The organism is Ferroplasma acidarmanus Fer1 (genome assembly GCF_000152265.2).
GTDB classification, from domain to species: Archaea; Thermoplasmatota; Thermoplasmata; order Thermoplasmatales; family Thermoplasmataceae; genus Ferroplasma; species Ferroplasma acidiphilum.
In genome coordinates this window covers 1,268,776-1,499,461 of the sequence record NC_021592.1, presented here as the reverse complement: position 1 = coordinate 1,499,461, position 230,686 = coordinate 1,268,776, and the positions used below count along the sequence as shown (strand labels likewise).

The 230,686-nt window shown below is 37.4% G+C and carries 236 protein-coding genes and 7 tRNA genes (1 of these 243 cut by a window edge); 96 read left to right on the top strand and 147 right to left on the bottom strand.

Features of this window, described 5'->3' with window-relative positions; translation table 11 throughout:
• The 3 genes from kdpA to FACI_RS07660 all read left to right on the top strand — a co-directional run.
• Positions 1-925, top strand: partial view of a potassium-transporting ATPase subunit KdpA gene (gene kdpA, locus FACI_RS07670; protein ID WP_009887576.1) — the 3' portion only. Its footprint begins 737 nt before the window's first position; 925 of the gene's 1,662 nt are visible here — the last part of the coding sequence; its start codon lies off the left edge, out of view; it ends in the stop codon at positions 923-925.
• Between the two features lie 91 nt (positions 926-1,016).
• Positions 1,017-3,077: an HAD-IC family P-type ATPase gene (locus tag FACI_RS07665; protein ID WP_423782660.1), complete on the top strand. Its 2,061-nt coding sequence runs from the start codon at positions 1,017-1,019 to the stop codon at positions 3,075-3,077.
• On the top strand, positions 3,074-3,550 hold the full coding sequence (locus tag FACI_RS07660; RefSeq protein ID WP_009887574.1) for a potassium-transporting ATPase subunit C: 477 nt from the start codon (positions 3,074-3,076) through the stop codon (positions 3,548-3,550). Before FACI_RS07665 ends, FACI_RS07660 begins: the two co-directional genes overlap by 4 nt.
• Positions 3,551-4,028: 478 nt before the next feature.
• Here FACI_RS07660 and FACI_RS07655 read toward each other — a convergent pair whose 3' ends face one another.
• From FACI_RS07655 to FACI_RS07640, 4 genes are read right to left on the bottom strand one after another with little or no spacing between them, the layout of a single operon-like run.
• Positions 4,029-5,015 carry an acyl-CoA dehydrogenase family protein gene (locus FACI_RS07655; protein WP_009887573.1) on the bottom strand — a complete coding sequence of 329 codons (987 nt, stop codon included), beginning with the start codon at positions 5,013-5,015 and terminating at the stop codon, positions 4,029-4,031.
• 2 nt (positions 5,016-5,017) lie between these two features.
• Positions 5,018-6,097 (bottom strand): acyl-CoA dehydrogenase family protein, encoded by a 1,080-nt coding sequence (locus tag FACI_RS07650; protein WP_009887572.1) that lies wholly within the window; start codon positions 6,095-6,097, stop codon positions 5,018-5,020.
• A complete protein-coding gene (locus tag FACI_RS07645) occupies positions 6,098-7,273 on the bottom strand; it encodes an acetyl-CoA C-acetyltransferase (RefSeq protein ID WP_009887571.1) in 1,176 nt (391 codons plus the stop codon).
• Positions 7,274-7,279: 6 nt separating this feature from the next.
• Positions 7,280-8,857, bottom strand: a complete 1,578-nt coding sequence (locus FACI_RS07640; protein WP_009887570.1) for a long-chain-fatty-acid--CoA ligase — start codon at positions 8,855-8,857, stop codon at positions 7,280-7,282.
• A 210-nt stretch (positions 8,858-9,067) separates the two neighbouring features.
• On the opposite strand from FACI_RS07640, the gene FACI_RS07635 reads away from it, so the two are divergent.
• Positions 9,068-10,996, top strand: coding sequence for a 3-hydroxyacyl-CoA dehydrogenase/enoyl-CoA hydratase family protein (locus tag FACI_RS07635; RefSeq protein ID WP_009887569.1), 1,929 nt, complete (start codon positions 9,068-9,070; stop codon positions 10,994-10,996).
• A 39-nt stretch (positions 10,997-11,035) separates the two neighbouring features.
• Complete coding sequence (locus FACI_RS07630) at positions 11,036-11,812, top strand: hypothetical protein (RefSeq protein ID WP_009887568.1); 777 nt, start codon at positions 11,036-11,038, stop codon at positions 11,810-11,812.
• Here FACI_RS07630 and FACI_RS07625 read toward each other — a convergent pair.
• The 8 genes from FACI_RS07625 to FACI_RS07595 form a co-directional block, all read right to left on the bottom strand.
• Entirely contained in the window at positions 11,780-12,847 is a 1,068-nt protein-coding gene (locus tag FACI_RS07625; protein ID WP_009887567.1) for a M20/M25/M40 family metallo-hydrolase, read from the bottom strand. The genes FACI_RS07630 and FACI_RS07625 overlap by 33 nt on opposite strands.
• Positions 12,844-13,692, bottom strand: coding sequence for a RimK family alpha-L-glutamate ligase (locus tag FACI_RS07620; protein ID WP_009887566.1), 849 nt, complete (start codon positions 13,690-13,692; stop codon positions 12,844-12,846). The genes FACI_RS07625 and FACI_RS07620 overlap by 4 nt, the downstream gene beginning before the upstream one ends.
• A complete protein-coding gene (locus FACI_RS07615; protein ID WP_009887565.1) occupies positions 13,689-14,870 on the bottom strand; it encodes an aspartate aminotransferase family protein in 1,182 nt (393 codons plus the stop codon). Before FACI_RS07615 ends, FACI_RS07620 begins: the two co-directional genes overlap by 4 nt.
• Positions 14,860-15,624 (bottom strand): [LysW]-aminoadipate/[LysW]-glutamate kinase, encoded by a 765-nt coding sequence (locus FACI_RS07610; protein ID WP_009887564.1) that lies wholly within the window; start codon positions 15,622-15,624, stop codon positions 14,860-14,862. Before FACI_RS07610 ends, FACI_RS07615 begins: the two co-directional genes overlap by 11 nt.
• 3 nt (positions 15,625-15,627) lie before the next feature.
• The gene (gene argC, locus FACI_RS07605) at positions 15,628-16,671 is read right to left on the bottom strand and encodes an N-acetyl-gamma-glutamyl-phosphate reductase (RefSeq protein ID WP_009887563.1); all 1,044 of its coding nucleotides are present in this window, start codon (positions 16,669-16,671) and stop codon (positions 15,628-15,630) included.
• Positions 16,672-16,675: 4 nt separating this feature from the next.
• The gene (lysW/argW, locus tag FACI_RS10310) at positions 16,676-16,849 is read right to left on the bottom strand and encodes an alpha-aminoadipate/glutamate carrier protein LysW (RefSeq protein ID WP_009887562.1); all 174 of its coding nucleotides are present in this window, start codon (positions 16,847-16,849) and stop codon (positions 16,676-16,678) included.
• A gap of 530 nt (positions 16,850-17,379) precedes the next feature.
• Entirely contained in the window at positions 17,380-17,736 is a 357-nt protein-coding gene (locus tag FACI_RS07600; protein WP_009887561.1) for a cupin domain-containing protein, read from the bottom strand.
• 42 nt (positions 17,737-17,778) lie between these two features.
• Positions 17,779-18,564: an SDR family oxidoreductase gene (locus tag FACI_RS07595; RefSeq protein WP_009887560.1), complete on the bottom strand. Its 786-nt coding sequence runs from the start codon at positions 18,562-18,564 to the stop codon at positions 17,779-17,781.
• A gap of 249 nt (positions 18,565-18,813) precedes the next feature.
• Here FACI_RS07595 and FACI_RS09850 point away from each other — a divergent pair, with 249 nt between their 5' ends.
• The 4 genes from FACI_RS09850 (at position 18,814) to FACI_RS07575 (ending at position 22,191) form a co-directional block, all read left to right on the top strand.
• Positions 18,814-19,977, top strand: coding sequence for an IS110 family RNA-guided transposase (locus FACI_RS09850; protein ID WP_052317733.1), 1,164 nt, complete (start codon positions 18,814-18,816; stop codon positions 19,975-19,977).
• A 248-nt stretch (positions 19,978-20,225) separates the two neighbouring features.
• A complete protein-coding gene (locus FACI_RS07585) occupies positions 20,226-21,083 on the top strand; it encodes a ParA family protein (RefSeq protein WP_009887557.1) in 858 nt (285 codons plus the stop codon).
• Entirely contained in the window at positions 21,073-21,435 is a 363-nt protein-coding gene (locus tag FACI_RS07580) for a hypothetical protein (RefSeq protein ID WP_009887556.1), read from the top strand. The genes FACI_RS07585 and FACI_RS07580 overlap by 11 nt, the downstream gene beginning before the upstream one ends.
• Before the next feature lie 180 nt (positions 21,436-21,615).
• Positions 21,616-22,191, top strand: a complete 576-nt coding sequence (locus FACI_RS07575) for an isochorismatase family protein (protein ID WP_009887555.1) — start codon at positions 21,616-21,618, stop codon at positions 22,189-22,191.
• 40 nt (positions 22,192-22,231) lie between these two features.
• Here FACI_RS07575 and FACI_RS07570 read toward each other — a convergent pair whose 3' ends face one another.
• Positions 22,232-24,583, bottom strand: coding sequence for a plasma-membrane proton-efflux P-type ATPase (locus FACI_RS07570; protein WP_009887554.1), 2,352 nt, complete (start codon positions 24,581-24,583; stop codon positions 22,232-22,234).
• A 73-nt stretch (positions 24,584-24,656) separates the two neighbouring features.
• On the bottom strand, positions 24,657-25,865 hold the full coding sequence (locus FACI_RS07565; RefSeq protein ID WP_009887553.1) for an MFS transporter: 1,209 nt from the start codon (positions 25,863-25,865) through the stop codon (positions 24,657-24,659).
• Positions 25,866-25,984: 119 nt separating this feature from the next.
• Between FACI_RS07565 and FACI_RS07560 the strand changes: the two genes are divergently transcribed.
• Positions 25,985-26,785, top strand: a complete 801-nt coding sequence (locus FACI_RS07560) for a sugar nucleotide-binding protein (protein ID WP_009887552.1) — start codon at positions 25,985-25,987, stop codon at positions 26,783-26,785.
• A gap of 29 nt (positions 26,786-26,814) precedes the next feature.
• Here the strand turns inward: FACI_RS07560 and otsB are convergent, their stop codons facing one another.
• The 3 genes from otsB to FACI_RS07545 are packed head-to-tail and all read right to left on the bottom strand — an operon-like array spanning position 26,815 to position 30,734.
• Entirely contained in the window at positions 26,815-27,546 is a 732-nt protein-coding gene (gene otsB, locus FACI_RS07555; protein WP_009887551.1) for a trehalose-phosphatase, read from the bottom strand.
• Positions 27,530-28,882: an alpha,alpha-trehalose-phosphate synthase (UDP-forming) gene (locus FACI_RS07550; protein WP_019841698.1), complete on the bottom strand. Its 1,353-nt coding sequence runs from the start codon at positions 28,880-28,882 to the stop codon at positions 27,530-27,532. Before FACI_RS07550 ends, otsB begins: the two co-directional genes overlap by 17 nt.
• Positions 28,883-28,910: 28 nt before the next feature.
• Positions 28,911-30,734, bottom strand: coding sequence for a glycoside hydrolase family 15 protein (locus FACI_RS07545; protein WP_009887549.1), 1,824 nt, complete (start codon positions 30,732-30,734; stop codon positions 28,911-28,913).
• A gap of 111 nt (positions 30,735-30,845) precedes the next feature.
• Here FACI_RS07545 and menC point away from each other — a divergent pair, with 111 nt between their 5' ends.
• Both menC and FACI_RS07535 read left to right on the top strand, forming a co-directional pair.
• Entirely contained in the window at positions 30,846-31,931 is a 1,086-nt protein-coding gene (gene menC / locus FACI_RS07540) for an o-succinylbenzoate synthase (protein ID WP_009887548.1), read from the top strand.
• Positions 31,928-33,058 carry a M20 family metallopeptidase gene (locus FACI_RS07535; protein ID WP_009887547.1) on the top strand — a complete coding sequence of 377 codons (1,131 nt, stop codon included), beginning with the start codon at positions 31,928-31,930 and terminating at the stop codon, positions 33,056-33,058. Before menC ends, FACI_RS07535 begins: the two co-directional genes overlap by 4 nt.
• Before the next feature lie 12 nt (positions 33,059-33,070).
• Here FACI_RS07535 and FACI_RS07530 read toward each other — a convergent pair whose 3' ends face one another.
• Together FACI_RS07530 and FACI_RS07525 are read right to left on the bottom strand one after the other, a co-directional pair.
• Positions 33,071-33,568, bottom strand: a complete 498-nt coding sequence (locus FACI_RS07530) for a GNAT family N-acetyltransferase (protein ID WP_009887546.1) — start codon at positions 33,566-33,568, stop codon at positions 33,071-33,073.
• A gap of 127 nt (positions 33,569-33,695) precedes the next feature.
• Positions 33,696-34,589, bottom strand: a complete 894-nt coding sequence (locus FACI_RS07525; protein WP_009887545.1) for a glycosyltransferase family protein — start codon at positions 34,587-34,589, stop codon at positions 33,696-33,698.
• 190 nt (positions 34,590-34,779) lie between these two features.
• Between FACI_RS07525 and FACI_RS07520 the strand changes: the two genes are divergently transcribed.
• Together FACI_RS07520 and FACI_RS07515 are read left to right on the top strand one after the other, a co-directional pair.
• Positions 34,780-35,187 carry a hypothetical protein gene (locus FACI_RS07520; protein WP_009887544.1) on the top strand — a complete coding sequence of 136 codons (408 nt, stop codon included), beginning with the start codon at positions 34,780-34,782 and terminating at the stop codon, positions 35,185-35,187.
• The gene (locus FACI_RS07515; RefSeq protein WP_009887543.1) at positions 35,180-36,277 is read left to right on the top strand and encodes an ATP-binding protein; all 1,098 of its coding nucleotides are present in this window, start codon (positions 35,180-35,182) and stop codon (positions 36,275-36,277) included. The genes FACI_RS07520 and FACI_RS07515 overlap by 8 nt, the downstream gene beginning before the upstream one ends.
• Positions 36,278-36,321: 44 nt before the next feature.
• Here the strand turns inward: FACI_RS07515 and FACI_RS07510 are convergent, their stop codons facing one another.
• Both FACI_RS07510 and FACI_RS07505 read right to left on the bottom strand, forming a co-directional pair.
• Positions 36,322-36,684 (bottom strand): SHOCT domain-containing protein, encoded by a 363-nt coding sequence (locus FACI_RS07510; RefSeq protein WP_009887542.1) that lies wholly within the window; start codon positions 36,682-36,684, stop codon positions 36,322-36,324.
• Positions 36,685-36,745: 61 nt separating this feature from the next.
• Positions 36,746-37,222, bottom strand: coding sequence for a helix-turn-helix transcriptional regulator (locus FACI_RS07505; RefSeq protein WP_009887541.1), 477 nt, complete (start codon positions 37,220-37,222; stop codon positions 36,746-36,748).
• Positions 37,223-37,457: 235 nt separating this feature from the next.
• Between FACI_RS07505 and FACI_RS07500 the strand changes: the two genes are divergently transcribed.
• Positions 37,458-38,069: a hypothetical protein gene (locus tag FACI_RS07500; RefSeq protein WP_148285745.1), complete on the top strand. Its 612-nt coding sequence runs from the start codon at positions 37,458-37,460 to the stop codon at positions 38,067-38,069.
• A gap of 184 nt (positions 38,070-38,253) precedes the next feature.
• On the opposite strand, the gene FACI_RS09845 is transcribed toward FACI_RS07500, so the two are convergent.
• The 9 genes from FACI_RS09845 to FACI_RS07445 all read right to left on the bottom strand — a co-directional run bounded on the left by FACI_RS09845 (position 38,254) and on the right by FACI_RS07445 (position 46,259).
• On the bottom strand, positions 38,254-38,703 hold the full coding sequence (locus tag FACI_RS09845; RefSeq protein ID WP_009887538.1) for a GNAT family N-acetyltransferase: 450 nt from the start codon (positions 38,701-38,703) through the stop codon (positions 38,254-38,256).
• Between the two features lie 30 nt (positions 38,704-38,733).
• Complete coding sequence (locus FACI_RS07490; RefSeq protein ID WP_048074066.1) at positions 38,734-39,339, bottom strand: hypothetical protein; 606 nt, start codon at positions 39,337-39,339, stop codon at positions 38,734-38,736.
• A 32-nt stretch (positions 39,340-39,371) separates the two neighbouring features.
• Positions 39,372-39,452 (bottom strand) — tRNA-Ser (locus FACI_RS07485).
• Between the two features lie 8 nt (positions 39,453-39,460).
• Positions 39,461-40,048, bottom strand: a complete 588-nt coding sequence (locus FACI_RS07480; RefSeq protein WP_009887536.1) for a 50S ribosomal protein L15e — start codon at positions 40,046-40,048, stop codon at positions 39,461-39,463.
• A gap of 613 nt (positions 40,049-40,661) precedes the next feature.
• The gene (locus FACI_RS07465) at positions 40,662-41,921 is read right to left on the bottom strand and encodes a replication factor C large subunit (protein ID WP_009887533.1); all 1,260 of its coding nucleotides are present in this window, start codon (positions 41,919-41,921) and stop codon (positions 40,662-40,664) included.
• The gene (gene metG / locus FACI_RS07460; protein WP_009887532.1) at positions 41,921-42,247 is read right to left on the bottom strand and encodes a methionine--tRNA ligase subunit beta; all 327 of its coding nucleotides are present in this window, start codon (positions 42,245-42,247) and stop codon (positions 41,921-41,923) included. The genes FACI_RS07465 and metG overlap by 1 nt, the downstream gene beginning before the upstream one ends.
• Before the next feature lie 29 nt (positions 42,248-42,276).
• On the bottom strand, positions 42,277-43,800 hold the full coding sequence (locus FACI_RS07455) for an oligosaccharide flippase family protein (protein WP_148285744.1): 1,524 nt from the start codon (positions 43,798-43,800) through the stop codon (positions 42,277-42,279).
• A gap of 40 nt (positions 43,801-43,840) precedes the next feature.
• Positions 43,841-44,215: a DUF302 domain-containing protein gene (locus tag FACI_RS07450; RefSeq protein ID WP_009887530.1), complete on the bottom strand. Its 375-nt coding sequence runs from the start codon at positions 44,213-44,215 to the stop codon at positions 43,841-43,843.
• A 220-nt stretch (positions 44,216-44,435) separates the two neighbouring features.
• On the bottom strand, positions 44,436-46,259 hold the full coding sequence (locus FACI_RS07445; RefSeq protein WP_009887529.1) for a PINc/VapC family ATPase: 1,824 nt from the start codon (positions 46,257-46,259) through the stop codon (positions 44,436-44,438).
• Positions 46,260-46,404: 145 nt separating this feature from the next.
• Here FACI_RS07445 and pheS point away from each other — a divergent pair, with 145 nt between their 5' ends.
• Complete coding sequence (gene pheS, locus FACI_RS07440) at positions 46,405-47,862, top strand: phenylalanine--tRNA ligase subunit alpha (RefSeq protein WP_009887528.1); 1,458 nt, start codon at positions 46,405-46,407, stop codon at positions 47,860-47,862.
• Positions 47,863-47,920: 58 nt separating this feature from the next.
• Here pheS and FACI_RS07435 read toward each other — a convergent pair whose 3' ends face one another.
• The 5 genes from FACI_RS07435 to FACI_RS07415 all read right to left on the bottom strand — a co-directional run bounded on the left by FACI_RS07435 (position 47,921) and on the right by FACI_RS07415 (position 54,026).
• Positions 47,921-49,156, bottom strand: a complete 1,236-nt coding sequence (locus tag FACI_RS07435; RefSeq protein WP_009887527.1) for an MFS transporter — start codon at positions 49,154-49,156, stop codon at positions 47,921-47,923.
• Positions 49,157-49,211: 55 nt separating this feature from the next.
• Positions 49,212-51,545 carry a DNA-directed DNA polymerase gene (locus tag FACI_RS07430; RefSeq protein ID WP_009887526.1) on the bottom strand — a complete coding sequence of 778 codons (2,334 nt, stop codon included), beginning with the start codon at positions 51,543-51,545 and terminating at the stop codon, positions 49,212-49,214.
• An 89-nt stretch (positions 51,546-51,634) separates the two neighbouring features.
• A complete protein-coding gene (locus FACI_RS07425; RefSeq protein WP_009887525.1) occupies positions 51,635-52,153 on the bottom strand; it encodes a nicotinamide-nucleotide adenylyltransferase in 519 nt (172 codons plus the stop codon).
• Between the two features lie 90 nt (positions 52,154-52,243).
• Positions 52,244-52,687, bottom strand: a complete 444-nt coding sequence (locus tag FACI_RS07420) for a dCTP deaminase domain-containing protein (RefSeq protein WP_009887524.1) — start codon at positions 52,685-52,687, stop codon at positions 52,244-52,246.
• Positions 52,677-54,026: a purine-cytosine permease family protein gene (locus FACI_RS07415; RefSeq protein ID WP_009887523.1), complete on the bottom strand. Its 1,350-nt coding sequence runs from the start codon at positions 54,024-54,026 to the stop codon at positions 52,677-52,679. The genes FACI_RS07420 and FACI_RS07415 overlap by 11 nt, the downstream gene beginning before the upstream one ends.
• Before the next feature lie 177 nt (positions 54,027-54,203).
• Between FACI_RS07415 and FACI_RS07410 the strand changes: the two genes are divergently transcribed.
• Both FACI_RS07410 and purD read left to right on the top strand, forming a co-directional pair.
• Positions 54,204-54,683 (top strand): SMC-Scp complex subunit ScpB, encoded by a 480-nt coding sequence (locus FACI_RS07410; protein WP_009887522.1) that lies wholly within the window; start codon positions 54,204-54,206, stop codon positions 54,681-54,683.
• Positions 54,680-55,957, top strand: coding sequence for a phosphoribosylamine--glycine ligase (purD, locus tag FACI_RS07405; RefSeq protein ID WP_009887521.1), 1,278 nt, complete (start codon positions 54,680-54,682; stop codon positions 55,955-55,957). The genes FACI_RS07410 and purD overlap by 4 nt, the downstream gene beginning before the upstream one ends.
• On the opposite strand, the gene FACI_RS07400 is transcribed toward purD, so the two are convergent.
• Positions 55,947-56,846 carry an EF-Tu/IF-2/RF-3 family GTPase gene (locus FACI_RS07400; protein ID WP_009887520.1) on the bottom strand — a complete coding sequence of 300 codons (900 nt, stop codon included), beginning with the start codon at positions 56,844-56,846 and terminating at the stop codon, positions 55,947-55,949. The two genes, purD and FACI_RS07400, sit on opposite strands and share 11 nt — an antisense overlap.
• Positions 56,847-56,918: 72 nt before the next feature.
• Complete coding sequence (locus FACI_RS07395; RefSeq protein ID WP_009887519.1) at positions 56,919-57,803, bottom strand: ferrochelatase; 885 nt, start codon at positions 57,801-57,803, stop codon at positions 56,919-56,921.
• Positions 57,804-58,076: 273 nt separating this feature from the next.
• Here FACI_RS07395 and FACI_RS07390 point away from each other — a divergent pair, with 273 nt between their 5' ends.
• Together FACI_RS07390 and FACI_RS07385 are read left to right on the top strand one after the other, a co-directional pair.
• The gene (locus tag FACI_RS07390; protein ID WP_009887518.1) at positions 58,077-58,649 is read left to right on the top strand and encodes an ISH3 family transposase ISFac1; all 573 of its coding nucleotides are present in this window, start codon (positions 58,077-58,079) and stop codon (positions 58,647-58,649) included.
• A gap of 11 nt (positions 58,650-58,660) precedes the next feature.
• Positions 58,661-59,209 carry a transposase gene (locus FACI_RS07385; protein ID WP_009887517.1) on the top strand — a complete coding sequence of 183 codons (549 nt, stop codon included), beginning with the start codon at positions 58,661-58,663 and terminating at the stop codon, positions 59,207-59,209.
• Positions 59,210-59,478: 269 nt separating this feature from the next.
• Here the strand turns inward: FACI_RS07385 and hemE are convergent, their stop codons facing one another.
• Positions 59,479-60,486 (bottom strand): uroporphyrinogen decarboxylase, encoded by a 1,008-nt coding sequence (hemE, locus tag FACI_RS07380; RefSeq protein ID WP_009887516.1) that lies wholly within the window; start codon positions 60,484-60,486, stop codon positions 59,479-59,481.
• The gene (asnS, locus tag FACI_RS07375; RefSeq protein WP_009887515.1) at positions 60,483-61,772 is read right to left on the bottom strand and encodes an asparagine--tRNA ligase; all 1,290 of its coding nucleotides are present in this window, start codon (positions 61,770-61,772) and stop codon (positions 60,483-60,485) included. Before asnS ends, hemE begins: the two co-directional genes overlap by 4 nt.
• A gap of 301 nt (positions 61,773-62,073) precedes the next feature.
• On the opposite strand from asnS, the gene FACI_RS07370 reads away from it, so the two are divergent.
• The 5 genes from FACI_RS07370 to FACI_RS07350 are packed head-to-tail and all read left to right on the top strand — an operon-like array spanning position 62,074 to position 63,795.
• Complete coding sequence (locus FACI_RS07370; protein WP_009887514.1) at positions 62,074-62,649, top strand: DNA-directed RNA polymerase; 576 nt, start codon at positions 62,074-62,076, stop codon at positions 62,647-62,649.
• Between the two features lie 8 nt (positions 62,650-62,657).
• The gene (gene spt4, locus FACI_RS07365) at positions 62,658-62,849 is read left to right on the top strand and encodes a transcription elongation factor subunit Spt4 (protein ID WP_009887513.1); all 192 of its coding nucleotides are present in this window, start codon (positions 62,658-62,660) and stop codon (positions 62,847-62,849) included.
• A complete protein-coding gene (locus FACI_RS07360) occupies positions 62,827-63,333 on the top strand; it encodes a GTP-dependent dephospho-CoA kinase family protein (protein WP_009887512.1) in 507 nt (168 codons plus the stop codon). The genes spt4 and FACI_RS07360 overlap by 23 nt, the downstream gene beginning before the upstream one ends.
• Positions 63,323-63,640 carry a 30S ribosomal protein S24e gene (locus tag FACI_RS07355; protein ID WP_009887511.1) on the top strand — a complete coding sequence of 106 codons (318 nt, stop codon included), beginning with the start codon at positions 63,323-63,325 and terminating at the stop codon, positions 63,638-63,640. The genes FACI_RS07360 and FACI_RS07355 overlap by 11 nt, the downstream gene beginning before the upstream one ends.
• Positions 63,640-63,795 (top strand): 30S ribosomal protein S27ae, encoded by a 156-nt coding sequence (locus FACI_RS07350; protein WP_009887510.1) that lies wholly within the window; start codon positions 63,640-63,642, stop codon positions 63,793-63,795. The genes FACI_RS07355 and FACI_RS07350 overlap by 1 nt, the downstream gene beginning before the upstream one ends.
• A gap of 11 nt (positions 63,796-63,806) precedes the next feature.
• Here FACI_RS07350 and FACI_RS07345 read toward each other — a convergent pair whose 3' ends face one another.
• From FACI_RS07345 to gcvPA, 7 genes are all read right to left on the bottom strand, one after another.
• Positions 63,807-64,106 carry a DUF2175 family protein gene (locus tag FACI_RS07345; protein ID WP_009887509.1) on the bottom strand — a complete coding sequence of 100 codons (300 nt, stop codon included), beginning with the start codon at positions 64,104-64,106 and terminating at the stop codon, positions 63,807-63,809.
• Between the two features lie 247 nt (positions 64,107-64,353).
• Positions 64,354-64,707 (bottom strand): NfeD family protein, encoded by a 354-nt coding sequence (locus tag FACI_RS07340; protein WP_009887507.1) that lies wholly within the window; start codon positions 64,705-64,707, stop codon positions 64,354-64,356.
• Between the two features lie 132 nt (positions 64,708-64,839).
• Positions 64,840-65,448 carry a cytochrome c-type biogenesis protein gene (locus FACI_RS07335; protein WP_009887506.1) on the bottom strand — a complete coding sequence of 203 codons (609 nt, stop codon included), beginning with the start codon at positions 65,446-65,448 and terminating at the stop codon, positions 64,840-64,842.
• A gap of 42 nt (positions 65,449-65,490) precedes the next feature.
• The gene (locus tag FACI_RS07330) at positions 65,491-66,387 is read right to left on the bottom strand and encodes a hypothetical protein (protein ID WP_019841684.1); all 897 of its coding nucleotides are present in this window, start codon (positions 66,385-66,387) and stop codon (positions 65,491-65,493) included.
• Entirely contained in the window at positions 66,387-67,445 is a 1,059-nt protein-coding gene (locus tag FACI_RS07325; protein ID WP_148285743.1) for a replication protein A, read from the bottom strand. The genes FACI_RS07330 and FACI_RS07325 overlap by 1 nt, the downstream gene beginning before the upstream one ends.
• Positions 67,446-67,468: 23 nt before the next feature.
• Entirely contained in the window at positions 67,469-68,902 is a 1,434-nt protein-coding gene (gene gcvPB, locus FACI_RS07320) for an aminomethyl-transferring glycine dehydrogenase subunit GcvPB (protein ID WP_019841683.1), read from the bottom strand.
• 1 nt (position 68,903) lies between these two features.
• A complete protein-coding gene (gene gcvPA / locus FACI_RS07315; protein ID WP_009887502.1) occupies positions 68,904-70,193 on the bottom strand; it encodes an aminomethyl-transferring glycine dehydrogenase subunit GcvPA in 1,290 nt (429 codons plus the stop codon).
• Between the two features lie 382 nt (positions 70,194-70,575).
• Here gcvPA and FACI_RS07310 point away from each other — a divergent pair, with 382 nt between their 5' ends.
• The gene (locus FACI_RS07310; RefSeq protein ID WP_009887501.1) at positions 70,576-72,003 is read left to right on the top strand and encodes an APC family permease; all 1,428 of its coding nucleotides are present in this window, start codon (positions 70,576-70,578) and stop codon (positions 72,001-72,003) included.
• A 26-nt stretch (positions 72,004-72,029) separates the two neighbouring features.
• On the top strand, positions 72,030-72,455 hold the full coding sequence (locus FACI_RS07305; protein ID WP_009887500.1) for an NUDIX hydrolase: 426 nt from the start codon (positions 72,030-72,032) through the stop codon (positions 72,453-72,455).
• Positions 72,456-72,465: 10 nt separating this feature from the next.
• Here FACI_RS07305 and FACI_RS07300 read toward each other — a convergent pair whose 3' ends face one another.
• Positions 72,466-72,852, bottom strand: a complete 387-nt coding sequence (locus tag FACI_RS07300; protein ID WP_009887499.1) for a hypothetical protein — start codon at positions 72,850-72,852, stop codon at positions 72,466-72,468.
• A gap of 455 nt (positions 72,853-73,307) precedes the next feature.
• Between FACI_RS07300 and FACI_RS07290 the strand changes: the two genes are divergently transcribed.
• Positions 73,308-73,853 carry a hypothetical protein gene (locus FACI_RS07290; protein WP_009887497.1) on the top strand — a complete coding sequence of 182 codons (546 nt, stop codon included), beginning with the start codon at positions 73,308-73,310 and terminating at the stop codon, positions 73,851-73,853.
• Between the two features lie 17 nt (positions 73,854-73,870).
• On the opposite strand, the gene FACI_RS07285 is transcribed toward FACI_RS07290, so the two are convergent.
• Together FACI_RS07285 and FACI_RS07280 are read right to left on the bottom strand one after the other, a co-directional pair.
• The gene (locus FACI_RS07285) at positions 73,871-74,341 is read right to left on the bottom strand and encodes a hypothetical protein (protein ID WP_009887496.1); all 471 of its coding nucleotides are present in this window, start codon (positions 74,339-74,341) and stop codon (positions 73,871-73,873) included.
• 49 nt (positions 74,342-74,390) lie between these two features.
• Positions 74,391-74,678 (bottom strand): YunC family protein, encoded by a 288-nt coding sequence (locus FACI_RS07280; protein WP_009887495.1) that lies wholly within the window; start codon positions 74,676-74,678, stop codon positions 74,391-74,393.
• Positions 74,679-74,745: 67 nt separating this feature from the next.
• On the opposite strand from FACI_RS07280, the gene rnz reads away from it, so the two are divergent.
• Positions 74,746-75,678 (top strand): ribonuclease Z, encoded by a 933-nt coding sequence (gene rnz, locus FACI_RS07275; protein WP_048074212.1) that lies wholly within the window; start codon positions 74,746-74,748, stop codon positions 75,676-75,678.
• Positions 75,679-75,683: 5 nt separating this feature from the next.
• Here rnz and FACI_RS07270 read toward each other — a convergent pair whose 3' ends face one another.
• The 4 genes from FACI_RS07270 to FACI_RS07255 are packed head-to-tail and all read right to left on the bottom strand — an operon-like array spanning position 75,684 to position 79,602.
• Entirely contained in the window at positions 75,684-76,892 is a 1,209-nt protein-coding gene (locus FACI_RS07270; RefSeq protein ID WP_009887493.1) for a 2,3-bisphosphoglycerate-independent phosphoglycerate mutase, read from the bottom strand.
• Positions 76,893-76,914: 22 nt separating this feature from the next.
• Positions 76,915-77,454: a 2'-5' RNA ligase family protein gene (locus tag FACI_RS07265; RefSeq protein ID WP_019841682.1), complete on the bottom strand. Its 540-nt coding sequence runs from the start codon at positions 77,452-77,454 to the stop codon at positions 76,915-76,917.
• Position 77,455: 1 nt separating this feature from the next.
• Positions 77,456-78,280: a fumarylacetoacetate hydrolase family protein gene (locus tag FACI_RS07260; RefSeq protein WP_009887491.1), complete on the bottom strand. Its 825-nt coding sequence runs from the start codon at positions 78,278-78,280 to the stop codon at positions 77,456-77,458.
• 29 nt (positions 78,281-78,309) lie between these two features.
• Entirely contained in the window at positions 78,310-79,602 is a 1,293-nt protein-coding gene (locus tag FACI_RS07255) for an adenosylhomocysteinase (protein ID WP_019841681.1), read from the bottom strand.
• Positions 79,603-79,890: 288 nt separating this feature from the next.
• Here FACI_RS07255 and FACI_RS07250 point away from each other — a divergent pair.
• Positions 79,891-79,965 (top strand) — tRNA-Arg (locus tag FACI_RS07250).
• A gap of 2 nt (positions 79,966-79,967) precedes the next feature.
• On the opposite strand, the gene FACI_RS07245 is transcribed toward FACI_RS07250, so the two are convergent.
• Both FACI_RS07245 and FACI_RS07240 read right to left on the bottom strand, forming a co-directional pair.
• The gene (locus FACI_RS07245; protein WP_019841680.1) at positions 79,968-80,708 is read right to left on the bottom strand and encodes a DNA polymerase sliding clamp; all 741 of its coding nucleotides are present in this window, start codon (positions 80,706-80,708) and stop codon (positions 79,968-79,970) included.
• 61 nt (positions 80,709-80,769) lie between these two features.
• Entirely contained in the window at positions 80,770-82,020 is a 1,251-nt protein-coding gene (locus FACI_RS07240; protein ID WP_009887488.1) for a Glu/Leu/Phe/Val family dehydrogenase, read from the bottom strand.
• 127 nt (positions 82,021-82,147) lie between these two features.
• Between FACI_RS07240 and FACI_RS07235 the strand changes: the two genes are divergently transcribed.
• The 3 genes from FACI_RS07235 to FACI_RS09840 all read left to right on the top strand — a co-directional run bounded on the left by FACI_RS07235 (position 82,148) and on the right by FACI_RS09840 (position 85,080).
• Positions 82,148-82,639, top strand: coding sequence for a DUF2250 domain-containing protein (locus FACI_RS07235; RefSeq protein ID WP_009887487.1), 492 nt, complete (start codon positions 82,148-82,150; stop codon positions 82,637-82,639).
• 31 nt (positions 82,640-82,670) lie between these two features.
• A tRNA-Gly gene (locus FACI_RS07230) sits at positions 82,671-82,743 on the top strand.
• Between the two features lie 441 nt (positions 82,744-83,184).
• Entirely contained in the window at positions 83,185-85,080 is a 1,896-nt protein-coding gene (locus tag FACI_RS09840; RefSeq protein WP_009887486.1) for an ice-binding family protein, read from the top strand.
• A gap of 367 nt (positions 85,081-85,447) precedes the next feature.
• On the opposite strand, the gene FACI_RS07220 is transcribed toward FACI_RS09840, so the two are convergent.
• From FACI_RS07220 to FACI_RS07200, 5 genes are all read right to left on the bottom strand, one after another.
• Positions 85,448-85,536: transfer RNA gene (locus tag FACI_RS07220), tRNA-Met, on the bottom strand.
• A gap of 11 nt (positions 85,537-85,547) precedes the next feature.
• On the bottom strand, positions 85,548-86,177 hold the full coding sequence (locus FACI_RS07215; protein ID WP_009887485.1) for a 30S ribosomal protein S3ae: 630 nt from the start codon (positions 86,175-86,177) through the stop codon (positions 85,548-85,550).
• Between the two features lie 146 nt (positions 86,178-86,323).
• Positions 86,324-87,607, bottom strand: a complete 1,284-nt coding sequence (locus tag FACI_RS07210; RefSeq protein ID WP_238553348.1) for an arginine deiminase family protein — start codon at positions 87,605-87,607, stop codon at positions 86,324-86,326.
• Positions 87,604-88,596, bottom strand: coding sequence for a 60S ribosomal export protein NMD3 (locus tag FACI_RS07205; RefSeq protein WP_009887483.1), 993 nt, complete (start codon positions 88,594-88,596; stop codon positions 87,604-87,606). Before FACI_RS07205 ends, FACI_RS07210 begins: the two co-directional genes overlap by 4 nt.
• A gap of 25 nt (positions 88,597-88,621) precedes the next feature.
• Positions 88,622-90,538, bottom strand: a complete 1,917-nt coding sequence (locus tag FACI_RS07200; RefSeq protein WP_009887482.1) for a thioredoxin domain-containing protein — start codon at positions 90,536-90,538, stop codon at positions 88,622-88,624.
• 362 nt (positions 90,539-90,900) lie between these two features.
• On the opposite strand from FACI_RS07200, the gene FACI_RS07195 reads away from it, so the two are divergent.
• Positions 90,901-91,470, top strand: coding sequence for a 2,3-diphosphoglycerate-dependent phosphoglycerate mutase (locus tag FACI_RS07195; RefSeq protein WP_009887481.1), 570 nt, complete (start codon positions 90,901-90,903; stop codon positions 91,468-91,470).
• Here the strand turns inward: FACI_RS07195 and FACI_RS07190 are convergent, their stop codons facing one another.
• Positions 91,471-91,869 carry a metal-dependent transcriptional regulator gene (locus FACI_RS07190; protein WP_009887480.1) on the bottom strand — a complete coding sequence of 133 codons (399 nt, stop codon included), beginning with the start codon at positions 91,867-91,869 and terminating at the stop codon, positions 91,471-91,473.
• A 45-nt stretch (positions 91,870-91,914) separates the two neighbouring features.
• Positions 91,915-92,529, bottom strand: a complete 615-nt coding sequence (locus FACI_RS07185; RefSeq protein WP_009887479.1) for a hypothetical protein — start codon at positions 92,527-92,529, stop codon at positions 91,915-91,917.
• A gap of 108 nt (positions 92,530-92,637) precedes the next feature.
• Here FACI_RS07185 and FACI_RS07180 point away from each other — a divergent pair, with 108 nt between their 5' ends.
• Positions 92,638-93,204: a GMP synthase subunit A gene (locus tag FACI_RS07180; RefSeq protein WP_009887478.1), complete on the top strand. Its 567-nt coding sequence runs from the start codon at positions 92,638-92,640 to the stop codon at positions 93,202-93,204.
• A gap of 10 nt (positions 93,205-93,214) precedes the next feature.
• Entirely contained in the window at positions 93,215-93,955 is a 741-nt protein-coding gene (locus FACI_RS07175) for a tRNA (adenine-N1)-methyltransferase (protein ID WP_009887477.1), read from the top strand.
• A 32-nt stretch (positions 93,956-93,987) separates the two neighbouring features.
• On the opposite strand, the gene FACI_RS07170 is transcribed toward FACI_RS07175, so the two are convergent.
• On the bottom strand, positions 93,988-94,905 hold the full coding sequence (locus FACI_RS07170; RefSeq protein ID WP_009887476.1) for a transcription initiation factor IIB: 918 nt from the start codon (positions 94,903-94,905) through the stop codon (positions 93,988-93,990).
• Positions 94,906-95,123: 218 nt separating this feature from the next.
• Here FACI_RS07170 and FACI_RS07165 point away from each other — a divergent pair, with 218 nt between their 5' ends.
• Together FACI_RS07165 and FACI_RS07160 are read left to right on the top strand one after the other, a co-directional pair.
• Positions 95,124-95,336 (top strand): H/ACA ribonucleoprotein complex subunit GAR1, encoded by a 213-nt coding sequence (locus tag FACI_RS07165; protein ID WP_009887475.1) that lies wholly within the window; start codon positions 95,124-95,126, stop codon positions 95,334-95,336.
• A gap of 9 nt (positions 95,337-95,345) precedes the next feature.
• Complete coding sequence (locus FACI_RS07160; RefSeq protein ID WP_009887474.1) at positions 95,346-96,281, top strand: transcription initiation factor IIB; 936 nt, start codon at positions 95,346-95,348, stop codon at positions 96,279-96,281.
• Positions 96,282-96,284: 3 nt separating this feature from the next.
• Here the strand turns inward: FACI_RS07160 and FACI_RS07155 are convergent, their stop codons facing one another.
• Positions 96,285-96,491, bottom strand: a complete 207-nt coding sequence (locus FACI_RS07155) for a KEOPS complex subunit Pcc1 (protein WP_009887473.1) — start codon at positions 96,489-96,491, stop codon at positions 96,285-96,287.
• Between the two features lie 59 nt (positions 96,492-96,550).
• On the opposite strand from FACI_RS07155, the gene FACI_RS07150 reads away from it, so the two are divergent.
• Positions 96,551-96,635 (top strand) — tRNA-Leu (locus FACI_RS07150).
• A 324-nt stretch (positions 96,636-96,959) separates the two neighbouring features.
• Here the strand turns inward: FACI_RS07150 and FACI_RS07145 are convergent.
• Both FACI_RS07145 and FACI_RS07140 read right to left on the bottom strand, forming a co-directional pair.
• Complete coding sequence (locus FACI_RS07145; RefSeq protein ID WP_009887472.1) at positions 96,960-97,376, bottom strand: PD-(D/E)XK nuclease superfamily protein; 417 nt, start codon at positions 97,374-97,376, stop codon at positions 96,960-96,962.
• Entirely contained in the window at positions 97,376-98,281 is a 906-nt protein-coding gene (locus FACI_RS07140) for a DNA adenine methylase (protein WP_019841676.1), read from the bottom strand. Before FACI_RS07140 ends, FACI_RS07145 begins: the two co-directional genes overlap by 1 nt.
• A gap of 275 nt (positions 98,282-98,556) precedes the next feature.
• Here FACI_RS07140 and FACI_RS07135 point away from each other — a divergent pair, with 275 nt between their 5' ends.
• Positions 98,557-99,537 carry a hypothetical protein gene (locus FACI_RS07135; protein ID WP_009887470.1) on the top strand — a complete coding sequence of 327 codons (981 nt, stop codon included), beginning with the start codon at positions 98,557-98,559 and terminating at the stop codon, positions 99,535-99,537.
• 19 nt (positions 99,538-99,556) lie between these two features.
• Here FACI_RS07135 and FACI_RS07130 read toward each other — a convergent pair whose 3' ends face one another.
• The 16 genes from FACI_RS07130 to FACI_RS10295 form a co-directional block, all read right to left on the bottom strand.
• Positions 99,557-100,123 carry a site-specific integrase gene (locus tag FACI_RS07130; protein ID WP_019841675.1) on the bottom strand — a complete coding sequence of 189 codons (567 nt, stop codon included), beginning with the start codon at positions 100,121-100,123 and terminating at the stop codon, positions 99,557-99,559.
• Between the two features lie 1,079 nt (positions 100,124-101,202).
• Positions 101,203-102,345 carry a helix-turn-helix domain-containing protein gene (locus FACI_RS07125; protein ID WP_019841674.1) on the bottom strand — a complete coding sequence of 381 codons (1,143 nt, stop codon included), beginning with the start codon at positions 102,343-102,345 and terminating at the stop codon, positions 101,203-101,205.
• Positions 102,346-102,351: 6 nt separating this feature from the next.
• Positions 102,352-103,014: a hypothetical protein gene (locus tag FACI_RS07120; protein ID WP_009887467.1), complete on the bottom strand. Its 663-nt coding sequence runs from the start codon at positions 103,012-103,014 to the stop codon at positions 102,352-102,354.
• Positions 103,007-103,306, bottom strand: a complete 300-nt coding sequence (locus FACI_RS07115; RefSeq protein WP_148285742.1) for a hypothetical protein — start codon at positions 103,304-103,306, stop codon at positions 103,007-103,009. The genes FACI_RS07120 and FACI_RS07115 overlap by 8 nt, the downstream gene beginning before the upstream one ends.
• A gap of 1 nt (position 103,307) precedes the next feature.
• Positions 103,308-103,835, bottom strand: a complete 528-nt coding sequence (locus FACI_RS07110) for a hypothetical protein (RefSeq protein WP_009887465.1) — start codon at positions 103,833-103,835, stop codon at positions 103,308-103,310.
• A complete protein-coding gene (locus FACI_RS07105) occupies positions 103,836-104,090 on the bottom strand; it encodes a hypothetical protein (protein WP_009887464.1) in 255 nt (84 codons plus the stop codon).
• The gene (locus FACI_RS07100; RefSeq protein WP_009887463.1) at positions 104,087-104,287 is read right to left on the bottom strand and encodes a hypothetical protein; all 201 of its coding nucleotides are present in this window, start codon (positions 104,285-104,287) and stop codon (positions 104,087-104,089) included. The genes FACI_RS07105 and FACI_RS07100 overlap by 4 nt, the downstream gene beginning before the upstream one ends.
• On the bottom strand, positions 104,284-104,547 hold the full coding sequence (locus FACI_RS07095; RefSeq protein ID WP_009887462.1) for a hypothetical protein: 264 nt from the start codon (positions 104,545-104,547) through the stop codon (positions 104,284-104,286). The genes FACI_RS07100 and FACI_RS07095 overlap by 4 nt, the downstream gene beginning before the upstream one ends.
• The gene (locus FACI_RS07090; protein ID WP_009887461.1) at positions 104,548-104,751 is read right to left on the bottom strand and encodes a hypothetical protein; all 204 of its coding nucleotides are present in this window, start codon (positions 104,749-104,751) and stop codon (positions 104,548-104,550) included. It abuts the gene before it with no gap.
• Positions 104,748-104,954, bottom strand: coding sequence for a hypothetical protein (locus FACI_RS07085; RefSeq protein WP_009887460.1), 207 nt, complete (start codon positions 104,952-104,954; stop codon positions 104,748-104,750). The genes FACI_RS07090 and FACI_RS07085 overlap by 4 nt, the downstream gene beginning before the upstream one ends.
• Positions 104,938-105,351: an RNA chaperone Hfq gene (locus tag FACI_RS07080; RefSeq protein WP_009887459.1), complete on the bottom strand. Its 414-nt coding sequence runs from the start codon at positions 105,349-105,351 to the stop codon at positions 104,938-104,940. Before FACI_RS07080 ends, FACI_RS07085 begins: the two co-directional genes overlap by 17 nt.
• A 1-nt stretch (position 105,352) precedes the next feature.
• Positions 105,353-105,505, bottom strand: coding sequence for a hypothetical protein (locus FACI_RS10305; protein WP_009887458.1), 153 nt, complete (start codon positions 105,503-105,505; stop codon positions 105,353-105,355).
• Positions 105,506-105,718, bottom strand: a complete 213-nt coding sequence (locus FACI_RS10145; RefSeq protein ID WP_148285741.1) for a hypothetical protein — start codon at positions 105,716-105,718, stop codon at positions 105,506-105,508.
• Positions 105,711-108,653 (bottom strand): bifunctional DNA primase/polymerase, encoded by a 2,943-nt coding sequence (locus FACI_RS07075; RefSeq protein WP_009887457.1) that lies wholly within the window; start codon positions 108,651-108,653, stop codon positions 105,711-105,713. The genes FACI_RS10145 and FACI_RS07075 overlap by 8 nt, the downstream gene beginning before the upstream one ends.
• Entirely contained in the window at positions 108,650-108,823 is a 174-nt protein-coding gene (locus FACI_RS10300) for a hypothetical protein (protein WP_009887456.1), read from the bottom strand. Before FACI_RS10300 ends, FACI_RS07075 begins: the two co-directional genes overlap by 4 nt.
• Positions 108,824-108,929: 106 nt before the next feature.
• Positions 108,930-109,094, bottom strand: coding sequence for a hypothetical protein (locus tag FACI_RS10295; protein WP_187288944.1), 165 nt, complete (start codon positions 109,092-109,094; stop codon positions 108,930-108,932).
• Positions 109,095-109,223: 129 nt separating this feature from the next.
• On the opposite strand from FACI_RS10295, the gene FACI_RS07070 reads away from it, so the two are divergent.
• On the top strand, positions 109,224-110,399 hold the full coding sequence (locus FACI_RS07070; RefSeq protein WP_019841672.1) for a hypothetical protein: 1,176 nt from the start codon (positions 109,224-109,226) through the stop codon (positions 110,397-110,399).
• 455 nt (positions 110,400-110,854) lie between these two features.
• Here the strand turns inward: FACI_RS07070 and FACI_RS07065 are convergent, their stop codons facing one another.
• From FACI_RS07065 to FACI_RS07045, 5 genes are all read right to left on the bottom strand, one after another.
• Positions 110,855-112,108, bottom strand: coding sequence for a tyrosine-type recombinase/integrase (locus FACI_RS07065; protein ID WP_009887452.1), 1,254 nt, complete (start codon positions 112,106-112,108; stop codon positions 110,855-110,857).
• A gap of 110 nt (positions 112,109-112,218) precedes the next feature.
• Entirely contained in the window at positions 112,219-112,656 is a 438-nt protein-coding gene (locus FACI_RS07060) for a Wss1p-related putative metallopeptidase (RefSeq protein WP_009887451.1), read from the bottom strand.
• Entirely contained in the window at positions 112,646-115,630 is a 2,985-nt protein-coding gene (locus FACI_RS07055) for a type I restriction endonuclease subunit R (protein ID WP_009887450.1), read from the bottom strand. Before FACI_RS07055 ends, FACI_RS07060 begins: the two co-directional genes overlap by 11 nt.
• A complete protein-coding gene (locus FACI_RS07050; RefSeq protein WP_019841670.1) occupies positions 115,627-116,910 on the bottom strand; it encodes a restriction endonuclease subunit S in 1,284 nt (427 codons plus the stop codon). Before FACI_RS07050 ends, FACI_RS07055 begins: the two co-directional genes overlap by 4 nt.
• A complete protein-coding gene (locus FACI_RS07045) occupies positions 116,903-118,426 on the bottom strand; it encodes a type I restriction-modification system subunit M (RefSeq protein ID WP_009887448.1) in 1,524 nt (507 codons plus the stop codon). The genes FACI_RS07050 and FACI_RS07045 overlap by 8 nt, the downstream gene beginning before the upstream one ends.
• Before the next feature lie 161 nt (positions 118,427-118,587).
• On the opposite strand from FACI_RS07045, the gene FACI_RS07040 reads away from it, so the two are divergent.
• The gene (locus FACI_RS07040; RefSeq protein ID WP_009887447.1) at positions 118,588-118,965 is read left to right on the top strand and encodes a MazG-like family protein; all 378 of its coding nucleotides are present in this window, start codon (positions 118,588-118,590) and stop codon (positions 118,963-118,965) included.
• Here the strand turns inward: FACI_RS07040 and FACI_RS07035 are convergent.
• Positions 118,962-120,677: an ABC transporter ATP-binding protein gene (locus FACI_RS07035; protein WP_373693789.1), complete on the bottom strand. Its 1,716-nt coding sequence runs from the start codon at positions 120,675-120,677 to the stop codon at positions 118,962-118,964. The two genes, FACI_RS07040 and FACI_RS07035, sit on opposite strands and share 4 nt — an antisense overlap.
• Entirely contained in the window at positions 120,664-122,376 is a 1,713-nt protein-coding gene (locus FACI_RS07030; protein ID WP_009887445.1) for an ABC transporter ATP-binding protein, read from the bottom strand. Before FACI_RS07030 ends, FACI_RS07035 begins: the two co-directional genes overlap by 14 nt.
• A gap of 151 nt (positions 122,377-122,527) precedes the next feature.
• Here FACI_RS07030 and FACI_RS07025 point away from each other — a divergent pair, with 151 nt between their 5' ends.
• Complete coding sequence (locus FACI_RS07025) at positions 122,528-122,908, top strand: 30S ribosomal protein S8e (protein ID WP_009887444.1); 381 nt, start codon at positions 122,528-122,530, stop codon at positions 122,906-122,908.
• Positions 122,905-123,153, top strand: coding sequence for a signal recognition particle subunit SRP19/SEC65 family protein (locus FACI_RS07020; RefSeq protein ID WP_009887443.1), 249 nt, complete (start codon positions 122,905-122,907; stop codon positions 123,151-123,153). Before FACI_RS07025 ends, FACI_RS07020 begins: the two co-directional genes overlap by 4 nt.
• A gap of 1 nt (position 123,154) precedes the next feature.
• On the opposite strand, the gene FACI_RS09835 is transcribed toward FACI_RS07020, so the two are convergent.
• Both FACI_RS09835 and FACI_RS07010 read right to left on the bottom strand, forming a co-directional pair.
• Positions 123,155-124,168, bottom strand: a complete 1,014-nt coding sequence (locus FACI_RS09835) for a DNA primase large subunit (RefSeq protein ID WP_009887442.1) — start codon at positions 124,166-124,168, stop codon at positions 123,155-123,157.
• Between the two features lies 1 nt (position 124,169).
• Positions 124,170-125,243, bottom strand: a complete 1,074-nt coding sequence (locus FACI_RS07010; RefSeq protein ID WP_009887441.1) for an aminopeptidase P family protein — start codon at positions 125,241-125,243, stop codon at positions 124,170-124,172.
• 78 nt (positions 125,244-125,321) lie between these two features.
• On the opposite strand from FACI_RS07010, the gene FACI_RS07005 reads away from it, so the two are divergent.
• Positions 125,322-126,560: a dihydroorotase gene (locus FACI_RS07005; RefSeq protein WP_009887440.1), complete on the top strand. Its 1,239-nt coding sequence runs from the start codon at positions 125,322-125,324 to the stop codon at positions 126,558-126,560.
• 75 nt (positions 126,561-126,635) lie between these two features.
• On the opposite strand, the gene FACI_RS07000 is transcribed toward FACI_RS07005, so the two are convergent.
• Positions 126,636-127,307 (bottom strand): phosphoglycolate phosphatase, encoded by a 672-nt coding sequence (locus FACI_RS07000; RefSeq protein ID WP_009887439.1) that lies wholly within the window; start codon positions 127,305-127,307, stop codon positions 126,636-126,638.
• 39 nt (positions 127,308-127,346) lie between these two features.
• Between FACI_RS07000 and FACI_RS06995 the strand changes: the two genes are divergently transcribed.
• Positions 127,347-127,628 (top strand): ribonuclease P protein component 4, encoded by a 282-nt coding sequence (locus FACI_RS06995; protein ID WP_009887438.1) that lies wholly within the window; start codon positions 127,347-127,349, stop codon positions 127,626-127,628.
• 15 nt (positions 127,629-127,643) lie between these two features.
• Here FACI_RS06995 and FACI_RS06990 read toward each other — a convergent pair whose 3' ends face one another.
• Positions 127,644-127,868, bottom strand: coding sequence for a hypothetical protein (locus tag FACI_RS06990; protein ID WP_009887437.1), 225 nt, complete (start codon positions 127,866-127,868; stop codon positions 127,644-127,646).
• Between the two features lie 25 nt (positions 127,869-127,893).
• Positions 127,894-130,632: an MMPL family transporter gene (locus tag FACI_RS06985; protein ID WP_009887436.1), complete on the bottom strand. Its 2,739-nt coding sequence runs from the start codon at positions 130,630-130,632 to the stop codon at positions 127,894-127,896.
• 105 nt (positions 130,633-130,737) lie between these two features.
• On the opposite strand from FACI_RS06985, the gene FACI_RS10025 reads away from it, so the two are divergent.
• Positions 130,738-131,649 (top strand): endonuclease V, encoded by a 912-nt coding sequence (locus FACI_RS10025; RefSeq protein WP_009887435.1) that lies wholly within the window; start codon positions 130,738-130,740, stop codon positions 131,647-131,649.
• A tRNA-Leu gene (locus tag FACI_RS06975) sits at positions 131,631-131,715 on the top strand. The genes FACI_RS10025 and FACI_RS06975 overlap by 19 nt, the downstream gene beginning before the upstream one ends.
• A 260-nt stretch (positions 131,716-131,975) precedes the next feature.
• Here FACI_RS06975 and FACI_RS10290 read toward each other — a convergent pair.
• Complete coding sequence (locus tag FACI_RS10290; RefSeq protein ID WP_009887434.1) at positions 131,976-132,143, bottom strand: hypothetical protein; 168 nt, start codon at positions 132,141-132,143, stop codon at positions 131,976-131,978.
• A gap of 107 nt (positions 132,144-132,250) precedes the next feature.
• Here FACI_RS10290 and FACI_RS10285 point away from each other — a divergent pair, with 107 nt between their 5' ends.
• The 5 genes from FACI_RS10285 (at position 132,251) to FACI_RS06955 (ending at position 136,342) form a co-directional block, all read left to right on the top strand.
• A complete protein-coding gene (locus FACI_RS10285; protein WP_009887433.1) occupies positions 132,251-132,403 on the top strand; it encodes a hypothetical protein in 153 nt (50 codons plus the stop codon).
• Positions 132,404-132,574: 171 nt separating this feature from the next.
• Positions 132,575-133,585 (top strand): bifunctional DNA primase/polymerase, encoded by a 1,011-nt coding sequence (locus FACI_RS06970; protein WP_148285740.1) that lies wholly within the window; start codon positions 132,575-132,577, stop codon positions 133,583-133,585.
• A 1-nt stretch (position 133,586) separates the two neighbouring features.
• A complete protein-coding gene (locus FACI_RS06965) occupies positions 133,587-135,395 on the top strand; it encodes a hypothetical protein (protein ID WP_009887430.1) in 1,809 nt (602 codons plus the stop codon).
• Positions 135,396-135,468: 73 nt separating this feature from the next.
• On the top strand, positions 135,469-135,828 hold the full coding sequence (locus tag FACI_RS06960; protein WP_048074064.1) for a hypothetical protein: 360 nt from the start codon (positions 135,469-135,471) through the stop codon (positions 135,826-135,828).
• 130 nt (positions 135,829-135,958) lie between these two features.
• A complete protein-coding gene (locus FACI_RS06955) occupies positions 135,959-136,342 on the top strand; it encodes a hypothetical protein (protein ID WP_009887427.1) in 384 nt (127 codons plus the stop codon).
• A gap of 391 nt (positions 136,343-136,733) precedes the next feature.
• Here the strand turns inward: FACI_RS06955 and FACI_RS06950 are convergent, their stop codons facing one another.
• The 6 genes from FACI_RS06950 to FACI_RS06920 all read right to left on the bottom strand — a co-directional run bounded on the left by FACI_RS06950 (position 136,734) and on the right by FACI_RS06920 (position 145,032).
• Positions 136,734-137,699: a hypothetical protein gene (locus FACI_RS06950; protein ID WP_009887426.1), complete on the bottom strand. Its 966-nt coding sequence runs from the start codon at positions 137,697-137,699 to the stop codon at positions 136,734-136,736.
• A gap of 482 nt (positions 137,700-138,181) precedes the next feature.
• Positions 138,182-140,710: a DEAD/DEAH box helicase family protein gene (locus tag FACI_RS06945; protein WP_009887424.1), complete on the bottom strand. Its 2,529-nt coding sequence runs from the start codon at positions 140,708-140,710 to the stop codon at positions 138,182-138,184.
• Positions 140,707-142,566, bottom strand: coding sequence for a site-specific DNA-methyltransferase (locus tag FACI_RS10020; RefSeq protein WP_009887423.1), 1,860 nt, complete (start codon positions 142,564-142,566; stop codon positions 140,707-140,709). The genes FACI_RS06945 and FACI_RS10020 overlap by 4 nt, the downstream gene beginning before the upstream one ends.
• A gap of 399 nt (positions 142,567-142,965) precedes the next feature.
• Entirely contained in the window at positions 142,966-144,273 is a 1,308-nt protein-coding gene (locus FACI_RS06930) for a site-specific integrase (RefSeq protein ID WP_009887422.1), read from the bottom strand.
• Between the two features lie 49 nt (positions 144,274-144,322).
• Positions 144,323-144,395, bottom strand: a tRNA-Pro gene (locus FACI_RS06925).
• Positions 144,396-144,426: 31 nt separating this feature from the next.
• Positions 144,427-145,032 carry an FMN-binding negative transcriptional regulator gene (locus FACI_RS06920; protein WP_019841662.1) on the bottom strand — a complete coding sequence of 202 codons (606 nt, stop codon included), beginning with the start codon at positions 145,030-145,032 and terminating at the stop codon, positions 144,427-144,429.
• 133 nt (positions 145,033-145,165) lie between these two features.
• Here FACI_RS06920 and FACI_RS06915 point away from each other — a divergent pair, with 133 nt between their 5' ends.
• Genes FACI_RS06915 through ftsY form a run of 3 tightly spaced genes read left to right on the top strand, consistent with a single transcriptional unit; the run spans position 145,166 to position 147,741 of the window.
• The gene (locus FACI_RS06915) at positions 145,166-146,404 is read left to right on the top strand and encodes a phosphoglycerate kinase (RefSeq protein ID WP_019841661.1); all 1,239 of its coding nucleotides are present in this window, start codon (positions 145,166-145,168) and stop codon (positions 146,402-146,404) included.
• A complete protein-coding gene (gene pfdA, locus FACI_RS06910; protein WP_009887419.1) occupies positions 146,405-146,806 on the top strand; it encodes a prefoldin subunit alpha in 402 nt (133 codons plus the stop codon).
• Positions 146,806-147,741, top strand: a complete 936-nt coding sequence (gene ftsY / locus FACI_RS06905) for a signal recognition particle-docking protein FtsY (protein ID WP_009887418.1) — start codon at positions 146,806-146,808, stop codon at positions 147,739-147,741. Before pfdA ends, ftsY begins: the two co-directional genes overlap by 1 nt.
• On the opposite strand, the gene FACI_RS06900 is transcribed toward ftsY, so the two are convergent.
• Positions 147,733-148,407 carry a helix-turn-helix domain-containing protein gene (locus FACI_RS06900; protein WP_009887417.1) on the bottom strand — a complete coding sequence of 225 codons (675 nt, stop codon included), beginning with the start codon at positions 148,405-148,407 and terminating at the stop codon, positions 147,733-147,735. The two genes, ftsY and FACI_RS06900, sit on opposite strands and share 9 nt — an antisense overlap.
• Before the next feature lie 67 nt (positions 148,408-148,474).
• The gene (locus FACI_RS06895; RefSeq protein WP_148285739.1) at positions 148,475-148,951 is read right to left on the bottom strand and encodes a hypothetical protein; all 477 of its coding nucleotides are present in this window, start codon (positions 148,949-148,951) and stop codon (positions 148,475-148,477) included.
• 109 nt (positions 148,952-149,060) lie between these two features.
• Here FACI_RS06895 and FACI_RS06890 point away from each other — a divergent pair, with 109 nt between their 5' ends.
• Positions 149,061-149,996 carry a pyridoxal phosphate-dependent aminotransferase gene (locus tag FACI_RS06890; protein WP_009887415.1) on the top strand — a complete coding sequence of 312 codons (936 nt, stop codon included), beginning with the start codon at positions 149,061-149,063 and terminating at the stop codon, positions 149,994-149,996.
• A 6-nt stretch (positions 149,997-150,002) separates the two neighbouring features.
• Here the strand turns inward: FACI_RS06890 and FACI_RS06885 are convergent, their stop codons facing one another.
• From FACI_RS06885 to FACI_RS06875, 4 genes are read right to left on the bottom strand one after another with little or no spacing between them, the layout of a single operon-like run.
• On the bottom strand, positions 150,003-150,455 hold the full coding sequence (locus FACI_RS06885; protein ID WP_019841659.1) for a YbhB/YbcL family Raf kinase inhibitor-like protein: 453 nt from the start codon (positions 150,453-150,455) through the stop codon (positions 150,003-150,005).
• Between the two features lie 38 nt (positions 150,456-150,493).
• Positions 150,494-152,524, bottom strand: coding sequence for a heavy metal translocating P-type ATPase (locus tag FACI_RS06880; protein WP_009887413.1), 2,031 nt, complete (start codon positions 152,522-152,524; stop codon positions 150,494-150,496).
• A 4-nt stretch (positions 152,525-152,528) separates the two neighbouring features.
• Positions 152,529-152,663, bottom strand: coding sequence for a YHS domain-containing protein (locus tag FACI_RS10015; RefSeq protein ID WP_009887412.1), 135 nt, complete (start codon positions 152,661-152,663; stop codon positions 152,529-152,531).
• A 60-nt stretch (positions 152,664-152,723) separates the two neighbouring features.
• The gene (locus tag FACI_RS06875) at positions 152,724-153,218 is read right to left on the bottom strand and encodes a TRASH domain-containing protein (protein ID WP_009887411.1); all 495 of its coding nucleotides are present in this window, start codon (positions 153,216-153,218) and stop codon (positions 152,724-152,726) included.
• A gap of 118 nt (positions 153,219-153,336) precedes the next feature.
• Between FACI_RS06875 and FACI_RS06870 the strand changes: the two genes are divergently transcribed.
• Complete coding sequence (locus FACI_RS06870; protein WP_009887410.1) at positions 153,337-153,660, top strand: hypothetical protein; 324 nt, start codon at positions 153,337-153,339, stop codon at positions 153,658-153,660.
• Here the strand turns inward: FACI_RS06870 and tatC are convergent.
• A complete protein-coding gene (gene tatC / locus FACI_RS06865; RefSeq protein ID WP_009887409.1) occupies positions 153,640-154,464 on the bottom strand; it encodes a twin-arginine translocase subunit TatC in 825 nt (274 codons plus the stop codon). The two genes, FACI_RS06870 and tatC, sit on opposite strands and share 21 nt — an antisense overlap.
• A gap of 1 nt (position 154,465) precedes the next feature.
• Complete coding sequence (locus FACI_RS06860; RefSeq protein ID WP_009887408.1) at positions 154,466-154,804, bottom strand: Sec-independent protein translocase subunit TatA/TatB; 339 nt, start codon at positions 154,802-154,804, stop codon at positions 154,466-154,468.
• Between the two features lie 108 nt (positions 154,805-154,912).
• On the opposite strand from FACI_RS06860, the gene FACI_RS06855 reads away from it, so the two are divergent.
• From FACI_RS06855 to FACI_RS06840, 5 genes are read left to right on the top strand one after another with little or no spacing between them, the layout of a single operon-like run.
• Positions 154,913-155,311 carry a Rieske (2Fe-2S) protein gene (locus FACI_RS06855; RefSeq protein ID WP_009887407.1) on the top strand — a complete coding sequence of 133 codons (399 nt, stop codon included), beginning with the start codon at positions 154,913-154,915 and terminating at the stop codon, positions 155,309-155,311.
• Positions 155,312-155,323: 12 nt separating this feature from the next.
• Entirely contained in the window at positions 155,324-156,250 is a 927-nt protein-coding gene (locus tag FACI_RS06850) for a cytochrome b N-terminal domain-containing protein (protein WP_148285738.1), read from the top strand.
• A complete protein-coding gene (locus tag FACI_RS10140; RefSeq protein ID WP_009887405.1) occupies positions 156,237-156,431 on the top strand; it encodes a hypothetical protein in 195 nt (64 codons plus the stop codon). Before FACI_RS06850 ends, FACI_RS10140 begins: the two co-directional genes overlap by 14 nt.
• A gap of 1 nt (position 156,432) precedes the next feature.
• On the top strand, positions 156,433-156,771 hold the full coding sequence (locus FACI_RS06845; protein ID WP_009887404.1) for a hypothetical protein: 339 nt from the start codon (positions 156,433-156,435) through the stop codon (positions 156,769-156,771).
• On the top strand, positions 156,768-156,992 hold the full coding sequence (locus tag FACI_RS06840) for a hypothetical protein (RefSeq protein ID WP_009887403.1): 225 nt from the start codon (positions 156,768-156,770) through the stop codon (positions 156,990-156,992). Before FACI_RS06845 ends, FACI_RS06840 begins: the two co-directional genes overlap by 4 nt.
• Here FACI_RS06840 and FACI_RS06835 read toward each other — a convergent pair whose 3' ends face one another.
• Together FACI_RS06835 and proC are read right to left on the bottom strand one after the other, a co-directional pair.
• Positions 156,993-157,934, bottom strand: coding sequence for a CoA transferase (locus FACI_RS06835; RefSeq protein WP_009887402.1), 942 nt, complete (start codon positions 157,932-157,934; stop codon positions 156,993-156,995).
• 44 nt (positions 157,935-157,978) lie between these two features.
• Positions 157,979-158,764: a pyrroline-5-carboxylate reductase gene (gene proC, locus FACI_RS06830; RefSeq protein ID WP_009887401.1), complete on the bottom strand. Its 786-nt coding sequence runs from the start codon at positions 158,762-158,764 to the stop codon at positions 157,979-157,981.
• Positions 158,765-158,843: 79 nt separating this feature from the next.
• Between proC and FACI_RS06825 the strand changes: the two genes are divergently transcribed.
• Positions 158,844-159,215 (top strand): hypothetical protein, encoded by a 372-nt coding sequence (locus FACI_RS06825; RefSeq protein ID WP_009887400.1) that lies wholly within the window; start codon positions 158,844-158,846, stop codon positions 159,213-159,215.
• Between the two features lie 109 nt (positions 159,216-159,324).
• Here the strand turns inward: FACI_RS06825 and FACI_RS06820 are convergent, their stop codons facing one another.
• Positions 159,325-160,308, bottom strand: a complete 984-nt coding sequence (locus FACI_RS06820) for a homoserine dehydrogenase (protein WP_009887399.1) — start codon at positions 160,306-160,308, stop codon at positions 159,325-159,327.
• Positions 160,309-160,636: 328 nt separating this feature from the next.
• Between FACI_RS06820 and FACI_RS06815 the strand changes: the two genes are divergently transcribed.
• The 4 genes from FACI_RS06815 (at position 160,637) to FACI_RS06800 (ending at position 165,130) form a co-directional block, all read left to right on the top strand.
• The gene (locus FACI_RS06815) at positions 160,637-161,842 is read left to right on the top strand and encodes an IS110 family RNA-guided transposase (protein WP_009887398.1); all 1,206 of its coding nucleotides are present in this window, start codon (positions 160,637-160,639) and stop codon (positions 161,840-161,842) included.
• Between the two features lie 253 nt (positions 161,843-162,095).
• Positions 162,096-163,691 (top strand): APC family permease, encoded by a 1,596-nt coding sequence (locus tag FACI_RS06810; protein ID WP_009887397.1) that lies wholly within the window; start codon positions 162,096-162,098, stop codon positions 163,689-163,691.
• Between the two features lie 144 nt (positions 163,692-163,835).
• Entirely contained in the window at positions 163,836-164,342 is a 507-nt protein-coding gene (locus tag FACI_RS06805) for an OsmC family protein (RefSeq protein WP_009887396.1), read from the top strand.
• Between the two features lie 140 nt (positions 164,343-164,482).
• Complete coding sequence (locus FACI_RS06800) at positions 164,483-165,130, top strand: cyclase family protein (RefSeq protein WP_009887395.1); 648 nt, start codon at positions 164,483-164,485, stop codon at positions 165,128-165,130.
• 89 nt (positions 165,131-165,219) lie between these two features.
• On the opposite strand, the gene gyrA is transcribed toward FACI_RS06800, so the two are convergent.
• Together gyrA and gyrB are read right to left on the bottom strand one after the other, a co-directional pair.
• Entirely contained in the window at positions 165,220-167,595 is a 2,376-nt protein-coding gene (gene gyrA / locus FACI_RS06795) for a DNA gyrase subunit A (protein ID WP_009887394.1), read from the bottom strand.
• Between the two features lie 9 nt (positions 167,596-167,604).
• The gene (gene gyrB, locus FACI_RS06790; protein WP_052317742.1) at positions 167,605-169,536 is read right to left on the bottom strand and encodes a DNA topoisomerase (ATP-hydrolyzing) subunit B; all 1,932 of its coding nucleotides are present in this window, start codon (positions 169,534-169,536) and stop codon (positions 167,605-167,607) included.
• Positions 169,537-169,717: 181 nt separating this feature from the next.
• Between gyrB and FACI_RS06785 the strand changes: the two genes are divergently transcribed.
• A complete protein-coding gene (locus tag FACI_RS06785) occupies positions 169,718-170,410 on the top strand; it encodes a hypothetical protein (protein WP_009887392.1) in 693 nt (230 codons plus the stop codon).
• 1 nt (position 170,411) lies between these two features.
• On the opposite strand, the gene FACI_RS06780 is transcribed toward FACI_RS06785, so the two are convergent.
• From FACI_RS06780 to FACI_RS06770, 3 genes are all read right to left on the bottom strand, one after another.
• Positions 170,412-170,651: a hypothetical protein gene (locus FACI_RS06780; RefSeq protein ID WP_009887391.1), complete on the bottom strand. Its 240-nt coding sequence runs from the start codon at positions 170,649-170,651 to the stop codon at positions 170,412-170,414.
• A gap of 304 nt (positions 170,652-170,955) precedes the next feature.
• Positions 170,956-172,599: a glutamate--tRNA ligase gene (locus FACI_RS06775; RefSeq protein WP_009887390.1), complete on the bottom strand. Its 1,644-nt coding sequence runs from the start codon at positions 172,597-172,599 to the stop codon at positions 170,956-170,958.
• Entirely contained in the window at positions 172,568-173,551 is a 984-nt protein-coding gene (locus FACI_RS06770; RefSeq protein ID WP_009887389.1) for an NOG1 family protein, read from the bottom strand. Before FACI_RS06770 ends, FACI_RS06775 begins: the two co-directional genes overlap by 32 nt.
• Before the next feature lie 81 nt (positions 173,552-173,632).
• Here FACI_RS06770 and FACI_RS06765 point away from each other — a divergent pair, with 81 nt between their 5' ends.
• The 4 genes from FACI_RS06765 to FACI_RS06750 all read left to right on the top strand — a co-directional run bounded on the left by FACI_RS06765 (position 173,633) and on the right by FACI_RS06750 (position 176,211).
• Positions 173,633-174,262, top strand: coding sequence for an ACT domain-containing protein (locus tag FACI_RS06765; protein WP_009887388.1), 630 nt, complete (start codon positions 173,633-173,635; stop codon positions 174,260-174,262).
• 177 nt (positions 174,263-174,439) lie between these two features.
• Complete coding sequence (locus FACI_RS06760; protein ID WP_009887387.1) at positions 174,440-175,363, top strand: IS5-like element ISFac2 family transposase; 924 nt, start codon at positions 174,440-174,442, stop codon at positions 175,361-175,363.
• A 59-nt stretch (positions 175,364-175,422) separates the two neighbouring features.
• Complete coding sequence (locus FACI_RS06755; RefSeq protein WP_009887386.1) at positions 175,423-175,956, top strand: class I SAM-dependent methyltransferase; 534 nt, start codon at positions 175,423-175,425, stop codon at positions 175,954-175,956.
• A 15-nt stretch (positions 175,957-175,971) separates the two neighbouring features.
• Positions 175,972-176,211 carry a hypothetical protein gene (locus FACI_RS06750; RefSeq protein WP_009887385.1) on the top strand — a complete coding sequence of 80 codons (240 nt, stop codon included), beginning with the start codon at positions 175,972-175,974 and terminating at the stop codon, positions 176,209-176,211.
• On the opposite strand, the gene FACI_RS06745 is transcribed toward FACI_RS06750, so the two are convergent.
• The 4 genes from FACI_RS06745 to FACI_RS06730 form a co-directional block, all read right to left on the bottom strand.
• Positions 176,208-176,441, bottom strand: a complete 234-nt coding sequence (locus FACI_RS06745) for a hypothetical protein (protein WP_009887384.1) — start codon at positions 176,439-176,441, stop codon at positions 176,208-176,210. The two genes, FACI_RS06750 and FACI_RS06745, sit on opposite strands and share 4 nt — an antisense overlap.
• 67 nt (positions 176,442-176,508) lie before the next feature.
• Complete coding sequence (locus tag FACI_RS06740; protein ID WP_009887383.1) at positions 176,509-177,642, bottom strand: glycoside hydrolase family 57 protein; 1,134 nt, start codon at positions 177,640-177,642, stop codon at positions 176,509-176,511.
• On the bottom strand, positions 177,630-178,748 hold the full coding sequence (locus tag FACI_RS06735; RefSeq protein WP_009887382.1) for a glycosyltransferase family 4 protein: 1,119 nt from the start codon (positions 178,746-178,748) through the stop codon (positions 177,630-177,632). Before FACI_RS06735 ends, FACI_RS06740 begins: the two co-directional genes overlap by 13 nt.
• Positions 178,745-180,577, bottom strand: a complete 1,833-nt coding sequence (locus FACI_RS06730; RefSeq protein WP_009887381.1) for an amylo-alpha-1,6-glucosidase — start codon at positions 180,575-180,577, stop codon at positions 178,745-178,747. Before FACI_RS06730 ends, FACI_RS06735 begins: the two co-directional genes overlap by 4 nt.
• Before the next feature lie 188 nt (positions 180,578-180,765).
• Between FACI_RS06730 and FACI_RS06725 the strand changes: the two genes are divergently transcribed.
• Together FACI_RS06725 and FACI_RS06720 are read left to right on the top strand one after the other, a co-directional pair.
• Positions 180,766-182,679, top strand: coding sequence for a glycoside hydrolase family 15 protein (locus FACI_RS06725; RefSeq protein WP_009887380.1), 1,914 nt, complete (start codon positions 180,766-180,768; stop codon positions 182,677-182,679).
• 133 nt (positions 182,680-182,812) lie between these two features.
• Positions 182,813-183,127 (top strand): rhodanese-like domain-containing protein, encoded by a 315-nt coding sequence (locus tag FACI_RS06720; RefSeq protein ID WP_009887379.1) that lies wholly within the window; start codon positions 182,813-182,815, stop codon positions 183,125-183,127.
• Positions 183,128-183,306: 179 nt separating this feature from the next.
• On the opposite strand, the gene FACI_RS06715 is transcribed toward FACI_RS06720, so the two are convergent.
• Genes FACI_RS06715 through FACI_RS06690 form a run of 6 tightly spaced genes read right to left on the bottom strand, consistent with a single transcriptional unit; the run spans position 183,307 to position 189,003 of the window.
• Positions 183,307-184,179 (bottom strand): hypothetical protein, encoded by an 873-nt coding sequence (locus tag FACI_RS06715; protein WP_009887378.1) that lies wholly within the window; start codon positions 184,177-184,179, stop codon positions 183,307-183,309.
• Positions 184,166-185,461 carry a DUF58 domain-containing protein gene (locus FACI_RS06710; RefSeq protein ID WP_009887377.1) on the bottom strand — a complete coding sequence of 432 codons (1,296 nt, stop codon included), beginning with the start codon at positions 185,459-185,461 and terminating at the stop codon, positions 184,166-184,168. Before FACI_RS06710 ends, FACI_RS06715 begins: the two co-directional genes overlap by 14 nt.
• Positions 185,458-186,411, bottom strand: coding sequence for an AAA family ATPase (locus FACI_RS06705; RefSeq protein WP_009887376.1), 954 nt, complete (start codon positions 186,409-186,411; stop codon positions 185,458-185,460). The genes FACI_RS06710 and FACI_RS06705 overlap by 4 nt, the downstream gene beginning before the upstream one ends.
• On the bottom strand, positions 186,390-186,863 hold the full coding sequence (locus FACI_RS06700) for a hypothetical protein (RefSeq protein WP_009887375.1): 474 nt from the start codon (positions 186,861-186,863) through the stop codon (positions 186,390-186,392). The genes FACI_RS06705 and FACI_RS06700 overlap by 22 nt, the downstream gene beginning before the upstream one ends.
• Positions 186,853-187,419: a hypothetical protein gene (locus tag FACI_RS06695; RefSeq protein WP_009887374.1), complete on the bottom strand. Its 567-nt coding sequence runs from the start codon at positions 187,417-187,419 to the stop codon at positions 186,853-186,855. Before FACI_RS06695 ends, FACI_RS06700 begins: the two co-directional genes overlap by 11 nt.
• 6 nt (positions 187,420-187,425) lie before the next feature.
• Positions 187,426-189,003 carry a carboxypeptidase regulatory-like domain-containing protein gene (locus tag FACI_RS06690; protein WP_009887373.1) on the bottom strand — a complete coding sequence of 526 codons (1,578 nt, stop codon included), beginning with the start codon at positions 189,001-189,003 and terminating at the stop codon, positions 187,426-187,428.
• Between the two features lie 200 nt (positions 189,004-189,203).
• On the opposite strand from FACI_RS06690, the gene FACI_RS06685 reads away from it, so the two are divergent.
• Positions 189,204-190,094 (top strand): nucleoside kinase, encoded by an 891-nt coding sequence (locus tag FACI_RS06685; RefSeq protein ID WP_009887372.1) that lies wholly within the window; start codon positions 189,204-189,206, stop codon positions 190,092-190,094.
• Here the strand turns inward: FACI_RS06685 and cgi121 are convergent.
• The 3 genes from cgi121 to FACI_RS06670 form a co-directional block, all read right to left on the bottom strand.
• Positions 190,084-190,506: a KEOPS complex subunit Cgi121 gene (gene cgi121 / locus FACI_RS06680; RefSeq protein ID WP_009887371.1), complete on the bottom strand. Its 423-nt coding sequence runs from the start codon at positions 190,504-190,506 to the stop codon at positions 190,084-190,086. The genes FACI_RS06685 and cgi121 overlap by 11 nt on opposite strands.
• Positions 190,496-192,469, bottom strand: coding sequence for an ATP-dependent protease LonB (gene lonB / locus FACI_RS06675; RefSeq protein ID WP_009887370.1), 1,974 nt, complete (start codon positions 192,467-192,469; stop codon positions 190,496-190,498). The genes cgi121 and lonB overlap by 11 nt, the downstream gene beginning before the upstream one ends.
• Positions 192,470-192,565: 96 nt before the next feature.
• Entirely contained in the window at positions 192,566-193,225 is a 660-nt protein-coding gene (locus tag FACI_RS06670) for a TIGR00266 family protein (RefSeq protein ID WP_009887369.1), read from the bottom strand.
• A 178-nt stretch (positions 193,226-193,403) separates the two neighbouring features.
• Here FACI_RS06670 and eno point away from each other — a divergent pair, with 178 nt between their 5' ends.
• Genes eno through FACI_RS06640 form a run of 6 tightly spaced genes read left to right on the top strand, consistent with a single transcriptional unit; the run spans position 193,404 to position 200,432 of the window.
• A complete protein-coding gene (gene eno, locus FACI_RS06665) occupies positions 193,404-194,612 on the top strand; it encodes a phosphopyruvate hydratase (RefSeq protein WP_009887368.1) in 1,209 nt (402 codons plus the stop codon).
• A 2-nt stretch (positions 194,613-194,614) separates the two neighbouring features.
• Positions 194,615-195,379, top strand: coding sequence for a diphthine synthase (dph5, locus tag FACI_RS06660; RefSeq protein ID WP_009887367.1), 765 nt, complete (start codon positions 194,615-194,617; stop codon positions 195,377-195,379).
• Between the two features lie 53 nt (positions 195,380-195,432).
• Positions 195,433-196,764: a serine--tRNA ligase gene (gene serS, locus FACI_RS06655; RefSeq protein WP_009887366.1), complete on the top strand. Its 1,332-nt coding sequence runs from the start codon at positions 195,433-195,435 to the stop codon at positions 196,762-196,764.
• Positions 196,764-197,945 carry a mechanosensitive ion channel family protein gene (locus FACI_RS06650; RefSeq protein WP_009887365.1) on the top strand — a complete coding sequence of 394 codons (1,182 nt, stop codon included), beginning with the start codon at positions 196,764-196,766 and terminating at the stop codon, positions 197,943-197,945. The genes serS and FACI_RS06650 overlap by 1 nt, the downstream gene beginning before the upstream one ends.
• A gap of 52 nt (positions 197,946-197,997) precedes the next feature.
• Positions 197,998-199,164, top strand: a complete 1,167-nt coding sequence (locus FACI_RS06645) for an AAA family ATPase (protein ID WP_009887364.1) — start codon at positions 197,998-198,000, stop codon at positions 199,162-199,164.
• A 5-nt stretch (positions 199,165-199,169) separates the two neighbouring features.
• The gene (locus FACI_RS06640) at positions 199,170-200,432 is read left to right on the top strand and encodes a vWA domain-containing protein (protein WP_009887363.1); all 1,263 of its coding nucleotides are present in this window, start codon (positions 199,170-199,172) and stop codon (positions 200,430-200,432) included.
• Here FACI_RS06640 and FACI_RS06635 read toward each other — a convergent pair.
• The gene (locus FACI_RS06635) at positions 200,424-200,900 is read right to left on the bottom strand and encodes a DUF1641 domain-containing protein (protein WP_009887362.1); all 477 of its coding nucleotides are present in this window, start codon (positions 200,898-200,900) and stop codon (positions 200,424-200,426) included. The genes FACI_RS06640 and FACI_RS06635 overlap by 9 nt on opposite strands.
• Positions 200,901-202,034, bottom strand: a complete 1,134-nt coding sequence (locus tag FACI_RS06630) for an NAD(P)/FAD-dependent oxidoreductase (RefSeq protein WP_009887361.1) — start codon at positions 202,032-202,034, stop codon at positions 200,901-200,903. It abuts the gene before it with no gap.
• A 194-nt stretch (positions 202,035-202,228) separates the two neighbouring features.
• Between FACI_RS06630 and iorA the strand changes: the two genes are divergently transcribed.
• The 6 genes from iorA (at position 202,229) to cobM (ending at position 208,708) form a co-directional block, all read left to right on the top strand.
• Entirely contained in the window at positions 202,229-204,115 is a 1,887-nt protein-coding gene (gene iorA, locus FACI_RS06625; protein WP_009887360.1) for an indolepyruvate ferredoxin oxidoreductase subunit alpha, read from the top strand.
• Positions 204,112-204,714, top strand: coding sequence for an indolepyruvate oxidoreductase subunit beta (locus tag FACI_RS06620; RefSeq protein ID WP_009887359.1), 603 nt, complete (start codon positions 204,112-204,114; stop codon positions 204,712-204,714). Before iorA ends, FACI_RS06620 begins: the two co-directional genes overlap by 4 nt.
• 122 nt (positions 204,715-204,836) lie before the next feature.
• A complete protein-coding gene (cobA, locus tag FACI_RS10010; RefSeq protein WP_009887358.1) occupies positions 204,837-206,126 on the top strand; it encodes a uroporphyrinogen-III C-methyltransferase in 1,290 nt (429 codons plus the stop codon).
• Positions 206,113-207,303 (top strand): bifunctional cobalt-precorrin-7 (C(5))-methyltransferase/cobalt-precorrin-6B (C(15))-methyltransferase, encoded by a 1,191-nt coding sequence (locus FACI_RS06610; RefSeq protein ID WP_009887357.1) that lies wholly within the window; start codon positions 206,113-206,115, stop codon positions 207,301-207,303. Before cobA ends, FACI_RS06610 begins: the two co-directional genes overlap by 14 nt.
• Entirely contained in the window at positions 207,300-207,959 is a 660-nt protein-coding gene (locus FACI_RS06605; RefSeq protein ID WP_009887356.1) for a precorrin-2 C(20)-methyltransferase, read from the top strand. The genes FACI_RS06610 and FACI_RS06605 overlap by 4 nt, the downstream gene beginning before the upstream one ends.
• The gene (gene cobM, locus FACI_RS06600) at positions 207,950-208,708 is read left to right on the top strand and encodes a precorrin-4 C(11)-methyltransferase (RefSeq protein WP_048074062.1); all 759 of its coding nucleotides are present in this window, start codon (positions 207,950-207,952) and stop codon (positions 208,706-208,708) included. Before FACI_RS06605 ends, cobM begins: the two co-directional genes overlap by 10 nt.
• On the opposite strand, the gene FACI_RS06595 is transcribed toward cobM, so the two are convergent.
• Positions 208,691-209,767 (bottom strand): hypothetical protein, encoded by a 1,077-nt coding sequence (locus FACI_RS06595; protein ID WP_009887354.1) that lies wholly within the window; start codon positions 209,765-209,767, stop codon positions 208,691-208,693. The two genes, cobM and FACI_RS06595, sit on opposite strands and share 18 nt — an antisense overlap.
• Before the next feature lie 279 nt (positions 209,768-210,046).
• Between FACI_RS06595 and FACI_RS06585 the strand changes: the two genes are divergently transcribed.
• Together FACI_RS06585 and fbp are read left to right on the top strand one after the other, a co-directional pair.
• The gene (locus FACI_RS06585; RefSeq protein WP_009887352.1) at positions 210,047-211,039 is read left to right on the top strand and encodes an NAD(P)/FAD-dependent oxidoreductase; all 993 of its coding nucleotides are present in this window, start codon (positions 210,047-210,049) and stop codon (positions 211,037-211,039) included.
• Between the two features lie 167 nt (positions 211,040-211,206).
• Positions 211,207-212,352 (top strand): fructose-1,6-bisphosphate aldolase/phosphatase, encoded by a 1,146-nt coding sequence (gene fbp / locus FACI_RS06580; RefSeq protein ID WP_009887351.1) that lies wholly within the window; start codon positions 211,207-211,209, stop codon positions 212,350-212,352.
• Positions 212,353-212,381: 29 nt separating this feature from the next.
• On the opposite strand, the gene FACI_RS06575 is transcribed toward fbp, so the two are convergent.
• Positions 212,382-212,570: a DUF2080 family transposase-associated protein gene (locus FACI_RS06575; RefSeq protein WP_009887350.1), complete on the bottom strand. Its 189-nt coding sequence runs from the start codon at positions 212,568-212,570 to the stop codon at positions 212,382-212,384.
• A gap of 35 nt (positions 212,571-212,605) precedes the next feature.
• On the opposite strand from FACI_RS06575, the gene FACI_RS09830 reads away from it, so the two are divergent.
• The 3 genes from FACI_RS09830 (at position 212,606) to purQ (ending at position 214,637) form a co-directional block, all read left to right on the top strand.
• Positions 212,606-213,646, top strand: coding sequence for an ISNCY-like element ISFac3 family transposase (locus tag FACI_RS09830; protein ID WP_009886142.1), 1,041 nt, complete (start codon positions 212,606-212,608; stop codon positions 213,644-213,646).
• A gap of 69 nt (positions 213,647-213,715) precedes the next feature.
• On the top strand, positions 213,716-213,865 hold the full coding sequence (locus FACI_RS06565; protein ID WP_009887349.1) for a 50S ribosomal protein L40e: 150 nt from the start codon (positions 213,716-213,718) through the stop codon (positions 213,863-213,865).
• Positions 213,855-214,637, top strand: coding sequence for a phosphoribosylformylglycinamidine synthase subunit PurQ (purQ, locus tag FACI_RS06560; protein WP_019841648.1), 783 nt, complete (start codon positions 213,855-213,857; stop codon positions 214,635-214,637). Before FACI_RS06565 ends, purQ begins: the two co-directional genes overlap by 11 nt.
• Here purQ and FACI_RS06555 read toward each other — a convergent pair.
• From FACI_RS06555 to FACI_RS06515, 9 genes are all read right to left on the bottom strand, one after another.
• Positions 214,626-215,195 carry an AAA family ATPase gene (locus tag FACI_RS06555; RefSeq protein ID WP_009887347.1) on the bottom strand — a complete coding sequence of 190 codons (570 nt, stop codon included), beginning with the start codon at positions 215,193-215,195 and terminating at the stop codon, positions 214,626-214,628. The two genes, purQ and FACI_RS06555, sit on opposite strands and share 12 nt — an antisense overlap.
• Complete coding sequence (locus tag FACI_RS06550) at positions 215,192-215,482, bottom strand: hypothetical protein (protein ID WP_009887346.1); 291 nt, start codon at positions 215,480-215,482, stop codon at positions 215,192-215,194. Before FACI_RS06550 ends, FACI_RS06555 begins: the two co-directional genes overlap by 4 nt.
• Positions 215,483-215,567: 85 nt before the next feature.
• Positions 215,568-216,836: an ORC1-type DNA replication protein gene (locus tag FACI_RS06545; protein WP_009887345.1), complete on the bottom strand. Its 1,269-nt coding sequence runs from the start codon at positions 216,834-216,836 to the stop codon at positions 215,568-215,570.
• 83 nt (positions 216,837-216,919) lie between these two features.
• The gene (locus tag FACI_RS06540; protein WP_009887344.1) at positions 216,920-218,206 is read right to left on the bottom strand and encodes a bifunctional folylpolyglutamate synthase/dihydrofolate synthase; all 1,287 of its coding nucleotides are present in this window, start codon (positions 218,204-218,206) and stop codon (positions 216,920-216,922) included.
• 24 nt (positions 218,207-218,230) lie between these two features.
• Complete coding sequence (locus FACI_RS06535; RefSeq protein ID WP_019841646.1) at positions 218,231-218,845, bottom strand: TenA family protein; 615 nt, start codon at positions 218,843-218,845, stop codon at positions 218,231-218,233.
• A gap of 64 nt (positions 218,846-218,909) precedes the next feature.
• Entirely contained in the window at positions 218,910-220,361 is a 1,452-nt protein-coding gene (locus tag FACI_RS06530; RefSeq protein WP_009887342.1) for a family 1 glycosylhydrolase, read from the bottom strand.
• A gap of 17 nt (positions 220,362-220,378) precedes the next feature.
• Positions 220,379-221,293 carry an ABC transporter ATP-binding protein gene (locus tag FACI_RS06525; protein ID WP_009887341.1) on the bottom strand — a complete coding sequence of 305 codons (915 nt, stop codon included), beginning with the start codon at positions 221,291-221,293 and terminating at the stop codon, positions 220,379-220,381.
• Between the two features lie 2 nt (positions 221,294-221,295).
• Positions 221,296-222,132 (bottom strand): ABC transporter permease, encoded by an 837-nt coding sequence (locus FACI_RS06520; RefSeq protein ID WP_009887340.1) that lies wholly within the window; start codon positions 222,130-222,132, stop codon positions 221,296-221,298.
• 72 nt (positions 222,133-222,204) lie between these two features.
• Entirely contained in the window at positions 222,205-223,116 is a 912-nt protein-coding gene (locus FACI_RS06515) for a pirin family protein (RefSeq protein WP_009887339.1), read from the bottom strand.
• A 151-nt stretch (positions 223,117-223,267) separates the two neighbouring features.
• Between FACI_RS06515 and lipB the strand changes: the two genes are divergently transcribed.
• Together lipB and FACI_RS06505 are read left to right on the top strand one after the other, a co-directional pair.
• Positions 223,268-223,927, top strand: a complete 660-nt coding sequence (gene lipB, locus FACI_RS06510; protein WP_238553347.1) for a lipoyl(octanoyl) transferase LipB — start codon at positions 223,268-223,270, stop codon at positions 223,925-223,927.
• Positions 223,928-224,002: 75 nt separating this feature from the next.
• Positions 224,003-224,467: a hypothetical protein gene (locus FACI_RS06505; protein ID WP_009887337.1), complete on the top strand. Its 465-nt coding sequence runs from the start codon at positions 224,003-224,005 to the stop codon at positions 224,465-224,467.
• Here the strand turns inward: FACI_RS06505 and FACI_RS06500 are convergent.
• On the bottom strand, positions 224,464-224,889 hold the full coding sequence (locus tag FACI_RS06500; protein WP_009887336.1) for a hypothetical protein: 426 nt from the start codon (positions 224,887-224,889) through the stop codon (positions 224,464-224,466). The genes FACI_RS06505 and FACI_RS06500 overlap by 4 nt on opposite strands.
• Before the next feature lie 74 nt (positions 224,890-224,963).
• Between FACI_RS06500 and FACI_RS06495 the strand changes: the two genes are divergently transcribed.
• Positions 224,964-227,327 carry a M1 family metallopeptidase gene (locus FACI_RS06495; protein WP_009887335.1) on the top strand — a complete coding sequence of 788 codons (2,364 nt, stop codon included), beginning with the start codon at positions 224,964-224,966 and terminating at the stop codon, positions 227,325-227,327.
• A gap of 1 nt (position 227,328) precedes the next feature.
• Here FACI_RS06495 and FACI_RS06490 read toward each other — a convergent pair whose 3' ends face one another.
• From FACI_RS06490 to FACI_RS06480, 3 genes are read right to left on the bottom strand one after another with little or no spacing between them, the layout of a single operon-like run.
• Positions 227,329-228,579: an alkaline phosphatase family protein gene (locus FACI_RS06490; RefSeq protein WP_009887334.1), complete on the bottom strand. Its 1,251-nt coding sequence runs from the start codon at positions 228,577-228,579 to the stop codon at positions 227,329-227,331.
• 47 nt (positions 228,580-228,626) lie between these two features.
• A complete protein-coding gene (locus tag FACI_RS06485) occupies positions 228,627-229,763 on the bottom strand; it encodes an LUD domain-containing protein (RefSeq protein WP_009887333.1) in 1,137 nt (378 codons plus the stop codon).
• Positions 229,760-230,650 (bottom strand): (Fe-S)-binding protein, encoded by an 891-nt coding sequence (locus tag FACI_RS06480; RefSeq protein ID WP_019841639.1) that lies wholly within the window; start codon positions 230,648-230,650, stop codon positions 229,760-229,762. Before FACI_RS06480 ends, FACI_RS06485 begins: the two co-directional genes overlap by 4 nt.
• Between the last annotated feature and the right edge of the window lie 36 nt (positions 230,651-230,686).

Sequence of the window (230,686 nt, the reverse complement as noted above, 5' to 3'; positions counted from 1 at the left end):
TTCTGCATATCCTTTGCAGAATCCAGGCCCGCTTTCCAATTATGTGGAATTGGGAATGATGATGTTAATTCCGACTTCAATGCCTTTCCTTTTTGGAGGGATGTTGCGGAATAGAAATGAGGGGAGAACCATTCTCCTGGCATCATACACACTTTATGCTATTGATTTGGCAATAGCCCTGATACCTGTTACAACGCTGGGAGCAGGTATGGAAACCAGATTTGGCGGATTTTCTCCAGTTCTATGGACAGTAACAACAACGGCATTCACCACGGGCTCCGTAAACACTTCACTGGCTGCAATGCATCCTCTTGTAATTCTTGCAGCATTCATGGGAATGATTATTCAGGCAACGCCAGGTGGAATTGGGGTCGGAGCTATGTACATGCTTATGTATATTATCATAACTGTGTTCATTGTAGGATTAATGGCAGGCAGAACCCCAGAGTATCTGGGTGGCAAGATAACTGCTGGCGATGTTAAACTTGCCGTCATAGCTTTCCTGGCCCACCCTATAATAATACTCGTTCCAACTGCCCTGGCATATGCTACAGGAGCGGTACATGGAATTGGGTTGGGAAGTGGACCTGTGGGTTTCACACAGATCCTCTATGAGTTTACTTCATCTGCAGCCAACAATGGATCAGATTATCTGGGTACACAGGCGAACACAACATTTTTCAACGTTTCCACAGGAATAGTGATGTGGGCTGGAAGATTTATTCCTATACTTATAATGCTTGCCATTGCCGGTAGAATGCATGAAAAAAAGAGAAGCTCTGAGGCTGCGCTTAGAACCGATGGCCTGGTTTTCCCTGCGATACTGATCGTAAGCATTTTTATACTGGCAGTGCTTACGTTCTTTCCATTTCTTGCCATTGGCCCAATTCTTATGCATCTGGAGGGGATAGGAAATGCTCTTTAATAAAAATAAAAACTTTGAAGGTAAAAAGGAATCAGGAAACCCTGAAGGACATATCAGCTGGGCATTTATTATAAAGGATTCGATCCTGAGGATGAACCCTGCCCGGCTTATAGGAAATCCTGTTATGTTCGTGGTTGAATTGTCATTCTTTGTCGTTCTCCTTATGGCAATAGTTCCCGGGGCATTTCCCCATCTGGCACATCAGAGCAGCAGAATGTTCTATGCAGATGTTGCGGCGATTCTTCTTATTACAGTATGGTTCAGTACAGTATCTGATTCCTTTGCCGAAGCCAGATCCAGGGTAACTACTGCCAGCCTGAAAAAGCTCGAGAAGGAAGGAATAGCAAAGAGAATAAAGGAAGATGAAGGCAGTGGAAGAACTATTGAATCTGTAAAATCATCAGAACTCAGGAAAGGAGATGTAATACTCATTGAAAAGGGGGACCAGGTTCCGATAGATGCTGAAGTTACAGAGGGGATCGCTATGGTTGATGAATCACTCCTCACAGGGGAATCTGCTGGAGTGAAAAAATCTAAGGGCGATACAGTTATAGGCGGCTCTACGGTAATAAGTGATTCCATTGTTGCCATTGTTAACGTTAACCCGGATGAAACATATATCAGCAAGCTTGTGAAGATGGTGGAATCTTCAGAAAGGCCTAAAACACCCAACGAACTTGCGCTTTCCATATTGCTTATCGGGTTAACCGGCGTATTTACTATCATTCTTATATCTCTAATTGCATTCTCCCTTTTGCTTAACCTTGGAGCCGATCTTTCTGTGCTTATCGCCCTGTATGTTTGCCTTCTGCCTACAACCATAGGGGCACTGCTTCCTGCAATAGGAATTTCAGGAATAACCCGGATGTCAAAGAACAATATTATAGCAAAATCAGGCAAAGCTATAGAAACTGCAGGAGACACAGACACGATACTTCTTGATAAAACGGGTACCATAACTGTTGGAAACAGGCTAGCCTATGAATTTATTCCACTAGGCACCCACACAGAAAGGGAATTAGCTGAAGCCGCATTCCTATCGTCCTGGAACGATGATACCCCGGAAGGAAAGAGCATCCTGGAACTCGCATATAAGAAGAAATTCGTTCCGAGGGAATATGATGCCCTGAGAGAAGGAGTACAGGAAGAATTCAGCGCAGTTACAAGAAAGAGCGGGATAACACTTACCGATGCGGATGATTTTACCCTGCTTAAAGGAGGGAGGGATATACTGCAAAGGCACAGATTCCGGAGAAAATTCGAGCTACAGACACCCATGACACAGGAAACAACAATACAGAAAGGTGCTCCAGAATCGATCAAGGAATCCGCAAAAATATGCCCTGATGGATATGATGATGTGGTAACCAGGATAACATCAGAAGGAGGTACCCCCATTTCAGTATCAATGGATGGAGATATCCTAGGGATTATATATTTCAAGGATGTGATTAAACGGGGAATCAAAGAAAAAATACTAGGGCTCAAAACTATGGGCATCAGGCCGGTAATGATCACTGGAGACCATCCACTTACCGCAAAAAATATTGCCGGCGAGGTGGGAATTGAGGATTATGTTGCCCAGGCAAAGCCCGAGACAAAGTATCAGAAAGTAAAGGATGAACAGGCTGAGAACAGGATTGTGGCAATGATAGGAGATGGTACAAATGATGCTCCTGCCCTTGCAGCTGCGGATGTGGGCCTTGCAATGGCATCAGGTACGCTTGCTGCAAAGGATGCTGCAAATATGGTTGACCTTGAATCAAACCCTTCGAAGATAATCGATGTGGTGATGCTTGGAAAACAGCTCCTGATGACTAGGGGTACCATTACAACATTCAGCATAACAAATGATGTGGCCAAATACTTCGCAATAGTGCCTATAATGTTTGCCAGCATCCCGGCTCTTGGAGCTTTGAATATCCTTGGCCTTTCACCACATATTGCAGTGCTTTCTGCTTTGATTTTCAATGCTGCAGTTATCCCGGCACTGATACCACTGGCACTCAGGGGAACCACATTCAAACCACAGAGTACACTGAAGCTATTCCTTAAAAATCTGGTCATATATGGTGGGGGAGGAGTTTTGTTGCCCTTTGCAGGTATAAAACTTATTGCGATAGTTCTGGTATTTCTAGGAGGTGTAATATGAAAACAAAAAAAATGATTTCAAGCAGCCTGCGCATGGCAGTTATCCTTGTCCTGATTTGCGGTTTACTATATCCCGCTGTTGTCACCGGGATAGGTCAGGGTGTTTTCCCATACCAGGCAAACGGTGAATTAGCTAAATTAGACAATACAACTGTGGGCTCATATCTAATAGGGCAATCCACTAATAACTCACAGTACCTGTTCAATGTGAGGAATAATTCAGCCTCTGGAGTTGACCCTGATATTACTGTGGCAAGCGCACTTATCCAGGCACAGGTAATCCACAATGCAACAAATATATCTCTGTCCTATCTGGATGGATTAATCCACAACAATACAAGGCACACGCTATTCTTCTTCGGGACAGCCTATGTAAATGCATTGAAGCTGGATATCCAGATAATAGATGAGTTCCACAGCAAAATAGCCGTATACAATAAAATCTATAATAATGTTTGTAAAACAACAGGTTAAGTAAATATAACATTGGAAGCTTCGTTGAATAGAGTATTCATAGTCGAACTGTACAAACATACTCTAATTTTAGCTTCTAATGTGTTCCAATAATTTTAAACACTTTTTAATTTAATTATCTACCAAAGGTTGTTATTCTAATAATTATTCCCATAATGATTTATGGAAATTATCATATAGATGGAATTCATCTCAGCAGGAATAAACGGAATGGACAGTTCAAAACTTCCTTATGTGATTATCAGCAATCGCTCCTATCATACTATAGACTTTTTATACCGGGGACCCCGGGGAAACCTTTAAAAGTGGCATGATTATTTTACCCCTGCTCCTACAGGCATATAATTTTCTGATTAATTTAAATACAATGCAGGCAATAAAGAAAAATTATTTCAATAATAGATCAGGAACTTAATTTCAGGCAATTGCTTATTATTCGCTATAAAAATAATAACTTGTATGAAAAAATATAATATATTTAAACAAAATTTATTTTTTCAGAATACACGTGTTCGGCAAGTTTTTTCAATTCCTGATTTCCATAAAATATAGATTTCATTACTATTGAATCCCTGTAAAACTTCTCAACGCCAAAATCCTGGAAATATCCATACCCACCATGTGTGTTGACAGAATATCTTGCAATTTCAACCATGGATTCCATGGCCAGATTAAATGCATAATATGGGTCTACACCACCATAAAGGGCACTTCTTAAAACAGATTCTATGGATCTGAATCTCGACAGCCTGAATGAAATAGGTTCAAAATCCTTAAGATAGTTGCCGAAGGCTTTTCTCACAGATGTGTAATCAATGGCTTTTTGAAGTGCCCCGGATATCATTCCAAGTGCAATTGCAGACAATGGGCCATATGATTCCTCTATAATTTTATCCTTCCTGCTTTTCTGATCAAGAATGGTTATGCTATTATCCAGTGTTACATCCCCGAATTTCATTCCTCGGAATCCCATGAAATCCCGAGCGGCTGATTTAAACTTGCCTGAAACCATTGATGTTTTTCCATTGAATAATATAATATTCTCAGCATCTGTACCGAGAATACTTTTTAATGTTCCAGAAAGTTTCCCTGAATTTTCCTTCAGATCACTTCCATTACCTATAACATCAACAGCAACATCCAGCTTTCCGGATGCTGCATCTGTTAGTGTGGATTCAGCAGATGTACCTTTTACAGAGGGATAATACAGTGAATTTAAAATGAAAATTTTCATTGCTACTGAAGGTGAATATTTAGATATTTCTTCAAGTATAATTTCATATGACGTATTATCCAGTTCAGAACCGGAATACTTTGCTGGAATTGTAGCTCCAAGAAAACCCTGGGAAGCCAGAAGTTCTGTTGTTGCTTTGCTAATTCCTTCGTTTTCGATCTTCTTTTCATCGAGATTTTTTTCACAGAATTCTGCTACGGTTTCCTTTAGAATATTATTTTCCTCTTTCATCTTTATTCACCTTTTAATATATACCTTGCAATTACCAGTTTTTCTATTTCACTTGTCCCTTCCCAGATCTCCATTATTTTGGCATTTCTGAATATTCTCTGGACATCTTCATATGCAGAGTGGTCGCCAAGTATTTCCATGGCAGATTCTGCAGCATATACTGCCGTTTCACTTCCATAAGCCTTTGCCATGCTGGTCAATTCCGGTTTTGGCTTGAATTCAAACAGGTATGTAGCGGCATTGTATGTCATTTGCCTTGTGGCTTCTATCCTTGTGCCCACATCGGAAAGCCTGAACATTGATTCCTCGTCCTTTATGTTATTCTCCTTTATGTAAGACTTAATTTTATCAAATGCACCTCTTGCTATTCCCAGTGACTGTGCTGCCACGTAAATTCTGCTTATATTGAAAAACATCATAATATAATAGAAACCCTTTCCTTCCTCGCCTATAAGGTCGTCCTCACTCAGTTCAATATTGTTAAATTGCAACTCAGCGGTATTTGTAGCCCTGACTCCCAGTTTGTCAACAAGTTTGTTTGCCTTGAAACCTTTCAATTTTGTATTCACAAGAAATGTACTCAAACCATGGTGGGGGTTTGAATCTTCAGAAGTTCTTGCCAATACTACCAGGTAATCAGCTATTGAACCATTTGTAATGAACATCTTTGAACCATTCAATATATACTTATTGCCCTGTTTCTTTGCTGTGGTTTTCAATCCAGCCACATCACTTCCGCCCGATGGTTCTGTGACACCAAGACCAAGTATATACTTTCCTTTGTAAACATCTTCAAGTATGGCTTTCTGCGCATCGTTCCCGAATAGCATTATAACTTCGCTGCCGAAATATGGTGTGGTAAGAGCTATCCCAAGCCCGGCATCAACCCTGCAGAGCTCCTCAATTCCTATCATTACCTTTGCGGGGTTCTGCATATCAACTATTCCAAGTGAAAGTGATTTCTTTCTGAGCTCATCAGGGTATGCTTCCTTTCTATCATAATCTGCTGCCACGTCCTCTGTAAATTCTTTCAGGGCAAATTCCCTGATTTTGTTTCTGTATTCATCATATTCTTCAAACATTTAAACACGCTCCAATAGCATTGAATAGCCCTGCCCACCGCCAACACATAATGTAGCGATTCCGAGGTCTCCTTTTTTGTCCTCAAGTGTCCTCGCCAGTGTACCGGCTATCCTGGCACCTGTTGCTCCCAATGGATGGCCTATAGATAAACCACCACCATGAATATTCACACGGTTAAGGTCAAGGTTGAATGCATGTACTGCGTTTAAAACAACAACAGCAAATGCCTCGTTAATTTCCCAGTAATCTATATCTTCCGGTTTCAGGTTATTCCTTTCCAGTACCTTCTTTGTAGCAGGTACCGGGCCTTCGCCCATTATTGTGGGATCAACACCCGCTGCTGCAAAGTCTACTATCCTCGCCATGGGTTTTAGCCCGTATTCCTTTAACTTTTTCCCTGACATTAACATGACCATGGATGCGCCGTCATTCAGGGAAGAAGAATTCGCTGCCGTTATTATTCCATCTTCTGAATATGCTGGCTTCAGTGATTTAATCTGTTCCAGTGTAGTATCCTTTCTAATTCCCAGATCTGAAGTTATTGTATTTCCATTTACGGTAACAGGCATTATTTCGCCTTTCATGAAACCATCTTCATAAGCCTTTGCTGCCCTTTTGTGTGAATTGTATGAGTATTCATCCATTTCATCCCTGGAAATATTCCTTAGCTTGGCAAGTTTTTCTGCGGTCAATCCCATATTATATGATACGTTCATATTGAATTTTGAATATTTAGGGTTGGCCATCAGCTCCATATTTGGCTTTATAAACTGGTTATCTACGCCCAGTGGCACATGTGTCATATGCTCCATTCCACCTGAAATTATTATGCCTGCTTTGCCTGCCATAATTTCCAGAGCCCCTATGCCTGTAGCGTTAAGTGAAGATGAGCATGCCCTGTCAAGGGACATTGCAGGAACTGAGACCGGCAGATCTGCAAGAAGTACAGGGTGCCTGCCACCATATGTCCAGTTTTCTCCTGCCTGGAAAGCACATCCGGTAATAACATCCTCGATCTCAGCCGGGTTTATCTTAGTTTCACTGACAGAATGCCTGATCAATTCAGACAGCATCTTATCCATTCTCAAATCATTATAAACATCTTTTTCAGGGTCCCTGGGACGTGCCCTGGAAAAGGGTATTCTTCTATAATCAACTATGTATACATCTTCCATTATCTCTCACTCCAATTTTTTTCTAAGTACAACCTTATTTATTTTTCCTGTTCCTGTCTTTTCAAAGTCATCCACAAATATATAGTCATCCGGAAGCCAGAACTTGGCTATTCTCCCCGTGTCCACGAATTGCTGCATGTGTTCTTTTATGGCTTCTACGGTTGCTGTTCCTTTTATAAAAGCCACTGGCCTTTCGCCCCACTTTTCATCGGATTTTTTGGTTACGGCAACCTCTCCTACTCCGGGAACGGTGCTTATGAGGTCCTCAAGAACCATTGACGGGATAAATTCACCACCGGATTTTACAGCATCGCTTTCCCTATCAACAATTTTTATATATCCGTATTTATCCATTGTTGCCAGGTCGCCTGTATGCAGCCATCCGTCGATCCATAGCTTTGCAGTTTTCTCCGGGTCTTTCAGGTAACCTGCTGTCAACCATGGTGCCTGTACTATTATTTCTCCTATTTCCGTATCGTCTTTTGCTACATCTTTTCCCTGGTAAACAACACGCAGGTTGACCATAGGAACAGGTACACCGGTTTTTCTGCGGTATTTTTCCTTTATTTCCTCGCTTAATGGCAGTATATCATTGGTATAACTGGCCAGTGTGAGGATAGGGCAGGTTTCAGACATCCCATATCCTGTTACAAGGGACATGCCTATAGACTCGGCAGATCTGGCTAAGCCTTCATTCAGTGCTGCGCCACCGATAACTGATTTTAGCTTTAGTTTGCCGAGCACTTCCGGCCCCCTCTTTGCCTGCAGGAGCAGATACAGTATCGATGGAACCATTGCGGAATTGGTAACATGCTCCTTTTCCATTGTTTCCACTATCCTGTCCCATTCGTATTTTCCGGGAAGCACATATTTCAATCCTTTCATTATGGCGAAGTATGGCATGCCCCATGCATGTACATGGAACATTGGAACAAGGGGAAGAAGAATAGATGTTTTATTAAGCAATATTGGATCATCTGATAGGCCTTCTGCAGTAGCCATGCTGTGAAGCACAAGCTGCCTGTGGTTGTAATACACTCCCTTCGGCAGCCCGGTGGTTCCTGATGTATAAAATAGTGTAGCCATGTCATTCTCATCCGGAGGTGTGATATTATAATCTGTGTCTTTTAAAAGGTCATCGGCATAATATACATTGTCGAGCTGATAATTTTCATGCCCGTGCTCGGAGTAAACAATAAAACCCTTTATGAATTCAAACATATTTTTAAATTGCATTAACAGTGGCATAAAATCTGAATTAACTACAATATAGGTATCCTCTGAATTTTTTATGGTATAATACAGTATTTCTGGAGGATATCTGATGTTTACCATATGTATCACTGCGCCAATCATTGGAATAGAGTAATAGCAATACATGTAATTTATAGTGTCGTAATCAATTACTGCTATCCTATCACCGGGTTTAACGCCTATCTTTACAAGATTGGCTGCAAAATTTTTGACGTTTTTGTAAAATGAATTATATGTTAACTGCAAATTCTTATAGATAATTTTCTGGTCTCCATTTGCCCGAACTGCACTATCAAGAAGATTATTTATCGTTAACTTAAAATCAGCCATAGGTTATGATAATTTATTGTTTTATAAGCTTTATCATTACAACGTTAACATTGTCCTGCGTAGAAAAACCGGATATTTATAAATATTGAATTTTATTTAATAACCGGTTCCCGCTATGTTATTAAGTATTTTTTTAAGCTCATACATGGTGTTTTACAAAACATAATTTCTGAATGAAAAAGGATTTAAAGTTAAAAAATATATATCAGCATGATTAAACAGGTAGCGGTAATCGGCGCAGGTGTAATGGGTCATAGCATAGCTGAAGTCTTTGCATTAAATGGATATAAGGTGAATCTGGAAGATTTTTACCCGGAAGTTATAGAGAAGGCAAAAGTGGGGATTAATGGCAGTCTGGACAAACTCATTGCATCGGGGAAGATTAATGATGCAGCTAAAAAAGCAGCTCTGGACAATATCAAATTTTTTAATAATATTGGAGAAGCAGTAAAAAATGTAGATCTGTCAATAGAAGTTGTACCTGAAATTTATAATATTAAAGTCAAGGTGCTGAAGGAGATAGCAGAGAATACAGATAAAATAATTGCCTCCAACACATCAAATATTAGAATTACTGAAATGGGAGAAGAAATAAAAAATCCTGAAAGGCTTGTTGGAATGCATTTCTTTAATCCGCCGATACTCATGAAGCTTGTTGAGGTAATAAAGGGAGATAAAACTTCCATGGAATACGTTGAAGAGATATATGAACTGGCTGGAAAAATAGGGAAAAAGCCCATAAAAGTCCTTAAGGATGAAGCAGGATTTGTTGTCAACAGAATATCTGCCCCCGAGATGCTATTACTCTGCAATGCATATGGCAATAAAATAGACCGCCCTGAGGCAATTGACAAATACTTTAAATCCCAGGGGCTGCCCATGGGTCCCTACCAGCTGTTCGACTATGTAGGCCTGGATACAGTTGTTGATTCTCTCCAGTATTATGGAAAAGAGCTGTCTCCGGATTATGGAAAATGCCATGCCTTTGATAGTTTCATAGAGGCAAAGCATCTCGGGCTTAAAACAGGCAGTGGCATATACAAATGGGAAAATGGAAAAGCTATTATCCCGGATGCCAACGAAAGCGAAAAAATTAGCCTTATGGATATGTTTGCCCTGGAAATCAACGAAGCTACAAAGCTTATAGAAGACGGGGTTGCAGTACCTGACGATATAGAAATTGGAGTAAAATACGGGCTAAACAGGCCATTCGGGCCAATCACCGTGGCAAATGGATTGAGCAACGATGAGGTGCTTGAGACACTTAATAACCTTTACAAACAGTATAAAATAGAGGTTTTTAAGCCATCAAAAACTATAGAGTCCCATAAAATGAAGGAGTCTTTCAATAAAAAACCTGTTGAAGTGAAAAAGGAAGAAAAATCAGGGATTCTTGATTATAGCAAAGATGGCAAGGTTGGTGTGATCACAATTAAAAATGGGAAAAATAATTTAATGAGCTTTGAGCTCCTGAAGGCACTGGACAAACAACTTGATGCCATAGAAGAAGCCAATGATGTAAATGTGGTAGTAATAAAAGGAAATGAAAGGGCGTTCTCTGCAGGAGCAGACCTGTCACAGTTTATAAGCAATCCATATATGTTTATGAAAATATCAAATACAGGGGAAAGCATATTCGACAGAATTACCAGGATGAATAAGATTTTCATTGCACAGCTGCGTGGATATGTCCTTGGAGGTGGCTTTGAACTGTCACTTGCATGCGACATAAGAACGTCTTTGCCGGATTCGGTAATAGGATTCCCCGAGACATCCCTTGGACTTATACCTGGATACGGAGGAAGCCAGAGGCTGCCAAACCTTATAGGAATTTCCAGGGCAATGGACATGATATTGACCTGCGAGAGGATTAGCGGTGAAAAGGCATATGAATACGGAATAATTACAAGACTATTTAAAGAAGAGCTGGAAGAAAATACAATGAAACTTGCTAAAGACCTTTCAGAGAAGATATCGCCTGCATCCGTTTATGTAGCCAAGCGCCTTATATATAATACAGCAACAATTAATCTTGATGAAGAAGCACTTTCAATGGGCATGCTATATGCAGGAAACGACATGAAAGAGGGCGTTAAGGCATTCCTTGAGAAAAGAAAACCGGATTACAAAGGGAATTAATAACCATAATAATAAATATTTATTTTTTGATATAGATTGATGCTTTTTGCTCCAGATAAAAACAACAGTAAAAATTCACCGATTTTCAAAAAATCTATTATAGGAACAATGAAACATAATTCATCAAATTTTCTTGTTTTTATTGCGGGCATCAGAGGCCATATAATGCCTTTACATTTCTACAGGGGCATGGCAAGGTCAATTAAAAATATTTCTGGAGATAGCCCAATATCCTATACGGATTCATGCATTAACTGGCTTCAAGCCCTTGCGGTATATAAATATTCTTCATTAATTTACTGGAAAAAACATAAAAATGCCAGGGAAGCTAGAATTTTCACAGGCATATTCTCGAAGGAGAGGAAGAGGTACAGGATTCTTTCTGATTTTTTATTTATTTCCATTGTAAACGCATTTCCACTGGCTGCAAGTTTGGCTTTTGAATATTACAATGAATTCTCGCCGGATAAAAAATTCGAAATTGAAATACAACAGTATATAGGAAAATCTGGAATTGATAATGATTCATGCAAACGGTTTTTCCTGGAAATTATTAATTCTGCAGAACCTTCATCGAAGTGGCATCGCCATGTGCTTTCACTATCTTCAGAGTTATATGGTGAAAACAATGCCTATAAGGATGTATTCACTGCTTATATTGTTTATATCCTGTATAAATTAAATAACTTCAATATATCCAGCACATTAAAATGCACATATAAAAAATCTCCGGTGGAAGTGGCAATGGAATTATATAAAAACAGGGAAGCAATAGATAGTTATCTAAGCCTGATCCAGCTGCATGGAGACCAGTGAATCTGATATAACATCTATGGATTTGTACAGATCCCTGATATCTATTACTTCATTCTGTGTATGTGATAGCTGTGTATCTCCAGGGCCATAGGTAATTGCGGGGATTTTCCACACATGCCCCAGATTATTCATATCACCTGAACCACTTTTAAAAATGAGGCGGGGGGCCATTCCATTCCTGGATATTCCTGATTTAAATGACTTTACGAGGGAGCTTTTCATGTCAGATATATAGGGATACGTCCTGCTCTCTATAGTATATGAATAATTTTTAACTAGCAACTCTTCCATATAGGACTTCAGTTCACCTGTAAGCTCATCTTCTGAAACTGATTTGGGATATCTTATGTCTATATACATGGATGCATGTTCAGGTGTCATATTATCATATTCACCGCCGTTGAATCTGGTTATGCCTGCACTAACAGAGTTAAAATCTTTATTGTTGCCATACTGTTCCCTGATTTTTACCCACAATCCCATTAACAGGTCTATTGCATTTGACTCCATCCAGGATGAACTGGCATGGTGGGTTGCAGTTTTTACGTCTACCTTCATTAATAATCTTCCCTTGTAACCCGCAGTGATATTCATTGATCCACCGGGCTCACCGAAAATTGCATAATCGTACCCGTGGTAGTTTTCCATAATATTATTTATTCCCTTGCTGTCACTTTCCTCGCCCGAAGCAGCTGATACAAGCAGTTTCCCTTTAAAGCCGTTGTCCATGGCTTTTCTGGCCCCAAGGATTAATGCCAGCAGGGATGATTTTGCATCCACTGCGCCCCTGCCATACACCATGTTTCCATCTGATTTTACTTCAAGAATTCCCGGCACAGTATCTTCATGGCCACAGAGGAATACTGCAGGGCTGCCTTTCCCATTTACCGATATGACATTTAGCTGGTCATCTATTACCGGCTCCTCAAAATCCAGATTTACCATATATTCCCTAAGAAGCTTTGCTATCTCTCCTTCCTTTCCACTGGGGGAATATATGTTGAGCATTTCTATGAGCATATCCTTTGCATTCATTTCCTTGCCTCTGAAATAAGGTAATCAGCGATATAATCCGGTATATTGATGCCGGTAACCGGTACAGTATTTTTAAATTCAGTATTTCCATTTACCTCATTCACGAAATAGCCATCCTTTGATTCCAGTATATCCATGCCATAGATTCCAGGGCCAAGTGCAGCCGAAACTTTCTGTGCTATTTCTTCCACTTCGCCGGTAATTTTAAGTGGTTCAGCACGGCCCCCAAGTGCAGTATTGGTTCTCCAGTCTTCTCCGGATTTATACCTGTATATGCCTGCAATTACCTGGTCATTTACAATGAATACCCTGAGATCACGCCCGAAATCATTTACATATTCCTGGGTGTAGTTTATCTGGTATAAGGGATACATGTAATCCTTATATTCCGATACATCCATCGCTGCGTAATAATCATTAAGCAGTGAAATCATCCTGCCCCAGCTTCCGGTAACCGGCTTGGTTACAGCTCTGCCATTAAAATCTTCTTTAAACGATTTCAGAAATCTTTCATTTGAAAAGGATACAAATGTTTTTGGAATCCTGATGCGCTTCTGTGAAAGCAGAAGTGAGGTAAACATCTTATTTCCTGTGACAATCGTTGAATTGAAATCGTTGATAATACGGTTCCCGGTAAATTCAACATATGCTGTTGAATGGAGGTTTCTGTAATATCCAGTGCTTCTCTGCAGTGAAATATCGCCGAAGTCGTAGTTTGGATCCTGTAGGTCAAGGTTCATTTCTTTTACGTTATACAGCTGTACTTCCACATTTTTATCCTGGAGAGCTTTCAATATTGCCCTTTCCTCCCAGCGCATTATATCGAATAGCATAGAAATTTTCATGGCGCTACCTCTTTATTATAGGATTTTATCCCTTCAGACATGATTTTTGCAGCTTCGGTTATCTCCGCATCAGATATCACATATGGCGGCAGCATTCTCAATATATTGATTCCTGAATATAGTGGAAGAACTCCCCTGTTTATGATATCCATAAATACTGGCAAAAATTTTACCCTTAACTCTATAGCATCCATGAGCCCTAAACCCCTTATTTCTTTTACAATCCTCGAGTCTGCCAGGTATTCTTTCAGGGTATTCCTGAATAGTTCCCCTTTCACTGCAACTTCATTTATTAAATCATCTGTAAGCTGTTCTATGACTGCACTTCCGGAAGCCATGGCTATGGGATTTCCTCCGGTTGTTGAAGACTGTTCTCCCTTTGCAAGGTTATCCATAAATTCCGGTTTTCCCGCTGTAACTGATAATGGAATTCCACCCCCGATGCCCTTGCCTATTGTTATAATGTCCGGTTTAATGCCAAAATGTTCATGTGCCCACATTTTCCCGGTCCTGCCAAGCCCGGACTGTATTTCATCTGCAACAAGTATTATGCCCTTTTCCTCTGTAATTTGCCTCAGTTCCCTTACATAATCCCTGTCAGGTATGTTTATTCCACCTTCGCCCTGGACAGGTTCAAAAAATACTGCTGATATATCATTATCTTTTCTGATTTTGTCCAGGTCTTCCATATTGTTGTACCTTATAAACTCAACATTCTTTATCAGCAAATCTCCGAAGGATTGCCTGTATTTTTCAGAATAGGTGATCGACAATGCGCCGGCAGTTTTTCCATGGTAAGAATTTGTCATGGCTATAATTTTATGATTTTTAGAGGATTTAATTACCACTTTTATTGCAGCTTCTATGGCCTCCGCACCTGTGTTTCCAAGGTAAAATTTATCCAGCCCGGCAGGAACTATCCCGGTAAGGTTTTTGATGAATTCCTCCCTTGCTGCAGTGTATTCAGATGCATGTGCAATGGGTATTGTATCGAATTGCCTGCATACCGCTTCCTTTATTTTTTTATTTCCGTATCCGAGTATGGCTACTCCGTATCCACCCATCATGTCAATATATCTTTTTCCATTTATGTCATGCAGTATAGCCCCGTTTCCATTAAGGACGTTTACCGGGAGCCTCTGATACGTATTTGCTATGTGTTCGTTCTCATAATTCATTATAAATCACCGTTCCGGTCGATATTCCATTGAAGGGGTTTGAAATAGTGACCTGTCTAACCCCCATTTCAAGGGCTTCAATTGAAGCCATTAGCTTTTTATCCATGCCTGTTCCAATCTCATTCAAAATACTTTTAATATATGCAACGTCTGCTTTTTCTATAACACGGTCCTTATAGTAAAGCCCGCTAACATTTGTAAGAAACACCAGGGAATCTGATCCCATGGATCCTGCAACATATGCTGCGGCCCTATCAGCATCAACATTCAAATAGTTTCCATTCCCGTATGCCACAGGAGAAATTACAGGGATATACCCTTCATCTATTACAGCCCGTATGGGAATAGAGTCGGCACTTTCTACCCTGCCTGTATAACCGCCATCGATTATCATTTTTCTGTTCTTTTCATTCATTATTATCAGTTTTTCCTTTCTCCTTGCGTTTATTATTCCATTTAGCGTTACAGCTTTTATCCCGTGTTCCTTTAAATTCAATACCAGTTTCTGGTTAATTAGATTCATCACCATTGTGAAAATTTCCAGTGTGTTTTTATCAGTATACCTGCTTCTTATTCCCTCCGGGGATGTAACAAATTTTTTAGTGTAGTTAAAGCTATCAGCATGGGTATCCAGATAATTGCCACCGCCATGAACTATTGCAAGGGGGCAATCAAACTGCTGTATTATGGAGTACAGATTGTCATTTTCCAGAAAATTATCCAGTACGCTTCCACCTATTTTCAAAACTTTCATATTTTACACCGGAAAAAGGGATGGCATCATAAGGCCCTCATACTCATTAAATCCATTCATTATATTCATAGACTGGACTGCATTGCCTGCAGCTCCTTTAATCAGGTTGTCAATAGCACCAAATGATACTACCCTCTTCACATATTTATCAATGGCAAATCCAATATCCGCGAAATTTGAGCCTATAACGGTTTTCGGGTCCGGGTACTTGTAATTGCTTTTCCTGTCCATTATTAGCCTTATAAATTTCTCATTGCCATAGAACTTCCTGAGCAGTGACCACAAAGTTATTTCATCGCCTTCACTGTAGATGCTGGATGTGGTAAGTATGCCCCTCACCATATTTACAGAGTGTGCGGAAAGTGCTATTTTTACCTTTTTCCCGGAAGCGTATTCCAGCTCCTGCTCAATCTCAGGTGTATGCCTGTGATTAACCGGTTTATATGCCCTGATGGAATCAAACCTCTCTGAGAATACCTTTGATTCGTCCAGCCCGGATCCTGATCCGGAGGAACCAACCTTTGCATCCACATTTATTATATCACTGGAAAGCTCCAGGGAAAGAAATGGGGCTATGCTGTATATTGATGAGGAAGCTATGCATCCTGGCGTTGCTATATAAGTAGCATTTTTTATCTGTTCCCTGTGAAGTTCAGGCATGCCATATACAAATTTCTTTATGAGGTCAGGATATCCGTGTTCGTACCCATACCATGGCTTGTACAGTTCAGGATTTTTAAGCCTGAAATCTGCACTCATGTCTATAATTTTCACACCGGTTTCAACCAGGCCAGGCACATATTTAATTGAAGTCCCGTGTGGGAGTGCTAGGAATATTAAATCAACTTTCCCTGCCATATCCAGCGGTGTGATATCTTCAAATTTTAAATCCGTAAGTCCGTAAAGGTCCGGATGTATTCTCGAAACTTTTTCTCCACTATGCCTGGTGGATGATACCGATGTAATCTCGATTTCAGGATGCCTGACAAGCAGGCGCATGAGTTCACCACCCACATATCCTGAGGCCCCGACAATGCCTACTTTCATCACTTTATTCTCCCCAGTCTTCACCTACATTTTCAGCGGGTTTTATTTCCACTCCATCTGCTTTGATAGAGGCTATTTCGTAACTCATGCCACATGAGCCACACTCTATAAGTTCTCCTGCCATTGAGTCGTCCGGTACGTTAATTTTCTCTCCGCATATTTTACACTTTGTTTCCATTTTTTACACCTTTTTAATGTTTTACTAGTAAATATCAATAAACAATTATTAATAAATATTTGTATATGATATTACTATTTTTAACATTTAAAGTTCATTTCTAAACTTAAATGTCCTTATAACATAATTATATCATCCTATTTAAAATATACGAATACTGTATTTTTAGTATGAAATTCGTAATAATATTTTACACGCGAGATGAAAAGGTTATTTTGTCAAATATCGGTTATATAATTCTGGACGTGTAATTTATAACTATATTACTGGCACGATGTAATTGATATGAAAGCAAAACAGTCTTGATACCTTTTGATTCTTTAGCCTCCTTTTTACTATTCTGCAACCTGGAAACGTTAATTTTTAATGACGCACTTCCCAAAACCTGGACAGTATAACTGTGCAATTAATAATAATGAAAAAAACTAATCTGACAGCTCCAAATATATTAGGATGTTAAAAATAGTTTAAATAAATTAATAAATAGGGTTATAGAGGTACTAATTTTAGGATATCAGTGATTAACAGATTCATTTTCTCAGGTAGGAATCTGTTCCACTTATCCAGTCTTCCCTTCTGGGACTGAATATATCAATATCCAGGGTATCCTCAAGTGCAATTGCCTCGTGTTTTGTATTCGATGGTATAATCAGCACTTCACCTGCCCCAACATCCATTTCTTTTCCACCTATTTTAAAATGTAATTTTCCTTTCATTATCCAGGTAATCTGCTCATTTTCATGGCTATGCTCCGGCACTATGCTTCCTTTCCTTATATCAAGCTGTGCAACCATTACTTTATCGCCGTATACCATTTGCCGGTAGAAGGTTTCTGACAATTTTTCCTTTTTTACATTATCCCATCTGTATTTAACAATTTCTGCCATGATATGATAAAACATGGTCAGATATAAATATTATGAGATTGCCTAAATTGATTTTATTACTCCACCGTCAATGGGTATGTTTATACCGGTAATATAGGAAGACATGCCAGAACATAAAAATGCGACAAGATTCCCAACTTCTTCCGGTTTGCCAAACCTTCCAAGCGGTATTTCTTTCATCAGCTGGGATTCAACTTCTTCAACTGGCTTTCCACTGGAAACAGAATTCTTTTTTATTATGTTTTCCAGCCTCCGTGTGTAGAAATACCCCTGTGAGATTGAATTTACATTTATGTTGTATTTTCCCAGTTCTATAGAGAGTGTTTTTCCAAGAGCTACTACACCAGACCTCAGGGAATTTGAAATTGCAAAATTTTCAAGGGGGTTTTTCGTGGTCATGGATGTAATAAATATTATACGCCCGGAATTCGATTTTATCATATCAGTTGCACACATATCAACCATCCTTATTGTAGATTTAAAGATCATATCAATGTTATAATCCCAATCAGATTCATTAAGCTGCATGAATGGGTCAACCCGTGGGTCTCCATAGTTCATGACAAGGAAATCAATTTTACCGTACTGCTCATGTGCGGAATCCACAACCCGCATTAGATCGTCTTTTTTGGAAAGGTCTGCACACATTGCATTTACTGTGACACCTGTTTCCTTCCTGATTTCCTCTTTAAGGCTTTCTACGTTTTCTTTTGTTCGCGAAAATGTGGTTATATTGGCACCGTATTTTGCCAGCACGGAAATAACTCCTTTTCCTATCCCGGTACTGCCGGCACAAACTATTGCATTTTTGTTTTTAAGGTCATGCATAGAGAATAAAATAGTTTTATGCTTATAAATTTAACCATACATAACCTGTTTGCATGCTTTTTGCGTGATGGTAAGTATATCTTGTATAATGATTTTACCCATAACTCCATTATGGCAATGATCAGGGAATACTGAGTAGATCTTGTGGTTTAATCCACCTGGAATAGTATGTATTTCCCTTTTCATATTCAAGTATAAAAATAATGTATATTGTGCAAATGCACCGATAATAAGCAAGACTGTTGGAATATGGGAAGGAATAGTATGAACTGGTCTGGAGGTTATATGATATATGTTGGAATAGATATGGCCAAGAAGAAGTTTGATTACTGTATTATAGATAGTGAACTGAGTGTAATAAAAAGGGGAATACTGATAAACAACATTTATGGCTTCAGTGAATTTCTAAGAATAATAAAGAAATATAAAAATATAAAACTGGGAATAGAATCCACAGGTATATACCATGTTAACCTGTATACATATTTAATAAACAACAATTGCAATATAATTTTATTGAATCCTATGGAAACAAAGCTGTTGAAGAGTTCAAGGATAAGGAAGAATAAGACAGATAAAATAGATGCGGAAGCAATAGCAAAATATATTATAATACGTAAAAACAATATAATTACTATGGAGAAAGATACTGAAAATACTTACACAAATCTCAGGGAATACGTATACACATATGTAAGAATAAACAGGAAAATAGCAATGGCAAAGAACCAGTTAATCAGGGATTTAGATTTACTATACCCTGGATTAACTGAAATAGTAAATACGGATTCTAAATACTTTATTGAGATAATAAATAATATAGAAAAAATCATTGAAAATAATTATAAAATAAAATATATCAGTGAGAGTAAATACAGCGAGATAAGAAATATTTTAATAAACAGCAATACTAATAATAATGCAGTAAAATACGACATAGATATAAACATAGAAACATTAGAACTATTGAATAAGCAGTTAATGAAAACAAAAAGTATCATAGAAGATGAGTATAATAGTATAGATTCCAAAATAAAGACAATTCCTGGAATAGGGACTATAACAGGCTCTATAATATTATCATCAATAGGAGACATAAATAAATTTGATTCTGTTCTAAAGCTAAGGGCCTATTCAGGTATGGATCCAGTGGTTAAACAATCTGGAGATTATAATATTACATCAAAAATATCGAAAAGGGGAAACCCGTTAATAAGGTATGCACTGTATCTATCAACTATACCTGCAATAAAGTTTAATCCAGTAATTAAAAGATATTACACAAGGAAAAAGAATGATGGAATGAAAGGTAATAAGCTATTAATTGCCTGTTCCAATAAATTGTTGAATATCATATACTCCGTATTGAAGAATAATAAGGATTTTGAAGAGCCTTTGGATAATATAAATTAAAAAATCATTAAAAAGAATACGTAATTTTGAATATCATTAGCGTAAGCTATGGAAATTATGAATATTTATGTGTAAAAGTTAAATTAATATAGTATACTATTCCAAATATTGTGGAATGGAAATTCTGATCCAGTGTGTCCTGTTTAATAGGCAAAATAGTCTCATACCTGCCTGCTAGCGTATTGCCCCATAGTATGTACTGAATAATTTTCCGGTAATTTAAAATATAAAGGGATATTTGCTATGTAATGACCCATATAATCAGCATTATCAATTTGAAAGGGGGAGTTGGAAAAACCCAAACATCCATTGCTGTGTCTGAGTTTCTGGCCACCAATTATGCTAAAAAGGTATTAATTATTGATCTTGACCCGCAGACAAATGCAACAGTTTCATTAATGGATGAAAACCTATGGCTTGAACATGATAAAAAGGGAAATACCATATTCCAGCTTTTCAGCGATAAAGTATACAATACAGAATTATTTAACGTTGAGAGTTCCATAGTTAAAAACGTCTCTAACATAGGTTCTGGCATAAAAAACCTTGATCTCCTGCCTTCGAGCCTGAGATTGATAGATATTCAGGATAAATTGCCCCTTGTCTCGAATTCAGGATATTTTGTTAGGACGCCAATAACTATCCTGAAAGAAGCTGTATCAAGCATCATCAAAAACTATGACTATGTAATTATTGATTGCCCTCCAAATCTCGGGTTAATTACACTATCAGGCATTTTTATATCTGATTACTACCTGATACCTACAATTCCAGATATTTTATCCACATATGGGATACCACAGATACTTACAAGAATTAATGCCTTTAAGGAGGATGCTGGCATAAATATAAAGCCTCTCGGTATTTTGATCTCAATGTTCAGAGCCAATAACCGCCTCCATAAGTCTATAATAGATTCTTTAAAATACAGGGAACGGAGAGGAGATTACCCGAGAATTTTTGACACGTATATACCTCTAAGCATAAAAATTTCCGAGGCTGCTGAGTTCCAGTCCTCTGTTAAAACACTGGGGCAAAAGTATGGATATGACCTGTATAACAGTTATAACAGGCTTGTTGAGGAGGTAATAAAATATGTCGAATAAATCTAAGGCTGTTGCTTTGTCCGATATATTAAGGTATATGGCAGATAAAATCGAGGAAACCCCTGACATTGCTGAAAACCTGAAAATAGATGTTAAGTTAAAGCAGGACAAACCAGTGGCAATGAAAATAGACCTTTCCGGTTATGATACAGAAGAGAAACTCTATAACGCTCTTAAAAAGAAGAATATTAAAGAGTTAAAATCAATAATAAAGGAAAATAAGCTGGGCAAGGATTCTTCCACTTCTAAATTAACAACCAGAAGTGATTTAATAAAATTTATAATTAAACGGGTGAATGACAGGTATCATAAAGGTGATTCTTTCAGCAGATCTATGCCAGAAAAAGAATGAGTACCCCCGGGAGCTTAATTATCCCCGGCTAATTTTAGAAGAGGATTGAAGCGGCATATGGTTTATGCTAATGCCAGATTACAAAAAATTTTGTAATCCAGCCTGTTTCACCCTTTAAAAATTATTCTCCGGTAACTGGAATGTTCTAAAAATTAAAATATAAAGTAAAAATTTATGCCTATGGGATTAGAAATAGATAAGAAAAGCACAGCGCTTGTAGTAATTGACCTGCAAAAGGGAATAGCATCCATGGGGAGAAATTTAGTTCCATACGATGCAAACACGGTAATTAAAAATGCATCGGAACTTGCAGAATCATTTAGAAAGAATGACATGCCGGTATTCCTTGTACATGTGGTTCCTGATAAGAGAGCTATGCTAAACGTGCTGGCAGATGATTCAGCGTGGTCCGGGCCAGCCGAAATGCCACCTGATTTTTCTGATATAGTTCCAGAATTAGGGCCCCGGGATAATGATGTTGTAATATCCAAGAAACAGTGGGGTGCTTTTTATGGCACTGACCTTGAGTTGAGATTAAGAAGGGGCGGAATAAAAACAATTGTCCTTTGCGGAATTTCCACCACGCATGGAGTTGAGAGCACTGCCCGTTTTGCATATGAGATGGGATTTCAGCAGATATTCGCAGAAGATGCAATGACAGCAATGACAAAGGAGATGCATGAATCTACCATAAATAATGTGTTTAAAAAGATGGGGCGCGTAAGGAAAACTTCAGAAATTGTGGAATCGCTGTAAACTCTGGAAAGCAACATCAGAGTTATCATAAAAATAATTTTTATAATTTATAATGCCTGAATACTACATTTTTTATTGTATCCATAAACACCATCCATATGAACGTTAATCCTATGCTGATCAGGATAAATTTTAATGGAATTGCAGTTACCAGGATGCCATAATATGATATGAAAGATATAATTATTATATCGACAATGCTGGAAAGCAACAGAATTTTAGAAGGCATAGAATTGGAAAATCTTTTCCTTTCCCGTACCATGTAAACTGTGAACTGGCCGGAGAATACCAGCATATCAAATATAAAAGTATGAATCTGGCTGATTCTTAACCCTGCATAGAGCCCGATATAGAGGAATATAAAGCTTTCAACAACAAGGAATGCCGCAAGGATAACTGATGATGAGATTAATGAATTCACGTTCCACCTTTCAGGTTTTATAGAGTATCCAACATTATCTGTTGCAATTGCCATTGTTACAAAATCATTGGCAAAAATAAGGAGAATTACATCAAATGCTGTTGTAACAAAAAACCCTACCACAAAAAATGAAAGTGTAAGGAAGAAAACAATCTGGATTACCTTTATTATTTTGTTTAATGTGTAGGTAAGCATTCTCTGGTAAATTCTCCTGCCGGATTTTATCCCGTCCACTATATCTGTAAGTCCGGAATGGGTCAGAACAACACTGGCAGATGCCTTTGCCACATCTGTAGCTGATGCGACAGCCACACCGAATTCTGCCTGTTTCAATGCAGGGGAATCATTTACACCATCACCGGTCATGCCAACAATATGCCCGGATTTCTGTAAAGCCTTCACGATATAATATTTATCTTCAGGAAAAACCTCGGCAAAAACTGAACAATCTGATGCACCAGCATAGTTACCCTTTATATTTTCTGCATTGCATAATTTCTTTTCCAGCCCTATCTCGCCTGCAACTTCTTCTGCGATGAGGCTGTTGTCGCCTGTAATCATGACAGGGGATACACTGAGCTGCTTCAATTCAGTAATTAAATCCCTTGAATCCTTCCTTGGCGGATCGTATAGGGGTATAACCCCCAGAATTTCGAGTTTATCTGTTCCTGCAGCCACTGAAATAATTCTGAATCCCTGGGATGAGAAGTATTTTATATCATTTTCATATGTTTCCGGTACATTGCCTGTAAGCTCTGATATAACCTGTGGTGCACCCTTGACTATTTTAACAGATTTCCCCGCTTCGTTTATTATTGCTTCCGTACGCTTAATTGAAGGGTCGAATGGCGTAAACTTGCTTCTATTTGCATAGTCAATTTTTACAGATTTTAAATCGGCATAGTCCAGTATGGCATCATCTATTGGGTCCTCACTTTTTCTCTGCGATGCATATGATGCATATTTAATCAGGGACAATTCATCTCCTGTATAGACCTTTGGAGTTTTTATAGTCAATTTATTTTCTGTAATAGTACCTGTTTTATCCATGCATAATGTGTCCATGGAAGCCGCATCCTCTATAGCGGATAGCCTCGTGACTATTTCACCACGTTTTGACATATGAAGGGCGCCAAGGGACATTGCAATTGTGAATGTTGCCGGGAGAGCTACGGGTATTGATGCAATTAATATTACCAGTGCAAAGGGGATAACTTCGGTAATGTCCACGCCACGGTAGATAGAAAATAATATAAGTGCTATAACAAGAATAGTATCTATGGCTATCAGGTCTTTTATTATTTTCATAATAAGTTCTTCTATGTGTGACTTTGTCTTTGCTATTTCAACCAGTTCTGTTGTTTTTCCGAAATAGGTCTTGCTGCCTGTTTCTGTTACCAGACCATTGCATTCACCTCTTTTTACCACAGAGCTGGAATATATTGTATCTCCCTTTTTTCTTGTTACTGACAGTGATTCTCCAGTAAGGGCGGACTGGTCGATTTCCAGCTCATCGTCTATTATTTTAATATCTGCAGGAACCACATCACCCAATCTTAGATGGACAATATCCCCGGGCACGAGAAACTTTGTTTCTATAACATTCCACTTACCATCTCTCAGGACTCTGGCCTGGGCTGAAAGTTTTTTCTTTAATAGTTCTACTGCATTATCAGCCTTTGATTCCTGGGTAAAGGATATTACACCATTAAATATTAGCAGGAAAAGTATTATCAGAGAATCGTCATATTTTCCAAGTATAAATGTTATGATTATTGTAAGCTCCAGCATCCAGGAAATTGGTGTCCAGAATTTCTTTAAAAACTTTAGTATGGAACTCTCTTTCTTCTCCGAAACCTCATTATAACCATAGGTGTGAAGTCTTGAACTTGCTTCGTTGCCTGAAAGCCCTGCTTTTGAAGTATTTAGTTTCTTAAATAAATCTTCGAGTGAGTCGCTGGATTTTATCATTAAAATCCAGTAATAATATTGTTAATAGATTTAACTGTATTGAAAAATATAAAAATGTTCAAAATAATTTAATTCACAGGTCATTTTTCTTCCCGGAAATTGCATTGGGCGGCACCTTCTTAAGATTTGAAATAAATATGGTGGTATTAGAACCATATATCTTGAAGAGGGCAACGGCAGACAATATTACAGGTGCTATAAGTATAAGGAACGAATATTCGTATCCTATGAACTTAACAATATAACCGAATGCCAGCGGGATGACCATGAACAGGATATTATTATACGCCATGAAATAGGAGTTTGCAGCACTTCTCTGTTCTACACTGGTTCCTCTTGCAATCATAATAGTCGACATGGGAAATATTGAGCCATGTGGTATGCCCAGCAACATCATCAACAGCAGGAACGATGTAAATGTAGTAAGGAATGGAAACATTATCAGTGCAAAACCCGTAATCATTATAGAAAATAAAAGTGGAAGTTTTATGTGTTTTAACGGGTGTATTGTTAGCAGTATCCTTGTCAGGAATGAAATGGAGAAGAAATATATATAGGGGGAATAAGCAACTGCACCTGAAACGTGAAAGCGTGCTATAGCGTACAGTGTAAGGAAAATGCTAAGGGCTGCAAATGGTATGTTATAGGTCGTTATAGTTAGTAAGCTGGCCCTCAAACCATCATTTTTCATCACATTTGCCCTGGTTTCATTTTTTGTGTGCGGGAATTTTATCATGGTTGAGACTATAACTCCTGCAATAACTATTGGTATGAATAAAAGAAATACATCCCTGTAGCTCACAAATGTCAATATGTAATCTTCTATAGTCGGCCCGAGTATAAGGCTAAGGCTCAATCCCACTGAATATAAGGAGATAAGCCTCTCGCGCTCTTTCTGATCCTTTAACAGGGTTGAGGAGGTAATGAGATTCGGCATCATAATTCCGTACGCGAGCCCGGCAAGTGCTGATATTCCCCATATAGCTATGCCATTTGTGAAATAATATGCTATGAGCGAAAACAGTATTGCAAAGTTTGCCCCTATGAACAACTGCCTTCTGAGTCTAGCGTTGATACGCGGGTTAACGTAAAATGTCACTGTAAATGTAAACAGGTAGATAACTGCTGATATTATACCAACAAAGAAGCTGGAGAATCCAAGATCAATCTTCGCAAGTAATGGCACTGTTGTAATGATCATATTATTTGTTGCCCTCATGGAGAAGGTCATGATCATAAGCGTAATAGCCAGATAAATAAAACTAACGTTCTTTTTTTCCATATTAGTTTCAAGATATTACAGAATAATATATAAATATTTACCTGATAATTATATATTACAAAAATATTTATTTATAAAGTATATTCACACTTATATGCTTTGATGACATTTATAGTAATATGTCAAAAATTCTTATTCTGGATGGGGACGAAAGTTTTGGCTTTAGATTTGCCAAAGACTACGGAGACGCCAACAAAATTCAGTCATTATTCCCATTGAAAGGCATTGAAAAATTTGCTGAATCCTTAATGGAACTGCATGATGATTATGATTTTATTATCAATAATTTTGATATACCATTTTATTCAAAAAATAAAAATTATATTGAAATGAACTACGGGATCCAGGGGCTCATAAATGAAAAATTTCAAAATGGCAAGAAAATACTCCTGTCAAATCAGCTTGTGTATTCCTCATCAAGTGCCATAAAAAATGAAGAGAGTGCAACCATTCCAGAAACAGAATATGGCAAGGCAAAATTGAAGGCGGAAGAATTGGCAAAGGGCAACGAACATTATCTTATAATAAGGAGAGGCATGACATATGGAAAATGTACCTACAACATTTATACCGATATACTGGCTGCAATAAGGAGTAAAATGCCCATAAAACTTAATAATGACATAATTATAAATCCTGTGCTCAATTCTGATCTTTCTATTGGCGTTTATAAAGCCATGAGAGATATGGACAGGGGTATTATTAATATAGCAGGAGAAGAAACAATGACACTTTATGAATTTGGGAGGAAATTATACTATTCAATACGCGACGAACCTTGCCCATTCATAAAATCTTACCTGGGGCAAAACCTTGATTACAGTATTGACTCGTCCAGGGCTGAAAAACTGTATGGGCTCAATTTTACAGGGTTGGAAGTGGTAGACTTCATGGATTTTCAGACATATAAGGGCAACTGAAACTGTTTATTTTTATATGCATATCACAACTATAAAATTTTTAACAACTCCCATAATAATGGCCTAACGCGTTCATAGGGAATAGCAAATCTGGCATGTGTATCTCCATCTCCAATCTTTATGGTTATTGCATCCTGATTGGCAATAAAAGAATCTTCATCTGTCCTGTCATCACCTATTATTATTGCAGGCCGGTTAAGGTTCCTTATCTGCTTAATTGCGGTACCCTTATTAATGTGTGGAATTCTCAATTCTATTATGTCTATTCCTGTGTATAATTCAATATTGTAACGGAATGCAAGGAAATTAATAATTTTATGTACAGTTTCACGGGAACGCTGATTTTTAATATTGCCCATATGAAAAAGGATGCTACCTGTTTTATTGTATATCCTCAATCCATGAAACTTTTCCTGAATATATACCGTATTCTGATATATTTGATTGAATAGTTCTACATATGGAGCGAATTCTGGAATATTTATCGTCTGGCCATCTATATGAAATATTGAACCATGAAGGCCTATAATATTATATTCCCCGAGAAAACGGATTATGTCACTAACCTCCCTTCCTGTAACTATATACATTTCAAAACGGGAATCTAAATGCGAGATTAGTTTAAGCAGGTCATAATCTGCCTGGTTAATTTCTGGATTCTTGATAATCGGGACCAGTGTTCCGTCATAATCAAGAAATAACTGTGGTTCCATGGAAATTATTTTTTCTATTCTATGTATAATTTTATTCTCCTGATACATGCCATTGCCTTTCTGCTGTTGTTAATATCCTCTTATACCACCAGTTACTGTTCTTTACATATACATCCTTTTTCATCCTTTTGAGCCGTGACATTTTTTCCTCTCCATCCATTTCCATTGCCCTTACTATGGCACTTGCCAGTTCATTTATATTATTAGGGTTTACTATCAACGCTCCGTCCATATATTCCGCAGCCCCGGCGAATTTTGATAGTATAAGCACACCCTTATCCGTAGTTGCTACAAACTCTTTGGAAACAAGGTTTAAACCATCCATTAATGGGGTAATCAATGCTATGTCACTTCGTGCATATAATGAAACCAGATATTTCTGTGATATTTTCCTGTATATGTAAATTATAGGCACCCATGAAGTTGTACTGTAAAGACCGTTTACCCTTCCCACTTCCATCTCCAGTTGCTCTTTAATTTCATCATATTCTGGAATGCCTGTACGGCTTGGTGTAACGTTCATTAAATATACTAATTTCCCTATAAGGTCCTTTCTGTAACTGAGAATCTTCTCAATAGCCTTTACCCTCTGTAGAAGCCCTTTTGTATAATCAAGGCGGTCTATTGAAAATATAATTGATGCTTTTTCTTTTTTTGGTTTAATTGCCATGGTTTTAGACAGGTGAAAAAAATTTTTATCGATCCCCAGGGGAATTGCAAGAGTTTTTAATCTATTTTTAACTTTTATTTCATGGTACTCCAGAGTATTGAAAAAATTCTTCTCATACAGCCTGGTATGAAATGTTACCAGATTAGATTTTGAAATGCTCTGTGCGAGAAATTTTGCTTCGGGGAGTATGCTGAAAAATTCAGGAGATATCCATGGGATGTGCCATGAGAATATTATATAATTGGATATGTCCATAGTTCTCAATATTGACGGGATCATCATAAGCTGGTAGTCATGCACCCATATTATTGTATCCGGCGTTATATTTTCCTTTATTTTTTTTGCAAATTTTTCATTTGCAATATAATAATACTTAAAAGCTGTGGAGTCAAAATGTATATTGTTTCTAAAATAGTGGAATAATGGCCATAAAACCCTGTTGGAATAGCTATTGTAAAACCCGAATTTTTCAGTTTTGTTTAGGAATACCCTTGCTATCTTATACCCATCTGTAGTTTCCTCCTGGTGTGCCATGTCATTCTTTCCATCGCCCCAGCATACCCAAGTGCCTCCGGTTCCCTTAAGCATTGTGCTGAGGGCTGTGGCAACTCCACCTACATTATATATCCTGACATCACCTCCCGGAGCATACCGGTATGAAAATGGTGCACGGCTGGTAACCACAAGTATCTTCTTCATACTCTTATAATACATTACCTGATTAAAACATTATTAAATATATCTATTTGCCCCTTAATGCTTCATCAAGTTTTATTGCTGCCCTTATAACCCCAAGATGGGTAATTGCCTGCGGGAAATTGCCAAGCATCTCCCTGCAATCATTAAAATTAATTTCCTCAGAAAAAAGCATCAGGTGGTTAGAGTGGTCAAGTATATTTTCAAATGTTTCCTTTGCTTCCATAATACGCCCTGATAATATCAAATCCTCAACATACCAGAAAGACAGTAAAAGAAATGCATTGTCATGGCCTTTCAGTCCATCATCGCTGTGATATCTAATAAACATTCCACATGGATTTTTCAGTTCCGCTTCAACCCTGGCAAGAGTGGAGACAAAACGCGGATCTTTGGCACTAATAATGCCTGTCAATGGCATTCTCAATACCGATGCATCCATCTGGTCACTCCCGTAATACTGGGTAAATGCTTTTACATCCGGGTTATACCCCTTTTCCATTATTTCATTCTTTATCTCTTCCCTTATTTTATGCCATGTTCTATATGGGGCACTATAGCCCAGTTCCCTGCCCATTTTTATTGCCCGGTTAAATGCACTCCATGATATTAATTTTGAATACAGGTAATGCTTTGGTTCTGACCTGAATTCCCAGATGCTGGAATCAGGCAGCTTCCAGATATCTTTCAGTGTATCCAGTATTTCGATGAGAAAATCCCACAGGTAAGTGGTAACAAGCCCACCTGCCTCATGGAACCTGAATACAGCATTCACTATGGAGCCGTACTGGTCTATCTGCAACTGCTCCGATGCTTCGTTTCCTATCCTTACAGGAATTGAATCCATATACCCGGATAAATTTACCTTTTTCTCCTCCAGTTTTGAATCCCCATTTACCGGATATATAGTTTTGACCTTCTTATCCTTTTGAACTATGGACATGATATCATAGAGAAATTTTGTAGCTACGTCATTTAACCCTATAAGTGAAAGTGCCTCTACAACATATGCAGTATCCCTTATCCAGGTATACCTGTAGTCCCAGTTTCGTTCTCCACCAATAATTTCAGGGAGGCTTGTTGTTGGTGCTGCAACCATCATTCCTGTAGGGTCATAAAATAGCCCTCTCAATGTAAGTGCAGATCGTATTACATGATCGTAATATAATCCACTATAGTTTATTTTTCCTGCCCATGCACTCCAGTAATTTCTTGTTTCTTCCAGCCGTGTATATGATTCATATTGCCTTACATTGCCAATTTGCCTTACTCCGCTTAATACAACAATCCATTCATGTGAACCTTTTTCCACTTTTATCCTGCTGTATACATTTCCATTTCCCTTTTTCAATTTAAGATTTGTGGAAATTCCAAGTGTGTCATCTGTACATGAGAAAATATAACCATTTCTATCCCTGGTTATGTTTGTTTTCCCTGAGCCAAAGTTAAAATGCGATTTTATATCTATTGATACTTCAACATCAGAATATGGGGCCTCAATTAGCCGGTGTATCTCCGGAAACGTTATTGTGCTATATGATGATGTTGGAAGAAAATCTGTGAGCCTTAAAATTACCTGATTGTTATTTACAAACTCTGTTATAAGTATATTGGTTGATTCTTCGTAATACTGGTTGACATTGCTTTCCATTACAGGGCTGGTCTTGAAATAACCACCATTTCTGGCATCAAGAATAGAATCAAAGACAGGATTTGAATTAAAGTTGGGCAAACATGCCCAGTCAATAGTTCCATCTATACCAACAAGTGCTGCAGTGCGGTTATTTGCAATAAAACCGTGATTTGCAATCTTTAAATAATCAGATCTGTATGCATCATGCAGATCGTAAAGCCCTCTGTATGTACCCATGGTAAAATTGATAATAATAATATATAAAGAGTTTATCAGAAGCCAGAAATAATGCTAAATGGTAAAACTGGAAAATAGGAATAGATTTATAACCAGACGTATTATATTTTTATGAAAATAACTTACCACAAGCTAAAAATGCCACTGATAAGCCCATTCACAACCAGCTTCGGAACAGATGTAAACAAGGATGTTTATGTTTTCAAGCTTGAACATAATGGAATAACTGCTTATTCTGAAAGTGTTACCGACGAAAATCCTTTTTATGGCTCAGAAGATAATTATACAGTATTCCATATTGTAAAACAGTATCTTGCACCAGTAGTAAAAGGCCTTCCAGAGCCGGATGAATTCAATGAACAGGTAAAATTTATAAAAGGCAATAATATGGCAAAAGCTTCCATGGAAATGCTTCTCTATGATTATTATGCAAAAGCAAATAAAAAATCCCTGGTAGATTACATAGGGCACAGCAGGGGATATGCAAACGTTGGAATATCACTTGGAATGGATGATATAAACGTTACATTAAAGAAGATACAGGAAGCCCTTGACCGTGGATATAAAAGAATTAAAGTCAAAATAATGAAGGGAAAGGAAATAGGTATACTAAGTGCTGTAAGGGACAATTTTCCGGATATAGTTTTAAGTGCAGACGCCAACAGCGATTATACCGAGAAGGATTTTGATTTGATTAAAAAAATAGACAGATACAATCTTGTATATCTGGAGCAGCCCCTGTACCATGATGATATAATATACCATTCAAGGCTTGCAAAGGGATTATCCACGCCATTATGCCTGGATGAATCTATTACTTCACCGGAGAAGGCACAGAAAGCATTTGAAATGGGTGCGTGTAAGGTTATAAACATAAAAGAGGGAAGGCTAGGCGGAATCGGAAATTCCTTAAAAGTTATGGGAATAGTGAAGGAATTCAAGGGCCATGTATGGATTGGAGGAATGTTAGAAACTGGAATCGGAAGGTCCTTTAATGTTTCCATGGCATCTCTTTCTGATATTAATTATCCTGGAGACACATCGCCCAATGACAAATACTTTAAAAATGACATAGTTAAGAATCCATTCACAATGGAAAATGGCACAATTAAGCCTAATAAGGGTACAGGCATCGGTGTTGAAATCAGTGAAGAGTATCTAAAAAAATATACCGTTGAAGAGGGGATAATAGCATGAATAATGTATTCCAGTATTTCAAAAGCCAGCAGGATTCAATGCTATCAGATTTAAAATCATTAGTAGAGATGGAAACTCCTTCAACAGACAAAGTGCTTCTGGATAAATTTGCAGGGTATATGGCAGGTTATCTGAAAGAGAATCTGGGAATTGCCCCGGAAATTATTAAATCAGAGAGTGCGGGAAATGATTTGCGCCTGGCCATAAAGGGTAAATCAGATAACCGGATACTTCTACTATGCCATTATGACACTGTTTTTCCTGAAGGTACTATTAAATCAAGGCCATTTAAAGTTGAGAATGGAAAGGGCTATGGGCCGGGGAGATTTGATATGAAAACAGGGCTGGTACAGACGGTGTATGCCCTTAAAGCACTTGTGAAAAATAAGGAGTTAAAATACAGCATTGTTCTTCTAATCACCTCAGATGAAGAAATAGAATCAGGCTCCTCTAAGGACCTTATTATCAGTGAGGCAAAAAAATCAATTTTCACCTTTGTAATGGAACCATCCCTTGATGGAGCCCTGAAGACAGAGAGAAGTGGAGTTGGTACAATAACCCTAAAGATTTATGGAAAAGCATCACATGCCGGCCTTGAACCGGAAAAAGGCATAAATGCAATATATGAGATGGCTTATATGATACCGGTTATAGAGAAATTAAACGATAAACAGAAAGGCACTTCCATAAATTTAGATGTTATAAATGGAGGTACCAGATCCAATGTGATACCGGATTACTGTGAAGGGATAATGGATATAAGATACAAACTGCCGGAAGAATCAGAAAGGATTATAGAAGCATTGGAAAATACTCCTCTCAGATTCCACGGTTCCAGAAAGGAACTGGAATACAAATTGAGGCCTCCTCTTGTAAAAAGTGAAGATTCAAAAGAGCTTTTCCTGAAGGTCAGGGAAATTGGTGAAAACCTCGGGCTAGATCTGGATGAAGCTTCTGTTGCCGGAGGAAGTGATGGAAATTTCTGTTCATATTACTGCCCGGTTATAGATGGGCTTGGAGCTGTAGGTGCTGGAGCCCACTCTGAAAATGAGTACATAGTTGTTGATAAAATTCCAGAGAGGACGGCCCTGTTATATCTGGCTTTGAAAGATATTAATTGGCCTTAACTCTATAATAATTTATAATATTTTTTCCATAATTTCGGTGTCAATCCATTTATTATTTAAAATGCCCTGTTCATGCATGATTCCAACTGTGCTGAAACCTCTGGAAATATAAAGTTTCCTGGCAATTTCATTGTCACGGAGCATGGTTAAAACCAGTTTATGGAATCCGTTTATTTTTGCTTCTATTATGCCGTGGTCAAGAAGGCCAGAACCGATTCCCCTACCATGATAGCTGTTTTCTACATAAATAGAAATATCGGCAACAAATCTATATGCCTCCCTGCTGGAAAATGGGTTCAGGGAAAGCCAGCCGAGAATGTTATTCCTGTTACCGGCAACCAGCACCACATACCTCGGGTCACGTTTGACAAGCCAGTCAGATGTCCACACCGGGTCTCTTTTCTTTATTTCAAAGGTCGCATTCCCTGAATCTATTCCCTGATTCCAGATATCTGCTATATAAGGTACGTCATCTAAACTGGCTTTTCTATAAATGATGCCTGTATCCATGTCCAGGTAACTATATTTGATATTTATCCTTATCTGGAGTGTTTAGTTCGAACAGATAGAAGTTTTATAAAATTTATTGATTTAAAAATGCATAAAAGACAGCTCTGCTAAGTTAGCAGCTGGAAAATTAATTATCACTGACCTGTATTATTTCCATAATGCTTTTATTAACTTTGTTCCACAGGTAACTCCTTTTTTCCATATAATTAAGCTCGGTAGAGCTGATGTGTAGTTTTGGAATAGTTACAGGAATGAAATAATTTTCAAAATCCTTCAAAATCAACGATTCCATTATGCCTTCCATAACTATTATACGATTATTTTCCTTGAATTTGTAAGGTTTCGTTCTTGATAATTTGCTCAACAGCAAGGATATGAACGATACATAAAATGGCTCGATATGGAATATTTTTATATCTTTCAAACCAAAATTGCATGAGATTATGGCGTCGCGGAAATTTAAGAATCTATCTATAAACGATTCTTTATCTGGAACCCTGTACAATAAAGAATCATACCGCTCTGCCGGGAATGCCACAATACCACCTTCTGCTGCAATTCTGGCTAGAAGGTCTATATCCTCATACTCCCGTAGATCTCTCCATCCCCCGGTTTTATCCAGTAGATCACGTGAAATTACGATTAAATTATATATTAACGCCCTTTTTTCCCTTTTTTCAAGAAAACTGTGAACAACGTCCGATGTTTCAGGGCTGTATATATTATATGGGTTAAATATTATCAGGTAGTTTCCATTGCTATGAATATATGCCAGCTGTTTCCCGGCACCCGGTGTGGTAAATGCTTCATTGATAAATTTAATTTTATCTGATTTAACATCTACAGGAATGTGGGTAGTTATCACAAGTTCATAAGGGTATCCTATCTCCTCAGCCACATTTATTATGCTTTCAAGTGATTTTTTCATCTGGTCTGAAATTTCATCCGCTACTGCACAGAATGATAATTTTATTTCCCTGCTATAGGAGATTGGCATTTCCTTTACTTCATATGATTCCATGATATATTTAACGTAATTGATTGGGGAATTAAAGCTTATCGGTTATTACTCAGATTGTACTTCACCTATTGATAACTACCTGATAATATAAAACAATACACAAATAAAGTTAAATAATGTGATATTATTATATTTAAGGAGAATTATGAGCCTTATCGTGCGGACATTAATCCGGTTATCGGATCATGAAATGGAAAATGAACTTGCTTCGAAAGTTTACATTAATGTCCCTAAAAAGGTTCTTGAAATGTATACAATTAAGGTGGGCTGTTTACTGAATGGAACCATTGAACAGATTAAGAAATTTATTGATGAGAATGAGAGCCTGAACCCCCAGATACGTACAGGGCCAAAGGATTACACCCAGATTATTGGAAGTCGGGTAAAGATGATATTTTATAGTGGACAGGGTGAAGAAGCCAAGGATTACCTTTTTTTCCCAAAACAGATAGCCATAAAGTTGACTTCTTATGCCATATTTCCCAATGATTACATTGTTAAGTTAAAGCTTGATTTTATTTCATGCGGGTGGAAACATACAAAACTATACAGCCAGACATCGGTAAATGTTGATGACACGGAGCAGTACTATGACTGAAACAAAAATTGACCATGTAAGCCTTCTGATTAGAAAAGCAATTGAGGAGGAATCCTCAGGGAATAAAAATGAAGCAGCCAGAACTTATAAGGCAGCATATAAGGAGGTTCTGGAAATAGCTTCCAGGTCAACGGGAAAAATAAAACAGAAAAGGCTGGAGCAGGCAGCCAACCTTAAAAAAATATATGAATCCATAGGTGGAGAAGCTGTTGAGGAGGACAGGATTTCTGAGGGGAAAAAGATACTTGGGACATTGAATATAGAGCCACCTGAGATTCCAAAAGTTACATTTCAGGATGTTGCTGGATTAGAAAATGTAAAAACAGAGATTATGTCAAAGATAATATACCCTATGCGGTATAAAGAGCTATCACAGGAATATAATATTGAATTCAGCGGCGGCATGCTTCTTTATGGCCCACCAGGCACCGGAAAAACCTTCATCGTTAAGGCTATTGCGAATGAAGTAAAAGCCAATTTTATAAATGTAAATCCATCAACACTTTACAGCCAGTGGTTCGGCCAGTTTGAGAAAAATATTTCCCTCCTTTTCCGTGCTGCCTATCTATTATCACCATCCATATTATTTTTTGATGAGATCGATACGCTGGTGCCAAAGAGGTCAGGCTCAGAATCTGATGCTGCCAGGAGAGGTGTTTCACAGCTTCTCACCGAAGTTGGCGGGTTAACATCCCAGAAAGACAGAAACGTATTTATCATAGCCGCAACGAATAATCCCTGGGGAATCGATGAGGCAATTATGAGGCCAGGAAGATTTGATGTAAAGATATATATTCCACCACCGGACTATGAATCAAGAAAGAAAATTTTCCAGTTGAAGCTTTCAGAGGTTAAGCACATAGACCATATTGATTATGATGAACTTGCAAATAAAACAGAGAGGTATTCTGGAGCTGATATAGAATTTATATGCAAGAAAGCTGTACAGAATGTATTTATGGAAGTAATAAAAACAGGCAATAAAATTGATGTGTCCACAGATGATTTGCTGGAAGTCATTTCACAGATACGGCCATCCATAGATGCAGGGCTTCTTAGAAAATACCAGGATTATATCTTAAATCTGTAAAGTACATAAAAAATTATAAAATTATAAAAAAATTAATTTAAAGTTCAATGGTTTTTCAGATTGTTCAGCCTTGTTTTATATTCCTCCTCTGATATCTCGCCCTTTGCATATCTTTCTCTCAATATTGCTTCAGAGTTGTCATATATCATATCCCTGCGGCATGAGCTTCCACCGGCCATTCTCATAATAAACCTTACAAAAAGTATAAGGATTAATATAGATATAATTGCCATCACGGGCATGATTATAAATGCGAACCTGCCGGGAAATCCAGTTGCTGATGGATAGACTCCTGAATAACGAGTCGCTATGTCCGGCCTCCCGTACAGGAAGAAAGACACCATACTCAGTGCCACTACAAATATTGCCAGCCCTATTATTAGCCAGATTATTTTTTTTGTTTCCATGCATATGTATCCTGAAAAAGCTTTTAACTGTTATCTGAAATGCATTTCACTGAAATATATTTCACCTTTCTTTAAGAGATATTTCATTTGTCATGCCATGCCTTCTACGATCTATTACACCCTTTTCTTCTAAAGTGGTTAAAATTCTCGATATTGTTGGAGCTGAATAGCCTGTTTTGCCTGTTAATGAGTTCTGCATTATTCTGCCATTATTCTTCTCAAGTATGGATACAATTGCGCTTTCAGAATCTGTTAACTCTATAGCTTTTCTTTCAACACCGGGTCTGGGTGCATTTGCTACCGGTTCATTGATAATTTTGAGCATTTTAGTGTATCTTTCCATTATGATCTCTATCGCATAATAAAGAATGGCGATATCTGTTGCCATAATTATAGCATATGAAATTATATAGAGTAGCAGAATTTTAAGCCCGAGTAGTTCAATGACTATCATTACTGAGCTGGCAATGATTGAAGATATCGTGGCATATATTGCAATAATTATTATTATCTTAAAATTATTATTTTTAACAGACATATTTTACTACAACATATTTATTCGGAATATAATATTTGCCTGTATTAATAATTACATATTTAATATATTAATAAAATAATATTATTATAAACAGATGGTGGCAGCTTCCTGCTGGGTTCCTGAATATTATATTATATATAGATAAAATATCCATATGAAAATTATACGGAACAGAAGATATGAGGCAGTATGGTTAAACCGAAATATTTATTATCACGTAAATACTATAAATATTATGTCTATTTTGCCAAAGAAAAAACCCAAGCTCTCAAAGGACGAAGAGCTGGAAGAAACTAAAGTCAAAATTAAGGATTTACAGATGAATTTAAAAAGGGCAATAAGGGCCCTTTTAAAAAGGGCGCAGTCCCTGGAAGAGAGCAGAAAGGCTGCTCAGGAAAGGAATTATAACGATATTGAACGTGGCCTTGAAAAGCAGATAGAAGACGTAAGGGCATTTACTACATATTTCGATCGTACCAACATACTCTTAGATTCCATATCATCACAGCTGGATATGTATAACGATGCTGGAAAAGCTATGGACCTTATTGGAAAAAGTGAGGTTGTATTCCAGGCACTTAAAATTACACCGGACCAGCAGGCAAGTTATCTCAGATCACTTGCAAGCATCAAGGATATCGCTGACAATAACCTTAACTCTATAAACGATCAGGTGGAGCGCATAAATGAAAACCTTGGTTTCAGTGAAAATTCAGATTCACCAATCTCCGAGGATGAATTGCTGACCAATTTCCTGACAAAGAGATCAGCAAAAAGCAATAAGCCAGCAGAGAAAGATGATGAAATCGATGCCGAACTTGAAAAACGCAATGCAGAACACGAGTAATATCTATATATTATTTTTAAATAGGAAAATGTCTGTGGGCAATAAAATATACTGAAGAGTTGCATTATTATGATATCAAAAAAACATGAAAAACATGATTTATTCTTTGATATTTCTGTATTCAGGCAGGAACGGAACAGGTCTGAGTTTAATATGATGCTGAATAGAATTAAAAAGCATTGAATTATATATTTTTTCTCATCCTGTAAGCATTTCTTGAACCATTGAACGGCATACTGTAATACCCATTAATTAACTCAAATGTTTCATACCCGTGGGCTTTATAGAATTTAATTGCATGATCGTTTTTCTCCCTCACTTCGAGTATAATAATAGAATATCCTCTCGCTCTGGCTTCTGCTTCTATTGCAGTAATCAGCATACTTCCGTATCCCATATCCTGGTCTTCCGGAAGAACCCCTATACTTTCTATATCTATTGCCTGTTCATTTAAGGGTCCCATTGTTGCGTACCCATGGAGTTTTGAACCGTCATCAAGGACATATGTAAAACCATTAATGCTATTTAAAATGCCTTTAAGCATAAAATTGGAATATGCCTCGTCTCCAAATGCCATTTTCTCTATAATTGATACACCATGGAAATCAGACTTCCTGTATGGCCTTACCTGCATGAAATGAAATAACAAACGTTCATATATAGTTTAATCATAATTTTCTCTGTAACTGGAAATATCGTCGAACATAGATACTGGAGGCACATCAATGCTGGTATCAGATTCAAGAACATTTTTTATAGAGTTTTTTAGCCTGCTGTCAAGTATAAGGACTTCCCCGGGTTTTATTATATTTATTACAGGCAATATATAACTTTTAAAAAGTGTATTTATTATATAATCAAATGTAATTATCCCGTTAAATTCCGTTCTATCAAATAAAGCCAGAAACGTTTCCTTTCTATTTGTCCTCAGGGGTATTATATTTATAAGTGAGACATTATCGTTCTTCTCCAGTATATCAGAATATTTCTCCATGTAAAAGTCAACATCATCAAAATTCTCCGGGTCATCCCCATGTATGCCGTTAAAATTGATAATCAATTTATCCACATGGTTTTTATCACCCTTTAAATTTAGCACTGTGAAATCGTCAATGGTAAAGAGCATATTTTTATCCTGGTAATCCAGATCTTCATATTCCAGGGTTCCCTGCTCAAAATCATCCCTGTTTACATAGGTGCAATCCCTTATTATATCAACGTTTAATAACAGTTCAATAGCTTTGTTTCTTAATTCATCCAGTTCGTCCACAATATCACCTTGCTGGCGCATAATTGTTGAAACGCCACGGGGGTGATTCGAACACCCGATCCACAAGGGAACCAGCTCTCAAGGCTGGCGCCGTACCACTGGGCCACCGTGGCTTTAAAAATTATTTCCTCAGTCTTCCATTTGCCCGTATAGAAGGTCTGCTCTTGTCACTTCCCAGTCTCCCATGTCCCAGCCCTCTGTTCTTATAAGCTGCTGATGTGAGGCCACGGTAAGCACGGCCCTTATTCTGTGGCTCAACTATCCATGAAATTTTGCTATCATTGTATATTGCCGGTGTGGCTTTATCTACAAGTATAACTTCATAGTATTTGTAAAGTCCATCCTCGCCCACATAATATGAATTAAGCACTTCGGTATTAGGGTACTTATCAGCTACACGCTCCTCGGCAATTACCTGTATGTTTTTCTTTAATGTCATCTTGGTATATGCAAGTCTCCTTGGCCTCCTGCCTCCCATTATCTTGGGCTTGTGCTGTCCGCCTCTCCTTACTCTTGCCCTTACCACTATATAGCCTTCCTTTGCCTTATATCCGACGTTTCTAGCCTTATCCAGCCTTGTAGGGCGATCCACTCTCTCAATGGAATTTCCCCTTCTCCAGGATATCATTCTTTCTTTCTGTAAGCCGTATATACTTGATTTTTTTAAATGCTTCCATTCATTTCTAATTAAGCTGTATGAAGTTTCCATATTATTCACTTTTAGTTGCTACTTCATTTATAAATGATATTTATAGATTTTTATTTCGCCTATGGCAATTATGCCCCATTGGATAAATAACATCAACTGATCAGATTACCTTTACAATTGAAATTCAGTCATAAAATCAAATATTTGTATACAATTATTACATAGAAAATAAACTTAGCCGGGATAAGGCATTTTAGAGGATTGATTATAGTAGGGATATTTATTTTTCTAACTGAATGCGGTTTTCCATAGTATTTTACTGCAAGAGGATCAGAATATTGCTTAATGCCTAACCTGATTATGATAAACTCAAAATAGTAAGGAACCATTAACTATTCATTGAAAGGGTCATTAATAAGGAAAAGGTATGTGCTTGTATTCTGGGAGTCAGAACCCGAAAGAATGGACAGATACCTGTATAACTATTATGAAGTTAAGAGGAAATATAGAACTGAAAATTTCAGTATTTATATGTGCAATCAGTTGAATAAACCGACCATATGCAGCATAATACGTGAAAAGGGCGGTAATATAATAACTGTCAGCGGCACAATAAAAAAATGCAAGAAAGCCCTCTCGCACCGGATTGAAAACAATCCGCATTTATAGACTATTATTTAGCGCTGTGTGTTTGTTTTTCAGTTATTCCAAGCAGTGTGGATAAAAATGAATATAATTTTCTATCCTTCTGTTTCATTATATGGTAAAACCACATATTGCCAGATATTGTAGCCGTTGATGTATGGGAAATTGCCCCCATCCTTCCTGCAAAATTAATTGTATTGTAAAGTTCAAAATTCTTTTTCCTCATAGCCATTTTCTTGATAAATGATGGAAAATTGTATTTCACATAATGGTCATTCCTGTTTTTTGCTTTCACTGATATGCCGGCTGTAATTTCCATGCCGTAACTGGCAAGTGAGAAATTTTTGAACCTGTTCCCATAATAGATATCTGCTATTGAAATCAGGTCATATGTATTCTTCAGGTCTACCGGGTCTGTATACTCATATGGAATGTTTTCATCAATCCACTTCATATAAAAATCAGTATCTTCATCCATTTTATACAGAGCTGATATAATCGTATCGTAATCATTTCCCCTGAATGTATCTGATGTGAGGTAATAGATTGATTCTGATTTGTCCCTGCTATTCTCCCCGTAATCGTTTTCACGTGAACTGTAGAGGTAAAGGTCGTTTATCATGGCTCTAATATCGGGCTCATTTGACCTTATAATCCCATCAATCTCATGGTCATTTATATGTATATTTTCCTTTATAGCTATATTTTTCAGGACACTGTGCACGCCTGAAGTGAATATTTTATAGTTTACCTCATTTTTTCTTTTATATGGGGTCATTTCTATTTCTACCGATCTGGAAACTATTTCCCTTGCATTATTTTTAGATTTAAAAGAATAGTAATCGTTCATTGTAATTATAACCGGATTTTTTGTGTTTTTTATGATTTCAAGAAGCTCTGACATGCCTCCTGTATCACCACCCGAGGACCTGCTTCTGGATTCAAATATGTTGTCTGCTTCATCTATGAGTATGAGTTTATCGGGCATTCTGGCGTCATCATCAAAAAGATTCCTGTATTGTGATGCCATTAATGCAATCTTTTTCATGCTTTCCTTATTCCTCTGTTCAGATGCGTTCATTTCAACCACAGGAAGCCCGGCGTAACTGGCAAGTGCATATGCTGCACTGGTTTTTCCTATTCCCTGCTGGCCCCACAGTATCAGTGAGTTTTTGACTTCTGAATGGTTCATCCAGGAATCGATCCATGAAATCATGGCTTGCCTTGCTTCATTGCTTAACAGCAGGCTATTTAAATCGGATGGGCGGTAATCATCGGCAAGTGACATTAATGTACCTTCGTGCCAGGAGAAACTTCCCGATCTGGCTTTAACAGGGAGACACCATTTTCATCCTCTACAGCAAGAAGCATGCCCTGGCTTTCCAGGCCCATGAATTTAGCAGGGGCTAAATTATTTATAACAACAAGCTGCTTTCCCATCATATCCTCTGGAGAATAGCAATTTGAAATGCTTGATATGATCTGTTTTTGCTGGTCTCCAAGGTCAACTATAATTTTCAATAGATTTCTTGATTTTTCGACCTTTGTGCACTCTATTACCTTTCCAACTCTGATATCTATCTTATGGAATTCATCTATGCTTATCTCTTCCATACCCTGTATTTTAGCTATATAATATAAACTTATTCATTATGTAGCTGCTTTCCAAATGAAAATGGGTTTAAAGCCCTTATAAATTCCAGTATCTGGTTAAGAGTTATTTGCCTTGACAGTACGGCGACTCCCAAAAATACAATAACTGATGCTACTGAAACGGGGATAAACAGGAGGATACTGTATATTTTTATGTAACTGGTTATACCGAAAAGGAACATGGATTGTGCCAGGATGGGCAATAACTGGTAAAATATCCTCAAATCAGGTTTCATCTTTTCTGCCCTTATTACAGTAACCCGGTAAGCCACGGTCTCAAACAGCATGGCAACAAAAGTGCTTACAGCACCGCCCAGGACTCCAAGTGAGAAGATACGTATTTCAAACACATCTGGAGGTATAAGTAGCAGATCCAGGGAGATGTTGATTATGAGCGCGATTACCGTAATTTTTCCTATTTTATTAGTGAGTCCCCTGGCCACGAGGCTTGAAGAATAAGCAGAATTTATTGCAACAAGGTAGGCTGCAAGTGTGAGAAATATCAGTATGTCGGCATAGGGTATCAGGGCAGCAGACCATAGATTCGCCACATATACCCTCAAAACAACGAAGATAATTACCAGTGGCAATATGAATATAGATATTATCCTTTCAAATAATGAAATATCTGTTTTGAAGTTTTTATCGCTGGACCCCTGGCTTTTCATGAGCAGTGGAATAAAAAATATGCTTATTGTCCCTGAGAAGGTTGTAATTGGGCTGGCTATACGCTGCAGGCTTGCAAATGCCCCTGTTGCAACAGCATGCCAGTAAAATTCAATTAAAACCTTATCTATGTTTCCACTTACAGACCCGATAATCGATGCCAGTGCCAGGGGATATGCAAGTTTTGTGTATTTCTTGAAGAGTTCCATTGATGGCCTGTTAACTTTCCACGGTCTTCCTAGAAATACAGACAACAGGAAATAGATAAAATAGGAAATACTGTAAATAATAGCCAGTAAAATGGCTGCAGATACTGTATTATAACCAGGTATTCTGAGAATATATACTGCGCCGAGGATTATAAACAGTGAATTCCTTACCACTGCTTCTGTAATCTGGGGGATTGACATACGGGCAGATTTCAGTTTAGAATTGTAATATATGATGGGAACATCCTTCAACCGTGCAAAGAAAAAATATGGAAGAAGAAGTATTATAGCGTATATTTCTACATTGCTCTGGAACCCCCTGTGCAAAACATTTATCCAGATAAACAGTGACCCCAGGACAATTGATATTGTAATTAAAGTCTGTACTGTCCTTATTGTCAAAAATGTACCGGTACACACACCCTCTTCATATTCTCCGGATGAGAGGTATTTCAGATGTGCAGTTCCATATCCCAGATCCCCGATAATGCTCAATACACCTATAAATGCCAGGGAAAAGCTGAGGTATCCCCATGATTGCAGCCCTACAAATCTAATAATAAAAAATAAGCCAATATATCCAAATAGTGAATTTGTAACCTGGCCGAAAACCAGCATCGGAGATTTTTTAGCAATCAATAGGATTGCATATAAAATTTAACGAATAAACTTTATGAATTTATAATTTATCCAGCATGCCCATCAACGTGGTTTCATATTTTTCTGCCACCTTCCCATCTGTATCAAGGTACTCTTTGGAAAGAACAGATGGCTTAGGCATCAGTATTTTTGTGGTATTCCCATGTTGAATAAGTACAACCTTGCACGGAATAAAAGCGCCGATGTCTTCATTATCCTTCACAAGTTCGGCTGCAGCCGGTGGAAAACATACATCAAGTATATAGTACGGTTCTATTTCTTTCTGCATTTTGGAAAATATTTCCTTCAGATCAATGTATGAAATAATTAGCCAGTTTGCTTCCTTCAGAAGCTTGTGGAGCCCCCCAAATACTTCTTCAGCACTTTTGTTTAAAGTTTTTTCGTATGAATACATATTGTTGTATTGCAGGCAAATATTTAAAGTTCGTTTAGCATGTTTAATTAATATAACAAATGCAGTGGATATTACTCACTTTTCAATGAAATTTAACTGCATAATTTCCATATGCCAGATTATTGCTTAACTGATTGGGAGAATTCTAAATTTACAGGATAAAATTATCAGGCAATGAAAATATGTAGATGGCAAAAGCAGTTAAGGCAGAAAACTGTGCTTATCTGGAATGTGAAGATGATGGTTCAGATTCCTCCATTACCATATACTGAAGTTTCTTCCCCTGCTTTATGTATTTATATACCGTATTTCCTGTATCACTATTTATCCTGAGTTTTATCATTCCCTTGGCTGAACTGCGGGCTGAAAGCATTGCAATGCCATCAACATATAATTTTACCGGCCTGTTCCTTGAGCCCACGTCAATGAATATTGTTTTGTTCTTTATTTCAATTAAAGCATCCTGCATTACATTTACATCATCTGATAGTGTATCCACATCTATCTTAAGCCCGTAGGATTTTTCCAGTGCAGTAACTGTTTCGCCTTTTCTTCCAATTAATCTCGGTATCTTTGCATCGGGAACTTTTATTATAACCCTTCCCTCTGAAACGATCTGCACATCCACATGATCTGTTTCAAGAAGTTTCATCATATCTTCCCTTATTTTTGCTGCGGCAATGGCAAATAATGGATTTGCACCGTTTTTCTCGTCACCTACAGGAATTACAACTACCTGGTCGCCGAATGTATATATTTCACTTACAGGCTTGTTTTTTAGAAAATCACGTATAACTATTACCGGCCTTGCAAGGTCTTCCTGATTAAGCCCATATGGTATTTTAATCTGGTAATCTGTTGTAAGTACCTGCGATACTTTCCCTCCGTCTATAAACAGGACAGTGTCCACCACCTGGGGGATTAATCCGAGTTCTATTCTGCCTACAAATCTCTGGATAGCGTCCACAGCTCTGGTAGAATGCACAACACCAACCATGCCAACACCGGCAAGCCTGAGGTCTGAATAAACCTTGAAATCTGAAGTGACACGCATTTCATCAAATACGGTATAGTCCTCCCTGACAAGAAGAAGTATATCTCCGGTTTTTTCCATATCGCCTTCCAGCGTTGTATACTGTGTTATGCTATCATTTACCTGCAAATCCCTTGGTTTTTCCATGGTTTTGACAATTTTGTTCTGGGAGGCATAATATTCTGCCAGTGCTGTAACAAATGTACTTTTCCCGGCTCCTGGTGAACCTGCAACCAGTATTCCATATGCCTTGTTTTGAAGCCTGTCCATCACTCTTTTATCAAGTTTATAATCCTCTATGGAGGTTTTTACAACAGGCCTTACTGCTGTAATCTCCATTATATCTGAGAACGGTGGCCTTGTTATGACAATACGGAGATTCTTCAGCTGGATAACTGTTGCTCCGAACATATCCATTTCTATAAAGGACTGGTCTTCAAATTTGCCTCTCTGGACAATGTTATATGCTATTCTTTCAAGCTCATCGTTTGATACTACATAGTCCAGTTCTTTTAATACCACTTCTCCAGGCTTGCCTGTTTTTATAAGTGGCTTCATCCCGGCTTTTAAATGGACCGATGATGTGTATTCATCAAAAAATTCCTGGATGTCCCTTGCATCTTTCTCCTCGCCTTTAATATAAATAACATTTATTCCCTTTATAGATGCTATAATGCTCTGTATGTGGTCTCCAGTTACAAGTGTAGCTGCATTGTCCAGTGCTATATTTCTAATTATATTGTCAATTTCGCCACTATGGGCATTTTTTATCTGCCATTCCATGGGGCGGTTTCCCATGATATCTATGTAAATTTTGCCTGAATCTGATAATTCCCTTAATTTCTTAAGCTCTTCAAGGGCTGTGAAGCCTATTGACCTCCCCTCATTTGCCTGGTGCTCTATTTCAGCTATCATAGCCTCTGCAAGTATAACCCTTACATCGTTCTTTCCTGCTACATATTCCCTGAATTTTCCGCTTACTATTACTGATGTATCCGGTACGTAATCCACATTAGATAATGTTATATTATTATTTAAATAATTTCAAATTGACTGAAAATACGAAATACACGGGATTTTTTACCGGATTATACGCTTTGTTCCGGAAATAGCCATGTTCAAAAATTATTTAATCCACCTAACTATTTAAGACGTAATGGAAAAGAATGAGATAAGCCCGAATGAATATAAAGTTTTGAATTTCATAAAAAACCGCAGTGATGTGCCTGAAGAGGATATAGATGTTGATACTGACAGGCGCATTGTTTCAAGTTCTATCTCATATCTGGAATTTAAAAATTTAATCAATGTAAACAAAGTGACAGAGGAATCTGTTTCTATCACAGAGGAGGGAAAAAAATACATTGAGAATGGATTCCCTGAAGAGAAATTGTACAATTTCCTGGCTAAGCATGAAAAGTGCTCCATGAAAGAGGTAATAGATTACATGGGCAGTGACTATAAAATTGCCATTGCAAACATTGCAAAACTCGGAATAAAACCGGCAAATGGCGAGATGGCATTGCACGGTGAAAAACTTGATGATATTTTCAGGAATAAAAGAATGGAATTGTCTGGCATCAGCAATGGGAAAATTCCGGATAAAGTCACCCTGGATGAGTTTTTACACAGAGGGCTTGCAGGAAAACGGAAATACACAAAGAGGATAATTAATATAAATGAAAGTGGGAAAGAAGCGCTGGAAAGCTATGGAAAAGATGATTATTTTGAAATGCTTACACCCTCATTGATTGCCTCTGGAAAATGGAGAGATGCAAAATTCCGCCCATATGACCTGAATTCCAGGGTAGAACCTTTAAATGGAGCCGGCCTGCATCCACTTACGTATTTAATTGAGAAGGTAAGGAAAATTTTTCTGGAGATGGGGTTCACAGAAATGCACGGCCATTTCATCGAATACACTGGATGGAATATGGATATGTTATTTATACCGCAGGACCATCCAGCAAGGGACCTTCAGGACACATATTATGTAGAATCAAAAAACCCGGTGGAATTTGAAAATCCAGAAATTCTTGATAAGGTTAAGAGGGTGCACGAACACGGATATGGGAAATATAGCGGATGGAATTATAAATGGTCTGAGGATGAAGCAAAGAAGTTAATTCTGAGGACACACACAACTGTCAATACAATAAGATACCTGTATAACCACAGGGATAAGCCACAGTATATATTCTCAATAGAAAAGGTATTCAGGCATGAGAGTGTGGACTGGAAACACCTTTCCGAGCTTTACCAGATTGAGGGAGCAGTATATGGCAGCGACGTAAACCTTTCAACCTTGAAGTGGCTTCTCACGGAATTTTATTCAAGATTAGGATTCAAAAATATAAGGCTTATACCATCTTATTATCCCTACACAGAGCCAAGCATGGATGTAGCAGTTGACATAAATGGAAAGGAAGTGGAACTGGGCGGCTCCGGAATATTCAGGCCTGAGGTTACAAAACCTATGGGGCTCAAGGAACCGGTTCTGGCATTCGGGCTTGGTCTTGAGAGGCTTGCCATGCTGTATTATAATTTTAACGATATAAGGGAAATATACAATAGCGATCTTGACTGGTTAAAAAATTATAAAATTAAATTTTAAACTGGCATTACAATTAAAGTTAGCCTTTAAAGGCTAATAAATTTATAAAATTAAATTTTTAAATACCTGATGCCAGTTCTTCCTGCTTCTTTTTTGATGGTAGCAAGGGAAGCATAATTATAGAAATCACCGAGAATATTAGCATTACAACCAGCGATGTGTAAAGTGCCACATGGACATATAGCAGTATTGTTACTATTGCAATGCCTATAGCTCCCCCAACTATATTGCCGAAACTCCATACAAGTGCGTTGGATCTGGTGGAAAATTTCTGGGGTATTGTCTGTGCAACATATCCCAGCAATACGGGAAAACTGGTGAATGCAAATGTTGCGTAAAGCAGGTAAATAACAGTTACAAGGTATACATTATCGGTTAAAAGCATTAAGCCGAAGAATACTGTTGAAGCAATTGTTGTAACTGCAATAGTGAACTTTCCACCGTGGTCTTTCACAACCCTTCCGAAATAGGGCTGCCCGACCACAGCGCCCAGGAAACTTATGGTTAATAAATCTCCCATAATAACCTTTGAATGGAATATATTATCAAAATAATCCGGTGTAAACGTTACGGTGCCCATAAGGAAGAATGACCTTATAAATACAATTGCTGTGAGTATATACAGAAATTTGCCGTATTTCTTATATTCGCTCTCCGATGCTTTGCTTTCTTCTGTGTTTTTTGCATGCTTTTTGGTATCGATTTTAATATATTTGCTCCTCTTGAAGAATGAGAGCCCCCCAAGAATTATAACAGCCGCTATGGTTGTATATGCAGCTACAGCTACCAAACCATAGAATTTTCCGAAGAATACTATTGCGTATACAAGCACCGAAGGTATCAGGGCACGCCCCAGGCTGCCGAATGAACCATTAATTCCCATAGCAGTTGATGAATCCTTTTTTCCATATGTGAATGCCAGTATAGAAGCGCCGATAGGATGGTAGAAAGCCTGGCCTATTCCCAGGATTACAGCTGCTACAAGTATTATATAATTGACATATGCCGTAAATACAAATGCCAGCCCGAAGAAGATAGCGGATATTGCTTCAAGCAAAATACCCAGAAATATAAGTGCCCCATCCCTGTCAATTCTGTCCGCAAGTTTTCCTATGGATGGCCCGAGAAGCCCGGAAAGCAGATTGTATATAATTGCCATGACTCCAAGAAATGCAATGCTTACATGCGGGATAACTTTGTAATATGCTATTAAAGTGGGAAATAAAAGGAAGTTTCCATCGTTTGCAAAATGTCCCAATGATGTAAAAATGAGGGATTTCCCCTGGTCTTTCATTTTTATATAAGTGCAAAAAGCTATTTATATTTTTACTAAATTGTTTATTAATAAATTATTTGAAAAAATCTTCTATATCTCTCTTTTTAGGTTTTTCTTCAAATGCGTCGGTAATTTTACTCTGGGGATTTTTGAAAACAGCTATTTCCTTGTCCAGGCTTTCCAGAACCCTGTTAAGGGTTTCCTGCAGCCTTTTTGAATAATATACATAATCAGGCGTATGCGTGAACTTTCTGCCATCTATAAATGGCTCCACAGCCTGTGGAGTTTTTCCAGCATCAGTAACTATCCATGAAACTTTCATTCCAGGAATAAACGTTTCCCCTGCATCTATAAGCTTTTTGGCCGCATTTACATTTGCCATTGAACCTGCATTTTTATAGGTTGAAAAATTTTTCACGCTTCTTGATATGACAAGTTTGGATGTGTCTATTTTTCCCGTGGCAACTTCTTTAACCAGGTCTTCAGCGTATTGTTTAGCACCCTCAACATCCCTTGACAGGATAAGGTCAAACACCGTGGAGAGTGCTTCGCTCTGCAGGTCGAATGAGTCGGTTCTCCGGGTTTCATAGCCTCTCACCAGGATTTCACCCGCTGATGATGGAGGATAAACTATTTTCCCGGCGTACCGTTTCTTGGCTCCATGTGAAAATAATGGATCCATTATCTTTTCAAATTCCAGTACAAGATTCTCCTTTCTGGATATGTCTGAACTTAGCCTATTTCCGTATTCTATAGCTTCATCAAGTGTTTTCTTGCCTGATTCGATGAATATGGAATCGGTATCTCCATAGATTACCTTATTCCCTGATTTATCGAGATCTGCAATTATAGATGTAATAGTATTTCTTGCATAGGCTGTAATGGCACTGCTGATTTCCCGGTTAGTGAACCTGTAAAATGATGTTCCCAGGACACCGTAGAAGGTATTCATCAGAACTTTGATGGCTGCCTGCAATCCATCGAGGTAATCGTGATTTGATTTATCCTCTTTCATCTGCTTCTTAACTTCATCACGGTTTTTCATAAGCTGCTCGAGCAGATCGGGTATAATGCCCTTTTTTACTCCCGGATCAAGAAATCTCGCACCGTTGGGAGCTACAATAGTGCCTTCCGGGCTAAGTGTTGTAAAGCATATATTATATTTTATAATCATAGATGGGTACATGCTTTTGAAATCAAGTACAACTATCATATCATACAATCCAGGGTCCATGGTATGCACGTATCCTCCTGCATAGGTATCATTTGAGAATTTGCTCGAACTCATGGGAACGCCGATATTTTCCCTGTCAGCCCGTCTGATCAGCAAAGAATCCACATATGTGCTCGTTCCGCCATTTGTAACATCGTCCAGGGGAAGCATGGATACTGTGGAAAGATAGAGATTTCTATCCAGTATCCTTATTTTCCGGTATATTAAAAGGGCAAGCCTCGCATCCTTTATGCAGTACTTAATTACATCATCCCTCCTGTTCTTCCACTCGTTCTCTATATCCAGCCTGTTAACATCTTCCTTTCCCTCATTGAGAAGCATGTTTGAGACGTAATTCAGGGTTTCATGCTTTGGATGCAATACTTTTCTGACTTCCCACCATGTATCATCTATAACCCTTCCATGAAGCCTCCAGTACTGGTCCATAATCCTTCTGGGGGAGATGTAATCCCGGCCTATGCTGAACCGGACCTTATTAAACTTCATCCGTTCCTCCAGCAGTGGCATGTCATAGCCATCTATATTATAGCCGGTAATTATATCAGGGTCTTCCCTCTGTACCAGTTTATTAAAATCTTCAAGCATCTCCGGTTCAGTACCGGTGAGTGCCCCCTCTGTAATTTCTCCATTGAAAAATACAGAGTATCCAATAACAAAGATTTCCCTGGTGGATATGGAATTTTCAATATCAAATGAAAATATCTTAAGTTGAGGGTTGAAATCATCTGTTTTCTTAACAGTGTTGATTTTTATAACCAGATCTGTAGTATAATTACCCTTTTCACCTTCTGCAGGTTCACCTTCTATTTCAACAGTAGAACCTAAATCAAAATCGTATATGAATCTGTGATGGAAAGGTATATCTGCTGCAAGGGCCTGGCACTGGCATATTTTTCTCAGTTCAGGCACCTTCCAGGGAGACTTTATATAAATCCTCTTAACATTTACATCTTTCCCCTCAAGAAACAATTTTTTATCTTCCATTTTGATAAATTCTGGATTATTTTTAATTTCAGTTATGCATTTTTCATCCGGCTCAACATAGTCAAAATATGGTTTAAAGCCATAATAAAGGGCTGTAATGGATTTATTATCCTCTGTACGCCCGTACAATTCTACCGTTACGTCGCTCTGCCTGTATGAGGCGGCAACGATTCTCATTTTAACATTCATCTATGTGTAGTATTTTAAATCAATATATATTTTTGTCCTATAATGAAGTATCATAACAACAGTGCCATGGATAAAAACAGGCCTGTTGATTATATCGGGTCTTCGTCTGTTTTTGACAGATCACTGATCCTGTTTATGCCATCCAGGTCCTTCATTATATTATAAACTGTGTCAGGAACATCTGATCTCCAGTCTTCTCCCTTGAGTATTTTTTGCCTTATTCTTGTTCCAGACCATGAATTGCGGTTTATCATGGGTAGTGAAAGGACTTCATATTGTTTTTCATAGAATAATCTCCTTACAAGGGGATTGTTGGTGTACACACGGTGAAATGGCGGTGTAAGGGATTCTACATGGGCAACCCACATTGGATTTGAGTTGACATCCTCGATAGGCACTATATAATAATTTGATATTCCATTATTTTCCAGTGTGTTCAGAATCATGAGATAACGTTCTCCAGCCGTAAAGGGATTCATGATTGTGTGGGATAACTGTGCACTCCCGATACCTATAACTACATATTCATTGTGCTCCAGTATATGTTTTATTATAGCCAGATGACCGTTATGGAAAGGTTGGAACCTTCCTATTATAAAGGCTTTCATTTAACCTGAATATGCATATTGTAAATAAATTTTTATAAGAAGGGAAAATTATAGATTCTTTATAGAAAGATACTGGGACAAATATAAATTTTAGTCTTCCGGTGATTTAACATTAATTCCTTCGCTGTTCTGATAGGTGCCTGACCTTCCTGGATAATTTTTCTCCGGAGTTTTTATTTCATAGAATACTATTTGAACAAATTTCATGCCCCTTTTAATCCGGAATTCTTCACCGAAATTGTAAAATGCCATTGTAAGGTTGCCGATAAATCCAGCATCAACAAATCCGAATGATGCAAACACACCTCTCCTTGCATATTTCGATTTTATGTGCAATGAAGCCACAATGTTATCAGGTATGTTGAATTTTTCAAGGCTTGAAATGAAAAACAATGAGTTGGTTTTTATAATATCTAATTCATGGTCTCCAATACGGATGTCATAGCCGTTTGGTGTAAGTGAATCTCTGCTGTAATTTTCAGAGATTATTTTTCCTGCAGCTACATTGTATTCTATCTCCCGATCATTTAACATGTGACTGGATATTATTTCGATTAATTACCTTTGTTATAACCGGATACAGTACAAGTGCCAGCAGGAATGACACATAATAACTTATATCAACACCACCAAGGTAAAGTTTGGAAATTGGCCCTTCAAATATTATTCCGGGGTCCATAAAGGGAACGGAAGCGATGAGGGCTATAAAATATGCTGAAATGCCGGAAATATTCAATCCTGGAATGGTTTTAATATTGAATTTTTCATTCCTGTTTACTATAAAAAAGTCTGCAAGCATAATTCCCAGCCATGGAGTTATCCAGTAATCAAGGAGGAAGAGAAAATCTTCATAGAACGAATAAAATTTTGTATACAGGGCCACTGCCAATGCTATGGCTATAACAATGCCAAAAATAACAGAGTATATGCGCCTTATTTTTAATCCAGTACTTTTAAGAGATATTGAATTGGAATAGAGATTCAATGCATCCGCTGCTATTCCTCCAAGGAAGATTGCTATCAAGCCTATGATTCCATAGGGTCCAAGAACGTGGTTAAGGTCACTGGCAGGATTTCCTGATGGGTCAAGTGACATTATGGCAACAAATACGCCTGCTATTTCCGCCCAGAATGTAGCAATCAAACCACCTGAAAAAGTGTAAATAAACGCATTCTTTGTTTTATTATAGCGGGAATAATCTGCCGCATAGGGCCCCCATGACATAAGATAGGAGAATGATGTTGCAAGAGTTATTCCAAACGCTACGCCAAAACCAAAGGAGGATGGTTTATAGGCATAAATATCATTGATATGCAATCCTGCATTAAGTATAATAATTGTAAAAAGTATTCCAAGAATAACTGACATTGCCTTCTCAAAATATGATATGGATTTTCTTCCAGAATTTGATATGAGAAATATGATTATACCCATCAATATTATGGAAATTTCATAGTATGGCACATGAAATGCAAGGGAAAATGCGAATGAAGCAAGTATGAGGTTTACTGTTAGCCAGCCCAGTGTGTTAATCCACTGAAGGACTGTCATAAATATTCCGAAATTTTTACCGAAGGCCCTCCTCCCGAGGACCATCTGTGGCAATCCTGTAAGAGTACCTGTCCTGGACATGAATGCTACAAGTATAGACCCCATAACACTTCCGAGAAGCATGGAAAATAAAGACATACCCAGACTTAAACCGAGGAGCACGGGTATAAATCCTATAGCAAAATCTCCAATTGTCATGTTGGATGCAAACCAGAGAGTGAATAGCTCGGATGAGTTGTTTTTCCTCATCTCCTCCGGTACGGGTTCAAATTCGTTATAAACAAATTCAGAATTATGGCCCCCGGATTTTTCTATATCCATATAGGTAAATAAGATAGAATATATTTATTTTTTTAATATAAATTATAAGTACAGTGATCCTGCCTGCTTAATTTTTAACAGTTATTCAGTGCAATACATGGAATTACATTTAACTTTCTTATATTCTGGTTAATATTCTGCAATAAAGTTATATTATACTTTTGAGATATGAGTATAATGAATGAAATTTCCAGGAGGATTGAAGCAATACTGTTTTCATCTAAAGAACCGGTGAAGGCATCAGAGATAGCTGAATATCTAAATATAACAAATGCAGAGTTCATCAAAGCAATTAAAGAAATATCCAGGAATTATGAAAATATAGAGAGCTCATTAATCGTGGGGCAGTTCGGGAACAGTTACAAGATTAAACTGAGCGAAGAATTTGTACCGGTTGTGGATCCTTTTATTGAGAAAGAATTCACTGAAAAGCAGCTTGCCATGCTTTCTTATATTTATAAGATGAATGGGGAGGCTATATCCGGTAACCTCAGGGACAATTTTGGCTATGCTTACAAAGAGGATCTTGAAAAATTAAAAAAAGGTGGAATGGTATCATCAAGAAAATATAGGAATACACATAAGTATAAGGTTACAACAGAGTTTCACCGTAAATTTAATATTAATAAGAGGACATTACGGGCAGAGGAACAATGAACGTCTTGCTAGTAGGCAGTGGTGGTAGAGAAGATGCAATTGCAAGGAAGATAAGGGAAACAGATAACCTTTATTCAGTCGTCAGCAATGAAAATCCATCTATACTTGGATTATCGCGCAATGTAATAAAATATAATAAGAATACACAGGAAATTGTAAATTTTGCTAAAAAAAATAGGGTAGATATTGCATTTATCGGCCCGGACGACATATTAAATACGGATCTTGTGGACAGCCTTATAGAAAATCATATTCCTGTGGCTTCGCCTGGACAAAAGGCTGCAATGATTGAAACTTCAAAGGAATACATGCGCAATCTGATGGAGAGGCACCACATAAAGGGAAATATTGAAAATAAGCTCATATCAGATAAAGAAGTGCTCAAAACATTTTTTGAAAACAACGATACTGAATACGCTGTAAAGCCAATAGGGCTTACTGGAGGAAAAGGCGTAAAAGTTATGGGGCTTCAGCTTAGCAACGTGGCTGAAGCTATAGCATATGCATCTGAGATTATTGATCGTGATGGCAAGGTGCTTCTGGAGAAAAGGGAAATAGGCGAAGAGTTCTCAATCCAGGCATTTACAGATAGCAAAAATGTGGTATTTATGCCAGTTGTCCAGGACTATAAAAGGTTGTATGAAGATGACCTCGGGCCGAATACCGGCGGGATGGGGTCAATATCAGACAAGAATTTTATTTTGCCATTTTTATCTATAGATGTAGTTAATGAAGCAAGGGGTATACTTAATGACATTGTCACAGCAATGAGAGAGGAGAACAATCCTTTCAAGGGTGTAATTTACGGGCAGTTTATGAGCACAGCACAGGGTGTAAGGGTTATTGAAATCAATTCAAGATTTGCAGACCCTGAAGGAATAAATGTACTAACACTGTTGCAGTCAAATATTGTTGATATTTTCCTGGACATATACAGCGGGACATTAAAAAACAATATAAAATTTAAGAGCAAAGCTACTGTGCTTAAATATATTGTACCTCCCGGTTATGGAATAAAACCTGTGGAAACAGAGCTAACAATTAAGGATAGAATTGAAACTGATAATTTCAAAGTTTACTATTCATCGGTTTCTGGCACCCTGAATCATGTAACCACAACAAAATCCAGGTCTTTAGCATTGATAGGAATAGGCGATAGCATATACGAGGCCTCAGATATCGTTGAAGACAATTTGAAATATATAACAGGAGATTATTATATCAGGCATGACATAGGCACGGAAGCCATGATAAAAGGAAAAATTAAAGATTGATGGTACCGAAAATTCTGGGTACCATATTATTATTTGAAAGAACCATTGTCTTCTTTACCACAGGAATTTTTTTATCTAAAATTATATGGTCGTTCTCAAATTTGCCCCTCTGGAATCTCATAATATCCGACACAAATATTTCAAAATTGTCACCGAGGTCTAATTTCAGGCTTGTTTGTGGCACAACCTTCCCGGGTATGGTTTCAGCATATTCAAAGGGCTTATCTGATAGAAACATCCCCCTTTCCATATCGGTAGGCTCTATGTTTTTCAATGCAAGCCCTACTCTGGATCCTGCGCCGGCACTGTCCACATCCTCATCATTCATCTGTATTGACCTGACCTCTACCTCACGATCCAGGTCAGAAAGTACCAGTTTCTGGTGTTTTGAAATGCTTCCGGATAAAACAAAGCCAAGGGCAACTGTGCCTACTCCCTTAACCTTAAAAAAGTGGTCTATTACAGTTAAATTCTGATCGCCATTTCTGGGTATTTCCATTGCCTTTATTTCATCTATGAGTTCCATTGGCTTTCCGGTAAAGAATTTATAATCCTTTAATGAGGTATTTCCTATAATTTTTTTAATAACAGGCTGTTTCTCTTCATCAGCTATTATAAATCCCCTTGTTTTGCCCATAAGGTCAAGAGCTATTATTACTTCACCCAGGTCCTTATTGATGGAGCTGACTTTAATTATTGCTATATCTGAAGGATATATTGAATCTGTAAGTGATGACACCTTCTCCGGGTATTTTATCGGCTCTATAAATGTCATTATTATATTTTCATCCTTCCGGTGGTAAAGCTGTATGTCACTATTTGTCCCTACCTTTGCGATTTCCTTTATATAATCAGAGGCGTTGTAACAGAAAATGCTGTATGATCCCATAGTCAGTTATGCATTAAAGCTTAAAAAGATTTAAGGTGGAGTTATATTTCTGTTTAATAACTCTGGCCTCTGCTAATAATAGTTTTCCTTATCTCCCTCTACTCCCATTATTGCGTTTTTTAGAAGTATGGCCATGCCATCCGAATCTGATGGTGTTCTGGCACGTGCGTATTTTATGCCCCGGGATTCAAGAAACTCTTTATACTTTACATCAAGATCGTATAGTATTTCCAGATGTTCATATAAAAAGCCAATTGGAGATACAAGTAAATTGTTAATTTTATCTTCTTTAAACAGGTCAATCTTAGAATATATAGATGGTTCAATCCATTTTCCATGTGGCCCCTGGCTGTAAAATGCAGTATAATACTTTTCAATGCCAAGCATATCTGAAATTTTCCCTGCATTTCTTTCCAGTGATGCCTGATAATCAGATTCGTCATCTATCAGGGGAAGGCTATGTGCAGTGAACAGGAAATTGTCAAAATCATATACGTATTTGCTGATCTCTGAAACCCACATAGAAGCCAGTATGCTGTAATCAAGGCCATTTATGAACCTCAGTTTCATATTTTTTCCTTCCATGGCTTTTTTCACCGGTATTTCGTATGATTTTCTAATATTGTTTGACTTAAAAGCAAACAGTGGCAATGCAATTATTTCCTCATAATCTGCATCCAGTGATGATACTGTTTCTTCTATTCCGGGATGCCAGTGCTTGTAGGCATCTATGATCTCAAAATCACCATATCTTGCCAGCAATTTCCCAAGTTTATTTTTTAAATTTTTAATTATCTGGTTTGAGGGAGATATGCCATTGACCATTTCATATTTTTTAATATTTTCTTCCATGATCTTTTCCGGTACGGGTTTCCCATTAAATATGCCTGATAGATATTCCGGAACATCATCAATCCTTTCAGGGCTTCCGTAACTTAATAATATAACTTTCTTCATAAATGGTTTATTTTAAGCGCGCATTTATTTCTTTCTACATTTTATTTATATGGAAAAAACACTGGCTGCCGGATATTCAACCGGGAGCTTAGATATAGGTTGGATAGAGATGGTATAATAAAAATAACATGGACCAACACTGGATTTACACAACAGACTCTCCGCATGTCTTACCATATAATTTAATTTCTTTGTAAATCCTTGTAGTTTTATGTGTTACAGGGCAAATTATATGTACGACAAATTTAAAATTGGAGGGAATAATTTTGAATTATGAACAACAAAACAATCCCTCCAAAATTAAATGCCAATAAGGTTAAAAAATTTTACTCTTCTCAGATGTACAATATTTTCTCAAATAATATACATGTACAGTCAAGGTATAATTCAGGGGATATTGTAAATACAGTAAGGGATGCTATAGCACATAAAATGTATGTTGAAACATATGTAAGGAATTACCATAGAATACATACACCATCAGGGGATACAGTGTTTAAAAGAATATATGAAGCTGCTGTTAACCATGGAATAGATCTATTAACAATGCTTATTGATAATACTGTTAAAATGGCTATGGAATTGAATGCATTCAATAGTTATGTAAATGTTGCAATAGATGAGCATGATGAGCCATATACTGGAAAAGACAACCCATATTTAATAGATGCACCATTCCATAGGTTCAGGGGCACAGACATGGCATACAGGTTTGCTACATTGGATTGTGTAGACAATAATAGATTTACTTTAGCAGCTATGGTTAAGCATCCACTGGATGTAATTAATAATGCTAAGGAAGTTAGAATGGTTATAGAACATGCATTGTCACTGGGAATAAAGTAAATACAGTATTAATGGACAGGGGATACTTAGATTCCAGTGTAATGGATGCAGTGGACTCAATGAAATTGAAATATATTATACCTGCAAAGGACAATCATAAAGTTATAAAATTCAAGAAAATGGATCTGAAATACTGCAAGGATGTATATGGAAATGAATTCCCATTTATGGTTTTAAGGGATAATATAGGATCATCAAAGAGAGTTAATGCCAATTTTGTCCATATAGTGTACTATTCCCATAAAAAGCATGATTTCTCATTCTATACCAATATTAATGTTAATGAAAACAATGTAATTGAACTTGCAGAGCTGTACAGGAAAAGATGGGGAATAGAGAATGGATACCAGGAAAGGAAAATAGACATAAGGGAAAAGACACACTCAAGCCATATGGCTATAAGGCAATTCCTGTACTTCTTTTCCATACTGGTATACAATATATGGGTCCTTATCAACCTTATAAGGAGAATATATGGTTTATCACATATCATACTCATGGACTTTTTAATATCCATGGGGAATAGGAAATGGAAAACAATAATAAATAACAATGGATAAATAAATAATAATTGCAGGGAAATATCCCGGTAATTATTGTATCATTAGCTTAAGCTATGGATATTGTATTTTTAATATTCTTATAATACTGTAAAATTCATAATTTTTGTATCTTATAAAGCAACATTGGTGTATAATTCTGGTTGAATAGAAAATAAAATTATGCTTTATATTCATAAATTAATGATATTCTGCATCACTATCATAGACATGCGGAGAGTCTGCACAATTAGAAATTCAATAAGCCAATAGCTGGATAAATTAAGATTTTATCTATAAGAATGAACGGTGTCTGTTATGCTTTTGAGCGTGTCAGGATCTGTTTCCGGCAATACGCCGTGTCCAAGATTGAATATATAATTATCATCCTTTCCTGCTTCACCGAGGATTCTACCAGTTTCTTCCAGTGCTGCTTCCCTGCTGTACTGAACAAGATACGGGTCTAAATTGCCCTGCATTCCTATGCTACCATTTAATATTGTTCTGGCATGGGATAATTTTATTCTCCAGTCAACACTCAGTATATCCGGCTTAATATCATTAAATTGTTCTATCATGCCTGAACTGCCTGTTGAAAAGTATATAACAGGAACCTTGCTTTTTATTGATTCTACCAGTTCAATAATGTCGTTTTTCAGGTATTTCTCAAAGGTGTATGGCGATAAGGCGCCAAGCCATGAATCAAATATCTGTATGGCATCCACGCCGGCTTTGACCTGCATTGTTACATAGTCAAGTATCATGTTTTTAATCATTTTTTTCATTATTCCAAATGAAGGGTCATTTAACATAACCTTCTTTGTGTATACAAGATTATTATCAGAAACTCCAGCAATAATATATGACATAACTGTTATGATTCCCCCGGAAAAGCCAATAAGGGGGGTTTCAGGGTGATTCTGCTTGAAGAGCCGGATTGCGTCATATGTTCTGTATTTTAAATCTCCTGTATTGAACTCATGTATTCCTTCCATACTTTTATTGTGCCTGTATCCATTCCCTATATCAGGCCCTGAACTGTTAAAATCTATTTTATACCCCATGGCTTCCAGAGGCAATATTATGTCAGCGAATATTATTGCTGCATCCACTCCGAGCAATTTTACAGGGGCATATGTAATTTTTTCAGTAATTTCAGGATCCATGCACATTTGCCTGATATTATATAATTTCCGGAGTTCCTTATATTCATCCATATATCTGCCCGCCTGGCGCATAAACCATACAGGGATATGGTCATGCGGTTCCTGTTTCAATGCTGGAATAAAATTGTTCATGGTTTCACACGCCTTATGGTTCTGGGGTATGGAATTGTCTCCCTTACATTGGATAATCCACAAATCCACATTACAAGCCTATCAAGCCCCAGGCCAAATCCACTGTGTGGAATGCTCCCATATTTCCTTAAATCAACATACCAGTAATAATCTTCAGGATTCAGGTTATTTTCCTTTATCCTGTCAAGAAGTTGCTGGAGATCGTATATTCTTTCTCCCCCGCCTAAAACTTCCCCATACCCCTCAGGTGCCAGCAGATCATGGCATAGTATCTCTCCGGGATTGTCGGGGTCCGGCCTGTGGTAAAATGTTTTTAAAGATTCTGGATAATCGGTAACAAATATAGGATTATCAAAATGCACCATTATCCCGTATTCTTCGTCTGCCCCGAGGTCATCCCCATATTTGAGGTTCATGCCAAATTCCTTTGATTTTTCAATTAAATCCTTATATTTTATCCTTTCAAAAGGAATTTTTATATTTTTTATTTTATTGATATCTCTTTTAATGATTTCCAGATCTTCCAGATTATTTTTCAGTACTTCGTCTATAATGTATTTTATCATTTTTTCTTCATCGGCCATCATGTCTTCATTGCTATACCATGCTGCTTCACCCTCTGCGTGCCAGTACTCAGTAAGATGCCTTCTTGTACGTGATTTTTCAGCACGGAAGCTTGGTGCTATAGTGAATACTTTTTCAAGGCTATATATGAGTGTTTCAAGATAAAACTGTGAGCTCTGGGTTAAATTTACCTTTTCCCCGAAATAATCTACATTGAATAAAGATGAGCCGCCTTCTGTGGCAGTAGAAACAAACATTGGAGCCTGAACCTGGTAATAATCCTCTTTATAAAAATAATCGGCAAATGCCTTAAAAACTGTAGACCTGATTTTTAATACTGCTGTAAACTCCCTGCTGCGCAACCAGAGATGGCGGTTGTCCAGGAGAAATTCTTCCCCGAGGTCTTTAGCAATTGGGAAATTTTCATTCCTTTCATATATTTTATAAGATTGCAGGGAGATTTCATATCCGGTTACTGCACGGGGCTCTTTCCTGAGTTTCCCTGAAAGTTCAATGCTGCTTTCTATAGTAAGGGATGAAATTTCTTTCATCTGTTCATCGTTCAGGTTTTCCGAGGATGCTATGCATTGTATTATGCCTGTAGAGTCTCTCATAACTATAAACGTTATTTTGCCAGAACTCCTTATACGGTATACCCACCCCCGGATACTGACAATTTTTCCAAGTAAATCATCTGATAATGCTTCCTTTATTTTTTCCATTAAAAGTGAATATTGATTACACATATATTTTTTAGGTTTATACAATACTATGGCAATTATATTACATTGAACAAATAAAATCAATTGTTCCGGTTATCCCCACAACTGTTATTTCTTAATAACTGCATATATCTGTTTACAATTACTCTATGGCAGGTGGATTTCTCCATAAGCAAGCACTTTAGGGTAGCAAAAGCATAGAATACAATTATTTCTCTAACCGGATATAATTAACAGGCACAATACATAAATATTTATAACATTATTAAATTCTTTAACAATATTTTAAAGGAGAATAAATATGTACATATTGCTTGAGGATGAATACGTGATTAGGGTTCCGCCTGAACTGTTGAATGATAATTATTCTGATGCCGTTGCGGAAGCCTCAAAATCAACTTTAGAAGGTAAGCTAGTGGATATCCAGGAAGGCCAGAAAAATATTGGAAAATCATACATAGTTTCTGTAAATAGCATCGAAATGAAGGGCGAAGGTACCATAGTGCATGGTGACGGTGGTGTGTACCAGTCCATAAAATACAGTGCCCTGGCATATTTTCCAAAGATGCATGAAGTTGTGGATGGAATAGTTGTGGCTGTGCAGAAATTCGGTGCATTTATAAAATTCGGGCCATTTGAAGGGCTTTTGCATATCAGCCAGATTATGGATGATGCTATAAATATTGATATGGAAAACCAGAGAATAGTGGGAAAGGATAGCAAAATGGAATTGAAAGTAGGAGATAAGATCCGTGTAAGGATTGTTGCCCTGAATCTATCCTCAGCATCCCTGTCTGATAGCAAAATAGGATTTACTGCTAAACAGCCCGGGCTTGGAAAATTGGAATGGATGAAAAAGGAGAACGTTAATAATTGAGGTGTTAAATGAAAAAAGCGTATAAGGCCTGCAAAATTTGCAAGAGGCTCACAACTGAAGATGTATGCCCGGTACACGGGGAAGAACGTACAAAGGTAGACTGGTTTGGATTCCTGATAATAAACGATATAAATTCCCAGATTGCACAAAAAGCTGGAATAACCGAAAAAGGTATATATGCCATTAAAGTTAGATCGTAATATTGTAATAGGAAGCAGGGAAAGGAAATATATACAGGATTTCAAATATTCCCTGTGCTCCGTTGATGATATAAGAGAACTGGCTTTAAAAAATAAAATTATTTCCGTGGGAGATGTAACAACTGAGAATTTGAAAAATGCGGGCATTAAACTCAATCTCCAGATAGTAGACCTGGTAACTAAAAGGGATGGAAAAAGATTTATGCATGAAGAGGGGTCAATAACTGTTTCTAATCCGCCTGGAATCATATCTATTGATTTAATGAATAAAATTTATGAATTTATCAGCACTGGAGTCCATGGGAGAATAGAAGTGGATGGCGAAGAGGACCTGGCAGTTATACCAATAATTTTTTATGCAGATAAGAATACAGTAATAGTTTATGGCGTGCCTGACGTGGGTATGGCGTACATAAAAGTCAATGATGAAATAAAAGAAAGAATAAAAGAAATGATAATGGAGATGTACAGAAATGAGCAATGAAAAAATGATTAAGAACTTCAGCGTTGATTCCGAAAGGGATAACAAATTGCTGTTCAGAAAAGAGATAAAATATACAATAGATTTTAGATCTGGAAAAACTGTAAGCAGGAATGAAATAAAAAAACTGCTTATGGATTATTATAAAGCCAAAGAGGAAGTCATAATAGTTGACCATAATATTCAGGAAACAGGAAAGGATTCCCTGAAAGGATATGTGAAAATATATGACACAAAAGAGCATGCAATGCTCTATGAGCCGGATTATGAGCTATTAAGAAATGGATTAAAGGAAAAGGAGAGTAAATAATGGAAAAAAGAGAATTATATGCAGTAGAAGCAGATAAAATAGTCAGAAAGCGTAGAACATGCCCCAGATGTGGCGCGGGTGTATTTATGGCAGAGCACTCTGATCGCTATACCTGTGGAAAATGCAAATATACTGAATTCAAAAAGAAAAAATAAATTTTAAAAAATTATAAATTATAAATAAGCCCGGTAGTTTCACCGGCCTGCTTTTCTATTGCTGTTATCCTGCGTTTTATGAATTCCGATGTTGGTTTATCATCAGATTTTAATCCCAATAGTTCAACAAGGTAGGTTAATTCATAATCAAGGACCATGCTGAGGTTTCTGAGATATTCCTGTTTTTCTTCTGGAACCTTTTTCCTCTGTGTGGCTACAAAGCAATCCAGATGTACAGGCCCTTCCTTTGTGAAGGTAAATTTCTCCCCTGTTTTTATTATTTTATTACATGTATAACATCCATATTCCATACACCATAATAATTTATAAGATGTTAAATTTATCGTCGCTTCCTGGAATTACAATAAATATAACACGTATTAGCTCTTCAGAAAGATTTAAAATTTTCTATTAGCTACATGGTAATTATAATAGTATTATAATTTCTCAAGAGTCAGTAATTTTCATTAGAAGGGTGCACATTAAATCCTGCTTTATAGCCTGCAATGGCATGTAGTTCCAGTATTCCGGGTCTAAAAAATAAGAATTTATATAACATTATTTTTTGATTTTTTTAACCATAAGTTTTAAGCCAATCCTGCCAGTAACAACAACTTTATCATATTTTTCAATGGGCTCATCGCCATTATTAATAACTTCCCATGATACGCCATCGATTTTTATAAACCCGCCGGCATTTTTATCTATATTGTTGCTGGCAATTCCGATTATATTTGTCATTGATTCTGATCCGGTATATTTTCTTCCACGTTGTGATGAAATGATTTTATACAGATAATATACTGTCACGGTAATAATAACTACAAGTACTATTATTACAAGGATAACTGCGAATACAAGGGACCCGGGCACGGCTGTTGTATAATCAACTGGAATTATCTCAGTAAACATATTTACCACGAATTAATATATCTTACCTGCTAAAAAGTATTTCTATTAAATCTTCAACTAGCAACCATGGCATATTGTTAAATATAAAAAATTCAATGTTATGGAAAAATATAGATTTGCCAGAAATTTATATTACTCGTACATATTTTTTGGAGCCGAATCCGCAGAAAGAACCTCGGATATGAGCTTGTTGGCATCGTTCTCATTCAATCCCAGTGATGAAACAAGATAGTCTTTTATTTCTTCCTTTGTTTTTCCAGCACTGGCCATTTCCTTTATCATCATAGCTGTCCTTTCTATAACGCCAGAATTGAATTCATCCTCCATATTCAGTGCCTTAACCATCAGGTAGAAAGCTGCCAGTATTGTGTTAAGTCCGGTATTAAGAACGTCCTTTGTCAACACGGATAGATCAAAATCTTCCCTTGCTACAACTTCCTCATTGATCCCGTCAAGCATAAACTTTACCATTTCAACTTTTTGATTTAAAAGCAACAGCGTTCTGTATATTGTAAGGCGTGGCTGGTTCTCTACGGTAGCTGTTTCAATTCCTGTTCTGACTATAAGGCTGCAGGATTTCTTTTGATCGTCTGCATAAAGCAGGATATCAAAGGGTATTTTGTTGTTTTCAAGAGCTATATAATTTCCCACTTTCTTTATATTCCATTTTAAATCAATCAGGGAGCTTGCATTATCTGTTCCGGAACTGAGCCATTTTAATATATCATCAAGGGTTACCATAATATTATATCTGTACAAAGTATTTTAAATGTTTTATTAAAATTAAAGGGGTTTATACCTTTTTAGGGAGACTTCATAAATTTCACCACGGGAACCAAGAGAGTTAAGTATTTCATCCACCTTTTCCCTTGAGATGCCTGCGTTTGAGCATGAAATTATAATGTCATCATATTTGCAGCCTGGCCCACTGTCATTATTTTTTATGTATGCCAGTACAAATTCTTCTATGTTAAAAGTCTGTGGAGCCCCTGTATTTTGCTGGTTGGATGAATTGCCCTCTGTTTCAAAACTTTCCGGATTTTCAATATCCATCTCCCGGTGTGCCACAGTCATTACCGGGGAATCAAAATTGATTGAAGATATTGCATCCATATAGGAGTTAAAGTCATAGTCAGCGTAATATTCTTTCGCCCTTATTGCGTCCTCTGCTTCATCCTGCGAGTATCCGAGCTTGAGAAGTGTATCAACTGTTGCCACATCGTCTTTTATGGCTTCGGTAATTGCGAGAATCTTCCTTTTTGCAACATAAGAAGCACGTACCCCCCAGAAATACCGTTCCGTTTCCCCGATACTTTTAATTAGCTCTGGATTTACAGAAAAGTAGAATATTCCATCATCTGTTTTAAATGAGCTTACTTTTCCCATAACCATTACTATGTCGTTCACATTAAATTTATCCAGTTCCTCAGCCATTTCACTGCTGAAGCCAGTTTTAAATGCTGTGAGGTAAAACGACCCGATATAATCAGCAACCGTTACTTTTACCATCCGGTCATCGGAATTTTTATATGTTATCGCTCCGGCAAACAGTATACGTTTTACCTTTGTACCCAGGGGAGTTATAACATAAGGCCGCTTCTCCTCACCCTCAAGTTTTGTTGAATCCTTCAGTTCTCTCGAAAATAACCAGTATGAGTTTTCCCTTTTTGTATACGCCATCATTTCACCTGTTGATTTGCTTCTATCTCCCTGCTTATATCTTCTCTTTCTATATTTGTTATGGAATTAACCCTGAGAGATAGATCTTCTTCATTTTTAATAAAATCTGCGTTGATTTTAACTGCATGGCCGTATAGCTTTTCTTCCAGCATTCTGTAAATTTCCCCTGCGTAATGTGGGAGTTCTTCCTCTTTTATTCCAATAAAAGGCATAATTGCATTCTTTCCTGCTATGCACTGGATATATTTTGTCCCATCGTCCAGTGTGAAATATGAAAATATGTCCAGTTTTGTTGGTTTCTCAGGATGATCCGGGCATACACCATTGCTCAGGGGCTTATTGCATTCACTGCAGCGTTTTATAATGCCACTTTTTGTCCCCAGTGTAATTATGAATCCCATTATAGTAATTCCACCTGCAGGGTTATCGACCTCAAATAATTTATAGTATCTCTGAAAGTCCATATCCTCATTCTCAATAAATACCTCTGTTTTATCGCCTATTGAAATTTCCAGCTGTTTGTTGAATTCAGATACCCTGGCGCCCACAATTCTGTATACCTTTCCGTTTTCCAGAGGTTTCCCGAAGGATGATATCCTTACACGTGATGTATCGTCTTCTATGAAGCCATTGTATATTGTAAATGTTTTTCCGGCTTTGTTATATTCCTTGCCGGACATATTGCTTATTTTCCCGGTTACAGCCACAAAGGGGTTCTTTGTGGTTAGATCCATAAGTTTCACATCTTTATATGTATTTTTTACTTCCATTTCTTCGCCGGGTTTTAGCATAATCTCTGTTTTGGAGTCGAAGTAAAGTCTCATTCGATCGTTGTAAACCTTTGTTTTCGCATATTTTATCTGTACAACATCACCGGGTTTTATAGGCGCAGGGAATTCCCATGCAGTGTATGGCAACACGCCGGTTTCGTCACCTGCAAGGCCATAATAATATACAGTATCGCCCCTGGATGTTGTTATTTCCCGTTTGTCAACAGAAAGTATTTTGACCTTCCCCTCAACATTATTCAGGTTACCCTGCATTTCATTAATTTTCATTATTTCATATCCCTTATGCTTATTTAATGGTTTTCCGTTGGGGCCGGCCATTTTAATATAAGATTCCTGGCTGCACCTATTTCATCTATCCTGTGAACAGATGTGTTTACAGGCGATTGCTTTAACTCTTCTTCAGGAACTGAAAGTGCTTTTTCCATTACATCTATATAATAATCCATATCCTTCTTCGTTACCGATTCTGTGGGTTCAATCATCATTGCTTCCTTCACAATCAACGGAAAATATGTGGTAGGGGAGTGGATTCCATAATCCAGTATGAATTTGGATATGTCCAGCGCCTTCCTGCCCGTATTCTCTGTTGAAAGTACAAATTCGTGCTTTTTCAGTTGTTTATAGGGTATCTTATAATATTTCGATAATTTTTTTGCCATATAGTTTGAATTCATTACTGCTCTCTTTGCATTTGCACTGAGATTATTTCCATTCTTCAATACGTATGAGAATGCCCTTAGTACCACACCAAATGAACCGTTATATGAGGATACTTTGCCTATAGAATTCTTTAGTCCATAGAACAGGGAATATGTGCCTTTGTCATTAACCACTATGGGAACAGGCAGGAAATCCATGAGGAAGGATTTAACAGCCACAGGACCGGCACCCGGGCCTCCGCCGCCATGCGGGGTTGCAAATGTTTTATGCAGGTTAAAGTGCACTATGTCAAACCCCATCTTGCCGGGAGTTGTAATGCCCAGTATAGCATTGAAATTTGCGCCATCATAATAGAGCAACGATCCATTGTTGTGTATTATTGTAGCTATTTCAGATATCTGGTCATCGAATATGCCCAGTGTGTTTGGATTTGTTATCATAAAAGCTGCGGTATTTTCATTTACTGCCGCTTTTAATGCCTCAAGGTCTACCAGCCCATTTTCATTCGATGGAACCTCAACTACTTTGAAACCGGCCATAACGGCCGATGCAGGATTGGTGCCGTGTGCTGAATCAGGAATTATGATTTCATTGCGTTTATCAATTTCTCCACGGGTTTCGAAATATTTTCTTACTATAAGAATTCCTGTTAACTCCCCATGTGCCCCAGCAGACGGCTGAAGTGTTGCATAATCCATGCCTGAAATTTTAACAAGAAACTGCTGCATGTTGTACATTACCTCGAGTGTGCCCTGTGTTTTTAACTGGCTTTCCATAGGATGAATATCCCGGAAATCCGGCAAAGATGCAGCATAATTTGCATATTTTGGATTAAATTTCATGGTGCAGGAACCCAGCGGGTACATACCAAGATCCACCGAATAATTCATTTCCGAAAGTCTTGTGAAATGCCGTGATACATCAACGCTACGCACATCCGGTAGTTTAAGGGACTTTCTCCTTATTGACTCTGGATAGCTATCTTCAACATCATCCATATAGAAATCATTTCCTGTATTAAACTGATTCAGGAAATCCTCATCATAATAAGCTTGCCTGTACATTTTAATCACCCAGTATTTTTGCCAGTTTCTCTATATTTTCGTCGCCTGTCTTTTCTGTAACTGAAAAAAACGATGCATTTCCGTATCCATTATATTCTGATATGGAAGATAGCCTTATTCCACCTGATATGTTGTTGCTTTCAAGAATCTCCAGCCGGTCAAAATAAAACAGGTTATCTGAAAAATTTATCCCGTCAAATACAGGCTTAATCCCTGCAGATTTCATATTATTTTTAAGTTTCCTGCTCTTATTCATTGTTATCAACGCTATTTTTCTTAGCCCTTCGGAACCCATGATGGACAGGTATGCAAGTGATGCTACAGCCAGAAGGGCCTGGTTTGAGCATATATTGCTCATAGCCCTTGAACGCCTTATATGCTGCTCCCTGGCCTGGAGAGTCATAACAAATGCTTTCTTTCCCTCAGAGTCTTTTGACAGTCCAATTAACCTTCCAGGAGACCTGTGCACATATTCTTTTTTAAATGAAAACAGCCCGAGTAGAGGCCCTCCATAATTCATATGGATTCCCAGCTGTTGCCCCTCAGCCACAGCTATATCTGTACCGTATTCTCCAGGAGGTATAATAAATCCGAGTGATACAGGATCATAGTATGTTATCAGGATAGAATCTTTCTTGATTTCACTGACATGAAACGCATTTTCATCTATAAGCCCGAAAACATTCGGGTTCTCTACAATGATTGCAGAAGTATCAGATGTTACTTTTGACTTCAGGTCCTCAAGATCCAGCAGCCCATCTGTTCCGAATCCATATGTTATAATTTTTAAATTAAGCCCTTCCGTGTAGTTCTTTATTATGCTCAATTGTGATTTATATATATTTTCTGGGATTAAAACTTCGCTTTTTCCATTGATACGGTATGCCATTCTCACGGCCTCTGCCAGGGATGTAAAACCGTCATACATGGAAGAATTTGTTATATCCATCTCTGTAAGGTCTGATATTATGCTCTGGTATTCAAATAGAGAATGAAGAATTCCCTGTGATATTTCAGGTTGGTATGGAGTATATGATGTTAAAAATTCATTTCTGCCTATTATCTCATCAACAAGTGGTGGCACAAATCTATCATATATGCCATTGCCCAGGAAATTCATATTTCCTGCTTTATTCTTTCTCCCCGTATCTTCTATGGCTCTTATTGTAGAAAACTCATCCATAGGTTTTCCCAGATCCAGGGATACCTTTAATCTGTCCGGGATATCACTGAATAAGCCATCAACGGATTTAACATTAAGATAGTCCAGTATTTCATCAGTTTCGCTCATTTAGGCAACTATTAATAAAGAATATTTAAACATTATAGTGGGTGGAGAAATATGGCTACTTAGAAATTAGTCAGATAATTTCACGTTTTAATTTCTTATAATTGTTGCCGTACGGGTTCCTAATTTTTATCGGAATACAGCAGGATATTTAACAGGTATGCCCGGAATAAAAACAGGTTAATGTGGAATACTTAAATACATGAAAACATAACATAACCTTATGGTATAAATGGAAATATCTATATGAAGTTTAATTCTAATACATATTTTTACTTTATATTACTACGTAATATATATTAATATTAAAGCTAAAACAAAAATTATAGCTAATAGTAGAAATACTTTTATTAAATAACATTATATTGATATCGAGGTAATAATAATGGTAAAAACAGGTTTGATGCGTGGATCAGTAGGTTTCTGGCCCCTTGTCGGGCAAACAATTGCATTTACAGCACCCCTTGCTTCAGTTGTAACTTCCCTTACAGGAGCTGCATTATACGCTAAAGGTGCACTGCCACTGGCTATACTTATAGCAGTGATAAGCGGGCTTATCTGGGTAAATACCCCCTACCAGTATTCCACTAAAATTGCCAGTGCAGGCGGGTTCTATACTTTTACTAGAAAAGCTATAGGCCCAAAATATGGACTTTTTGATGGGCTCATATATTTAATGTTTGAGTATGCGATCCTTGCTAACACTACTCTATTCTTTTCGGGAGTTTTAATTCCTGCTATTTTTTCAGACTTTTTTGGTATCACAGTATCGAAATATCTCTGGATTCCAATTTTAATTGTATTTGTATTGATTTTTACTGTATTGCCTTATATAGGAATTAAACCGTCAGTGAAGTATGCCCTATTTGGTTCATTGCTGGAGATAGCAATACTTATAATTTTAAGTGCAGCAATCATAATAATTTCAGGGCCGAAAAACACTGGTGCCGTTTTTCTTCCAGAATTGTCCGGAGGGATATCACCTCTTTTTGAGGGAGTAGTCCTCGGAACGTTTCTAATGACAGGTGCTTCCGGGGCCGTTTACATAGGGGAAGAGGCAAAGATGCCAAGAACAAATATTAAGAAGGCCATGGCAGTGAGTTTTGTTATAACAGGAGCACTGTTTTTACTTGTTGCATATGCATTTACCATAGGATGGGGACCTACAAAAATGGGGAACTTCGCTACTGAATTAATTCCCGGGCTAATACTATCGGATAAGTTTCTTGGATTTCCATTTTTAGTAGTGATTGTTATCCTGCTATTCAACAGTGTTTTTGTATCCATGGTATCTCCACTGAATGTCCTTGGCAGGATATCTTACTCATTTTCCAGGGATGGCGTAATGCCGCCATGGTTTGTCAAAATTCATCCAAAGTACAAAACTCCTTCAAACGCAATTGCTTTTATGGGAATATCCAGTATAGTTGTAAGTGTTATTGTAGGGCTGGTCTATGGGCCTTTTTATGGTTACATAATACTGATCACAATTGCAAGCCTGGCACTTTTTGCCGGTCATATAATGAGCGATTTCGCTTTGCCATTTCTATATCATAAACTACATGAATTAAATATTGGTTTACATATAATATTGCCTATCACATCTCTGATAGTGCTGGTATTCGGGGTGTATTTCAGTGTTATACCTCCTGTATTTCCATACAGCCTGGCTACAACAGCCACAGTTATTCTTATTGCCTTAATAGGAATATTCGTGGCACACTTTGCTAAAAAAAGAGGGAAGAGCATAGAAGATATAGGAACCATAGAAGCCCCTCTTCCAGGAAGCAACAATGAAAAGATAAATAAATAAAAATATTCCGTTAGAATTAGAAAGATATGAAAACGTATCCGAAAGTTGCTGTTGGCGGAGTAATAACACTTGGAAATAAGATACTGCTGGGGAAAAGGAGGGACGAACCTGATAGATACAAATGGGCGATACCGGGTGGGAAGCTGGAGTTAAATGAAACCATTGAAGAGGGGCTAAAAAGGGAAATGCTTGAAGAAACCGGATTAACTGTTGAAGTAGAAAACCTTCTGGGCATCTCGGAGATAATTAGAAAGGATTTTCATTATATTATCCTGGATTATAAATGCAGGCCCGTAAAAGGGATAGAACACGCTGGATCGGATGCTTTGAGGCTCAAATATTTTGATATGGAATCACTGGACAATAGTATCAATGAAAGCACAATGGAATTTATAAAAGAGATGAAAAAATCAACAAACTTTATCCATATTATAAAAAAAGATATTGATTAATAAAAAATGCTTAAAAAGCATTTCTTGTTCTTTTCAAAGTTTCAGCTATGCCTTTTTCCTGCTCGGAGAATGCACATAACATTGCTTCAATGTCATCATGCCCTTCAGCCTTTGCAGCGTTGGCAACGTTTGTATATTCTGATACATGCTGTTCAGTTTCTTCCTTTGCCATGTCGTTTACCAGACCTTTGAGCCCTTCATATTTTACAAGTGTAGCGAATATTGCATTGAAATGCCCCAGTTCTACATTGGCTTTGTCTTTCAATTCTCTGGCTGTTTCCAGATCACCTATTTTTTCAAAGTAGTTCGATGCGGCATTCAGTCTCATATGATCCTCTGCGTTGGCTGTTAAAAGTTCTTTTAACCCGGCCTCTGTATTTTTTCCTAACACTGACATATTTATCAATTATAACAATAATTAAATGTATAAATACTTATCTTTCATCCATATGAATAATTTTTAATGATAAAAGATACAGAATTTCCATAAATGCAGCAGGGAATTTTATTCCATACTTCCCCTTTTTATTGAGGTATACCCCCATTAACCGGTGTTTCGGTAAATCTAGAACGTAGAGCAATTGTGTTATATAATTGCCAGTAGAATCAGGGTACATTCTATACCTGTAGCCTTTTATAAGGGACTTTAGAAAACATCTACTGTAATGTGTTGTATTTACTTTCTAAACTTTCTGAATTGCAATATCTTTTTTCCACTGCTGTATACCGTATCTTGAATGTAATTGTTGCCCGGTATTCATCTAACCCGTATAGATAAATTTTCAGCTACCTATTATTTACATATGGCCAATTTAAATTAGTTTTAAATGCAACCATGAAATACATATAACTATGATAATAATTTCTACTCTAGGCAAAATGCACGAAAATACCATTGGATATGGATATGAAGACCTGATCACATATCTGGGTGAACTGAAAGTAAAAAATCTAATAATTACATACACATCCCGGCATAATTATAATATGAAACAGGATGAATTCAGGGAAATAAAATTGCTTGAAAATTCATTCAATGTTTTTTTCCCGGAAATTGATTATGATAAATATAATGAATTATTAACCAGGTATTCCTTAGAGACCCATAATGCGGAAGAGGTTACAAAGAAAAACATTGTAGACATAATAGAAACGGTCATTAATTCTTATTTGAAAGGGTACTGGAAGAGCCCTGAAACCGTTAATTCAGAAGTTACCGATAGTATATATAGGGTGAAAAATAAATTTATCCAGTCAGTAAATCCGGAATATATTGAAAAATACTGGTTGCCGCTCCATATGGATGTGTATAATTATATTGAAACAAACAAAAATAAGTATGATGCAGTAATTTCAGATGTGGAAAGTGCATTTTTTTATAAAGAGGAAAAATTATAGGGTAGGAAACAAAAAAATTATTGTACTATCTTATCTATAAAATTGCCCTTCAGGAGAATCTTGGCTTTGCTGAGCCCCTTGGGAATTGTAACGGTTTTTACCATTATAATAGCATTGACGTATTTATCAAATGTTTCGTTGTCAATATCTTTGAAGGTAAGGCTTTCTATGTTCTTGAATATAATTTTTCTTCCTATTTCTTTAAGGTCATTTCCTGTGATTTCAAGTTCTTTTATGTTCTCTATAAACTGGGATGATCCTTCTTTCATTCCTTTCATAAAGCCATCTGATAGATGCTTTGCATTTTCAACAGTGCCCATAAACGATTTATATGCGTCATCGGTTACCTGCCCTATTGTTTTTCCCGTATCATTGGATATTTTCTGGATTCTTCTGTACAGGTCTGCACTAACGCCCTTAATTGATATGGTTTTTCTTACAACATTCTCATCTTCAGTTGTTTCATTTTCTTTATTTTCTTCTGTCATAATTATATATTGTAATCTAGTATATAAGGATTACCAGTTTACCGGATTTCTATAATTTCTGAACAATATCCATAATGCTATCACCCGGCTTTATTCCCAGTTCCTTTGCCTTATCAGTGCATGCATTTACGGAGGTATTTAAAACGTCATTTATGTCGTTTACACCTGATACACGGACAGCAACATCTCCCAGAGAATTGGCTGCATCTATGTTAAGATACCCGCACATTATGTATCCGTTTTCACCCTTTACAATTATAAGCGGTGCCTTTTTGCCGATCTTTTCATTGATATACTGGTATTTCCTGCCTTTTATTTCAATCTCCTGATTTATCATAATGTTAAATGCCTATTCTGTATAATTAATTTATCAAAAATAATATATTATCCGGTAATACATGAATATGGCTTCAAATATTAGAATAACTTTTCTCGGTACTGGGGGGTCAATGCCAAAACCGGGGAGAAGTTTGCCGGCAGTTGCTATTCAGGTTGATGATATCCTGAATCTGTTCGACTGTGGAGAGGGCACACAGAAACAATTTATGAAGAGCGGAGTTTCCTTCATGTCCCTTTCAAACATATTTATATCTCATTTTCACGCCGACCATTTTCTTGGATTGCCCGGGCTTCTGAATTCTCTCTCATTCATGGGCAGGACAGAAGACATAAACATATTTGGGCCGGTAGGTGCGGTCAACTTTATACGCAATGCTATAACCCTTGGCTATGGAAGAATTAGCTATAATATAAATGTGTATGAGGTTATTCCTGGCACTTCCTATAATCTCGGCAAATTTACTATCAGGACACTGGCTAATAACCATACAGTCCCCTCTATTTCATATTCACTGGAAGAAAAAGACCTGACAAAAATCGATAGAAAAAAAGTTGATGAAATTGGATTTCCAGTATACAGGCTTGAGGAGTTGAGAAAAAACGGAAAGGTTGAATTAAATGGAAAAGAGTACCTGCTAAATGATGTGGCAATGGGGATAAAGAAGGGCAGGAAGGTTGTATATACCGGAGATACCAGGCCAGTTCCAGAAATGCCAGAATTTGCTAAAAATGCAGATGTACTCATACACGACACCACCATGGATTCTTCCATGGAGCCCATGGTGAATGAATACGGCCATTCATCTGCAAGGCAGGCGGCAGAGATTGCCCTGAAAGGCGGTGTTAAAAAATTATTTCTCTTTCACTACAGTTCCAGGTACAACGACCTTGATATACTTTTAAAAGATGCAAGGAAAGCCTTTCCGGAATCCTATCTAAGCCATGAACTGGGACAGTATGATATAGAGAAAAATGACAGGTTAATTAGCATTTCCTAAAAATCCTATGCACCATACTTTTCTGACCTGTCCGAATATGACATTATTATAGGCATTATATCTTCACTGGTTATTTTGTAATAGCCATCTGAAACACTTAGCTCATCAAAGGATCTTACGTTGTCATTTATAATTCCATCAGTGGCAAACATTATAGGTACAGGGTCGCCGGTATGGTCGCCGAAGGAACATGGAGTGGAATGGTCTCCGGTCACAACGATCAGTGTATCCTGCAACAGTTTAAGCAAAGGAGCTATCACAGAATCAACGCTTTCTATCACCTGCTTCTTGAGCCGTGGTTTCCTGTCATGTCCGGCTATGTCTGTTCCCTTGAAGTTAATAAGTATAAAATCGTATTTTTCCAGAGATTTAATAGCAGAAGAAATGATATTTTCATAGTTTGTGTCGACCCTCCCGTTCATTCCCTCAACACTTAATACATCAAAACCTGCAAGCCCCGCAATTCCCCTGATCAATGGAGTCCCGGAGATGCATGCAGCTTTCATGCCATATTTTTCGTGGAATGATGGTATAGCCGGCATTTTTCCTACTCCCCTGAGCATAATTTCATTTGCAGGCAGTTTGCCTTCGGATATTAATTTCCGGTTTAATGGATGGCTAGCAAGTATTTTTCTTGACCTTTCCAGAAATTTATTTATTACTGCCGATGTAAAATTAGCTTCCGGTGCGAGCGGTTCTGTATCCATTGGTGAAGAATCTACTGAATGGGGATCGGTTTCTGAAACTTTATCGGAGAGGTTCGGGCCCCTCATAACTACTGCTGCCCTGTGCTCAACCCCGGATTTTACGATGAATTTTACCCCATCTATTTCTGTTTCAAGTGCGCTGGAAAGTTCTGCAGTGTTCTGGATTCTTCCTGCACGCCTGTCAACAATTTTTCCATCTATAATTGATGCATAATTTGCCCTGAATGCTATATCTCCCGGTTTCAATTCCAATCCAACACCAAGGGCTTCAAATGGCCCACGGCCAGTGTAATATTTATTGGGGTCATATCCCAGAATTGAGAGGTGGGAAGTATCCGAACCGGCTCTGATGCCTGATGCTACAGGAGACATCAACCCGGTAGTTCCATGTGAAGATAAATAATTTAAATTCGGCCTGTTAGCCGCCTGAAGTGCTGTCAGGCCATCCAGTTCCTTATTGGGTCGGTCTCCTAACCCATCCATTATTATGAGAATAATTTTTTTCATAGGTTGTTATTGTAAATTCCTTTTAAATTTTGTGGAAATCAATGTGCTCAAAATGCCACCGGGAATATTCTGATGAACGCTTTCCAAGAATCAAATAGGTGGATAAAAATTTACAGTCAATTTTTAAGTTTTCACAGAATTTTACTATTTCATTAAGATTATTTTCGTTTACATTTTTTCTGATAAGTGTAATGTGGGGAATGAATTTCCCGGCTTCTGTGGTATTATCCCCCAGTGCTTTTATAAGTCCTTCATGGAATTCGTACATTTCCGGGGATGGTATTACATTTAAAAAAACAATATAGGAAATTTTTCCCTTCCTGACCTTTTCGAAATAACCAACTTCCCCCATCTCATATGTAAATGGTGCTGTTTTTCCACAAAGTGTTATTATGGGGTTTACATCAAGAAATCTGGAGTTTCTTAGATATGCCATTGTTATATGTACACCCTTGTTGCTCAGTGACCCTGTATAGCCATATAATTTCTCCAGGCGCTTTTTCTTTGCGGTAATTTTACGCCTCGCACTCAAAGATGGCTTAAGTATAAGTGTATACTGCATCTTATTCAAATGTAGTTTCCAGTTTCCCCAATCCAGTAATCTGAACTTCCACCTTATCGCCCTTTCCAAGCCATTTTTGGTTAGATTCAGGCATTCCCATTATTACTCCGGCCGGTGTTCCCGTAGAAATGCAGTCTCCTGGTCTCAGGGTCATAAATTGTGAAATATAGCTTATCAGCTTATTTACAGGGAATATCATAAGCCCTGTATTTGAATCCTGCCTCAACTCACCGTTTACTCTTGTTTGAATTGTTAAGTTCTGCGGGTCGTTTATTTCTCCTATTGAAATATATGGCCCATTGGGATAAAAATTATCAAAGCTCTTGCCAAGGAAGAACTGCGTTGTTTTGTACTGCATTAGCCGTGAACTGACATCGTTGCCTATGAAATAACCCAGCACATAGTTAAGGGCATTTGCTTCGCCAACATTCCTGGCTGTTTTTCCGATCATTACGCAGAGTTCTCCCTCATAATCCATATGCATTCCATTCCCTGTTTGAACAATAGAATGATTTCCGGTAAATGCATTATTTGCTTTTGAGAATACCACTGGCGTTTCAGGTATTTTCCCTCCAGCGTGCTCCGATACATGGCTTTTATAGTTAAGGCCAATGCATAACAGACTTGATTTCTGATCAATAATAGAATTATATGAAAATGTATAATCTTGAAACCTGTTTATATCTTTTAATTTTGCAAAATCATCATGTGAAAGTTCGGCAACTGATGTTGCCTTTATGCCATAATCATCCAGAAGTGCTAACTTTCCTTCTCTGTACAGTGCAAGATGGTTTTTATTATCTATAGTTACGGACGCTATTTTCATGGCTATTGATAAGTAAATTATATAAAAATTTATGTACCTTCCTGATAGCTATCCAGGTATTTTAGCTGCTCCTCTGTGTATGTATCTATTTTAAAATTAAGTGATTCCAGTGCTATTTTTGCAACCTCTGTATCTATTTCCGCCGGCACAGGATAAACTTTGTTTGATAGTTTTCCCTTATTTTTCACAATATATTCAGCTGTCAGAGCCTGAAGTGCAAAGCTTAAATCCATAATTTCAACTGGATGCCCCTGCCCTGCTGCAAGGTTAAGCAATCTTCCATCAGATATTAAATTCACTGTATTGCCATTTTCAAGTTTATATTCTGTAACAAGATTTCTCACAGGTGTTTTTCCTATATTTTTCTTTTCAAGTGAGGAGTAATCTATTTCATTGTTAAAATGCCCTACATTTCCCATTATTATGCCTTTCTTTGCAACCAGCATATCATCATAGCTCACCACATTTTTCATGCCCGTAGCTGTGAATATGAGATCACAGTATCTTATAGCGCTGTTCATTGTATCTACTGTAAATCCATCCATAACAGCTTCAATTGCTTTCACAGGGTCCACTTCTGTTACAGTAACCCTCGCACCCATGCCCTTTAACCTCATGGCTACTCCCTTGCCTACATACCCATATCCGGCTACAAGTGCATTTTTTCCTGCTATGAGGATATTTGTTGCATTCATAAATCCATCCAGTGCACTTTGCCCTGAACCGTATCTGTTGTCGAAAAAGTGTTTCATCTGCGCATCATTGACGTCAAACATTGGGAATTTTAAAGCTCCTGCTTTTTCCATAGCCTTAAGCCTTACCACACCGGTAGTTGTCTCTTCATTGCCACCAATCACTTTTTTTACCAGTTCCGGTTTTGAGGCAACAAGGTTTGTAAGGTCTCCACCATCATCTATGATAATATCAGGTGCAGCTTCAATAGTTTTATTAATATTTTCATAGTATTCTTTTTCAGATTCTCCCTTTTTAGCATAAACCATATAATTATAATCTTTGCTTAATGATTGGACAACACTGTCATCTGAACTGAGGGGATTGCATGAGGCTAAACGGACTTCAGCACCACCTTCTGTAAGCAAAAGTGCAAATATCCCTGTTTTCGCTTCCACATGCAGTGCCATCGCAATTTTTATTCCCTTGAATGGTTTTTCCTTAAGAAATCTTTCACGTATATTAGCACAAACTGGCATATGGTCTCTTGCCCACTTTAACCTTAAAAATCCATTATTATCTGTCATTATAATGTGTATATAGTATTTAGCCTTAAAAAAATTCCTATGCTGAAATGGATAACGATGCATTCAACGGGCTTTATTTAATATTATGATTCAGAATATTATTATTCTTTTCTAACTGCCCGGAAATTATTGATATTTGTGCGTTTCATGGGTCATAGATTGCAGAAGGTCTTTCCCATTAAGATTTGCTGCGGCTTCAATGAAACTTAATGTTTTAATTTGTAAAAATAACAATACCGGATAATTATCCTGATGTTATTCCAGAAAGTTCGAAAATCAGGATATGAAAATATTTATTTCATCATGACAATTAAAAAAAATTAAATGCTTTTGTTTAATTACCTATGAAATGGGCACGTGGCCTAGCATGGATAGGGCAACAGCCTCCTAAGCTGTAAATCAGGGGTCCAAATCCCCTCGTGCCCGCTTTATGATTCCATTCTTGGGGCAAGCAAAAATCTTCCTTTTATTCTGTCCGCCGATTCTGAACCTAGATTGAATTCAATTGTAAGTGGATAATCACTTTTGAAGGAAAGTTTTACTTCCTCATTTGGAGATATTGATCTCATAAACTTCAGGAGGTATTCCAGGGGATACGATGATTTTATAGACTCGTGGCACTGTATTTCTTTCAGCTTGTCACCGGGCAATATCATTTCACTCTCATCTGCATCTGACATTGATTTGGCGGAAAAGCTATCAGGGTTCATTGTAAACCTTATGGCATCCGATACATCTTCAGCAGCCTTTAACCCCTTTTCAAGGTCTCCTTTGTTTATTACAATATAATCCTCTGCAACAATTTGCGGAACTCTTGGTGTACTTATCTGGCTATTGTCAAGAAGTGATATGCTTTTAATTATATTGCCTATCTCAAATCTTAATTTTTCCTTATCTTTTGTTATTATGAAGGAATCATTGCCCGATGCAAGTTTTAAAATACCTTTTACCTTTTCAAGGTCAAGTGATAATTCCTCCTCACTTTCCACATCATATTCCAGGAGAATGCCCTTCGGAATTTCCAGTGAAACCATGGCTACATGTGCAGGGTCCACAGCATTTACAGATATGCCCTGCTGGCCTATTTTAAATTTAGCTTCAGTTACAACGGTACCGAGCATATCTACTACGTCCCTGAGATTCTTTACAGAAATGTTCATTCTAGTCATATAATCATGACATTGATTAGTATGTTATAAATATTCTTTTTGAAAAAACAAAAATAAAAAATTAGTTTAAGAGTCCTCTGGCTTTCATAGCGTCGAGTACTCTCTGTATGGCTATTATATATGCAGCTGTCCTGGGGTCAGTCTGGTATTTTTCATGGGTTGCCAGTACATCTTTTGTTGCAAATGTCATCTTCTCATCCAGCTTGCTGTATACAACATCCTCTGTCCAGTAGTCTCCGGTTATATTCTGAACCCATTCGAAATATGATACTGTGACACCACCTGCATTGGATAGGAAATCAGGTAACAGCAACACATTGTTTTTGTAGAATATTTCATCAGCTTCCGGTGTTGATGGCCCATTTGCAAGTTCCAGCACGATTTTTGCCTTTACTTTCGATGCATTCGCGCCGGTTAGCTGGTCTTCTATTGCTGAGGGTATCAATACATCAACATCAGATTCTAATAATTCTTCATTTGATATGTTCTTTGACCCGGGGAAGTTTTCTACTGATCCGTGTTTTTCTTTATGTGCAAGAAGTTCTGCATAGTCTATGCCACTTTCCTTGTAAATTCCGCCACTTGAGTCAGAAACTGCAACAACCTTTGCGCCAAACATTTCCTTTACGAATTTAACAGCAAACTGGCCTGCATTTCCGAAACCCTGCACGGCAAATTTTGCCTTTGTAAGGTCTATGCCCTTGTATTTTGCACCTTCTCTTAATACATACATTCCACCTTTGGCTGTGGCATCTCCTCTTCCAAGAGACCCGCCTATTGTCAATGGTTTTCCTGTGATAACTCCTGGAGCTGAATGCCTGACTATTTTTTCGTACTCATCCATCATCCAGCCCATTATCTGGGGTGTTGTATAAACATCTGGAGCCGGAACATCTATTTCAGGGCCGATGAAGTTTGCTATGGCATCGATATACCCTCTGCTCAATCTTTCCAGTTCCATCTTGCTCATTTTCTTCGGGTCGCATATTATACCACCCTTTGCACCACCGAATGGAAGCCCGAGAAGTGCTGTTTTCCATGTCATCCATGCTGATAGAGCCTTTACTTCAGAAAGGTTTTCTTTAATATAATATCTGATTCCTCCTTTCATAGGCCCCCTGGCATTATTATAATGTACCCTGAACCCGGTAAAAACTTCAGTTGTTCCATTATCCATCTTCACAGGTATGCTCACCTGAAGGATCTCCCTGGGAGAACTCAAAACATCGATGCTTGCCTTATCAAGCTTCATAACTTTAGCAGCCTTGTTAAGCTGTTCCAGCGCAATATCAAACGGATCTAAATTTTCCATATAAACACCAGATTGAAATCACTAGGATGTAGTTTAATGTTTGCTTCGATACCTATACAATGAGTATTGATAACACGTATCCTGTAACGATTTAATTTTTATATTATGATAACATTATAAAAAATATATGGAGGATGCAGAGATTAAGAAAAAACTGGCAATGGACCATCAGATGCTTATGGTTCTGGAGCATTTCCAGCTGGCAAAACTTGATTATGCAAAAAATGTAAAGATTTATACCAGCATACCACAGGAAAATGTTGAGATATATATAGAAAGGCTTTATTCTATGGAATTGCTGGAAAAGTATAGCGGTTCATCGGTAAAGAGAACTCAGGCTAAACTGAAGAAAACAAATGAAGTGCATAAACACCATACCTATTATGAATTAACAAATAAAGGGCATTACATCCTCAAGGATATGACAGAAAAGGAATATATAAAATATTTGCAGGTAGAATGCCTGAAACTCCTGGTATTAAAACGGCTAAGAAAAGAAAACCGTGAAAAATGCGCAAAGTTATACGACATGGGGTTAATGGACAAAAACTATGAGCCAACTTCTATGGGGCTTGCTGTGGTAGACCTGGCTAGAAGAAGGCAGATTAAAATATTATAAATTTATATATTGTTAAACAATACACACTGGAGCGATTGTGGTGTAGCCTGGTATCACAGTGGCTTCCCAAGCCACTAACCCGGGTCCAAATCCCGGCAATCGCATTCCTGCAAAGGTTTACTTAACTTAAAAAACAGAAAATTATCTCCATATTTGAATACTTCAGATCCGCTTTTTGCAATATAAGGATGAAATGATACAGTTAATATAAAATATAGGTATTCCTATTCATAGTCCATCTTCTACGTTGCCCGTGAAATTTATCTGTTATAATAGCACCAGAAAAGCTTATTTTAATTTACAGGTACCTGTAAATAAACTACCACTAAAACATTTCATTGAGTGTTTTTACCATGTTTTGTTCCGTTTTTTAATACTAATTCTTGATTAAAAAGTTATGTAGGGATTAGCAAAAGATATCGTCTCCAATGTAATGCCTAACCATTTTAATTGAGTGTTTTTATGGGCAATACACCCCGTTATTTAAGCTAACTGTATAAAAAACCAGCCTATTGCATTTATATAGATGTATATATTATAGTAATATGTATAAAAAACATACAATAAAAATAACTCTGGTTATTCTTATATCAATTATACTAATTTTGTCATCAAGTATGCTATTCCTGGGTCAGTCACAAAATTCTGGCAATTCAGGCGTTTCTGCAGCACCTTTTTTATCCGGTTCATACAATGTTTCATTCAATGAAACAGGATTGACATCAGGAACACAATGGAACGTAGTATTGAATGGCACATCAAGAACATCGACATCAAGCTCAATCGTTTTCTCAGAAGTAAATAACATATATTCCTACACAATCGGGAACGTATCAGGATTTAGTGTGAAATCAGTGTCGCCTGCAAGCCCGGTAACTGTCAACGGAGCAGCAATTACAGTTAACGTATCATTTACAAAACTGGCCCCTGTATCTATATCTCCAGTGAACCTCGGGACAGCAGGCAATTACGCAATTCTGGCAAAAACTGGAATATCTAACACAGGAACAACTTCTATTGTAGGTAACATAGGTGTTAGCCCCGCGAGTAGCACTTACATAACAGGTTTATCATTAACAATGAATTCATCAGGGCAGTTTTCCACGTCCTCAATGGTTACCGGAAATGTATACGCAGCCACATATGCATCGCCTACTCCTTCAACACTAACAACTGCTGTGGGCGATATGCAGACAGCGTATACTAATGCAGCTGGAAGAACCAATCCAAATTATGTAAACCTCGGAGCAGGGGATTTAAACGGTATGACACTTGTACCTGGATTATATAAATGGGGAACTGGAGTATCCATATCAACAAGTATAACACTCACCGGGAACTCAAGCTCAGTCTGGATTTTCCAGATATCAGGCGGACTTACATTCGGTAACGGAGCACATATTATTCTAAGTGGTGGAGCACAGCCCCAGAACATATTCTGGCAGGTTGCAAGCGGAGCGACAATAGGAACAGGTGCAACATTTTATGGAACAATACTTTCACAGACAGCAATTACAATTGCTACCGGTTCCAGCATGACCGGACTCGCACTGGCTCAAACCGCCGTTACCCTTCAGTCTGATACAATAACTGCACCTCTCGAGCCACAGTCCATAACTGCTGCGATGTATGGAGTTACATTTACAGAAGCAGGGCTGCCATCTGGAACACAATGGAATGTCACACTGAATGGCGTATTACTATCATCTACCGTTCCTACTATCTCGTTCTCTGAACCAAATGGCACCTATGCCTTCTCAGTTGCTTCCAGCACTGCTGACAAGATATTTCCATCAACCGGAAGTATAATAGTTAACGGGGAAATTGCATACCAGGGAATTACATTTGCAGCACCAAATCAGGCTACCTACACCGTGGCATTCAATGAATCAGGGCTTGCATCTGGAACACAATGGGGTGTTACACTGGATGGGATAACCACAACAACCATCTCATCATCTGTCAATTTTACTATGACAAATGCATCGTATCCATTCTCTATAATAGTTCCAGCTGACTACAGTGCCACTCCATCTACGGGAACTGAAACAGTTAATGGAAATAACATAACCGTGTTGGTTACAGCCGTGCTCATAGTGTATCCGGTAACATTCAAGGAAACGGGATTGCCATCTGGAACAACCTGGTATCTGAACATAACCTCCATGGCTTCATCAGGGCCATTGACAGGAACAACCTACACGGTGAGCCTGTTGAATGGATCTTACGCGTACACTGCTAGCTCAACGGACAGTGCATATCATGCAGTCAAGGGAACTTTCACTGTAAGTGGGCATTCAACTTCTGAGACTGCTAAATTCTCAAAAGTTTCAACATCCATTTCAAACACAGACATATACATAATAGTCGGTATTGTTGTGGCACTGGCAGTTATTGGTACAGCAGTAGCAATAATGTTGAGAAAGGGAGGGTCCAAATAATCCTCCAGATATTTTTTAATCCAATTGAATAATATTTTTTTAACTACAAATTTTTAATTTAACTAAAATAGCAGATTAACACATTTTTCTCCCGTATAATGATTACAGCTAGTTCCCTATGAATATCTGCACAGAAGTGCTATAAAACCACGAAAATTTTATGTATTATTGACACCAAGGCCGAATAAAACAGAAAATGAATTTCTTGAAAGGATAATAACCGGATACAATAAACAATTAAATCGCAAAACTATGGTAATTTAACAATGCATCTGGATTTTAAAAGTACAAATATATTATTCAAACTATTTCATGTCCAGAAATTTTTTAATGTTATTATAGAAAACGAATTCAATTTTTATTAACATGCCGGGGTCGGGGATTGAACCCGAGGCCTTCGGATATCTCAGTTTTTCACTTATGAGTCCGACGCTCTACCAACTGAGCCACCCCGGCTTATGAAAATATCAATTTGGAACAGCTTCTACAGGTTCCTGTTCCTTATCCGGTACTTCATCGCGCTTTCCAATCTCGGTTTTCCTTACTTCTATTTTTTTAATAGGATAAACATCCTTCAATGAATTGACAAAATCACCGTAGACAGCATCTCCTATGACATAATTTGCAAATGTCCCTAGATCCATTTCCTTAGCCTTGTTAAGTATATAATCTACTGCTGTAGACCTGATTTCAGACCTCTTTGTACCTGTAAGTTTCTGGTCAGCAACAAGAACCAGCTTAACTGCCACGTTGTAAAGATCACTGGTTTTTACATCTGTGACTATGTCAAGCCTTTCTCTCCTTCTCCTTACCATTCTTCTTATCGTATCATCGCTGACTTCGTGCCCTATGAATTTAGTAGTGCATCTTTTGCCTTCACAGTTGTCTATCTGGAATAAAACCATAGAGCTAGCTTTCTTAAAATTTCCGGTAAAAGTTGATACAGGAACCGCTATAGTCCTATTTATCATATACTTAGGGTCAGCACTGGGGCTTAACCCGATTTCCTTTTCTCCAAAATATGATGGAGCGACGATTGTGTACCACGATTTCTCCTTCCATTTATCCTTTGTAGTTGACCTTCTTCTATCTGCCATTAAATCCCTCTTATTAATTGAGCTTAATCTACTAGTGAAATACTTTATTGCTTATAAATTTATAATGTTTTCTAAATATGGGATAAACATTATTGCAGGAATAGATACATTTCCCGGAATTGAAGCCATAAAATTATAAATTAAAATTATGTTCTATCAATTGCTGAGGTCATGCAATGGGCTCCGCCATAGCCGCCTGTTATTTCACTTAGGTCTATTTTTATCACATCTATCCCGCTTTTTGCCATTGCATCGCTGTCCGGGAACATTTTTCCACTTTTCAATTCCATATCTTTTATTATTTTCTGGCGTGTATCAGTGTCAAAAACATTCTCTGCAAGGAGCTTTTTTATTACTTTTGAAGAGTCAATTGCCACTATTTTCCTATCAGACAGCGTCAAAAAATTGGAAGAGTATGAAAGCTGCTCACTTATACCAAGATTAATAAATTCATAGCCTTCCCCTTTCAGGAAATCATAAAGCGTTGTTTCTGTTTCCTGTGCATAATGCCCTTCCCTATCCCTTGTATATATCTTTGCCCGGGCTACCCTGGCAAGCTCAACGGATGTGATAGCCATTCCCTTTGCAGGTATATTGAAATAAGTATCCAGATGCATATTGACCATTACATCATGCCCGTCCATAAAATCGTATAAAGGATTGGTGATAATTGCTACCGTGGGAAAATTGAAAATTCCTGAATTGATTGCTTCCATTGCACCTGTTTCATCTGTCCTGTTTCCCGTACCTATTAGGCAAAAATCCCCACAGGGTATGAAATCCCCACCTTCAAAATACCCCTCTGTAATTTTTTTGGTTTTCGCCCCAAGGATTTCACTGAATACGAATGATGTGATATCAGTTTCTTTTCTCCTCTGCTGCATTTTCATTTTTCCTAAAAGTACTCCGGATGATACAGCCTGCTGGTCACGCATGAAATAAAGATTGGCAAGTGGGAGGTTGGAATAAACCCTTGGATACTGTATTCCGGGAACGTACTCTTTAAGGTCTATTGATGGCTCCATTATCAATGCCTGGAACAGGGAAAGCGGGTCAACATATTTTATATTCTTTTCCATGTCTTTTTTTGCCTCCTCTACTGATTCCATTGTACCGTAAAAATTTACCAGCGCCATTATTTTTTCTTCCAGTTTTTGGCGGAATGACGCTTTTTTTTCTGCTTCGTCAACGATTAAATTTTCAAGAAGGTCAACTTTTACACCATTTTCCCTCAGAGTATCTTCAAGATTCTGGTGTTCTTTATTTGCAATGGAATAGTTAAACGGTCGCTCAAATAAAAATGGTTTAGGTGCCAGCATTGCATATGTTATTTCTGTTCCTGGCCTGTGCATTATAACCCTGTTTAAGTGCCCCCATTCTGATTTTATTTCCATGGAAGCGTATCGCAAGAGCTTTAAAATGTTTTTCACAGGGGATAGAATACGCCTTCGTATTTGTAGAGGTTTACTTCTTTCTGCTTAAAAGGGCTGCGGAATGTAATAATTTCAAATGTTCTGGAATTCATAAGCTGTGATTCATTATCTGTACTCGATAAAACTATAAATTTAGTTGCTTCCGGTTCTTTCATTACTATTCTGTATGTAGCCCGGAAGAATTCCTTTGAACTTACTGTTAAAGTACTGCCATTGTGTATATCCAGAAGCTCTATTGTATTTGGCTTGATATTCTTGACCATATAATATGCTTTATTATATACCACAGAACCTTTCTGAAGGTCCAGTATACGTACAAGATGAGTGTACCGGAATAGGTCTTTGCTATCCTTTCGCCCGGCAAGTGATTTTGTTATTTTCATATTGCAAAAATAATCAAGTTCCATCAGCTTGTCAATCTTTACAGCATCCTCTTTTTTACCGAGGTATATATCAAGACCTTCTTTTAATGTGTCAATTCTGGAGATAAAGGAGTTTGGATCGTGTTTGTTGAGGTTTTTCATAAATTTAACTATCGTATCCTTTGCCTCTTCAAGTATCTTCCCGTATGCAGTTGTATAAGTCCTTAACTGTATCACAGATTCGTAATAGGATCCTGTAACCTTGTTGCAAACCGGGCAGCTTTCCTTATAAGTTTTAAGGTTTATAGATATTTCCTTCTCCACGTCACCGAGATTCCTGTCTTCCACTACTAACTCCATGGATATCTCATTTTCACCTATATTGTATGATGTTACACTGGATATCTTATCTTCCTTATCCATAATTACATGTGAAGTGGCACTTTTAATTATGTATTTATCAGCATTGTCGTAATGCCATTTTTTATTAAGCCTCACTGCACCACATTTAGGGCACACAGTAAGGTCCATATTATCTGATTTAAGGTGGATTTTATCGGAAAGGCAACTCCTGCATAGTCCAAGTTTATACGCCTCATTTTCACCGCATAGGATACATTTCATAATATTTCATATTACTACAGGCTATTTAACACTTGATTAGCTTTTTCAGTTCATCCATATTCTTAACGATATAACATTTATTGGTATCGCATACGGAGATTTCATTACTGCCGTCTTTCAGGAAGAAGTAGTTATAGGGATAGTGCTGTTGCAGGTATTCCATAACTTCTGGAGATGAAGTAGAAACCTTATAGAAATCAACCATATTAAAGAAATTCGAAATTGTATATGTAAAGAACATGGGTTGCATTTCTATGTCCTTTGATACGGCATTGATTGATTTCTCCAGTTCCACCCTATATTTATCATCAATATAGTTAAAAACAATCATGTTGCCGATCTCAAAGGAAAAACCGGATGGTATGGCATTGTCATAGGATTCCTTAAGCCTTACAAGCAGGTTTCCCATGCCGTTATAGAAACCACCAGAGGTTTTATCATAAAATGTATCCATAATTGTTTTCTGGAGATCGCGGGCATAGTCAAGATATATGTCATTTAAGGATGCTTCGTATAATGATAGGAGGCCAGAAACCATAAATGAATAGTCATCAAGCATGCCATTAATAGATGATTTTCCATTCCGGTAGGAGTGCATCAGCTTTTTATCTGTATACATATCGTTCATGATAAAATCGGCTGACCCTTCAGCAGTGTTGAGCATGTCTTTATCATTAAAAATCATGGAAGCTATGGAAAGTGCTTTTATCACAAGGCCGTTTATATCGGTTAGAATTTTATCATCTGTTAATGGTTTTATCCTTTTTTCCCTGCTTTTCTTCAATGCTTCAAGCTCGTTTTTATAGAGTGTTGTTGGATCACCCTGTATATCCCTGCCCATATACAGTATATTTCGCCCTGTCTGGCGGGAATTTGCATCGTAGAAATTGCCTTCTGGCAGTATATTGAAGTCATAAACAAATTTCTTTCCTGCATTTTCTACCAGCTCTTCATATGTCCATGTATAATACTTTCCTTCCTGGCCTTCAGAATCCGCATCCATAGCTGTATAAAATCCCCTTGAAAACATTTCCTGTTTCAGGAATTTATATATTTCATAGACAACATTTTTGTAGAAAGTATCACCGGTAACATCATATGCATATGAATATGCAATTATTGCCATTGCCTGGTCATATGTCATCTTTTCGAAGTGCGGGATTCGGAAGAATGGATCGGTTGAATATCTATGGAATCCACCTCCAACATGGTCATACATGCCCCCTATATACATCATGCGCAGTGAATGTTTCACCATTTCCAGGGCTTCCTCTTTTCCATGTGCTTTATAATAGTTCAGCAGGAAAATAATATTATGGAATGAAGGAAACTTCGGTGCGTTCCCGAATCCTCCGTATTCACTGTCATAATTTCTTTTAAGTGACTCATAGGTAGCTTCTATGGCTTTTTTATAATCCACAGGAGAATTGTTTTCTTCTTTCCTCTCCATGTTCCTTAACCTTGATATGGCTTCATCGCCATTTTTTTCCATTTCGCCCCTCTTATTCTTCCACAGATAGTCAATATTTTCTGCTAATTCCATTATGCCTATCATGTTATTTCTGGAAACCCTCGGTATATAGGTAAATGCAAAAATTGGTTTTCTATCAGGAGTGAGTATCACATTCAGTGGCCATCCGCCTGTCCCTGTCATTACCTGGCTAAATGTCATATAGAGGCTATCCACATCGGGCATTTCCTCCCGGTCGACCTTTATGCATACAAATGTACTGTTCATCCTTTTAGCGACTTCAGGGTCAGTGAAGCTCTCCTGCTCCATAACATGGCACCAGTGGCAGCTGGAATAACCTATACTGAGAAATACAGGCTTATCCTCTTTTTTAGCCAGGTTAAAGGCTTCATCAGACCATGGATTCCAGTCAACAGGATTATTTGAATGTTCCAGCAGGTATGGGCTATTTTCATTTGCAAGTTTATTCATAATCTGTCATGGCATTTTTATAAATCAATCTATCGATTTTAAAATTACAATATTTTATGAATATGTAGCTCCAGAAGATAAAAACTTATTCATTAATTTATGTTTCTATATGCGCCTACGGCTATTTAGGTTCTAATACTGAATATTATATGTAAGCCTGGCAAACATTAAAATCGGAGTTATGGGAATTCAATACCATGTATTGTCTCTCAGTTTGGAACTGATAGCCCGCCATATTTTAGTTTCCAGTAGTTTTAATTTGATAGCAAAAAGGATTTTTCAGGCCATCATTATACATATATGAACCGGATTATATATCAAAATTTCAATAGAATTATAAACCATTTAATAATATATTGGCTATGAAGTATGTTATACTTATAAGGCACGGGGAAAGCTATACAAATAGAAACGGGATACTTTCCAGTGAGCTTAATAGGTATAGATTAACAGAAGAAGGGATTGAACAGGCCAGATTTACTGGAGAGCAGCTTAATGGGCTAAAGTTTGATGGAATAATATCAAGCCCTATTTTGCGTGCGGTAGAAACAGCCAATATAATTAATCAATACCTGAATCTTGAAATTAAGACCGATAACAGGGCCATTGAATCAGATTTTGGGGAGTATAATGGCAAAAGGATAGTGGACATACCTGACAAATCCCGCGATGAACTTGGTATGGAATCCTTCGAATCCCAGACCAGCAGAATGATTGACCTTATAAATTCGTATACTGGAAACTACATAGTGGTAAGCCATTCTTTTCCTATAAGATGCGTGCTGGCAAACTACCTGAAACTGGGTGAAATAGAAAGCTTTGGGCTGGATATAAGGCACGCGTCCATGTCTGTCATCAATGTAGAGAAAGAAAAAATTCTCGCTATAGGGTCTCTTCTTTTATCACCTGAAATCAGGAAGATCTTTAAATGATCAGTTAGATTTTACCGGTTTCCCGTGGGGGCACGTCTGTGGGTTTCCAAGACTTGTGAAAAGCTTCTGTATTGATGTGTCATCCATGAGGTAATCTATTTTTTCTATCTGTTCACATGCCCTGTCGGAATTTACGCCACTTTTGGTAAGCATTACTTCCAGTGTCCTGTGTGCCATAATTATTTCACTGTAAATTGTGTTGCCATATGGTGTTAGATAGATAACCCCGTTTTTTCTCTCTATAATTTCCTTTGATTCTAACCGCTTAATCAGTTCGTATGCTGTAGGAGGTTTGATATTTAATATTTCAGCTATATTGAATAACCTTAATGGAAAGCCAGAACTGTCGTGGATGGCTACTATACAATCCCTTTCTTTCCTGGTAATATTATATTCCATGATTATTAGTATAATACTAAAATATTTAAACTTAACTTTAAGCACTCACAGCCACATATTACTGTCATTTATGTTATCTATGAATTCCCTGCTTATGCCTTTCTGTACCAGGTAATATTTATTGGGTATTATTTCCAGTTCAATTGCATTGTTGATTATTTCAGCTAAAGGCACATACCTTATGCCCCTGTATGAAAAATTGCCGAATATCCATGGAGGTATATCGAAATAATTCGGTATTCTGTGTGGAATTGCCTTTTCAAGGGTTTTGTCAAGTATGGATGCTATTCTCTCATTGTAATACCATTTTTTAAAGAAAAGATTGTTGCTGGCTCTGGGCTCGTACACATCCCATTCTATTCCATGCCTTATTTCTTTCCCTATGAAAACTGCATTTCCACCAAAATCGTCTATTTTAGTCCTTGGCGGATCCTCTTCTATGCCTGTAACTGCGTTTATAACCTTTATATGCGGATTGGCTTTCATTTTTATATAGTTCCCAATCAGTGACTCCAGCTCTGTAATCTGGCTTACAGATAATTCATAATCATTTTCCAGCTGGGCAGATAGATCTACGTAATATTCTACCACAGAATTATCAGGCGGGTTGTTTATGAGTTTAAGATAATAAAAATAACGCTCCCCATTCATGCCAATCACGATATAATAAATCAAAGGGAATATTTAATATTATCGTTATACCGGATGGTTTTTAAATGAAAAAAAGTGTAGCCAGCAATTTAAATATTGGAAATGTATTATCAAGAAATGAAGATAGGCGTTATTGATAATGGTGGCCAGTGGACCCATAGAGAGTGGAGAGTTATCAGGTCATTTGGCGTGGATTCCGAAATATACCCTAACACAGTTGATAACACAAGCCTGGACGGGCTTGATGGGCTGGTGCTTTCAGGAGGGCCTGCAAGTATCGATTCCGAAGTGGGGAAACTTGGATATATAAAACAATATATAGAAACCCATAGTTATCCCATCCTTGGCATATGTGTTGGAGCACAATTTATCGCCCTTAATTCCGGTGCAACTGTAAGCAAAGCAATTCATCCTGAGTATGGAAAAAAGAAGGTTACATTTATTAAAAGTGAATCAATATTTACCGGCATACCTGAAACCATTAACGCCTGGGAAAGCCATAACGACGAAATTAAGAATTTATCCGATGAATATGTTCTCTGTGCCTCATCTGATACATGCAAGGTGCAGGCTTTCTACCACAAAACCAAAGATATTTTTGCAGTCCAGTTCCATCCTGAGGTAAATAATACTGAGCATGGAACTGAAATTTTCAAGAATTTTATTGAGGTTTGCAGGAAATAAGTGATAATAAATGTTAATATTAAAATCAGAGGAAATATCCGGGATTCTGGATGAAAAGAACCTTATAGCCTTTTTTGGAAAAGATCGGATAAACCTTCCAAAGAATTCATTTATCGAACCTGGAGACATTGTAAGGTTAAAAAACAGAGAATTTATAGCATTGAAGCCAGACTCTCAATTTTTTAATGAAATTTCCGGAAGAAATACCCAGGCAGTATTGCCACTGGATACATCTTACATAATACATGCTGCGGGAATACTCCCCGGTACATGCATCCTTGAAGCTGGCGCTGGAACAGGGTCTTTAAGCTACTCAATCCTGAAAGCAATAGGAAGTAAAGGCAAACTGGTTACAATGGATATAAACAAAAGCACTATAGATATTGCAAGGGGCAACGTGGAGAGATTTATGCTACCGGATAACTGGGAGACCATTCATGGAGATATCAGGTCAGATAATTTGCCTGGCAAATATGATGCTGCTATACTTGATATACCTGATCCATGGGATGCGGTAGAAAATATGAAGAAACATATCGTGCCGGGAGGATACCTTGTTACTTACTCTCCCAATTTTAATCAGGCAGAAAAGAATGTTATAGCCATGAAGAAGCTAAATTTTTATGTGCTGGAAACAGTGGAACTGATAAAACGCAACATTATTGTTCGGGAAAATGCAACCAGGCCCGATAACAATATAATAGACCATACAGCTTTTATATCCATAGGAGTCCGGACTTCCTCTATATAAAACAATAAAGTTTAATTTGATACGTCAGGATTTTAATCTACATCATCTATTCCGAGCTTTTTGCTAATTTCCTTGTAACGGTTTCTGATGGTTACCTCGGTAACTCCGGACACACGGGCAACATCCTTCTGCGTACGCTGTTTACCGTTTTTCATGGCTGCGATGTATATGGCTGCAGCAGCTATGCCAGTTGGCCCCTTTCCAGTAGATAGACCTGATTCTCCGGCAAGCCTGATTATATGCTCGCTGTCCATTATAACCTGCTTGTCCAGGTCCAGTTTATTGCAAAACTGTGATACATATGAATATGGAGTTGTTGGCTGTAGATTAAGTGCCAGTTCCTTGGCAAGATGGCGGTAAGCTTTTCCAATTTTTTTCTTATTGACCTCGGAAACCTTTGAAATTTCATCAAGTGTTCTGGGTATATTGATCATCCTGCAGGATGCGTAAATGGATGCGCATACAATGCTTTCTATGCTCCTTCCCCTGATAAGGTTTTTTTCAACAGCCTTTCTATAAATCAGTGCAGCACTTTCTTTGATATCTTTCGGAATTCCAAGTTTTGCCCCGTCCTCATTTAAAACCTGGAGCGCCAGTGCCAGGTTTCTTTCGGCAGCATTGCTAACCCTTATCCTCTGATGCCATTTCCTTACACGGTATATCTGCGACCTGTTTTTATGCGGAATCCGCTTTCCATAATAGTCCTTATTTGACCATGATATTTCTGTAGCAAGCCCCTTGTCGTGGCTTAAAAAACTCATAGGTGACCCGGTCCTTGACCTCTTCCCATCCTGTTCAGAATCAAATGCACGCCATTCAGGCCCCTGATCTATCAGGGAATCTTCTATAACAATCCCACAATCATAGCATGTCAATTCACCCCTGTCATAATCCTTAACCAAATGAATTGACCCGCATTCAGGACAATTCTTAACTTCATCTGTTTTCATAGACACACCCAAATATTAAAATAGATATTACATTAAGTATTAAAGTTTTATTATATTTTGGAGCTAAAATTGGCTATAAAAATTTACTGATAAACTGTATAACAATTAAGTAAATGCCGTAATATACATGTTTATACACGAATATTTTAATATCATAACAGGTAGTTTTAATAATATTACGTAATGCTTATATACTCAATTTGCATATAGAGGTGTATATGAAAACTGAGTGCACAATAGTACATAAATTCAATAATGAGGTATTATTGAGGGTGAATGACTGTATCGGACTCCATAACAAACTGGTTAATGAATATGATGCCGTTATAGGAAAAGTAACAAAAATATTAGGCCCTGTATCAGGTCCATATGCACTCGCATATATAGCCAGCAAGGATGATAATATCCAGAAGGTATATATTAAATGTTAAGGTGATAAAATGGCAACAGAAAAGAAAAAAAATATTTATGAGATAGACAAGTGTCCTGAGTGCGGTTCTTCACAGTTAGTAAGAGATTATGAACGTGGTGAATTAGTTTGCTCCAACTGTGGCCTTGTCATAGATGACAGTTATATTGATGAAGGGCCGGAATGGAGGGCTTTCGACTCAGAACAAAGTGAAAGCAGGGCCAGGACAGGTTCTCCAATGACATACACGATCCATGACAAGGGATTATCCACAGATATTTCATGGAAAAACAAAGATTCATATGGGAAATCAATACCAACAAGAAACAGGGCACAGCTGTACAGGCTCAGAAAGTGGCAGAAGAGAATAAAGGTATCAAATGCAGCAGAGCGGAATCTTTCACAGGCATTGCAGGAACTGGAAAGAATGGCTTCAAACCTGAGCATACCCAATGATGTCCGTGAAACATCTGCAGTTATCTACAGAAAAGCAGTTAAGCAGAATATGATCAGGGGCAGGTCCATAGAGGGAGTCGTAGCCGGATCAATTTATGCAGCATGCAGAATTACAAATGTTCCAAGGACACTGGATGAAATTGCATCTGTTACAAGGGTAAAGAAGAAAGAAATAGGCAGGACATACAGAATTATGGCCAGATACCTGAAACTGAATATACTCCCATCAAAACCCGATGACTACGTGAACAGATTCTGTTCCAAGCTTAGATTATCAATGGAAGCCAGGAAGAGGGCTGAGGAAATATTAAAAATGGCAATAGACAATGACCTGACATCTGGAAAAGGGCCTACAGGAGTTGCAGCAGCTGCAATATATATAGCATCTCTCATCACTGGGGAAAGAAGAACCCAGAGGGCAATTGCTGAAGTAGCCGGTGTTACTGAGGTAACTATTAGAAACAGATATAAGGAACTGACAGAAAAACTCAATTTAACAATTGAGGAGTGAATTTTATAATTCACCGACTTTTTTATATGTCTCATAGTCCCTTATAATATCATCTACAAGATTGTAGATGGAACTTAATTTTACATTTATTATTTTTATTATAAGTTTATTGTTAGTGCATTCCATTTCTATATCCTGATTATTGTCCTGAATTAATGAATTATACAGTGCATTACAGTTATCTTCATCTATTGAAATGCATAGCTCCATAAACAGTAATAATAACATTCATTATAAAATTTATAATATATGATGCAATATCAGTGCAAGCGGAGGTTACCGAGTCAGGCTAAAGGTGATAGACTCAAAATCTATTCCCAAAGGGGTTCGCCGGTTCAAATCCGACCCTCCGCATCAATATAAAAGTCTAATGCCCTTACAAAAATACACATTATATTCTTTCTTATAATAATTTAGATTTGTTTTTTCCATTACAAATACAGATCATGCTTTTAAACCCATGCCTTAAAATTATAAGACATCCATAGTCTAAAACCGGTTAAAGATAATATGATTATATACGGTCATACGCTTCCATAATGCCCTTATTTTAATCGAAATATGCTTCATGGTAGAATTATACCTTGCCTACTGAAAAAAAACCTTACTGGGCATATAGCAGAAAAGATATTATGAGAACAATAACTGCGAATGGAAGTTTACCTGGAAATAACAGAATTATAAGTTATGGTTGTTCAACCTTGCTATGAAGTCCTCAACACCTATGTTTTCAACTAAATCCCCATGTTTCAATATATTTCTATGTTCCTGGCTGAAAAGATACTCCTTTGCATTTTGCGAGAAGCCATTGCCGCCTATTACCACATAGGCTTTTTTAAAATTATCATTCTCTATTATTTTTATTAGTGAAGCTATCTCATATATTACCTTCTGCTCTGCAGTCCCTGCCACCTGCTGCCATTTCAGGCTTACAATAATGGAATTATCTACTACAAAATCTGCCTTATACCTGTTGTTGAACAATTGCTTTCCAATAAATACCTGCTTTTTATAATCATAGTGGTTAAACTCCAGCAGGCTTTCAATCATTAACTCCTGTCCGGTGCCTGTCCTGGTTCCAGACCCCCCAGGCATTATTGAACACCGTAATTTGTTATTATTAATTCACTGATTATCCCACGTTTAGTCCCTATGGAATTAATGCTCCGTCTGGCAGTTACTTCTATTAAATTGAAATCCTTGTATAGATTTTTTATAAAATCTGTATCAGAATTGCTTTCCATTACATACACTCCCTTGCTGGAAAGCCTTTTAAAAACCTTGTAAAGCCTTTCCTGATCTTTCTCATAGAAGCCATTTGATGTATAACCTGTAAAATTTGATGTTTTATTCACCGGCATATATGGCGGGTCAAAATAAACAAAATCGCCTTTTGACGCAGTCTTAACAGCTTCTTCAAAATCCTCATTCAATATTGTGCATTTCTGGAATAGGTTTGAAAGCCCAAGTATATCAGATTCTATAGGCATTCCTGGATTTGCATATTTTCCGTATGGTACGTTAAATTTATTCTGTGAGTTTACACGGTATAAGCCATTGTAGCAGTGCTTGTTTAAATATATCAACAATGCGGACCTACTTACAAGATTACCTGTTGAATTGAATAATTCCCTTGCTTTGTAATAGTCTTTAGAGTTATTCTTAAATTCAATGTCTTTTAATTCGTTTATCAATGCATACGGATTGGATTTTATGGTAACGTATAGATTGTATAAATCAGTGTTAAGATCAGATATTACTGCATTGCTTATTTTGTCCATGGAATATAGTTTAATTAAAAATGAACCACCGCCTATAAAAGGTTCATAGTATTCATTAAAATTATTTGGTATATATTTAATTAAATCATTTAATAATTGCCTCTTGCCGCCTGCCCATTTCAGCACAGGCTTATAGTTTATATCCAGTAATGATTCCACGTTGTAATATATGTAAATGATATATAAATTATTAGTTGTTTTAGCGTTAGATAAAGGCATTTCTTACTTTACTGGATGTTAATGGCATCCTTTTACGTTAAATATGGCAGCAAAGTTGTTTGTTTTTAAGATACGATTGCTTTCCTATAATTATCTTTTTTTCATCATCAGGCATCTTTAACATGATAATATTTCTAACAACCTATTGAGTTTTTGGTTATTAGTAAGTGTTCAGTATTTTTGGAGTAACCATGATTTAATACAAATTTTTATAGAGCTATTGATCCTTAAATTGTTGATAGTAAAATTAATAGAGAAGCCTATCTTATTGTTTTATGGATGAAAACGAATATATAACAAAAAAGGAAATAATAAAGGAGTTGCTGTATAAGGATAGGAATTTCTTCTCAAGCATCAATCCAGAATTTAGCATTTTCAAGTATACTTCATTTTTTGCTGTCGTGACATTTACTTTTCAATTCATCATAGTTATGATAAATAGTTTTACTGGTTTTGGTTATCTTACATACTTCCAGTCTCCCGCATCTGGATTGAGCGTTATCTTTATTTTTAGCTTAATAGGGCTTTATATTGGACTCACTCGTGCTATCAGAAAGTCTTATCACAACAGAAAAGGTGTTTATCTGAGATTATATAAATGTAGGAATTGTGATTTTACATCTTTTTCTGAGTTCTATTCAAACCTTCACATAGTATCGCACCCAAACCACATATTGAACGATAACCAGATTTTGATTAAATATGACAAAAATAGCTTTATACCTTGGTTTTTTGGACTTTTAGCAATTAGTAAACGTAAAAAGCTGAAGAAAAACTATGACCGGGATTTTATCATTCTAACTGACTCTAGCCAGAGGATCAGATATGAAATAAAAGGTAATAAATGGTATTGGGCTAGCCTCATAGTTCTTATACTGTTTATAGCTATTACGCCAGTTTATCTGTATTATACATACTATATATATAGGTCGCTGGAACTCCTTATAATACAACTAATCGTTTTCTTCACTGCTTTTATTATTTGTGCTTATGTAACTATAGCACTTAAGACCGAAGACGTCAACAATGTATATATATTCATGTTAAAACTGGAATATCAGGAAGAACAATGGAATCCGTATACAAAATTAAAATACGTCAAGTTGCCTTATGGGTACTGGGCATGGGTTGAAAAGAAGTCAGAAATGGAACCAATTGAGGTGCAGGATGGAAAGCTATATATTGTCAACAAGATTGTCCTAAACAAATTCAAAGAGGTTATTGGAGTAATTCCTGAAAAATCATCAAATAAATAACACTTCTATCATTTTCTTTTTAGTACCAACCTTCTACATACGGCTTCATCCTTAACCTATCAACATCATCAAAAGGTATATTGAGATAATGATTCAATGAAATCATTTCAGTATGCCCCTGGCTTAAAAATATTTCCGCTTTCATTCCAGGATAGGAAGACACCATCCACGATTCCCATGTCTTTCTAAAGGTTTTCACAGAAATATCAGTATCATTCATTGGTGCATTCCATGCCCACCTCTTTAAATTAATATCCATGGATTGCCTGGATGGGAGAACCTTCCCCTGCAGGAATATGGGCAGTATGATTTTTCCCATAGTGCTTAAGTGTATGGTCCGCTCCCTCTGCCTTGCATATTTTTTAGTTTTGTTGCCATTCCCCTTTGGCATGTCTATATAGCCGCCTTTAAACCATGAAGGATATTGCTGCAATCTCCTCAGCTCCTCATATCTCATTCCGGTAAGGAGCATAGCATCTAGCCATATCTGGTTTGATAATTTCTTAGAACCTTCCCTCAGTGCATGGTATCCATCAGGTCTTAAGATTCTGATCTCATTGCGTGTTATAATTTCCATACTTGACATATTTAGAAATACGTCAATGTTTATTAAACTTTCACATTGATATTGGCATACAATCCATAATATTTATGGCAAAAACATTGACATTTTATATACAGAACGTCAATGTAAATTTCTTTAACCTATTAACATCATTTTGAAATTAAAAACCTATTCAGAAAATGGCAAAATCCATATTTATTTTTATAAGATAGGCTTATTTTAATTATTTCAATGCAATGGATACATAATTAACCATTAAGGCAAAATAACTGCCTTAAACTGCGAATTTAAGGCTATGGAAGGCATTGTGGCATTTTTAACCGCTTAAAGCCGTGTTTTTAATAGAAATATTTGCATTGCCTGGCATAACCTATCACACTGTTAATGATTGTAAGGTCATATAGAGTTAATTTATAAAAGTCTTATATGGAATTATAAATCGGTAGTCCATGTATGTTTTAACAGTATGTATTTAACACCCATGAGATTGATTAATTAATTCATAGTAAGTTTTTAAATTATACTAACGGTGTAAGTTAATAGTCGGGACTTACTATGTGTTTTAACGGTATGTATTTAACACCCACGAGCGATTAGATGATAATTAACATCTACATCCCAGAATTGGTATCAATCCATGAACATAATCCATATGGCATAATTTTGTGATACTTTTATGATATTCTCATGAAAATGCAGTATAACACGAATTTTATTTTTATTCAAACGCTTTATATTAAATTATATTGCGTTTTTTGTGGGTGGGGATAGATAATAGACCAGTGCCTTAAAAGATTTGCAGGTTTTTCTTATAGTATCCTATACTTATTTTGCAACTGATCTTTAAAAAAACAAATATGGGACGGGCGAAATGCCCATTTTTGAACGCTTCCACGCACGCCTAATTTAATTAAATATTAATAGACATTCCAATGGGACACAATCCCAAATGGGAATAAATCATTGATTTTAAAGGTTTTGCAAGTGTCCCACGCATATTTCGGGTTATTAAGATGAAATAATTCACAGAAATAGAGTTTTAAAGGTTTTGTCATATATATGAAGTTATAATGCCATGGGACACTTTAATACAGGATAAATCATAAATCATCATCACTGTTAATCTCTGATATTACACGCTGGACGGTGCTTCTTGGCACGCCGGTTGATTTTGCTATGTCCCGCACAGAAAGCCCCTTCATCTTCAACTTTATAATTTTTATTATGTCATTATTCGTTTCCTTTTTATTGTCACCTTTACCTGTCCCATTTTTCTTATTCAATTTTTCCTTTTTCTCTCTTTGTGCTTCCTGGATTTCATGTAAAAATTCCTTATTAACACGATTCATATAAGTTTGTTTTGCATTTTCATAAGCCTCTAACAAATCTCTGGATGCGAGATTAAAGTGCAACTTACTTATCGTAATCGGGATGTTCCCAATCCATAATTTTGGATATTTAAAACCGAGAGTGTCTGCCCCCCTGAACACTCTAAATGGATGAAAGACCTTGGCATCCCCCTGGATTTTTGTAGATTCGAAATATAGATTTATGAGCTCTCTTGACTGCTTCTCGATATAGTTGAGGGAAGGAACAGTGTAGATATTTATCAAATTTAAATAACGGGAGTTCTGGCTAAACTTTCCAATTATCCGACCACTTAAGGAATTCCACTCCTTATTGCTCGCGCCGACGCCCGCATCATCGAAGATTATTACACTTCCTTTCGGAAGATTGCTTGTAGACAATTTTAAAAAATCCTCTACATTGAACACAATCCTGTCCACGTTAAATCCAGGGTCTAATTTCTCTGCCAATGCTATTGCAGAGTAAGATTTTCCCGAGCCAGTTTCCCCGCTGAACAACATACTACAATTTCTGTTTTCTTTTATTCGTTGTTTCGTCCACCGGACTATTACATCCACGTTATCGCCCAAGTCATCTAAATCCGTATCCGGTTGATTATTATCAAAGAGATAAAAATCCCGATCCAGTGCCTCATATAATTCCTGAATATCCAAGAATTCACCATCCATGGCTTCGGGAAAATCCTCTAGCAATAACTGTGCCCGCTTATCCTTTAAATCTAATTTGTATCTCTTTTTGATAAACAGGCTTTCAGAATAACCAAAATAATACAAAAAGACATCAAGGTTAAACTGTATGCCATTGAAAGATTCCGGAAAATCTTCCTTAAATTTTTGTTGCCGCTCGTTGTTCAAATCCATTAAAAATGTATGCATTTTAAATCACCTGCTTTTTGACAAATTCAGGGGGATGAGTATGTTCGGGTCCCATTGATTAAGCCATTGAATCATAATCTCAAAATACTGGCGCAGTGCCTTTACATATAAAAATTCACGGTCCTCACTGTAACCTGGCTCATTTGCGATTTTTACCAGCTGATCCTTAATCAATCGGTAATCTGTTGAATATGCCTTCTCGCCAAAGCCTATTAACAGGGCATTTAAGCCGTCCAAATGGCATTCCCACAAAAATATAGAGCTGTTGTTGTCAATCCTGTTATTCTGTACAAAATCAAAGCATTTGTTAATCATGTCGTGGATTATCGCCTTCCCCTGCTCGGAATTCATTAAGCCGTTTGCATGGAAAATTCCGGCTAACCCCTCCAAAAATTCGAATAATATATCATAGCCTTTTAGAATAAAATATTGAAAATCAGATGGTCCACGGTAGCTTTTTAACAGTGCTTCGAATTTTTCCATGGTATTTTGATTTTCATCCAATAATTGCGTATTGGCAAAATTTTTCATTAGAGAGTAAAAAGTGCTTAAGTCCTCATACCATTTAAGCAGTGTGGCAGGTGATTGTGAATTGCTTCCTGGAAATTGTGCAAGATAAAGAAGTTTATCGTATATCTTTTTTAAATCGTTTAAGCCTTCATCACTCATATTCTTCCTTCACCCTCTTTGTAAGCCAGAACCTTCTAAGGCAACTCTCATCCATCATTTCCACAAGGCTTAATTTTGTGAATTCCTGTGATTTTTTGCGATTCGATACATGTGAATTTTCACGATACGGGATAGCACTTCTCCAGGGGCTTGCTACGGAAGGGTCTTCTGCTTCCTGGAAATTCTGATACATATATCGTAGCCACTCATTTCGTTCCATGATTCCAGGGAGTTCAAAAATTATGTCACGATATACGTTTTCTGTCTTCCAATCAACAATCTTCCTTGGCATTCTAATCAACATCCATTGTGGTGCCGTTCCCAAAAATCGCATTGATATCAAAAATGCTGATAAACCTAACATCTTCTGTATTTACGATTATACCGCCCATGCGCCTGGATTTTGGGTCGGGTGCGACAATCGAAATGCCCCACATATCTAATATATCTCCATAATATTCAATCGCACCATATGCCAAATGTTTGTTCTCCCTATCGAAGAGCTCGACCGTCATACCCTTTTTCGTGGAGACTAGGAGCGCATCCAGCTGTTCAATGTTCATTATTTTGAATTTCTGAATATTGCCGGATACTTTAGATCTGAAATCAGACCCCTTCAAAACGACCCTTTTGACATCATTCATATCAACATAATATGGGACATCGCCGAGGAATCTGGGGCAAAGTAGCTTACAGCTTTTTTCTGCAGTATCAATAACAGGACTGAAAAATCCTTCAATGCACTCGCCATAGGTATTGTAAACCACGACTTCCGGACCGACATTCTTCTCTATGAATTCTTTTAATTCATTCAGTTTCATTTATTTCACCTTCTCATTATTTTTCTTTTTTTCCACAAATTCGGATAAACTCAAAATCCCGATTTCTTTTTCACCCACAAAAACTTTTAATTTCTGGGTTTTGACATCAAAATCCACCTTATCGACGATTATATAGTCACCGCCGCCCGTGTCAATCTGGCACACTTCGTTGCTTCCACCCCAGAATCTCTCAAACTCTTCCTTGTTCATTTTCCTATGTCCAATAGTTTTGACTTTTCTTTTTATCAAACTCATTTTAACACCTCTCGTATTTCACTTTCCTCGCCGTCATCGGAATCGGGCGATATATCGTCTGGCAAATAATCCGGTATGAATGGTTCCGGATTCGGACTCAATGGCGGGATAATTGGTTCTGGCTTCGAATTATCCGGCTTTTCAGGGGGATAATCATCCGGACCCACCGGTTCAATTTCTAAAAATTCTTTAATCATCTTATTGCCTCCTTTTGTTTAATTTTTGAATATATTCTATATGCTCTGGAAAATCCTACAAAACTCATATTCCGTAATCTTTGATTGCCATGCTGTAGTTCGTATGTGAACTCAAACAATGACTGGCAATCAGGTTTTTTTTCGAAGCCATACTTCGATTGAAACTTGGAAATCAATGCTTCAAATTGATTGTAAATCGGGGGCATTCTTTTAAAGTCATCGAGACTTTTCTGCTCCGGAATACATAGAGATTTTAACATTTATTTCACCTCTTTGTTTTTCAAGAAATAGCAGAATCCCCGCCCTTCACGAATTATTTTAAGCTGCTCCATTGACTGAAGTATCTCATTGAGTTTTTGCTCTGAAATCCCAAGTTTTAGTAATTCCTGGAATGTTTTCGGGCTTTCTTTCAACGATTTTAAAACAAATTGCCAGGGTTCTGGAAAATTAAGAATTGATGTCATTTCTGCACCTCTACCGCAATTAAAAAGCCAGATGGAAGGTATACCAGTCCCTGGGAAGTAGATAAAAGTATAGATTCACCATCGGTATCGATTAACGTGCCAGAGTAGTAATTTGCTGAATCTGCTACCATTATGGTTGCTTTGACCGATTTGCCTTTTAATCGGAGCAATGGAGAATTTAAATCTTTAATTTTCTGGCTCATTTTGCACCTCGATTTTAACTATTCCAGACTTCATGAGTATAACATTCTTTCCACCTGATTCCAGAAGAATATCATATTGCCCAAATCCACGAAGTACTCCGCTTAAAATCTCACCGTTAAGCAGTGTTATATTCATGGTTTTACCAATCAAATTTTTTCCGAATATATCAGCAAAGCCTGGATTCCAAGGATTAAAGAATCTTCCCGCATCTATGGATGACCCTTTCTCGTGCTTTTTTATATTTTGAGCATGGCTATCAGTATTTTGTGGCTTTTCCTGAATTGTATCTTTTTGTGGTTCTTGTTTCATACCCACAGATTCATGAGTTGTCCGGAACAAAATCTTGATTGTGCCATCCGGTTGCAGAACTTTTACCGCTTCGCGCTTATCATTCATTTTAAGCACCTGTAGATTTTTTCCTTTCTCTCTTGCCGGCAATCCTCTTTATTATGTTTTTTAATTTTTCAAACACTTTCTCACCTTCTATATAGCCCTGAAAACCGGTAAAATTCAGGCTTTTCAATTTTTTAAAAAATACGGAATTAACCATTTAATCCACCTCTATGAAATCTGGAAGTGAATTCAACAACTCTTTAACTGATAAATTCAGATTCACAATGTCCTTGATATCGTACATATTTACGAATTCTGGGCTTATTTTCGAAATGGTGTGTTCCGTGAAATCGACGTAATAATAATTGCCACGGGCATTTATGAGGCAATGCGATTTATTTAACGGTAGTTGAATACTAAAATTATTCACGGGGCATCACCTGACTGCCTTTTGCATTTTTTAGTGCCGTAAATGTAGCTTCAAGAATCGAATCTGCTGTTGTTACCCACGAAATCCATTCCTTTGAACCATCGTTTATTTCAAGTGTGCTTATCTTATAATAAAAATAATCCCCACGTTTAAAAGCATCCATGACAGTATTATTATACTCTTTTTTTGTCTTATAGAATAGGATTTTCTCTACCTTTTCTGTATTTTTGCATTCATTGTGAGTATTATTGTTTAAGACTTTTTCTTGAGATTCCGTAGAATTTAAGTGTTTTTCATGGGATTTTAATTTCTCATTCTGCAAATCTTCATGGCGTTCGATGAATTCCTGCTTGACAGGTCCCTCTGGCAAGTTCTCAATTTTGTATTCCGGTTTTAGAGAAGGTGTACTGATATTGCCATCATCAGGACCGGAATCTGTGTCTTTTATGTTGTTTTCGATTTCACCGTTTCCCTTATGGAAAGAACAACCCGTAAAAACGTATATACGTTCTTTATTTTCTCCCCGAATTCTTTTTTTGATATAATTCTTACCAAAATATTTTGTGAAAGTTTGTTGCGCCATCAGTGGAATACCTTTTGCTTTTGACCATCTTTTAAAGGAGTCGTAAACTGTATTGACGGGAATTTCCATCTCCGGCACATCGTCAATCTCATCATCGGTGTAAAACTCGACAATATCAGAAAGCAGATTCCATAATTCAACGGTTTCGTCGGTAGTCATTTCATTGGTGAAATTCCAATTATTTGCGGATAATTCCATTAGATGATGAACAAGTAAGGTTGCTATGGTATCCCGTTCTTCGGATAAAATTACGTCTTCGATATTTGCAATTCTTTCCCCCTGTTCTATCTTATGATCCTTTGTTTTTACCAATATAACTCTGGCTAGAAAAGGCTCGTCAGTGACTTTCGGCAAAGGTAAATTGCCCAAAAATATACCTTTTGCTTTGGAAATATAATCTGTCGGTGTTACGCCTTTTTTTTCCAGGTCGATGACGTCTCCGCCAAAAAGTTTATTTATATTCCTATAGTCGATTGTTTGACCTCTTCGGTGATATCGCATAATTTCAGTATCTACCAATAAATTCTTTCCTTCTATTCCCTGAAATGCAAATCGATTATCATTCATTATTAACTTTTCAAATGAAATTGACCCATATCCATATGGATTCATTTTTTTCAGGATTCTAACTAGGGAACCTTTGCCTACCCTCTCCCGCCCGGTCATGAATAATACCATCTGGCGCGGAAAATCTGGATACATGGTGTAACCAAAATATTGCAATATTAGGGGTATATCACGATCTTCAAACGTTTCATTGATAAATTTAGAGAATTTTGGGGAATCCTGCAAGCGAACTACATCCAGCTTATCCGCATTCAAATTGGCTTCAATTCTCCATAGGTATATCAAATCGGGGTTGTGGGGTTCCAATTTCCACGTTTTTGTATTCAGGTATCCATTTAAAAACGGTATGTGCGAATCGGGATTGAACTTATCAGGGTTAGTATACGTGGCAAGCCTTAGCTGAGCTAGCGTTTCGTTTATTTGGCTTCTCGTTGGTCCCCTTTCTATTACTTTTTTCATCGATTCTCTGATTTCGAAAATTGCTTTTGTAGTATCAGGGCTTAATTCGTCAGTTTTAGGGGCGAGTTTATTTGCTAATTCTAAAGCTTTATTCCACGCATCTGTATAAATTCTTGCCGATTCAATTTTTAGTTCTTCTTCACCACGTGCATAGAAACCATCGTGATATAGATAAATCTCTTCCAGGTCGGTGGTATTATCGGATTTTGTGACCACATGTTCTGTTTCTAAAATTATAGACACGACTTTGGCAGGTCCTACTCGTGCGAGATTTAACATTCGTTCTGCTATATCGTATAGATTTTCTGGAAAAAGAATTTCCAGATTTTTAATTATCTCGTCATAATTGTTCCAGAATTCTTTATGCTCTGCCAACAGTTTTTTAAGCCATGGCAACCCGCGGATTTTATGTTGATTTCCGTTTTTATCTTTGGTACCGAATTTTTTGTACGTGTCCTTAACAATGGGAATCCAATCAGTTTTTTCGTAGCCGTTGATGTTGGCTACCTTTTTCAATACTGCTAAGGCGTGGGGTTCTTCGAAGTTGTGAAATGCGAGAGTTCCTGTTATATACATAGTCATCTCAGCTCCGATTCCGGTATTCGATCGCTTTGTTATGTCGGCAATGGTCGAAATTAATAAAGGGGTTTTCTCATTATCAAATTTAAAATTGCTTGGATGGTATTCTCCGCCATATTCAATTAAGTCGGCGTCATTTTCTGATTTTTTTTCTGTTCCGGCAAAGAAGTTGTAAAATTCTAAGGGCATTTCTGGAATTTCGTCAAATGGGACATCTGTAATAAATTTGTACTTTCCAAACTTGCCTTCTGTCGGTGGCAACACAACATACGCGCCCTCCGCCTGAATGTCAACTTTATCTATGCCATTGTTTTCATTCCCCTGCATTTTTTTAAGTGGCGGCTTTCCCTTCGGGTTCCTAAACCAAAAATGGTCTCCGCCGCTTTGCGTTTCCGTCACGAGTGTTTGGAGTTTTGAATCTTCCAAACCAAGCAAATTGAACTGTTTGCACAGATTATCAAGCCCGATACGTATAACTTTTCCATCTTTTTTAATTGGTTTTTTATTTTCATCCTTGGCGACATCTGGGTCGATGATAATATAAGTTGACGCGCCTGTGGGCATCGCGATACCATCTCCAGGTCTATGCATCTGCATGAATTTGTTAAAATCATTTGTGGCATCCTTAAAACCGTGAACGGTGTCTGGCTCTTTTGAACCCGGTTTCGTTGGAAATATTGGCAGACCCGCTTTGGTGTATTTTTTGGCTGCCGCTATTATCTCCGCGTCGTATTTTTCATTTATCATATTAAACCGCCGTAGTTTCCAGTGTTTTTCTTCTCAAAAACATTGAAAAAATCAATAAAATCAACACTCTCCACCACGATACCAAAATATTTAAGTATTCTAATGGTATACATACTTGGAGATGGAATAGCTAAACTTGGCGGTTGGGCTATTAAGATATTTTTTTTCATTTCTCAATAACCTCCATATCTGCTGCATCTGTTCCATTTGCCAACACTTTGCTCCATAATTCCAACCATCTGGGCTTTTCAACATCTTCTTGATTCGCCGTTTTTATCACCTTATCACACAATTTGGCTCGTAATCCAGCGCTGCCATTACCATTAACCGTGACACAGAAACGCCCATTTTTCCTGCCTTTCGCATTATTTTTATTTTATCATCAAGCCTGATCGAGATGTCGATCCTTTTCTCATTCCTTGCCGCTTTTCCTTCACTCATTACTGTCACTACGCACTTTATACGCAACAAAGTATTTAAATGCATTGTTACTTTCCAAGCATTTATTATAATATATTGGTACGGTATTCCTACCAAAAAATTTAATAATATATTCATATTATCTCTCTCATGAGTGAACGCATTTCCCAAAAACGTGTATCCGTTTCTTTCTCGAAGGATGATTATGAATTCTTGTATTCTGTATATGAAAGTTGCCTCTTTTCTGGAAAATCAAGAGTGCCATCTTGGCAACTTAATGATGTTTTAAAAGCTATTGCCTTGAGTGCATCTATTGATTTAATGATGGCAGATATAGAGTTGGCTAATTTAAGGCTCACGCCTTTTTTTATCAATCATGGAACCGATATATCAAAATTACCTAAAAATATAAACGATATAATTTCTAAATTGAAAAATTATTACCACAATAACCTATGGACAGAGAGATCGTTTCACCCAAGCCAAATTCCGTGGAATGAAAAAATAAACATTGAATCGGATTTAAAGGGTGGTGAGGAGTTTCCACACGGAGAAAATCCCCACGTACCAGAAAAAACAATAAATTTTACCGTGTCGCTAACAGAAAAAGAGTTTGAATGGTTCGACAGTGTAAGAATTCTAATTGAATCTTTTGTTTCCGATGATGTTTCATTACCAGAAATCATACGAACATTCTTCAGGTCAGTATTAAATCCATCCCCTTTGAACGACCTATCGAAGGCTGCACGTACCAGGGTACTTTCTTCCTTATATATTGGCTCACTGTATGATTTTTCCCCTCTTGATTCTATCTTAATTTTTTCCAGATTGGATAATGTAGATAATATAACCATTAGCAAAGAATCTCTCGATGCACTAAAATGGATTGGCAATGATGAGATATATTTTAACCTTTATAAAGAAGAGATGGAAAAAGAGTTAGACGAACAGAAAAGTTTGTTGAAATCAAGGAAACAGAGTTACATTATTCCTGGATTTGAATTAGAGCATCTGGGAAAAAATAAGGAAAGGGATGATAAATTTAGGGCTCCATTCCCTATTTTTGGATTTCATTCAGCGTTTATAGGGTTCTTCTTCGTTATAGCCGAATGGGAGTTTGACCAGCATAAAATTCCACTTCTTGCCCCATATCTTACCGGAAGGGTGTATGTCAACAGGAATAAAAAAAATGAGACATATATGGAAATGGGTCATTATTTTAGTACAGTGGTTTTTTCTGATATTTTCGTTCCGTATATGCATGTGTTATATAAATATTCCCGCTTTTACAGAGCGCATGGAAAATTAAGGTTGGATAAAGAATAATAACGTAAAACTGTTATGTAATTATTTTATTATTGTAAGCAGTATATGTGACTTAACCAGTATAGCTTCAAGCAGTATTAAAAAATAGAATTTTTATTTGACTTTCTTTTATGTTAATCATAAATTTATGAGTGCAAAAACAAGTTGGGACAGATTTATTTTAATCGGAAACGTTGAATTTCACGGTTTTTCACCAATAATAATATGTGTCCCAACCTATGTACTATTTATTTCTGTACTTTTTCAATTTCATCTATATATATATAGACAACTTTTTTTTATGCGATGGTATAGTACACAAGTTGGGACAGGTTGTTATACACTCTGGAAACCGTGAAATTAAGGTTTTTAGCTCGTAAAAAAGTTGTCCCAACTTAATTTTAGAATATTTAAAAATGTAATTTTGTTTCATGATTCACCATGTTGCTTTAACAAAAACCCCTTTATTATCAACATTATTCCAGATTTTCACCCTCCATCCCATTCTTTATCTCATTCCTTAGTTTGCTTAGCATCTCCGGATTTTTTAAAATCTGTTCAAGGATGTTCTCGATTAATTTGCCCTTAAACTCATCCGGTGCCTTTTCAAGTATGCTCTTTGCCATTCCTGGAACGACGGAAGACCTTTCCAGTGTGCCAACTATCTCCTTTTCCTTGCCTTCATATTCCAGTGCCAGCTTCTCATCAAATGGCATAAAGCAATTCGTGCAGTATAAAGCAGTGGAAGCGTTCAAATGTTCACATCTGGGGCATTTCTTGGGCTTTTCCTCTGTTATATTGTCCTCTTCACTGACTTTAACCCCGTATGCCTTTAAAATCGCATTGTCCTGATCCCTCATTGATAGATGGACATAAACACCCGTCATCTTTGACCCATGAATCCACCCCATCTGGTTCTCGAGCGGTGCTTCCGGCACTTTAGAAGCCAGCATGGAAGCCCTTGTATGCCTGAATAAATGTGCGTAAATCTTCTTTTCTATGCCTGCCCTGGCTTTCAAGCTAAGCAAAATCTTCCTGGCACTGGTATACTGCATTTGTTTATGCATTGTATCCGCTTTCATTCCGGTGAACAGGAATTCATCCTTGTCATCCTTGGATTTTAAATATTCTCGCAAATAAGCTATGGAATTCCCTATTATCCTTACGCTCCTGTTTCCTGTCTTTCCATGGACATTTAGAATTGCCCCGTATTCATCATATCTTACGTCAGATATTCTCAATGAAAGTATTTCCCCTATCCTGCACCCTGAATCGTATAGGATTGAAACAAACGCCTTATCCCTTGAATTGGTGCAACTATCAACCATCTTATCGATATCGCCCCTGGTTATCAAATCTATTTTCCTGTCATGGCTTGCCTTATGACCGAATTTTAGATTTGCTATGTAATCCGGCACGGTGCCAAGTTTCCATTTATAAAAACGTTTGATTACCTGCTCATAATCCTGAAAGGTTGCATCGCTATACCTCTCCTTGAACTTTAAAAGCATTTCTATTATTGATTTTTTGTCTGGATTTAAAAATTTATCCTGCATCTCGCTATATATAATCCTTAATCTCACAAGATAGAAGTATTCCCTGTATTTTGTTATTCCTGTAATTTTTATTTCATCTACAAAATCCTTTATCGTGTCCCTTGCTTTTCCCTCTAACTTATCTAATCTTGCATATTCTGCTGCCAGATCCCGATCTATCAAATATATGCCCATGCCACATTTATTGTGTGAAGGGATTTAACCTTTTAGTGTAAATCCGACCCTCCGCACTATTGTTTTAATTCTGTGTGGTTATTTATAAGAAATTACAAAATGGTATAGTTTCACAGCTGAATTGGCAATCTTCTCTGCTTCCCACCTATATAGCGCATAGCCATCAAAAATTTCTCATCGTGGTGGCTGGAAAATATATGGGCAAGCTCATGAATCAGAATTTCCCTTATATCAACCCTTGATAATTTAATGGTATCTTCCCTTACCAGAATGGTTGAACCCTTTAGCATTGATATTATGGATTTATCCCGGAAATTTCTGACAATCTCAAAGTTTATTTCACCCACTAGGAAGAATTTGCCGCTGCTGGACAGTTTAGAAAATTCTGACTTTATGATACGCCTCAACCTCATTCTCAAATATTCTTTGAGTGCATGTTCATCAAAGGAAACGGGAATGTAAAGTATGTTTCCAGATTGTTTAGGCCTTTTCCTTTCGCTTTTTATGACCGTAAGTTTTTTGCCCATTATAGTTATTTCAGAATCCAAATGTATCCCTCAGGTTTTTGTATATAACGCCTACAGATGTCTTTTCCTTCTCTAAATCACCGGCACCGAACACTTTTATGTATGCATACCTTATCGATTTTTGGATTTTAGCCCTATCTACCTTCCGTACAATTTTTTCACCGTTCAGGAGTGACTTTATTCCGGGCCGAACAGCCAGGTTGTCACAGAATGGGTTCAGTATATCAGCATTAACATCGCCCAGGGAAATCTTTATCGCTTCCCTGAAGGCTGCTTTTGTTTCACCTTCAGTTGATTCTGATTCAGCAATTGAATCCATTGTGTCCTTTATTGATTTTATCTGTTGAAGTATTTCATCATTCACTGCTTTGGCATTTAACAGTTTCTGGTATGCGTCTACTATCCTGTCTAGAAGGCCTGGGTATCCAAATCTTCTATTAGAAATTTCTGTGTGCCATGTATTCAATGCCCTCAATGCAGATCCATAATCCCTTGTTTTTCCAAGCGTGTTCAGGTAATCCCTGTCTATGGTGAAATTGCCACGATTTTCCACGTCCAGGAAGAAATTTTCGCTGATTATCTTCTTTACCCTTTCATATGCCTCCTGCACCTTTTCACCATTAACAGCACCAAGCTTCAGGTTATTGACATATATGCCATATGCCTTAGCAAGTTGGCGGTATTTATCTATATGTAATGTGAGGTACGCTTTTGCCCGGGGAAGGTTAAGCATTGCCGTTAATTTTCTAAAATTCTTCTCAAATCTATCTGATATTTCTGGATTAGAAAGAATCTTTATCAGTTTGTTAAGATTATCATGGCTATTGTCCGAGAAATCAAAATTCCCGAAGATGGCATAGGTTTCATCCAGCAACTTAATGAAATCTTTTTCAATTTCCTCCCTTGATATGACTATGCCCTGAATGCCGGGCTTCGATGGTCCTCCCTCATATTTGTTCAGTGTCTTGTTCAGTGTCCCCAGGAGGTACACATAATCTATAACATAGCCATAATCCTTATCCCTAAATGGTCTGTCAGTACGCCCTATTGCCTGGAGCAGGCGTTCTTCAAAGAGTGGCTTGGCAAGATACATAACCCATAGCTTCGGAGAATCAAAACCGGTAAGCAGCATATCGGTAACTATGAGTATTTTCGGATTCCCAGAGATATTGAAACTTTCCGTGAATTCCTTGCATGCCTGCTTCGCATCTTTGCCGGTTCTCTTCTGGAGTTCGTCCCTGTATTCGCTTATGATGTCAGAGGATTCATTATGCCCGAAGGTCATCACGATCTCTGATGTTTCCGGTGCAAGCAATTTATCCAGCTTTCTCTTGTACATTACACATGCTTCCCTGTCCACTGCAACAAGCATAGCCTTTAATCCGGAATTTGTGTTTTCCACTTCATTTTTAAAATGGTTTGCAACGTCCCTTGCTATTGTGTCAACATTGGCATCTGTTTTATATAATTCCTTGATAACCCTTATCTTTCTGTTAAGAAGATCCTTCTCATTTTCTGTAAGGCCTTCTGCTTCCTCATCAAGTTCAAGTGCTTCATTAATGATATGATCCTTAACTGCGGGAATAGCTGCATTGTACTCATAGGCAATTGGAACGGTAAAACCGTCTTCCTGAGCATCCTTCATGGTATACCTGTCAAGGTAAACCTCACCGGGCGGGCAGAATTCCTCAAAGGTGTTTCTTATATTTCCACCGGATTTCTTCCTTATTGGGGTCCCTGTGAACCCGAAGACAAATGCATCAGGAAATGCATTTCTGAAAGTTCCAGCCATTAATCCGTACTGTGTTCTGTGGCTCTCATCAACCAGGCATATCACATTGTTATTCAGAGTAGAATCCTTAACGATGGATTTGAAATTTTCAGGGCTGAATTTCTGGATAGTTACAATAAATATTCCTGGCATAGCATTGCCATTGTTGTAGGCAATAAGATCTCCTAACTCTGTTGTATTTTTAATGTCCTTTGTAAGCTCCAGGCCCTGTATATCCGAGAAGCTTGACAATGCCTGGTTGTCCAGGTCCTTTCTATCCACAACTATTAGTATAGTTGCATCGGGCAAAGTTTTTCTTAACTGGTATGCTGTATATGCCATAATTAAAGTCTTGCCGGAACCCTGCCAGTGCCATATCAATCCTGTTTTCTTTGGCTCCTTTAAATTTTTATCCATATTATTATGGATTCTATTAAGTATTTTCTCAGTGGCCCTGAACTGCATATACCTGGCTAGTATCTTCTCGTTTCTGTCGCCTTTTTTCCTGATATGTGTATAGTTTAACAGGAGCTTTACAAAGTTATCTATATTGAAAACTCCATTTAGCAGCGTTTCAAACTCACTTCCCTGTTTGCTTTCCATCGGATATGATGTTTTCCACTTTGCCCTGGTATCTTTGCCCTTTTCATTGAAGAATAATGGGAAAAGTTCGCCATTTATGCCATTGTTAATTACAGCTATTTGCAGGTATGTAAACAAACCCTCTATACTTTCCTCATATCCCTTTATCTGGTTATATGCTTCATCTATGCTACCTGCATTGTATGGATTTTTGTTTTCCATTATTACAACAGGAATACCATTAACAAACAGCAAAATATCAGGGCGTTTATTAGATTTTCCATGTATGCTGAGCTGGTTTGTTACAATAAAGCTATTATTATATTTATTTGATTGAGCAATCAACCTGACTGTATGGATCTGCCTGTGTTCATCAATAACATTTATCCCATTCTTCAGGAAGTTTAGGAATTTAGAATTTCCATCCTTAGATGGTGTAAGCTCTTCAAGTTTTGAAACTGCATCTGAGATAAGTGAATCGGGGATCGAGTTCATCTTCCTCAGGCTATTTAGAAGTGTTTCCCTGAGAAAATACTTATTATCTTCCATATCTTCTAATTCTTCAGGAGTATTATATGTCCACCCCAATTCCTGCAGTTTTTCTATAATCCACTTTTCGCTTGAAGCTTCATCAAAACTCATACTTTCACCCTTACTTTGCCTGTGAAGAGATCATTCATCAATCCCTTTTTCAATACGTTAAGTTTTTCTCTTTTGTTTCCTAGCAGTTCCAGTTTGTTATCTACAGTGGAGAGTATTTCTCCTATTTTCTGCTGCTCTGGAAGCGGTGGCAATGGTACTACTACATCATCCAGACCTTCTTTCGATAATTCCTTGAAGGTACTGCCGGTACTAAGCGAATTCAAAAACGTAGTCTTAGATTTAAGGTAATATGCATAAAAAAAAGGGAAAGATACATCTCTATTAAGAGGCACGAGCCCCTTGCATCCTTGATTAAAGGTAATTTTTGTATTATTGATTCCAACATATCCTACCGGGGCTCTCGTAGAAATTAATATTGAATTTTCTGGAAGAATATTTAGATTATTCTCTTTCAATGCCTTTTCTGTTACTTTTCTCTCACTTGGAGGTAGGGTGATGGTATTATTTAATTTATTTAGGTCCTTTGGGGTTAACCATTCTATAGTTCCACCATGCCAATAATCTTTAACTTTAGTGGATGGAGTTGTACCGGTAATAGTTTTGAAAATTTCCCCCAATCCAAACGTATCCCATTCTTCAGGTATCTCCCCAATCTCAGTCGTTTTGAACCTTGTATGTCCAATACCCCTGGTAAGAAGTTTCTGCATCAGTCCTTTCTTTAGCTGTTCGGCCAGAGCTATCTGTTCATCCATTTTCTGTATTTCATCGTCTGCTGTGGAGAGTATTTCTGCTATTTTCTGCTGCTCTGGAAGTGGTGGCAATGGAATTTTAATTCTTTTTAGCTCTGTCTGATTAATTGATGCTTGATTTACTGCCCTCTTAGCCATACTTTTAAAAAGCTCTTTAGCTCTGTAAAATTTAAGTGAGTAAACCAGATAAGAGGGTTCTATTTTTGATTTATCAGATCTTAGAAGTAAGAGGTTCATACCATGTAGCAATAATTCCGGTTCACCTTCATATATTGCTGTTTTCCCTATATGTTCCAGACTGTTTATATGACTGAATAAGATATCCCCTTCAATTAACCTATAATCATTAATATTTTCAGTTTTAATATTATCGATATATCCAACTTTAGCTGTGTCAATTTTCTCTTCAGAAATTGTCTCAATTCTAGTAACCGGATATCCACTATCTTTTTTGTTTTGTTTATATGTTACTCCATTTTTAATAAGTGATAAAACATCACCAAGTTTGACAAAACCCCATTCTTGTGGTATCTCTCCAATCTCAGTCATCTTATATCCTACTTTAGTCAATATAACCCAGCTCCTTTAGATAACCATTAAGTTTTTCCTCGACTTCAGTTAAATCAGTATTAATCCCATTCAATTCCTCAATAGTCCCCGTAATGTCTATCGAACTCTCGTTGTTAATAGGGATCACAAAAGTGGTGACGTTTAAATTATAATCCTTTTCTTTTATCTCATCCACACTGACAACTTTTGAAAATCCATCAATTGATTCGAATTTCTTATATGCTGAAACTATGCGGTCAATATTATCATTTGTAATAATATTCAATTTCCTCATATCTGGATGTTTTCCATATTCCCTGGAAGCGTCTATGAATAATACCTTATCCCTGTATTCTTCCTGTTTTTCCTTATTAAATATAAGTATAGCTCCTGCCGCACCTGTATTGTAAAAAATCTTTTCAGGCAAAAGAGTAACTGAATCGAGAAGTTTTTCATCAACAATTTTTTGCCTGATAATCTTCTCTGAATTACTTCTAAAAAGTGCCCCCTGATCCATAATTACTGCTACTTTAGATTTTGAAGTATAAAGCATGTGTTCAATCCATGCCCAGTCTCCGTATCTCTGTGGAACGAAACCATAAGCATATCTATCCTTGAATTCTGCCTGCTTCAACGTGTCCTCGCCATAACCTTTCTGTGACCATGGGGGATTGGCAAGAACAAAATCGAAATGGCGCAAACCTGAAGCTGTTTTAAATTTTGGATACAGGAGGCTATCCCCGACTTCCAGGTGTGATTCTGATATGTCGTGAAGGATTGTGTTCATTTTAGCCAGAGCATATGTAGTTGGGCTTCTCTCCTCCCCATAAAGACCTACCCTATTTGCCTTATCCACGCCCATTCTTGATTTAACATGTTCATAGGCCTCTATGAGCATCCCGCCGGATCCGCATGCTGGATCGTAAACGCTCATTCCTGGTTGTGGGTCCAGTATATCAACCATAAGCCTTACCACTTCCCTGGGCGTGTAAACTTCACCCTCCTTGGCTTTTTCAGGTGCGAATCTCATAAGGATATGCTCATAGGCATCTCCCATGGCATCGCCCTCTATGCATTTATTTGAAAAGTTGTATTTATCGAATAGGGCAAATAGCTGCTCAAGTAGTATTCTGTTTTCCCTGGTTTTAGTAAAATCTATGAAATCTATTCTGTTTACTACCCCATCAAGTTCTTTGTTTTGCTTTGCTATTTCATTTATCGCCCTTGACATGTTTTCTGTGAGTTTATCTCTATCTTTCCTTATATTATTCCAGAGAACGTTCTCTGGAACCATAAAGCTATGGAACTCATTGCTAACTGCACGTTTGGCTGCCTCTGATTCATCTATGCCTGTTTCCTCCATGATTTCTGACATAGCATCCTCAATTTCCTCTTTCCATCTGTCGCTTAATCTTTTGATAAATAAAAGAACAAGAATATACTTATAATCCACAGATGTCCGTATCAGGTCTGCAGCATTATCCACCAGTTTAACCAGGTCATTTTTTGTAATTTTGCTAAAACAATCAACTGCCATATAACTCAAAAAGAAGAGAAGAAAAAAGTATTAAAGCATTGCTAAAAATCTCACAATATTGTCTACTCTTTAGGGGAGCAACGGTAACCGGTTAATACTCACAATAAATCCATCATAATAGGTTTCAGTCAACTATTTATTAATTTATTAAATACCATAACATGTCAGATATTAAAGAATTGGAAGGCATAGCTTCTGAATTTATAGATAAAAGAGACTGGAGGAAGTTCCACACAATAAAAGACCTTGCAATGAATTGCTCTGTAGAATCCAATGAACTTTTGGAAATTTTATTATGGAGGGATAAGGAATTTGAAAATAACATATTGAATGGCAAGGACAATAAATCACTGGAAATGATAAAAAATGAAGTCTCGGATATATTGTTTTCATGCTTTGCCATTGCAGATCACCTGCATTTTAACCTTGAGGAAGCCTACAGGCAGAAAATGACAGAACTTGACAAACGCTATGACCCGGATAAAGTAAAGGGAAAGCTGGTAAAAATACCCTCCCCGGAGCATAAAGAGGTGGATTAAATCAGTAATTTATTTTTTATGTAAAGATCATAGAATCTCGTCCCTTCACCCATTAACATGTCAGGTTCGCCCTCTTCCAGCGTTTTGCCCCTGTCTATGTAATATATATAATCAGAATGTATTATAGTCTGGAGATGGTGTGCTATGATAATTATAGTTTTTCCCTCCATAAATTTGAATATTGCACTCTGAATTATAGATTCATTTTTCATATCCAGCTGTGATGTGGCCTCATCCATTATTATGATCTGCGGGTTATTAACAGCTGCCCTTAATATTGAAACTGCCTGCCTTTGCCCTTCGGAAAGATTGGACCCACGTTCACCTACATTAGCATATAACCCCAGAGGCCCGATAATGCTGTCAAGCCCGAGGCTGGAGATTTTTTCTTTTATTTCCTCTTCCGGAATGGAATAATCTGCAAATCTTATATTTTCAAGTATAGTTCCATCGAATAGGAACGGATCCTGCAAAATTACCCCAAAAAGCTTTCTGTATTCCATGGTATTAAAGTTATTTATATCCACCCCATCCATGGTTATTGTTCCGGTGTCAGGTTTGTAAAAATTCAATATAAGATTTGATATGGTGGTTTTTCCTGCGCCTGTTTTTCCTATTATTGCTATCCTCTTGCCTTTTTCAATAACCATGGAAAGATTGTCTATTATCCTCTCTTTCCCATAGGAAAATGTGACATTGTTGAATTTGAGCTTGTCCGTGAATGCAGGTATGTTAGAACCGTTGGTTGTATAATCATTTTCTTCATCTATTATGCGGTAAATTCTCTCTATTGCTATGGAGGAAGACTGGTATGAATTATAGAACTGGGACAGTTGGACAATAGGGTTGAAAAAGCTCTGGACATAGACAATAAAGGATACAAGGATTCCAATACTTATAACCCTGCCAAAAACCTCTGCACCACCTTCATAGAGTACTATCATTATCCCTAACCCCTCTATAATCTGGACTATGCTTGAAAACAGTGAGGTAAGCCGCACTGCGCGTATATTGGCTTCATAATTATTTGAGTTGACAGTTTCAAAATTATCATTGAAAACATCTTCTGTTCCGGAGCTTTTTATTGCTTTTACCCCGTTAATAGATTCTCCTACATTGCCTGTAAGCTCTGCTATCCTTCTCCTCACATTCATGTAATTGAATTTAATTCTTTTATTCATAAGAAATACAGTTGCAAGCAGCATCGGGATAATAATAACAGCGTATACTGTAAGTAGTGGGTCAAGGTAGATCATAATAAATATGGAAGCTATAATTCCAGCTATGCCTGCAACTACCTGTGGAAGCTGGAATGTAAGAAAATCTGAAAGTGTTTCAGCATCATTGGTTATCCTGCTTATAATCTGCCCGGCATTCTTGCCTGCATAGTATTTTAATGGTACGTACTGAAGATTCCTGAATGCCCTGTCTCTGAGCCCCTTTATTACGGCCTGGGATGTATTCATCATGTATTTAGTCCGCCTGTTTTCTGCTATATAATTTATTATATAAATGCCAAGATATAGTACCGCCAGAATTATAAGTATTTTAAATTTCAGGGCTATAATAGAATCTGTAGCTATACCTATTATGTAAGGCCCGATCATTGCTATTACAGATGACGCCAGTATGGCGGAAATAATTATTGTGGAATTCCTTTTATATGCAAGTATCTCTTTTAAAAGCCTGATAAAATAATTATTCAATCGCATCACCCCTGAACTTACCGGCAAATATATCGGAGAAAGAGCCATTGCTCTTTATCAAGTCCTTAATATAGCCATATTCAGTAACCCTTCCCTTTTCAATAACATATGCCCTTTCAGCCAGCATTACAGATGAGATTTTATGGCTTATTATTATGGTGGTTTTTCCTGCGATGAATCCTTGAATTGTATTCAAAAACCTTGTCTCTGTGTCCGCATCCAGATTTGATGTGGAATCGTCAAATATAATAATCTGTGGATTCCTGATTATTATCCTGGCAATAGCCATCCTCTGTTTTTGCCCTCCGGAGAGTGTTATTCCCCTCTCACCAACCGGCGTATCATAACCTGACGGAAGGCTGTCAATGAAATCATCAAGCATGGAAAGTTTTGCTGCATTCCTTACCTGGTCATCAGTATAATCCTTTCCCATTGTTATATTATACCTGATAGTCCCTGAAAACAGTATTGCATCCTGTGATACTATGCCAATTTTTTCCCTTATCAGCTTATCATCTATTTCCTTTAACTCTGTTCCGTCCAGGTATGCGTGGCCTGTATAGTTCTTGTATAACCCCGAAATAATATTTACCAGTGTGGTTTTTCCAGCACCGGTCTCTCCAACAATGGCTACCCTTTCGCCTGGAGCTATATCCATATTAATGCCGGTTAAAATAGTTGAATTATTGCTCTTATAGCCGAGATTTTCCAGGCTTATTCTTCCATGCACCTCCGGGATCAATGTACCTTTATAGTCAGAGTTATCATTGTTTATTGCGTTAATTCTATCGAGGCTTGCCATGCCATTTTCATAGAATGAGATATAACGCCCATAAAACCTCACAGGGCGGAGAACCAGTGTAAATATATTTACCGCTGCAATGACACTCCCAACTGAGATGATGGAATCAATGCTTTCTATTCCGCCATATATTAAAACAAATCCTATTGCAAGGCTTAAAAAGAGTGCAAGAAGTGGGTTATACAGAGACCTTACGCCTGCTATTCCCTTATAATCATCGAAATATGAATCAGTGGAGTTATTAAATCTTTTAATTTCCTCCTCTTCCGCAGTGAAGCTTCTGACAACCCTGTTTCCGATAATATTCTGGTTGATCAGGTTGTTCATTGTCCCGTATTTGTCCCTCAGGGCACGCCAGTACTTTCTTTGCTTCCTCTGCATAACCAGGGTAAAATAAATTATTGGTGCTATAACCACGAAAAATATTACTGTAAATCCGTAATATAACCTGGTAAGGTCAATGCCTGCTATTATAATAAGGAATGTTACACTGAAAAGGTTAGAAAGTGACATATTTACCAGCCTCCTCAGTGTTTCTATATCCATGGTAAATTTTGAAAGTATATTGCCTGTAGAATTGCTATTAAAATATTCATAATTTTTTGCCAGCAAATGTGAAAATTCATTTTTTCTGAGATTGTAAACAAATTTCTGGCTTGCCTTATTTGCATAGTAATCAATGGCAAAATCAAATATAGATGATGCCACCGTTACACCAAAAATAAGAAGGGCAAAATGGAGGATAATAATATAGTTTTTTCCAACCAGGTTGTTGACAGCATCTCCAATATATAGTGGAACAAGCAGCCGGAGATAGGCATATGCAAGTGATGCTCCTATTACAACAATGATAAGATACCATACACTTTTGATGTTTTTAAATATAATTGAATATCTGTTCACAGTAAAATATAATTACGTCTGTTTATTTTTATTTTTTGTATATCCATGGAATTATAATATTCCTGCTTCTGTAGATGATAAACGGTTAATGATTGGTTGAGCCGTATAATACATAAATAAACTTATATAATTACAATAAATAAGGGATGATATGACAATTTATCAGGGTAAAAGTACAAAGAAGTTTACAGGAGGAAAGTTAAGGAGGGAGCATTCAAAGAGAAGGTATGAACTCGGCAGGGAACCCTCATTCACCAGAATCGGTGAGACAGAACGCAGGAGCCTCAGGACAATGGGTGGCAACAGGAAATTGCTATTGCTGAAAGAGCAGTTTGCAAACATATACAACCCGGAAGACAAAACCACAAAGAAGCTGAAAATATTAACTGTAAAAGAAAACAATGCTGATCCCCATTATGTACAGAGAAATATAATGAATAAAGGCACGATAATATCTACAGAAGAAGGAAATGCCAGAATTACATCAAGGCCCGGGCAGAGTGGAATTATCAATGCAGTATTAGTAAAATGATAACACTTTATTCACAGTATTTTAACCCCGCCATATCAAGAAAATACGGGCGGAGGATCAGCAGGGAAAGGGCAAAAAATTATTCCGATGATAAGCTGGAGCAGATATTAAGAACTATGAATCTCAAATATGAAGTGAGAGATGCCCATTATTCAAGAATTCCATATGAGGATTCAAAAATGTTTGTAATTGATGCTGATATTAAAAAATCAACAATAATAAAAATTATCAATGAGAAATTGTAGATTATTTTTTTCTATAGTTTCCTGAACTTTTCTTTTTGGCTTCATAATACTGCATGGGATGCTTTATTCTTGCACACAATGGATCATCACCCATGTAGCAGAGATGGTTAGACCTCAGGGTGGAACACTTGGGCGGCGAATACTCTGTACCTGATATTACACCTGTAATATGGTTAACCTGGTATGTTGCGAGATCCTCCTTATAATCAGGGGCAAATTTAAATAAATTTAACATATTTTCATTGCTCATCCCCGCGCTGTGGAGGAAGCTGGCAAGTGTAAACCTGGCAAGATGGGCAAGGTTTTCTCCGTCCCGCATCTGCGTAATATATGTTTTTATGCATGGAGGGAACATTGTAAAATCAACTTCTCCCAGTGATATTGTGTTTTTAGACTTTATTTCCAGGAAATCCTTCTTTATTTTCTCAAGGTCCCCTATAAACTTCCGGAAGATATTCTGGGAATCACCCGGGCCCATCCTGCTATAAACATCCATCAGTTTCTGTACAAAATCTTCCCTTAGAAGGTGTATAAACTGATTTTTGCTTAAATAGATAGTCCCCCTGCTTAGCTTCTGATATACTAACCTGTATTTATATCCTGAAATTTTTTTGTTGTTTTTAATAAAGAAATCGAATGGGATATGAAATGTATTTCCATCCACCGTTGCTTCTATCCCTGCACTGTCACAGTAAAATATAATATTTTCATTGTCTTCCTTTGAAATCCTGTTGAGTTCCCTTTCAAATACATCCCTCTGGGTAATGGCGAATCTTGATGTCATTCCAGGTTCATTTATGTAACGGAGCATCCACATTGCAATGGCAAATGCATTCTTCCCCATTGTAATATTATAGCCCTCATTATCCGCGTATTTCCGTACGACCCCATTCAGGTACTCAAATGCTTCCCTTACCGAACTGCGGTTCTCAGGAACGAGGGAGTTTACTATGCCATCTATTGCATCAACATTTTCGATGAGTTTAAAATCAACAAAAAAATTTGATGTTATCATTTTATAATTCCAGCAGTTCCCTGGGTGCAGTTGTTATTTCCTCATGGCCGCCATCCTTTATTATCAGGTCATCTTCAATCCTTACGCCGCCGAATCCCGGTATATAAATTCCAGGCTCGTCTGTAATAACCATATTTGCTTTCAGTATGAAATCGGATGATGGGGATAGTGCAGGGTGGTCGTGGACATCCATGCCTACACCGTGCCCGAGGCCATGTATAAATCTGCCAGGATATTTTTCGTCTATTATTTTTCTTGCAATCATGTCTATATCCTTTCCATTTACTCCTGCCTTCAATGCATTTTTGCTCTCCTGCTGGGCTCTTTTTACCGTTTCGTAAATATCCTTCTGCTTTTCATCAGCCCTTCCAAAAACCACTGTCCTTGTTGTATCCGAGCAATATCTGTGGTACAATGCCCCGTAATCGGTTAAAACAAAATCATTTTTCTTTAATTTTGCATTGCCTGGCATATAGTGAGGTATAGCGGAATTTTTCCCGAAAGCCACAATAGTGCTAAATGATTCCCCTGAGGCACCGTTTTTCATCATTGCATAAACTATATTCGCTGCAAGCTCAGACTCTGTCATGCCTTCCTTCAGTGTCTTTGTAAAGTCTTCAAATGAATCACTGGCTATTTTTGCTGCCTCCCTGAGATCCTTTAATTCTGATTCGTCCTTAATTTTTCTTGACTCAGCAATGGATTGTGAAACATCTATAAATTCCTTGTCTGGTATAATTTTCATTAATTGCTTATAGAGGTCTAAGGTAAGTGCAGAATAATTAAGCCCCACATTGACATCATTTTTAAATGCATTTTTGATTATTTCATTTTTTTCTGCTGTTGTATTATAGATAAGCACTTCAAATCCGGTCTCCTTTGCGGCTTCTTCCTCAAGGGCTGATGTTATTATCGTAACTTTTTCTGGCTTTACGTGAAGTAATGAACCTTCGAATATCCCTGATTTGGCTCCCGTAAGGTAAAAAAATGTTTTATCGACCTGATTTTCTCCGCCATTCATTATGAGTACAGAATCAACGTTCCTCACATAATCAAATATCTTTCTTTCTTTCATTGTTGCCCATTTTATTTATTAATATAACAATTTCGATTAAAATGGCAATCTATTTTAATTTGCCAATTATACCTTCCTATGTATGATAATGTATTTTCCGGCAAATTTTTTTTCCAGGGTTCCTTTCAGGAACTGGACATTGGTGTTGAGAGTGGAATAATAACAGATATTAAAAAACATATAAACCATGAAAGAAAGATTCTGAAGAATGCTATTATTCCTGCCGGAACAGATACGCATGTACATTTCAGAGACCCCGGGGAAACAGAAAAGGAAGACTTTTCGACCGGAAGCATTTCAGCTTTATTTGGTGGGACAACCACTATTTTTGATATGCCAAACAACAGAAGGAAAATAGATAATTATGCAGCTTATAGTGACAAGCTTGCCATAGTAAGAAGAAAGGCCTTCTGCGACTTTGGATTGTATTCCATGTTTACGGGCACCAATGCAGATATTATAAGCAGTGAATCTTCAGGGATAAAAATCTACATGGGCGAAACAACAAATGCCCCCGGTACTGTTGATTTTACGGAGAAAGGAATACAGAAGATAAATAATATGAATATTCCAGTGCTGTTTCATGCTGAAGATGGAAAATGCCTGGAAAAACATTCCGGGATAGCAAAGAACCTGAAAGAATATTCAGCCACAAGGCCCCCAGAATGTGAAGACCTTGCAATAGACAAAGCAGGGAACATGAAATTTTCTAAGGGCGTTATTACACATCTGACCCATGATTTCACCACAGCTTATGTTAAGGAAGTAACACCACACCACCTTCTTCTCAATTATGATATGCCTCTAGGGGCATATGGGAAGGTAAATCCGCCGCTGAGATCAAGGGAAACACAGAAAGAACTCCTGAATGGCTTAATCTCTGGAAAATTTAACATTGTTTCCTCAGACCATGCACCGCACATACAGAATGACAAGGTTGATTTTGAATATTCTAAAGCCGGGATAATCGGTGTTGAAACCAGGATTCCGCTTATGCTAGCCCTTGTACAGAAAAAGATACTGCCATTCGATATATTTTATAAAACATGCATATTGAATCCGGCCCTGCTGTTTAATCTCAAAAAGGGAGAAATAAAAAAGGGCAATTATGCTGATTTCATGTCAATTGATTTTTCTAGCATGGAAAGGATAAATGATTACAGGCTCCACTCAAAAACTCCGGGGTCGCCATTTAATGGATTTAATGGCATTTTCCCGTCAATTGTAGTTATGCGTGGTGAAACAGTTATAGATAATGGTGAACTGGTAGCGGATAGGATGGGAAAATATTTAAAACCTGCCGTGGACAAATCCTAAGGCTGGATTTATATAAATATTTCCTGTCTGGTTGAATGCAGCATAGATAATGGGTTAAACGCCTTTTATTCCATATCAGATAATATTGAATTTTGCCATTACATCGCCTATTTCATACCCATATGATTCGGGGGATACATAATCGCTAATAGATTTTAAAGAATCTGTTGCATTATCCGGGCATGCCTTTTTAACAGGAAGGGTGAACATGGCATTATCATTATCAGAATCACCGACAACCAGAATTTCATCCCAGTTAGCGTTAAACATTTTCTTTAAAATTTCCACTGCATACCCTTTGTTCTGACCGGGATTCATTATATGCCAGGTAAACTTGCTATTTACAATTTCCAGATTCCATTTTTCTGCTTCTTTAGATACAATGGCTTCATTTCCCGGGTCCATTGAAAATGCAGCAGATGTTTCCCGCCACTGGTTTGTGAAATATGGAGTGGCTAATGACCTGCTGGATATGTATTCAAGGAATTCTAATGGCTTTGTTTTGTCAAAAAATTTCTCTATTGAACCATTATAATACATTATGCCGCCATTTTCACCGAATACCGGGGCGTTGATGCCAAGAAATGTTTTCAATCCGTACATTACCGGTATAACATTGCCACTGATCAGTGATATTTGCAATCCGCTTTCTATGCCCTTCTTTATGCTGGTTATCGCTTCCGGGCATATAATGCGGTTCTGGTCCGTTATAGTCCCATCCACATCAAGCGCCATAATTTTAATCATAAACGGCAATATTTATAAGATTAATAAATATTTATAGAAATGAAAGACCGGGTACTTATAAACATATCAAAGGAACGGATGCAGACACTTTTCAATGAAGCAGAGAATACAGAAAACATTGCACTGGCAAGAAGATATATAAGATTAATGGAGAAAATAGGGATGAGAATGAATATTTCGGTAAATACTTCCATAAAACATTCTTACTGCAAGCATTGCAAAACGCCATATAAGAACCCTGGAATCAAACTGAAAAATAAAATGGTACAGGTCCGCTGCCCCTACTGTGGTGAAATAAGGAGGATCCCGTTTAAGAAATAGAAAGATGCAGAATTTTTAATCCAGAGTTTCGATTTCAAAGTAAACGTTAAAGCCCTGCAGTGTTGCCTGTATTTTGTCCGCAAACCATATTGCATCGTCGGCTGTTGCTGAATCAGGCCACTCGTAAACCATATCCTGTTCACCTTTTATAAGCGAGAAACCAAGAGACCTTAATCTACCTACTATTTCACTGGGCTTTGTACCCTCACTGTTGAATATCACCTTAAGGAATGTCTTCATATCACCTTAGTGCCGCAACGTATAATTATTTTTCCTTAGGCAGGTCCTTTCCGATCCTTGATGGCCACCAGTTATATTTATCCATTACTGTCATAATCGCAGGGACAAAAAACATCCAGCTTACGAAGGTATCTATCAGAACACCCAGGGCAAGCCCGACTCCTATTTCTTCTATTATGCCCAATCCACTGAAATATAATGCACCGAATGTTGCAAATAACAGTAAGCCCAGTGTAATTATGACACCGCCATTTTCCACTATGGAATCCTTAACAGCCTCTGCTGTGTTCATTCCCTTTGAAATGTTTTCCTGGACTTTGGTAATCATGAAAATATCATAATCGAGCCCTACGGCTAACAGGGTGATGAATACGAATAATGGAAGGAATATAATAACAGGCAGGTGAAGCAGGTAATAGAAGATAATGTATGTAAGCGACAGTGCCAGCATAACAGCAGCCATAACCATAAGGATGAGCCTTACAGGTGTTAATGCAGATGCAAGCTGTATCAATAGGATGATAAATATTGTAATTCCAAGCAAAGGAACCATATTATTGAAAGAGTGGGATGTGAAAGAATATGCATTGTTCAGATATTCTGTAGTTCCGCCAACATAAGCAGTATAGTTGCCTGAACCGTTGACTATTGAGGGCATTTTATTTACATAGTTCGTTGAAGGATTGCTCCAGGCCACGTTTGAAAGGTACACTACAATTTCAACAGATTTGTGGTTATGCCCTATATATGTGGCAGTTTGATTTAGATACTGACTGCTATAAACTAGTGAAGATACAAGATCCGTGTAATTGACCTTCTTTTCATATGGATATCCGGGCCCTGAAATGCTGTGGACATAAGGCGAAGCCGCAAGTTTATCCTCCATTGCAAGGGTTTGATTATACTCTGTACTATTAAAAGTAATAGCCCCGGTTGTATTATTTACAGTCATAATTGGTGATGTGAAATTTACCATTACGTATGCAGGGTCAAACAGGTCATATCCCAGGGAACTGTTAATTACGCTTGTTGCCTGGACACCACTGCTTGCAGGAATCAGTTCAAAAACATCCATGTTTGTTGGTGTTGTGGAATACAGGAACAGTGCTCCAAGTGCCACTATAACAAATATTACTATGATTTTTTTCCTGTTATTTAAAGCAACATGTGCAACTTTTTCCATTGATTTTTCAAATGGAAGTTTCTGGTTTTCTTTAATTTTTGCAGGCCAGTAAGTTTTCTTTCCCCACTGTGCAAGTATTGCAATTAACAGTGTGTTTGCAATAATTATCGTAACCACCGCAGCTATGGCATTGGTAAGCCCGGCATCACTGAATATCGGTATATTTGATATCCATAATATAATATATGAAAGTGCAACAGTTGTACCTGATGTGAATACCGCATGCCCTGCCCATTTTGAAGATTCAGGTATTGCATCTTTGTTTTTTGCCCTCAATTCTGATCTGAATCTTGATAGAATATACACAGAATAATCTGAAGCTATACCTAGAATTAATATTAAAAGCAAAGTGGGTGTTATAAAAGATATGGTTGTGTGGAAAATATATTTATATAGCAACCCGTTAATTCCAGCGGATATTACAGCCGAAAAAACAAATATAAGGAACGGAAGGAAGGCGGTAACAGGAGACCTGAAAAACAATCCTACAATTATTATTGAAACAATTATTCCTATTATCAAAGCCACAATCATGCCATGTATTGATTCACTGGCCAGCTGGTTATTGGCTACTGTAGACCCTGCGAGATAAAATGAACTCGATGATATTTTGGAGCTATATGTCTTTTCGATTGAATCTATGTGTGACTGCTGTGCAGCTGTAATATTGGTCTTATAGGAAAATATCATTATCAGTGTTGAATTTTTCTGATTCATTAAGGATGATGAGCCATAGCTGGACGGCAATACCGGAAATTTGTTGTATGTTGTATTGTTGATGATATTGCTAACAAATGCACTGTAATTCTTACCTGAATTGTTATATAATGAGTATAAATAATTACTGTAATAGGGTGAGTTGATCTGTATAAGCGGGTTAGCTAAAGGTTTTGCGTTGTTTATTAAATATATCTGGGAACTATTTACAAGGCTTACAACATAACTTTCCATGTAGGAGGGGTGACTTTCAAAGGATGTCATATTATTATAAATGTTATCCACAAACCCGTAGATTTCATTAGGAGTTGTGAAATTTAATTCAAAAAGTAAGTCTTTAAAGGTTGAATTGTAGGGAGAGGTTTGCGTAATATTATCAACAGCCATGGTTACGTTATGGTTCTTAGATAGATTTGTTAATGTATATCCTATCAAGAAGTTTGTACCAGTTTCCAGCTTATACGTACTATTTGAATAACCCATTAGTGTCTTATTTTCAACTGTAAAAATACTTGTAGTACTATTATACCCCACATTTATGCTTTTTAAATATGAATCCATAGAATGCTGGAACGCCATCATATCCCTGCTTATTGTAAGGTTATCTATGGGAGTATTATTTGAAACAATAATTATGGATGGATCGGACGAACTACCATTAAATTGTGCGCTCAGTATATCATTTGCCTTACTTGACTGGGAATTTTTTGTGACCAGGGAATTTGTAAGGTTATATGAAGTATCACTAAATATAAGGGTTGCCGGATATGCCATAAGCAGGAACAATATTATCCAGAATACCAGTACTTTTTTCTTATTTTTCTTGACATATCTGCCAACCTTGTAAAAGAATGACTCGAACATTGGAGGTGTATTAAATGATAAAATTTAAAGTTTATGAGTAAATGATTCATAAAATGAATAAAATTATTCTGAATAATAATATATGGTAATTGCGTATAGTTTTTGATGAATTATACACATATTAACCTCTATGATTATTTCTATGGCCTTGTTAAGCAGATACCTGAAGGTTATATAACGACCTATGGGGAACTTGCAAAAGCTCTTGGAGATATCAGGGCGGCAAGGGCAGTTGGATATATGCTGTCAATAAATGAAGATCCCGATGGGATACCATGCTACAAGGTTGTACACACCGATAGAAGGATGGGAAAATATGCTTTGGGGGTAGAAGAAAAAGCCAGGCGTTTGAGAAAGGATGGAATTATAATTTCCAATGGAATGGTTGAAAATTTTAATGAACGGTTTTTTTCAGATTTTAAAACAGATTACCCGCTGGCAAAATTACAGGAGGAGCAGGAAAAAATAGCTTCAATGGCCGATTTTGCCGGAGATCGGGATGAAGAAAATTATGCTGCTATAGACGTATCATATGAAGGGCGTACAGGTTACGGTGCACTTGTATACTATGATTCCGGTGAATACATGGTAAAAAATCTGGAAATGAAGGTTAATTTCCCATACATACCCGGTTATCTGGGATACAGAGAAAGCCCGTTTATTGAAAAGCTTTCCGTGAATGTTGATGCATTGCTGTTGATTGATGCCAATGGATTGCTACACCCCAGAAAGTGTGGATTGGCAACATTTGCCGGTGTTGTGCTTGGCAGGGCTACAATTGGGGTAGCAAAATCGCTTCTGATGGGAAAAATTGATGATACGGGATATGTAGTTTACAATAATGAAAAACTCGGGTATGCAATAAATAAGCATACCATAGTAAGCCCGGGTAATATGATAAGCCTCGAATCAAGCATAAAAAAGATAAAGTTATTAGGAAAAAATAAATATCCAGCTATCCTGAAAATGGTCCATAATGAAACTGTGGCTATGAGGAAGCGGAGATTGCCGAGCTAGGACAAAGGCGATGGATTCAGGGTCCATTTCCGCAGGGATTCGTGGGTTCAAATCCCACTCTCCGCATTATATTCTGATTTAGTGCTCCTGTTAAAAATCACAAAAACTTTTTGTTGTATATCTCTTATGTTTATAAATGGGTCTGTCCGTATTCCATTATTAACATAATCAAGTCCTTTATTTTAACATGAAATAGTATTTAAAGAAAATTGCCCTTTCTATGAACTCATTAATAGTCAACATCTGCACGGATGGGGATTTCTGTATTATTCTTCCTACCAGCTTCTCTTTATCGGTTACTGGCCCCGGGAGGGAAGAATAATGAATTATTCGTCACGTTTTCTGTCTTCAATCCGTTCCATTTCATTCCGTGCGGAAGAATTGACAAATTCTGAAACAGACCTGAAGCCTAATTCTGAATACTTTTCTATAAAATTCTTAATGTTAAAAAACAGTTCTTCTGGAATTTTCACATCTTTATACGTTTTCGCCATGAATGTCTCATATTATAAGAGTATAAAAAAGATATTAGACATATATGGCGAAATATTTATAATCAAAAAAGTATTTAGACATATATGTCTAACAAGAGGTGCAGAATATGAAAGTCTGGAAAGACATTAAAATTCCCGCGTCATTATTCGATGAGATCCAGAAATTTGTAGCAAAGAATGAGGCATATAATTCTGTCTCGGACTTTGCACGGATTGCATCCATGAAAGAGCTGGAAAAGTTGGAAGGCGATAAAAAATGAAATCACCGATATTAGCAGGTATCACAATAGAGCTGGGGGAGTCCAAATGACCCAAGTGTCCATTGTACAATTGAAGTACAAAGCCCTCAAACTCCCAGAACCTGTAAAATCGCTGATTCTGTCAAAACCCGACACTATGGATAGTACTGAGTTAATATCTAAGCTGGGGACATGGGACAAACTCTTAGCAATGGAGGTCACTCAGAAATGAAAAATTTTACTGCTAGTTATAAAGGCAGTTCCATTATTACTAATAAGAATAATGAGAACGAGGGTAAAAACATTTCTACCTCTGAAAGGATTGAAATTGCCAGAGAGGCAATAAACTTTTTAACGGCTTATCCAAGAATAAGGGCCATACTTGTATCGCCACATGATAAAATTCCATTTGAACACGCCTGGCAGAGTTCCTGTAATTATCCGGCGTCATCCGAAAAGATACATAACTATCTTCTAAAAGGAGGCAACTGGGGGTTGATGCACCCGGCAGGCATGTCTATTGGAATTGACGAGGACAATGAAAAAATAAGAAATGCGGCACTATCTCTGGGGGACACTGCAAGATTTAATACTGGAACACCAGGGCATTTTTGTGATCTATTTTTAATCAAGGATGAACCGGTAGGCAATATTCCGTTAATAGATGGGGCTTATATAAGGGGGAAAGGTGGCCAGAATCTTGGGCCGGGTTCTATACACCCGAATGGCAACATATACGGAAGTATATATTTACATTTAGTCCCCCCTGTCGTTGTAACCAAATCTGAATTGTTAGAGGTATTCAAACCTTATATCAAAGGCAAAGAAAAGCTGTCAAAAAACGATTCAAAACCGGAATATAAACAGCCGTTAAACCCCTATTCCCTTACAATGAAAGACCTGATTAATGTTTCCGGTTTTAAGCAAAGTGGATCAAAATATCAGGGGCCACATCCAATACATGGAAGCGCAACTGGAAATAATTTTGTTGTTGATTTCGAGTTAAACGAATGGTATTGTTTCCGGCATGGCACAGGCGGAGGGCCTCTTCAGTGGATAGCCGTTTCCACGGGGGTTTTTGGATGCGAGGAATCGGTTCCTGGAAAGATAAAGGGAGATTTGTTTTGGCAAGTGATAGCTGCAGCCCATAACAGATACGCGTTAAGCTATGAAAAACTTGCAAAAGCCTTAGGGACTGCATAAAATGGCAAGCAAAGATAACAAAGATACAGCAGAGGATGCCAAAAGGAAATTCAAAGAAGGTGAAATGAGGGAAAATCCTATTGCGAGGGGCTTAAAGCTTCTTGCGGGCATGGATACGGATCACGCTTTCGAGGAAAACGGAAAGGGCTTCAACAAAATCGACACGGAACTGGGGCATGCACTAGCCAACAAAGAGACCTTGACCTATGAAGAATTGAAAACCGCGAAAACTATTCTAAGGAAATACAAGGCACAACTGGGTGCGAACCTCTATCTTGAGGTTATCAACTTCACACCAAGCAAGAAAAGTGATAAGGAAAAACAGGAAAACATGAGTGCCATTTATAAAACACGCTTTAACCTTGACGGTTTCCATTATGCCGAGTTTTCAGACGATGGGCAGTTCAGGTTCCTGAAGTATAGATATAGTTCCTTCGAGGTTGTGGATAGTGTTGAGGTTCCGGATCCTGAAGATCCTGAAAAGGAGTACACTGTAGTGCCGGCTCCGCAGATAGCTCAAACAAAAAAGGATAGAATACTTCAGGAAGAGGAAACAGAACCAGTCAAATTTCCAGGAAAACCCCAAAGATACGATTCGGAATACGGGCTCTTCAATGAGATAAGAGGGTTCATTCACACTTACGTAGAACTAAGGCCAGATGACGAGATTGTTCTCTCCCTTTACACGCTCAAAGCTATCCTTTTTGATGCTCTCAAGGATTCCTCCTTCCCGTTCGTGCACATGATTGCCCCATACGGCAAAGGGAAATCCCGCCTGCTGACTGTCCTGTGTGAGTTAACCCCATACGGCTTTTATGCCATAGATATTAAGTCAGCGCCTTTGAAGCGTGTTTCCGAACTCTACAAAGTAATATTGTTTGTTGATGAGAAGGGACAGATGGACCAGGAAACTTCAGCAATAATCAACGCGAAATACAACAGAAATTCTATAGTGCTCAACGCAAGCACCGAGATACAGTCGGGGTTCAGCTCCATCATTGGTTACTCTATCTACGGCCCTATGTTACTTGCAGGAAGAGAGCCATTCAAGGACGATGCAATAGAATCAAAAAGCTTGCAGATCAACATGGATTATCCATTGAACCGTGAGGACATACCACGCAAAATCAAAGGGAAAATATACGAGGCATACATAGCAAAGGCCCGGGAACTCAGAAGCAAGTTGCTGCAATTCCGTATAAACTGGCACGATAAAATAAATAATGTGCAGCCAAGTGAATTCCTTAAGAAATATGAAGACAAGACAGAGCCCCGGCTTTTCGAAGTTATATCATTTTTCGAAGATCTAATCGAGATAATTCCGGAAATCAAACCCGAAATCACGAAGGTTCTGGAAGATCAGATCATAAGAAATGTTGAGGTTGCGAGGGGGACTCCCAACGGCATTATAGCTGAAACAGTCCTCAGCAAGATTGATTCAGGCGAGGATCAGTGCGAATATACAATAAATGGGAAAGCACATACGGGGATATATCTTACTTCAATCTATGAGGATATTGGAGAGAACTATAAACAGAGAGCAGGGAGAATCCTGTCAGCACTGGGCATCAAGACAGACAGGCCAAGGGTAGAATTCACACGCAAAACACAGGACCGGATGGAAACGTACAAGAAGAAAATATCCGTTGTTAGGATTCCAGATGACAAAAAGCTCAATGAATTGAAATCCAGATATGACCCAGAATACATGAAAGCAATTTTATCCAGTATTTTTAAGGCTCAGCAAGCAATCGTGGACGAACAGGACGAACAGGACGAACAACGGGGAACTCCACATAAAAAAAAATGAAGAGAAAGAAAATAATGAAAAAAAAGAGGGCACCTTCCATAATAATCGTCCTAATAGTCCTAATCGTCCAGCATTGGATGGTAAAACCGCGATTTCCGATGTCCAGAGTGATTTTTCTACTAGCAAGGAAATGAGAGGAGACGCAGAACCCGTTAATGTTCTTCCAGAAAAATTCAATGCTGAGATAACTAAAGAACTTATCGATGCAATAAGGAGGAAATTATCTACTGAGAAATTTATACTGGATGGCAATACTGGCTCCTCATTTGACAAGAAATATTTCCAGCTATATATCCACCCAACTAAACTTTCACTGGAGCGCTTTATCCATTTAAAAGAGATAATGAAAGGTTTCGGCTTTGACTATTCTTCTATCCAGGAACCATACGGAATAAGATTTATTCGTAAAATAGGGGGTGTGAGCAATGATTAATACCGTATTTTTAAAAAATTAAAATACCAGAATTTTAATGGTTTTCAGGGCTTAGATTGGTATATGTGTATGCAAGAATGGTTTAAAAAAATAGGGATAGGCGGCAATACGGAAAATCAAGGTGCTATGAATGACACTGAATCAATTGGAAAAATTTAAAATTAAGAGGAAAGATGACTCATACCTATCGTATTATACATTGATAAGGGTTAGAGGATCTAAACCGGTGCCATGTTTTGCAGTGCCATCCCACCTTTACAAATATTCAGAACATGAACTGGGATTATACCTGAAATACCATAAGAATTACTGGGGAAAACTGGGCAAATTCATGAATACAAAAGATAACCAGTATATGGAAATATTAGACCGTGAAATGGAAGAACAGAAACGGAATATCTGGGAAGAACTCAAAAAAACCATAGTTTCAGATATATCAGAAATTCGGTATGAAATACTGACCGGTTTTGATTTTAGCCACCTGGGAAAACAGAAGATTAAGAATACCTTTTAAAATCGCTGTTTTAAATTGAGTTCCCAAGAGGCAAGAATAACATTCCCTGAAGATGATGGGGATGAAGGACCGGGTGAACTTTAACGATAAATATTTTCCAAACCACGTGTTATATTACCTTTAAGACATTTTAACTCACTTATTTCTTTTATATAAAGCCGTATTATAAAATTAAATCCCTGTAAAATTGCCTTATTTCGCATTTTCCTTATAATTTTTAATTGGTCTTACCCCGGTATAATAAACCATAACCATGCGTCAAAACTATGTTGTGATTACCTCGGAGATAGAGAGAGAAGCTTTGCGTGGTGTGCTGTTATAGACTTTTATTAAAGATGGGAATTCAAAGGCATTTAAGTCTCAAAAAAGCTAGCGTAGAGAGACCTTATGATTATTCATGACTTACTTCAATAATCTCTGCGAATTTATTTAGGACAATCTTGTCGACAATATATAATTCTCCATCTTGCACCTCAATAGGTTCCATTTCTGACTTCTTTTCAACCCATTCCCAGTACGAAGGAGCCATTTTGACGTATTTGAATATTATATAAGGATTTCCTTTTTCTTCCTGATCTACTAGTTCTACCTTGAATAAATATACATTTTTGATATCTTCATTCATAAGTGCAATCTGTATGTAAGACCGAATCATTAAACCAGTACCAAAAATGATTAGGGATACTATAACGATTTCTGGCGACCTATATAGAGAGTATACCCAATATAGATAAACTGGTATAATAGATATCAACAGTATAACGCCTATGAGGCGAACCAAATCCCATTTGCTACCTTTTATTTCTTCGCTGTTCCTCAAGTCAGATTCACCTTGAACGGCAAACTCACGATCAGAGTTTTTATCAATCCTATTACGCCTACTAATAACTGAAATTCTCAAAAACCATGGTCTATAGTTAAAATTTTCGTATTTAATCAAAATCTGGTTATCCTTCAATGTGTGGTCTGGGTGCGAGACTATGTGAAGGTTTGAATAGAATTCAGAATAAGATGTAAAATCACAGCTCATACACTTATATAACCTCAGATAAACACCCTTTCCGTTGTGATAAGACTTTCTCATAGCATGAGTGAGCCCATAATAAAGCTCTATTAGGGCAATAATAAAGATAATGCTCAATTCAAACACAAGGGAGTGGGAATATGCCAGATAACCAAAACCGCGAAAACTATTTATTATAACGATGATGAATTGAAAGGTAAATGTCAGGACAGCAAAAAATGCAGTATACTTGAAAATGTTAAATTCCGGATTATTGCTTGAGAAGAAATTCCGATCTTTATACAGTAACTCCTCTATTATTTCTTTTTTTGTTATATATCCGTTTTCACTCACAAAATAATAAGATAGCCATTACTATTAATTTTTACTATCAACAATTTAAGGCTCAAAAGAAATCTTTCATAATAGACTTCGTTGTTTATATCAAAGATCTAGGATCACAAATCATTTTTGTGTAATTCCGGTAGCTGATACAGCTACAATTAGAGAAATGTTCCAAGTGGTGTGTCCTTTGTAAGTACACAAGATACTATGAGCATATAGTCGAGTCATTGAAAGACAACAGAACGTATAAAGAGTAGATGAAAAGTGGTATGTAAAGAATTATGTCAAATACAAGAAACACTATGTCAGAATGTATGAATTCGTAATTTCTTTAACTATAAAAATCAAGAAAAGGAATAATATAAACAAAGTTGCAAATGACGGCCTTTTTCTCACGTTGGTGAAAATCAAGGTCAATAAAGCAAAGTATCAAAATTAGCCATAACCTGAAAGTAATAATAGGTTTTATAGCGAATGTGCATATTTTCTCATTAACCAACTAAAGCTTTAATCAAATCTTTCAAATTATCGAAATGGTACTTGTTAAAGTCTTCTTCATTAATTCTTACATATTTCCAGGATTTGCCCGTAATATTGGAAGCATCTCTACACCATGCAACTATTCTCTTATCTTTGAATTTGACATCCACATCTTCCCTTCCTTTTGTTTCTAGCACAAAATTTGTATCTTTGGTGATAGCTATAAAGTCTGGATTGTAAACTCTAAGATCGCCAGCTGAATCTCTGTATTCAACAAAAAAATGTATTTGTCGAACAATTTTACAGAAAGAAATTACATCATTGGCAGAGTGTAAAAATTTTGAAAAATTCACCTCTAAATCATTATCGCATGTAACATAGTTAAAAATACACTTAGATGAAGAATACACCTGCTTTGTCCAAGTAAATGGTTGTGTGCTGGATATCTTTATGTAATCATAAATATTAGGCTCTCTTTCAGTAAATGATAAGTCTTTCAAGCTGCTTACAAACAAATCTACAAGTTTTTGCTGTATTTCGGGAGTGCTTAATTGATATAATACACGGGGATCGTTTAAATCGACTTGCTGGTCAAAGAGTTTTGTCTCAACATATGATTTTATAAATGGATAGAAGTCTGAGAACATATTTGGTAGTTTAAGTTGTTTCAGTATTATATCAGTATAGTAAGCAATAACGCTCTTAGTATCTTTAGGGACTGGAAGGTCCCACACTCTTTCTACCGCCACTACATTTGTAATCATATCATAAGCTTTGTATGTTGTCTTAAGTACCTTGTTTTCTAGGGGTAGTGATAGTGCCTTAATTTTGTCAATAACGGCTTCATCAATTTGAAATTCCCTTATTATAATTCTGTTAGTCAAGACGGGTATTTCTATATCTTGGGATATTTTGTCCATGTCAACATAAATTGTAGTTATGTTTAGCGGAGTATCAACGTTAACCTTTCCAAAGTTGATGTTTTCCTCTTTTTCAAGTTCCTCTATTATCTGCATCAATCCGGGTGGGCCAATAACCTCTAGAACGTCAAGTGATTGGTTTACATCCGCATTCTGATCCGGAAACATCTTTCTGAGTCCTCTTCCAATAACCTGTTCAGGAAGTACATTCCGTTCGGAAGTATAGGATCTCAATCCTACAATAACGTTGACGTTCCTGACGTCCCATCCTTCATTTAACATCATAGTGCTAACAATCACTTCGAATGGATTTGCATTACTATCTATATTCTGAGCAGATTTTCTTGCATTTTCTATATCCGATTTAACAACCTCTCCTGTACTGTCTGTATGTATAAGGAGAATTTTATCCTTTAAACCGGGAAGCGAACTAAGGTAACCCTTTAACTCATCCGCTTCTTTATTGCTTGGGCATTGGAAAAATATTATGGGCTTCTTTGATAACTTAGATAAAGCATTCTTATACTCCTGCCATCTTCTTATTCCCGCTTCTATCCAGGCTTTGTATCTCTCTACTATATTTTCCGATGAGATTTCTGTTGCATTATCAACAATACCCTTTAGCGGTCTTTTAACGATATTCATATCTATGGCTTCTTTTAGTGTAAAATCAACAATTAACCATGGGAAAAGGGCACCATTTTCTGATTTTGGTGTGGCGGAAAAGTCTAATTCAGTTATTATTCCTTTTCCAAAGGTGGATTCTAAATGCCTATGGAGTTCAACTAAAATGTTCTTCCACTTTTTTTCATAGTTGTATATGTGATGTGCTTCATCCTTAAGTATCATTATATTCGGTATTTTTTCAAGGACTTCTAGTATTCTGTTTTCCTGCGATATATTTGTACGGTCAACTTCTTTCAGGTCTAATACATCGTCCACAAATTTCTCAGATTCTTTTTTTCTATTAGATTTTTCTTGAAGTTGCTGTATATTAGTCAGGAACAACACAGAATCAGGTACTGTGTAGAATGGGTCCTCCTTAAGTATAACTTTAAGATTGAAAGAATCATACAATTCAGGTGGAATTAAGGGGATTGCTGTGAATATTTTACCATCCTGATAATCTCTTTTCAGCCTATCATATATTATATTTTTTTCACCTGCTATAATAAGAAATTTAGAAGTGTAATTATTTCTGTCTTCTAACTGATAATTTAAATACTGCCATATTATTGTTAAAGCCATAACATAGGTTTTACCGGAGCCAGTAGCCATTTTAAAGCCATACAAGGGATACAGGTCTGTCTCAGGATCATAAAATCTTATGGGACCATCTCCAAATTCTCTAGCTAAATCTATGAAAGATTTCTTTTTCATAACTTCATAGATGTAGATTAAGGTCTCAATAGATTCCCTTTGCGCATACCAGAATTCAAATTTTTCGTTGTTGATAATATGATCTTCGTTGAACCAATAGTTTAGAAGCCTCTTAGTAGTATTTGTTGTGCCTGGATAACCCGTGGTTCTCCACTGGTGAATAGCCAGTCTTAATTTGTTAACCAAATAACACTTACTTTTATCCCTATCTTCAGGTATTAAAATATCTGCTGGATTCATATCTCCACCTTCAGCACCTTATTGGTATCGTTTCCAAAAACATCAACAACTTTTACCATTATTGTATATTCTCCATTATTTTCGTAATTATGTTTGGCTTCGTACTCTACTTTTAAATCTTTTTTAGTTCTATAGCTCTGCCATTGATTATGAAAAGTATCGCTTTTATAATCCCAATCGATAGCCCAATAATCAATTAACTGCCTTGAGTCCTTTATCGTTTCAATTATATCAGAAATGTCAGGCGTTTCTGAAATTTGAAAATCCTCAATTTTCAAAATTATTTCTTTCCCCTTTATTTTCTTAGAGACCTCGAGATATGCAAGCGGGTTAAATTTAACTGTTGGAATCAGATTTTTCTCTATCACTTGGTCTGGAATTTTTAACAATTTTAAATCTATTTTTGTATCTGCAAGTGCAGACTTTAGCTCATTTACGTTTGGTATTTGAATTAGGTTAAGTTCCACACCATCTCCTTCTGCAACCTTTTTTGCAAGTTCATTTACTTCGTAATTCCACTCCCATCCAAGAACATCTGCCTTGTTAAATCCACTGGAGATGCATTCAGATACAAAATTTCCAATCTCATCCATGGAAACGGGTGCGTTGATTGGACCTATGTGCACTGCTCTGTTACCAATTGATGCATGTATATATTTGTACCCATTTTCCCGTTTGGATTTATATAATTTAATCATAAATTCGATGTAGTCTGTTGGGTTTTCCTTCCAATACGCCATTTCGTAATTTCCTATATTATGTATTTCAAATGGTCTTGCAGGTTTTCCATATTTATTAACTTCTTCATTAGTTAAATTCTTGGAGTTATGGATATCTAGCAATCTCTTCCTACTAACTTGAATTGCATATTTGGACAAATCAGAACCGATCCATCTTCTACCTAATTTCTCTGCCACGGCCAATGTTGTACCGGAACCGCAGAAGAAGTCGGCAACAATGTCTCCTTTATTGCTTGATGCCTTTATTACGCGCTCAAGCAGTGCTTCAGGTTTCTGAGTGGGGTATCCTATAAATTGGCTTGATACGTTTAGCACGGCAGGGATATCCCACACATCATCAGGATGTGCCATGACGTATATTTTTCCATTCTCATCTGTTTGGTATCCCTCTGTGGAGTTAAAAAAGGGTTTTTCATAATATCGCTTCTCCTTAATTAGGTTAAATGTGAAGTCGGAATCCTTATTCTTTACATAAAACAGTATGGTATCATGTTTTCTTCCCCAATTTAGCTTGCTTACACCACCAGTATGATAATGCCATACTATATCAGCCATAAAGTTGATACCAAAAATTTCGTCACATATAATTTTTACATAATGGCTCACACGCCAATCCAAATGAATGTAAATCGAGCCATTATCGGCTAATAGATCTCTCATTATTGATAATCTCTCATACATATACTTAAGATATGAAGATATACCACCACTCCAAGTATCTCTATAGGCTCTCTGCTCTATTACTGATGGTTCCTTCTCTACTTCTGTATCGTCATTAACCTGTGTGGTATATGAAAAGTCGGCTCCGGTATAAAATGGAGGGTCAATGTATATTAGATTTATTTTCCCTGCCCAACCCTGTTTTAAAAGCGATGACATTACCAGTTTGTTATCGCCCCAAATAAGCTTATTCTTCCAATCAATTGGATATCTATCTGGCCATTTATCTTCCGGGAAAAGGGAATTGTTTAAACCGCCTTTGGGACGAGGCTTATTAACGGTCTCTATGACCTGAAACGGTAAGTTGGGATAATCAATAGGTAACCTATTACTTAAATTCATTTTTTTATATTTATCGTACCAAAGGAGTTCCACATATTTTTCATCTTTTTCCATAATAAAGCCTCTTTTTTTAATTTTCTATTTACAATATCAACATCAGATAATAATGTTTGTGCTTCTATCTATGCCGGATATTGAGTGTCTGTGTTGTATGTAGTATTTTTACTAATAATGAACATAATAAACTTCAAAATAATTAATCAAAAATTCCGGTTTTAAAAATGAAGCAAATGAGGGCAAATTTAAAAGAAAGTATGCTTACAGTAGAATAACCATTAACATACTTTAGAAGCGAATTAGGGGTATTTTAACCTATTTTTTAATCGCAAGATAAGAGGGTGTAAAAACAATTCTAAACTGAAAATAAATTAACCGTTATCTCAATGATTTTACAGTGTAAGAGGCATGGGTGGTGTAATTCTACCCTTAATATGATTTTACCTGTCCACATGCCTATTGGGGGAGCTTCACTATAGCCTTGCTTCCCGGAAAGTCCCTCACATATTCCCATCCCCGTTCAATGTATGTTTCCACGTCCTTGAAAGGTATCACTTTTTGAGAATTCCCATTGTTCAGGATGTCAGCCTTCTTGGTTTTGAATATTTCCCCAAGCCTTTTCTGATATTCAGCACTGTCAAGATTCCGGAGCTCCTCTTTCTGGTCTTCATCCAGGGTAACGCCTAATGCACCGGTAAGTGTATCGATGGCAGCATCCCTTAGTATTTTTTGATAGTCCTCTTCTTTTATGCCCTTCTCCTCAGTCTCAAAGAACTTGGAACACTTCAGGTATGCGGATCTCATTTCTTCAATCATATCCGGCGGAAGCCTCTTATTGGTAGAATAACGGGCCTCAATATCACCGGTATGACCCATTAGAAACATTCTCCAGGGATGGGAAATAATTCCCTTATTTTCAGCATTATCGAGAGCGGTGGCAAAATAAGCCCTCAAAACGTAAGGTCTCCATGAAAAACCGGATTCGGTGATAGCTTTTCTGATATCCCTTGTTGCGAGTAGCGTTCTTATGTATTCATGGCTAATACGTCCCTGTGAGTCTAATTTGAATAGAGGAGTGTCTGCTTTCAGGTTATCTCCTTCCCTTATCCTTACTTCAAGGTATTCTTTCAGGTATTTCGTTCCTTCTTGCCCCAGAAATGAAAAATAGGTATGCCTTGCCTTGCTCAGTGTGTATCTCACATTAACCATAGTGGGAATTTTTTCAAATTCCACTTTGCCATTTTCTATCTTCATTTCCGGGAAGTCTGATAGTTTCAAACCATCTTTGCCTTCTGCATTTCCAAGGGTTTCGGGCCTCAAACCACTGAATGCTAACAATGAAATTGCCACTTTTGCCCTTCCTGAACCTTTCCTCAGCATTTTTGCAAGTTCAGACTTTTCCGGTATCCTCTCCCCTTCCACTCTCGGAGATCTGTTCTCATAGGCAATGTTGACATTAAGCTTGAAGTCCAGTCCGTTGAATCCTAACCAAGAACGTAAAACCTTTTTGTATCGGGAAATATATGAACCTGCCTTTCCTTCACTTTCCATTTTCCTGACAAAATCCATAAAGTCATTTCTCAATTTCCCGGACTTCGCATCCTGAATAATAGTATCTGGAGTAGCCCCTGTAAGCTCACAATAATAGCCAAGCCCTCTGAGGTAAACAGTTGCCGTAAGATATGATTTAGCATTGAGGTTCCCAAACCACCGGCTTATTTCCTCATTCTCTAACAAATGCTTGTATTTCGCTACGAAAGTCATAAACGAATATACACTAGAAATATATAAGGTATTCGATTATGAACATCTATGGGTCTGTCCGGATTTGGACCGGAGTCTCCAACTCCCGAAGCTGGAAGGATGCCAGGCTACCCCACAAACCCTGATGTCATAATAGATTAACCGTATAAAAAGTTATTTTCCTGCTTCCCTTCTTATATAGCTGGCTATTAAGCGTGCGTCTTCGTCTCCAACTTTGTCCAGATTAATCGCAACGTTCTCCATATCTTCCTGGTGGTTCTGGGTAAGTTTAAATTTAGCAGTTATTTTATTAACCTTAATGGTAAATGCAACAATTTGCTTAACCATTTTCGCATAATACTCCTTTTTATCGTATCCTTTATTTGCCCATTCTGGATCATAAGATTTAGAGAGATCAACCAGGAAATTTTTAGTTTCTATATCATCCATAGTTTCCAGCATGCCATCAAAACGTACTGTCATATAATCCCATGTTGGAACTGAATCTTTTTCTTTATACCATTCTGGCGATATATAATGGTGTGGCCCTGTAAAAAGAACTGCAACCTTATTGTTTTTTGAATGATACCATTGCATGTTTGCACGGGCCATATGCCCCTTCAATACTATATTATTGCCTGAAGCATCAAGCATCAGAGGGATTTGAGTATTATATATCTCTCCATTGTATATGCTTAGAACTATGCCAAAGCCATAATTTTTAACAAAATCTACAATTTTTTCCATATCATCAATTTTGAATTCACGGGGAACATACATATAATAATATATACAGGCATTATTAAAATATTCGCACATAGAATAATATGTTGCCCTGAATTTAAAACCGGCATACCATATCTTTCAATGGTGGATTAAAAAATAATCATATACAACTTACATATTATGAACTATGGATAGGTCCCCGTTTTACACTATGGACGATTTTGATTTCAATGGCAAGAGAGTGTATCTTAGAATAGATATAAATTCCCCAATTAACCCTATAACCGGAGAAGTAGTGGATGATACAAGATTCATTCATTATTTGAGGACAATTAACGAACTTAAAAACTCAAAGGTTGTTATTATTGCCCACCAGGGAAGGCCGGGCGACAGTGATTTTGTAAGTTTGCGGCAACATGCAGGGCATCTTGGCAGGCTGTTAGGCAGAGATGTTTTATTCGTTGATTCATTGATAGGGTCTGCAGTGGAAACAGCTATAAGGAACATGAAAAATGGAGATATTATCATGCTGGAGAACTCCAGATTCTATAGCGAAGAAATACTTATAAAAGATGATGGGGCTGCCCAGAAAAACACATTTATTGTCAGGAATTTATCAAAATTATTTGATTACTTTATAATCGATGCTTTTCCTGCGATACACAGGGACCAGACAACACTTACCGGATTCAAGGATATAAAACCCAATATAGCTGGCAGGCTTATGGAAACTGAAATTAATAGCATAGACAGGTTCATGAATTCTAAATCACATCCGAAACTGGCTATAATGGGTGGAGCCAAAATAAGGGATGCTATAAAGGTAACAGGCCCATTCCTGGAGAAAGGGATAGTGGACAATATAATTTTTGGTGGTGTGGCAGCAAACATATTCCTGTGGGCTTCCGGGATAGACATAGGGAAAAGGAACATGGAATTCATCGAAAAACAGGATAAAAATTATAAGAAATTGCTGGAGGAATGCAAATCGTTGTTATCCCGATTCTCCGATCGCATATACCTCCCTGAAGATTTCATGCTTAATCCCTTACAGACAGAAATAAAAACAGGTGAGAAGGTTCCAGATGGGCAGTTGCTGGCGGATATTGGATTTGAGTCCATTAAAACTTTTAGCAGTATTATAGAAAAAGCAAAAAATATATTTCTCAATGGCCCGATGGGAATGTATGAAATAAATGAATACTCACTTGGAACCAGGGAAATATTTAATGCAGTTTCCCAGAGCCCTGCATCAAAAATAGTCGGGGGAGGGCACACAATAAATGCAATTAATGAATTCGGGCTTTCAGATTCCATGGGATATATATCAACCGGGGGTGGCGCCCTGATAAATTATTTATCCGGTGAGCCTATACCTGTAATAGACTCACTTGTTTATAACAGGAAAAAATTTGGAGGTAATTAAATGGCAGGAGAAAATGAACTGGTAGAACAGATTGAATATTTAAAAAACTTACTGGAAACTATAGATTCAAGAATGAATTTATTATTGAAGACACTTGAAGAATCGAATGATACACTTGCTTTGTTAAAGGATACAGATTATGAGAAATCAAAGGATGTAAAAATATCCATCGGATCCGGCCTATTTTCCAAGGCTGCACTGGATACATCAAAAATTATTGTGCCGGTAGGCTCCGGTGTTTTTATAGAGGAGGAAAAAGAAAAAACTATAAAAAGGATGGAAGAAAATATACAGAGCCTGCAGGATACATACAACAACCTGTTAAAGCAGAAACAGTCAGCTCAGAATAATTACGATGCCCTCATGTATTCTGTCCAGAGGGCCCAGGAAGGAAACAGGTAATGTTCGACAAATTAAAAAAGAAATTTTCCGATATATTTTCCGGAAATAAGGAAAATGGGCCAAAAGATTCGTTAACAGCAACCCGGGATTCTGTAGCTCCACAGAAAGAAAAAACAATAAGGCGGGATGAACTTGAAAGCACCATAGAGGAAACTCTCCTTGAGGCAGATGTAAGCTATGATGCCACAGAAGAAATTATTGAAAAATTAAAGGCGAATCTGGGCAAATTAAAGAGAAAAATCGATTATCCTGCAGTTGAAGAAGAATTAAAGAGTGTGGTTCGTGATGTTATCCAGCACAATAATAAGGATGCTGTTAACCTCCTCACCGTTGAGAAAAAACCATTTGTAATACTATTTCTTGGCATAAACGGAACCGGAAAAACAACAACCATAGGGAAACTGGCGTACTATCTTAAGAGCAATAATAAAAGTGTAGTATTATCTGCGTCCGATACTTTCAGGGCTGGAGCTATTGACCAGCTAAACATTCTTGCTGGCAATGTTGGGGTGGAAATCATTAAACATGATTTCAGGAGCGATCCTGCGTCCGTTGCATTTGACGCCATAGAACATGCTAAAGCAAGAAAAATGGACTATGTTTTAATAGATTCAGCAGGAAGGATGCAGACAAACAAAAATCTCCTGGATGAAATGAAAAAAATTAAGCGTGTTGCAAAACCGGACATGACAATCCTCGTACTGGATGCCATGATAGGCCAGGATGTAATAAACCAGGCCCTGACATTTTCAAGTGAAATAAACTATGACAGTGTGATAGTAACAAAGCTTGACACGGATGCAAAAGGCGGATCAATAATAAGTATTTCAGCTGGAATCAAGAAACCTATTCTCTTTGTAGGGATAGGGCAGGAAATGGATGATATTATCCCATTTGATGTGGAATGGTATCTGAAAAAGATATTTTCATCTTAAGCTGTTCATAACAGCTGATATGGATTTATGGTCCATATCTGTCTTTATCAGTGGTATATTTTCAATTTCAGAAAGTTTTATTGCAAGTTCATCCACATTGTCGGGCTTTACATAAACCACAGCTGCAGGCTTCAATGGATGTGCCCTTATTGCTATCATCGGGCTCCTTCCAATTGAAACGTCTGTAATGAATATTATCCTCTGGCTGGACCATCCATAAAGCTTTGTATATTCTGCGTAGGAAAATTTCAGTACTGCCTTAATTCCATCTATCATGGTATAACCACGTATGTTGCGTTTCAAATTTGCAGTTGAACAGGGTGTCCCGTGGATTTTTGTTAAAATATACCGCAATTCTATGTCATGGTCATAATCCTTTATGTCGAGCAGTGCATCCGAAGGTATCCCACTGTTATACCTGCGAACAAGATGCCCTCCCCGGGACTCGTCTATTTTTACCAGCGCATCAACAATTTTTTTTATAGAATTTGCACCGGGAGATTTTCTTCTTCCCGATTCATAATCGCTTATTACTGATGGTGAAACATCCATAAACTTTGACAATTCCATCTGTGATATGCCAAACTCTTCCCGCCATTTTTTAATTGTTACACCGGGTATATCGGATATTGTTATTTCCCCTGCTATCTTTTCGCTTATATCCATGCGACACCATAGCAATATTAAATAAAAATATATCTATTCGATTATAATAGAAGTAGACTTCACAAATTTATGATGATTTCCTTTGCCTTGGTATAAAATACCCAAGAAAAATTCCCCATACGGCGCCGTAAAATATGTGCATTGAATAATAAAAAGCTGTGGATGGGAGATAATATTTTTCGTATACGTAAAGATGCAGCAATAATATATTTACCGGGAGGCTAAATACCAGCAGAACTAGGAATCCTGCCAGAATTCCTATAAAAAGCCCTGATTTAACTGTTTTTATTCTCAAAGCAATCACATAATAAGAGATTAACGCGGCCACCATGCCTACAACTGTACCCACCACGAAATGCAGCAACATTCCGTATAAAGTTCCATAAAATCCGGATATGTGCAGAAGCCGGGAACCTATTGCCGTGAACTGGTATCCAGGAGGAAGCGATGCAGCTATATCAAATAGGTAGAACATGATAGCTTCGAATATTGCGGAAATAAAGCCTGCAACCGGGCCATAATAAAGATATTTACCGGATTCCATGCATATATAATTGCCAATAAATACATAAATCATTGTGGTTCTCTTTTATTCGCATAAAATATGGAAAATAAAACATCAAATTTATATAATAACCTGATAATATACGGCTATGAATTGCGAAACAATAGACTGGCTCAACAAACACAGCGGAAAATACGAACTTAGCCATAGTGGCATGTCAGGGGTTTTTGATTTAAAGGAGTATTTTAATAAATCTACGCCGGGGCATGAAACAGACCTTAAAGAGCAGATAGGCGATCTTCATGGCGTGGATGCAAAGAACGTTGTTTTAACACATGGCGCCACAGAAGCTTTTTCAATGGTACTTTACCACCTGCGTGCGAAATATAACACATTCATTGTAAATAAGCCAGAATATGAGATGATATACAAAACACCTGAAATATTTGGTTATAAAAAAGGAAATGAATTGTTTGTTGCAAGCAATCCCAATAACCCTACAGGAACCTTGATTAAATTCCCTGATACATATTCTTCATGCTTAATAGATGAAACATTTATGGAATTTGTTGAAAAACTTGATAAATACAGGTATAGCAATGGATATATAGTCAACACATTTACAAAGGTATATGGCGGTGGAGACCTGAGGCTTGGATATATTATAGCGCCGGACAAGGATGAAGCTGCGAAACTTGAAGGCTTCAAAGGGCTCATTACTGAAGATGTGTCCTGGATAAACGTTTCTGCTGGATATGAAATCCTGAAAAAACACGATGAGCTGCTTGCAAATGTGAAGGAAATTATAAACAGCAACCATAAAGTCCTGACCCGTGAAAAGGGAAAACTGAAATTTTATGGTGGCAAAGACCCGCTTGCAATGCCCGTATCCTTTGTTGATTATTCAGAGTATATTGCAGAGGGATCAGAAAGTATAAGCGAAAAGCTTGCAAAGAAAGGGATTATAGCACTTCCTGCAAAGTATTTTGGAATTTCAGGGCCATATTTAAGAGTCTGTATTACCGGAAAAGATTTCCCTGAGGCATATAGAGCCCTTTTGAATGCACTGGAAGGTATGGAATAATAAAAATTATTCCCTGCTGAAAAGAGCGTAAAATTCGGCTTCCGGGCTCAATTTATCCAGAATTTCATATGCGTGTTCTGCATCAATTTTCTTTCTGCTTACTGCTTCATCGGTCCTGTATATTTTAATGAAATATCTGTGGTCTCCATCGCCTCTTGGAGGGCATGGGCCACCATATCCTAGCTCCCCAAAATCATTCAATCCCTGATAATATCCCTCTTCTGTAATTTCTTTATTCCCGATATTTTCTTCAAGTGTTACTATTCCCGCCGGAATATTGTATATGATCCAGTGCGTGAATAAACCTGAAGGCGCATCCGGGTCATTCATAACTATAAAATAATATCCTGTTTCATTGCGGTCATGTATCTCAATCTTCGGGGAGTGGTTTTTCCCGCTGCAGGTAAATTTGTCAGGAATCCTGCGCCCTTCAGACATCCCTATAACTCTCAATTCCATATACAACAATACATAAAATACTTATAAATTTAACTGAATTACATGGAAGCCATGGCAATTTTCCGCTCCATATGTTTTCTCAATTGCATGGAATTCAGTACTACAGTTGTCGAACTTAATCCCATAGCCAGAGCAGCAAATATGGGCAATACATAATATATTCCTAAACCGAGAAGCGGAGTCAAAATTCCTGCAGCTACAGGTATAAGTGCAGAGTTGTACCCTATTGCCCATCCCACATTTTGTTTAATCTTTTTTATTGTGTATTTTCCTATTATAAGTGTACTGAGTATATTTTTCAAATCGTTGTTGAGTAAAATTATATCCCCGGTTGCAGTTGCAATATCTGATCCTGAAGCCATGGCGACCCCTACATCTGCGGTTTGCATGGCAACTGTGTCATTTATTCCATCACCAACAAACATTACATATTTTCCCGTTTTCTGCTCTTCTTTAACTATTTCGGCCTTTCCTTCGGGCTTTATTGAATAATAATATTTGTCTACATGTAGATATTCGGCTACGTCTCTGGTATTTTCCAGGGAATCCCCTGTCACTATCAATACCCGGATATGATTTTTCTGGAGATTCTTAATATCGTTCTCTATTCCACTGCGAAGCTTGTGTTTCAGATTGATTGAAGCCAGTTCTATCCCATCCATAGTAAGGGATGTATGGTCTCCAGCACGGCTTGCCTCTACATTCTTGCCGTCATATTTGCCATAAACGCCTGAACCTGGAATCTCCCGGAATTCAGAAATATCAAGTTTTTCAGGGTTCATATCTTTTAAGTAGTTGACAATTGCATGTGCTACGGGATGGTTGGAACCTGATTCAATAGAATACAGGAGAGAAACAGCCAGATGCTTATCACCGGTAGTCGTAAACGCTGTAATCTCTGGTTCATTATCTGTAATTGTACCTGTTTTATCAAATATAACAGTATCTATTTTTGATAACCTATCCATTGAGCTTGAATTTTTAATTAATATGCCGTTTCTTGATGATTCATTGGAAGAAATTAAGAGCGTAATAGGTGCTGCGAGACCTATGGCGCATGGGCAGGCTATTACCACAACAGAGACAAATACCAGTACTGCAATTATAGAGTATAATGGATTTGATACAGACCTCAGGTAAAAGTACCAGAATAGTGCTGAGGAAAAAGCTGCAGCCAGGACAATTGGCACGAAATATGATGAAAATATATCAGATATTTTCTGTATCTTTGCCCTACCCATTGATGCCATCTGTATCATTGAATATAGCTTATTTACAGTAGAATTTTTCCCGGTGGCTGTAACTTTGACCGATAACACACCATTGAGGTTTAATGTACCGGAGGTTATAGGTGACCCGGGGGCTTTCAGCACTGATTCGGCTTCCCCGGTGAGCATTGATTCGTCTATCTCTGATGTTCCATCCACCACAGTTCCATCGGCAGGAATGTTTTCACCGGGCTTTATCTGTATAATATCCCCGGGCACAAGGTTTTCCATGGGAATATCTTTTGCAATCCCGTCTTTCAAAATATGTACCCTATCAGGAATCAGCGATAGGAGAGCATTGGCAGAAGAATTTGCACGTTTTTTTGTCAAATCTTCTATGTAGCCTCCGGTCATCAACAACGTTATAATAAAAGCGGATGCGTCAAAATAGGTATATTTTACCGGGAATAATCCAGGTACAAGCGTTATTATTAAAGAAAAGAAAAATGCGGTAAGCGTTCCAAGGCTTATAAGCAGGTCCATATTGCCCATTTTGTTTTTTATTGCAGCATATGCTCCCTTGTAAAAATCGAGCCCCACATAAAACTGCACCGGAAGGACCAGCAAAAGCAACACATAATTTTTCAAAGGAAAACTAAAAAGGTAATTGATAGCCATGATGGCAATTGAAAATGGCCATGCAACCATTAATTTTAATTTCAGGCTTTTGCTTTCAGAATCTGGTTTGTCAAACTTATCTTTGCAACCCTGAGAACAGAAGTAATATCTGGTTCCATCACGATCAGAGTATATTTTTGAATCTTCGGATACATACATTCCGCAAACAGGGTCTACTGCCATAAATTTACCTGATATATTTTAAAGGGTTTGCGTCAAATTCTTTTTTGCAATTATCATTACAGAAATAATATTTCTTTCCATCATACTCGCTCTCTATCTCTTTTTTTCCTTTCATTCCACATACTGGATCTGTTGCCATATTTGTATTATTAATAAGGGGTATTTATATATTCACCGTTCACTATGCATGTATTCATGGCTATATTGTAGCATTATGATTCTGAATGTATTCTGATTTACAGGTTTCACAGCAAAAATACAGTTTATTGTGGTTAGCGTCGAGAATATGCGGTTTTCCACTGATGATGCTATCACAATAATCGCAATACAGGTCAACTTTTTCCATATCATTGTTTAATACCCTTTTATATGCGATATTCAGATTTTTATATTGTAAATTATCGGAAATAGCATCCTTATTCATTACTACGAGATAATTACCATTGGCCATCTTATAATATTCTATTATATCATCATCCAACCCATCAATATTTTCCATTTCTGCTATTATATACAGGCTATTTTCACGTTCCTTGAGTGTAACCGTATACCGTTCAATGTATTCCCTATTAAGCTTAGTTATAATTTTTGAAACCGTATTCCTGTTAAGAAGCAGCCTGTCAGATATTTCAGATATTGGCATTTTTGAATTTTCAAAGAGAAGCTTTAATACTCTCGATTCGTTCCTATTCATATTGCTATGCATAATATCTAATTATTCTGTATATTATAAGCATTTTGCATATATACAAAAGAAAAACTGATATACAATTTATAGTAATGCTTTAATAATAATAGCATATTATCTTCATATGGATATTCAAATAGGAAAGGGAAGTATAGATATTGGGGATAAGGCCGTTAAATTAATAGGGAACAGGGTTTTATCAATATCTATTTTAACCACACAGGGTGCCTGCACTGATGAAATGTGCCCGCTTATAAAAACGGCTGTATGTGAGATAAAAGATAATTTTAGCACAGGCACATTGTATAAAATTCAGAATCCTGTTAAAATAGAAATGCCACAGGAAGTGTATAACTCCATTGACAGGGAGAGGCAACACATAAAACTAAAAATTTCTTTGAAGGGAAAACCAGAAATTAAAGGGTTTTCACTGGTCAGCGCTGTTTGAGTATGCCTGATCTTCTTCAAATTTTTTCTCTGCGTTTATTGCAAAGTGTATTCCAGCAAAATAAAGTGCTATCATAGGTATAGCGATAACAACCATTGTAAAGCCAGTTACGCCAGGTGAAAATATCATGCCGTATACAAGTGAGCCTATAACTGCGTATCTCCAGTTCTTTTTCCAGGTATCCGCTGTAACAATCCCAAATCTGCTCAGGCCAACCATAAAAACTGGAATTTCAAATGAGAGCCCGAATGCAATTGTATACATAAACATAAAGGATACAAAACTGGATATTCCCATTGTAACATCAGCACCTACGCCAATGTCAAAACTGGCAAAAATTTTGAATAGGATCGGCGCTATGAAGTAAATGCCAACAAATGCACCGGCAAAAAACAGAAGTGAAGCTGGCAATATTATTGATCTTAACATTTCTTTTTCGCTGGTTTTCAGTGCGGGATCTATGAATTTAGAAACCTCATATATAATAACAGGCATTGAGATTATCAGTGCAATTGCCATACAGGTGTAAAAATCTGCCATTACTCCATCAACAGGCTTGAGAACCAGAAGAGTCGTATCGCTGGTCAATGTGTGGGCTTTAAGCAGAAAGAGTACCTGGGCACCTATATTGTCATATGGGTCCGGATAAAGGAACATGAATCTATAACCGAAAAGAGATATATATTGAAGCCTGAAAATAACGAAAATACCGAAAAGAATTCCAAAAACTTCCAGTATCTTTATTAATCTTACCCTGATTTCATCCGAATATTTTACCAGGTAATTAAGAAGCTGGTTTTCCATATTAATTTTGCTTTGCTTCTATAGTTGCTTCACTTGATTCTTTAGCAGGCACTCTTCCAAGTTTCTGGTTTATTTCGCCTACAATCTGGTCTATGGTCTTGTCCTTTGTCTCGATATTAAGGTCTTCAGCTATTTTCATATAGTTAATCTGGTCCTTATTTACACTGGATGCTGTATTGCCTCCATTTCTCAACTCATTTTCTATTTCCATCTGACCTCTCTTGAATTCCCCTGTAGCTTTTCCAAGATTTCTGGCCATTTCAGGAATCTTTTTAGTGCCGCCGAAGATAATCAGGGCAACTACTGCTATAATCAATATGTCCATATATGAATCAAACATTATACATCACTGATTCATAATTATAATATTGTTAAAAATACATTGCCTTTTTATTGAATATATTCACAAAATTAAATAAACATTTAGACTAAAAAAATATGCCGTTTTATGGCGAACGATAAAAATTATATTCCAGAGCCAGAAAAGAGAGCATTCCTGAAAGGAGCCGGACTCTCTATTGCTGCTCTTTTAATCGGTGGAATATCTGTTGAAAGGTATGTTGTGCCTAAGGACCGGGGTGTGCCGGTAATGGATAATTTTCCACTGGCTGTTCTCGAGGACCCGAGTGGAAGCAGAATAACTATTAAAGATGTTATTGAATATGCTGCTGCTAGCAAATCAAGCACATCTACTCCGATGCTGGTATTCGATTACCCGCTTCAGGATGAACCAAATTTCCTCCTGGTTCTTAAAGATGTACAAGTAACAACACCGGACAAGAGCATTGTTCCAACTTCAGGGTATTCTCCTATATCACCATCAAACAAGCGCCTATGGATGGAATAATATACATAAGTTATGGTGGTCACAATTATTCAATACGCCATGATAGGTCTTGTATATTTCCATATGATGAGACAGTGGTTCGTAGGTTCTTATAGGGGAAAGTGGAGATGGCTCCAGTGGATACTTGGAGTTGTACTGTTTTTGCTTACAATATTCACAGCAATACTCGGATACATGCTTGCAAATACCGCAATAGCAATGGCTGCTGTTCATATAGGCATATTATTCATGCAGAGGAGCGTACTTGGAAGGATACTTCCAGGTGCATTAATTAACTGGCTGGAAGCTATACTGGTGGGAAATTATACAACTCCTGCGCTATTCTCTCACCTGCTTGCCCTGCATGTGGCGGTATTTTCAACATTAATGCTTGCAATATTTGCGATACATTTCATGCTGTTTGAAAGATCAGGACTGGCAAGCGAGAAACCCAAAAAGGGCGAAATGATACCATGGTTCCCCACTAACTTACTCTACGCTGTATTTTCAGGCATAGTTATGGTTGGTGTAATACTCATAATATCAGCAGCATTTCCGCAGCAGTTGACACTGGCTTATGGGTCTCTTGCTTACGGAACTTTTCCGGTGCCTGACTGGTACATTACTCCCGTTTATAAGTTGATGGATGTAGCAGGTTATGGATTAAGTACTGGAGGTGTGCCATTAATCATAGGTATGCTGGTATTCATACTGTTACTGCCCTTCATTGACAGGTATCATAATAAAGGTGTCCTGGAAAGGCCATGGATTACTGCTTTTGGCATATTCATGCTTATAGGGCTTGCGGTCATGACTGTCTGGGGATATTCACAACCAGGATTAACACAGACAAGGCTGATGACCATGTATCTATGGTGGAGTATAACATTCATATCGTTCATAACAGTATACGCTATGAGATTTGCAAAAAGGGATGGTGAGTTAAGTGAAAACAACTAATATAATTTATTTAATAGGCATAATTCAGCTTGTTGTGGTTGATCCTATAATGTGGTACTTTACCCAGGTTCATCCATTCAGGTATGAGAGCCTATGGGCGATAACGCTTGTTATAAATCTGTTTCTGTTTGCTGCGATAATATTTCTCATGCTACAGAGAACAATAAAAGCGAGGGTTTAAAATGGATAAAAAATCTATATATCTATACTATTATTCCATGATAATTTACCTGTTCGGCAGTGTACCGTTTATTTTATATGCGGTACTGATAAAACCAATCGGTGCCATGTACCATGAACACCCGTTCCAGATGGTTTCACCGGTATTCGGGAACTTTGGCGTTTACGAAGAGGGATTACTGGTTATTACACTTGTGATGGTAATACTGTCAATAATTCTCTATGCCATATCATTGATGCACAATAGGGGGAGGCATGGCAAGATATCGTCGAGAACGATAATAGCTCCAATATTGCTGTATATATTTACTTTCGCTGTAATAGGGGTGGCTGTGATATGATAAGTCAAACATGGGAAAAAATGAAAAAAAGCTCTAGGTATATGATTGTAACAGGAATAGTATTTCTGATAATTTCACTTCCAACTTTCCTGGATTATAATATGTTCCCAACAATCAATTCGAATATAGGCCCACATCAGCTATCTAGCTGGATATCATTTTTCTTTTCTTTCGTAGGATTTGTACTCCTCGTTGTAGGTTTTGGAGAGGAAGATATATAATTATTTTACTATCTTTTTATTTTTCAAATTATCAATTTCATCGTTTTTATAATCATTATTTTTTAAAATTTTATCTGTATTTTCCCCATGCCCGGGTGCATGCTCACTATTCAGCCCTGAAATTATTTCTTCTTTTGCCCTGACAGCCGAGACCGGAAAATTATATTTTCTGCCAAGTTCAAGTATTTCCATGGAATTGTATTGCAGAAAGATATTCTCAATTTCTTTATTAATATTCAGATTTAACCGGGAATTTTCCAGATCCTTTCTCTGTATTGCTTCTGTAAAATTTGCCCAGAATTTCTGTTCCAGGCACCCCAGAGCAACTTTGCCATCAGAAACCTGATAAATTCTGTAACAGGGGAATTTTCCGTTCAGTACGTTGTTTTCTGTAAACAGGTTATATGCATTAAAATATAGTGGAATATCTGACATGTTCACAGTAACTTTTGAATAATCTCTGTTCTTTAAATGATTAATTATCTCCATAGCAGCATAGATACCGGAACCGGCATCGGCGATCTGCACAGGTAGTGTGATATCTATTCCAGAGAATGCCGTAAAATTTATATCGTGGGCAGGCAGCTCTGGATTTTCCCTGTATCCCTTGATGGAGCAGTATACCAGCTGTGGATTAAGCCTGTGCAATGTTAAATAATCTATACCCAACCTTTCAGTCACCCCTTCACTGAAATTCTCAATAAAAACTGAAGCATTTTTAATTAATCTGTAGAATATCTTCTTGCCCTCGCTGGTTTTCAGGTCAACACATATGCTCTTCTTTCCATGGTTAAGGAAATCATTGGCTCCGGGGGAGAGTTCATCCATGTAATCCCCTTTGCCGGTATCCTCAAATTTTATGACATTGTAGCCCCTGTCAGATAAAATTCTTGTTGTTATAGCACCGGGGATTAACCTTGTGGCATCAATCACTGTTTCCATCAAAAAAGTATACCTTTGAAATATATAATATATTCATCAGGGAATTAATCCCTGGAATTTTTGCTTATTTCCTTTGCTCTCCTGTATGAACCTAAAACTGCATTCGCTATTGCTGTCCTGGCATTTGCCTTTTCCATTTCATATATGCCGGCTACTGTGGTGCCTCCTGGAGTCATAACTTCATCCCTCAGATCGGATGCCGAAAACCCTTTCTCTCTCATAAGGGACATAGTATTGATGAAAGTATCAATGACCAGCTCACGTGCCTGGATTTTTGGTATTCCGGCCAGTATTCCTGCATTAATCATTGAATCTGCCATTATAGCAACGAATGCGGGTCCGCTGCCACTTAATCCTGTTACAGCATCCATATATGATTCATCTATATGCACAGCAGAACCAAAGCCTTTCAAAACTTTCTCCAGTACATCCTTATGTTCCTTATCCAGATTTTTGTAACTATATGCTGTGACTGATTTCTGGACAAGCATGGGTATGCTGGGCATTCCACGGGCGACCATTGAATCTTTTAACATCTCCTGCATGTGTGATAATGTAATCCCTGCCATAAAGGATATTACAAGTTTGCCCTTTGCTGCACTTCTTATTTCCTCCATAACGGAATCTGATATTCCGGGTTTGATTGCTAGAAGTATTACATCCCCGTATTTCGCATTTTCAACGTTGTTATCGAAAATCTTGAACTCCCCCTTACTCCATTTTTCCAGCTTTTCAAATGAACCGGAACTGAATGAAACTTCAAAATCATTTTTTATGCCTTCACCTATTGACCTTCCTACTGTACCTGCTCCTATAATAGCTGCTTTCATAATTTATAATCGAAGTATATTATATTACTTTGTTGATTTAGATACCATAGGTTTAATAGGATATGTTATATATAATACTATGATAATATTATTCGATTTAATTGCATTGTTAATTGCAATAGTTATACTCTCTATTCCTATGTATGTTGCATCAAAAATTGTAGTTTCCGGTAGAAATTCCAGCTTTGGTAAGGCAATAGCAGCAACAATTTTAACAGTGATCATACTGGTATTTTTTTCCCTGGGCCTGCATGTTCTCTTTGCACCACTTGCAGTTGCAGGAAGTATTATAGCTTTTCTGATTACACTGTTTATTTTACTCTACACATATAGCGCTATATATGATATTAGCCTGGGACGGAGCTTTATCCTGGCAGTAATGGAAATTATCATGTGGTTCTTATTCTTCCTGTTCACAGGCATACTGGGTGCTTTCTTTGCCTTAATTTGAACAATACTGATACCCGGGTTCTGATTAATGCATGTTGTTATATTTTGCTTCAATAGGGGTTCACTTTTTCCTGTTATTTCCTGGAAAAAAGAATAAATAAATATATAATTCAGGCTAATAAAAGAATATCATTTACAACCTGTGCAGCAGTTTCCAGTGGCCCATCATGCTTTTCAAATACCATGAGGTCGTCATTATTATCTGTTTTCTCAAGGTATCCCATTGATAGTGAATCCATAGCGGCCATAGAATCACCTGGCTTTATGCTGAATATTTTAGATTCAATGATAGGATTTGTTCCCGCAGTGATATGTGAAAGAACACGGTATACTTCACCAGAATTCCTCATGTATTCAATATTATCAAGATTTTCTATGCCATCATATTCCACATCCTTTAATGTGTAATCAAGCCCTAGAAGTGCATTGGCTATAATAACAGTCTTTCTGGCTCCATCCAGCCCATTGGTATCGTCATGGTAATCAGTTTCAGCTATGCCCATGCTCTGGGCAGTTTTTATTGCTTCATGGAAATCCACATTTCCCATCAGGTGGTTCAGAACAAAATTAATTGTTGAACTTACCTGCCCCTTGAATTCCAAAAGTTTTGATGATTTTAGTGAATACCTGTTAAGATTGAATAAGGGAACACCGCCTCCAACAGCTGATTCATAGAGTATATTCTTTTTCTGCTTTCTGGATGATTCCATGATCTCCTTCCAGTGCAGAGCCAGCGGAGCCTTATTGCAGGTTACTACCTGTTTCCCACTATCGAAAGCATTTTTATACATACGCATGCCTGCAAGCCCGTCCTTTGTTGCCGGCGACATATCTACTATTACATCTGAATTAAGGGAATAGATATCTTCCATTTTCATTACATCTGCAACTTCATCCAGTTCGCCCCTTTCCTTGTACATGAGAACCTTGTCAAGATTCAATCCATTTTTATCATAAACTGTTGTTTTTGAATCTGATACAGAAATGACATGGATATCGGAACCAAATCTGGTTTTAAAATACTCATGATTTTCATTCAAAATACCCACTACAGCCTTTCCTATATGGCCCAACCCCACAAGAGAAACATCCATAATTGCTTATTATAACTTATTTTATAAAACTTCTTATGTTGATTTTTATTTGTAGAATATTTCAAAACCCTATAGATATACTAATTACGCGATATTTATATTTCTATTGTGAATGCTATATGAGAAATAACCTATACTAAAAATCAATCTGGAGTTATCCAGATGTGTATAGGGAGGGGGAGTATATAAATACTGTACTTACGTACTGTTCTGTGAATCTCCCCTGATTCATCATTGCTGATAGGCATTCTCTTTCCAATGGGAAAGTAATAGGTGTCTGCTTAATGAATCTTTAATCCCTGTATATGTATGGGTGGAAGAAATATAAATGTTATCCGTAGGAATTGATACGCATGAAAGAATACATTATGCAGAAATACAGGATGAAAAAGAAAATAAACTATGGCATGGAAAGATCAGGAATATAAAAGAAGATTTTGAATCTTTGATTGATAAAATAAAGAAAATAGAGAATAGCAATAATGATAAGGTTGAATTTATATTTATGAATCCTACAGGGAATTACCATATTCCATTGAAATATTTCCTGGAAAATAATAATTTTACTGTATACATGGTAGATGCAAGGAAGACATTGAATTTAAGAAAGATGATAAACCTTAATACTATTAAATCAGACAGTGAAGATGCACATATCTTAGCAGCTACACCATGGCATGATCCTAAATACAGGGAATATACAGGCCATAATAGGTCTTCATTGTCCAGTATTTCAAGGGAAAGGAGTATTGTTGTTAAAAGTATTACTGCAATAAAGAATTATATACATAGTGACCTTGCAGCTGTATTCCCTGAATTTACAGATTTGTACAGCATTAATTCTGCTGCAGGAATGGCAATACTCTATGAATATGCAACACCGTACAGTATTCTAAATGCAGGTATTGATAATATTATAAAATCGATAAAAAAGGCAAGCAAGGGGCATTATAGAATAGAAGATATAAACAGGCTAATGGAAACTGCTGAAAACAGCATAGGAATCCCTGATAAAGATGATGCATATAAATTCAAAATAAGGATGAATATATCCAGGCTAAGGGATGAGATGAATAATTTAAAGAATATTGAAAAAGAGATTATAAGTAGAAGCAGCAATAATGGGGATGTTAATAACCTCACCAATCTCAGGGGCCTTGGGATTATAAATTCTGCAATAATAGTATCTGAGATAGGAAATATAGAACAGTTCGAATCAGCATTGAAATTGCAGTCATATGCAGGAAAATGTCCTGATATAGAGGGTTCAGGAGGTAAAACACATTCTAAGGGAATAACACATGTAAGGAATAAATTTCTTAGCAATGCTGTATATGAGAGTGCAATTTCACTTGTAATGAATAAAAATAAGGAATTCTATGATATATTCAACAGGGAAATAGGAAAAAAGAAATCCAATGTACAGGCATATATAGCAGTTTCAAAAAGATTATTATTCCATATATACAGCATTATGAAGAATCATAAACCATATAAGGAGAAAATGGTAGGGAATTATAAGAGGTATGCATAATGGTCATTAAATTGTAAATAAAATATTACATGCGATAATCTAATATAGGTGTATTTATATTTTTACAGAGATTATGTACACAACCTTTCCCTCGAAGTAACTTTAAATCCCTAAGTATATAAAATAATACTGGATATTTTTCAGGTTTAATAACTTTTTATATTTCATTCTATCTCAATTTTTAAATTAAAAGTATACAGTGTCATGTCATTACATAACATAGTATTATATATTTCCTAATTATTTAACTCATATGGTTGATATTGAAACTCAGAATAATGTTGTTAAAAGTAAATACAAAAAGGATCTGGGACTCTGGAGTGTTATTATGCTGGCACTTGGTGGAATTTTAGGGCCTGCCGTCGCCTATGCACCTGTGTACACACTTGCCTATGCTGGACCTATAGGCATACTGGCGTGGCCAATAGCCATGGTTATGATAATTCCCATAGGACTGGTATACGCTGAACTGGGTACAACATGGCCAAAGGCAGGTGGTGTTGCATATTATCCTTCTAAAAGCAATGGGCCTATAGTAGGAGCGATAAATGGTTGGTCATCCATGGTTGGATATCTATTTGTAGGACCGGTCATAGTATTTGCAGTTGTGGAATATTTGAGTTTTTATTTTCCATCACTCTATGCAAACGGGACATTAACATATCTTGGAATAATTGTGGCGGAAATAGTACTCATACTTGTATTTCTTGTTAATATACTGAGGATAAAGCATATGGGTGCTATAAACCTCATTCTCACAGCAATTACACTTTTGCTTATTGGTGTTGTGATCATTGCCCTTGCTTTCTATTTTAAACTATCCAATATTACTTCCACCGCAGGAGGAGTTATACCATACGGCTTCACCGGGTTTTTCGGAGCAATAACCCTGACCGTATTCGGTTACGGAGGATTCAGGCAACCTATAGATTATTCAGAGGAAGTCAAAAATCCAGGCAAAAGCATACCAATAGCAATTATAGTAGCACTGCTTGTTTCTGGTCTTGTATTTTCTCTTGAATCACTTGTATTCGCAGGTGCTATCAATTTCTCTAAACTTGGAATAAGTACGGGTAATTGGTCTGCGTTGTTTGCCTACAGTTCTCCGTATGCTACACTATCGAAAGTACTTGTATTGCCCGCCATAGTAATAATTGCAATAATTGTTGCACTTATAGCCACGTTTAAGGATGGTGTTATATATTATGGTGGCACTGCTAGAGTGGGAGAAGTTCTGGCAAGGGAAGATAAATTTCTTCCAAAGCTATTTGACAGGATGAATGTAAGAGGAATACCGGTATATTCTATCGTTCTTGTATTAATAATCACAATAGTTTTAGTAGCACTGGGGAGGTCACTGGCAACAATTATAGGCATTATGGTTGATGGCTTTTTATTATCATACGCCCCTGGAGCCATTAGCTTAATGGTATTCAGAAAAACAGATATGGTTACAAAGAGGCCATTTAAGCTTCCATTTGCTAAAATACTTGCACCCATAGCATTTATTGTTGCCAATCTTCTGGTATACTGGTCAGGATGGGCAGCAGTTGAGATTATCATTCCATTGGATTTCGCCGGTATACTGCTTGTACTTGTTTACAGCCACTACACAAAAATTGACATGAAGTATGCAATGTATGGAATATGGATGCCAGTATACCTTATATTTATACTTATAATGTCCCGTATAGGAAGTAGCCTGTTCCACGGATTAAATTATATCGCGTTTCCATATGATACAATAGTTTTTATTATTGTTACAATGGTGTTCTATTTTGTAGGTGTAAATCTAGGAGTAAAAAGTGTAAATTATATAACTAATAAAAAAGCGGGCAACCCGGAATGAATTAATTTTTTTATTTCAAACATTTTTTACATTTTTTATGTGATATAGCTACAGTATACGTTACAGGATTATCTGAATGTATCGATTTAGCATACTTACTAATTATTTTAGATATATTTAAATACAGATAAGATTTAATGTTTTATGGCAGATATAATAGATAATATAAATATGGTTGAACTGGAAAAAACTGAAAATAAAATTAAATCTAGTGGTGGGCATTTATTTGTAGAAAAACACATAAATGGAGAATTTAATTTAAGTGGCAGCCCAATGTTTACCGCAGAACTTGGTTCTGAGAAGGCAAAATTTATATTAGGGGCAGATGAGCCGGGAATTCTCGGTGGGCAGGGAGTACATGCGACCCCACTTAACTACCTGATGATGGGAGTTATGTCATGCTTTGCATCCACAGTTGCAATTCAGGCTGCAAAGAGGGGCATCGTATTAAAAAAATTAAAATTTAAAGGGCATCTATATTATGACATAGGCCCTGTTGTGGTTGAATCCGACTTTCCCATAATCAAATCTTTAAAGATAGAGGTTGAAGCAGATCAGGATATAAAAGTCGTGCTGGAGCATTCAAGAAAAGCATGCCCTGCCTTATATGCAATAATGAATCCTATACCCACTGAAATATCACAGGTATAAGAATTAGAATATATCATTAATTTGATAAAATAAAATTTTGTAATGGTATGTATAATTGAAAATCCAATCAGGAGATTTTTGAATAAAATGTTTAAATTATATTAGGTTAATTATATATATTACTAAATCATTATTCATATATGGATACTAAAAAATACTTTGATTTGTCCGTGGAATTGAAACCAAATATGCCCTGCTGGCCAACAAATCCAATAGTAAGGATAGATCCGATAGGCGTTCTTTCAAGAGATGGCTACAGTGTTGAAAAGTTTGAAACGGTAACTCATACTGGAACACATATAGATGCTCCTTATCACATGATCGATAACGGTATGACTGTGGACAAAATACCACTTAGCCAGATTATTGGCCCGGGATATTGCATAAGGCCAGAAGTAGATGGCACTGAAATTAAGCTTAATGCATTGAAAAAAATATGGAAACCTGAATATGACAATAAGATTATTTTAATAAACACGAATTGGGATAAAAAACGTGGGTTTACAAAAGAATTTCAATACGATTTTCCAGGGTTGGCCGACGATACTGTTGATTTTTTGATAGAACACCATCCGAAAGTTATAGGCATAGATACGTTAGGCATAGACCCATATAGCCACGGTGATTTCAGAGTCCACAAGGCTTTGCTTTCAAAAAATATGGTCTTTATAGAGGATTTAGCGAATCTCGATAAGCTTGAAACTGGAAGGGAATACACTGTTATTGCACTCCCACTAAAGATTTATGGAGGCAGTGGGGCTATGGCAAGGGTAGTCGCTGTTGAATAGGCGTATACTATAATCTTATTTCATTTTCAATTGAATATAAAAAATTTTAAATTAAAAACTTAAATTTATGGTATTTAATCAATATGTATTCAAAGTACCGAGGCGGCAACAACAAGATCGTCATCGTCTACATTTATAAGTTTTACACCTGAGGTAACCCTTGACTGTATTTTGATTTCATCAGAATTCAATCTGATAGTTTTATTGTTTCTGGTAACTATCAGGACTTCCTGGGAATCGCCAACAGGTAATGCAGTAACCAGTGAACCGGTCCTTTCACTTTCCTTAAAGATGAGATTTCCAGAAGACCCTCTATGGTGTATGGAAAAATCAGTTATCTTTGTTCTTTTTCCCAACCCATTTTCCGTTATGCTCATTACAGTATCGTTGTCATCCACTAAAAATGAGTTGATTACTTCAGCACCGTTTAGCCTCATGGATTTAACTCCCCTTGAAGCTCTGCCGGTTGAAGATACCTCATCGGAAAGGAATACTGCCGCTTTGTTATTGCTGGCTGCGACAAATATCTTTGATGGTTTTTCAAGATCCATTACAGAAACTACCTCATCCTGATCGTCGAGTTTAATAATCTTCAGGCCAGATTCCCTCATATCCAGTATTTCCTTTACAGGAGTTCTCTTTATAAAGCCTTTCTTTGTAATTATTATCAGGAAGTTTTTAGGGCTTGCGGGCGATTTCATTATCTGTTTTATCTTTTCATTTTCATTCATTTTAAGGAAAGTTCCGCCGACACTACCAAGTGATGTCCTTGATTTTTTCTCTATTGTATATGCTTTAGTTCTCAATACTCTCCCGGTATTCGTGAAGAAATAAATCATATCATGGGACATGCAGGATAAAATGCTTCTAACTGTATCTTCTTTCCTGGTTGCTGTGATAGTTCCCTTTCCGCCCCTTTTCTGAACATTGTATTCCTCAGAAGAAACCCTTTTAAGAAGCCCATTTTCACTGAGTATCATTATGGATTCCTCATTAGGTATGATGTCCTCATCGTTTCTTGCGTTGATATCCCTGTTGAGAACCTTTGTGCGCCTCACATCGCCGAACTGCTTCTTTATTTCGAGGGTTTCCTGCTTAAGTACGTCCCTCCGTTTGGATTCATTATTTATTATCTCATTTAACCTTTCAATGTTTTCCTTTATGCTTATAAGCTCATCATTAATTTTTTTGATTTCCAATCCAGTTAAGCGCTGAAGCCTCATATCCAGTATGGCTAGAGCCTGCTTCTCGGAAAGTGATAATTGATCCATCAGGGATGTTTTAGCCATATCAGCATTGTCGGAAGACCTGATAATTTTTATCACGCGATCTATGTTCTCCAGTGCAATAACAAGCCCTGATAGTATATGCTCCCGGTCCATCAATTTATTTACTTCAAAAACTGAACGCTTCCTTATTATTTCAAGCCTGAAATCTATGAAGCCCAGAATCATTTCATCAAGTGTCATGACCTTTGGTTCGTTGTTCAGCAAAACCAGATTATTCACACCTATGGTGGTTTCCAGTGGGGTGTGTTCATATAACTGGTTAATTGTAAGTCCCTTGCTGTCATCATTTTTAATCTTGATAACTACCCGTATGCCGTTTCTGTCGCTTTCATCCCTTATATCAGATATGTTGCTTATAATTCCGTTTTTTACCTGTTCGGCAACGTTCTGGATATAAAGAGCTTTATTAACCCCATATGGCAGTGTTTTAATGATGATTTTTTTCTTTTCTTCATCATCTATTTCTCCCTGGCAGAATACCTTGCCATGGCCTGTCCTGTAAATATTCAGAAGGTCCGAATTTCTATAAATCATTCCGCCACCGGGAAAATCCGGGCCCTGAACAAATTTCAGTAAATCTTCAACACTGCAGTCTGGATGGTCTATTCCGTACATTATTGCATCTGAAATTTCTGAAAGGTTATGTGGTACCATATTGGTTGCCATTCCAACAGCTATTCCAGATGTTCCATTTATTAATAACTGGGGTATTCTTGACGGGAAATACACCGGCTCGTCAAGTGAACCATCAAAATTCGGGCTAAATGGAACTGTTTCCTTTTCTATGTCCCTTACCATTTCCTCTGCCATTTTGCCTAATCTGGCTTCTGTATACCTCATAGCAGCAGGGGCATCCCCGTCTATAGAACCAAAATTTCCCTGCCCGTCAATCAGTGTATACCGCAACGAAAAATCCTGGGCCATTCTTGCCAGTGCTTCGTATATTGACGAATCGCCATGTGGATGGTATTTACCCATGGTTTCTCCTATTATACGTGCAGACTTTTTATAGGGCTTGTCATGGGTAACACCCAGTTCGTACATGGAGTATATTATTCTCCTCTGTACCGGTTTTAATCCATCCCTGAAATCAGGTATTGCCCTGCTCACTATTACACTCATCGCATAGTCAAGATACGATGTTTTAATTTCCTCTTCAATTGGCCTTAATAACATTTATCCCACCTATATATCCAGATTCTGGACGTATTTTGCATTATCCTCTATGAATTTTCTCCTTGGCTCTACTTTCTCTCCCATAAGTATGTTAAACAGCTGGTCGGCATATAAGGCATCCTCTATGCTTACCTGCACCAGTTTTCTTGATTCAGGATTCATTGTGGTTTCCCAGAGCTGTTCCGGGTTCATCTCCCCGAGACCCTTAAATCTCTGTATTACCACATTTTTACCCATCTTTGCCACTTCACGGTCTTTTTCATCCTCGCTGAATACATATACTATATCGTTGCCCTTCTGTACCCTGAACAATGGTGGCTGGGCAAAGTAAATGTGCCCGCCCTGGATAAGTTCATTCATGAACCTGTAGAAAAATGTCAGGAGAAGTGTTCTTATATGGGCTCCATCAACATCGGCATCTGTCATTATTATTATCTTGCCATAACGGAGATTTTTTATTTCAAATTTATCCTTGATATTTGTACCAATTGCGGTAATAAGGTTTTTAATTTCCTCGTTCTCCAGAGCCTTGTTATCGTTTGATTTTTCCACATTGAGTATTTTTCCCCTCAGTGGAAGTATTGCCTGGTATTCCCTGTTCCTCGCCTGTTTTGCTGATCCACCTGCAGAGTCTCCCTCTACGATGTATACTTCGGTCTGATCTGAATCACTGGATGAGCAATCTGCAAGCTTTCCCGGCAATGTTCCGCTTTCCAGTGCAGTTTTCCTCCTTACCAGATCCTTTGCCTTCCTGGAAGCTTCCCTTGCTATGGCAGCTGCCAGTACTCTCTTAATTATTGCATCTGCTATAGGAGGATATGATTCAAAATAATCTTTGAGATATTTTTCAGTAATTGAAGATACTATGCTTTTCACCACTGAATTTCCTAATTTTTCCTTTGTTTGCCCTTCAAACTGTGGATTAAACATCTTTACATGCAACACGGCGGTTAAGCCCTCTCTGGTATCATCGCCTATAAGCCCGCTTACACCCTTTACCAGGTTTTTAGCCTTTGCATATTCAAGAACAGCACGTGAAAGCCCCGTATGGAAACCGGTTATATGGGTTCCGCCTTCAGGGGTCTTTATATTATTTACAAAGCTTTCCTCTGTGCCGGTTACATTGTCTATATACTGCAATGCGAATTCTACCACGTACTCTTTGTATTCCTCACGGCAGTAAATTGGCTCCTTATTAACAATATCCTTTCCCTGGTCGAGGAACTGGACGTATTCTACAAGCCCGCCATCAAAATGGAATTTTTCGTGCTTGCCTGACCTTAAATCACTCAATTCTATTGTTATATTTGGATTTAAAAAAGCAAGGTCCATGATTCTCTGTGAAATAACCGGGTATGAGAAATCTATAGTATCAAAAATTGTTGCATCAGGGTAGAACTTTATAATTGTCCCGTGTTCCGGATATTTCATTTCTATATCGCCAATTTCCGGATCAGCTGATTTATTTTTAGCATCAAGAACCTGTAGCCCGGATACCGGAACTCCCTGTTGAAATTTTTCATAATAAATTTTAGTTCCCTTTTTTACTACGGCAACCAAATAATCAGAAAGTGCATTTACTACATGCACACCAACGCCATGCAACCCTCCTGTAACCTTATACACTTTTTTATCGAATTTAGCACCACTGTGGAGCTCGGTCATTACTATTTCAAGTCCTGGACGCTTATATTTAGGGTGTATATCTACCGGAATACCTCTTCCATCATCCTCTACAGATATTGAACCGTCTTTATATATTACTATATTTATATCAGAACCGAAACCGGCCATGGCTTCGTCTATACAGTTATCAACAACTTCATAAACCATATGGTGTAGGCCATCAGGCCCCGTTGAGCCTATATACATGCCTGGTACTTTTCTTACTGCCTTCAATCCCTCAAGAATTTGTATCTGAGATGCATCATAATTATCCATAGCTTTATCCATACTATTACTGTAATACAATATAACGTAATAAGTTTTATTGAGTTTGGCGGAATTGTTATTTCCGGCATCGTGGTTATTGTTTGATAACATCGTTATATGAAGGCGAGAAGCAATAACTGCCGGGTGCAACAATTGTTAATGTTTAATTAATCATATAAAATCTACCTTCATGGAATATGTTAAAGCTAATGGGTGGCAGGTTTATGTGGATTTTTTCAGGAACACACAGTTAGATGAGTTCGTAAATAAAATAAATTCAACCAATGCTGTTAAAGTCGAGAATAATTTTTCAATAAAAAATAAGAAATTCAGGCATGTGTTCCATGGAATAAAATCACTGCCTTTATTTTATGATCCATTGAACAGGGTTAATTACCTCACACTTGGATTTGTGTATGATAGTTACGGCCATCTGGGATTTTACAGGATTGAAGTCAGGAATAATAAAGAGTATATATTTATTGCAGACAAAAACTATTTTAAAGGAAAAAATGGTAACATACCTGTAAAAATATTTAATACATGTTCCGTGAAATATATAATTGCCTCATCATTTCACATGGATGATAAGAAAAAATTTATTCTTAACTATGATAATAATAATTCATTTTGCCAGGGCATAATACCTGTAAATACAAATTTCATAATTGATGCGGAAATAATGAGGGATAAGGAAACATTCCAGGAAAGAATTTCATTTGGTGAGGAAATAATAAATGCCAAACTGGATTATAACCGTTTAAAAATACACAGGATAAGCTTTGATGAGAAGAAATGTTCCGGCATTTTACAGGGGGGGAACGACCATTTATTCCTCTATAAATTGGGCAATGCACTGGGGAAAATCCAGGGAAAAATATAATTTATTTTTTTATTATAAGTGTTTTAGTATCCTCTGTACCACTGTAATTTAGAAGTGTTAGCTTTGCAGCTTTTACCATCTCACTGAACTTTTCATTGTTAAATGGAAATTTTTCAGATGAAAATATGACTTTTATTTCCTGGCCATCATCCAGGTCAAAATATAGCCCTTTAAGATAGGCTTTCAGATAATTATCGGGGTCTCCGCCACATATAACCTCTCTCTGGTCATCTACATTCATAAGCACAACATTACAATTAAGGACTTATTATTTATGCCTGTTAAAAACATTATAAATTTATGTATTCCAGCACATAAAATATGTGTAATATTCTGATGCTTTTTATCTTTGACCATCATTTTCTATCGATTCCTAAATTCTGTAGTCTATTACAGGTTTATTTATAAGGAACTCACATCTTATGAAGCGTAATAAATATTATTATTTATCTTCACAGTTATATGCAAAACCATAAAGGGGCTGAAATTAATTTAATATGTTTGTGCCACACAAACATGAATTTTACGATATAAAGCTATAACAATCATTTATGGAGGAAATAACCATTTTTGCCATCCAGGTTGACATATCCGTAACGTTCCAGCTGTACAACTCCCCGTTTCTCTGTTGCTAAAGGTTCCAGTTTTCCCTTGTCTATGTTCCCGTCCGGATAAAATATCTGGAGGTCTCCGGAATTTTCAGGTGCCCACTGGATTATCTTCACCCTGCCTTCCGGTTCAATATTGCTATAAACAAGTTTATTGCCCTTTTTTACCGCCACACAGAGGTCTTTTAACCTTATTACTTCCCCTTCATTTATTTTATCAATTTCATCGCCAGGGAAATAAACAGATGCCTGTGCCGGAATGCTATATTCCCTGAAACCGGAATCTGGGCGCTGTGGATGTAGCAGGGCATGGCTTTTTAAGGGTTCTGCATTCTGAAGGCTAATGAGTTCCGGATGTGGTACAAAGGAATACCTTTCTGTATTATAATCTATTATTTCCCTATCCATGGAATCAAATATTTCCCATGAAAAGGTTGCATTGCTTTTATTCATTCCTGAACGGACCCAGTACTTCCTGAATGTTTCAGGATTATATCCTCTCTTCTTCAATGCCTTTAAAGTTCCAAGCCTGATATCGTCCCATCCACTGTACTTTCCGGATTTTATGCCTTCCTTGATTATTGTTGTTTTAAGAATTGTATCGGGAATTGTTATGAAACCATAATGGAAATATTCAGGTATTTTCCAGTTATTGTACATAAAAACATATTTCTGCTTCTCGGTATTGACAAGATGGTCAATTCCCCTTATAACATGTGTAAGCCCCAGATAATGGTCGTCAACAGACACTGAAAAATTCATAGTAGGATATACTGAATATTTTGATCCGGTTAGCGGGTGCTCGGTGGTATTTATCCTGAATGCAATCCAGTCCCTTATCGAGGGATTCGGGTGATTTATGTCCGTTTTCATTACCAGTGCTGCTTCACCCTCGGAGTAATGGCCTGAAATCATCTTATCGAATTTTTCAAGGTTAACTGAAGGGTCGGCATCCCTTTCTTTTACAGGTACTTTCTTCAATTTGAGATCATGGAATTCCTGCTGATTTTCTTCAATAACGTACATATACCCTTCAGAAATCATGCGCTTTGCTTCAGAATAATAGAACTCCATCCGGGATGATTGGATTACAGTTTCTGTAACATCAACGCCCAGCCATTTTAGATCCTCCGGAATCATTGTATATGCATCCGGATCAATGTTGCCCGGATTTGTGTCTTCTATTCTAAGTATCAGTTTCCCGCCATAACGCTTTACATACTCATCGTTGAGGATAGCCATTCTCGAATGGCCTATGTGCAGGGGTCCTGAGGGGGACGGAGCCATCCTCATAACAACACTCCCATTTACCCCGGGAAGATCAGGCAGTTCATGCCTTTCTTCTTTCTTTTCCTTTATAAGTATATCCGGGTACTCGGTGTTAACGATCTCCTCCAGCTGGTCAGCACCCATTGCATTTACCTCGTCAACATATTTCCTTATTGTTCCCATAAGGGTTTTCATATCCTTTTTTGCATCCGGGTTAATGGAAATCAACTTTCCAACAACTGAGGAAATATCCGCTTTCCCACCATGCATATATGCGTTTTTAATAACCTGTTTCCTGATTTCTTGCTGCATAAAAATTTTCCACCTCGGCAATTACCACATCATCAAGCTCCTTAAGCCCGGGAGAAGTTACAGATGATATGCATATGTTTTCCTTTCTTTCACTTATATCAATTTTTGTCTGGATTCTTATTATTTTATTGGGAAAGCTTCCAGAAATTTCATTGAATAAATTATTCTGCTGATCCTCCGTATAACTGGAAGTCCCGGAGTAATCAAAGAGGAATAGTATAGTACCTTCTATTTTTGATAAGGCTATTATTGCCCTCCTTTCTATATCATTTCTGTCATCCATGGGGCGATCCAGAATTCCAGGGGTATCTATGAACTGAACCCTCCTGGTGCCTATATTCTTATAGCCTATAAGTATCTCCTTTGTTGTAAAGGGGTAACTGGCAATGTCTGGTGTTGTTCCTGTAAGCTTCTGTATCAGTGAGCTTTTTCCGGAGTTAGGAATACCGGCGATTATGAACGTTGGTATATCTGTTATAATACCTGGAAGCCTGCGCAGATAATTTCTGCATTCTCCAAGGTAAAGCAGGTCTTTGTTTATGTTTTTTATAAGTGATGAGAATCTTCCGTAGTACTGCTTCATTATATTATTCATTTCATTTATTGTTTTTACTCCTTTGAGTTTTTTGATATAAACTGTGCTGAAGTCCTTAATTTTATCCGTTGTCCACTGGACATTTCCAAGGCTCAGCTTATATTTGTCAACGTCGAACATTAAATCAATTAGGTCAAAGTAGAAGGGATGTAGTGTTTCAATGGTAGGGAATTTTCTAATTATTTTATCCAGGTGGCCCGTTGAAATACTTTCAATTGTGGATATTCTGTCAGTAACCTCCTTCCTGATTTTCATTTCTTTTTTCGGGAAGTAAGGTTCAACGATATTTGAAGCCTTATGAAATGATTTATCTATGATTTCCTGTGATCTTAATACTGTAGGAATATAATCAAACATACAACCCAATTTCAAGCTGGTTAATATCCTTTTCATTATCAATTGATAAATTATTTTAACAATTTGTATATACATGATAAAATGGTTAACACCGCAGAAATAGTTAGAAAGTACATCGATGGGAATCCAGACCTAAAAGATTACCTGAATAGAGGTATTATCAATATTTCAGCCCTTTCCCGGGAAATTATGGCAAATACAGGAATAGAAGATTTTGATGCTACGATGGCTGCCCTGAAACGGTATAGAAGCAATGGGCAGGCTGTATATAATTCTGAAATTTTAGACAGGTCAAACCTTGAAATGTCATCCAATATTTCCCTTATAGTTATTAAAAAAAGCTATGAAAGCCTTAAAATTATAACAGGAATTATAGGGAATCTAAAAAAATTGAATTCCATAAACCTTGTTGAGACAAAAAATTCCTTTTCCCTTATTGGGGACAATGAAACAATTAAAGGGTTTTCAAATTTCTTTTCAGACGAACAGATAATAGAGCATAAGAAGGATCTGGGGCAACTATCCATCATAAGCCCGGAAGAGATAGAAAAAACAAAGGGATATATTAATTTTATAACCATGCTGCTGTACAGGGCTGGCATTAATATTCTGCAGATTATCTCATTTTATAGTGATACAATAATTATTCTTGAGGAGAAAGACCTGACAGATGCGTTTAAGATAATTTCAGCTAAAATGATAGAAAGATAATGGAAGCAATTGTTTATAATGGCATTGATTGCAAAAATCCCTGGATAGAATAACATAATAATCATACCGAAAAATGTAGTGTGTTGCATAATTCATTCTAATTTAATAATTATTCCATAATAAATTTAAAACTTAAAAGGTAAACCCCTATATAGTGAAATATAGGGGCGATTTGCTTTGACACCACAAATCAATAATAAAATAAATAGAAGTATAAAAAGATACTGGATTGGTTCCAACAGAAGATGGGAAAAGTATAATGAATCACTTGTAGACAGGGTGGAATACCTTACAGATCTGTCATTTATAAAGGATTATGATACTCTATTAGAGGAAAAGAATAGTGGAAAAATAGGCCATCCATACAAAGTACCCGATGCATTGATAATGTATTTAGCGAGATTAAGATCTATATTTAATGTACCGTTCAGGTCACTTGAAGGGATATTGAGATCCTTAGCGATTATAACAGGAATAAAATCAATATCATACAGTGAAATATTCAGGAGGATAAGGAGAATTAAGCCTGAATTGAATAATATTAACAATAAACTGGATTGCATTATAGATTCTACTGGATATAAAATAACAATAAGGGGAGATTACTTAGGCCATAAATGGCATAAGAAAAGGAAGGGGTGGCTCAAATTACATGTAATAATATCATTGAAGGATGTTAATGTATTATCATTCACTATAACAGATGAGCATACACATGATTCTAAAGCTGCTAGAAAACTATTGAGTAAAATGAAAAATAATATTCTAAGAATATTTGGGGATAGGGGATATGATTCAAAATATATCTACAATATGTTCGGATATAATGCAGTAATACCCCCCAGGAAAAATGCCTCTACTAAATCCAGAGGTTCATCCACAAGGGCCAAGATTGTAAGATTTATAAAAAAGAATTCCATGGAACAGTGGAAGGAGAATAATAGCTATGGTAAAAGGTGGATTGTAGAAATATATTTTTCAGGATTAAAAAGAGTAATGACAGAGGTTATTAAAGCTAAGAAAATAGAGTATATTATACAGGAATTAGCTCTTAAGGTTGTTAATTACAATATTATGAGGGGGATGACACATGCCTATTAATTATGCAACACACTACGAAAAATGAGAATATTCAAATATTATATAATTATCTATTAGGAATGAGATACGAGAGGATTAAAGAATTCAGGGAGAAATATATCCCTTACAATAAAATTGTTGAAAAAATGGACCTTAAACCCGATGATGTAATAATTGATATGGGGGCTGGGGATGGATTTTACAGTAAATTATTTGCCGATAAACTCAAAAATGGGAAGGTGTATGCAATTGAACGCAATCCAGATGTTTTGCCCCATCTACAGAGGAATTTAATGGAAATGAAGAATTTTGAAGTTGTCAATGAAAATATGTGCCATGTAGACATTAAAGGGTTTAACAAAATATTCTTTTCAACTGTTTTCCACGATATAGAATGCAGAGAGGATATAATCGATTTTATGATCCGGAACTCTAAGAAGCCATTGAACGTTTACCTGATAGAATTTAACAAAAAAAGTGCCATGGGCCCTCCACTGGATATAAGGATCTGCCATGATGAGCTAAATAAAATATTCACTGAATCGGGATTCCAGCCCGCCCTGCATATGGATTTTGAATACAATTATTTTGATTCGTATTATCTGGAAAAATAATAGGAGGTGGAATATATGAGTGAGGATAATAATGGAAACAGGAATTCAATAAAGCCTGTGAGGAGCAAGATTGCGCTTAAAAATGTTAAGGAGACATTGCCTGATAAGGGGAAGGAGAGTAAAATTAAAGGCCAGAAAGAGAATACAATTTCTGAGACAAACACACGTATAGACCCATTCGGGATAAATAGACAGAAGAAAGTTATAAAAAAGGATAACGAAAAAAAGGATTCAACAAATTATTTCGGGCATTAAAGGAAGTGATGTTTCTTTTCTCCCCGGTCATCCTGAACGGGCTGTGGTTCATAGAGTTCAACCTTCCCGCAGGTATTGCATTTGTACAATGTGAATGTCTGTGTGGTTTCGGTAAGGTCATTCCATCCACCCAGAAACATTCCACCTATTCCGGTATATCCACCAACTCTAAAATTCATATTGCCTGCAGGTTCCATTTCGCCTGCACAGTCAGGTGTTGAGCATTTCATATTATTTACATTGCCTTTATCTATTTAAAAATATGCCAGCATAGTTTTTACCGGTATAAAGAATAAATTACAGTTGTTTTCCAGCATTTTCGCATACGTTATCAAGTGCGTACATATAATAAATGAAGGCAAGGTATGGCGACCGGTATGGATTAAAATATTCGTGCACTGTAAAATCTTCCGGCTCTCCCATGGACATATAGTATATAAGATCTGAAGTCTGGAGGTATCTCCACAGTTTTTTATCCGGGCAATCTTCACAGTGCTTTAGCCGGCTAAATGCTTCATTCTGCATTTTATTCCCGAGCCAGGCAGAGAGGTCTCTCCTTGTATCCGCCCAGGAAATTGTTTTGTCAATGCTGACTGTATCCTTCACGCTAAATTTTGCCTGTATTTCATCAATCTTCAGGGTTTCCATGCCATATTGCTCGATATATTTTCCCAGGTAGTGGACGAAATCGAATATGCCCGTTTCCTTTCTCTGGTGTTCGCCGAAAGTCTCATAGTCCATGTAAAGGTTCATTATATCTCCCGGGCTATTTTGAATCCATTGAATGTATTTGTCTGCTGTCAGTGGATACCCGCTCCAGGCAGTGTTGGAAAATCTGAACGAAATATTATCACTCATAGGATAATTTCTAAGGTAGAGGTTTACACCGGATGGGGATAAATACCTGAAATTAGGGCTATAACGCCTTGAGATTTCTTCTGTGCCCTCCGCCAGGATATTCCGGAAGCCCATATCCCTGGCCATCTCTGCAATCCTGTTATTGTATATGAGTTCCGTATTCCTGAATGACACAGGGGAATAATTAAAGATGCTTTTTATTGAATGCATCTGTTCATTTACCTGGTATTTAAATTCATCTTCATTCCAGATTGAAGCAAGGGAATGGAAATATGTTTCTCCCATCAGTTCACACAATCCTGATTTTACATAGTCATCTATAACATCTATAGTTTCAGGGCTGTATTTCAATGCCTGTTCAATAAACGTCCCTGACAGGGAAAATGTTGATTTAATCCCGCTTTCCATTAAAAGTTTTGTTGCTGGGATGTAAGAAATTTCTGATATTCTCTTAAAAATATCCCTGTTCTGTTCTTCCCAGAATATGCCCATCTTATCAGGCCTGTCCTGTATTTTTAATGGGCGAAGCCTTAAGGGCTGGTGCAGTTCAAAGTAAAAGGCTATATTTTCCATATTGACCTGTACACCTCCATTGTCTTAATTGCAGATTTTTCCCAGGTAAATGACATGCCCTCATACTTTCCATAGAGTGAAAGGGTTTCCCGGAGGCTCTTATGGTTCAGTATAGAAATAGCATAGGAAGACATGACATCAGTGTCCCAGTAATCCACCTTCAATACGTTGTTAAGCGCTTCACCAACACCGGTAGTTTTGCTCATTATTACCGGCGATCCGGAAACCATGGATTCAAGGACAGTGATGCCAAATGGCTCAGAGACTGCAGGTATAACAAATACTCCGGACCTTTTATAATACTCAATGGCCTTGTGGAAATCCACAAATCCGGGAAAGAATACTTTTTCCCTGAATCCATGGTTTACTGCATAGCTCTCCATCTCACCTATCATATCCCCTGTTCCTGCCATAACAAATTTAACATTTTTCTCATACTGGTTGACCTTATCCGCCATTTCCATGAAAAATTTAGGCCCTTTCTGGCTTGTTACCCTACCAAAATAAAGGAGCATCCTCTCTCTTTTATAACTCACACCCTGTGTGTAAGCTGAGGATTTAACTCCATTATAAACGGTTGTTATCTTGTCAGCATCTATTCCATACTTTTCTACCAGAACCCCTTTTGTAGAGTTTGAAACTGTTATTATTGCATCGGCTTTTTCAGCACCTTCTTTTTCAATTTTCATTATATTGCCCTGGGGGTTAAAGTATGCTGACCTATCGTACTCGGTGCTGTGGAATGTTACAACAAGTGGAATGCCAAATTTTTCCTTTATATCTATTCCAGCCCTGAATGTTATCCAGTCGTGGCAATGTATTACCGACACACCATCTGGCCTGAAATTTTCAATAACATTCCGGTTATAATCCTCTACAGCATCGATAAAGTTGGTTACCTGTGAATAGGAACCACCGGCAACACCTTTCGTTATTTTCACTGTTATTATACTGAATGGGTAATATGGAAAAGAATAGCCCATATCAGGGAGATAAATCTCTGTCGGAACTATTTTTCCTATTATTGAAAAAATATTGGATGTGTGTATTCCCAGCCCGCCGGAAAATGCCGGGGGAAGTTCCCATCCTACAACTGCAACCTTCATTTCACTCCCCTCTTTACAGTGGTACCCGGGGAGTATTTTCTAATATCTTCATAATATGCCCTTATGAGCTCACCATAGCTCCATGCCTGCATAATACATCCACGTGGTTCTCCTGGAGATAATCCGTCAAAGATTTCAGGAACCATTTCCATAGAGTATAAGTCAGAAAAGAATCTGTACAGGTTTCCGGCATCATATCCATTCCGAACACATGCTGTTATATAGGGCCCTGCAAGCCATGGCCACACAGTGCCATTATGGTATGCCCTATCCCTTTCCATGACCGGACCGGAGTATGTACCTGCAAATTTATTGCTGCGGGGAGAGAGGCTTCTCAATCCGTATGGGGTTACAAGTTCTAATCGTGCTTTCTCGAGGAATTGCTTCTGGTTTAGGAGGGGAAAAGGGAGTGAGTATGCAAATAGAAAATTGGGCCTGAAAGATGTGTCCACAGGGTCTATAGTATCAGCTATTTCCCCGTTAATAATGAATTTGCCTGTGAATTCATCCTCAAACTCGGAAAGTATATCATTTACCGTTTTTTCCGGTTGTTCCCCTGAAATGTTGCAAAAATAAGTATATATTTTCAGGGAATTATACCAGAGTGCATTGATTTCAACAGGTTTGCCGATTCTCGGAGTGAAACTGGTGTTGCCGTTTTTAGCATCCATCCATGTCATAGGTGCATTGCTGACCTTTATGAATTTACCATCGAGGGAAAAATCTTCATTCCCGGAGATATACGAATTTATTATATCTCTGACATTCTTTAATAATGATCTGACAAATGAACTGTCATTTGAATAAGCATAGTATTTGTAAAGAGCGTATATAAACCACAATGGTGCATCCGCAGACCTTTCAAAAGATTGGCTATAAAGATTGTTAGGTACTAGGTTTTCCTTCATTTTGCCAGCATAATTTAAGAAAATTTCCCTTGCCATATCAAAATTCTTTTCTATTAATAAGAGTCCTGGCATTGATATAAAGGTATCCCTTGCCCATGGGCCAAACCAGTGGAATCCGGCAATTAAATCATTTTTTAACCTCAAATTATATGAGTTTCTTCTCAATGCGTTAATTGCAGGGTCCTCCTCATTATTTTCCCCCCTGGTTGTTAATCTTTGCTGGATGTCCTGAAAATTCCCTGAGAAATTGTCATCCGTTGTTATTGCTATATCCAGCGGGCTTTTGATATTGCTTATGCTTATTACCCCGGGCATGTATAAATCTTCCATACTATTTGTTCCTCTCTCCTGCTCTTCAGGGTAAATAAAATTATAATACCATAATCCCTTATTAATAAATTTCCCAATCTTTGAAATTTTAAGGGAATAAATTCCATCTGTGAAACTATAAGAGCCTTTATCTTCGTCTGCAACAAATTCCTTTTGCCCGGATTTTATTACATTATGAAAGCTCCTGAATGCCAGCAGCGGATAAAGGTTCATCGTATCAGGAGTTTTTTCAGGAAATTCATATCTTATAACAACTGTATCTGCATCCGGATCCAGAATTAATGATTTTTTGCATATATTGCCCTCCAGATTAAATGTTAACGAAGGATATGGTGTGGTGGAGTAATCCTGTATGTACCTGAATCCTTCAGGCCACATTGTTCCCGGGTAATAATTTGTATCTATTGCATACTGTTTCCCCTGAAATGCAAGTTCCTCATAAAGTTTCGATAATATAACATATCTATTATAATTATTCTGTTCGGATTTGACCAGAATCCCGTGATATGTCCTGGTATTTGCAAATGAGATTGTTGAAGAAGAATAGGAACCCTTTGAATTAGCAATAAGCCATTCTTCTTTAAAATTCATAAATATTTAAGGTTAATGTGTTAATAAACCTTTTCAATATTTCATGGATATGATTGATTTCCAGAAACTTTCATCTCTAAATTCAGGCAATACAGCAGATGGTATAAAAGGCAAATAGCAATTCCAGATAAGGCCTTAATACCTCCATATACAAAAACGTTTTAAACTGCATATCATATCTCTATGTTATGGTAAGATATATTCCATTGGGAAATGGAAAGATGTTATTAACCTTTGATGAAGATTATAGAATTGTTGATTTTTATTTTTCTGAAACCGCATCCGGGAATCATGCGGCTGGCCACCCCTTTATGTATGGTGTTTCCGTAGATGATAATTTTAAATGGATTGATAGGAACCAGATAGACTCCATGGATTATTATGACCACACAATGGTGGGGACCGTAAATTATTCTTCTGACGGCATCAATTTCGAAAATAAGGATTTTGTAGATATTTACAGAAATGTATATGTAAGATTCATTACCATTTCAAATAACAGTGGTGTCAAGAAGAATGTAAAATTATTTTTCCACCAGAATTTTTACATTTACGGGAATGATATAGGAGACACAGCAGCCTTTTATCCAGAATTTAACGGAATTTTACATTATAAGGAAAAACGGTACTTTATGGCGTCAACAATAGACCAGAACGGAAAATCCATAGACCAGTATGCTACCGGTGTCAAGGATGTAGGCAACCTTAAGGGCACATGGAAAGATGCTGAGGATAATGAGCTTTCAATGAATCCGGTCTCCATAGGATCTGTGGATTCTGTTTTACGGCATTCCTTTGATATAGAAGCAGAAAGTAAATTTTACCTCTATTATTATATTATAGCTGGGGAAAACTATGAAGATATAGAAGAAATCAGCATGGATATAAATCTTGAGTATATGGAAAAACTTAACAGGAGAACCACAAATTACTGGGAGCTATGGTCATCCAAAGTGTTGCCCGGCCTGGATTCTGAGACAAATGCCATTTTCCGTAGATCGCTCTTTATAGTGAAAAGCCATTCCAATTCCATTGGAGCAATAGCTGCTTCATGTGATAGTGATATCCTAAAGATAAGCCACGACGGCTATTATTATATGTGGCCGAGGGATGCGTCCATAGCAGCTTATGCACTCAGTATAGCCGGACATACTGAATCGGGAAGGAAATTCTTTTCAATGTCAACATCATTGATGTCCGGAAAAGGCTATATGTACCATAAGTACAATATGGATGGGAGCCCTGCCAGTAGCTGGCTTCCCCATATAATGAATGGCAAAGAGATATATCCGATCCAGGAGGATGAAACCGCACTACTTATATATGTCCTGTGGGAATATTTCAAAAAATATAATGATATAGGGTTTACTGCGCCTTTTTACGAAAGTATTGTGATTAGGGCCGCTGAATTTATGACAGGGTTTGTAGACGCTGACGGCCTGCCCAGGGAATCGTTTGACCTCTGGGAAGAAAGATACGGGATACATGCATATACTGTATCTACCACCTTTGCTGCACTTAAAGCCGCATCCAATTTCGCGGGGGTTTTTGGCGACCAGGCACTTTCGAGAAAGTATTCAGATGCTGCAGATAGAATGGTAAATGCCTTTGATCAGAAATTTTATTCGGATGAATATAGAAGGTATGCCCGTGCCATTATCAATGGAAAACTGGATTTCACGGTGGATAGCGCATTATCATCAATTGCCATATTCGGAATGAAAAACCCAACGGATTCGAGGGTGCTTTCAACAATGGAAGCGATTATGGAAAAATTGTGGGTAAATGGAAGCGGAGGCATAGCGAGATATGAAAATGACAATTATATGCGGATAAGGGAAGATAGCAACATAACTGGAAATCCCTGGATAATTACAACACTCTGGATGGCTCGTTACTATATTAGAATAGGAAATTTAGAAAAATCATGGTCCCTTATAGAATGGGTAAAATCCCACAGGCAAAAATCTGGAATTTTTTCAGAACAGATCAACCCCTACACAGGAGAACCACATTCTGTTTCCCCGCTAGTATGGAGCAATGCCGAATTTATAATAGCCATTCTTGAATATTCATCTGCTTACCGGAATCAGAAAGACTGAATATATTTTAGAGTCGCATAGTGTTGTCAGGCAACCCCATTTATTGTTATTATTGGTAATTCTTATGTTTATTTAAAATATGTAGCATTCAAAGCGTTTTAAAAATTAAATAATAATTTTATATTTGTGTTTTATGGTTCTCAACATAGATGCTGATGAAGTATCGGAAATGGCAGAAAAGAATGAATGCGTGATTATAGATGTAAGGGAACAATTTGAATATGAATCCGGCCATATAGAAAATTCTGTGCCAATTCCTATGTACGATATTTTTAATAATATATCTCTGGTAGAAAAGTACAGAGATAAAAAAATAGTGCTGGTATGCAGCTCCGGTCATAGAAGTTACTATACAGGAAAGTTTCTTGAGGAAAATGGCATAACAAATGTATATAATCTATACAATGGATTGTATGGATGGGAAATAGAGGACAAGCCACTGGTATAGTTTGCATTTCATATGCAGCCACCTTTCAGCAATACTGATGGGACTACATCAGATTTTAGCTGGATAGCTTCATAATGCTTTTTATTAATGCAAATTTATATAATAATGCCAATTAAGTACATAAACATACCGTTTTTTTGTTATAAAATAGGGATAGTTTATATGGCTTAATCAGCAATTTACTTTTCATAATCTGGATCAGCTTTGACCGTAATATCCTTGCTTTTACTATTGCTGTATGAAATAATGAGGTAAACAGATACAACGGCTATGGCTATTGATAAAAATTCAAACTTAACAGGGGTAACATAGTGAATTGTGAGAAAGAACAGATAACCGATTGCAAGCCCGATAACTATGGAAAAGTATCCAAAAACATTGTCCGTTTTACTGCTTTGTATAGAATATAACCACAGTATTGTTCCTATTACAGATACCATAAATCCTATTGCAATCGGAAATGCCATGGGAAGCGCGAGTTTGTACAGTGGAAGGTAGGTCTGGTATCCGTGAAGGAATAGTGAGAGAATAGATTTGTATTCTAATACAGATACACTGTAAAGGCTAGTCATGTAGGAATTATAATTAATGGTTATTCCACCAGCATGCATATATGCAAGTGTTGCCATTTGCATGAGCATGGTACCGGTTACAATAATATATGATGAAATTAGATGCCAGAATTTTCTGGAGAATAATCCTTCTACCATTATGCCAATAATAAATATAACCACAAGGGTATAAACCAACCTGGTGGTTACAGGCATATTGGGCAGATAATAAAAATACCTTCCTACAATATGTGTATAATAATAAAGTGTTTTGATATACAACAATAACACAGCCATGAGGGTAAAAAGGAAGATCAGGAAACCATAGAGTTTAATAAATTTTGAAAGTATAATTTCAACTGTGAATAAAATAACAAAGTAGAAAACCGTTGAATTATAAATCACATTTCCCAGTGCGTAAAACATTATAAAGTCAGGAATAAATATAATAGCTGCCAGTACAGGAATTAAATATTTATTTATGTTATCACGCACCTGCATTCATGCTCCTCCTGTAATTATATTCTACCATAATTTTTGAAAGCATATTTTTCCTGTTCACATATGTGCATCTAATGCCATAATCCCTGATCTCCTTAACGTTTCGTGACAGGTTTTCCAGATCTTTTTTCCGCATATTCTGTATGAGAAGCCCGTCGAATTTCCCGGTTGGCGAATATTCATAGTATGATTCACTGTCTATAAGGAATATGCTTGTTGAGCTATAATTTAAAAATTTTCGCGGTATGTATGATCTGGATGCGGTTATAATAAATGTTAGAAAATGCTTTTTTTGCTTTAGCTGTAGTTCTTTTAGGGCATCCCCAATTCTAAATTCCCCATCTGGAAGAATACTGGAAACTGATTTTTCCAATCTGCTTATACTCTCGCCACTCTTGCCAGGCGGGATATATACATTAATTTTGCTTGAATATAGTAAAAATCCTACATTGTCACGGTTTTTTGCCATAAAATGGGCTGAATTAATAATATCTACTATAGAACTGTCGTAAACCCTGTCTATATCGCCGTAATTCATGGCTATGCTGTAGTCTATGATAAAAATTGTTGTAATTTCACGCTCTTCCTCCATTTCTTTTACCATTATGCTATCCTCATTGCCTTCACTGTATCTGCTCCATACAATAAACCGGGGATCGTCTTCAAATGTATAGGGCCTTACACCGTATAGATTGTACCCCTGGCCAACATGGTGGGAATAATGGTTGCCCTGGGTATAAATAAAACTGCTTATCATTTCACTCCGGATAGATTTTATGTCACGTGTAGAAGGTGATATGCGAATCGCCATATCCATGGCTATTGTCTTATTAACTGAAGCAATATGAAACAGGTCTGAGATACTGATTGTTATATTTCCCAGTTTATATTTTCCTATATAACGCGGAATTGTTGAATAAGATGTTTCGTATGACCCATTTTCAGGAATGGTTATATTTCCACCTGTTTTTCCGGAAATCTCCAGCACATCTATGGCTTCATCAAAAAAATGCACTGAGACTGGAAATGGATTTTTATTTTCAAAAAGCAGGGTTATCTGAAATTTCCTGTTTTTTCTGAATTTAATTGTATCATACCTTCTTGTAACCGAAATATGATTTATCGCCTTCGAACCTGATATATTAAAATATACAACATCAAATGCAACCATGAAGAATGTAAGAATCGTAAATATAATGTAATATTTATATCCTAACAGAACTGATTCAAGTATTCCGTATGTCAATACAGCCAGTATAGCATAACCTGCCTTCCGGATCATTGGGGTGCCTCTACAGAATTTATTATTGAATCTATGACATTGTATATAATTTTTCTGTAATCTGCCTCTGAATCTATGAGTGACTCAGGGCGCATAATAAGGCGATGGTTTAGGATTTCCCGGGCAATAAAGATTACGTCCTCAGGAATAACGTATTTCCTCCCGCTTAGCATAGCATTTGCCCTTGCAGCATTAAGGTATTTCACTGCAGTACGTGTACTGGCACCCAGGTATACCATATCTGATTCCCTGCTCTTCCTGATTATATTTATAATGTATTCTATTATTTCTTCATTAACATAAACTTCGTTTACTAAATTCCGGTAATGCAGTATAGTGGCTGAATCCAGGGTATTATATTTTTTAGCTGCGTTTCTGTAAATAGATTTTAAAATTTTTATCTCGTCTTCCCTATCAGGGTAATCAATATAGTACCTGAACAGGAATCTGTCCATCAAGGCTTCTGCAAGGGGAAATGTGCCTTCCTGCTCTATGGGGTTCTGGGTTGCAATTACAAGAAATGGTGATGGTAGTTTTGTTGTGAGCCCGTATACTGATACCTGCTTTTCTTCCATGGCTTCAAGCAGGGCAGATTGGACCTTTGGTGGTGTCCTGTTTATTTCATCTGCCAGGACAATGTTTGAAAATACAGGGCCTTCCCTGAATTCCATTTTCCTTGTTTCTGGGTTAAAAACCATATTCCCTGTTACGTCTGAGGGGAGCATATCGGGGGTAAACTGTATTCTCTTGAATTGCAAGCCAAGATGCTTGGAAAATTCTGATGCAAGCATTGTTTTGGCAAGCCCCGGAACACTTTCCATAAGTATGTGGTTATTTGTAAATAGAGAAATAAGCATAAAACGGACTATTCTCGAAGAACCTATTACCGTATTTCCTATGGATGTTTCCATATCAATTATTGTATCCCTTATATTTTCTGTTTCTTCCATTCATCGTACACCTCCGTATTTATCATATTCATTTTTATTTTCTTAATCGATTCATAGTCATCTAAAATATATTGAAGATATGCATCTTTCATTTTTGCAGCATGTTTTCTCATAATCCTCGAAGAGTTTTTGCTTTTCGCGTTATATTTATGATATTTCCTGACCATAAGTTTATAGTGCTTTAATAGAAGGGTTACTTGAGACATATCATTATCTATTTCCATGAGGTAGGATGAGAAATCCCCTGATTTTATGAGTTTAAGTTCTTTCAGGAAATGTGTATCTTCAATTTTCAGGTTTGCATCACGGATAATTTCGTCCATTTCCTTATTTTTATATTTCCTGGAATGAAATGTCACAACCAGGGTAAGGAAAAGTAGAACAACCACAGGATAGAAAAATTTGAAGCTGGTACGGTAATCAAGAAAAAGACCAATTATATTAATCCCCATGAGGTTCACCACCGTAAAACAATTTCATTATATCCATATAATTATATGCGTCTTTGACAGGGTCTATTATCTCCTTTTCATCCAACGCATCCCAGTTATAATCACCAAAACGGGCAATTTCATAGTAGTTAAAATAAAACAATGCTATTTTTTTTATTGCAAAAAAACGGGTAGTCTTTTCCACGCTATCCGCTTTACCAGCATTATCTGGAGTAGCATCTGTTTCCTCTTTATTGTATATTGAATTTTCTATTAAATTTTTGATGGTAAAATTATCCGTACTGAATTCAGTACGATCCGGAACTATATCAAAATGGCTTATTTCTGAGAGGATAAAATCCCGGTTTGATGAATATTTCTGGCAACCGTAAAATCTGGTATAATCATTTTTCAGGTTTGTGTACCCGTATATTATTGCTTCCTTTCGTTCCCCATTCCCTATCTTCTTCCTCATTTCCTTTATTACAGGTATATCGTCAACTGTTTTTATTTTCAACACAGTTTTAGTCTTCTCTTCAATTTTCTCTGTTTTCTGTACATTCTTTTTGAATAGCAATAAAAATCACTCCGTAATATAATTTCCTAGTGTGGATATATTATAACCATATACCTCTACAGTCATACGCCCATCTGTGCTTACCTTAGAATCATTATCATAAACGAGTTTTATTGTGAGGTTGCCCGCTGATGTTGGAAGGGATTGTGACATATTGTATGTATATAATCCACTGTCTAGGGGGTAGCTTCCACTCGCAGCACCGGAAATAATTATCATTCCGTTAGTGGCAGATGTGCTAAAGTTTTCAAATTCGAGGGATGCAATATAAAAGTTAGAAGTTACATTGCCTGAATATACAATGGAAAGATTTGTCGAATCCGTTTCAATGCCGTTAAATGTAAGATTTTTGTTGCTAATAGTAAGGTTAAGCTGGTAGTATGGATTTGCACTGGTTAGGAGTATTGTATTGTCGTATACTATTTTACCGTCATGGAACACTAATAGGGTGGTTATGCCTGAAGTAGCCATGTGTATGCCATTACCACTATAAAATGTGCTACCAAGTGTATAATTAAATGTATTCCCGGTATTATTCCTTATATTTATGGATATTAAATAAGGGTCAATTGTTTTATTTACTGTACTGTTTCCTGTTACATCAACGCCAAAATTTTTTGAAACGTAATGGGCATTACTGTAAGCAAAATTATAGAAACCAGCGGGTACCTCATATTTATAGTAAGTCCCTGTTAAATTACTGTTAACGGATAAGGAAGGTACAGAGAAAACTCCCCCTTTGACTGTGAGTGTTGAGTTTGCAACTGATGAATTATCATGTAATGGGACTGCACTTTGAAGAATAACAGAGGAAATGAATGTTATACGCTCTGTCATATTGAATCTGGCAGTATCATTATTTGCAGTATTGTAATGAATTACACTAGAATTATAATACAGTGTATATGCGGACATTGTATAATTTCCGGAATATTTAAGGAATAATTTCGCCATCCCGCTTCCGTTTGTCACCCAATTATAGCTATATACTGCACCGTCTAACTTCATCAATACAACAAATTGTGTATTGTTTAATTTCTTGCCCAGATCTATTGTGATATTTTTATCAAATGTTCCGGTTATATTGTCAGTATTAAGCCCTCCGGACATAATACTATTATTGAGATATGGAACCAGTGTTGACACATTGGTAGAACCTGGAACCTGATTAATTCCATTTCCTATGGTAGTAGCAGGAGGCGTTGATATATTCTGCGTTTTATTGCTATCCAGATTGATTGTGGATGAATAATTTTGAAATCCAGGTATTGAAGACGATATACTATAATTCCCTTGCGGGAGAGTGATATTATAGCTTCCATTGCTGCTGGTATTAAATGTTCTGGACATTGTGGAATTGCTTACTGTTATAGTTCCGGAAAGTGGCAAATTATTATTAGAATTAGATACGTTTCCAGATAAAGTAAAATTCTTGGGTACCTCTGATACATTGGAAATAGGGTGTTTTCCAGATATGAGATGATCGGTTGGATTGTAACCCGGATATGGAATATTTGCACCTGCAAAGACCATTGCAATAAGAATTGCACTAACTGCAACGGCAATTATAACTTTATGATTCAATATATATAATGAGTTAATTTACCAATATAAATGTTTTGAAATAGTGAAAGTATGTAATGTATTATATATTATTTCTATGTGATAATAATTAAGCAATATAAAATAAATTGCTGTGGGAAATATAGATGCCGGCTCCAGTTGATAGGAAATATTCCTTTTCCCGGTCAAATTTGTTAAATATTTAATTACAATCGCTAGCTATGAAATTTTTGGCTTTCTTTGGCCACTTAAATATAGATGTAACCCTATCCGTGCCATCTCTACCGTCTCCAGGCCAGGCTACTGGTGTAAAGGCCCTTAGAGAGAAATTTGCAGGCACTGCAGGGAATTTTGCATACGTTGCAAATGCGCTGGGACTGAAATTTGATCTGTATTCCGCTGTTGGTGAAATATCCCATGAAAAATACCTTGCAAATCTAAAAAAAGTAGGAATTAATACAGAACATGTTGACATTATGAAAGAAGAAAATGGGCCTATTTGTTACCTACCCTCTGATGGAAGGGAACAGATTGCATATATGTTTCAGGGCCCGATGAATAATTGGGAAGCTTCAAAACATTTTGAATATGGAAATTATACATTCTTAAATATCGGTACAGGACCGGTGAAAGAGTATATGAAAATTCTGGATAGGGAGAAGAAAGCTAAAGTAGTATTTGACCCGGGACAGGAAATATGGTATACGTACAATAAGGAAAGTGCAGAGTATATGGTTAATCACAGCAATATGATTATTATGAACAGAAAGGAGTTTTACCACCTCCTTGAATTGCTGAATACAGATAGTGCAGCCGTATATAAAACAGTAAATAATATAATTATAACGGAAGGTGAAAAAGGTGCAACTTTGATTGAAAATGGAGAATCTACTCTGATGCCTGGAATAAAACCGGATCGCATTGCAGACACTATTGGTGCGGGTGATTCGTTCAGGGCCGGCCTATTTACAGCACTTTCAAATGGGTATACATTAAAAGATTCTGTAAGTATTGGAAATATAACGGCCTCAAAAGCTATTGAAAATAATATAAATGAATTTAACCTTAATTTCCAGGATATATTGAAACTATTTAAAACCATTAAATCATAGTTTCAAGCCGGGCCATGCTGGAAAAAACCTCGAAATCCTTTCTGGGGAGGTCGTATGGAATGAATCTTTCTGTTAATTTTATATATCCTCCTTCTATTAAAAAATCCAGGTCTTCCCTGTTTGAGTAAACAACAACACCGGATTGCGTATCTGGATTAATGCCGCACCTGTTTATGGCAACATTGATCTGATTTGTATGTGCAAGATACATTAAAAGGACAGTACCTGGAAAATGGATCTTTCCATTGTGTTCCAGATAACGATCTGTTTTCCTGATTGCTTCACTTAATTCCAACTCTGAAGATATTGAATTGCCATCAATAAGTTGAATAAGGCTGGTTCTGGTTTTCAAATAATCAAAAATTTTATTGTTATAATATTTTAAAATAAAATACTGTAAATCATGCAACATGTGTGCCCCTTCTCTGGGCGGGTTTTTTGATATCTGTGGCAGGGTTTACGATATCCTTTATTTTCTGGAGGAACTTATCTTTTTCCGGACCCATTATCAGTGCGTTTTCCAGTACTTCTTCTATTCTGGATGCACCTATTATCTGTATTTTACCCTTATGTGCCTCATCCAGTATAATGTCATTAAAATTGCTTGCAGGAACTATAACCTTGGCTAGCCCTGTGTCAATTGCAGCCTCAACCTTTGCAGTAACTCCACCTACGGGGAGTACATCACCGCGAACACTGAGAGAACCCGTCATAGCAACTGTCTGGTCTATGGGAATGGATTCAAGTGATGATATAACCGCTGTTGCTATTGACACACTTGCTGAATCCCCTTCTACACCTTCATAGGTTCCTATAAACTGTATATGTATATCAACATCAGATACATTTTTGCCACTCAATTTTTTAATTACTGCAGAAACATTTTGAACTGCTTCCTTGGCAATTTCACCCAGTTTGCCTGTTGCGTATACTCCTCCATTATGAGGATGCTGTGCCTGTGTAACTTCTGCAACAATTGGCATCACAACTCCGGTGAAATCGGACATATCAGAAGAACCCATAACAGCAAGCCCGTTTACTTTCCCTATGGCGCTTCCATTTCCTGTGAACATTTTATAGAGTTTCTTGACTTCTATGGCCCTATCTGCTATCTGCTGTTCAACTGGTTTGCTAAGGTTTCTAGCCTGATTCACATCATCTGCTGTGACAATTGGCTGCTTGTTTGTTACAGCTATATCTCCTGCTACCCTCACAAGCCCGCCAAGTTCCCTTAATCTTAATGTGAGCCTTCCTTTTCTTCCGCCACGTTTCTGTGCTTCCTTTAATATTTCGATAATTGCGCCATCATCGAAGGGCGGAATTTTCTTATCCTTTGCGATTTCCTGTGCTATGAATTGAACTATTTTCTTTCTGTTATCATCGCTGTCTTCCATGGTATCGTTCATATAAACTTCATATCCATACCCTCTTATCCTGGATCTCAGTGCAGGATGCATATTTCTTATTGCATCAAGATTACCCGCAGCTACAAGGACAAAGTCGCATGGAACCGGTTCTGTTTGAACCATTGCTCCTGCACTCCTCTCGCTCTGCCCTGATATGGAAAAGTGCTTTTCCTGCATTGCAGTAAGCAATGCCTGCTGGTCTTCTGGCCTTAACAGGTTAATTTCATCAATGAAAAGGACACCTTTGTCAGCTTTTTGCATGTTGCCCGCTTCAACTCTTTCATGAGCAGGGGTTTCAAGTCCGCCGGATTGGAACGGATCATGCCTGACATCACCTAAAAGTGCCCCGGAATGTGCTCCAGTAGAGTCTATAAATGGTGGTTTATCATTAGGGTTATGACCTACCAGCAGCTTTGGAACCATTGCCCGTTCCATCCTCGCCGCAGGATTCATGGCCATTATTATGTAAAGGAATGCTGCACCTATAACAGCAAGAAACATTACTTCTATTGCAACGGCAGTATTGCCACTCACCCAGAGATAAATAGCAAGTATTGCACCTAAAAGTATGATTGATAAAACTATGAAAAGAAGGCTTTTTGATCTATCCTTTTTCTCCCTTTCTGCTTTTATCTGGTATTGCCTGAGTATTTCTTTTCCCTTGCCTGCAGGGAAAGTTTTAATCTTGGGCTTATTGGAATCTTCTGGATTTGGAAAACATAATACATCCTCTAAATCCTCTTTGGGGAGGAAATCTACCATAGACTGGGCTAACATAGATTTTCCTGTGCCCGGTTCACCGATAAGAAGGACATGCCTTTTTTGCATGGCTGCTTTTTGTATGACTTCCCCGGCATGCTCCTGTCCAATCACCTGATTAAACAGAAGCTTGGGCACCTCAATCTCCTTGGTAGTTTTGATGCCCTGTTTAGATATCCATTCTTCAACGTCATCATTATTAGAGTCCACGTAATCATTATCTAATCTTAATAATTAAACTTTCTTATGCTGGTTTAACTAACTAATTTATATAACAAAATAAAAAAATTATTTTAAAAAAAGTATTTATCTTCTGGCTAATTTTGCGGACAGTTCCAGAAGGGAGATCGAATGCAACCATACTTTGCCCGGACCACGCATATTGGCGAAGAAAAATCCCTCACCCTCCATGCCGCCTAGAACCATAGTTTTAATACCGCCAATTCTGGAGACGTTATAGGAAACAGATGACTCAAATGCCAGTACATGGCTGAGTTCTGCCTGTATTTCTTCACCGTCTTTTAATTCATATTCTATTACCTGCCCATGCCCATGAAGCATTACAGAGCCTGTGCCTGAGAATTCTTCCAGGAATATGCCCTCGCCGCCAAATATTGCCTGCCAGAATCCGGCAAATTTTGTTGAATACTTAATTGTGGAATCCATACATAGAAAAGCATTGAATTCAGCGAAAATTGAATTGTTATTCAGCTTTATTTCAAAAACTTTACCGGGTAGAAAGCCTGCGGACCCAAAATTGCCAGGGCCATCAACCTTTAAAAGGAAAACAGCTGAACCTGCAAGCATGTGGGAAAATGCCCCCCTTAAGCCACCGGTACCGGTATCCAGCCGGGCACCGGGAGTTTTATATATCAAATGTCCCGGTTCGATATATGCAGATTCTCCAGCTTCAAGCGTTGCATGAAGATACTGTACATCTCCGCCCCTTATTTCATATTTAACCATATGTGGTGAACGGAATTATAAATTTAATATTTTGCATGAATCCAGTAAAAACCCTTGTTCTAACTCCATGCAATAAAAGATGCTATTTAATGGGGGACTCTGAGCATTATTAGTTTAACACAGGTCAATATTTTATTTATAACCAATAAATATTTATTTTCTATATGGTTATACATATATGGTAGAGAGTATAGAAATAACAGATTCAAGAATCACAAAAATATTTGATTCAAGGGGAAACCCGGCTATTGAGGCAACAATTATTTTAAATTATGCAACCGGCACAAGTTCAGCACCTGCAGGTGCGAGCACGGGAAAAACAGAAGTAATTGCGTATCCCAAAAATAATATTGACAACAGTGTGGATTTCTATAATAAGCACGTAAGAAATGCATTAAAAGGTTTCAATGCACTGAATCAGAGTGGATTTGACACATTATTGCACGAACTGGATGGAACGGATAACTTCTCTGAAATGGGAGGAAATCTTGCTACTGCCCTTTCGATAGCAAATGCAAAGGCAGTATCAAACTATCTTGAGATACCTTTATACAGATATGTTGGAGGCCTGCATCCACAGATACCGCGTCCTATGGGAAATATAATAGGTGGCGGAAAACACTCAAAGAATGGAACTACAATACAGGAATTTCTTGTCTCTTCGCAGGGAAAAACATTTTATGATTCCGTATATTATAATATTCTGGTACACAGGAGAGTTGGTGAGAAATTATCAGAGAAGCTAAAGGGCCAGAGCGTTGGTCTCGGCGATGAGAAAGCATGGACAGCGGATGTTTCTGATGAGGAAGCAATAGAAATAATGAAAGAAGCTGCAGGCGAAATATCATCTGAAAACAAAGTTAAAATTTATCTCGGAGTAGATTTTGCCGCAGATTCATTCTATAATAATGGCAAATATGATTATAAAACATCAAAGAAAACACAGGATGAGCAGATCGATTATGCAGTCTCATTAAATAAAGAACATGGATTTTACTTTATAGAAGATCCATTATACGATAATGATTTTGAAGGTTTTGCAGAAATTACAAAGAAAATTGGAGAAGATAGTTTGATAGTAGGAGATGACCTTTACACAACAAATTCCGCCAGAATACAGAAAGGCATAGATATGAAATCTACCAATGCAGTACTTATAAAAGTAAACCAGATAGGAACACTTTCCGACACTGTAAAATCTGTTAAGCTCGCGACTAAAAATTCAATGGATACCGTTGTTTCACATAGAAGTGGAGAAACTACCGATGATTTCATAGCACACCTGGCAGTGGCTTTTAATTCAAAATTTATAAAGACAGGAACAATAGGTGGTGAAAGATTAGCGAAACTCAATGAAGTTATACGCCTGGAAGAGGATTTGATTTAAAAATGCTTAATATTATGGGCCTGGGATTACGGGGAACAAAAAGCCTTACACTGGAAGAAGCAGATGCCTTGAAGGAATCAGATCTCGTATATTTCGAAATATATACATCAATATCCCCCGGCAATACAGTTGATTCCCTGTCATCATTAACCGGAGGAATGATAAGGCTGGCAGACAGAAATCTGATTGAAACAGACAGCGAAATAATCAATGAAGCAAAAAATAAAATTGTTACCCTCCTTGTCACAGGAGACGCATTATCAGCTACCACCCACAATGAGCTGAGGATGGAGGCGCAGAAGGCAGGTGTTGAGGTAAGAATATTTGAAAATGCATCCATAATTACAGCATTTATTTCTAAAACCGGGCTTTTTAATTACAAATTCGGAAACATTGTATCCATGCCCTTTATTTACGAAAATTTTTTCCCTGTGAGCGTTTATGATAGAATATATATTAATTACTCAAATAATATGCATACATTGCTATTGCTGGATTTAAAGGATGGAAAAACCATGGGTATACAGGATGCACTGGGAATTCTTAAAAGAATGGAAGATAGGCAGAAAAAAGGACTGATAGAACCGGAAAGGACAGTAATAGCAGGCATCGGTATAGGGTCAGAAAATGAGAGCATAATTTATGGCGAGCTGGAAAAGGTAATGGAATACAATCCACCCGGCTCTCCGGCTTCAATAATAATACCGGCAATAATAAATGATAATGAAAGGGAATTTTTAGAGGCGTTTGCAAGAAAAATTAATTAATTATAGCATAAAAAACATATACTATATTTATATCAATTATGAAAGGTTAAATTATGATAGATATAAAACTTCTAAGGTCAGATAAGGAAAGATTTTACAATTCATGCAGGGCCAGGGGCTTTGATCTGAATATACTGGATGAATTTTTCTCACTTGATTTAAAATGGAGGGAGAACCTTAAGATATTAAATACTTATAAGCATGACAAGAATATTATCACCGCTGATATTTCTTCACTTGTTAAAAAAGGGGAAAATATTGACAACCTAAAATTAGAAGTTGAGAAGATAAACAAAAAAATTAGCCTCCTGGAAGAGGAGCAGAATGATATAGAATCAAAGAGAAATGAATTAGCAAGGTTAATACCCAACCTGCTTGCGGAAGATGTTCCAATATGCAAGGGAGATGAAAATAGCAAGCTTGTCAGATATGTCGGAAATGCAAGGGTTTTTAAAGATGATATCGAAAATTTCAGGGAAGGCAGCGGCAATTCAAAGGATTATACGGTAATTGATAAAAAGCCGGTTGACCATCAAACATTAATGGAAAAATATAATCTGGCAGATATCGAAAGGGCAGGCAAAATTGCCGGCTCCAGATTTTATTTTCTAAAAAATAGATTGTTTAAGCTTGAACTGGCACTCATAAATTATGGAGTAGATTTCCTGTCACAGAGAAATTTTACCGTTATGGAGCCACCTTTTATGATTAATTACGCATCCATGTCCGGGGCCACAGACATAGAAACATTTAAGGAGTCCCTGTATAAAATAGAAGGCGATGACCTTTACCTTATAGCCACTGCTGAACACCCTCTTGCTTCCATGCTATCAGGAGAGATACTGGAAGAATCAGAGTTGCCACTGAGGGTAAGCGGCGTTTCTCCATGCTTCAGAAGGGAGGCAGGAGCCCATGGGCGTGACACAAAGGGAATATTCAGGGTACACCAGTTCAACAAGATAGAACAGTTTATCTATTGCCGCCCGGAAGAGTCATGGGACTTTTTTGATGAGCTTGTAAAGAATTCTGAAGATATATACAAAAGTCTTGGCTTGCCATATAGGATAGTAAACATATGCTCCGGCGACCTCGGGAGTTTGGCTGCAAAAAAGTATGACATAGAGGTATGGTACCCTTCACAGGGAAAATTCAGGGAGGTGGTATCGGCTTCAAATGACACGGATTACCAGGCGAGGTCTTTAAATATCCGTTACAGGGCAAAGGACGGAAATAAATTTGCCCATACATTAAATAGCACAGCAATAGCAACTGAAAGGGTACTTGTGGCAATAATGGAAAATTTCCAGGAAGATGATTATATTAAGGTTCCGGATGTACTTGTACCCTATACAGGATTCAGCAGAATAGGTATGGATGATATATAATGGCAATAGACAAACATAAACTAGGTAAAATGCGGAATGAGGTACTGAAAATAGTTGTGGAAGTAATAATAGGAATAGTACTTGCCCTTCTCGCAGGTTTTGCTATTGATATAGTAATTAACAAATTTCTGCCACAGTATAAAAGTTATCAACCATTTATCGTTGAAGCTGTACATGCAGTTATAATACTTATAATAGGGTTCTTGGTAGTAGGATCTTTCCTGAAATACCTGAAAGAAGCTTTGATAAAGACAAACAGGTCATTATACGGGGTCTCATTGATTATAAGAATAGTATTTTATATTATTATACTGGCACTTGTAATGAGTGCTTTTCATATAAGTGTAACAGGCATACTGGCCGGTAGTGCTATTGGCGGTGTTGTCCTTGGGCTTGCGGTACAGACGGTTGCTTCCAATCTATTATCAAGCATATTCGCCACATCTACAAACACGATAAAATACGGTGAAGTTATATCTGTAAATTCATGGGTATGGAGCATAGAAACCACCGGAAAAATAATTGATGTTAAAACACTGTTTTCACAGATGCTTACAAAGGATAATAATATAATTTACCTGCCCAATTCAGAGATACTTGGCAACAGTGTAATCACAGAATTCCGCACGAAAAATGGAAGCTATACCTATCCATTGAATATAACAGTACAGGCTGATGTTCCAGCAGATCAAATACTCAGCCAGATAAAAGAAAACAATGATTTTAGCGATATCAAATTCTTCCTTTCAACGAAAAATGGTGTGAGCAATACGTTTGAAGCTTTAATTGTATTTAATGAGGTTACAGAACTCAATGAAAAAATAGCAAGGGCAAACAATGCACTGGATTCAGCATACTGGAATATAAAATCAAAATTCAATGTCCTCGGTCCGAATGCAATGTGGGAAAGCCCTGAAAATGTATATCCACTAACTGTTACACTGAACTCTGATGTGCCTTCTGAAAAATTAATAGATGAAGCAATTAAACAGATACCGAATTCTGAAGTTATATTGTTAACACGTGGAGCTTCGACAAATGTATACCTTGCAAAGGTAAAAATTGCTGGAAAGGAAGTGGATAAGGTTATAAATGACACTAACCTTTCATTTGAAAGGATATATAATAAGTTGAAGGCAGATAATGATAATACCCACAAGGATGACACTAAAAAACAATAATACTGAAATGCTAGGAAAACTTTATAAAACATCGTTTTAATTTGTTATAGCCATGAAAAATATCAACAAAATCTTTGAAGTTAAAAATTATCTTACAGATACATTCGTGGGGAGGGAGGATGTGATAAACGGTGTACTTGCGGGGCTTATATCCGGTGAACCAACCCTCCTTGTTGGACCACCCGGTACGGCAAAAACTTCTATAATTGACACAATGAGCAAACTGATCAATGCCCGTTACTTTTATTATTTATTGACAAAGTTTACGGAACCTGAGGAGTTGCTTGGGCCTATAGACATAACGGCATTGAAAAATGGTGAATACAGGAACATAACAAAGGGAAAGCTGCCGGATGCAAATATAGTATTTCTGGATGAAATATTCAAATCAAGTTCGGCAATAAGAAATACACTTCTTGATATAATGCTCAATCGCAGGTTGCCCAATGGTGGCACCATGATTAACCTTGACCTCCTTGGCATCTATTCTGCGAGCAATGAAATATCGGATGACGAGGAGGATATGGCACTTTACGACAGGTATCCGATAAAGATCTTTCATAGGTATGTCGAACGCACTATACTCAAAGACCTTCTGGACAAAGGTATAAGCATGGAATCCGGAAAAACAATGGAAAAGCCTTTGCTGGACACGGGCGAGGTTGTAATGCTTCAATCCGAAGCAGTTAGAAGGATGGACACGCTGAGGAGCACTGATAATGATGTAATAGACCGCTACATGGAAGCCATATTCCAGCTGGAAGAAAACGATGTGATACTCAGTGACAGGAGAAAGATAAAACTCCTAAAAATAGCTGCAGCATTCAGTATCCTTATGGATTCGAAAACGATTACTGGAAACGATGTTGCAATGGCCATGCGTTACAGTGCAGATTCAGAGGATTACATCCCGAAAATTGAGGCAGCCATTATTGATTCCAAACTGGAAAACAAATCCGATATTGTACAGAAGGCTGAAACCACTATGGAGGAAACAAAATCACTTATCCAGTCCACTGAAAATGCCATAAACAGAAACTCGCCATACAATGTTGTACTTGACCAGCTAAGCCTCCTTGAGATATACATCAAAAAACTTGAAAGAATGAAATTTGAACTTGGAAGTGACCATTCACCTTACCACAAGGATATAGTTAATAGAATTAACACATCCCTGGAATTTGCGGGTTCAAGATATGAAAAACTCAAAGGGAGGTGATTTGTATGCCGGAGAATTCCAGGAGCAATATAGATGGGATACCACAATCCAGCACTGTCTATAAGATAACAAAGGAAAGGTTGGTAAGGCGTGTTAATATCGACCTTGATAAAAACTCTGCAGACAATATAAAAACTGCTGCATCTGACCTGTATTTCCTTTTTTATTCTGGCCTGGCTACGGTCAGGAGTGAAAAAAATAAGAATGAGTTTATGGAAAGTGTCAGGCTCAGAATGGAGTATATTACTGAAACAAAGGACTTTAAGCAGGAAAGGGCATACACACAGTTGAATGACAGGCTTTCCATGCTATACAGCATAAACTTCATGAAGGCACTGAATGAAAATGCCAAAAAAAATCAGCCAAGAAATGGAAATTCAAGCAATGCACCGGATCAGAAAACTATTGAAAAATCAATGGAAGGTGCATCAAAGAAAGTGGAAATGGCACACGAAATAGAGAAAATAGTTAAGGACAAAAACCCTGGAGGGAATATAGGCAAGAAGGAAGGCATGTCGGTTGAAAGCCTGATTGACCTCACGGATAAGGCAATGAAGGTGGATAATGCAGATAAGATACTCACACTGGCAAATAAGCTTATAGATATTATGCCCCGCTATACTAAGAAAATGAGGTCTTTTTCCAATACCGGCGAACTGGCAGGGTATTATAAGACAAGGCACATTTCCAATGTACTTTCCAGGGAACTTGCTATGCCTGATGAAATTTTTTACTCCAAACTTATAAACGGGTTTACTGGAAAGGAAAAACGCTTAATGAGCCCTGGATCATATTACGTACTACTTGACAAGAGTGGAAGCATGTATGAGGGCGATAAAACCCTGTGGTCAAGGTCAGTAGCCCTTGCACTGTTCAGGATAGCCAGAAGCAGGGGTAGAAAGTATTATTTCAGATTCTTTGACAACAAACCCCATGACCTGCTAAATAGTCCATTCGACGTTGTGGAAAATATTCTTACCGTGGAAGCAAACAAAGGAACATGCATAGAATGCGCACTTAAGACTGCTCTTAGAGATTTGCAGGATACAAAAATTAGAAGTGAAACAAATACAATAATAATAATCACCGATGGGGAAGACAAGGTAAACATGCAGGATTATTTCAGAAAAGAAAATGAAACAAAATTGATAACGGTTATGATAAATGGATATAATGAAGGGCTAAAGAAGATAAGCACAGAGTATATGAATGCAAAACTTGATGAGTCTGGAGCCCTTGAATTGCTTGATGTTGCCCGTTCAGTCTAACTTTTGCAGTACACTTCCAAGCACCTTCAAACCATTCATCACTGCATTAATGCCGGATGATACCTCCGGGTCTTTTAACATGGCCAGAAGTTTGAGTGCTGATAGTGTCTGTGGCTTTGAAGCACCCTCTTCCATGTATTCTGCGATTCCCTGTGAATTGAATGCTATTGCCTTTACAACATCCGCCATTTTGCGATTTGACAGCATGAACAGAAGGGCAAACAGTGTGTTCCCTGACCTTGCAAAGGTTTCCATTGAATCTTTTGAAGTAAAGGCTTTAGCGAAGAAATCAAGATTGTCCGGTATTACATTTTCATTTATGGAGTTAAGGGCATCCACGATGCCAGCACCCTTTAACTTTTCAAGCAGTTTCATAAATGCCATTACAACATCGGCGTTTTCTTTTATAGCGTTCTCAATATCTGCTATATCCACATTGCTGCTTTCATTCTTTTCTATCCCTGCCATTTATATCATCCCCCTTATTATTGATGAAAAATATGTATCTCCTGATATATATTTCAAAAAATAATCCGGCGCTGAAGCGAAATTCACTGATGGTTTTGAATTGTAATCAAATGAGAGGGTAAAACCACGCTGTTCCGCATATATGCTGGAACATCCCATGAAGCCATCGAATTTAGTGTCCGAGATGACACCATCTGATTCTGATGCTATCCTTTCCGCTACATATGCGGCTTCTGAATGGCCAAGTGCCCCAACTTTCATGGGGAAATTGGCTGCATCGCCAACGGCGAAAACATTATCATAATCGGAATATTCCAGTGTAAATTTATCCACATCGACATATCCAGAATCTCCGGCCATGCCCGAATCTGAGAGGAATTTCTGCCCCCTGTGCGGTGGTATGAGCACCAGTTTATCGTATTGAAGCGATTCTCCACTTGAAGAAACAATAGAATTTTTCTCAGGTTCAATATATTCTGTTTTGAAATCAGGTATAAAATTAATATTATATTCTTCAAAGCCTTTCCTTACAAAGTCTGATACAGATTTAAATGGCAGTACATCTTTCATGGGCACAATAAGTGACAATTCACTATTTTCCCTTATGCCCTTATTTCTCAGGAGAAGGTGAAGCCCGAACATAAATTCACCTGGTGCTACCGGACATTGGAAGGGCGTGCTTGCAGGCCCAACAACAATTTTTCCTCCCTTGAATCCCCTTAACATTTTCTTTAATCTAAGGACGTTTTCAATATCATAAAAATGGTATACATCAGGGTTGTAGCCTGGAACATCTTCCGGGACAAGTCGATCTCCTGTAGCTATTACAAGATAATCATATGTAAGTTTCTGCCCGTTATCCAGCACGACAGACCGGTTTGCCGGATCTATCCTGGTTGCCATGGCTTTTATTCTTTTAATGCCATAATTTATAAGAAAATCTGTAGGCTTGATTGAATCCCTGTAATCTATTCCGTTGAAAGGTATAAGTACACCTTCAGGTTTAAAATATGTTTTTTCTGAATTGCCTATAATGGTTATATTTACATCTTTGCCTGTATGCATTCTCAACTTGTTTGCCGTTATTATTCCGGCATTGGCGTCACCAATAATAAGTACATTAGTAGTGTCCATACATCAATAGTATACATCTATATTTAACTTTTAACCCTCGCTAATGCATATATTTTATGCACTATATATGCCAGGTTTCCCAATAACTATTCATTTCTTGCCCGGTATCTTTGTAGAGTATCATAAAACTCAAAAATTATGTATATGTTTATATAATTCTAAATAGTTATATATCCTCAGATTATGTATAATTATTGGATGATGATATTATGGTAAAATTAGATACTAATCTGCTGAATAATTCCGGGAATGAGATACTTTTTTTATTGAGTAATGAGGCTATAGCCAGAGGAGCTGTAGAAGCTGGAGTTAGAATAGCAACAACATATCCGGGCACTCCGTCCAGTGAGGTGGGAGACACACTGTCACATATAGCAGACAAATCTGGAATGAAATTTCAATTTTCTATTAATGAGAAGGTTGCTATAGAGACTGCATTTGCAGCATCTATTTCCGGGCAAAGGTCAATGGTATTTATGAAACATGTTGGTTTAAACGTAGCATCTGACCCTTTCATGAGCATTGCATACACGGGCGTCAGGGCAGGCATGGTAGTAATGTCAGCAGATGACCCTTCTATGTATTCCTCCCAGAGCGAACAGGATAACAGGCATTACGCAGACCTTGCACATGTGCCTATGATTGAACCTTCAAATCCCCAGGAAGCAAAGGATTTTCTTGTACTTGCTTTCGACCTGTCTGAAAAGTTTAAGTTGCCTGTACTGTTCAGAACTACTACGAGAGTAAGCCATATGCGTGGGGCTGTGACACCGGGTAAAATCAGGGAAGGCCAGCCGGATACAGGCGTATTTATCAGGGACATTCATGAATTTGTTTGCCTTCCCTCAAATTCATACACACTCAAAGAGAAGCTTATTGAAAAAGAGCATGAATTGAAAAAAGAATCAGATATATCACCTATGAATAGAATTATAAGGAAAGGTACCGGAGAATATGGAATAATTGCATCCGGAGCTGCGTATAATTCTGTAATGGATGTTATTTCAGAATATGACCTTGATATAAGCGTCCTGAAACTAGGATTCACCAACCCGTTGCCGGAGAGTGCTATTGTTAAATTTATATCAGATAATAAAAAAGTAATAATCATCGAGGAACTTGACCCGTATCTTGAATATAAAATCAGGACTATTGCCCAGATGAATAAACTCGATTCCACAATATTCGGAAAACTTGATGGATATTTCAGTGAAAGCCATGAATTTACACCCGATACAGTGGCGCATTCACTTTCCAGGATTATGGGTTTTGCTGTGCAGGATGTGCCTGAGAATAAACTGGTGCTCCCTGCAAGGCCACCCGTGCTCTGCCCTGGATGCCCACACAGGGCAACATATTATGCCGTCAAGAGGGCAGTTAAGATGATGAACAAAACTGATACAATATATGCGTCAGATATAGGATGTTACTCACTCGGGCTCTATGACCCCTATGAAGAAGCTGATACAATGATCTCCATGGGTTCCTCCATAGGAATGGCTAACGGGTTTGCAATGTCTACTAAACAGAAAGTTATTGCATTTATAGGGGATTCAACATTTTTCCATTCAGGAATACCGCCATTGATAAACGCTGTACACAATAAGCTTAATATGCTTGTGATGGTACTTGATAATGGAACTACTGCAATGACAGGCCAGCAACCTAATGCCGGGGAAAATTTCAGCCCGGCAGGTGATGAATTGCCACCAGTATCCATTGAAAATATTGCCAGAAGCATAGGCGTTGCTGATGTCCAGATAGTTGACCCCTATGATATAAAGGAAACATTAAAGGCAGTAACAAAGGCATTGAGGGAAAATACGCTTTCTGTGATTGTGGCACGCAGGGAGTGTGCAATCCTTAGGGACAAAGCAATGCAGAAAACTCACAGAGTTATCACATATACTGTTAACCAGGACAAATGCGGCAAATGCATGAATTGCGTGGAAAATTTTGCATGCCCTGCCATATCGATAGAAGGTGGAAATATTAAAATAGATTCCAATATATGCGATGGTTGTGGTGTATGTGCTGAACCTTATGTTTGCCCGTTTAAAGCTATAGAGGTGGCACAATGAAGACGTTTAATATTATTATTACAGGCGTGGGTGGGCAGGGGATTATCACTGCCGGCACACTGATATCGGAGGCTGCAATTAAAATGGGGCTTAATGTGGTAATGTCTGAAATACATGGTCTCTCGCAACGTGGTGGGTCAGTTAATGTAGAAGTAAGGATTGGTGATGCCTACGGCCCTATTTCCCCCAGAAGAAAATTTGATCTGGTGCTTGGATTTGAACCGATTGAGACTATGAGAATTTTAAGCACAATTAACAGTGATGCCAGGGTAATTATGAATAAGGAAAAAATAACGCCAATATCTGTTAGCCTGAAAGATGCAGAATATCCTGATGTCAACGGCATGGCATTGCTTATCCCCGGCATAAAAAAGATCTATGAAATTGATGCTGGCGATATTGGCAACCAGGCAGGCTCATTCAGATCAGCCAATACAGTTATGATAGGTGCAGTGCTTTCTCTTGGGATACTTCCAGTCGATGAAAAAAGCATAATTGAGGCATTGAATGATAGGTTCAGCGGGAAGATGCTCGATATAAACCTCAAGGCTATGAAGCTTGGGATGGAAGCAATGAAAAAGATGGATGCATCTCTCTAACATCTAGAACGATGGAATGTGGCAGGAATAAGGGATTAGAATATTCATATATATTGCTATGCAGACTGTGCCCGGCGGAAAAATATAAGTAAAAACATATATTAGAATAAAATATCTGATAGATGGGAAAAGCGTATATAGTAGGGTGTGGCCCGGGAAACAAAGATTTGCTTACAATTAAGGCAATTAAAATTATTAAAAATGCTGATGCCATAATATATGACCACCTTGTAAATCCTGAAATACTTGATTATGCCACTCCTGGCACCAGAAAAATCTATGTGGGTAAAAAACCATACGTTAAGCGGATATCCCAGGAAGAAATAAATAAAATTATTGTAAATGAAGCATTAAAATACCGGACCGTGGCCAGGCTAAAGGGAGGCGATCCATTTGTTTTCGGGCGCGGGGGAGAAGAAATAGAGGAATTGATTAGAAATAATATAGAATATGAGATTATACCGGGCATTTCATCCCTGACAGGGGTTCCGGAATCTGCGGGAATTCCACTGACCCATAGAAATGTAAATCATGGAGTACTTGTAACAACGGGCAACAGTGTGGAAAATTTAAATATACCTGATTGCCGCACCTTTAACTGCAGAATGTATACACTTGTTATATTCATGGGTGCCCACAATCTGAGAGATATAGTGTCAAGGCTCCTGTCATCGGGCTATGACCCTGCCCTGCCTATAGCCCTGATAGAAAATGGAACATACAATTACCAGAAGACATATACAGGAAAACTTGGAGACATAGACTATTCATATGATGATTCACCCTCGCTCATAGTTATAGGTGATGTTGTACAATACCATAAAGAGTTCTCCAGATCAGAGCATAGAATTTATTCAGGGAAAATTGTAACACTCTTCTATGATCTGTATGCCCCGGATACAGATGATCTGGAAAATGAAGGGATTACTGTATTCAAGATACGCTGCGCAGATGTATTTCCGGGCAATATGCAAACTGCGCAGCTTTATAGGAAAAATATTGCATTTTATGGCTGTTACACGGATATGTTAATGGATATACTCCGCTCCAGTGGATTTGATTTGAGATGGCTGGGAAAAATTGCAACAGATTCAACCGGGAAAGCATTGCTTCAAAGTTACGGAATATTTGATACCACTGATATTTCAGAATCTGGAAATGATTATACGTGGATAGGTTCCGGGAAAGAAAAGGAATTGCAGGCTGTGAAGGTAAAGCCTCTGGAAATGGGAAGCTATATAGATGATTATGTTAAAAAATCTGATCTTGTAATAATAGGTGGGCAATCAGATACTTTGCCGGAAGGAATAGAGGTAAAGGATGGAGCTGGAGTAATAAGGATTGAATATCCATATGAAGGGTTGTACAGCAAAGTTATGTCGTATTTTGGTGACGGGGATGAAAAGAATTAATATAGTCGGTGTTTTTCCTGGAATGCCAATAAATCCAGAGGCGGAGAAGTGCATTATGGAAAGCCAGGTAATATTTTCAGGCAGGCGCAATCTGGAATTAATCCCACAAACTCCAGCACAGATTTTTAATATAGGTTCTATGAAACAGTTTACAGGAGATCTGGCAAATACACTGGCAGACAATAAGACAGTTACAGTTGTAGCATCCGGAGACCCTTTATTTTTTGGCATCGGGAAGTATATAACGGAACATTATGATTCCGGTGATATCTATATCGTCCCGGAAGTAAGCTCACTGCAGGTGGCCCTTTCCAGGCTGGGGATGGATGCAAGCCATATGGTGGCAATAAGTTTGCACGGGCGGGAAATAAAAGGTCTCGCACAGAAAATAAGGAATAAAAGGAAAATTGCAATATTCACTGATGGAAATAACACACCATCAAGGATAGCTGAATACATGACCAGTTTCGGGCTGGTGGATTACTCGTCATATGTTCTGGAAAGGCTTGGATATAAAGATGAGTCTATTTCTAAATATAAAATTAAAGAATTAATAGGCAAAGAATTCAATGATTTGAATATTATGATTTTAATTAAAGATGGCAATGGCAAAATTTCACTGCTAGATGATGGAGTGCTTTTAAGAAAAAACAATAATATTACAAAAAAAGAGATACGTGAAATCTCTATTTCTGAACTTGATTTAAATAACGGAGACACAATGTGGGATGTGGGCTCCGGATCAGGATCTGTTGCCATATATGCATCCCTGATAAACCCCGATGGAAATATTTTTGCAATAGAAAAAGATAAGGCTCTCTGCAATTTCATAGATGAAAATATGAGGAAATTTTCTACTGATATTAACATAATAAATGGAGAGGCACCGGAAGCACTGGATGGAATTCCAGACCCGGAAGCTGTATTTATCGGTGGTTCCTCAGGAAATATTAAAAATATTGTTAAGTATTGTTATGTCCGGCTTAAAGATGGAGGCAGAATGGTTGCGAATATAACCACAATGGAAAATTTCTATGCCATGATGAATTATATAAAAGAAAATAACTTGCAATTTGATGTGAAACAGGTAAATATCTCCAGGCTCAAGCCAGTATCAGTGTACACAAGGTTTGAGCCTCTTGATCAAATTTACATTGTAAAGGTGGTGAAAAAATGAGTTTGTTTAAGGTTGTAGGGCTCGGGCCAGGTGACCCTGAACTTATAACCATGAAGGGCTATAAAGCCATAATGGACGCAGATATTGTATTTTATCCGAAAACATCGTTAAACTCTGCAGAGAATATCCTGAAGTCCCTGGGCGTCAATAGTAATCGCATGAGGGAATTAGAATTTCCAATTGGAAGCGAAAAAATATCCGCATTGAGCAGGGAATACGCAGGTATGATAATGAAAGCAAGCAGGGATAATCTTAAATCTGTATACGCTGTTGAGGGAGAACCGATGCTTTATAGCACATTCCTTGACATAATGCCATATATTGATATTGAATTTGATGTCATTCCAGGAATCAGCTCCATGAATGGCATATCAGCTGCAATGAAGATTATTTTAGCTACCAAGGATGAACCGCTCCTGGTGCTCCCGGCAGTAAAGGATTATAGCTATATGGAAGAAAAAATTATGTCCTATGGAAATGTAGTAATATTTAAGGCAATAAGGGCAAGAGAAATTATAAAGGAAATCATTAAAAAAAATCAGCTCACCAATTATTATATTATGAGCTATGTTTCAACTGAAAAGGAAATAATTTATAATAACATTGATGATATAAAGGATTATATGACAATAGTGGTGATAAAACGATACACATAGTTGGTGCAGGGCCCGGAGACCCCGAGCTTTTAACGGTAAAGGCAAAGAAAATTATAGATTCGACCGATGTAATAATTTATGCTGACTCCCTTGTAAGCCCTGAAACTTTCAGTGAGAGCAGGGCAAAGGAAATTGTAAAGACGTCTACGCTCAACATAGAACAGATAAACATGCTTGTTAAAAAATATTACGACGAGGGCCTTGATATAACAAGGTTACACAGCGGGGATCCTTCAATATACGGTGCGATTAATGATGAGATCCAGTTTTTTAACAGCAATGGAATGGAATATGAAATTATTCCGGGCATAAGTTCTGTATTCGCGGCTGCGGCAAGCATGGGCATGGAATTAACATCCCCGGGTACCACCCAGTCGGTAATTTTAACAAGGGTGCCCAGGAGAACAGAACATTTTGAAAATGAGGAACTTGATATTCTTGCTTCACACAAAACTGCACTGGCAATTTTTCTCAGTGCATCCAATGCCAGGGCAGTAACGGAGAAGCTAATTAAGGGAGGCTACAAAGGTGATGATAGGGCAGTAATAGCATACAGGGTATCATGGCCTGACCAGAAGATAATAGAAACAACAATTAACGGGCTTGAACATTCATTGTTTGAAAACAGGATAAACAGGCAGGCGCTTATAATGGTAGGCGGGAATATATCATATAACTCCGACAAAAAATCATATCTTTACAACCCTGATTTTACACACTTATTTAGAAAATCATCCAAAAAGAGTTGATAATATATAATCTTCATCTTTCCCTATTATGTGTATCCTGTGCCTTATAAGTTCCTTTGAAATGCTATCGGGATTTTCACAGTTTTCACAGTTTTCGGGCAATTCCCTTACCAGTGATTTAATGTAATCTGATTTAATTATTCTAAAAAATACTTTTTCAAATGACATGGTGGTAAGTATTTCTTCCCCATCAATCTTCAGGGATACAAGATGCCTATCTTTCCCAGTTAATCCGGTAATTTCATTTGCGAGCTTGCCAAGTGCATCATCCATGATCTTTACATCCATATGGGACATAAAATCAGGGTTATCCGTTATTTTAACCTTCTCGCCATTGTTGGCAAAAACAATTTCTATATCGGGGCCACTGATTTTGTATTTGAAGTCGATAAAATTCCCTGAGGTTTCATTATAAAAACTGCAGTCAAGAATATTCTCGGATAATTTTGCACCTGAAAGTTTATAGCTATCCAGGTTTTCATAATTTACACTGCCATCGCCAGCAATTAATACTGGAATTTTGATTCCTGTATAGAGTGATGAAAAATATGGGTTTTTCATAAACTGGCTGAGTGCCGGTTCCAGGCTAAATATATAGCTTATCCCATAACTGGACTGTATAGATTGCCTTATATCAAATGCATCTTTGCCTGCCGATATTTCTATGGATGAGTTCAGTATAGTCAGTGGATTCAGTGAAAAAAACTGGTTCATTGCCTTTACGCCATTTTCAATGTAATTCTCAGTTTCATGCTGTAATTGTGAAATTGTTGAAAGTATGTCCTGGGAATGTTTTGTATAATACTGATCAGTGACTGAACTGATATAATCCATAATTTTTTCTTCATTTACTTTAAAATCATTGTAGATTACAACAAATTCATCCATGTTTTCTCTCATGCCTTTCTTCATTTTATCTATAGCTTTTTTGTCATTCTCAAGCATTCTGGTCATATTTTCTATTTCGCCTGATTTTTTATCCCTTTCAACCTCATATGAAAACGAATCCACAAGGTAAGAAAAAATGTATTTAAGTTCGTTTAAATCGTTTTCATCCATATTCACTAATCATTTTCTAATATTTAAAAATCATCTATGATTCATTAGCACGGTCTGTCTTTATAGTGTTCATTGCCTCTGGTTATTTTGCCAGAACCCCGTAATGACCCGGTAACAGAATAATATGAGATGCAATAAAATGGAATTAAATAATGTACGGTATCATAATATTTACCCTGTTCTGAATTCTGGCATGTATCTCTGAAATTGCATCTAAAATTCAATTCCGTTCTAACTGCAAAAATTAATAATATTATTGGAGATAACATACTGGAATTCATGGCTGGCAAAATTATTGTTATAGGCGGCGGTATTGCAGGCATTTCTGCGAAGTTGAGAAACAGAAAATCAAAACTTATGGATGAGAATCCTTTTATGATCATGGCTCCGAGAATCATAGATACGCTGCGCGGAAAAAGCGTGGATTTTCCAAGAATAAAGAGAAATCTAGATTATACTGGAAAAGCCACAGGGATAGACCTGGAAGAAAAGACTGTTAATATAAATGGAAAAAATATAGCCTATGAAAAACTTGTCATAGCTACTGGCCATTCCCAGAAATATGATTTCATAAATGGGAGCAAGTATATCCATGGATTTTCCGGTCTTGAGGATGCACTTTACCTGCGCAATCAACTGGTAAATAGAAAGAAAATAGTAATAATCGGAGGAGGATACCTGGGAGTAGAGGTCGCTGGAGCAATGCAGAACGCCAGTATAACCATACTGGAAGCTGGGAACCGAATACTCGCTGGTTTGCCACTAAAGTTTTCAGATTATGCCACACAATTGCTCGAGAAGAATGGGGTAAATATAGAACTTGGAAACCCTGTTGACGAGGTTAAGAAGGATTGTGTGGTATCCGGCACAAAAAAGTTTAATTCAGATATCACATTATTCGCCGGAGGATTTACAGGGAATCTCCCGGAAATGAAACAGGAATTAAAGACAAAGAACTCCAGGATTGTTGTAAATTCATTTTTGCAATCTGTGGATTATCCCGATGTATATGCCGCAGGTGATTCAATGCTGGTGGATAATGGCGGATTTATTCCTATGTCGGCTATAATTGCCAGGTCATCCGGAATTACAGCAATGGAAAACGCAATGGGAGGGACAAAACCCTTTGTACCGAATAATTTTGCAAATATTATCAGGGTGGGGGACCAGTATTTCGGGACTATTGGCAATATTTTTGTTCACGGAAGCATAGCGCACATAATAAAAGAAGCGGCGGTTGCACTTTCCATAAACCATGCGCGGGAAGTATAGAAATTATCATGAGTTTACATTATAGTATTTAAATATTCTTACATAACTGTCAGTTTCTACTAGCAATCCGGACACATTGTTAAAAACTATATGGAAACATAGAAATAAGATAAATTCGTACAGAAATTTAACATAAAATTTAATAGTTATTATTGATATAGAAATGTATGAAAACAACAATTTCACATATTAAGGCAGATATTGGAAGCCTGCCCGGGCATACTGTTGTATACCAGCCAGTAGTTGACGAAGTAGAAAATTATGTAAAAAACAATTCAGAGGGATTGATTTCAGATTTCCATATATCACACATAGGTGATGACATACAGATTACCATGGTGCACACAAGAGGTGCTGACAATCCGGAAATACACAAGCTTGCTTGGGACGCATTTAAAGCAGGCACTGAAGTTGCAAAAAAAATAGGGTTATATGGTGCCGGGCAGGATTTATTAAAGGATGCATTTTCAGGGAATATAAAGGGTATGGGGCCAGGAGTTGCTGAACTTGAAATAACTCCACGGAAGGCTGAACCATTCATTGTATACATGATGGACAAAACCGAGCCAGGGGCATTTAATTATCCGATATATAAAATGTTCGGAGACCCGTTCAACACACCAGGTCTTGTAATTGACCCGAATATGCATATGGGATTCAAATTTGAGGTATGGGATATATACAACGGAAAAAAGATTTATCTATCACTGCCTGAAGATACATATGATTTGCTCGCATTTATCGGTTCAAAGTCCAAATACGTAATTAAGAGGGTATACACAAAGAATACTCACACAAAACTACCGGATGAAAATGTTGCAGTAATAACTACGGATAAATTATCATTCATAGCCGGAGAATATGTAGGCAAAGATGACCCTGCAGGCATAGTTAGAATACAATCAGGATTGCCTGCCTCAGGTGAAGCACTGGAGCCATTTGCCAATTCTTATCTTGTATCAGGCTGGATGAGAGGATCGTTTAATGGGCCTATGATGCCGGTTGGAATGGATAATGCACAGATGACCAGATTTGATGGCCCACCAAGAGTTATGGCTCTTGGCTTTGTCATGAAAGAGGGAAAACTGGCAGGTCCTGTTGATATGTTCAGGGATGTAGCCTTTGATTATGCAAGAAATGAGGCACTGAATATGGCCAACTACATGAGAAGAATGGGTGTATTTGAGCCACACAGGCTTCCTGATGAAGATATGGAATACACTGCACTCCCGAAAATCCTCGAAAAACGTGCACAGGACTTTAAGAAAATAGAAGATAAGGGCGCTAATTCTGAGATGAAGGGCGGGCAATAATATTTAATATTTTTATTTAATTATAATTTTTACCATTTTACAGGGTGTGGGACACTATTATTCGTCCTGGTTATTACAATGTAAACCCTTTTGCCGAGAAATTCCTTAGGGCAATCCACCTTTGCACCCGATCCGAACTTTGTTACTTTCCTCTCTATGAATCCATATATTCCTTTTATAGAGACCTCTGTTGTCTCATGTATTTCCACTTTTCCCATAGTAATGTATATATACATTGTATATATATCTATCTATGGGTCTTGTCAGGAGTGAGGACATACAGTATAAACTTGAGGAGATAAACAATATACTGGGGAAGAAGTATGTACAGGAACATCCGGAAAAGGGGAGAAACTGGAGAACATACGAATCCGAGTTTTCACGGAGAATTAAAACTGCAATGAAGGAACTTGATCCCCTTATTGAAAAAGCCGTATCCATTATGCATATTGCTAAAAGGCCAGGGCATCCACATTCATTATTACTTGCCCAGAGGGTGAAATTAATACTTATAAAACAGCTTGTTGGCGAATCAAACAGGATGTTTGTTAATATGCTCGATATATTTTCTATGCTTTCAGGCATAGATGTATCATATAAAACAATAGAAAGGCTATATTCAGACAATGAAGTTGTAATGGCCATATTCAATCTCCATGTATTGTTACTGAAGAATAAGAATATTGCAAATTCAGATGCAACAGGCGATGGCACGGGCTATTCATTAACAGTAAAGAAGAACTACGAATCCTATGCACAGAGGTTGAAAGACCTTGCAAAGGAGAATAAAGAAATTGGAAAGGAAGAACATAAGGATAAAAAATCAAAAGGGCATAGAAAAAGATTGTTTGCATATTCCTTTTCCATTATGGATTTAAGGACAAGGATGTATATAGCCTCCGGAACAAGCATGAAATCTGAAAGAAATGCATATGACAATGCAATGAGGATTGTCAACAAAATAGGTATTAATATAGATTCTATAAGGCTTGACAGGTATTATTCATCACCTTCATATGTAGATAAATTAGGGGATACAAAGGTATACATTATACCTAAGAAGAATTCTACATTGCACGGTTCACATAAATGGAAATCTATAATAAGGGAATTTCTCAATGACACTATGAATTACCTTGAAAAGTACCATAAAAGAAGCAATTCAGAATCAGGATTTGCAGCAGACAAGAAGATGCTGGGATGGAATATGGCACAGAGAAGGGATGACAGGATAGGCAATGCACTGTTATGCACCAATGTCTGGCACAATTTATTCAATATGGGGAGGTATTAGAATAGTGTCCCACACCCCATTTTACAACAAAGTTAAAATATTCTTAAAAGATAAGGAGTGAGTGATTTTATGCCGTTCGCAGAAGCAATAGAAAGAAGATTGACACGCAAAATATGTATGAAATGTTATGCAAGAAATTCAATAAACGCAACAAAATGCAGAAAATGCGGTTATACTGGATTAAGAGTCAAATCAAAGGAGAGAAAGAGTGCAAAGTAATGAATTAAAGGCTGGAATTTTAAGAATGGAAGGCACCAATAATGAAGAAGAGGCTTTCCTTTCCCTTAGAAGATCCGGTTTTGAATCTGAATATGTACATGTATCGGAAATAGGAAAGAAGAAGTTTGAAGATTATGATTTATTGTTTATACCAGGAGGCTTTTCAGCCGGCGATTATGTAAGGGCAGGAGCAATATTTGCTTCCCGTTTAGCACCGCACATAAATGAGCTTAATAAATTTGTAGATTCAGGAAAAATACTGATAGGTGTATGCAACGGCTTCCAGGTTCTGAGCGAACTGGGCATGATTCCAGATACAGGTACAGAAAGAAAAAGAACCATGGTTCTGGGAACAAATGATTCTGATAGGTTTGAATGCAGGTATACATACATAAAGTATACATCAAAAAACAAAATTTTTAGGCGGCATTTTGAGGGCAAGATATTACAGGTTCCTGTTGCCCACATGGAAGGGAAAGTAATATTTGACAGCAAGAAAACACTGGATTCTGTTATAGAAAATGATCAGATGATCTTTCAATATACAGATATTAACGGCACCGATTCTTCATACCCATGGAATCCCAATGGGTCTGTTATGGACATAGCTGGATTGACAAACAGGGAAGGAAATGTAATAGGTCTTATGCCACATCCTGAAAGGGTTTATTACGGCTTTCAGATGATGAATGATGGCAACAAGCATAAGAATGGAACAGGAGAGGTCTTCTTTAATTCCCTTTATGAGTATACAAAAAAATTAGGCGCCTGATTTTATATTTATCTCAGGATGCCTTGAAATAATATGGTTAAGTAGAATTTTTACATTTTTATGGTATTCATCCAGGCTTGAGTCGTTTACTATCATGTAATCTGCGAGTGATATTACTTTTCCGATACCCCATGAAAGTTCACGATTATCGCGCTGGTGCATGCCATTATAATTATGTGAATCGTCTTCCCTATCCCTTGCAAGTATTCTTTCAAGGCGGTCATTTTCATTTGCAAATACTGCTATTACTATAATATTCTGGAAATTGCCCTTAAAATAATCAAGCTCTTCCTCATTTCTTAAACCATCCACTATAGTTATATCAGGTTCAGTAATCAATTCTGCGGTTCTCTTTGCCCAGATATCCATACCGTATTTCTTGCGCTCTTCAGTTGCATATGCACCTATACTTCCATCATCTAAGGGAATTTTCTTTTCCAAGGCATTTTTCTTTACTGTGTTCCCCATATGGGCATCTATAAAGCCCATAGATTTTGCAACCTTTACAAATTCATCTTTGCCAGAACCCGGCATGCCTGTTATGATAAGCATATTCATCCAAAAATAAAGCCCAGCCCATTCTGGGAGTTGTTTTCCTCATCTTTGATCTTTTTGTATATATCTTCCTGTTTTGATTTGCCCAGCGGTTCAAGTTTTCCTGATGCAATAGTTTCAACGTTTTTAAAAATATCTTCAGGACCTTCTATAAGAACAATATATGATGAATCATAGCCATAATTGACTCCATCTTTATAGGTAATTGTCTGCCTCCCGACAACATCATCGGCAAGGAGGGCGTCTATAATTCCCCTATCTTCCTTTGGCAGTTTGTATAATTTAAACATATTCCATTATTGTAAAAACCTTATTAAATTTTTGTGACAGGCATATGCGCAACACTGGAAACTTTCACTCCGGTGATTGTAAAACTCATTTATTGTCAAAATCGCCGTTTTTATAAGTTTCCACATACGCATCAAAATTGGTTCTTAATTTGGACTGGCGGACTATTTTTGAACCCTGAAAATTTACGAATGCAGGATCTTCAAGGGTGTATCCCTTTACGTTCTGTATAGAACCCATTACCCTGATAAATTTCATTCTTCCATATCTTCCCAGTGATCTTGTATTTGTGGTAAGCAGGCCTGTATCTTCCAGATCAGACAGCAGATCTGATATCCGCCTCATTGTAAGAGGCTGGAATCCCAGCTCGGTGCATATGTTCCCATAATTTTCATATATTTCACCGGTCACTGAAAGATCTGCGTCTGTTTCCTGTGTGAGGCATGCGCTAAGCAGCACCATCTTCGAATGGATGGGAAGCGTCCTTATTGACTCCTTCAGAACGTTCATCTCAAACCTGTCACGGGCAAGGTATACATCATCTATAGTAACACAATCTTTACCGTCCTTCAGGGCAGAATCTATGGCTATTCTCAGGAGGTCTATAGACTTCCTCGCATCACCGTGTTCCTGGGCACCCAAAGCAGCGCAGAGGTTTATGGATGCTTCTGTGATAAATCCATCTTTAATTATTCCTGAAACCCTGAAATTCAGTATATCCCTGAGTTCCATAGCATTGTATGGGGGAAATATGATGCTTTCCTGGTTCAACCTGCTCTGCACACGGGCATCCAGTGCATTTACAAATGATGCATCATTTGTTATTCCTATCAATGATGTGTTGCTATCCGCCATTATCTTTAAAAGCACGTAAAGAGCGTCACTGCCGCTCTTCTGAATCAACTTATCTATCTCATCCAGTATTATTACTGTATAACGCCCTGATTTGTTTAATCTTTTAACCAGTTCAAAATATATTTTGTCCTGGGGAAGGCCAAGTATGGGAATGGGGGCATCTCCAGAATTTATGGCATTGGTAAGGTATACCAGGATGGAATACTGCGAATCATAAATTTCACAGTTAATGTAAATAATATTAATATTTCCTTTGAGTGTTTCCTTAAGCATGCCTGTAACATAAATAACTGAAGAGGTCTTGCCAGAGCCTGATTTGCCATAAAGCAGCAGATTTGATGACAGCCCGCCTGTAACGATGGAGCTCAGAACCCTTGCAATGCTATCTATCTGCTTTTCCCTGTGTGGGAAGTTATCGGGTATGTATGAACTGCTGAGTTTCTTCAGGTCGCCCACCACGTAATCGTTTGATTTGTTGTATTTGATAAAAGGATTGTCCATAGATACCAGTAATTACATCATATATATTCTACATACAAATAGGTTTTTTAACCTGGTTTGTTACCTACTATTTTACCGATAGATTAATCCATGTTAAACGGTCTGACAGACGAACCCAGATACTTTTTTAACATGCCTACAAGATACATTGAACCTGTTACCAGAACACAGCTATAATTCTGAATTGCAAAATTATACGCCTCAACTGGGTCCTTAATTATTCTGATAGAAGGAAACATATGTCCTATGCCAGCTGCCAGGGCATCCGGATCCAGTGAACGGGATGGTTCATCCGGTGTGGTTAAAATTACACTGTCTGAAAGTTTTCTTAATATTGACATATAGGAGAAATAATCCTTGTCATCAAGCATTCCTATCAACAGTACCGGCTTTTGCGTTACAAAGTTTGAGAAGGTCTCTACTAGTGCGTGTGCTGCGGGAGGGTTATGTGATGAGTCCATTATTACCAGTGGTTCCCTGCTTATTACCTCAAACCTGGATGGCCATCTACTTTCCCTTATACCTTTTTCTATGGATTTTTTACCGGGGGACCCTTCCGGCAGAAGTTCCATGCTTGCTACTGCTGTGCTGATATTGCCGAGCTGGAATAATCCGAGGTTTGATGTGGTGATATGATATTCCTCTACGGGTGTCTGGAGCTTAAAAGACATGCCGTCAAGATTGAATTTAAGATCCGTTATAGAGCAATAATCTGAAATTTTTACAAGCTTTGAATTCCTTACACTGGCAATTTTAGTAATCTCTGCCACAACTTCGGGTTTATTATCCAGCAGTACAACCGGTTTTCCATTTTTGATTATTCCACCCTTTTCGTGGGCTATTGAAGTTAGTGAACAGCCCAGCCTCTGATAATGTTCATACCCTATCTGTGCAATGACGCTTACTTCCGGGTTAATTATATTGGTAGAATCCAGCCTCCCACCTAGTCCGACTTCAATCGCCGCGTAGTCAGCATTATTGTCAGCAAAATATTTGAATGCCATTACTGTTGTGGTTTCAAAAAATGTGGGATTTCTATATATGGTTGCAAGATTTTCTATATAATCGCGGTTTGAGTTCATAAAATCAATAATATAACTATCGGGAATCATATTTAAATCAAGTATTATTCTTTCGTTGAAATCAAGCAAATGCGGGGATGTGTACATTCCTGTTTTATACTTTTGCCGGAGTATATTATACACATATGATGCTATAGAACCTTTTCCATTGGTTCCTGCTATGTGTATCGTCTTAAATTTAGACTGTGGATTGCCCACATGGCTGGCGAAATCCTGAGTTGCAGTCAGGTCCAGTTTAATGCCTTCCCGTTTGAGGTTATACAGGTAATCCAGTGCCCCGTTTATCATTAGATGTGAATGGTAAACCACTATTTATTTTATTTCGATATAGCATTCTTTCCAGTAATTTAATTCATACTCCAGGCCAAATTTGATAATCTGTTCCTGATATGTGCTTAAAGGTTCTTTTTGCAATATTTCAAGATATTTATCAGTTATTGACCTGTAATCTTTTGACCGGTAAAAATCAAACCAGAATAGATATTTTTCTGAGGGTGCTGCAGTTGCTTCCGCAATATAACCGTAAGACCACTGGCATGGGAACATGGATAGCATCCCGTTAATAGAAGAGTCTTTTGACCAGCGCAAAAGGTGATTTATGTAAGAATATGTTGTATAGTTTATTTCAGATTCTTTTATTCCGGCCTCATCTATTCCAAATTGCTTTAACATGTTCCTGTGAAATTCTGGCTCTTCACTGCCAATTTCATTGTAGAGTTCCCTGATATTATCATCACCGGTATTTTTCCCTATAACTTCTCCTGCTGCTTTATAATATTTCACGTATATATGATCCTGCTTTAAGTAATACCTGAATCGCTCATCCTCTATAGTCCCATCTTTCATAGCTTCTACAAAATCAGAATGCACTATATGATCTATTAATTCCATTACTTCGGGTGAATTTAAATAGCTTCGTAGATACATATAATAGTATATAGCTTTATTATATATTTTTAACCTTTATGCATTCTCTCTGGATTTCATTTAGCTAATAAGTTTTAAAATCTTCGTCCTCCACACCATGATCGTGGCATATTTTGCTATAAAATTCAGAGGCTTCCGTTTTCACGAATTCTCCATTATTGATTTTATAAAGCCCGAATTTGTCCTTATAACCCCTGGCCCATTCATAGTTATCCACTATAGACCAGTGGAAATATCCTTTTACAGGTATATAATCTTCCTTAATGGCCTTATGTAGCTCTATAAGATGTTTTTCTATGAATTCTTTGCGCAATGATCCTTCTGCATCCGCAACCCCATTTTCCAGTATCATAACAGGTTTTCTGTAATGGTTGAATACTGACCTCGAAACATTGCGTATGCCTTCAGGAAATATATCCCAGTAATTATCCGAGCACTTGCTGCAGGGCAAAAAGGCAAATCTATACCTCAGGTCAACATTGTCGTTGTCCACATATCTTACCCTTATCCTGCTGTAATAATCTATTCCTATAAAATCTGTACCTGCAAATTCAGAGGGGCGTGATTCATTAAAAATTCCAGATAGGGAATTGTCAAAGTTTCCGTACAGGGCAGAATTGAGGTACAGGTCATAAAAAATGTGTTTAACATAATTTACAATGAACCTGTTTTCCGGTGTATCCATTTCAGGCTGGAAATATGGGACAGCTACATTGATCCCGACCTGTGAGGAATGATCAAGTGCCTTGATAATTTTATATGCTATATTATGTGCGTAGGCGAGGTTCCTCATAACGGATACAGCTATTGAAAAGTTAGACAATCCAGGAGGAAATCCCTCCAGATTGCCATAAACATAGCCATTAATAGCTATTATGTTCGGTTCATTCAGTGTATTCCATATATCTACATATCTGTGAAATTTATTATAAATATAATAAATGTATTTGCCGAATTCCTCTACTGTGGCTTTGTCTCCCCATCCTTTTTCCCTGCAATTTGCAAAGTCCTGGTTACATTTTACAGGATCATGGAGCCATAGTGGCAAAGGCCAGTGGTATGCTGTTAAAATAAGCTTTAAATTTTTTGCCTTTATGTATTCCATTATTTCAACATAATGCTTTACAGCATCATTATCCGCAATGGAATCCATTCTCTGGATAACGTTATCAGGGAATGACATTGCATAAACATCACCCTTTTCGTTTTTGCTTGCAACTGCATCCACACTTTCAGTTGATGTTTTGAATATTCTGGCCCAATCTATGCCAATTCTTATGGAATTATTTCCCATATCAATAGAAGCATCGATGAATCTTTTATAATTATTCCAGAAATCCGGGCCATCGTCCGGGAAATCTCCGCTTACATAGGTTTTCTGTATTATATTACTATCATGTGACCATTTATACCAGTCGCTCTCTGAAGATATAGAATTATCTGATCTGCCCATTTCCACCTGAAATGGGCTTGTTGCGGTACCGAACATGAAATTATCCGGGAATTTCCTTAGCATTGACTCCACCACTATAGTTAGGATTTCTCACCCAGAATTGACAGGTATGCGGATTCCAGGTCAGAACCATACGAAGTATATGAAATAATTGGTGCAAGTTTTATTGCATTCTCCAGTATCTGTGCCCTTTCATCTTCCTTCCCTGAAAATTTAATTACGGCGTATTTCCCATCTGTCTTTAATACACCGCTTCCCAGTGACTGAATGTTTTTTATCATATTGTTATCTAAGGGTTTGAGGAATTCTATAGAGACGGCATTGGTGTTAAACTCCTGGGCTATCTCATCAATTTTACCCTGTTTCAGTATCTTGCCATGATTAATAAAAATCACATCGTCACAGGTTTCTGAAACCTCTGAAAGTATATGTGATGAAAAGAAGACCAGTTTGGTTTTTTTCAATTCCAGTATAAAATCCCGGAATATCTTTCTTTCAAATGGATCAAGCCCGCTGGTGGGTTCATCAAGTATAACTACATCTGGATCAGATATTAATACAGATGCAAACACTGCCCTTTGCCTCTGACCTTTGGATAGCTGGCCCATTTTCGATGTCAATGGTGGCAATTTCAATGCATCATAGAATTCATCTATCTTTGAATTGATTGTTTTTTTATCTATTCCTCTTAATTCACCAACAAATTGCATTGATTCTTTCACAGTAAGAAATGGATATGGAGTTGGCGTTTCTATCATAGAGCCAACATTTGCCAGTGCTTTCTTTGGATATTTATTTACGTCTATGCCATTTAATTCTGCATGCCCTTCCGACGGGCGGAGGAGATTTGTCATAACCTTAAGGGTTGTGGTCTTTCCAGCGCCGTTTGGCCCGAGATACCCAATAGCCCCATGGTCACGGTAATTGAATGAAACATCATCGAGTGCCATAAATTTATGGTATTTCTTTGTAACTTTATTGAATGTTATTTCCATATTTATCCCTCTATTTGCCTCCTTGAGTACAATATTATCGCAATTATCCCGCATATTATTATGTATGCAATCAGCACACCAAGTCCCTGCATCACTGTCGGGCTGAAGGTGTAAAATGCACCTGCACCAGCACCAGGGCCAAAACCACTGCCTGATGCCTTAACCGCAGGGTATGGTTTTTCAAAGATAAGGTACATGATTTCACCGGCAAAGTTAAGTGAAAATAGCGGGTCTATGCCACCGATACTGCCTACAAATTCATCTATTATAGGGAATCCTATGAAGAGCAATAATACTGAAACAATAATCCCGCTTGATTGCCCTTTAAATATACCTGAGAACAGTGATGCAAATGCAATTGCAGCTGCCAGGAATAATACGAGTATTCCAAGGCTTTCAAATATAACCGGTGTTACCTTTCCATAGAGGTAAAGGGAACTGCCAACGCCAACTACGAAGTAAACCAGCACTATTATAAATGAAGATATTAAGGCAGCAGTAAATCTACCTACAAATAATATGGATCTCCTTACAGGCTGCACAAGTGTGTAGTATGCGGCATTTGTGCCGGTATCTGTGGAAATAATATCCCCACCGAAGAATGCACCTATAATTACAACCAGATCAGCCGAAAATCCCGAAAGGTACTTATAAAAGTATAATAAAGGAGTTCCGGCTTTGAGCATTGAGTATTCATCATGAAGCATTAAAGCGGTAATACCTATAGATATTATTGTTGTAAATAAAATCAACCCCAGGAATCTTTTTGTCCGCAGGTATGATTTAAACTGATATTTCAGTGATATCATATACTGATTGGCATCGCTATCATTTTCCATGTCATACCATTGCAACAGGATATTTAATTCTTATCTAAAAATAGAATAGATATATAATTCTTACAGAATAACTTATTCTACTATGGGATTCTTTTCACGGACAAAATTATTGTTATTCAGGTCGCTTATAGCCTCACGTATCTGTTCATCTGTATTCATTACTATTGGCCCATACCACTTAATAGGTTCATTCAATGGTTTTCCGGATAGAAGGATAAAGCGGTATTTTGAATTTCCTGTATGAATTTTTATGAAATTACCATTTCTGGACATTATTGCGGCAGTATCAGGTTCAAGTTTCTGGCCGTTAGATATTCCTTCTCCTGTTATAGAAAATATCAGTGATGTGTATCCATCTTTAACCCTATAAACAAAATCTGAGTCCTCATCCATTGTAATATCGAGGTATAGCGGGTCGATGCCGTACTGTGAATTGTACATGCCAGATACTTTGTTATATTCTCCTGCTATAATTTTTAATGTTGCACCGTCAATTTCAATTTTAGGAACTTCACTGCCCTTGATGCTGCGGTAAGCGGGAGTAGACATTTTATACTTAGCAGGTAAATTAAGCCACAGCTGGAATCCTGAAACAAGAGTGGGCATTCCGTATGCCTTTATCAGTTCCTCAGGGTTTTTTTCATCAAGTGGTTTTGGCATTTCTTCATGGAATATGCCGCTACCTGCGGTCATCCACTGAAGTTCATCAGGGTATATTGTTCCACGGTGGTCTGTGCTGTCCCTGTGTTCTACTTTTCCAGAAAGCAGGTAAGTTATTGTCTCTATTCCCCTGTGTGGATGCCATGGAAATCCTGCAATATAATCTTCTATGCGATCTGACCCGAAGTGGTCAAGAAGCAGAAATGGGTCTGTCAATTGAACGGTATTCGGACCACCAAAAATACGTTTTAGCTTCACACCTGCACCGTCATGTGTTTCATTCCCCTTTATTATGTAATCAATAATTTTAAAATCATGTTCCATTTGTTTCACCATATAACTAATACACAGTGATTTAAATTCTTTTGCTATACTTTTATATACCCTGAAATTGCACAATTTTTTACTGTTTTTCAGATATTTGCCGGATTGAAAACATAGAAATGTATAACTTTAAAGAATGAATTCGAGTGTAATGGAGGAAAAGAAGCCAGTAGAAAGAATATACGACCCGGGAATTGTTGGTTATATTGAGGCCTTGAATTTCCAGAAAAAAATGCATGCACTGGTTAATGAAGGGATAAGCGGTGATGTTTTTATCTTCCTCCAGCACCCGGATGTGTACACTGCAGGGTCCCATTACAGTGGGGACCTCTCCAACGCGATAAAGGTTAACAGGGGAGGATATATGACATATCATGGCCCCGGACAGCTTGTGACATATTATATAGTTAACATGAAAAGAAGGAATATTAACGCCCTGGGTCTAATTAAAATGATACAGGACTCTGTTATAAGCCTGCTGGACGCTTATGGTATAGAGGGAAAACCCATGTTGAATGAAAAAACCGGTGTATGGGTAGGCGATAAAAAAATCTGTTCCATAGGCATTGGGATAGACAGGTTTACAACGATGCATGGAATGGGGCTGAATATATCTACTGACCTGAAAAAATTCAATGCAATAAACCCCTGCAATTTCTCCCCGGATATTATGACTTCAATGGATGATATTTCCGGAATAAAAAATGATTTCAACTCGGTAAAGAAAAAATTTATAGATATAACAAAAAAGAATTTTGGAATGGAAAATTGTGAACGCTATACATCTATAGAAGAGGCGGCTACAGACTAGAATAATCGTAGCATAATGAAATTTATATTTTATCATTTTGAGCAAAATATATATTGATCGCCTTCATAATAAATTATGATAGAATTTCCTAAATTTCAGTGCATGGTAAGCAGGAATGAAGAAGACTACGATTCAGGTATACAGATGTATTTTATGAAAGAATATGACCTTGCCGAGTTGCTGAACAGGCTAATGAAGGTTGATGAACCACGTATGGAAGAATATAAAAAAATGGTTGAATTTATAAAATCACTTGAAAATTATATAATAACAGGTGAAAAAGCAGCTGATTTCAGTTTTCTTGAAAAAATGGAAGGCGAAAGGGGATGGGCAAATGATTATAAGATATTGTCATCTGAAAACCGGGCAGCCCACGTTGCGTTCAGGGCATGCAGAAAAACAATAGAAGTAATGTATTATTACAGGCTTGTATCCAGAAAAGAGGGTTTTTCCGGGCGGTTTAATGCAGAAAATTTCCGTGCTTTCCTTTTGATGCGTGACATATTATATAAAAGGTCTTCAGATCTTTTAAAAAATTAATTTTTTGAGACTTTTATCACATAAAGATAATAAAATTCTGATAATACTATTATTATAAATGAAACAGCCATAATCAGTGAATATAAATTCGCTTCGTTGAACAGGAATAGTAAACCGGATATACCAGCTACTATTACAAATACTAAGGAAATTGCGCTGGATAAAACAAGTTTTGAATTCCTTATTTTAACACTTAACAGCAGGAGTATAAAGGCAACTATAAGTATAAGGAACCCGAACATCATATGTACCATTACCACTATATAATTGGATGGAAAGCTCTTTCCAGCGAGGTGCGCCACATTATTTAAAGGCGGGAATGAAACGTACAGGTTGACATACATTCCAAGTATAAACTGTATGAACAGTAAAGCCATGATGGCTGTTATGCCCAGATAGGCAAAGCTATATTTTTCATCCATTATTCAGTAATCAATTTTTATTATTTAGAATGTTCGGCTAAAAAAATTTATTAAACCTTAGCATATAAAGTAGTATGAGAGTTGTTAATTATAACATAAAACTGGATGTTGATTTTTCCGGAAAGAAGTATAGTGGTATTGAGAAAATAAAAATTACAGATGCAGAGAAAAAAATTACACTGGATTTAAATAAAATAGATATACATAAAATAAAAGTTAATGGCGCGGATGTTAAATTTGAAGCAGGAGAAGATGGAGTTACATTCCCCACCAATGGCGGAGATATAGTTGCAGAAGTGCAGTTTTCATCTGATAATGACAGAGGTTTGAAAGGATTTTATGTTGCAGGCACTGAAAAAGAGTATATACTGTCAACCCAGTTCGAAGAATCCGATGCCAGAAGGGCATTTCCATGCATAGACAATCCAAATTATAAGGCAACCTTTGATATCACAATGGCAATAGACAAAGACCTCCAGGCAATATCAAATATGCCGGTAAAGTTCGAAACACTTGAAAACAACAAAAAGGTTGTGCAGTTCGAACAAACACCGGTAATGGCTACATATCTCGTTTATCTGGGCGTGGGCCACTTCGATGAGATGGAGGATAAATACAGGGGAAAAAGATTGGCTTTAACAGCAATGAAAGGACATTTAACAGAGTCAAGGTATCCTATTGAGTGTGCCAAAAAGTCCCTTGAGTATCTTGAAAACTACACAGGAATAGATTACATGCTTCCAAAGTTGAACCTTATATCGGTACCGGAATTTGCCGCAGGTGCAATGGAAAACTGGGGAGCTATAACATTCAGGGAAATTCTATTAAACATAGATAAATCAACAACTAGCAGAAGCTACAAAAGGACTGCGGAAGTTATAACACATGAACTTGTGCATATGTGGTTCGGAGACCTTGTAACAATGAAGTGGTGGAACGACCTCTGGCTTAATGAGAGCTTTGCTACGTTCTTTGCTTTCAAGACTGTAGACAGCACAAATCCCGATTGGAAATTCTTCGGAGATTTTCTTCTGGACCAGACAGATGGGGCTTATACCATGGATGCGCTGAAAAATTCCCATCCAATAAATGCTGATGTTACCGATCCAAGGAGCATATCACAATTATCCTATGAAATAAGATATGGCAAAGGGTCAAATGTCCTGAGAATGATAGAAGCATATGTTGGCAAAGATGTGTTTATGAAAGCTATGAGAAACTATTTAAAAGAATTCTCATACAGCAATGCATCAGGATCTGACCTGTGGAATGCCATAGAAAAGGAATCAGGCATGGGCATATCAACCATTATGGAACAGTGGATTTCCCAGAAAGGGTATCCGTACCTTGAAACTGCAAAGGATGGGGATTCACTCAAAATATCCCAGAAACAATTCTATTTCCTTGAAGGCGATAAAAATTCAACATGGAAAATACCGTTATTTATAAACAGGTTCTCCAGCGAAGAAAAGTTATTGATGGAAGGAAATGAAATGAAGGTAGATGGCGATATATTATCCCTTAATTTCAACCATAATGGATTTTACAGGGTTTTATACGACGATTCCATGTTTGAAAACATATCGAGAAATCTTTCCCAGATTACAGCAGAGGAGAAATGGGGGCTTGCAAATGACCTTTATGCCTTTTTGCTTTCAGGAAAAATAAATATGACAACATATGTCAGAAGGCTGGAAAAGCTCTATGGAATCAATGAGAACATAGTAATAGATGAGATATCAAAGGAACTTTTCAACCTTTATACAATAACAGACAATAACTATTTCAAGGACCTGGCGAATTTCTATATAAAGGACAAAATGGAGTACGTAGAGGCAAACAGGAAGGATGATTTTAATTTCAAAATTACCCTTTCCGGGCTTTACACAAAGCTTGCCTATATAAATAATGATTTCTGCAAATCTTTATTAAAAAAATACAGCAGCTACGAAAATGTTGACCCTGATTTCAGGCTGGCATATCTGGTTGCTGAGGCAAAGATAAACCAGGATTTCAGCTACTTTGCGGATATTATAACAAACACGAAAAATGATGAGGACAAAACAAAAGCTATAACTGCATCTGGTGCACTTGAGGGCGATAAAAATCACAGTGCAATCATGGAATTCGTCAAATCCGGAAAAGCAAAGAAGCAGGATATGGATTCGTTCTTTGTTGCAATGGCTTCAAATACCCCATCCAGGCAGTTTATAATAGACAATCTCAAGGATATAGTAGACATGTTGTACAAATTTGAGCTTAGCCCCCTGAGAATCAACAGGTGCGTCCAGTCCATGATCGGAAATGCCGGTGTAAAAGAACCGGAAAAGATGAGGAAGAACGCGGAGAGCATAAAGAGGGACGAATTATTTGGTGGAATAAACAAAGGGCTTGAATTCCTTGAAGTCTATGAAAATTTAATCAAAAACACAAAATAAACTAATAATTTTTTATATCTTTTAAATTTATTGTTGCTAATGGTATAATCATTTCTTCCCTGCTTAGCCCTCCATGCATCCCACGATCTTTTATTATATCGTCTTCATAATATTTATACCATACAGTATTCCCGGAATATGGAAGCACTATAACATCACCTATTCTGGATGCATATTTTTCATCAACATTCCTGCTGCCCAGTATACCGGATGTCAGGAGTTCTTGTTTTGTTATCACATCTGCTTTTCCATCTAGCTGGTGTTCAAGAAATAATTTAAGTTTTTCCGGATTATCGCTATACATTGCCATATCCCGTGGGCTCCAAGTTTCCGGCATTCTTTTTCCATTCTTTATGGGCATTAAGTTTTCTACACCTGAAACATATATTTTATTATTGACCGGTGTAAATCCGTGGTCGGATGAAATTATTATTGAAATATCCTGCCCGGATAGGCTCTCAAACAGGGTATTAAATAAGCCGGCTATATAATGGAGTGATTCCAGATGCTCTGGACTTCCCGGACCGTATCTATGCTCCATTTTGTCAGGCTCTTCTATATAAAAGAATACATATGAGTTGTCTTTTATCTTTTCCAGCAATTTTTTCAATATGAGAAAGCCTTCAAAAAGAAAATCGTACCTTTTTTTCTCCTTCGCACCGGAATACATTATCCGGCTATAGCTGCTCTTTAATAATTCTGATCGTGAAACAACATATGGCTTTATACCGTTTTCTTTCAGTGTTTCATAAAATGTTTTTCCGTGGAAGAGAACAGATGGATCAGGGTTTGCTTCAATGAATTTCTCCCTGTCCTGCTTATACACAGGTATAAATGGCAGGCTTTTCATAACCATATCATACCGGTCAATATACAGGCGCCATTCAAATAAACCGTGTTCTGCAGGGGTAAGCCCGGTATTTATTGTGTTGCTCGCAGCAGCGGTGGTAGAAGGAAATAGGGAGGTAATTGGTGACACAATACCTGATTCATTTATTTCCTTGAATGCTCTGTATTTTCCCAGATAGTTGATCCAGCTATCATAACCCAGGCCATCGATGTAGATAAATACCACCTTTTTTGTACCGCATATATTGCTGTACAGCTTCTTATCAAGGTTTTTTCCTTCGTGCTTTATGTTGAATAATGATAATATTGTACTATTTATGTTTGAGAAATTATATCCATCATAATCCGGGTAAACAAAATGTGCATCAGATTTATACCGGTATTCCAGTTCATGATTTATCATGCGGATATATTGCAAAATTGCATTTATTATTTGCCGGCAAAAATTATTCAGGATTCCATATACCTGAATTTAATTTTTTCGATGACCTGCGGGATATTTATATCCATAGGGCATACTTCGTGGCAGCCTCCGGAATGCATGCATAACATAGATTTGTCATATTTTTTCATTGTTATTGCCGACCACATAATCCCTGTAGGCCCTGTATATGGGCTATCCCCGAAGTCCTTTCCATAAAGCTTGTATGAAGGACATGAAAAGTAGCACCTGCCACATCTTATGCACAGGAGTGATTCTCTTATATCAGAGTCTATAGCCTCCTTCCTCCCATTATCAAGGACGATTAAATGGAATTCTTTAGGCCCGGTCGCAGGCGATACGTGTTTCAGTTCTATATCACCGGTAGCACTGGGGCCGGAAGTAACGTTGATGTATGCCGGCGGATAAAACCCTGCATAGGATGCCTGTACTATCACTTCATTAAACGCATCCTTCAATGTTGGGACTATTTTATCAATTCCGGTTATAGCTATATGTACCTGTGGAAGCACAGTATCCATTCTAATGTTGCCTTCGTTCTCTATGAGCAGGACAGAACCGGTATCTGCGGCAATAGCATTGGCACCTGTAATCCCCACTTCAGCGCCGAGATATTTTTCCATCAGGAATTTTCTTACTATACTGACCATTTCCTCCGGAGATGTATTTTCATTTATTGCGCTGTCAAGATTTTCATGCAGCAATTTACCTATTTTATCCTTTGTAAGATGGATTGCAGGTGCCACAAGATGTGAAGGCATATCGTTGTTAATCTGGACAAGGTATTCACCCATGTCAGTTTCCCAGATATCCTTTCCTTCCTTTTCAAGTTCTTCCCTTAATTTTATCTCATAAAGTACATTGGATTTTGAAAGAACGATTTTTGATTTCTCTCCTAAAATTTCCCGGACAATGTCCATGGCCTGCTCGCCATCCTTTGCATAATGGAAATGCCCGCCTGTGCGTTTCACACTTTCCTCTGTTTTTGATATATATGTTTCGATATTATCGAGAACAGTGTTTTTTGTTTTCCTTAATTCTGATGCAACATCCTTTATGTATGGATTATCATCGAGAATTTGCTGTACTCTTGGTGCATTATTTACAATTGCCTTATTTACTGCAACATCCCATTCATAATTCATGAGACCACCTCTGCAATGTCTTTTATATTATTTACATAGGGAGATAGATTCTGGTAACATAGCGGGCACATAACAAGAACGTTTTCATTGACAGATAATAATTTCTCAGCACGTGATTTTGATATATCCTCGCTGTCTTTAGTTGAGACAAGGGCAAGTGGGCCGCCGCAACAGCTTCCCATGTCCTTTCCCGTTATGAGATAGTTTTCGCTTGCAGATATTCCAGAATCCTTAATTTTTGCCCTTATATTATCATACATTCCCATAGCACGTGAATAGAGGCAGGAATCGTGTATTACATAATTCCCGGATCCTTTAAAATTAACCAGCTCCAGGTAGTTTTTTATATCAATGTCAAAGTCTATGAAATCTTTATAGCGTTTTAAGGCATTTGTTGTATGCGGGTCAACAGTTATAATCTGCTTTACTCCTCTTTCCTTGAAGAAATTATATAGTTTCTTTCCATACTCTTTATATTCGTTAATGAATCCAGATTCCAGCAACAGGGCTCCGGAATATGGCTCTTCATCGTATAGGTATCCGAAATTTAAGCCATGTGCCGTTAGCATTGAGGTTATATTTTTCAGTATATTGAAAGACCTGTCAAGTTCATCCCTGTTTGGCTTTATCAAAAACTTTGATGCGGTCATTAATCGTTTAGGCAGATTTAAACGGTAAATTTTTGGAAACAGTTCTTCATAACGTTTAAGTATGCCTGAAATCTGGTACATGTATGACGTATATATTATGGTTTCACCATCATGTGGGAGTCCTGAAGCCCATGAAGAGTAAAGTTTTGTATCCAGTGGAAAGGGCAGGAGGCTTTCCATTAAATTCTGTGAAATTAAATCTCTCATTTTTTGTATTCTTCGCTTATTAATTTCCATAAAAGTAAAATCCACAGTTCTTTATAAAGCTATTTG

Bases quoted from the DNA above. Each gene is read 5' to 3' on its own strand.
- FACI_RS07665 (WP_423782660.1), top strand. From the start codon at position 1,017: ATGAACCCTGCCCGGCTTATAGGAAATCCTGTTATGTTCGTGGTTGAA.
- FACI_RS07660 (WP_009887574.1), top strand. From the start codon at position 3,074: ATGAAAACAAAAAAAATGATTTCAAGCAGCCTGCGCATGGCAGTTATC.
- FACI_RS07655 (WP_009887573.1), bottom strand. From the start codon at position 5,015: ATGAAAGAGGAAAATAATATTCTAAAGGAAACCGTAGCAGAATTCTGT.
- FACI_RS07650 (WP_009887572.1), bottom strand. From the start codon at position 6,097: ATGTTTGAAGAATATGATGAATACAGAAACAAAATCAGGGAATTTGCC.
- FACI_RS07645 (WP_009887571.1), bottom strand. From the start codon at position 7,273: ATGGAAGATGTATACATAGTTGATTATAGAAGAATACCCTTTTCCAGG.
- FACI_RS07640 (WP_009887570.1), bottom strand. From the start codon at position 8,857: ATGGCTGATTTTAAGTTAACGATAAATAATCTTCTTGATAGTGCAGTT.
- FACI_RS07635 (WP_009887569.1), top strand. From the start codon at position 9,068: ATGATTAAACAGGTAGCGGTAATCGGCGCAGGTGTAATGGGTCATAGC.
- FACI_RS07630 (WP_009887568.1), top strand. From the start codon at position 11,036: ATGCTTTTTGCTCCAGATAAAAACAACAGTAAAAATTCACCGATTTTC.
- FACI_RS07625 (WP_009887567.1), bottom strand. From the start codon at position 12,847: ATGAATGCAAAGGATATGCTCATAGAAATGCTCAACATATATTCCCCC.
- FACI_RS07620 (WP_009887566.1), bottom strand. From the start codon at position 13,692: ATGAAAATTTCTATGCTATTCGATATAATGCGCTGGGAGGAAAGGGCA.
- FACI_RS07615 (WP_009887565.1), bottom strand. From the start codon at position 14,870: ATGAATTATGAGAACGAACACATAGCAAATACGTATCAGAGGCTCCCG.
- FACI_RS07610 (WP_009887564.1), bottom strand. From the start codon at position 15,624: ATGAAAGTTTTGAAAATAGGTGGAAGCGTACTGGATAATTTTCTGGAA.
- argC (WP_009887563.1), bottom strand. From the start codon at position 16,671: ATGAAAGTAGGCATTGTCGGGGCCTCAGGATATGTGGGTGGTGAACTC.
- lysW/argW (WP_009887562.1), bottom strand. From the start codon at position 16,849: ATGGAAACAAAGTGTAAAATATGCGGAGAGAAAATTAACGTACCGGAC.
- FACI_RS07600 (WP_009887561.1), bottom strand. From the start codon at position 17,736: ATGGCAGAAATTGTTAAATACAGATGGGATAATGTAAAAAAGGAAAAA.
- FACI_RS07595 (WP_009887560.1), bottom strand. From the start codon at position 18,564: ATGCATGACCTTAAAAACAAAAATGCAATAGTTTGTGCCGGCAGTACC.
- FACI_RS09850 (WP_052317733.1), top strand. From the start codon at position 18,814: ATGGGAAGGAATAGTATGAACTGGTCTGGAGGTTATATGATATATGTT.
- FACI_RS07585 (WP_009887557.1), top strand. From the start codon at position 20,226: ATGACCCATATAATCAGCATTATCAATTTGAAAGGGGGAGTTGGAAAA.
- FACI_RS07580 (WP_009887556.1), top strand. From the start codon at position 21,073: ATGTCGAATAAATCTAAGGCTGTTGCTTTGTCCGATATATTAAGGTAT.
- FACI_RS07575 (WP_009887555.1), top strand. From the start codon at position 21,616: ATGGGATTAGAAATAGATAAGAAAAGCACAGCGCTTGTAGTAATTGAC.
- FACI_RS07570 (WP_009887554.1), bottom strand. From the start codon at position 24,583: ATGATAAAATCCAGCGACTCACTCGAAGATTTATTTAAGAAACTAAAT.
- FACI_RS07565 (WP_009887553.1), bottom strand. From the start codon at position 25,865: ATGGAAAAAAAGAACGTTAGTTTTATTTATCTGGCTATTACGCTTATG.
- FACI_RS07560 (WP_009887552.1), top strand. From the start codon at position 25,985: ATGTCAAAAATTCTTATTCTGGATGGGGACGAAAGTTTTGGCTTTAGA.
- otsB (WP_009887551.1), bottom strand. From the start codon at position 27,546: ATGTATCAGGAGAATAAAATTATACATAGAATAGAAAAAATAATTTCC.
- FACI_RS07550 (WP_019841698.1), bottom strand. From the start codon at position 28,882: ATGTATTATAAGAGTATGAAGAAGATACTTGTGGTTACCAGCCGTGCA.
- FACI_RS07545 (WP_009887549.1), bottom strand. From the start codon at position 30,734: ATGGGTACATACAGAGGGCTTTACGATCTGCATGATGCATACAGATCT.
- menC (WP_009887548.1), top strand. From the start codon at position 30,846: ATGAAAATAACTTACCACAAGCTAAAAATGCCACTGATAAGCCCATTC.
- FACI_RS07535 (WP_009887547.1), top strand. From the start codon at position 31,928: ATGAATAATGTATTCCAGTATTTCAAAAGCCAGCAGGATTCAATGCTA.
- FACI_RS07530 (WP_009887546.1), bottom strand. From the start codon at position 33,568: ATGGATACAGGCATCATTTATAGAAAAGCCAGTTTAGATGACGTACCT.
- FACI_RS07525 (WP_009887545.1), bottom strand. From the start codon at position 34,589: ATGGAATCATATGAAGTAAAGGAAATGCCAATCTCCTATAGCAGGGAA.
- FACI_RS07520 (WP_009887544.1), top strand. From the start codon at position 34,780: ATGGAAAATGAACTTGCTTCGAAAGTTTACATTAATGTCCCTAAAAAG.
- FACI_RS07515 (WP_009887543.1), top strand. From the start codon at position 35,180: ATGACTGAAACAAAAATTGACCATGTAAGCCTTCTGATTAGAAAAGCA.
- FACI_RS07510 (WP_009887542.1), bottom strand. From the start codon at position 36,684: ATGGAAACAAAAAAAATAATCTGGCTAATAATAGGGCTGGCAATATTT.
- FACI_RS07505 (WP_009887541.1), bottom strand. From the start codon at position 37,222: ATGTCTGTTAAAAATAATAATTTTAAGATAATAATAATTATTGCAATA.
- FACI_RS07500 (WP_148285745.1), top strand. From the start codon at position 37,458: ATGTCTATTTTGCCAAAGAAAAAACCCAAGCTCTCAAAGGACGAAGAG.
- FACI_RS09845 (WP_009887538.1), bottom strand. From the start codon at position 38,703: ATGCAGGTAAGGCCATACAGGAAGTCTGATTTCCATGGTGTATCAATT.
- FACI_RS07480 (WP_009887536.1), bottom strand. From the start codon at position 40,048: ATGGAAACTTCATACAGCTTAATTAGAAATGAATGGAAGCATTTAAAA.
- FACI_RS07465 (WP_009887533.1), bottom strand. From the start codon at position 41,921: ATGTCACTTGCCGATGATTACCGCCCATCCGATTTAAATAGCCTGCTG.
- metG (WP_009887532.1), bottom strand. From the start codon at position 42,247: ATGGAAGAGATAAGCATAGATGAATTCCATAAGATAGATATCAGAGTT.
- FACI_RS07450 (WP_009887530.1), bottom strand. From the start codon at position 44,215: ATGTATTCATACGAAAAAACTTTAAACAAAAGTGCTGAAGAAGTATTT.
- pheS (WP_009887528.1), top strand. From the start codon at position 46,405: ATGGAAAAGAATGAGATAAGCCCGAATGAATATAAAGTTTTGAATTTC.
- FACI_RS07435 (WP_009887527.1), bottom strand. From the start codon at position 49,156: ATGAAAGACCAGGGGAAATCCCTCATTTTTACATCATTGGGACATTTT.
- FACI_RS07430 (WP_009887526.1), bottom strand. From the start codon at position 51,545: ATGAATGTTAAAATGAGAATCGTTGCCGCCTCATACAGGCAGAGCGAC.
- FACI_RS07425 (WP_009887525.1), bottom strand. From the start codon at position 52,153: ATGAAAGCCTTTATAATAGGAAGGTTCCAACCTTTCCATAACGGTCAT.
- FACI_RS07420 (WP_009887524.1), bottom strand. From the start codon at position 52,687: ATGTTAAATGATCGGGAGATAGAATACAATGTAGCTGCAGGAAAAATA.
- FACI_RS07415 (WP_009887523.1), bottom strand. From the start codon at position 54,026: ATGGATATAGAAAAATCCGGGGGCCATAATTCTGAATTTGTTTATAAC.
- FACI_RS07410 (WP_009887522.1), top strand. From the start codon at position 54,204: ATGAATGAAATTTCCAGGAGGATTGAAGCAATACTGTTTTCATCTAAA.
- purD (WP_009887521.1), top strand. From the start codon at position 54,680: ATGAACGTCTTGCTAGTAGGCAGTGGTGGTAGAGAAGATGCAATTGCA.
- FACI_RS07400 (WP_009887520.1), bottom strand. From the start codon at position 56,846: ATGGGATCATACAGCATTTTCTGTTACAACGCCTCTGATTATATAAAG.
- FACI_RS07395 (WP_009887519.1), bottom strand. From the start codon at position 57,803: ATGAAGAAAGTTATATTATTAAGTTACGGAAGCCCTGAAAGGATTGAT.
- FACI_RS07390 (WP_009887518.1), top strand. From the start codon at position 58,077: ATGAACAACAAAACAATCCCTCCAAAATTAAATGCCAATAAGGTTAAA.
- FACI_RS07385 (WP_009887517.1), top strand. From the start codon at position 58,661: ATGGACAGGGGATACTTAGATTCCAGTGTAATGGATGCAGTGGACTCA.
- hemE (WP_009887516.1), bottom strand. From the start codon at position 60,486: ATGAACAATTTTATTCCAGCATTGAAACAGGAACCGCATGACCATATC.
- asnS (WP_009887515.1), bottom strand. From the start codon at position 61,772: ATGGAAAAAATAAAGGAAGCATTATCAGATGATTTACTTGGAAAAATT.
- FACI_RS07370 (WP_009887514.1), top strand. From the start codon at position 62,074: ATGTACATATTGCTTGAGGATGAATACGTGATTAGGGTTCCGCCTGAA.
- spt4 (WP_009887513.1), top strand. From the start codon at position 62,658: ATGAAAAAAGCGTATAAGGCCTGCAAAATTTGCAAGAGGCTCACAACT.
- FACI_RS07360 (WP_009887512.1), top strand. From the start codon at position 62,827: ATGCCATTAAAGTTAGATCGTAATATTGTAATAGGAAGCAGGGAAAGG.
- FACI_RS07355 (WP_009887511.1), top strand. From the start codon at position 63,323: ATGAGCAATGAAAAAATGATTAAGAACTTCAGCGTTGATTCCGAAAGG.
- FACI_RS07350 (WP_009887510.1), top strand. From the start codon at position 63,640: ATGGAAAAAAGAGAATTATATGCAGTAGAAGCAGATAAAATAGTCAGA.
- FACI_RS07345 (WP_009887509.1), bottom strand. From the start codon at position 64,106: ATGGAATATGGATGTTATACATGTAATAAAATAATAAAAACAGGGGAG.
- FACI_RS07340 (WP_009887507.1), bottom strand. From the start codon at position 64,707: ATGTTTACTGAGATAATTCCAGTTGATTATACAACAGCCGTGCCCGGG.
- FACI_RS07335 (WP_009887506.1), bottom strand. From the start codon at position 65,448: ATGGTAACCCTTGATGATATATTAAAATGGCTCAGTTCCGGAACAGAT.
- FACI_RS07330 (WP_019841684.1), bottom strand. From the start codon at position 66,387: ATGGCGTATACAAAAAGGGAAAACTCATACTGGTTATTTTCGAGAGAA.
- FACI_RS07325 (WP_148285743.1), bottom strand. From the start codon at position 67,445: ATGAAAATTAATGAAATGCAGGGTAACCTGAATAATGTTGAGGGGAAG.
- gcvPB (WP_019841683.1), bottom strand. From the start codon at position 68,902: ATGTACAGGCAAGCTTATTATGATGAGGATTTCCTGAATCAGTTTAAT.
- gcvPA (WP_009887502.1), bottom strand. From the start codon at position 70,193: ATGAGCGAAACTGATGAAATACTGGACTATCTTAATGTTAAATCCGTT.
- FACI_RS07310 (WP_009887501.1), top strand. From the start codon at position 70,576: ATGGTAAAAACAGGTTTGATGCGTGGATCAGTAGGTTTCTGGCCCCTT.
- FACI_RS07305 (WP_009887500.1), top strand. From the start codon at position 72,030: ATGAAAACGTATCCGAAAGTTGCTGTTGGCGGAGTAATAACACTTGGA.
- FACI_RS07300 (WP_009887499.1), bottom strand. From the start codon at position 72,852: ATGTCAGTGTTAGGAAAAAATACAGAGGCCGGGTTAAAAGAACTTTTA.
- FACI_RS07290 (WP_009887497.1), top strand. From the start codon at position 73,308: ATGATAATAATTTCTACTCTAGGCAAAATGCACGAAAATACCATTGGA.
- FACI_RS07285 (WP_009887496.1), bottom strand. From the start codon at position 74,341: ATGACAGAAGAAAATAAAGAAAATGAAACAACTGAAGATGAGAATGTT.
- FACI_RS07280 (WP_009887495.1), bottom strand. From the start codon at position 74,678: ATGATAAATCAGGAGATTGAAATAAAAGGCAGGAAATACCAGTATATC.
- rnz (WP_048074212.1), top strand. From the start codon at position 74,746: ATGGCTTCAAATATTAGAATAACTTTTCTCGGTACTGGGGGGTCAATG.
- FACI_RS07270 (WP_009887493.1), bottom strand. From the start codon at position 76,892: ATGAAAAAAATTATTCTCATAATAATGGATGGGTTAGGAGACCGACCC.
- FACI_RS07265 (WP_019841682.1), bottom strand. From the start codon at position 77,454: ATGCAGTATACACTTATACTTAAGCCATCTTTGAGTGCGAGGCGTAAA.
- FACI_RS07260 (WP_009887491.1), bottom strand. From the start codon at position 78,280: ATGAAAATAGCGTCCGTAACTATAGATAATAAAAACCATCTTGCACTG.
- FACI_RS07255 (WP_019841681.1), bottom strand. From the start codon at position 79,602: ATGCATCGTTATCCATTTCAGCATAGGAATTTTTTTAAGGCTAAATAC.
- FACI_RS07245 (WP_019841680.1), bottom strand. From the start codon at position 80,708: ATGACTAGAATGAACATTTCTGTAAAGAATCTCAGGGACGTAGTAGAT.
- FACI_RS07240 (WP_009887488.1), bottom strand. From the start codon at position 82,020: ATGGAAAATTTAGATCCGTTTGATATTGCGCTGGAACAGCTTAACAAG.
- FACI_RS07235 (WP_009887487.1), top strand. From the start codon at position 82,148: ATGGAGGATGCAGAGATTAAGAAAAAACTGGCAATGGACCATCAGATG.
- FACI_RS09840 (WP_009887486.1), top strand. From the start codon at position 83,185: ATGTATAAAAAACATACAATAAAAATAACTCTGGTTATTCTTATATCA.
- FACI_RS07215 (WP_009887485.1), bottom strand. From the start codon at position 86,177: ATGGCAGATAGAAGAAGGTCAACTACAAAGGATAAATGGAAGGAGAAA.
- FACI_RS07205 (WP_009887483.1), bottom strand. From the start codon at position 88,596: ATGAAATGTATCCTATGCGGTGAAAATGAGGCGTATAAACTTGGACTA.
- FACI_RS07200 (WP_009887482.1), bottom strand. From the start codon at position 90,538: ATGAATAAACTTGCAAATGAAAATAGCCCATACCTGCTGGAACATTCA.
- FACI_RS07195 (WP_009887481.1), top strand. From the start codon at position 90,901: ATGAAGTATGTTATACTTATAAGGCACGGGGAAAGCTATACAAATAGA.
- FACI_RS07190 (WP_009887480.1), bottom strand. From the start codon at position 91,869: ATGGAATATAATATTACCAGGAAAGAAAGGGATTGTATAGTAGCCATC.
- FACI_RS07180 (WP_009887478.1), top strand. From the start codon at position 92,638: ATGAAGATAGGCGTTATTGATAATGGTGGCCAGTGGACCCATAGAGAG.
- FACI_RS07175 (WP_009887477.1), top strand. From the start codon at position 93,215: ATGTTAATATTAAAATCAGAGGAAATATCCGGGATTCTGGATGAAAAG.
- FACI_RS07170 (WP_009887476.1), bottom strand. From the start codon at position 94,905: ATGAAAACAGATGAAGTTAAGAATTGTCCTGAATGCGGGTCAATTCAT.
- FACI_RS07165 (WP_009887475.1), top strand. From the start codon at position 95,124: ATGAAAACTGAGTGCACAATAGTACATAAATTCAATAATGAGGTATTA.
- FACI_RS07160 (WP_009887474.1), top strand. From the start codon at position 95,346: ATGGCAACAGAAAAGAAAAAAAATATTTATGAGATAGACAAGTGTCCT.
- FACI_RS07155 (WP_009887473.1), bottom strand. From the start codon at position 96,491: ATGGAGCTATGCATTTCAATAGATGAAGATAACTGTAATGCACTGTAT.
- FACI_RS07145 (WP_009887472.1), bottom strand. From the start codon at position 97,376: ATGCCTGGGGGGTCTGGAACCAGGACAGGCACCGGACAGGAGTTAATG.
- FACI_RS07140 (WP_019841676.1), bottom strand. From the start codon at position 98,281: ATGCCTTTATCTAACGCTAAAACAACTAATAATTTATATATCATTTAC.
- FACI_RS07135 (WP_009887470.1), top strand. From the start codon at position 98,557: ATGGATGAAAACGAATATATAACAAAAAAGGAAATAATAAAGGAGTTG.
- FACI_RS07130 (WP_019841675.1), bottom strand. From the start codon at position 100,123: ATGTCAAGTATGGAAATTATAACACGCAATGAGATCAGAATCTTAAGA.
- FACI_RS07125 (WP_019841674.1), bottom strand. From the start codon at position 102,345: ATGCATACATTTTTAATGGATTTGAACAACGAGCGGCAACAAAAATTT.
- FACI_RS07120 (WP_009887467.1), bottom strand. From the start codon at position 103,014: ATGAGTGATGAAGGCTTAAACGATTTAAAAAAGATATACGATAAACTT.
- FACI_RS07115 (WP_148285742.1), bottom strand. From the start codon at position 103,306: ATGCCAAGGAAGATTGTTGATTGGAAGACAGAAAACGTATATCGTGAC.
- FACI_RS07110 (WP_009887465.1), bottom strand. From the start codon at position 103,835: ATGAAACTGAATGAATTAAAAGAATTCATAGAGAAGAATGTCGGTCCG.
- FACI_RS07105 (WP_009887464.1), bottom strand. From the start codon at position 104,090: ATGAGTTTGATAAAAAGAAAAGTCAAAACTATTGGACATAGGAAAATG.
- FACI_RS07100 (WP_009887463.1), bottom strand. From the start codon at position 104,287: ATGATTAAAGAATTTTTAGAAATTGAACCGGTGGGTCCGGATGATTAT.
- FACI_RS07095 (WP_009887462.1), bottom strand. From the start codon at position 104,547: ATGTTAAAATCTCTATGTATTCCGGAGCAGAAAAGTCTCGATGACTTT.
- FACI_RS07090 (WP_009887461.1), bottom strand. From the start codon at position 104,751: ATGACATCAATTCTTAATTTTCCAGAACCCTGGCAATTTGTTTTAAAA.
- FACI_RS07085 (WP_009887460.1), bottom strand. From the start codon at position 104,954: ATGAGCCAGAAAATTAAAGATTTAAATTCTCCATTGCTCCGATTAAAA.
- FACI_RS07080 (WP_009887459.1), bottom strand. From the start codon at position 105,351: ATGAATGATAAGCGCGAAGCGGTAAAAGTTCTGCAACCGGATGGCACA.
- FACI_RS10305 (WP_009887458.1), bottom strand. From the start codon at position 105,505: ATGGTTAATTCCGTATTTTTTAAAAAATTGAAAAGCCTGAATTTTACC.
- FACI_RS07075 (WP_009887457.1), bottom strand. From the start codon at position 108,653: ATGATAAATGAAAAATACGACGCGGAGATAATAGCGGCAGCCAAAAAA.
- FACI_RS10300 (WP_009887456.1), bottom strand. From the start codon at position 108,823: ATGAAAAAAAATATCTTAATAGCCCAACCGCCAAGTTTAGCTATTCCA.
- FACI_RS10295 (WP_187288944.1), bottom strand. From the start codon at position 109,094: ATGAGTGAAGGAAAAGCGGCAAGGAATGAGAAAAGGATCGACATCTCG.
- FACI_RS07070 (WP_019841672.1), top strand. From the start codon at position 109,224: ATGAGTGAACGCATTTCCCAAAAACGTGTATCCGTTTCTTTCTCGAAG.
- FACI_RS07065 (WP_009887452.1), bottom strand. From the start codon at position 112,108: ATGGGCATATATTTGATAGATCGGGATCTGGCAGCAGAATATGCAAGA.
- FACI_RS07055 (WP_009887450.1), bottom strand. From the start codon at position 115,630: ATGAGTTTTGATGAAGCTTCAAGCGAAAAGTGGATTATAGAAAAACTG.
- FACI_RS07045 (WP_009887448.1), bottom strand. From the start codon at position 118,426: ATGGCAGTTGATTGTTTTAGCAAAATTACAAAAAATGACCTGGTTAAA.
- FACI_RS07040 (WP_009887447.1), top strand. From the start codon at position 118,588: ATGTCAGATATTAAAGAATTGGAAGGCATAGCTTCTGAATTTATAGAT.
- FACI_RS07035 (WP_373693789.1), bottom strand. From the start codon at position 120,677: ATGCGATTGAATAATTATTTTATCAGGCTTTTAAAAGAGATACTTGCA.
- FACI_RS07025 (WP_009887444.1), top strand. From the start codon at position 122,528: ATGACAATTTATCAGGGTAAAAGTACAAAGAAGTTTACAGGAGGAAAG.
- FACI_RS07020 (WP_009887443.1), top strand. From the start codon at position 122,905: ATGATAACACTTTATTCACAGTATTTTAACCCCGCCATATCAAGAAAA.
- FACI_RS09835 (WP_009887442.1), bottom strand. From the start codon at position 124,168: ATGATAACATCAAATTTTTTTGTTGATTTTAAACTCATCGAAAATGTT.
- FACI_RS07010 (WP_009887441.1), bottom strand. From the start codon at position 125,243: ATGAAAGAAAGAAAGATATTTGATTATGTGAGGAACGTTGATTCTGTA.
- FACI_RS07005 (WP_009887440.1), top strand. From the start codon at position 125,322: ATGTATGATAATGTATTTTCCGGCAAATTTTTTTTCCAGGGTTCCTTT.
- FACI_RS07000 (WP_009887439.1), bottom strand. From the start codon at position 127,307: ATGATTAAAATTATGGCGCTTGATGTGGATGGGACTATAACGGACCAG.
- FACI_RS06995 (WP_009887438.1), top strand. From the start codon at position 127,347: ATGAAAGACCGGGTACTTATAAACATATCAAAGGAACGGATGCAGACA.
- FACI_RS06990 (WP_009887437.1), bottom strand. From the start codon at position 127,868: ATGAAGACATTCCTTAAGGTGATATTCAACAGTGAGGGTACAAAGCCC.
- FACI_RS06985 (WP_009887436.1), bottom strand. From the start codon at position 130,632: ATGTTCGAGTCATTCTTTTACAAGGTTGGCAGATATGTCAAGAAAAAT.
- FACI_RS10025 (WP_009887435.1), top strand. From the start codon at position 130,738: ATGAATTATACACATATTAACCTCTATGATTATTTCTATGGCCTTGTT.
- FACI_RS10290 (WP_009887434.1), bottom strand. From the start codon at position 132,143: ATGGCGAAAACGTATAAAGATGTGAAAATTCCAGAAGAACTGTTTTTT.
- FACI_RS10285 (WP_009887433.1), top strand. From the start codon at position 132,251: ATGAAAGTCTGGAAAGACATTAAAATTCCCGCGTCATTATTCGATGAG.
- FACI_RS06970 (WP_148285740.1), top strand. From the start codon at position 132,575: ATGGGACAAACTCTTAGCAATGGAGGTCACTCAGAAATGAAAAATTTT.
- FACI_RS06965 (WP_009887430.1), top strand. From the start codon at position 133,587: ATGGCAAGCAAAGATAACAAAGATACAGCAGAGGATGCCAAAAGGAAA.
- FACI_RS06955 (WP_009887427.1), top strand. From the start codon at position 135,959: ATGACACTGAATCAATTGGAAAAATTTAAAATTAAGAGGAAAGATGAC.
- FACI_RS06945 (WP_009887424.1), bottom strand. From the start codon at position 140,710: ATGAATCCAGCAGATATTTTAATACCTGAAGATAGGGATAAAAGTAAG.
- FACI_RS10020 (WP_009887423.1), bottom strand. From the start codon at position 142,566: ATGGAAAAAGATGAAAAATATGTGGAACTCCTTTGGTACGATAAATAT.
- FACI_RS06930 (WP_009887422.1), bottom strand. From the start codon at position 144,273: ATGACTTTCGTAGCGAAATACAAGCATTTGTTAGAGAATGAGGAAATA.
- FACI_RS06920 (WP_019841662.1), bottom strand. From the start codon at position 145,032: ATGTATGTTCCCCGTGAATTCAAAATTGATGATATGGAAAAAATTGTA.
- FACI_RS06915 (WP_019841661.1), top strand. From the start codon at position 145,166: ATGGATAGGTCCCCGTTTTACACTATGGACGATTTTGATTTCAATGGC.
- pfdA (WP_009887419.1), top strand. From the start codon at position 146,405: ATGGCAGGAGAAAATGAACTGGTAGAACAGATTGAATATTTAAAAAAC.
- ftsY (WP_009887418.1), top strand. From the start codon at position 146,806: ATGTTCGACAAATTAAAAAAGAAATTTTCCGATATATTTTCCGGAAAT.
- FACI_RS06900 (WP_009887417.1), bottom strand. From the start codon at position 148,407: ATGGATATAAGCGAAAAGATAGCAGGGGAAATAACAATATCCGATATA.
- FACI_RS06895 (WP_148285739.1), bottom strand. From the start codon at position 148,951: ATGGAATCCGGTAAATATCTTTATTATGGCCCGGTTGCAGGCTTTATT.
- FACI_RS06890 (WP_009887415.1), top strand. From the start codon at position 149,061: ATGAATTGCGAAACAATAGACTGGCTCAACAAACACAGCGGAAAATAC.
- FACI_RS06885 (WP_019841659.1), bottom strand. From the start codon at position 150,455: ATGGAATTGAGAGTTATAGGGATGTCTGAAGGGCGCAGGATTCCTGAC.
- FACI_RS06880 (WP_009887413.1), bottom strand. From the start codon at position 152,524: ATGGCAGTAGACCCTGTTTGCGGAATGTATGTATCCGAAGATTCAAAA.
- FACI_RS10015 (WP_009887412.1), bottom strand. From the start codon at position 152,663: ATGGCAACAGATCCAGTATGTGGAATGAAAGGAAAAAAAGAGATAGAG.
- FACI_RS06875 (WP_009887411.1), bottom strand. From the start codon at position 153,218: ATGAATAGGAACGAATCGAGAGTATTAAAGCTTCTCTTTGAAAATTCA.
- FACI_RS06870 (WP_009887410.1), top strand. From the start codon at position 153,337: ATGGATATTCAAATAGGAAAGGGAAGTATAGATATTGGGGATAAGGCC.
- tatC (WP_009887409.1), bottom strand. From the start codon at position 154,464: ATGGAAAACCAGCTTCTTAATTACCTGGTAAAATATTCGGATGAAATC.
- FACI_RS06860 (WP_009887408.1), bottom strand. From the start codon at position 154,804: ATGTTTGATTCATATATGGACATATTGATTATAGCAGTAGTTGCCCTG.
- FACI_RS06855 (WP_009887407.1), top strand. From the start codon at position 154,913: ATGGCGAACGATAAAAATTATATTCCAGAGCCAGAAAAGAGAGCATTC.
- FACI_RS06850 (WP_148285738.1), top strand. From the start codon at position 155,324: ATGGTGGTCACAATTATTCAATACGCCATGATAGGTCTTGTATATTTC.
- FACI_RS06845 (WP_009887404.1), top strand. From the start codon at position 156,433: ATGGATAAAAAATCTATATATCTATACTATTATTCCATGATAATTTAC.
- FACI_RS06840 (WP_009887403.1), top strand. From the start codon at position 156,768: ATGATAAGTCAAACATGGGAAAAAATGAAAAAAAGCTCTAGGTATATG.
- FACI_RS06835 (WP_009887402.1), bottom strand. From the start codon at position 157,934: ATGGAAACAGTGATTGATGCCACAAGGTTAATCCCCGGTGCTATAACA.
- proC (WP_009887401.1), bottom strand. From the start codon at position 158,764: ATGAAAGCAGCTATTATAGGAGCAGGTACAGTAGGAAGGTCAATAGGT.
- FACI_RS06825 (WP_009887400.1), top strand. From the start codon at position 158,844: ATGATAATATTATTCGATTTAATTGCATTGTTAATTGCAATAGTTATA.
- FACI_RS06820 (WP_009887399.1), bottom strand. From the start codon at position 160,308: ATGGATGTTTCTCTTGTGGGGTTGGGCCATATAGGAAAGGCTGTAGTG.
- FACI_RS06815 (WP_009887398.1), top strand. From the start codon at position 160,637: ATGTTATCCGTAGGAATTGATACGCATGAAAGAATACATTATGCAGAA.
- FACI_RS06810 (WP_009887397.1), top strand. From the start codon at position 162,096: ATGGTTGATATTGAAACTCAGAATAATGTTGTTAAAAGTAAATACAAA.
- FACI_RS06805 (WP_009887396.1), top strand. From the start codon at position 163,836: ATGGCAGATATAATAGATAATATAAATATGGTTGAACTGGAAAAAACT.
- FACI_RS06800 (WP_009887395.1), top strand. From the start codon at position 164,483: ATGGATACTAAAAAATACTTTGATTTGTCCGTGGAATTGAAACCAAAT.
- gyrA (WP_009887394.1), bottom strand. From the start codon at position 167,595: ATGTTATTAAGGCCAATTGAAGAGGAAATTAAAACATCGTATCTTGAC.
- gyrB (WP_052317742.1), bottom strand. From the start codon at position 169,536: ATGGATAATTATGATGCATCTCAGATACAAATTCTTGAGGGATTGAAG.
- FACI_RS06785 (WP_009887392.1), top strand. From the start codon at position 169,718: ATGGAATATGTTAAAGCTAATGGGTGGCAGGTTTATGTGGATTTTTTC.
- FACI_RS06780 (WP_009887391.1), bottom strand. From the start codon at position 170,651: ATGAATGTAGATGACCAGAGAGAGGTTATATGTGGCGGAGACCCCGAT.
- FACI_RS06775 (WP_009887390.1), bottom strand. From the start codon at position 172,599: ATGCAGCAAGAAATCAGGAAACAGGTTATTAAAAACGCATATATGCAT.
- FACI_RS06770 (WP_009887389.1), bottom strand. From the start codon at position 173,551: ATGTTTGATTATATTCCTACAGTATTAAGATCACAGGAAATCATAGAT.
- FACI_RS06765 (WP_009887388.1), top strand. From the start codon at position 173,633: ATGGTTAACACCGCAGAAATAGTTAGAAAGTACATCGATGGGAATCCA.
- FACI_RS06755 (WP_009887386.1), top strand. From the start codon at position 175,423: ATGAGATACGAGAGGATTAAAGAATTCAGGGAGAAATATATCCCTTAC.
- FACI_RS06750 (WP_009887385.1), top strand. From the start codon at position 175,972: ATGAGTGAGGATAATAATGGAAACAGGAATTCAATAAAGCCTGTGAGG.
- FACI_RS06745 (WP_009887384.1), bottom strand. From the start codon at position 176,441: ATGAAATGCTCAACACCTGACTGTGCAGGCGAAATGGAACCTGCAGGC.
- FACI_RS06740 (WP_009887383.1), bottom strand. From the start codon at position 177,642: ATGGAAAATATAGCCTTTTACTTTGAACTGCACCAGCCCTTAAGGCTT.
- FACI_RS06735 (WP_009887382.1), bottom strand. From the start codon at position 178,748: ATGAAGGTTGCAGTTGTAGGATGGGAACTTCCCCCGGCATTTTCCGGC.
- FACI_RS06730 (WP_009887381.1), bottom strand. From the start codon at position 180,577: ATGAATTTTAAAGAAGAATGGCTTATTGCTAATTCAAAGGGTTCCTAT.
- FACI_RS06725 (WP_009887380.1), top strand. From the start codon at position 180,766: ATGGTAAGATATATTCCATTGGGAAATGGAAAGATGTTATTAACCTTT.
- FACI_RS06720 (WP_009887379.1), top strand. From the start codon at position 182,813: ATGGTTCTCAACATAGATGCTGATGAAGTATCGGAAATGGCAGAAAAG.
- FACI_RS06715 (WP_009887378.1), bottom strand. From the start codon at position 184,179: ATGCAGGTGCGTGATAACATAAATAAATATTTAATTCCTGTACTGGCA.
- FACI_RS06710 (WP_009887377.1), bottom strand. From the start codon at position 185,461: ATGATCCGGAAGGCAGGTTATGCTATACTGGCTGTATTGACATACGGA.
- FACI_RS06705 (WP_009887376.1), bottom strand. From the start codon at position 186,411: ATGGAAGAAACAGAAAATATAAGGGATACAATAATTGATATGGAAACA.
- FACI_RS06700 (WP_009887375.1), bottom strand. From the start codon at position 186,863: ATGGGGATTAATATAATTGGTCTTTTTCTTGATTACCGTACCAGCTTC.
- FACI_RS06685 (WP_009887372.1), top strand. From the start codon at position 189,204: ATGAAATTTTTGGCTTTCTTTGGCCACTTAAATATAGATGTAACCCTA.
- cgi121 (WP_009887371.1), bottom strand. From the start codon at position 190,506: ATGTTGCATGATTTACAGTATTTTATTTTAAAATATTATAACAATAAA.
- FACI_RS06670 (WP_009887369.1), bottom strand. From the start codon at position 193,225: ATGGTTAAATATGAAATAAGGGGCGGAGATGTACAGTATCTTCATGCA.
- eno (WP_009887368.1), top strand. From the start codon at position 193,404: ATGGTAGAGAGTATAGAAATAACAGATTCAAGAATCACAAAAATATTT.
- dph5 (WP_009887367.1), top strand. From the start codon at position 194,615: ATGCTTAATATTATGGGCCTGGGATTACGGGGAACAAAAAGCCTTACA.
- serS (WP_009887366.1), top strand. From the start codon at position 195,433: ATGATAGATATAAAACTTCTAAGGTCAGATAAGGAAAGATTTTACAAT.
- FACI_RS06650 (WP_009887365.1), top strand. From the start codon at position 196,764: ATGGCAATAGACAAACATAAACTAGGTAAAATGCGGAATGAGGTACTG.
- FACI_RS06645 (WP_009887364.1), top strand. From the start codon at position 197,998: ATGAAAAATATCAACAAAATCTTTGAAGTTAAAAATTATCTTACAGAT.
- FACI_RS06640 (WP_009887363.1), top strand. From the start codon at position 199,170: ATGCCGGAGAATTCCAGGAGCAATATAGATGGGATACCACAATCCAGC.
- FACI_RS06635 (WP_009887362.1), bottom strand. From the start codon at position 200,900: ATGGCAGGGATAGAAAAGAATGAAAGCAGCAATGTGGATATAGCAGAT.
- FACI_RS06630 (WP_009887361.1), bottom strand. From the start codon at position 202,034: ATGGACACTACTAATGTACTTATTATTGGTGACGCCAATGCCGGAATA.
- FACI_RS06620 (WP_009887359.1), top strand. From the start codon at position 204,112: ATGAAGACGTTTAATATTATTATTACAGGCGTGGGTGGGCAGGGGATT.
- cobA (WP_009887358.1), top strand. From the start codon at position 204,837: ATGGGAAAAGCGTATATAGTAGGGTGTGGCCCGGGAAACAAAGATTTG.
- FACI_RS06610 (WP_009887357.1), top strand. From the start codon at position 206,113: ATGAAAAGAATTAATATAGTCGGTGTTTTTCCTGGAATGCCAATAAAT.
- FACI_RS06605 (WP_009887356.1), top strand. From the start codon at position 207,300: ATGAGTTTGTTTAAGGTTGTAGGGCTCGGGCCAGGTGACCCTGAACTT.
- FACI_RS06595 (WP_009887354.1), bottom strand. From the start codon at position 209,767: ATGGATGAAAACGATTTAAACGAACTTAAATACATTTTTTCTTACCTT.
- FACI_RS06585 (WP_009887352.1), top strand. From the start codon at position 210,047: ATGGCTGGCAAAATTATTGTTATAGGCGGCGGTATTGCAGGCATTTCT.
- fbp (WP_009887351.1), top strand. From the start codon at position 211,207: ATGAAAACAACAATTTCACATATTAAGGCAGATATTGGAAGCCTGCCC.
- FACI_RS06575 (WP_009887350.1), bottom strand. From the start codon at position 212,570: ATGGGAAAAGTGGAAATACATGAGACAACAGAGGTCTCTATAAAAGGA.
- FACI_RS09830 (WP_009886142.1), top strand. From the start codon at position 212,606: ATGGGTCTTGTCAGGAGTGAGGACATACAGTATAAACTTGAGGAGATA.
- FACI_RS06565 (WP_009887349.1), top strand. From the start codon at position 213,716: ATGCCGTTCGCAGAAGCAATAGAAAGAAGATTGACACGCAAAATATGT.
- FACI_RS06555 (WP_009887347.1), bottom strand. From the start codon at position 215,195: ATGAATATGCTTATCATAACAGGCATGCCGGGTTCTGGCAAAGATGAA.
- FACI_RS06550 (WP_009887346.1), bottom strand. From the start codon at position 215,482: ATGTTTAAATTATACAAACTGCCAAAGGAAGATAGGGGAATTATAGAC.
- FACI_RS06545 (WP_009887345.1), bottom strand. From the start codon at position 216,836: ATGGACAATCCTTTTATCAAATACAACAAATCAAACGATTACGTGGTG.
- FACI_RS06540 (WP_009887344.1), bottom strand. From the start codon at position 218,206: ATGATAAACGGGGCACTGGATTACCTGTATAACCTCAAACGGGAAGGC.
- FACI_RS06535 (WP_019841646.1), bottom strand. From the start codon at position 218,845: ATGTATCTACGAAGCTATTTAAATTCACCCGAAGTAATGGAATTAATA.
- FACI_RS06530 (WP_009887342.1), bottom strand. From the start codon at position 220,361: ATGCTAAGGAAATTCCCGGATAATTTCATGTTCGGTACCGCAACAAGC.
- FACI_RS06525 (WP_009887341.1), bottom strand. From the start codon at position 221,293: ATGGAAATAACATTCAATAAAGTTACAAAGAAATACCATAAATTTATG.
- FACI_RS06520 (WP_009887340.1), bottom strand. From the start codon at position 222,132: ATGGAAAATGATAGCGATGCCAATCAGTATATGATATCACTGAAATAT.
- FACI_RS06515 (WP_009887339.1), bottom strand. From the start codon at position 223,116: ATGGAACATGATTTTAAAATTATTGATTACATAATAAAGGGGAATGAA.
- lipB (WP_238553347.1), top strand. From the start codon at position 223,268: ATGGAGGAAAAGAAGCCAGTAGAAAGAATATACGACCCGGGAATTGTT.
- FACI_RS06505 (WP_009887337.1), top strand. From the start codon at position 224,003: ATGATAGAATTTCCTAAATTTCAGTGCATGGTAAGCAGGAATGAAGAA.
- FACI_RS06500 (WP_009887336.1), bottom strand. From the start codon at position 224,889: ATGGATGAAAAATATAGCTTTGCCTATCTGGGCATAACAGCCATCATG.
- FACI_RS06495 (WP_009887335.1), top strand. From the start codon at position 224,964: ATGAGAGTTGTTAATTATAACATAAAACTGGATGTTGATTTTTCCGGA.
- FACI_RS06490 (WP_009887334.1), bottom strand. From the start codon at position 228,579: ATGATAAATCATGAACTGGAATACCGGTATAAATCTGATGCACATTTT.
- FACI_RS06485 (WP_009887333.1), bottom strand. From the start codon at position 229,763: ATGAATTATGAATGGGATGTTGCAGTAAATAAGGCAATTGTAAATAAT.
- FACI_RS06480 (WP_019841639.1), bottom strand. From the start codon at position 230,650: ATGGAAATTAATAAGCGAAGAATACAAAAAATGAGAGATTTAATTTCA.